At 33.0% G+C, this 230,686-nt stretch carries 206 protein-coding genes, 1 tRNA gene, 3 riboswitches and 5 other annotated features (2 of these 215 only partly in view); of the genes, 168 read left to right on the forward strand and 39 right to left on the reverse strand.

Annotation, left to right across the window (positions count from 1 at the left end; genetic code table 11):
* The 6 genes from EP747_RS09820 to spoIID form a co-directional block, all read left to right on the forward strand.
* Positions 1-415: the 3' end of a complex I subunit 4 family protein gene (locus EP747_RS09820; RefSeq protein WP_129689707.1), read on the forward strand. It extends 1,094 nt beyond the left edge of the window; 415 of the gene's 1,509 nt are visible here — the last part of the coding sequence; its start codon lies off the left edge, out of view; its stop codon occupies positions 413-415.
* A gap of 3 nt (positions 416-418) precedes the next feature.
* Complete coding sequence (gene nuoN, locus EP747_RS09825; RefSeq protein ID WP_129689708.1) at positions 419-1,915, forward strand: NADH-quinone oxidoreductase subunit NuoN; 1,497 nt, start codon at positions 419-421, stop codon at positions 1,913-1,915.
* Between the two features lie 169 nt (positions 1,916-2,084).
* Complete coding sequence (locus EP747_RS09830) at positions 2,085-2,321, forward strand: DUF1146 family protein (RefSeq protein ID WP_025568971.1); 237 nt, start codon at positions 2,085-2,087, stop codon at positions 2,319-2,321.
* A gap of 80 nt (positions 2,322-2,401) precedes the next feature.
* A complete protein-coding gene (locus tag EP747_RS09835) occupies positions 2,402-3,121 on the forward strand; it encodes a YwmB family TATA-box binding protein (RefSeq protein WP_129689709.1) in 720 nt (239 codons plus the stop codon).
* A gap of 32 nt (positions 3,122-3,153) precedes the next feature.
* Positions 3,154-4,458, forward strand: coding sequence for a UDP-N-acetylglucosamine 1-carboxyvinyltransferase (gene murA, locus EP747_RS09840; RefSeq protein WP_025568969.1), 1,305 nt, complete (start codon positions 3,154-3,156; stop codon positions 4,456-4,458).
* Positions 4,459-4,735: 277 nt separating this feature from the next.
* On the forward strand, positions 4,736-5,749 hold the full coding sequence (gene spoIID, locus EP747_RS09845) for a stage II sporulation protein D (RefSeq protein WP_129689710.1): 1,014 nt from the start codon (positions 4,736-4,738) through the stop codon (positions 5,747-5,749).
* A 287-nt stretch (positions 5,750-6,036) separates the two neighbouring features.
* On the opposite strand, the gene EP747_RS09850 is transcribed toward spoIID, so the two are convergent.
* Positions 6,037-7,656, reverse strand: a complete 1,620-nt coding sequence (locus EP747_RS09850; protein WP_129689711.1) for a peptide ABC transporter substrate-binding protein — start codon at positions 7,654-7,656, stop codon at positions 6,037-6,039.
* A 51-nt stretch (positions 7,657-7,707) separates the two neighbouring features.
* Positions 7,708-8,003 (reverse strand) — a binding site (T-box leader).
* 324 nt (positions 8,004-8,327) lie between these two features.
* Here EP747_RS09850 and EP747_RS09855 point away from each other — a divergent pair.
* The 7 genes from EP747_RS09855 (at position 8,328) to EP747_RS09885 (ending at position 16,823) form a co-directional block, all read left to right on the forward strand.
* Positions 8,328-9,122 (forward strand): M23 family metallopeptidase, encoded by a 795-nt coding sequence (locus EP747_RS09855; RefSeq protein ID WP_165346957.1) that lies wholly within the window; start codon positions 8,328-8,330, stop codon positions 9,120-9,122.
* Positions 9,123-9,401: 279 nt separating this feature from the next.
* Positions 9,402-9,671 (forward strand): sporulation transcriptional regulator SpoIIID, encoded by a 270-nt coding sequence (spoIIID, locus tag EP747_RS09860; RefSeq protein WP_025569002.1) that lies wholly within the window; start codon positions 9,402-9,404, stop codon positions 9,669-9,671.
* Positions 9,672-9,828: 157 nt separating this feature from the next.
* On the forward strand, positions 9,829-10,830 hold the full coding sequence (locus EP747_RS09865; protein ID WP_025569003.1) for a rod shape-determining protein: 1,002 nt from the start codon (positions 9,829-9,831) through the stop codon (positions 10,828-10,830).
* 548 nt (positions 10,831-11,378) lie between these two features.
* Entirely contained in the window at positions 11,379-12,710 is a 1,332-nt protein-coding gene (locus tag EP747_RS09870) for a UDP-glucose dehydrogenase family protein (protein WP_129689713.1), read from the forward strand.
* A 275-nt stretch (positions 12,711-12,985) separates the two neighbouring features.
* Positions 12,986-14,509, forward strand: coding sequence for a spore germination protein (locus EP747_RS09875; protein ID WP_235832810.1), 1,524 nt, complete (start codon positions 12,986-12,988; stop codon positions 14,507-14,509).
* A 2-nt stretch (positions 14,510-14,511) separates the two neighbouring features.
* Positions 14,512-15,693 (forward strand): Ger(x)C family spore germination protein, encoded by a 1,182-nt coding sequence (locus tag EP747_RS09880; protein ID WP_129689715.1) that lies wholly within the window; start codon positions 14,512-14,514, stop codon positions 15,691-15,693.
* 17 nt (positions 15,694-15,710) lie between these two features.
* Complete coding sequence (locus EP747_RS09885; protein WP_165346959.1) at positions 15,711-16,823, forward strand: GerAB/ArcD/ProY family transporter; 1,113 nt, start codon at positions 15,711-15,713, stop codon at positions 16,821-16,823.
* Positions 16,824-16,849: 26 nt separating this feature from the next.
* On the opposite strand, the gene EP747_RS09890 is transcribed toward EP747_RS09885, so the two are convergent.
* On the reverse strand, positions 16,850-17,113 hold the full coding sequence (locus EP747_RS09890; protein ID WP_129689717.1) for a hypothetical protein: 264 nt from the start codon (positions 17,111-17,113) through the stop codon (positions 16,850-16,852).
* A 155-nt stretch (positions 17,114-17,268) separates the two neighbouring features.
* On the opposite strand from EP747_RS09890, the gene EP747_RS09895 reads away from it, so the two are divergent.
* Positions 17,269-18,537, forward strand: coding sequence for an MFS transporter (locus tag EP747_RS09895; RefSeq protein ID WP_165346961.1), 1,269 nt, complete (start codon positions 17,269-17,271; stop codon positions 18,535-18,537).
* A 115-nt stretch (positions 18,538-18,652) separates the two neighbouring features.
* Here the strand turns inward: EP747_RS09895 and EP747_RS09900 are convergent, their stop codons facing one another.
* From EP747_RS09900 to EP747_RS09910, 3 genes are read right to left on the reverse strand one after another with little or no spacing between them, the layout of a single operon-like run.
* Positions 18,653-20,068, reverse strand: coding sequence for an amino acid permease (locus tag EP747_RS09900; protein WP_129689718.1), 1,416 nt, complete (start codon positions 20,066-20,068; stop codon positions 18,653-18,655).
* Positions 20,065-20,688 carry a YitT family protein gene (locus tag EP747_RS09905; RefSeq protein WP_165346963.1) on the reverse strand — a complete coding sequence of 208 codons (624 nt, stop codon included), beginning with the start codon at positions 20,686-20,688 and terminating at the stop codon, positions 20,065-20,067. The genes EP747_RS09900 and EP747_RS09905 overlap by 4 nt, the downstream gene beginning before the upstream one ends.
* Positions 20,669-21,808, reverse strand: a complete 1,140-nt coding sequence (locus EP747_RS09910) for an aminotransferase class V-fold PLP-dependent enzyme (protein WP_129689720.1) — start codon at positions 21,806-21,808, stop codon at positions 20,669-20,671. Before EP747_RS09910 ends, EP747_RS09905 begins: the two co-directional genes overlap by 20 nt.
* 68 nt (positions 21,809-21,876) lie before the next feature.
* Here EP747_RS09910 and EP747_RS09915 point away from each other — a divergent pair, with 68 nt between their 5' ends.
* Complete coding sequence (locus EP747_RS09915) at positions 21,877-22,512, forward strand: Crp/Fnr family transcriptional regulator (RefSeq protein WP_129689721.1); 636 nt, start codon at positions 21,877-21,879, stop codon at positions 22,510-22,512.
* 386 nt (positions 22,513-22,898) lie between these two features.
* The gene (gene fabZ / locus EP747_RS09920; protein WP_056469377.1) at positions 22,899-23,321 is read left to right on the forward strand and encodes a 3-hydroxyacyl-ACP dehydratase FabZ; all 423 of its coding nucleotides are present in this window, start codon (positions 22,899-22,901) and stop codon (positions 23,319-23,321) included.
* A gap of 163 nt (positions 23,322-23,484) precedes the next feature.
* On the opposite strand, the gene EP747_RS09925 is transcribed toward fabZ, so the two are convergent.
* The gene (locus EP747_RS09925; RefSeq protein WP_328590719.1) at positions 23,485-24,885 is read right to left on the reverse strand and encodes a radical SAM protein; all 1,401 of its coding nucleotides are present in this window, start codon (positions 24,883-24,885) and stop codon (positions 23,485-23,487) included.
* On the reverse strand, positions 24,857-25,612 hold the full coding sequence (locus EP747_RS09930) for a prolipoprotein diacylglyceryl transferase (RefSeq protein WP_129689723.1): 756 nt from the start codon (positions 25,610-25,612) through the stop codon (positions 24,857-24,859). Before EP747_RS09930 ends, EP747_RS09925 begins: the two co-directional genes overlap by 29 nt.
* Positions 25,613-25,751: 139 nt before the next feature.
* Between EP747_RS09930 and EP747_RS09935 the strand changes: the two genes are divergently transcribed.
* Positions 25,752-26,033 carry a hypothetical protein gene (locus EP747_RS09935; RefSeq protein ID WP_129689724.1) on the forward strand — a complete coding sequence of 94 codons (282 nt, stop codon included), beginning with the start codon at positions 25,752-25,754 and terminating at the stop codon, positions 26,031-26,033.
* A 143-nt stretch (positions 26,034-26,176) separates the two neighbouring features.
* Here EP747_RS09935 and EP747_RS09940 read toward each other — a convergent pair whose 3' ends face one another.
* From EP747_RS09940 to EP747_RS09950, 3 genes are all read right to left on the reverse strand, one after another.
* On the reverse strand, positions 26,177-26,713 hold the full coding sequence (locus EP747_RS09940) for a GrpB family protein (RefSeq protein WP_235832811.1): 537 nt from the start codon (positions 26,711-26,713) through the stop codon (positions 26,177-26,179).
* A gap of 65 nt (positions 26,714-26,778) precedes the next feature.
* The gene (locus EP747_RS09945; RefSeq protein WP_129689725.1) at positions 26,779-29,535 is read right to left on the reverse strand and encodes a DEAD/DEAH box helicase; all 2,757 of its coding nucleotides are present in this window, start codon (positions 29,533-29,535) and stop codon (positions 26,779-26,781) included.
* Positions 29,513-31,144 carry a hypothetical protein gene (locus EP747_RS09950; RefSeq protein WP_129689726.1) on the reverse strand — a complete coding sequence of 544 codons (1,632 nt, stop codon included), beginning with the start codon at positions 31,142-31,144 and terminating at the stop codon, positions 29,513-29,515. Before EP747_RS09950 ends, EP747_RS09945 begins: the two co-directional genes overlap by 23 nt.
* Positions 31,145-31,646: 502 nt before the next feature.
* Here EP747_RS09950 and EP747_RS09955 point away from each other — a divergent pair.
* Positions 31,647-33,566, forward strand: coding sequence for a M14 family metallopeptidase (locus EP747_RS09955; RefSeq protein ID WP_129689727.1), 1,920 nt, complete (start codon positions 31,647-31,649; stop codon positions 33,564-33,566).
* Between the two features lie 222 nt (positions 33,567-33,788).
* Complete coding sequence (gene cspD / locus EP747_RS09960) at positions 33,789-33,989, forward strand: cold-shock protein CspD (RefSeq protein WP_025568675.1); 201 nt, start codon at positions 33,789-33,791, stop codon at positions 33,987-33,989.
* A 394-nt stretch (positions 33,990-34,383) separates the two neighbouring features.
* On the opposite strand, the gene EP747_RS09965 is transcribed toward cspD (EP747_RS09960), so the two are convergent.
* Positions 34,384-34,869, reverse strand: a complete 486-nt coding sequence (locus tag EP747_RS09965) for a CarD family transcriptional regulator (protein WP_235832812.1) — start codon at positions 34,867-34,869, stop codon at positions 34,384-34,386.
* 193 nt (positions 34,870-35,062) lie between these two features.
* Between EP747_RS09965 and EP747_RS09970 the strand changes: the two genes are divergently transcribed.
* Positions 35,063-35,983, forward strand: coding sequence for a lipase family protein (locus tag EP747_RS09970; protein ID WP_129689728.1), 921 nt, complete (start codon positions 35,063-35,065; stop codon positions 35,981-35,983).
* A 53-nt stretch (positions 35,984-36,036) separates the two neighbouring features.
* Here EP747_RS09970 and EP747_RS09975 read toward each other — a convergent pair whose 3' ends face one another.
* Positions 36,037-36,399, reverse strand: a complete 363-nt coding sequence (locus EP747_RS09975; RefSeq protein WP_129689729.1) for a group I truncated hemoglobin — start codon at positions 36,397-36,399, stop codon at positions 36,037-36,039.
* Positions 36,400-36,652: 253 nt separating this feature from the next.
* Between EP747_RS09975 and EP747_RS09980 the strand changes: the two genes are divergently transcribed.
* Together EP747_RS09980 and EP747_RS09985 are read left to right on the forward strand one after the other, a co-directional pair.
* Entirely contained in the window at positions 36,653-37,225 is a 573-nt protein-coding gene (locus EP747_RS09980; RefSeq protein WP_129689730.1) for a hypothetical protein, read from the forward strand.
* 150 nt (positions 37,226-37,375) lie between these two features.
* Complete coding sequence (locus tag EP747_RS09985) at positions 37,376-37,891, forward strand: signal peptidase I (RefSeq protein WP_165346965.1); 516 nt, start codon at positions 37,376-37,378, stop codon at positions 37,889-37,891.
* Between the two features lie 72 nt (positions 37,892-37,963).
* Here EP747_RS09985 and EP747_RS09990 read toward each other — a convergent pair whose 3' ends face one another.
* The gene (locus tag EP747_RS09990) at positions 37,964-39,127 is read right to left on the reverse strand and encodes an acyltransferase family protein (RefSeq protein WP_129689732.1); all 1,164 of its coding nucleotides are present in this window, start codon (positions 39,125-39,127) and stop codon (positions 37,964-37,966) included.
* Positions 39,128-39,509: 382 nt separating this feature from the next.
* Between EP747_RS09990 and EP747_RS09995 the strand changes: the two genes are divergently transcribed.
* From EP747_RS09995 to EP747_RS10095, 22 genes are all read left to right on the forward strand, one after another.
* Positions 39,510-40,232 carry a YveK family protein gene (locus tag EP747_RS09995; protein ID WP_129689733.1) on the forward strand — a complete coding sequence of 241 codons (723 nt, stop codon included), beginning with the start codon at positions 39,510-39,512 and terminating at the stop codon, positions 40,230-40,232.
* A complete protein-coding gene (locus tag EP747_RS10000) occupies positions 40,195-40,851 on the forward strand; it encodes a CpsD/CapB family tyrosine-protein kinase (RefSeq protein ID WP_129689734.1) in 657 nt (218 codons plus the stop codon). The genes EP747_RS09995 and EP747_RS10000 overlap by 38 nt, the downstream gene beginning before the upstream one ends.
* 447 nt (positions 40,852-41,298) lie before the next feature.
* Positions 41,299-43,122 carry a polysaccharide biosynthesis protein gene (locus tag EP747_RS10005; RefSeq protein ID WP_129689735.1) on the forward strand — a complete coding sequence of 608 codons (1,824 nt, stop codon included), beginning with the start codon at positions 41,299-41,301 and terminating at the stop codon, positions 43,120-43,122.
* Between the two features lie 4 nt (positions 43,123-43,126).
* Entirely contained in the window at positions 43,127-44,248 is a 1,122-nt protein-coding gene (locus EP747_RS10010) for a glycosyltransferase family 4 protein (protein ID WP_129689736.1), read from the forward strand.
* A gap of 28 nt (positions 44,249-44,276) precedes the next feature.
* Complete coding sequence (locus EP747_RS10015; RefSeq protein ID WP_129689737.1) at positions 44,277-45,521, forward strand: O-antigen ligase family protein; 1,245 nt, start codon at positions 44,277-44,279, stop codon at positions 45,519-45,521.
* Positions 45,475-46,494, forward strand: a complete 1,020-nt coding sequence (locus EP747_RS10020; protein WP_129689738.1) for a glycosyltransferase family 2 protein — start codon at positions 45,475-45,477, stop codon at positions 46,492-46,494. The genes EP747_RS10015 and EP747_RS10020 overlap by 47 nt, the downstream gene beginning before the upstream one ends.
* Positions 46,491-47,495 carry a glycosyltransferase family 2 protein gene (locus EP747_RS10025; protein WP_129689739.1) on the forward strand — a complete coding sequence of 335 codons (1,005 nt, stop codon included), beginning with the start codon at positions 46,491-46,493 and terminating at the stop codon, positions 47,493-47,495. Before EP747_RS10020 ends, EP747_RS10025 begins: the two co-directional genes overlap by 4 nt.
* Before the next feature lie 14 nt (positions 47,496-47,509).
* Positions 47,510-48,622 carry a glycosyltransferase gene (locus EP747_RS10030; RefSeq protein ID WP_129689740.1) on the forward strand — a complete coding sequence of 371 codons (1,113 nt, stop codon included), beginning with the start codon at positions 47,510-47,512 and terminating at the stop codon, positions 48,620-48,622.
* Entirely contained in the window at positions 48,615-49,637 is a 1,023-nt protein-coding gene (locus EP747_RS10035) for a glycosyltransferase family 2 protein (RefSeq protein WP_129689741.1), read from the forward strand. Before EP747_RS10030 ends, EP747_RS10035 begins: the two co-directional genes overlap by 8 nt.
* A gap of 37 nt (positions 49,638-49,674) precedes the next feature.
* Positions 49,675-50,679, forward strand: coding sequence for a glycosyltransferase (locus EP747_RS10040; protein ID WP_129689742.1), 1,005 nt, complete (start codon positions 49,675-49,677; stop codon positions 50,677-50,679).
* A 190-nt stretch (positions 50,680-50,869) separates the two neighbouring features.
* A complete protein-coding gene (locus tag EP747_RS24205) occupies positions 50,870-51,031 on the forward strand; it encodes a hypothetical protein (RefSeq protein WP_165346967.1) in 162 nt (53 codons plus the stop codon).
* Between the two features lie 26 nt (positions 51,032-51,057).
* The gene (locus tag EP747_RS10045) at positions 51,058-51,657 is read left to right on the forward strand and encodes a sugar transferase (protein WP_129689743.1); all 600 of its coding nucleotides are present in this window, start codon (positions 51,058-51,060) and stop codon (positions 51,655-51,657) included.
* A 1-nt stretch (position 51,658) separates the two neighbouring features.
* Entirely contained in the window at positions 51,659-52,282 is a 624-nt protein-coding gene (locus tag EP747_RS10050) for an acetyltransferase (RefSeq protein ID WP_129689744.1), read from the forward strand.
* 67 nt (positions 52,283-52,349) lie between these two features.
* Positions 52,350-53,483: a DegT/DnrJ/EryC1/StrS family aminotransferase gene (locus EP747_RS10055; protein WP_129690168.1), complete on the forward strand. Its 1,134-nt coding sequence runs from the start codon at positions 52,350-52,352 to the stop codon at positions 53,481-53,483.
* 23 nt (positions 53,484-53,506) lie between these two features.
* Positions 53,507-53,845, forward strand: coding sequence for a helix-turn-helix domain-containing protein (locus tag EP747_RS10060; protein WP_129689745.1), 339 nt, complete (start codon positions 53,507-53,509; stop codon positions 53,843-53,845).
* A 44-nt stretch (positions 53,846-53,889) separates the two neighbouring features.
* Positions 53,890-55,671, forward strand: a complete 1,782-nt coding sequence (locus tag EP747_RS10065) for an ABC transporter ATP-binding protein (protein WP_419179294.1) — start codon at positions 53,890-53,892, stop codon at positions 55,669-55,671.
* A gap of 36 nt (positions 55,672-55,707) precedes the next feature.
* The gene (locus EP747_RS10070) at positions 55,708-56,901 is read left to right on the forward strand and encodes a leucine-rich repeat domain-containing protein (protein WP_129689747.1); all 1,194 of its coding nucleotides are present in this window, start codon (positions 55,708-55,710) and stop codon (positions 56,899-56,901) included.
* A 30-nt stretch (positions 56,902-56,931) separates the two neighbouring features.
* Positions 56,932-57,801, forward strand: coding sequence for a 6-hydroxymethylpterin diphosphokinase MptE-like protein (locus EP747_RS10075; RefSeq protein ID WP_129689748.1), 870 nt, complete (start codon positions 56,932-56,934; stop codon positions 57,799-57,801).
* 230 nt (positions 57,802-58,031) lie between these two features.
* Positions 58,032-58,772 (forward strand): 3-deoxy-manno-octulosonate cytidylyltransferase, encoded by a 741-nt coding sequence (locus EP747_RS10080; RefSeq protein ID WP_129689749.1) that lies wholly within the window; start codon positions 58,032-58,034, stop codon positions 58,770-58,772.
* Between the two features lie 2 nt (positions 58,773-58,774).
* Positions 58,775-60,394 (forward strand): aldolase catalytic domain-containing protein, encoded by a 1,620-nt coding sequence (locus EP747_RS10085; protein WP_165346969.1) that lies wholly within the window; start codon positions 58,775-58,777, stop codon positions 60,392-60,394.
* A 22-nt stretch (positions 60,395-60,416) separates the two neighbouring features.
* The gene (locus tag EP747_RS10090; protein WP_129689751.1) at positions 60,417-61,070 is read left to right on the forward strand and encodes an HAD-IA family hydrolase; all 654 of its coding nucleotides are present in this window, start codon (positions 60,417-60,419) and stop codon (positions 61,068-61,070) included.
* A gap of 164 nt (positions 61,071-61,234) precedes the next feature.
* Positions 61,235-62,140: an LCP family protein gene (locus EP747_RS10095; RefSeq protein ID WP_328590720.1), complete on the forward strand. Its 906-nt coding sequence runs from the start codon at positions 61,235-61,237 to the stop codon at positions 62,138-62,140.
* Positions 62,141-62,205: 65 nt separating this feature from the next.
* Here EP747_RS10095 and EP747_RS10100 read toward each other — a convergent pair whose 3' ends face one another.
* Entirely contained in the window at positions 62,206-64,446 is a 2,241-nt protein-coding gene (locus tag EP747_RS10100) for a right-handed parallel beta-helix repeat-containing protein (protein WP_165346971.1), read from the reverse strand.
* Between the two features lie 895 nt (positions 64,447-65,341).
* Here EP747_RS10100 and EP747_RS10105 point away from each other — a divergent pair.
* From EP747_RS10105 to EP747_RS10120, 4 genes are read left to right on the forward strand one after another with little or no spacing between them, the layout of a single operon-like run.
* Positions 65,342-66,112: a hypothetical protein gene (locus EP747_RS10105; RefSeq protein WP_129689753.1), complete on the forward strand. Its 771-nt coding sequence runs from the start codon at positions 65,342-65,344 to the stop codon at positions 66,110-66,112.
* A 54-nt stretch (positions 66,113-66,166) separates the two neighbouring features.
* The gene (locus tag EP747_RS10110; RefSeq protein ID WP_129689754.1) at positions 66,167-66,733 is read left to right on the forward strand and encodes a hypothetical protein; all 567 of its coding nucleotides are present in this window, start codon (positions 66,167-66,169) and stop codon (positions 66,731-66,733) included.
* A complete protein-coding gene (lepB, locus tag EP747_RS10115; RefSeq protein WP_129689755.1) occupies positions 66,733-67,305 on the forward strand; it encodes a signal peptidase I in 573 nt (190 codons plus the stop codon). Before EP747_RS10110 ends, lepB begins: the two co-directional genes overlap by 1 nt.
* Positions 67,306-67,331: 26 nt before the next feature.
* Positions 67,332-68,510, forward strand: coding sequence for a hypothetical protein (locus tag EP747_RS10120; protein ID WP_129689756.1), 1,179 nt, complete (start codon positions 67,332-67,334; stop codon positions 68,508-68,510).
* Positions 68,511-68,606: 96 nt separating this feature from the next.
* Here EP747_RS10120 and EP747_RS10125 read toward each other — a convergent pair whose 3' ends face one another.
* The 3 genes from EP747_RS10125 to EP747_RS10130 all read right to left on the reverse strand — a co-directional run bounded on the left by EP747_RS10125 (position 68,607) and on the right by EP747_RS10130 (position 70,815).
* Complete coding sequence (locus EP747_RS10125) at positions 68,607-68,927, reverse strand: helix-turn-helix domain-containing protein (RefSeq protein ID WP_025671315.1); 321 nt, start codon at positions 68,925-68,927, stop codon at positions 68,607-68,609.
* 62 nt (positions 68,928-68,989) lie between these two features.
* Positions 68,990-69,127: a hypothetical protein gene (locus EP747_RS24210; protein ID WP_156339643.1), complete on the reverse strand. Its 138-nt coding sequence runs from the start codon at positions 69,125-69,127 to the stop codon at positions 68,990-68,992.
* 35 nt (positions 69,128-69,162) lie between these two features.
* A riboswitch (cyclic di-GMP riboswitch) is annotated at positions 69,163-69,293 on the reverse strand.
* Positions 69,294-70,269: 976 nt separating this feature from the next.
* The gene (locus EP747_RS10130) at positions 70,270-70,815 is read right to left on the reverse strand and encodes a sigma-70 family RNA polymerase sigma factor (RefSeq protein WP_165346973.1); all 546 of its coding nucleotides are present in this window, start codon (positions 70,813-70,815) and stop codon (positions 70,270-70,272) included.
* 280 nt (positions 70,816-71,095) lie between these two features.
* Between EP747_RS10130 and EP747_RS10135 the strand changes: the two genes are divergently transcribed.
* Entirely contained in the window at positions 71,096-71,629 is a 534-nt protein-coding gene (locus EP747_RS10135; protein ID WP_129689758.1) for a competence protein ComK, read from the forward strand.
* Between the two features lie 119 nt (positions 71,630-71,748).
* Here EP747_RS10135 and EP747_RS10140 read toward each other — a convergent pair whose 3' ends face one another.
* Both EP747_RS10140 and secA2 read right to left on the reverse strand, forming a co-directional pair.
* A complete protein-coding gene (locus EP747_RS10140; RefSeq protein WP_129689759.1) occupies positions 71,749-72,657 on the reverse strand; it encodes an accessory Sec system S-layer assembly protein in 909 nt (302 codons plus the stop codon).
* Positions 72,641-75,025, reverse strand: coding sequence for an accessory Sec system translocase SecA2 (gene secA2, locus EP747_RS10145; RefSeq protein WP_129689760.1), 2,385 nt, complete (start codon positions 75,023-75,025; stop codon positions 72,641-72,643). Before secA2 ends, EP747_RS10140 begins: the two co-directional genes overlap by 17 nt.
* Before the next feature lie 282 nt (positions 75,026-75,307).
* Between secA2 and EP747_RS10150 the strand changes: the two genes are divergently transcribed.
* Positions 75,308-76,957 carry a PQQ-binding-like beta-propeller repeat protein gene (locus EP747_RS10150; protein ID WP_129689761.1) on the forward strand — a complete coding sequence of 550 codons (1,650 nt, stop codon included), beginning with the start codon at positions 75,308-75,310 and terminating at the stop codon, positions 76,955-76,957.
* 200 nt (positions 76,958-77,157) lie between these two features.
* A complete protein-coding gene (locus tag EP747_RS10155) occupies positions 77,158-77,733 on the forward strand; it encodes a YARHG domain-containing protein (RefSeq protein WP_129689762.1) in 576 nt (191 codons plus the stop codon).
* Positions 77,734-77,875: 142 nt separating this feature from the next.
* On the opposite strand, the gene EP747_RS10160 is transcribed toward EP747_RS10155, so the two are convergent.
* Complete coding sequence (locus EP747_RS10160) at positions 77,876-79,258, reverse strand: M48 family metallopeptidase (RefSeq protein WP_129689763.1); 1,383 nt, start codon at positions 79,256-79,258, stop codon at positions 77,876-77,878.
* Positions 79,259-79,505: 247 nt separating this feature from the next.
* On the opposite strand from EP747_RS10160, the gene EP747_RS10165 reads away from it, so the two are divergent.
* The 4 genes from EP747_RS10165 (at position 79,506) to EP747_RS24215 (ending at position 86,156) form a co-directional block, all read left to right on the forward strand.
* Positions 79,506-80,804, forward strand: a complete 1,299-nt coding sequence (locus EP747_RS10165) for a TcaA 3rd/4th domain-containing protein (RefSeq protein ID WP_129689764.1) — start codon at positions 79,506-79,508, stop codon at positions 80,802-80,804.
* Between the two features lie 239 nt (positions 80,805-81,043).
* Positions 81,044-81,661 carry a lysozyme family protein gene (locus EP747_RS10170; protein WP_129689765.1) on the forward strand — a complete coding sequence of 206 codons (618 nt, stop codon included), beginning with the start codon at positions 81,044-81,046 and terminating at the stop codon, positions 81,659-81,661.
* A 333-nt stretch (positions 81,662-81,994) separates the two neighbouring features.
* Positions 81,995-84,382 (forward strand): SH3 domain-containing protein, encoded by a 2,388-nt coding sequence (locus EP747_RS10175; RefSeq protein ID WP_165346975.1) that lies wholly within the window; start codon positions 81,995-81,997, stop codon positions 84,380-84,382.
* A 127-nt stretch (positions 84,383-84,509) separates the two neighbouring features.
* The gene (locus EP747_RS24215) at positions 84,510-86,156 is read left to right on the forward strand and encodes an Ig-like domain-containing protein (protein ID WP_165346977.1); all 1,647 of its coding nucleotides are present in this window, start codon (positions 84,510-84,512) and stop codon (positions 86,154-86,156) included.
* A gap of 507 nt (positions 86,157-86,663) precedes the next feature.
* On the opposite strand, the gene EP747_RS10185 is transcribed toward EP747_RS24215, so the two are convergent.
* Positions 86,664-87,320, reverse strand: a complete 657-nt coding sequence (locus tag EP747_RS10185) for a sugar transferase (protein ID WP_056469505.1) — start codon at positions 87,318-87,320, stop codon at positions 86,664-86,666.
* Between the two features lie 1,337 nt (positions 87,321-88,657).
* On the opposite strand from EP747_RS10185, the gene EP747_RS10190 reads away from it, so the two are divergent.
* From EP747_RS10190 to EP747_RS10315, 26 genes are all read left to right on the forward strand, one after another.
* Positions 88,658-89,278: a YigZ family protein gene (locus EP747_RS10190; protein ID WP_129689767.1), complete on the forward strand. Its 621-nt coding sequence runs from the start codon at positions 88,658-88,660 to the stop codon at positions 89,276-89,278.
* Between the two features lie 84 nt (positions 89,279-89,362).
* Positions 89,363-90,406, forward strand: a complete 1,044-nt coding sequence (locus tag EP747_RS10195; protein ID WP_129689768.1) for an LCP family protein — start codon at positions 89,363-89,365, stop codon at positions 90,404-90,406.
* A gap of 291 nt (positions 90,407-90,697) precedes the next feature.
* Positions 90,698-91,891, forward strand: coding sequence for a sensor histidine kinase (locus EP747_RS10200; protein ID WP_129689769.1), 1,194 nt, complete (start codon positions 90,698-90,700; stop codon positions 91,889-91,891).
* 149 nt (positions 91,892-92,040) lie between these two features.
* On the forward strand, positions 92,041-92,718 hold the full coding sequence (locus EP747_RS10205) for a response regulator (protein WP_129689770.1): 678 nt from the start codon (positions 92,041-92,043) through the stop codon (positions 92,716-92,718).
* A 293-nt stretch (positions 92,719-93,011) separates the two neighbouring features.
* Entirely contained in the window at positions 93,012-93,854 is an 843-nt protein-coding gene (locus EP747_RS10210; protein WP_129689771.1) for a DegV family protein, read from the forward strand.
* Between the two features lie 275 nt (positions 93,855-94,129).
* On the forward strand, positions 94,130-95,473 hold the full coding sequence (locus tag EP747_RS10215; protein ID WP_129689772.1) for a DEAD/DEAH box helicase: 1,344 nt from the start codon (positions 94,130-94,132) through the stop codon (positions 95,471-95,473).
* Positions 95,474-95,619: 146 nt separating this feature from the next.
* Positions 95,620-96,150 (forward strand): ComF family protein, encoded by a 531-nt coding sequence (locus EP747_RS10220; protein WP_165346979.1) that lies wholly within the window; start codon positions 95,620-95,622, stop codon positions 96,148-96,150.
* 162 nt (positions 96,151-96,312) lie between these two features.
* Positions 96,313-96,570 (forward strand): flagellar biosynthesis anti-sigma factor FlgM, encoded by a 258-nt coding sequence (locus EP747_RS10225; RefSeq protein ID WP_165346981.1) that lies wholly within the window; start codon positions 96,313-96,315, stop codon positions 96,568-96,570.
* Between the two features lie 412 nt (positions 96,571-96,982).
* Complete coding sequence (locus EP747_RS10230) at positions 96,983-98,803, forward strand: APC family permease (RefSeq protein WP_129689775.1); 1,821 nt, start codon at positions 96,983-96,985, stop codon at positions 98,801-98,803.
* A gap of 277 nt (positions 98,804-99,080) precedes the next feature.
* Positions 99,081-99,278, forward strand: coding sequence for a cold-shock protein CspD (gene cspD / locus EP747_RS10235; protein WP_056469532.1), 198 nt, complete (start codon positions 99,081-99,083; stop codon positions 99,276-99,278).
* Between the two features lie 273 nt (positions 99,279-99,551).
* Positions 99,552-100,097: a ribosome hibernation-promoting factor, HPF/YfiA family gene (gene hpf, locus EP747_RS10240; protein ID WP_129689776.1), complete on the forward strand. Its 546-nt coding sequence runs from the start codon at positions 99,552-99,554 to the stop codon at positions 100,095-100,097.
* 215 nt (positions 100,098-100,312) lie between these two features.
* The gene (secA, locus tag EP747_RS10245) at positions 100,313-102,826 is read left to right on the forward strand and encodes a preprotein translocase subunit SecA (RefSeq protein ID WP_129689777.1); all 2,514 of its coding nucleotides are present in this window, start codon (positions 100,313-100,315) and stop codon (positions 102,824-102,826) included.
* A 140-nt stretch (positions 102,827-102,966) separates the two neighbouring features.
* Positions 102,967-104,065, forward strand: a protein-coding gene (prfB, locus tag EP747_RS10250; RefSeq protein ID WP_235832815.1) for a peptide chain release factor 2 whose coding sequence is annotated in 2 segments (ribosomal slippage) — positions 102,967-103,029 and positions 103,031-104,065 — 1,098 coding nt in all. Because the reading frame shifts where the segments join, the coding sequence is not laid out codon by codon here.
* 456 nt (positions 104,066-104,521) lie between these two features.
* Entirely contained in the window at positions 104,522-105,400 is an 879-nt protein-coding gene (locus tag EP747_RS10255; RefSeq protein WP_129689779.1) for a YitT family protein, read from the forward strand.
* A gap of 70 nt (positions 105,401-105,470) precedes the next feature.
* Entirely contained in the window at positions 105,471-105,800 is a 330-nt protein-coding gene (cccB, locus tag EP747_RS10260; RefSeq protein ID WP_419179296.1) for a cytochrome c551, read from the forward strand.
* 340 nt (positions 105,801-106,140) lie between these two features.
* The gene (gene ftsE, locus EP747_RS10265) at positions 106,141-106,827 is read left to right on the forward strand and encodes a cell division ATP-binding protein FtsE (RefSeq protein ID WP_129689781.1); all 687 of its coding nucleotides are present in this window, start codon (positions 106,141-106,143) and stop codon (positions 106,825-106,827) included.
* Complete coding sequence (gene ftsX / locus EP747_RS10270) at positions 106,817-107,710, forward strand: permease-like cell division protein FtsX (protein ID WP_129689782.1); 894 nt, start codon at positions 106,817-106,819, stop codon at positions 107,708-107,710. Before ftsE ends, ftsX begins: the two co-directional genes overlap by 11 nt.
* A 136-nt stretch (positions 107,711-107,846) precedes the next feature.
* Complete coding sequence (locus tag EP747_RS10275) at positions 107,847-109,217, forward strand: murein hydrolase activator EnvC family protein (RefSeq protein WP_129689783.1); 1,371 nt, start codon at positions 107,847-107,849, stop codon at positions 109,215-109,217.
* Between the two features lie 189 nt (positions 109,218-109,406).
* A complete protein-coding gene (locus EP747_RS10280) occupies positions 109,407-110,870 on the forward strand; it encodes a catalase (protein ID WP_129689784.1) in 1,464 nt (487 codons plus the stop codon).
* Between the two features lie 178 nt (positions 110,871-111,048).
* On the forward strand, positions 111,049-112,482 hold the full coding sequence (locus EP747_RS10285; protein ID WP_129689785.1) for a S41 family peptidase: 1,434 nt from the start codon (positions 111,049-111,051) through the stop codon (positions 112,480-112,482).
* Between the two features lie 275 nt (positions 112,483-112,757).
* Entirely contained in the window at positions 112,758-113,951 is a 1,194-nt protein-coding gene (locus tag EP747_RS10290; protein ID WP_129689786.1) for a PDZ domain-containing protein, read from the forward strand.
* A 781-nt stretch (positions 113,952-114,732) separates the two neighbouring features.
* Positions 114,733-118,773 (forward strand): S8 family serine peptidase, encoded by a 4,041-nt coding sequence (locus tag EP747_RS10295; protein WP_129689787.1) that lies wholly within the window; start codon positions 114,733-114,735, stop codon positions 118,771-118,773.
* 680 nt (positions 118,774-119,453) lie between these two features.
* Positions 119,454-120,887 (forward strand): PTS mannitol transporter subunit IICB, encoded by a 1,434-nt coding sequence (locus tag EP747_RS10300; RefSeq protein ID WP_129689788.1) that lies wholly within the window; start codon positions 119,454-119,456, stop codon positions 120,885-120,887.
* 21 nt (positions 120,888-120,908) lie between these two features.
* Positions 120,909-123,011 (forward strand): BglG family transcription antiterminator, encoded by a 2,103-nt coding sequence (locus tag EP747_RS10305; protein ID WP_129689789.1) that lies wholly within the window; start codon positions 120,909-120,911, stop codon positions 123,009-123,011.
* Between the two features lie 11 nt (positions 123,012-123,022).
* A complete protein-coding gene (locus EP747_RS10310) occupies positions 123,023-123,460 on the forward strand; it encodes a PTS sugar transporter subunit IIA (RefSeq protein ID WP_069034985.1) in 438 nt (145 codons plus the stop codon).
* Position 123,461: 1 nt separating this feature from the next.
* Entirely contained in the window at positions 123,462-124,625 is a 1,164-nt protein-coding gene (locus EP747_RS10315; RefSeq protein ID WP_129689790.1) for a mannitol-1-phosphate 5-dehydrogenase, read from the forward strand.
* A 91-nt stretch (positions 124,626-124,716) separates the two neighbouring features.
* Here EP747_RS10315 and EP747_RS10320 read toward each other — a convergent pair whose 3' ends face one another.
* Complete coding sequence (locus EP747_RS10320) at positions 124,717-125,964, reverse strand: helix-turn-helix domain-containing protein (RefSeq protein WP_129689791.1); 1,248 nt, start codon at positions 125,962-125,964, stop codon at positions 124,717-124,719.
* 407 nt (positions 125,965-126,371) lie between these two features.
* On the opposite strand from EP747_RS10320, the gene EP747_RS10325 reads away from it, so the two are divergent.
* Complete coding sequence (locus EP747_RS10325; protein ID WP_129689792.1) at positions 126,372-130,436, forward strand: S8 family serine peptidase; 4,065 nt, start codon at positions 126,372-126,374, stop codon at positions 130,434-130,436.
* 666 nt (positions 130,437-131,102) lie between these two features.
* Here EP747_RS10325 and rluF read toward each other — a convergent pair.
* Positions 131,103-131,819, reverse strand: coding sequence for a 23S rRNA pseudouridine(2604) synthase RluF (gene rluF, locus EP747_RS10335; protein WP_205753816.1), 717 nt, complete (start codon positions 131,817-131,819; stop codon positions 131,103-131,105).
* Positions 131,820-132,015: 196 nt separating this feature from the next.
* Positions 132,016-132,117: riboswitch (purine riboswitch) on the forward strand.
* 87 nt (positions 132,118-132,204) lie between these two features.
* Between rluF and EP747_RS10340 the strand changes: the two genes are divergently transcribed.
* Positions 132,205-133,506, forward strand: a complete 1,302-nt coding sequence (locus tag EP747_RS10340) for an NCS2 family permease (RefSeq protein ID WP_129689793.1) — start codon at positions 132,205-132,207, stop codon at positions 133,504-133,506.
* Positions 133,507-133,578: 72 nt separating this feature from the next.
* On the opposite strand, the gene EP747_RS10345 is transcribed toward EP747_RS10340, so the two are convergent.
* On the reverse strand, positions 133,579-134,913 hold the full coding sequence (locus EP747_RS10345; protein ID WP_129689794.1) for an APC family permease: 1,335 nt from the start codon (positions 134,911-134,913) through the stop codon (positions 133,579-133,581).
* Between the two features lie 450 nt (positions 134,914-135,363).
* Between EP747_RS10345 and EP747_RS10350 the strand changes: the two genes are divergently transcribed.
* From EP747_RS10350 to EP747_RS10360, 3 genes are all read left to right on the forward strand, one after another.
* Complete coding sequence (locus EP747_RS10350; RefSeq protein ID WP_129689795.1) at positions 135,364-135,561, forward strand: hypothetical protein; 198 nt, start codon at positions 135,364-135,366, stop codon at positions 135,559-135,561.
* Between the two features lie 102 nt (positions 135,562-135,663).
* Positions 135,664-136,548, forward strand: coding sequence for a LysR family transcriptional regulator (locus tag EP747_RS10355; protein ID WP_129689796.1), 885 nt, complete (start codon positions 135,664-135,666; stop codon positions 136,546-136,548).
* Between the two features lie 74 nt (positions 136,549-136,622).
* Complete coding sequence (locus EP747_RS10360; protein ID WP_129689797.1) at positions 136,623-137,417, forward strand: SDR family NAD(P)-dependent oxidoreductase; 795 nt, start codon at positions 136,623-136,625, stop codon at positions 137,415-137,417.
* A 44-nt stretch (positions 137,418-137,461) separates the two neighbouring features.
* Here the strand turns inward: EP747_RS10360 and EP747_RS10365 are convergent, their stop codons facing one another.
* From EP747_RS10365 to EP747_RS10380, 4 genes are all read right to left on the reverse strand, one after another.
* Complete coding sequence (locus tag EP747_RS10365; RefSeq protein ID WP_129689798.1) at positions 137,462-138,082, reverse strand: DUF47 domain-containing protein; 621 nt, start codon at positions 138,080-138,082, stop codon at positions 137,462-137,464.
* A gap of 81 nt (positions 138,083-138,163) precedes the next feature.
* Positions 138,164-139,249 carry a Ger(x)C family spore germination protein gene (locus EP747_RS10370; protein WP_268895620.1) on the reverse strand — a complete coding sequence of 362 codons (1,086 nt, stop codon included), beginning with the start codon at positions 139,247-139,249 and terminating at the stop codon, positions 138,164-138,166.
* Positions 139,250-139,260: 11 nt separating this feature from the next.
* Complete coding sequence (locus EP747_RS10375; RefSeq protein WP_129689800.1) at positions 139,261-140,352, reverse strand: GerAB/ArcD/ProY family transporter; 1,092 nt, start codon at positions 140,350-140,352, stop codon at positions 139,261-139,263.
* Complete coding sequence (locus EP747_RS10380; protein WP_129689801.1) at positions 140,349-141,836, reverse strand: spore germination protein; 1,488 nt, start codon at positions 141,834-141,836, stop codon at positions 140,349-140,351. The genes EP747_RS10375 and EP747_RS10380 overlap by 4 nt, the downstream gene beginning before the upstream one ends.
* A gap of 239 nt (positions 141,837-142,075) precedes the next feature.
* Positions 142,076-142,326: a binding site (T-box leader), on the forward strand.
* Between the two features lie 42 nt (positions 142,327-142,368).
* Positions 142,369-142,632, forward strand: a binding site (T-box leader).
* 108 nt (positions 142,633-142,740) lie between these two features.
* On the opposite strand from EP747_RS10380, the gene trpE reads away from it, so the two are divergent.
* The 29 genes from trpE to EP747_RS10525 all read left to right on the forward strand — a co-directional run bounded on the left by trpE (position 142,741) and on the right by EP747_RS10525 (position 174,219).
* The gene (gene trpE / locus EP747_RS10385) at positions 142,741-144,111 is read left to right on the forward strand and encodes an anthranilate synthase component I (protein ID WP_235832835.1); all 1,371 of its coding nucleotides are present in this window, start codon (positions 142,741-142,743) and stop codon (positions 144,109-144,111) included.
* On the forward strand, positions 144,095-144,706 hold the full coding sequence (locus tag EP747_RS10390) for an anthranilate synthase component II (protein WP_129689803.1): 612 nt from the start codon (positions 144,095-144,097) through the stop codon (positions 144,704-144,706). Before trpE ends, EP747_RS10390 begins: the two co-directional genes overlap by 17 nt.
* Entirely contained in the window at positions 144,678-145,706 is a 1,029-nt protein-coding gene (trpD, locus tag EP747_RS10395; RefSeq protein WP_129689804.1) for an anthranilate phosphoribosyltransferase, read from the forward strand. The genes EP747_RS10390 and trpD overlap by 29 nt, the downstream gene beginning before the upstream one ends.
* Entirely contained in the window at positions 145,707-146,495 is a 789-nt protein-coding gene (trpC, locus tag EP747_RS10400; RefSeq protein WP_129689805.1) for an indole-3-glycerol phosphate synthase TrpC, read from the forward strand.
* A complete protein-coding gene (locus tag EP747_RS10405) occupies positions 146,492-147,097 on the forward strand; it encodes a phosphoribosylanthranilate isomerase (protein ID WP_129689806.1) in 606 nt (201 codons plus the stop codon). The genes trpC and EP747_RS10405 overlap by 4 nt, the downstream gene beginning before the upstream one ends.
* Positions 147,098-148,297 carry a tryptophan synthase subunit beta gene (gene trpB / locus EP747_RS10410; protein ID WP_129689807.1) on the forward strand — a complete coding sequence of 400 codons (1,200 nt, stop codon included), beginning with the start codon at positions 147,098-147,100 and terminating at the stop codon, positions 148,295-148,297. It begins immediately after the preceding gene.
* A gap of 2 nt (positions 148,298-148,299) precedes the next feature.
* On the forward strand, positions 148,300-149,085 hold the full coding sequence (gene trpA, locus EP747_RS10415) for a tryptophan synthase subunit alpha (RefSeq protein ID WP_129690176.1): 786 nt from the start codon (positions 148,300-148,302) through the stop codon (positions 149,083-149,085).
* Between the two features lie 596 nt (positions 149,086-149,681).
* Positions 149,682-150,107 (forward strand): DMT family transporter, encoded by a 426-nt coding sequence (locus tag EP747_RS10420; RefSeq protein ID WP_129689808.1) that lies wholly within the window; start codon positions 149,682-149,684, stop codon positions 150,105-150,107.
* 26 nt (positions 150,108-150,133) lie between these two features.
* The gene (locus tag EP747_RS10425) at positions 150,134-150,832 is read left to right on the forward strand and encodes a Crp/Fnr family transcriptional regulator (RefSeq protein ID WP_129690178.1); all 699 of its coding nucleotides are present in this window, start codon (positions 150,134-150,136) and stop codon (positions 150,830-150,832) included.
* Positions 150,833-151,004: 172 nt separating this feature from the next.
* On the forward strand, positions 151,005-151,487 hold the full coding sequence (locus EP747_RS10430; RefSeq protein WP_129689809.1) for a DMT family transporter: 483 nt from the start codon (positions 151,005-151,007) through the stop codon (positions 151,485-151,487).
* A 28-nt stretch (positions 151,488-151,515) separates the two neighbouring features.
* Positions 151,516-152,235, forward strand: a complete 720-nt coding sequence (locus EP747_RS10435) for a YjjG family noncanonical pyrimidine nucleotidase (RefSeq protein WP_129689810.1) — start codon at positions 151,516-151,518, stop codon at positions 152,233-152,235.
* 246 nt (positions 152,236-152,481) lie between these two features.
* Positions 152,482-154,479, forward strand: a complete 1,998-nt coding sequence (locus tag EP747_RS10440) for an IucA/IucC family protein (protein WP_165346985.1) — start codon at positions 152,482-152,484, stop codon at positions 154,477-154,479.
* Positions 154,476-156,569 (forward strand): IucA/IucC family protein, encoded by a 2,094-nt coding sequence (locus tag EP747_RS10445; RefSeq protein WP_129689812.1) that lies wholly within the window; start codon positions 154,476-154,478, stop codon positions 156,567-156,569. Before EP747_RS10440 ends, EP747_RS10445 begins: the two co-directional genes overlap by 4 nt.
* A gap of 17 nt (positions 156,570-156,586) precedes the next feature.
* On the forward strand, positions 156,587-157,810 hold the full coding sequence (locus EP747_RS10450) for an MFS transporter (protein WP_129689813.1): 1,224 nt from the start codon (positions 156,587-156,589) through the stop codon (positions 157,808-157,810).
* Positions 157,811-157,837: 27 nt separating this feature from the next.
* Positions 157,838-159,082 (forward strand): type III PLP-dependent enzyme, encoded by a 1,245-nt coding sequence (locus EP747_RS10455; RefSeq protein WP_129689814.1) that lies wholly within the window; start codon positions 157,838-157,840, stop codon positions 159,080-159,082.
* A 168-nt stretch (positions 159,083-159,250) separates the two neighbouring features.
* The gene (locus EP747_RS10460) at positions 159,251-160,747 is read left to right on the forward strand and encodes an FTR1 family iron permease (RefSeq protein ID WP_129689815.1); all 1,497 of its coding nucleotides are present in this window, start codon (positions 159,251-159,253) and stop codon (positions 160,745-160,747) included.
* A complete protein-coding gene (locus EP747_RS10465) occupies positions 160,737-161,111 on the forward strand; it encodes a hypothetical protein (RefSeq protein WP_129689816.1) in 375 nt (124 codons plus the stop codon). Before EP747_RS10460 ends, EP747_RS10465 begins: the two co-directional genes overlap by 11 nt.
* Positions 161,112-161,227: 116 nt before the next feature.
* Positions 161,228-161,338, forward strand: a riboswitch (TPP riboswitch).
* A gap of 134 nt (positions 161,339-161,472) precedes the next feature.
* A complete protein-coding gene (gene thiD / locus EP747_RS10470) occupies positions 161,473-162,279 on the forward strand; it encodes a bifunctional hydroxymethylpyrimidine kinase/phosphomethylpyrimidine kinase (RefSeq protein ID WP_129689817.1) in 807 nt (268 codons plus the stop codon).
* Entirely contained in the window at positions 162,272-163,510 is a 1,239-nt protein-coding gene (cytX, locus tag EP747_RS10475) for a putative hydroxymethylpyrimidine transporter CytX (protein ID WP_129689818.1), read from the forward strand. The genes thiD and cytX overlap by 8 nt, the downstream gene beginning before the upstream one ends.
* Positions 163,494-164,306, forward strand: a complete 813-nt coding sequence (gene thiM / locus EP747_RS10480; RefSeq protein WP_129689819.1) for a hydroxyethylthiazole kinase — start codon at positions 163,494-163,496, stop codon at positions 164,304-164,306. The genes cytX and thiM overlap by 17 nt, the downstream gene beginning before the upstream one ends.
* Complete coding sequence (thiE, locus tag EP747_RS10485; protein WP_129689820.1) at positions 164,297-164,932, forward strand: thiamine phosphate synthase; 636 nt, start codon at positions 164,297-164,299, stop codon at positions 164,930-164,932. Before thiM ends, thiE begins: the two co-directional genes overlap by 10 nt.
* A 412-nt stretch (positions 164,933-165,344) precedes the next feature.
* Complete coding sequence (locus EP747_RS10490) at positions 165,345-166,490, forward strand: acyl-CoA dehydrogenase family protein (RefSeq protein ID WP_091023384.1); 1,146 nt, start codon at positions 165,345-165,347, stop codon at positions 166,488-166,490.
* An 11-nt stretch (positions 166,491-166,501) separates the two neighbouring features.
* The gene (locus EP747_RS10495) at positions 166,502-167,842 is read left to right on the forward strand and encodes an acetyl-CoA carboxylase biotin carboxylase subunit (RefSeq protein ID WP_129689821.1); all 1,341 of its coding nucleotides are present in this window, start codon (positions 166,502-166,504) and stop codon (positions 167,840-167,842) included.
* Positions 167,843-167,853: 11 nt separating this feature from the next.
* The gene (locus tag EP747_RS10500) at positions 167,854-168,075 is read left to right on the forward strand and encodes an acetyl-CoA carboxylase biotin carboxyl carrier protein subunit (RefSeq protein WP_025568303.1); all 222 of its coding nucleotides are present in this window, start codon (positions 167,854-167,856) and stop codon (positions 168,073-168,075) included.
* 12 nt (positions 168,076-168,087) lie between these two features.
* The gene (locus EP747_RS10505; RefSeq protein ID WP_129689822.1) at positions 168,088-168,999 is read left to right on the forward strand and encodes a hydroxymethylglutaryl-CoA lyase; all 912 of its coding nucleotides are present in this window, start codon (positions 168,088-168,090) and stop codon (positions 168,997-168,999) included.
* A complete protein-coding gene (locus tag EP747_RS10510) occupies positions 169,000-169,776 on the forward strand; it encodes an enoyl-CoA hydratase-related protein (protein WP_129689823.1) in 777 nt (258 codons plus the stop codon). It begins immediately after the preceding gene.
* A gap of 4 nt (positions 169,777-169,780) precedes the next feature.
* The gene (locus EP747_RS10515) at positions 169,781-171,310 is read left to right on the forward strand and encodes an acyl-CoA carboxylase subunit beta (protein ID WP_129689824.1); all 1,530 of its coding nucleotides are present in this window, start codon (positions 169,781-169,783) and stop codon (positions 171,308-171,310) included.
* Positions 171,311-171,512: 202 nt separating this feature from the next.
* A complete protein-coding gene (locus EP747_RS10520; protein ID WP_129689825.1) occupies positions 171,513-172,253 on the forward strand; it encodes an ABC transporter ATP-binding protein in 741 nt (246 codons plus the stop codon).
* Position 172,254: 1 nt separating this feature from the next.
* Complete coding sequence (locus EP747_RS10525; RefSeq protein WP_129689826.1) at positions 172,255-174,219, forward strand: FtsX-like permease family protein; 1,965 nt, start codon at positions 172,255-172,257, stop codon at positions 174,217-174,219.
* 19 nt (positions 174,220-174,238) lie between these two features.
* On the opposite strand, the gene EP747_RS10530 is transcribed toward EP747_RS10525, so the two are convergent.
* Together EP747_RS10530 and EP747_RS10535 are read right to left on the reverse strand one after the other, a co-directional pair.
* Positions 174,239-175,252, reverse strand: coding sequence for a sensor histidine kinase (locus tag EP747_RS10530; protein ID WP_129689827.1), 1,014 nt, complete (start codon positions 175,250-175,252; stop codon positions 174,239-174,241).
* Entirely contained in the window at positions 175,249-175,920 is a 672-nt protein-coding gene (locus EP747_RS10535) for a response regulator transcription factor (RefSeq protein ID WP_129689828.1), read from the reverse strand. The genes EP747_RS10530 and EP747_RS10535 overlap by 4 nt, the downstream gene beginning before the upstream one ends.
* A gap of 283 nt (positions 175,921-176,203) precedes the next feature.
* On the opposite strand from EP747_RS10535, the gene EP747_RS10540 reads away from it, so the two are divergent.
* The gene (locus tag EP747_RS10540; protein WP_129689829.1) at positions 176,204-177,466 is read left to right on the forward strand and encodes a DUF2157 domain-containing protein; all 1,263 of its coding nucleotides are present in this window, start codon (positions 176,204-176,206) and stop codon (positions 177,464-177,466) included.
* Complete coding sequence (locus tag EP747_RS10545) at positions 177,456-177,959, forward strand: GDYXXLXY domain-containing protein (protein WP_165346987.1); 504 nt, start codon at positions 177,456-177,458, stop codon at positions 177,957-177,959. The genes EP747_RS10540 and EP747_RS10545 overlap by 11 nt, the downstream gene beginning before the upstream one ends.
* Before the next feature lie 207 nt (positions 177,960-178,166).
* On the opposite strand, the gene EP747_RS10550 is transcribed toward EP747_RS10545, so the two are convergent.
* Entirely contained in the window at positions 178,167-178,733 is a 567-nt protein-coding gene (locus EP747_RS10550) for a biotin transporter BioY (protein ID WP_129689831.1), read from the reverse strand.
* Positions 178,734-178,890: 157 nt separating this feature from the next.
* Between EP747_RS10550 and EP747_RS10555 the strand changes: the two genes are divergently transcribed.
* From EP747_RS10555 to EP747_RS10605, 11 genes are all read left to right on the forward strand, one after another.
* Positions 178,891-179,409: a GrpB family protein gene (locus EP747_RS10555; protein WP_129689832.1), complete on the forward strand. Its 519-nt coding sequence runs from the start codon at positions 178,891-178,893 to the stop codon at positions 179,407-179,409.
* A 347-nt stretch (positions 179,410-179,756) separates the two neighbouring features.
* Positions 179,757-179,985: a binding site (T-box leader), on the forward strand.
* A gap of 51 nt (positions 179,986-180,036) precedes the next feature.
* Positions 180,037-180,269: a binding site (T-box leader), on the forward strand.
* 471 nt (positions 180,270-180,740) lie between these two features.
* Positions 180,741-182,477, forward strand: coding sequence for an aromatic amino acid hydroxylase (locus EP747_RS10560; protein ID WP_129689833.1), 1,737 nt, complete (start codon positions 180,741-180,743; stop codon positions 182,475-182,477).
* 111 nt (positions 182,478-182,588) lie between these two features.
* Positions 182,589-182,957 (forward strand): VOC family protein, encoded by a 369-nt coding sequence (locus EP747_RS10565; protein WP_129689834.1) that lies wholly within the window; start codon positions 182,589-182,591, stop codon positions 182,955-182,957.
* A gap of 232 nt (positions 182,958-183,189) precedes the next feature.
* Positions 183,190-184,176 (forward strand): GNAT family N-acetyltransferase, encoded by a 987-nt coding sequence (locus EP747_RS10570; RefSeq protein ID WP_165346989.1) that lies wholly within the window; start codon positions 183,190-183,192, stop codon positions 184,174-184,176.
* Between the two features lie 42 nt (positions 184,177-184,218).
* On the forward strand, positions 184,219-184,761 hold the full coding sequence (locus tag EP747_RS10575; RefSeq protein ID WP_129689836.1) for a GNAT family N-acetyltransferase: 543 nt from the start codon (positions 184,219-184,221) through the stop codon (positions 184,759-184,761).
* Positions 184,762-184,786: 25 nt separating this feature from the next.
* Positions 184,787-185,230 carry an SRPBCC family protein gene (locus EP747_RS10580; protein WP_129689837.1) on the forward strand — a complete coding sequence of 148 codons (444 nt, stop codon included), beginning with the start codon at positions 184,787-184,789 and terminating at the stop codon, positions 185,228-185,230.
* A 2-nt stretch (positions 185,231-185,232) separates the two neighbouring features.
* Complete coding sequence (locus tag EP747_RS10585; protein ID WP_129689838.1) at positions 185,233-186,351, forward strand: GAF domain-containing sensor histidine kinase; 1,119 nt, start codon at positions 185,233-185,235, stop codon at positions 186,349-186,351.
* 13 nt (positions 186,352-186,364) lie between these two features.
* Positions 186,365-187,012, forward strand: coding sequence for a response regulator (locus EP747_RS10590; protein ID WP_129689839.1), 648 nt, complete (start codon positions 186,365-186,367; stop codon positions 187,010-187,012).
* 49 nt (positions 187,013-187,061) lie between these two features.
* Positions 187,062-188,015 (forward strand): ketopantoate reductase family protein, encoded by a 954-nt coding sequence (locus tag EP747_RS10595; RefSeq protein WP_129689840.1) that lies wholly within the window; start codon positions 187,062-187,064, stop codon positions 188,013-188,015.
* 611 nt (positions 188,016-188,626) lie between these two features.
* Positions 188,627-189,175: an NADPH-dependent FMN reductase gene (locus tag EP747_RS10600; RefSeq protein ID WP_129689841.1), complete on the forward strand. Its 549-nt coding sequence runs from the start codon at positions 188,627-188,629 to the stop codon at positions 189,173-189,175.
* Between the two features lie 17 nt (positions 189,176-189,192).
* Entirely contained in the window at positions 189,193-189,594 is a 402-nt protein-coding gene (locus EP747_RS10605; RefSeq protein WP_129689842.1) for a VOC family protein, read from the forward strand.
* 272 nt (positions 189,595-189,866) lie between these two features.
* Here EP747_RS10605 and EP747_RS10610 read toward each other — a convergent pair whose 3' ends face one another.
* Entirely contained in the window at positions 189,867-190,310 is a 444-nt protein-coding gene (locus tag EP747_RS10610) for a YmaF family protein (protein WP_129689843.1), read from the reverse strand.
* Between the two features lie 172 nt (positions 190,311-190,482).
* On the opposite strand from EP747_RS10610, the gene EP747_RS10615 reads away from it, so the two are divergent.
* From EP747_RS10615 to EP747_RS10625, 3 genes are read left to right on the forward strand one after another with little or no spacing between them, the layout of a single operon-like run.
* Positions 190,483-190,953: an Lrp/AsnC family transcriptional regulator gene (locus EP747_RS10615; protein ID WP_129689844.1), complete on the forward strand. Its 471-nt coding sequence runs from the start codon at positions 190,483-190,485 to the stop codon at positions 190,951-190,953.
* A gap of 10 nt (positions 190,954-190,963) precedes the next feature.
* The gene (locus tag EP747_RS10620; protein WP_129689845.1) at positions 190,964-191,578 is read left to right on the forward strand and encodes a LysE family translocator; all 615 of its coding nucleotides are present in this window, start codon (positions 190,964-190,966) and stop codon (positions 191,576-191,578) included.
* A 23-nt stretch (positions 191,579-191,601) separates the two neighbouring features.
* Positions 191,602-192,198 carry a LysE family translocator gene (locus EP747_RS10625; protein WP_129689846.1) on the forward strand — a complete coding sequence of 199 codons (597 nt, stop codon included), beginning with the start codon at positions 191,602-191,604 and terminating at the stop codon, positions 192,196-192,198.
* Between the two features lie 67 nt (positions 192,199-192,265).
* Here EP747_RS10625 and EP747_RS10630 read toward each other — a convergent pair whose 3' ends face one another.
* Positions 192,266-192,517 (reverse strand): hypothetical protein, encoded by a 252-nt coding sequence (locus tag EP747_RS10630; protein WP_129689847.1) that lies wholly within the window; start codon positions 192,515-192,517, stop codon positions 192,266-192,268.
* 271 nt (positions 192,518-192,788) lie between these two features.
* On the opposite strand from EP747_RS10630, the gene EP747_RS10635 reads away from it, so the two are divergent.
* Both EP747_RS10635 and EP747_RS10640 read left to right on the forward strand, forming a co-directional pair.
* The gene (locus EP747_RS10635; RefSeq protein ID WP_129689848.1) at positions 192,789-193,217 is read left to right on the forward strand and encodes an Rrf2 family transcriptional regulator; all 429 of its coding nucleotides are present in this window, start codon (positions 192,789-192,791) and stop codon (positions 193,215-193,217) included.
* A 144-nt stretch (positions 193,218-193,361) separates the two neighbouring features.
* Complete coding sequence (locus tag EP747_RS10640; RefSeq protein ID WP_129689849.1) at positions 193,362-194,003, forward strand: NAD(P)-dependent oxidoreductase; 642 nt, start codon at positions 193,362-193,364, stop codon at positions 194,001-194,003.
* 103 nt (positions 194,004-194,106) lie between these two features.
* Here the strand turns inward: EP747_RS10640 and EP747_RS10645 are convergent, their stop codons facing one another.
* The 3 genes from EP747_RS10645 to EP747_RS10655 are packed head-to-tail and all read right to left on the reverse strand — an operon-like array spanning position 194,107 to position 195,481.
* On the reverse strand, positions 194,107-194,739 hold the full coding sequence (locus EP747_RS10645; protein ID WP_129689850.1) for a hypothetical protein: 633 nt from the start codon (positions 194,737-194,739) through the stop codon (positions 194,107-194,109).
* A gap of 11 nt (positions 194,740-194,750) precedes the next feature.
* Positions 194,751-195,155 carry a permease prefix domain 1-containing protein gene (locus EP747_RS10650; protein WP_129689851.1) on the reverse strand — a complete coding sequence of 135 codons (405 nt, stop codon included), beginning with the start codon at positions 195,153-195,155 and terminating at the stop codon, positions 194,751-194,753.
* Complete coding sequence (locus EP747_RS10655; protein ID WP_129689852.1) at positions 195,155-195,481, reverse strand: PadR family transcriptional regulator; 327 nt, start codon at positions 195,479-195,481, stop codon at positions 195,155-195,157. The genes EP747_RS10650 and EP747_RS10655 overlap by 1 nt, the downstream gene beginning before the upstream one ends.
* A 231-nt stretch (positions 195,482-195,712) precedes the next feature.
* Between EP747_RS10655 and EP747_RS10660 the strand changes: the two genes are divergently transcribed.
* The 3 genes from EP747_RS10660 (at position 195,713) to EP747_RS10670 (ending at position 198,979) form a co-directional block, all read left to right on the forward strand.
* A complete protein-coding gene (locus EP747_RS10660; protein WP_129689853.1) occupies positions 195,713-197,014 on the forward strand; it encodes an NAD(P)/FAD-dependent oxidoreductase in 1,302 nt (433 codons plus the stop codon).
* A 20-nt stretch (positions 197,015-197,034) separates the two neighbouring features.
* Positions 197,035-197,919, forward strand: coding sequence for an RNA polymerase sigma factor SigJ (gene sigJ, locus EP747_RS10665; protein ID WP_129689854.1), 885 nt, complete (start codon positions 197,035-197,037; stop codon positions 197,917-197,919).
* 271 nt (positions 197,920-198,190) lie between these two features.
* A complete protein-coding gene (locus EP747_RS10670) occupies positions 198,191-198,979 on the forward strand; it encodes an EcsC family protein (RefSeq protein ID WP_129689855.1) in 789 nt (262 codons plus the stop codon).
* A 71-nt stretch (positions 198,980-199,050) separates the two neighbouring features.
* Here EP747_RS10670 and EP747_RS10675 read toward each other — a convergent pair whose 3' ends face one another.
* Positions 199,051-199,707: a glycosyltransferase gene (locus tag EP747_RS10675; RefSeq protein ID WP_129689856.1), complete on the reverse strand. Its 657-nt coding sequence runs from the start codon at positions 199,705-199,707 to the stop codon at positions 199,051-199,053.
* Positions 199,708-200,169: 462 nt separating this feature from the next.
* On the opposite strand from EP747_RS10675, the gene EP747_RS10680 reads away from it, so the two are divergent.
* On the forward strand, positions 200,170-200,532 hold the full coding sequence (locus EP747_RS10680) for a VanZ family protein (protein WP_165346991.1): 363 nt from the start codon (positions 200,170-200,172) through the stop codon (positions 200,530-200,532).
* A gap of 30 nt (positions 200,533-200,562) precedes the next feature.
* Here EP747_RS10680 and EP747_RS10685 read toward each other — a convergent pair whose 3' ends face one another.
* Positions 200,563-201,270, reverse strand: coding sequence for a polysaccharide deacetylase family protein (locus EP747_RS10685; RefSeq protein ID WP_129689858.1), 708 nt, complete (start codon positions 201,268-201,270; stop codon positions 200,563-200,565).
* A gap of 349 nt (positions 201,271-201,619) precedes the next feature.
* Here EP747_RS10685 and EP747_RS10690 point away from each other — a divergent pair, with 349 nt between their 5' ends.
* The 26 genes from EP747_RS10690 to EP747_RS10820 all read left to right on the forward strand — a co-directional run bounded on the left by EP747_RS10690 (position 201,620) and on the right by EP747_RS10820 (position 226,001).
* Complete coding sequence (locus EP747_RS10690) at positions 201,620-202,063, forward strand: MarR family winged helix-turn-helix transcriptional regulator (RefSeq protein WP_129689859.1); 444 nt, start codon at positions 201,620-201,622, stop codon at positions 202,061-202,063.
* Between the two features lie 20 nt (positions 202,064-202,083).
* Complete coding sequence (locus EP747_RS10695) at positions 202,084-203,025, forward strand: ring-cleaving dioxygenase (RefSeq protein WP_129689860.1); 942 nt, start codon at positions 202,084-202,086, stop codon at positions 203,023-203,025.
* Positions 203,026-203,027: 2 nt separating this feature from the next.
* Positions 203,028-203,633 (forward strand): alpha/beta hydrolase, encoded by a 606-nt coding sequence (locus tag EP747_RS10700; protein ID WP_129689861.1) that lies wholly within the window; start codon positions 203,028-203,030, stop codon positions 203,631-203,633.
* Positions 203,634-203,649: 16 nt separating this feature from the next.
* Entirely contained in the window at positions 203,650-204,252 is a 603-nt protein-coding gene (locus tag EP747_RS10705; RefSeq protein WP_129690180.1) for a flavin reductase family protein, read from the forward strand.
* Positions 204,253-204,402: 150 nt separating this feature from the next.
* Complete coding sequence (gene sigY / locus EP747_RS10710) at positions 204,403-204,942, forward strand: RNA polymerase sigma factor SigY (RefSeq protein ID WP_129689862.1); 540 nt, start codon at positions 204,403-204,405, stop codon at positions 204,940-204,942.
* Positions 204,935-205,231, forward strand: a complete 297-nt coding sequence (locus EP747_RS10715; protein WP_129689863.1) for a DUF5345 family protein — start codon at positions 204,935-204,937, stop codon at positions 205,229-205,231. The genes sigY and EP747_RS10715 overlap by 8 nt, the downstream gene beginning before the upstream one ends.
* A 416-nt stretch (positions 205,232-205,647) precedes the next feature.
* Positions 205,648-206,037 carry a GntR family transcriptional regulator gene (locus EP747_RS10725; RefSeq protein WP_129689864.1) on the forward strand — a complete coding sequence of 130 codons (390 nt, stop codon included), beginning with the start codon at positions 205,648-205,650 and terminating at the stop codon, positions 206,035-206,037.
* Positions 206,038-206,727 (forward strand): ABC transporter ATP-binding protein, encoded by a 690-nt coding sequence (locus tag EP747_RS10730; RefSeq protein WP_129689865.1) that lies wholly within the window; start codon positions 206,038-206,040, stop codon positions 206,725-206,727.
* Positions 206,724-207,566: a hypothetical protein gene (locus EP747_RS10735; protein WP_129689866.1), complete on the forward strand. Its 843-nt coding sequence runs from the start codon at positions 206,724-206,726 to the stop codon at positions 207,564-207,566. Before EP747_RS10730 ends, EP747_RS10735 begins: the two co-directional genes overlap by 4 nt.
* 12 nt (positions 207,567-207,578) lie before the next feature.
* Positions 207,579-208,856: a hypothetical protein gene (locus EP747_RS10740; protein WP_129689867.1), complete on the forward strand. Its 1,278-nt coding sequence runs from the start codon at positions 207,579-207,581 to the stop codon at positions 208,854-208,856.
* A gap of 286 nt (positions 208,857-209,142) precedes the next feature.
* The gene (uvrB, locus tag EP747_RS10745) at positions 209,143-211,128 is read left to right on the forward strand and encodes an excinuclease ABC subunit UvrB (protein ID WP_129689868.1); all 1,986 of its coding nucleotides are present in this window, start codon (positions 209,143-209,145) and stop codon (positions 211,126-211,128) included.
* A gap of 14 nt (positions 211,129-211,142) precedes the next feature.
* Positions 211,143-214,001 carry an excinuclease ABC subunit UvrA gene (gene uvrA, locus EP747_RS10750; RefSeq protein WP_129690182.1) on the forward strand — a complete coding sequence of 953 codons (2,859 nt, stop codon included), beginning with the start codon at positions 211,143-211,145 and terminating at the stop codon, positions 213,999-214,001.
* A 226-nt stretch (positions 214,002-214,227) separates the two neighbouring features.
* A complete protein-coding gene (locus EP747_RS10755; protein ID WP_025568734.1) occupies positions 214,228-214,422 on the forward strand; it encodes a PspC domain-containing protein in 195 nt (64 codons plus the stop codon).
* Positions 214,423-214,797 carry a phage holin family protein gene (locus EP747_RS10760; protein ID WP_025671435.1) on the forward strand — a complete coding sequence of 125 codons (375 nt, stop codon included), beginning with the start codon at positions 214,423-214,425 and terminating at the stop codon, positions 214,795-214,797.
* Positions 214,798-215,089: 292 nt separating this feature from the next.
* Positions 215,090-216,031 carry an HPr(Ser) kinase/phosphatase gene (gene hprK / locus EP747_RS10765; RefSeq protein WP_098232001.1) on the forward strand — a complete coding sequence of 314 codons (942 nt, stop codon included), beginning with the start codon at positions 215,090-215,092 and terminating at the stop codon, positions 216,029-216,031.
* 21 nt (positions 216,032-216,052) lie between these two features.
* Entirely contained in the window at positions 216,053-216,865 is an 813-nt protein-coding gene (gene lgt, locus EP747_RS10770; protein ID WP_129689869.1) for a prolipoprotein diacylglyceryl transferase, read from the forward strand.
* A gap of 27 nt (positions 216,866-216,892) precedes the next feature.
* Positions 216,893-217,834 carry a nucleoside recognition domain-containing protein gene (locus EP747_RS10775; protein WP_129689870.1) on the forward strand — a complete coding sequence of 314 codons (942 nt, stop codon included), beginning with the start codon at positions 216,893-216,895 and terminating at the stop codon, positions 217,832-217,834.
* Positions 217,835-217,847: 13 nt separating this feature from the next.
* Entirely contained in the window at positions 217,848-218,495 is a 648-nt protein-coding gene (gene ppaX, locus EP747_RS10780) for a pyrophosphatase PpaX (protein ID WP_129689871.1), read from the forward strand.
* Entirely contained in the window at positions 218,492-218,992 is a 501-nt protein-coding gene (locus EP747_RS10785; protein ID WP_114345462.1) for an acyltransferase, read from the forward strand. Before ppaX ends, EP747_RS10785 begins: the two co-directional genes overlap by 4 nt.
* A 175-nt stretch (positions 218,993-219,167) precedes the next feature.
* Positions 219,168-220,667 (forward strand): tetratricopeptide repeat protein, encoded by a 1,500-nt coding sequence (locus EP747_RS10790; protein ID WP_129689872.1) that lies wholly within the window; start codon positions 219,168-219,170, stop codon positions 220,665-220,667.
* Between the two features lie 262 nt (positions 220,668-220,929).
* Entirely contained in the window at positions 220,930-221,877 is a 948-nt protein-coding gene (gene trxB / locus EP747_RS10795; protein ID WP_129689873.1) for a thioredoxin-disulfide reductase, read from the forward strand.
* A 517-nt stretch (positions 221,878-222,394) separates the two neighbouring features.
* A complete protein-coding gene (locus EP747_RS10800; protein WP_114345467.1) occupies positions 222,395-222,853 on the forward strand; it encodes an NUDIX hydrolase in 459 nt (152 codons plus the stop codon).
* A 27-nt stretch (positions 222,854-222,880) separates the two neighbouring features.
* Positions 222,881-223,765 carry an RNase adapter RapZ gene (gene rapZ, locus EP747_RS10805; RefSeq protein ID WP_129689874.1) on the forward strand — a complete coding sequence of 295 codons (885 nt, stop codon included), beginning with the start codon at positions 222,881-222,883 and terminating at the stop codon, positions 223,763-223,765.
* Positions 223,765-224,733 carry a gluconeogenesis factor YvcK family protein gene (locus EP747_RS10810; protein ID WP_129689875.1) on the forward strand — a complete coding sequence of 323 codons (969 nt, stop codon included), beginning with the start codon at positions 223,765-223,767 and terminating at the stop codon, positions 224,731-224,733. The genes rapZ and EP747_RS10810 overlap by 1 nt, the downstream gene beginning before the upstream one ends.
* Before the next feature lie 39 nt (positions 224,734-224,772).
* A complete protein-coding gene (gene whiA, locus EP747_RS10815; protein WP_098428527.1) occupies positions 224,773-225,723 on the forward strand; it encodes a DNA-binding protein WhiA in 951 nt (316 codons plus the stop codon).
* Positions 225,724-225,743: 20 nt separating this feature from the next.
* Positions 225,744-226,001, forward strand: coding sequence for an HPr family phosphocarrier protein (locus EP747_RS10820; RefSeq protein ID WP_025568719.1), 258 nt, complete (start codon positions 225,744-225,746; stop codon positions 225,999-226,001).
* A gap of 85 nt (positions 226,002-226,086) precedes the next feature.
* On the opposite strand, the gene clpP is transcribed toward EP747_RS10820, so the two are convergent.
* Positions 226,087-226,680: an ATP-dependent Clp endopeptidase proteolytic subunit ClpP gene (clpP, locus tag EP747_RS10825; protein ID WP_088012337.1), complete on the reverse strand. Its 594-nt coding sequence runs from the start codon at positions 226,678-226,680 to the stop codon at positions 226,087-226,089.
* A gap of 981 nt (positions 226,681-227,661) precedes the next feature.
* On the opposite strand from clpP, the gene EP747_RS10830 reads away from it, so the two are divergent.
* The 5 genes from EP747_RS10830 to EP747_RS10845 all read left to right on the forward strand — a co-directional run.
* Positions 227,662-227,734 (forward strand) — tRNA-Arg (locus tag EP747_RS10830).
* A 206-nt stretch (positions 227,735-227,940) separates the two neighbouring features.
* On the forward strand, positions 227,941-228,096 hold the full coding sequence (locus tag EP747_RS24220; protein WP_165346993.1) for a hypothetical protein: 156 nt from the start codon (positions 227,941-227,943) through the stop codon (positions 228,094-228,096).
* 312 nt (positions 228,097-228,408) lie between these two features.
* On the forward strand, positions 228,409-228,702 hold the full coding sequence (locus tag EP747_RS10835; RefSeq protein WP_129689876.1) for a DUF6509 family protein: 294 nt from the start codon (positions 228,409-228,411) through the stop codon (positions 228,700-228,702).
* A gap of 334 nt (positions 228,703-229,036) precedes the next feature.
* Positions 229,037-229,339, forward strand: a complete 303-nt coding sequence (locus tag EP747_RS10840; protein ID WP_098428529.1) for a PTS sugar transporter subunit IIB — start codon at positions 229,037-229,039, stop codon at positions 229,337-229,339.
* A gap of 43 nt (positions 229,340-229,382) precedes the next feature.
* On the forward strand, positions 229,383-230,686 hold the 5' portion of the coding sequence (locus EP747_RS10845) for a PTS sugar transporter subunit IIC (RefSeq protein ID WP_129689877.1). The gene runs 52 nt beyond the window's last position; the window shows 1,304 of its 1,356 coding nt (coding positions 1-1,304); it begins with the start codon at positions 229,383-229,385; the stop codon falls past the right edge of the window.

Genomic DNA, 230,686 nt, shown 5'->3' on the forward strand with positions numbered 1-230,686 from the left:
CCGAGGTGATACTACTAGTTTTGACCGCATTTCTGGTCTTTCAAAATCAGCTCCAAGACTAGCCGGCTTATTACTTTTTGGCGGTATGGCATCGTTAGGTTTACCAGGTCTATCAGGGTTCGTAGGAGAATGGCTATCATTTGTTGGTCTTTTCCAATCTCACAAAGCAATTGCAACTGTAGGTACATTAGGAATCATCTTAACTGCAGCTTATATTTTAAGAGCAATATTACAATTAAGCTTCGGTAAAAGTAGTGAATTTATATCATCATTCACTGATTTATCAAAACGCGAAGCAATCGCTTCAGTTATTTTAGTATTTGCGATTGTCCTGCTTGGTGTATACCCAGCTTTCGTAAATGATATGATTGTGTCATCAGTGGATTTTATCATTCAAGGGATTAGAGGTGTATAGAAGATGACATGGAAAGCATTATCTGAATTTCAATGGGGAACAATGGGTCCTGAGATCATTCTAGTAGCTGCTGCGCTTCTTCTATTAACTCTTGAACTCTTACTACCTAAAAATGCGAGTCGTAAAATAGTCGGTTGGGTTGGTTTACTAAGCGTTGTTGGATCATTTGTCTGGTTAATCACACTTTATTCACATAAACCAATAAGTCTATTAGCGGGATCGTTTAAACTTGATTCGTTTGGGCTTCTCTTTAAAACTGTTTTATTAATCGGAGCAATCTTAGTTTTATTACTTGCACTTGGAGATAAAACAATTGCAGAGCGCTCAGAATACTACACATTGTTTATTACAGCTTTAATTGGAGCAATGTATATGGCTTCAAGTAGTGATTTAATTACATTATTTGTTGGATTAGAGCTACTTTCGATTTCATCTTATATTCTAGTCGGCATTCAAAAGAGAAGAGAAGGCTCTTCTGAAGCCGCACTTAAATATGTAATTAACGGTGGTATTTCAACTGCAATAACATTATTTGGATTAAGCTATACTTATGGCTTAACAGGTACTACAAACATTACTGAAATGAATTTGGCACTTCAACAAGGAATACCAAGCAGTAATGAATTTCTAATGATCCTAGCATTTGTGCTAGTATTTGTTGGATTATCATTTAAACTTGCATCTGTTCCGTTCCATATGTGGGCTCCAGATGTTTATGAAGGTGCTCCAACACCTGTAACAGCATTCTTAGCAACAGTTTCAAAAACAGGTGGGTTTATTATCGTACTTCGTATCTTTTTAGCAATTTTCACTGGTGCATTATTGATGAAGGAACAAAAATCTGTATTTGAAGTAATGCAACCAGTTGTTGCCACATTGGCTGCATTATCGATGATTATAGGTAACACAATTGCTTTAAAACAAAACAGTCTAAAGCGCATACTTGCATACTCAGGTATTGCACACGGAGGTTATGTTCTAGTTGCATTTGTAAGTATTTCACCATTCATGTTTGAGGGGATCTGGTTCTATTTATTAACTTATACATTCATGACAATCGGTATATTAACAATTGTCTACAATGTACAACAACAAAGGGGATCTGACTCATTATCTTCATTTGCAGGGCTAATTAAAACGAATCCATTTTTAGCAATTACAATGACAATATTTGTTTTATCGTTAGCAGGTATTCCATTAACTGCAGGATTTATAGGAAAGTTAAATATTTTCTTGGGAGCTTTCGTCCAAGTTAAAGGATATTATGTATTAGGTGGAATTCTACTTTTAACTACAGTAGTATCTTATTTTTACTATTTCGGCATCCTACAAAATATTTTCTTTAGAAGTGGCGAAGAGCGTAAAATTGTACTTCCTAGGACACATCTATTCGTTGTATTGGTTTGTGCTGTTTTAACAATCGTATTAGGTATCAAACCATCTTTAGCATTAGATGTATTTCATAAGCTAGACATTGTGAAAGACTTCTTTATGGCGTAAAATATATCTAAATTATAAGTGTAGGATGATTCCTACACTTTTTAATTTGTAGAGAAAGTATAAAATTTGGTTTTCAGACTGGCATGCACTAAGAACACATAGATGGAAAATGTAACTGCGCAATCTGAAAGCTTTTCTATAAAAATCGAGCGAAAAGAGGACGTGAAAAATGGAAGCATTAGTTGGGACAGAAGCGTTATTAGCAATAATTGTCCATTTATTTTTCATTATTTTAACTTGGTGGGCTTTAACAGCAATTAAGTGGGAGAGTATTATGAAAAAAGGTCATGTCGCCCAAATTCGACTTTTTATGGTGCTATTGACGATTACAATTTCTTCTGCTGTAAGTAGTTTTTTCTTAGACTATCTTCAATATACAAAAAACATTACATATTTATTGAAATAATTTGTCAAAAAGTATGTTACGATGTATCGTATAAACCCCTCTCTACCTGTGAAAAATGGAAGTAAGAGAGGGGATTATTTATGAAAAAAACTATTTACTTATTTTTAATTACTATTACTTTTGCTTCTGCACTATTTTTTAATTGGGGTAAAATCAGTATGGCTGACACAGGTGTAGGCCAATTGAACCGTTTTGCAGACGTATTAAATAAAAAAGACATTTCGGTTACAAGTTGGAATTTATACGCAAGAGAAGCTAAAATGAATACTTCGGTGTCCAAAATAATCAGTAAATATAAAGAGGATTTTAAAAATTTTAAGTGGACGAAAACTGACAATGGTAATAAAATAATTGGTACGCTTAGCCATAATTTGGTCACAGAAAGAATCGTTGTTACATCTACTGGCAATAACAGCAGCTATGTAATTTATGAACTTAGTGGGACTAAATGGGACCAGCAGGCTGAAAAAGAAACTAATAAACTTATAAAGAACTCATTGGAAAATATTTTTAGTAAAGAACCTACTTTTTTTACTTGTATAAAGGGGACAATGGGTGGTAAACTTGAAGGTGTTTTGCAGGGTATAAAAAATGATTTTTTGGGGACTTTTAAAGCAACAAAAATTGAAGAAATAAAAGAAGGGGCATTCGTCTCTGTTTCAGCATATACTGAACAGTGGAATGACGCTCTGGTTGCAAATGGCAAAAAAATTAATTTACAAATTGCAATACGTGAAAACAATGTTGATAAATCAACGACAATTATTATTGGAACACCGATTATAACAGTAGAATATTGATAGATCTATTTTAGGACACGGAGGGGAAAAGTTTGGATAAAATCATTGTCCGTGGCGGGAAACAGCTTCAAGGCACGGTTCGTGTAGAGGGTGCAAAAAATGCTGTCTTACCAGTTCTTGCTGCAGCGCTACTAGCTAGTGAAGGAAAAAATATAATTCATGACGTACCAACTCTATCTGACGTTTACACGATTAACGAAGTTCTTCGTAATTTAAATACAGAGGTTGGGTTCAAAAATAATACAGTAACAGTTGATGCTTCAAAGGATTTACATGTTGAAGCACCATTTGAATATGTTCGTAAAATGCGAGCATCTATTCTTGTAATGGGTCCACTTTTAGCAAGAAATGGTCATGCACGTGTAGCGTTACCAGGTGGATGTGCGATTGGATCTAGACCAATTGAACAACACTTAAAAGGATTTGAAGCAATGGGGGCTCAAATTACGGTTGGTAATGGTTTTGTAGAAGCAAAATCAAACGGTCGTTTAAAAGGGGCAAAAATCTATTTAGATTTCCCAAGCGTAGGTGCAACAGAAAATATTATGTCTGCAGCAGCACTTGCAGAAGGAACAACAATTCTTGAAAATGCTGCAAAAGAACCTGAAATTGTTGACTTAGCAAACTTCATTAATGCAATGGGTGGTAAAGTTCGTGGTGCTGGAACAGGCACTATTCGAATTGAAGGTGTACCAACATTATTTGGTACAACTCATCACATTATTCCAGACCGTATTGAAGCTGGAACATTTATGGTAGCAGCAGCAATTACGAATGGAAATGTATTAATTGAAAATGCAGTTCCAGAGCACTTAAGCTCAGTTGTAGCAAAAATGCGTGAAATGGGAGTAACAATTATCGAAGAGGAAGAAGGTCTTCGTGTAATTGGTACAGACAATTTAAAACCTGTAGACATTAAAACAATGCCTCACCCAGGCTTCCCAACAGATATGCAATCACAAATGATGGCACTTCTATTAAAAGCTAATGGAACAGGCATGATTACTGAAACAGTATTCGAAAATCGTTTTATGCACGTGGAAGAATTCCGTCGCATGAATGCAAATATTAAAATTGAAGGTCGATCAACTATTATTCATGGACCAAATGATCTTCAAGGAGCAGAAGTAGCTGCTACGGATTTACGTGCTGCTGCATCACTTATCCTTGCTGGTCTCGTTGTTGATGGATATACTCGTGTTACTGAATTAAAACATTTAGATCGTGGTTATGTAAATTTCCATGAAAAGCTTGCTGCACTTGGAGCGGACATTGAACGTGTAAACGAACCAAGCACAGCTGTAGAGGAAGAAACACTAAAAGATTTACAAGCGTAAACTAAAAACTAATTCAAATGCCTGACACTTTGTGTTACCCCACATAGAGTCGGGCATTTTTGCATTTTCATGCAACTTTCTACTATCAGTTATAGACAGAAACCTTATAAAATATTCTAAAAATAATAAAAAAATAATACAATTTGTTAAAAGAATCTAATTTGAATCAATCTATATTTGTTCTAAATGCTTGTCCATATACATAAATTATCTTTAGAAAGGGCAATTAGTTGAAAATTGTCATTTAAAGTTGTTTTGAAATGGATAGGAGGAAAATATGAAGTCATTTAAAACATTAATCACTGCAGGATTAACTACTTGCTCAGTCGTTATTATTATCCCTACATTGCTTGTTCTACCATTTCATAGCCATACAGATGGTAGATTGGTTGATCAGCTACAGAAAAAAGCAAACCAAGTCGCAGCAGCGAACAAAAATGACAATCTAAGTATTGAAGTTTTTAGAACAAAAACACAAAAAGTTGAAAAACTACCAATCGAAGAATACGTATTAGGAGTAGTAGCATCAGAAATGCCAGCAAAATTTGAATCAGAAGCACTAAAGGCACAAAGTTTAAGTGCAAGAACATTTATCATCAAACGATTGAAGGAAGGAAAACCACTTGAAGAAGGTGGAATTGTCGATGATTCAGTTAATTTTCAAGTCTTTCAGGATCGCGACGACCTCAAGAAAAGATATGGCGCCGAATACAATAAAAATATAGCCAAAATTGAAAAAGCTGTAAAAGCCACTGAAGGACAAATATTAACTTACAATGGACAACCTATAACTGCTTCATTCTTCTCTACAAGCAATGGTTACACAGAAAACTCCGAAGAATATTGGAAAAATAGTGTACCATATTTGAAAAGTGTACCGAGTCCTTGGGATTCCGTTGCTCCAAACTATATATCTACAAAATCATTTACAATAAGTGATTTCGAAAAGAAACTCAATGTAAAAATTAATAAGTCAGACATAGGGAAAGTCACGTCGAGAACACAAGGTAAACGTGTAGAACAAGTGGCGTTTGGTAAAAAAACTCTGTCAGGCAAAGAAATTAGAGAAAAACTAAACCTACGTTCAACAGATTTTTCATGGGAGCGTAAAGGGAATGAAATCATCATTACAACAAAAGGTTTTGGCCATGGAGTAGGTATGAGTCAATACGGAGCAAACGAGCTTGCTAAGCAAGGAAAAACATACGATGAGATCGTTAAGTATTATTATAAGGGAATCAACATAAAGAAGCTTAGTAAGAAGGACTATGATGTACTGGAGAAGCTTTGAGAAAGTACGCTAAGAAAAACAGACCTCACGTGGGTCTGTTTTTTTGTGTATAGTCTCTAAGATTGTTTGTTCTTTAAATGAAAAGAAGAAAATAACTTAAAAAACACTCCAAAACGAACTAGAATTAGTCCATTTAGAGTGTTCCTTGATTAAAAAGAGCATCTATTTTGTAGAATCACCAAGTTAATTGCAGTTATGCGGTTTTTAATTGCAGAACCACTAGATTTAATTGCAGTCTCTACAATACATAAGATTACTCTACAAATAAATTAACTTAAATCCTGCACTTAATGCTTCACCGCATATTTATAATAAAAATAACCAACAAATGGACGTACCTTTATGTTTTTTACATTTGATTTTTGCAAGTATACATAACCAGCTTGGTAAACTGGAGCAATCGCAGCATCATCTAATAAAAGGTCTTCAGCATTATGAAGGAGCTGAGTACGTTCTGATTCGTTTTGTAAGCTGATTGTGTTTGCTTTTTGTACAAATTCGTCATATTGAGCGTTTTTATAATTTAATACATTTAAAGCTGATTTAGATGTAAATAGCTCTAAATAAGTCGTTGGATCTGGATAATCTGCACCCCATGTATCTAGAGAGAGATCATAGTTTCCTTGCTGACGCAATTCGAATTTTTGTTGTGCAGGTTGTACGACTATATTAACTGTTAGACCTTTTAAATTTGTTTCTAATTGTGATTTTAAATATTCACCGATTTTACGCGATGTATTGTTATCACTTACTAGTAATGAAATTGTAGCTTTCGACTTACCACTCTCAGATAAAGCTTCTTTAAAAAGTGATTTAGCCTCCTCTAAACTTACTGTAGAAGGATGAGATGTTGAGCTAACAAAGTCCACACCTTTAGAGTTTTTTACTAAACCTTTAGGTATAATTCGATCAGTAGGAATAGAACCATCGTTTAAAAGCGTTGTACTAATATCCTCTTTATTAAATCCACTTGCGATTGCCTTACGCACTTTTAGATTTGCTAAAAGTGGATTTTTTTGATTAAAGCTAATGTAAGAGACGATTGGCATAGCTAATTTGTTTAATTCTTTATTCCCTTTATAACGATCGATAACATTAGAATCAATAATCGCTTGGTCAAGTTCACCAGTTTCATAGAGATTAACTGCAGTTGTTGTTTCTTTCATGATTTTAACGTCAATTTTATTTACATGGACATTCTTTTTATCATAGTATTGTGGATTTTTTGTCATTGTAAATCCAGCTTCATGATTCCATTTACTTACAACGTAAGGACCATTATATAAAGTTGTATTTGCTTCTAAACCATATTTGCGACCTTGCTCCTTAACGAATTTTTCATTTAAAGGGAAGAACATCGGTAAGCTAGTCAGTTGAATGAAATATGGAATAGGGCGTTCAAGTTTAATTTGTAATGTTTTATCGTCTAGTGCAGTTACCCCAAGTTTATCCACAGACAATTTTCCTTGGTTAATTTCTTTTGCATTTTCAATATCATATAAATCGTATGCAAATTGAGCTTTAGTATTTGGATCAACTGCTCGTTTCATTGCAAAAACAAAGTCTTTTGCAGTTACTGGGTCTCCGTTTGAATATTTAGCATCTCTTAAAGTAAATGTATAAACCTTACCATCCGTACTAACTTTATGTGATAATGCAGCAGCGGGAACGTATTCTCCTTTTTCATTTGGCATATAGAGACCTTCCATTACGCTATTAAGTGCGTTTAATGATGGTCCATCTAAAGCTAGTGAACTATCAAGACTTACAATATCTGAAGTATCCATTAAATGTAGCGTATGATCATTTGACTTCGAGGCTACCTGATTTGATTGTTGTCCACAGCCTGCTAGTGCCAATGTGAGTAATAAACTAATTGATACGAATTTTTTCTTAGTAAATATCATATTATTTTTTCTCTCCTTATTTTTGGGTACAAAAAAGAGTCCCCGCCTTATAGAAAGGACGAGGACTCCCGTGGTGCCACCTTAATTAGCCTAAAAACGTTTAGACTCACTTTGCAGTATCAAAACAAATGAATTGAACTACCTTGTGACAAAAAGCAGTATCGAAACATAAGTTTGAATACCTGTCTCTTTTATCGGTGAGACGTCCGCCAAAGCCTACTGCATAAATAAATGGTTCGGTTTGGGTGCTCAGAAGCCCATTCAAAAATATGTCCGTACTGACTTGCACCAACCGTCAGCTCTCTGAAACTTTCATATAATCTACTCTTCTTCATCATCGCAAAAAATATATAATGACTGAAATAATTTTTTAAGTTTAAGTTTTTAATACATCGTACAAGCTTGTAGTGTGATTATATTTTGTAAAAAAGAAAAATGCAAGAAAAATATTTTATTAAGTTCATAATAAGACTTATTAACTTATCCACAAATATTGTGTATAAACCTTGTGGAATTGTGGATAAATCGCTTTCATTTGTTAATATTTTTCAAGTATTTTGTGGATTAGTTTTAAATTGTGTGGAAAAATAAGAATTTTGTCGAACTAAAATTTTCTAAATTGCGTATATAATTCCAAAAATCTGTTGACAATGATTGCAGAGGTGATAAGGATGAGAGAGGAACAAAACAAAAAAACTTCTCAAAAGGTTATTAAAATGTTAAGAAAGCGTTGGGTAGTCCCAGCAATTTATTTAGTGAGTGCAGCAGTAATTTTGACAGGTGCGTTATGGTATCAATACAGTAATGCTCCAACTCCAACAAAAACTGGAACTACAGTTGATACGAGAGAGCCTGAAGCAATTCCAGCTTCACAGCCAGAAGAAAAATTAACTTACCCAGTTTCAAAGGATGCAACAGTTCAAGTTAAAAGTCATTATTATGATGACTCTGCTTCAAAAGATGAGCAACAGGCATCATTAATTCAAATGGATAATAGTACTTTTACGATCAACACGGGAATGGATTTAGTTGATAAAAGTGGTAAAGAATTTGATGTGACTGCAGCACTTAGTGGTACTGTTACAAAAGCTCAAAAAGATGCTGAGCTAGGGTATGTAGTTGTAGTAGAAAGTGGTAACGGATTAGTTTCATATTACCAAAGCTTGAAATCTGTAAGTGTTGAACCGGGAACAAAAGTTTCACAAGGACAAGTTCTTGGGGTAGCTGGAACAGCTTTAATTGGTAAAGAAAATGGCATTCATGTTCATTATGAATTACGTAAAGATGGTGTAGCAATTAATCCGGAGAAATACCAAGGACAAGATGTTTCATCAATTATTAGTTCTGAAAATACAAAAAGTGAAACAAAAGAATCTAATACAATGAATACTTCTGGTAATGTATCAGATGACAATGAAGAAGGTTCTTCTAATACTGATTCAGCTGGAAATAAAATTCAACAATAATAATTAAGCAATTCACAAAGTGCCTAACACGTGGGAATCATACCCCATATGTGTTGGGCACTTGTTTTTTTCTGATAATTGTGCATAGTTAGACACCTTTGCTAATACAATGTTATAAACCCATCAAAGAGGTGTTTGAGGTGAGGAATCGTGGATTTTCTACCTAGTCAAAATAAATGTACCTCAGCAGGTCAGTCAGAGCAGGAAAAAGAGCAGCTTAGTCAGTCAAAACGAGTCTCATTTCACGCTTCTCACATCCATTTAGAGGAGGAGAGTAGTGTGCACGATTACATCAAAGAGAGAACGATCAAGATTGGGAAATATATCGTGGAGACGAAGAAAACAGTACGCGTAATTGCTAAAGAGTTTGGAGTGTCAAAAAGTACAGTACACAAAGATTTAACAGAACGCCTACCGGAAATCAATCCAGATTTGGCAAATGAAGTAAAAGAAATTTTGGATTATCACAAATCAATTCGTCACTTACGCGGTGGAGAGGCTACAAAGCAAAAGTATCAAAAAGAAGACGTTGAGAAAGTTACTAAATAGGGTTTCTGAGCCTTGAAAACAAAATTAGAAATATTTAACCTCCTGTTCACAAATATTAATTACTAAAAGTAGTTCTTTATGGTAAAATTATATTTTGGTATGGAACGTATTCGGGGAACTGCTCATGAGTATAGTGAATAAGGAGGAGCCAAAAGGAATGTTTTCTAAGGATATCGGAATAGATCTTGGTACAGCCAATGTCTTAATACATGTTAAAGGTAAGGGAATCGTATTAAACGAACCTTCTGTAGTTGCAATAGAGCGTAGTAGCGGTAAGGTATTAGCAGTAGGGGAAGAAGCAAGTCGCATGGTAGGTCGTACACCTGGTAATATCGTGGCAATTCGTCCACTTAAAGACGGTGTAATTGCTGACTTTGATATTACTGAGGCAATGCTACGTCATTTTATAAATAAATTAGATGTAAAGGGATTCATGTCAAAGCCGCGTATTTTGATTTGTTGTCCAACAAACATCACATCTGTTGAACAAAAAGCAATTCGTGAAGCTGCTGAAAAGAGTGGCGGTAAACAAGTTTATCTTGAAGAAGAGCCAAAGGTTGCTGCAATCGGTGCTGGAATGGATATATTCCAACCAAGCGGTAACATGGTAATTGATATTGGCGGTGGGACAACCGATGTCGCAGTCTTATCGATGGGAGATATCGTCACCGCCTCTTCAATTAAAATGGCAGGGGACAAGTTTGATATGGAGATTCTAAACTATATCAAGCGTGAATACAAACTGCTAATTGGAGAACGTACTGCAGAGCAAATTAAAATTGAAGTAGGTACTGTTTTCCCTGGTGCAAGAAATGAATCAATCGATATCCGTGGACGTGATATGGTAACTGGATTACCTCGTACAATTACTGTTCAATCTGATGAAATTCAAAGAGCATTAAGTGAACCAGTTTACTTAATCGTACAAGCTGCAAAAACAGTATTAGAGCGTACACCACCTGAATTATCAGCTGATATTATTGATCGTGGAGTTATTCTAACTGGTGGCGGAGCATTACTTCATGGAATAGATATTTTACTTGCAGAAGAGTTAAAAGTACCTGTTTTCATCGCTGAAGATCCAATGCAATGTGTTGCAGTAGGTACTGGAATTATGTTAGAAAATATTGATAAGATTCCAAGTCGTTACTTAAAATAAAAATCTCAAGCTTTTTGGCTTGACTACACACTGAAATCTCAAGCATATAGAGCTTGGGATTTTTTTGTTTGGAATTTATTAGGAGCAGTTCTCTTTGTAAGAAAAGTGTTTAGGTTTTGTAAAGTTAAGATGAACAAGGAGGTAGTCAAAGTTGGAATAGAGAAAAGGAAAGTATCAAAGTTTAAAAAGCTCCATTTAAAGTTTAAATTAATTAATTGTAAAACGAGGATTATCTAGGTAACCAGTACATATGATTTAATACTTAAAACTCTGCCATAAAAATTATGTGAAAACGCTCCTCTAGTTTAGCTTTAGACTGTAGCCTTAAGAAAATTGGAAAAGGAGTGATTGGTAGATAATATTTTTATTAACTGGTGTAAATGATGAACGAACTTCAATCTCTTTTAAAAAAGCAGTAGACCTTTCGAAATCAAAACTGAATTTGCAATTAAAAGTAAATTTTAAAACTTAAATAAATCTTCATTTTAGGTTCATTGAGAAAGAGTTTTTTATCTTTACTGATTAATTGTATAGGATGGGGATGAACCATGACGCGTATAGTTGTTGCTGGTACGGGATATGTCGGTCTTACTACAGGAGTTTCATTTGCTACAGTTGGTTACAATGTAACGTGTGTTGATATTGATGTGGAAAAAATTGAGTTACTGCAAAAAGGAATTTGCCCTATTTTTGAACCGGGCTTGAAAGAAGCACTATTAGAAAATATTTTCCTTAATAAAATTGGGTTTACTACAAATTACAAAGCAGCTTATAGCCAAGCAGATATCATATTCATTGCGGTCGGCACACCAGAACTTCCAGATGGAACAGCAAATTTGCAATATTTAAAGGCTGTTGCGAAAGAGATAGCAATTAATGCTAAAAAAAATTTAACAGTTGTCATTAAAAGCACTGTTCCAGTTGGAACGAATGAGGCAGTTAAGAAGATCATGTTGGAAAATGCCCCTCGTCATTTAACGATTGATGTAGTAACAAATCCTGAATTTTTAAGGGAAGGTTCTGCGCTATACGATATATTTAATGGTGATCGAATTGTCATTGGTTCTGAAAGTCAAAATGCAACGGATTTAATAAAGGAATTATATAAACCATTTAATACGGCTATTTATACCACTGATGCAAGAAGTGCGGAATTGATTAAGTATGCATCTAATGCTTTTTTAGCTACCAAAATAAGTTTTATTAATGAAATTGCCATGATTTGTGAAAAGTTGGATGCTGATGTTGATCATGTTGCTCACGGTATTGGGCTAGACCATAGAATCGGTTCAAAGTTTTTAAAAGCTGGAATTGGATATGGGGGGTCTTGTTTCCCAAAGGATACGACTGCTTTAGTAAAAGAAGCTGAGCTAGTAGGTGTAGACTTAAAACTATTAAAATCTGTTATTACAATTAACAATCAACAGAAAATAAAACTTTTAGAATTAACAAAATCTCTTTTTGGAAATTTAAAAAATAAAGAAATTGCAATTCTAGGAGTTAGCTTTAAACCAAATACAAATGATATTCGACATGCTCCATCTATCGATTTAATTAATCAGTTCATAAGAGAAGGTACTAAAATTACAGTATATGATCCATATGCCTTACCTGAATTAAGAAAAGTATTCGGAGATTCCATAAATTATTCAGTCAATGTGAAGGATGCTATTCATGAGAAAGAGGCTACATTTATTTTGACTGAATGGAGAGAAATCGTAGAAACTGACCTCCAATTGTATGAGGAGCTAATGAAGATTCCGTTAGTAATTGATGGACGTAATTGTTTTGAATTAACTAAAATGCAAAAAAAGAAGATCCACTATTACTCAATCGGTCGAAAGCCAGTGAACCCAATCCCACAGCTTATTAGTAAATAATTATAATAAATTTAAGACCCTTTGGAACGACATATTCTGTGACTCTTTAGTAGGAGTTGGACCCTAAGCTATAAGGATAAGACATGGCACTTCGGAGATCGAGCACCCTAGATGGGAAAAATAAAAAATTCTAATAACAAAAGTGAAACGGGGTGTCTCTATGAGACAGCCTTTTTTTGTGTGCAAAATAAATCACTTAGAAAACAATACATTAAATGAAATATTTTGGAAAAAGTATAAGGATAATAAGCCATGAATATGGGGCGGTGGAAAAAGTGTTTAACTACAAAGAAACCAATAGTGCAGCAACAAATAAAAAAATTCCATTTCAAAATAATATATCACGTTCTTTAAGTAAGGACATTCTAGAAAATATAAAAAGAATAAAAGATGATTTTGGAGATAGCTCCGACCTTGTGATTCGTCATGAAACACTAGGGGAAGGTATGCAGTATTCTTTTGCGACGATTCATATTGACGGAATTTCAAATGAGAAATTAGTGAATGATGGAATCATTAATAAAATCGTTCGAATTAATGCAGAAAAAGAAACAACACTGTCACTAACAGATTTAGAGAATGGGCTAAAAAGCGTAATCGCCGTTTCAAGTTTAAAATCACAATCAAGCTACACAAATCTCTTATCAGCATTACTAATTGGTGATACAGTTGTTCTTTTAGATCATGATAGTAACTTCTTAGTTGCATGTACAAAAATGGTGCAATCTAGAAGTATATCAGAGCCGTCAACACAAACTGTGATCAGAGGACCAAAGGATAGCTTCACAGAAAGCTTACGTACAAATACTTCTCTAATTCGCAATAGAATTCAACACCCTGCACTACGAATTGAGTCAATGAAAATAGGTGAAGTAACGAGAACTGATGTAGAAATTATGTATATAAAAGGAGTTGTAGATGAAGAGTTATTAAGGGAAGTAAAACATCGTTTAGAGGCTATAAATGCAGATGAAATCTTAGAATCCAGCTATATTGAAAACTATATTCAAAACGATCAAAAGACTATTTTTCCTACAATGATTAACTCAGAGAGACCTGATGCTGTAGTAGGTAACTTACTGGAAGGCCGTGTAGCTATTTTCACAGCAGGTACACCATTTGTCTTAATTTTACCAGCTACATTTACGCAGTTTTTTCAATCTCCAGAGGATTATTATCAAAGCTCATATATTGGCACTTTTTTAAGACTGCTTCGTTATATGTCCTTTTGGACCGCTTTATTTGCACCTGGAATTTTCATTGCAATTACTGCATTTCATCAGGCTGTAGTTCCAACGGTTTTATTAGTAAGCTTAGCTGCCCAACGTGAAGGTGTGCCTTTGCCAGCGATTGTTGAAGCTCTTGGTATGGAACTAGTTTTTGAAGTATTACGTGAAGCTGGAATTCGAATGCCAAGAGCGGTTGGGCAGGCGCTTTCAATTGTTGGAGCCTTAATCTTGGGGCAAGCAGCTGTACAAGCAGGATTTGTATCTGCGTCAATGGTAATCATCGTATCAATTACTGCGATTGCTAGCTTTACAATCCCTTATTATAATATGTCAATTGCCGCTAGGATTCTTAGATTTATATTATTATTGGCAGCAGCTTATATTGGTTTATTTGGAATGTTGATTGGTGGTTTAATTATATTACTACATATGTGTAGCTTGCGATCTTTTGGTGAACCATATTTTGCACCATTCGCACCATTCCGTATAAAAAGTCAAAAAGATACTATTTTAGTTGTACCTAGTCAAGGAAACACAAAAACCGTTAAAGAACAAAGTACTGGAGAATAAGTATGAAAAGAAAAAGTATAATCTTAATTCTTATTACAAGTTTACTTTTGGTGAGTTGTTCTAATTATAAAGAATTAAACAGTGTATCGATTGTGGTAGCTATGGGTGTTGATTATTTACCTAAAGATAATCAATACAATATGATTCTTCAAATCATTAATCCGAGTGCAATTGCCAGTATGACTGGTTCAATAGGTACACCAATTATTTCGGTACAAGAAAAAGGTAGAACGATATCAGAGGCGGCCAGAAATGTTACAAAAAGTGTATCGCGATCAAATATATACTCTCATGTGGCTCTCGTTGTCATTGGTGAAAAATTAGCGAAAGAAAAATCATTGAACTTTATTTTTGATGTATTTGAGAGAGATTCTAAAATTCGTGTAAATATTCCAGTTATTATTGCAAGGAATGATAGCGTGTATAAAGTAATGAATAATTTACCAGCTCTTGATAAATTACCGGCTAAATCGATCTTAGGAAAAATTAAAAATACGTCTTCTCTTTTAGGAGAAAATCAATATATGCAAATGCGCCAAGTAATATCATCGCTTTCAAGTAGTGGTAGAGAACCTGTCATTAATGGTGTAACTTTAGAGCATGAAACGAAGGAGTCTGAAACACTTGAAAATTTTTCAGATGTAAAATCATCCTATAACATGATTAATGGGCTAGGCGTTATAAAAAAAGGAAAGTTGGTAGGTTGGTTAGATGGTCCACCAGCTAAATCAGTACAAATGGTTGATAATGTAATAAAGGAAACAAATGTACAAGTAAAATGCCGCAAAAACGATTATGACTCGTTGGAGCTCACACGGGTGAAAACGGACACGAAGATTAAAATGAAAGATAAGGTACCACTCATTCACTTAAATGTAAAAGCTATAGCAATCATAGATGAAGTACTTTGTAATGACAATTTTGATAAAGCAAAAACGCTAAAAAAATATGAATTATTAAGCGAGAAAGCAATAAAGGATTCGCTTGAAAAGGGAATTAAAGAGGCACAAGGATATGGCGCAGATATTTTTGGATTTGGAGAAAAACTACATTTATCAGAACCAAAGGTATTTAAAAAATATGAGAAAAACTGGAATGACAAATTTCAAAAGGCTAAAGTAAAAGTCGATGTTGATATTCAAATAAATAATGTAGGTATGAGAAAAAAAGCTTATCCATTTTAGAAAAGAAGGGAATGCTAATGAATCGAAAATTATCAATTGGTGCCTACCAATTCTTTAGTATTATATATTTATTTGAAATGGGGAGCGCCACATTAGTAGGACTTGCATCTGGAGCAATGCAGGATGCTTGGATTAGTGTTTTAATAGCTTTGACTACTGGATGCTTACTATTTTGTGTTTACATTAAATTATTTGAACTGTATCCTGAATTACCATTTACTAGATATGTTCAATCTATTTTAGGGAAGTTTGCAGGCAAAATACTAGCAATGGTTTATATTATCTATTTTATTTATATTGGAGCACGAGTTCTTAGAGACTTTGAAGAATTACTAGTGATTACACTTTACAATGCCTCCTCACTTATTTCAATCGGTATATTATTTATGTTTTTATGTATGTATGCAATCTTTAAAGGCTTTGAAGTATTCGGTAGAGTATGTGAGTTTCTGTTTTTCGTAATCCTCGCCATAACGGTAACAATTATTGGTTTTGAAGTAATTGCTGGTTTAATAAAAACTGATAATTTAAGACCCGTACTAGAGACCGGGTGGAAAAGAGTTATAAAAGAGGCTTATCCTTTGACTGTTACATTTCCATTTGGTGAAATGGTTGTATTTACAATGCTTTTGCCTTATTTAAAGAAACCAGATTATGCATGGAAAGTCGGCATTCCTGGATTAATCTTTGCAGGTCTGGTTTTAACGTTAGTAACAATGATTAATATTTGCGTTTTAGGGGCAAACACAGTGGTGAGAGCTACTTATCCTATATTAACTGCAATTAGTTATATTAATATTGCTGATTTTATTCAAAGACTCGATTCAGTCGTTGTCATTCTTATCGCTATAGGAGGATTTATTAAGATAACGATTTTTTTCTTTTGTGCTATCGTTGGAGCGGCAGATTTATTTAAAGTGAAAAAAACTGATACACTTACTTATCCAATTGCAGTAATTATATTAATTTGTTCCGTATGGATGGCACCTGATTATTTAGAGCACTATAAAGAAGGGTTCGACATTGTGCCTTACTATTTACACATACCTTTACAAATCATTATTCCTACTGTTTTGTTGGTTATTGCAATCATCCAAAAAAAAGCAAAAACAAAAGAGAATGCAGCATAGAAACTCTAACTGCATTCTCTTTATTTTTAATTGGAATTATTTTGACCTGCACTTTGTTCCTGATTTCGTTTCTTTTTTAGTTTTTTCATATACTCTAGGACGATTTTGGCAACGCCGAATGGTACCGTAAAAAAGAAAATTAATACATAATCTTCACCAACAAGTTCCGTTTTACTAAGTTTTATATTCGTTAGTAAGTGAGGAAATGCATCCCCATTATATAAATCGATTCCTTCCAATAAGCACATCTCTAGTATAAATAAACATAAAAAAACCCAAAACACCTTCAATGCCCTCACCCCATTTATAATGACTAATTACTATTATTTTGGTATATGGTGGCAGTGATTATACGAAAAGTTAGGGAAACTTCAACAAAAGTCTATGAATTTTAATCTGAAAATTTAGTATATAATATAAGGAGTGTAAAAGGTGGGTGAGCTAATTGATACAAATATTTAAAAACAAGAACTTTTCCTGGTTATTTTTAGCGAATTTTACTTCTCAGCTTGGTTCTGTAGTAGGGATGACAGCATTTATGTTGTACTTATTAAGAAAATTTTCAAGTCAGCCATACTATGCTACGATAACCGAGCTAATGTATACCCTACCAATGATCTTTGTATTCTTTTTAGTGGGTGTAGTAGCAGACCGTTTAAATCGAAAGAAAATAGCTGTTAATTGTGATTTTATAAGTGCAGGTTTATCAATTATTCTACTAATAACGATTATGCAGGATTGGATTTACCTATCATTCGGAATTCTCTTTTTAAGAAGTGGCGTTTCGAAATTTTTCCAACCAGCTGAATCTTCTTTATTACAGGGGATAATAACAGAAGATCAATATGCAATATCAGCCGGTTTAAACCAGCTAGTTAGTAGCTTATTTATGCTTTTTGGCGGGGCAATTGGAACATTCATATTTTGGACACTGGGAGTAGAAGCAGCCATCATTATTGATATGATTTCTTTCATTGCATCGGGACTATTTATTTTATTAGCAAAAATTTCAAAGGACATTACGAATCCAAATGGAGAGCACAAACTTAAAGATTTGAAATTTACCTTAGTCTTAAAGGATTTTAAAGAGGGAATTTACTACATAATCAATCATTCATTACTTAGATCACTTTTATCTAGTTTCTTTTTATTTGGTGTAATTAATGGTGGATTCTCAGTTATGCCATCATTTATTTTAAAATATAAACTGGCACCAGCTAACTATGAAGAAATGTTAATTTATATCGGAGTAGCCTTTGGTTCGGGCGTTTTAATTGGAAGTATAGTTGGATCAATGCTTACGAAGAAAATGCCACTACCATATATGATCATAATTGGGTTAATTATTTCTGGCTTATGTGTTATTGCTAGAGTTTTTTCTAATACTACTTATGCTTATATCATTTGGCAATTCATAATCGGTTTGGCTTTACCTGTTATTAATATTGGTCTTGGTGGGTGGTTCCCTAAAATTGTTGAAAAGAAGATGATGGGAAGGGTTCAAGGTTGGATATCCCCCATTTCTTTATTCTCCCAAAGTATCACACTTGGATTAATTGCAGTTTTCTATCCATCAATTTTAAAAATTGAATGGCTTCATGCCATCGTAGGAGCTAGTTTGTCGATTGTTGGTATTTACTATTTATTTGTACTGCCTAAGTTTCTTAGAGCTGAGGCTATTAAAACCGTAGAGGTTGAGAAATCGGTAAATTAATAAATGGAATAAAAAAGAGACAGATATACAAGGCGATTACCTGTTTTATATCTGTCTTTTTATTTGGATTTGTATTTATAAACTAACAATCTTTAAAAAAGTTTAAGCTAAATAATTAAAGTGCTGATTTATTATTTGAATTATGTTTGTATAAAATCGATTTGCGACTTTTTTGGATCCAGTAACCAATTGATACTAATATTACCCACGGAACACCAATTTTCCAAGCTGAGTTCCAATCCGGTGAAAATGCCATTGTAATTAAAATACCACTTAGTAGTAGTATTCCGATCCATTGAAGAATTGGATAGAGCGGTGCTTTAACCGGTAATGGCTCTTTATAATGAAGATGAACAGTTTTTCTAAAACGAAGATGACTAATTAAAATCATAAGCCATACTAAAATTCCACCAAATATAGAGATACCAAATAATTTGTTAAATGTATCTGGGTAATATATAGACAATATACTTGCGATTAATACACCAGCACTTGAAATGAAAATTGCGGCTACTGGTGTCCCATTTTTAGATAATTTTCCTAAAGATTTCGGGGCATATTCTCCACGAGATAAGGAAAATAACATACGTGATGTTAAGTATAAATTAGTATTCATACTTGATAACGCAGCGGTTAAGATAACGAAATTCATAATACCAGCTGCATATCTCACACCAGAACTCTCGAAGACTTTGACGAATGGTGATCCAGATACCTCATGGGCACCTGCTTGCATCCAAGGAATAACGGCAACTATGATTCCTAACGATAGAATATAGAATAAAAACAAACGTAGAACCATGCTCTTCATTGCTCTAGGTATTGCTCTTTTTGGATCTTTAGATTCCCCTGCTGTTACAGCGACAATCTCTACACCATAAAAACTAAAGATTGCCATAAGTACTGCCATCCAAACCCCTTTAAATCCATTAGGTAGGAAACCGTGCTGATCAGTATAATGATGAAATCCTACAGATTGCGAATGTCCAATTCCGAATAGGAGCGAAACACCAAAAACTATGAACAGTACAATAGCCACGACTTTAATCATTGCAAACCAATACTCAATTTGGCCAAAGTTGGCAACAGACCTACTGTTCACAAGGACTAAAGCTATACCAAATCCAAGAGTCCATAACCATACAGGAATACTCGGAAACCAATATTGCATATATAGTCCAACTGCGACAGCTTCTCCACCAATTGCGATTACTTGTGCAGCCCAATAAGTATATCGAATTAGGAAACCTGCCCAAGGATTTAAATACATCTCTGCATAAGTACCGAATGAACCGGCTGTCGGGTGCACAACTGCCATTTCAGATAAACTAAACATCATGATGACTGCTATGAATGCAGCAATAATATAACTTAGAATAACCCCAGGTCCTGCATATCCGATTGCAATTCCACTTCCCATAAATAAACCAGTTCCAATTGCTCCACCAATACCAATCATGGTCAGCTGTTTACTAGTAAGCGAACGACTTAGTCCTCCTTCTCGTTCAATTACAGTCTTATTTTCATTCATATTGTTTCGCCACCTTTCTTGAATTGTTTTCTATAAGATAACGTCCAATCAACACTTTTTCCGGCAATCACCATACTAAAAAACGTGAGGAAAGTTCGCTGTAATCCTTCTCCGATTAAAGAACACAAAAGTACAATTCCATTTATAACCATCATCGTTTTTCCAATAGAAAAATTCGGGAATTTTCTATTGATTACTACACTTGCTATATCGAGTCCTCCAGTTGTACCACCTGCTAAAATCACGATTCCAATCCCGAATCCTGACAAAATCCCACTGAGTATACACCCTATTAGCGGAAGATGCGGACCTGGAAGTGAGGCAAAGAGAGTTAAGAAGAGTGATAAACTACACATTCCGAGTAAACTAAGCAATACAAATGGCACACCAACTGCTCGGTATCCAATTAAAAAAAGTGGTATGTTTAATAAAAAGTAAAGAACCCCTAGTGGAATAGGTATAAATTTAACAAGCATCATACAGATCCCACCGAGTCCAGGAGCCACAATTCCGTTTGGCACCTGGAAAAAGTAATAGGTAAGTGCGATCAAAATTGTTCCGACAATTACCATAATTGATTTCTTGAAATATAGTTTTTTGTTAGCTTTTCCTAATTGCATAAGCAATTTCCTCAATCGCGCGTACAACTTCATCTTCTGTATTGTAGAAATGAGGAGCTACTCGTAAAACATCATTTCGAGCAGAGACAATTATTTTTTTTGTTTTTAAGTATTTCTCAACGGCATTAGCTTGTTCCACTCGAATGGCAGTGTTACTACCTTTTATTGATAAATCTGTCGGGCTAACAACGGTCAATCCGAGTGAATGCGCGGTTTCAATTGCAACAGTAGATAAGTAAGATAGATAATCTTGAATGGATGGCACACCAATTTGATTTAATAAAGAAATACCTGCTTCAGCTGCATAAGCATTTATCATCATTGGAGTTCCAGTATCAAATCTCCTTGTCCCTTCTGCATAATCAAGAAGATGCTGATCAAAAGCAAATGGATTTACTCGACTAAACCAACCAGTCGTTGGGGGTTGTAGAGACTCTGCTAACTCTTTTCTTACATATAAAAAGCTAATTCCAGGAATACCAAGTAAAAACTTTTGTGCACCTGTTGCGAGTGCATCGACTCCCATTTCCTTCACATCGATCGGAACACTTCCAGCAGATTGATAGGCATCGACAAATAGTAGTGATCCATTCGCTTTAGTAATGTTTGATATAGCTTTGATATCTTGAATAAACCCATTATAATAAGACACATGTGGGACAGATGTAATAAGTGTGTTTGAATCCACTACTTTTTCATATTGTTCAATTTGAACTTGATGAAGGTTTTCATCTAAAAACGCGACGTTTGCGCCACGTGGTACTTGTGATAGCCAAACGTGACCAATGCATGGGAAATCAATATCTGTAGTAACAACTTTATTTCGACTTCCAGTAAAATCTAACGACGCTGCAAATGAAGAAGCGGCATCAGATACGCTAGATAATACGGCAATCTCGTCAGGAGAAGCATTTATTAAAGTAGCAAAGGCGACTTTTGCTTCATAGACTTTGTCCATCCATCCTTCCCAGTCCATACCTTTTTCGGTCCAGCTTGTTAGGTAAGATTGAATACTTTCCTTCACCGGTGATGAGATTGCACTTTGGGAACAACTTGATAAATGAATTGTTTCCGATAAGGTCGGAAAAAGAGAGCGTTTTTCTATAAATGGGTTTATCATTTTAAATCATCCTTTCACTAATTTGATAGCGTTTTCATTTTTGATACTTAATTAATATGAGGTGACATATGAATCATCAGTCCTTATGGTTTGAACAAGGTGAATGGACGGCAATTCCTTTTCTTGAAATAGGTAAAGAACTTTCATTTTCACGTGAAAACGTAGTATTTCAACAAGATGAGAGACATCCTTTTGTGTATCTCGTCCTTGAAGGGCGAATTCGAATTTATTTGTTATCGCCTAATGGAGCTGAGCGCCATATATATATCGTTGGACCTGGAAATATTATTGGAGAATCAAACGTATGGGCAGAAGAAGTATATGGTTACAACGCATCTACTTCTTCAAGTGCACGTGTACTTCGAATACCAAAACCAGCATTTCATGAAATTGTTATGAGGGACCCAGTGCTTATTCAAAAAGTACTAAGATCATTGAGCAACAAACAATCAGCTTTGCTTCTTCAAACGAAGTTGATGAGTTTTTCAGATATAGGAGAGCGAGTTCTAACAATGCTGCGCCAATTAGCAACCTCATATGGCAAAAAAACAACTAAAGGTATAACAATCACGATTCCATTCACTCATCAGGAACTTGCTTATGTAGTTGGCTCATCGCGTGTAAGCGTATCTTATGTAATGAACGAATTATGTGAAAAAGGGATTATCGAGAAACAAAATGGACGATACACATTACTAGCATAAGAACGTTAACGCTTTCGTGTAGTAACTTAATCTTAAGAAATTCTTCCGCTTGAATCTGTCAAATACTTTACAAAATATCTAATTTTTAAAAATTTTCTGTAAATAACGCATACACTAATCTTAGATTACAAAATCATAGGCTACTAGAATAAATAAGGTTCTTAATTGGGATGACCTCAATGGAGGAAGTATAAATTGAAAAAATGAAAACTCCCAAATGAATATGTCATCGAGCGATGGGAGATAAAATGTACAATTCATTATTGGTTTGCGTTAACATACAAAATAAGATAGTATTATATTTATAGCGTATAGAAGCTGGTCTTAAGACTTGCTTCTTTTTTATTAACATAATGAATCTTTACAAATTAGGAGGACTACATAAAATGTTAGATATTAAAGCAATTAAAGAAATTCTTCCTCATCGTTACCCATTTTTATTAGTAGATCGCATCATTGAGCACGAAGAAGGTAAACGTGCGATTGGTATTAAAAATGTAACAGCTAACGAAGAGTTTTTTAATGGTCATTTCCCTGATTATCCTGTAATGCCTGGAGTACTAATTGTAGAAGCTCTAGCACAAGTTGGAGGCGTTGCGGCGCTTAGCCTTGAGCAAAATAAAGGAAAACTAGCATTATTTGCTGGTATCGATAATTGCCGCTTTAAAAGACAAGTAGTACCAGGTGACCAGCTAAGACTAGAGGTTGAACTAGTGAAAATGCGTGGACCGATTGGTAAAGGTAAAGCAGTAGCAACAGTTGACGGACAAATTGCTTGTGAAGCTGAACTTACATTTGCACTTAAATAAATAGAGTGAATAAAAAAGAAGCCTATTTTTTAAAAAAATAGGCTTCTTTTATTTAGGAATAATCCGAATAAATTCGGTAGAAGTGTAAGGTGGCCCTTTTGTAAATAAATTCAGTGAAACTGCAATTAAGATGGTCTAAACTGCAAATATAAGAATAGTTTTTTTACCTTACGATTTCTTCTCGAAGTGTCTCTAAGTATGATTCTTTATCGTCCCTATAGAATAAATTATATGTGTCAAATGGAATCATTTTATCATCAGTCGTTACAAAATGAACACATGATTTTTTTACACTACGGACATCTAAATCATAATTATCTTGGAATTTCATAATTAAAACTCGAAATACATTTTCATATCCCATTCCACTTGGTAAAACAACTTTTGGTAAACAACATAGAAGATCTTTTAGGCCTTGAAATCCACTTTGAGGGGAATGATTTAAACTAAATAGCTTGAAAACTTTGTTACGTAATTCTTCATCACTCTCAAAAACAATTGTATTTCTTTCTCCTTCAAGCAAGACATTCTTATCGATAATACTAGTTAAAGGATTGATCTTACCGCCCATTTTTAAAGCATAGCCCATTGCTAAACTATCTGGGTGACATGGGACTGGAATAATATCGTCTTCAGAATAGAATTCACTTTGTTTAATAATCTCTTGGCGAACTTCACTTAGTGTTAAGCGTTCAGTTGATGGGTCATAGTTTTCCGTTCTTCCAGCGTGCTGAATAGGCTGGAATGTTACACCACGTACACATTTTTGTTCCGTACCCCATTTAATAATTTTACCTATTTCATGGTCATTTAGGCCTTTTTTTAGGACAGCTACTAGTGTTGTGCTTATATTGTATTTATTCAAATTATTAATAGCTTTTTGTCGCACCTCTCGTAAATCACGCCCTCGCAGCTCAAGAAGTGTTTCCACTTCAAAACTATCAAATTGGAGATAGATTTCAAAGCCAGGTTTGTAACTTGCCAGTCTTTTTACGAAGGCCTCATCAGTGGCAATTCTAATTCCGTTTGTATTGACCATGAGGTGTTTCATGCTTCGTTTTTTTGCCTCATCTAGTATTTCAAAAAACTGGGGGTGGATTGTTGGTTCACCACCGGAGATTTGAACTACATCTGCTTCTTTTTCGTTTTTAATAATTGTGTCAAACATACGTTTGATTGTTTCTAAATCTTTCCAAGTAGTTCGTTTTGGAGAACTATCTGCATAACAAATTGGACATTGCAAATTACAAACATCGGTTATTTCAACAATACTCAAACAACTATGCTGTTCATGATCTGGGCAAAGACCACAATCATATGGGCAGCCGTATTTAATTGGAGTGTTCCATCGATGAGGCATTTCACTAGGTTTGATAAATTCTCTACATAATTGATAATAAGGGATATCTGTAGAAATTAAGACTTTCTCCATACCATGGTGCATGCAGCGTTTTAACATATAAACGCAATCATTTTCATATATAATTTTTGCTTCTACTTTTCGTAAGCATTTACTACAAACAGATAGTGTAAAATCACTGTACGTATACGGACGATTTGGCACGATAATTTCTCCTTTTTTGATAGATAAAATATATAGTGTAATACAATACGCCTAATAAACAGGTTATTTGAATACTACTCATTTCTCCATATGGCTTGATTGTTGGCTTTAGCCACTCTATGCAAAATCTATATAGAAAATATGAGATGGAGAATAGAGCAAAGTGAAAACCCTCATAAGGTTTTTGACTAAACAGGTATTTTATAACGAACAGTAAACAGCATAAAAAAGCGATATCATAAAGAGAGGTTGGATGACGCTTTACTCCATCACCTAAATCAATTCCAAATATACTCGACGTGGGAATTCCATATGTATCATCGGTTAAACCAGTTAAGAAGCAGCCAATTCTTCCAATACACATTGCTAGACAAAGCGGGAGGACCATATCATCACCAGTTGAGCTTGTTTGTTTACAAAGTTTTTTACTTAACTCGACCCCAATGATACCTCCTAATAATCCGCCGACAATGGTTTTACCTTGAAATATTCCAAATAGACCATGACTATGGATGCTATGTAATAATTTCGATATGTCCTGAAGTGAAGCGACAATCAGACTGCCAAAAAGGGAACCTAAAATTGCTCCAATTAGAACATATACAGTTTTTTCTTCACTAATTGTTCCTTTACGGCGGAACTTAATATATACTCTAAATCCAATAAAAAAGGCTAAACTTTCAAAAACTCTATGTGGATGAAGTTCCATGCCAAAAAGAGGGATCATTACAGGGGTATTTATAGTATCACTTCCTTTTTTAATTCAAAAATTTTATTGTCATGATGCTAACCCTATGATACTATTTTTCTGAATATTCTACTATTATATATTTATAGGTAGTGCAAATTGGGGAGGAGGGATGAGGTTGTCATATAATCGCGATCATCATCCAGTTGCTAATTTTTTTAAAGGGATTTTTCTTGGAACTCTCACTTCATTCAGTGGAATCTTTGTTACACTAATGGGAATCGGTTCACTAAAATTTCCTATTGCGGCAGGAATTGTTGTTGCTATACCACTACTAATAGGTATTTATCTTTTGGTAGTCTCAAAAAGAAAGTTCTTGGCAATAGGGTTTTTCATGTCTCTCCCGATTGTATTCTTTATATTCTATTCGATTTGTGGGACCTTTTTTTATGATATTTGAAAATTATAAATTCTCTCCTTCGATGAGGAACTTCGCTAGTTTTCAGAAGGCTGCAGATATAGTAGTGAAACCAAAATAAAAAACATGCATTCTAATCCAATTGCATGTTTTTATTGTTGTATTCTTCTTATTAACTTAATAGTTTATTTATTCGTCTTTCTCCATTCAATTGCTTTTTGCTCTAAATCCTTTACAAAAGCATCTTTTCCATCCATATATCCATAAATATCTTTTGGAAATTTTTCAGCAAGCTGCGCTTTTAATTCTCCATATGCTTTCATCTCATCCTCATGTGCTCTTAAATAAGCAGGGACTGCTAGATGACGCTCAATTTCTTTTTCATTATCAAATTGATACATATGCATTTGATGGGTACGATTCTCGCCACCTTTTCGGAAATATCTTCTACCTGGAAGACCGAACTCACCAAGACCTTCATAACCAATTTCAGCCAATTGATCATTATACTTGTCTATGTTTTCTATGTTTTTAACGACAGGTAACATATCAATAATCGGTTTGGCTTTTAAATTTTGAACTGATGTACTTCCAATGTGATGAATTTCAATAAGCTCATCTTTTAAGATTTCACGTATACGGTTAGCTTCTATTTGGAATAAGTTTTTCCAATTTTCATCATGGTTTTTGATAATTACGTTCATTCCAGTATTTGTGCCCATATTATAACCTCCATTTAATAGAAAATGGGATTATCTCTATACAATAATCCCATTTTTCCTTCATATTAAACACCCAACAAATCAACAAGCTCATCCATAGACAATTCTGTAATCCACTGTTCGCTCGTTATAATTGTATCGTTAAGTGATTGTTTCCGTTGTAGCATTTCGTCAATTTTTTCTTCTAGCGTTCCTATCGTTACAAATTTATGGACTTGAACGAATTTTGTTTGTCCGATTCTGTATGCGCGGTCAGTTGCTTGGTTTTCAACAGCCGGATTCCACCAACGGTCAAAGTGCATAACGTGATTTGCTGCTGTTAAGTTTAGTCCTGTTCCACCAGCTTTGAGTGAAAGAATAAACACTTTTACATCGCCGTTTTGAAAGCGAGAAATCATATTATCACGGGCAGTTTTAGGAACACTACCGTTTAAGAATAATACCTCTTCACCAAATTTTGCTTGGATTGCCTCTTTGAGCATATCACCCATTCTTACATATTGAGTAAAGATTAGACAGCTTTCGCTTTGTTCAAGGATTGGGTCTATCAATTCGAATAGTCGTTCTACTTTACTTGATCGCTCTTCGAATTCAACAAGCTGTGATTCCTTTAAGAATAGGGAAGGGTGATCACAGATTTGTTTTAACTTATTTAGCATCCATAGAATACGGCCTCGACGTTCGATGCCAGTTAATGTGTCGATTTGTTTTAAGCTGTCTTGAACAACTTGTTCGTATAATGCCGCTTGTTCCACTGATAAAGGACAGAGCATCTTTTGTTCTTGTTTTGGTGGGAGATTTAATGCCACGTCTTCGTCTTGCTTAGTCCGTCTTAGTAAGAAAGGTGAAATTAAACGATGAACAGCATTTATCTTTTCTTCATCTCGGTCCTTCTCAATAGGATTTACATAATTGCTAGCAAAACGGTTTAGTGAACCAAGATATCCTCTATTTATAAAGTCAAATATTGTCCAAAGCTCCGTCAAGCGGTTTTCCATTGGAGTACCAGTGAGAGCAATGCGGTGCTCCGCTTTTAATCCACGAACTGCACGAGACTGCTTTGTTGTAGGATTTTTTATATTTTGAGCTTCATCAAGAATGATACTTTTCCAAACATATTGCTTAAGATCCTCATAATCTAATACGCTTAAAGCATAGGAGGTTATGATAATATCGACATCTCTCATTATTGAAAATAAGTCTTCCCCTTTTAAACGGTTACCTCCATAGTGAACATGAACAGTTAAATCAGGATAAAATAGTTCAATTTCTCGTTTCCAGTTGTTGATAACAGAAGTAGGGCAGACAATCAATGATGCCCCTCGCTTTTCTTCGGTTTCTTTACGATAAGCCAAATAAGAGATCGATTGAATTGTTTTACCAAGCCCCATATCGTCAGCTAGTAGTGCACCAAATCCCATATTTTTTAAATGAACTAACCATTCGAATCCTTTTTGCTGATATGCTCGCAATGTTGCTTGCAGACCATGAGGAACATTAAGCTCAGGAACTTCTGAAATGGATGTTAATCGTTTAGTTAGTTCTCGGAATACATCATCTACTTCAATTTCAACTTCGGCAAAAGGTGAGTTATCGTCCTCAGGCTTTTCAGTTCCTTGTAGTAGCTCATGTTGAAGAACTTCGTGAAATCTAAGTCCTTGCTTTTCAGCCTTTGCCATCATTTTCTTCATACGTGCAATAAAAGCAGGGTCAAGTGCAATCCACTGACCGTTAAATTGAATTAAACGTCTTTGATTTTCAACAAATTGCTGGAATTGTTGTTCTGAAAGCTCCATCCCATTTGTAGATATTCTCCAGTTGAAGTCAACTAATGTTTCCATATTGAAAAATGAATTTCCAGCAGGTTTACCTTTTACACTTGCTTTTAACGTCATCTTATTTTGTTTTAAAGCTTGCCACCAGCTTGGTAAAAGCACCTGAATATTCGCGGAAAGTACTTTTTCACTATCCTCCGTTAAAAATGTCCAAGCTTCCTGTTCACTTAAAACTTCTTTTGGCTTATAATCATCGATTAAGTTTGGTGCTAATAATCCTACTCCTTGGAACGTTCGATCTAAATACTCAGCATAAGATGAATGCTTTTTATGTAATGATTCATGTCCGTTATATTCATAAGGTTTTATAGTTTTTCGTTCATCAATTAAATATGTACGTAAATTCCAGTCATCATGTTCACTCATTGGCTCTTCAAGTACTAATCGAATTGAAAATGGAACATCATCGTCTCTTAGCCCGATTTTTACATGCCAATCGTCTTCATCAATACTATGTGTGAGTTGCTGTTTTATATAACTTGGATTGTGATACAAGCCCCTAGCAATATCCCAGCGTTTAGACTGTAATGTTTCAATTTCAAACTGCTGTTTAATTGCAGAAGAAACCAATTCCTGTAAAGTTGGTTCTAATTGTTCAAATCCATCAATTTTCCATAGTTCTACGCCAGTCTGATAATGAGCAAAACTTGGCGAAACGTGGCCCTCATTAAAATCATCGTATAACCGTGAGATTACCGAATGAAACTCATTTGCTTCATCTAAATAAGTAATCTCTACTAATGAGTTTTCTTGATGTTCTCTAAAAAAAGTAAGTGCTTCGATTGGAGTTAAAAGAATTCCTTCAATCTGACCGACTCGGGTCGGTTGCAATAATGTCCCATAATATGAAGGTTCATGCCATTGAAACACTAGATGCTTCCATGCGGTTACCGGTAAAATGACACCGTGACTTTGCATTCCATAAATGAGTAAGCCTTTTCGCTCAACCCATTTTACGGCAATACTAAGATTTGCTAGTCGCTTCATTGACTAATTTTCCTTTCTTTAATTCCTCTTGAAGTGCACGTAAACGAATGAATTGAGATTCAACATACTGAATATAGTCTTCCCACTCATTCATACGCTTTAATTTTTTATAATTTGTTCTTAGTTTTTTTAAATATCGAACTGCTATTTTATAGTTTGCTCGGCCTTTTAACTCAATGTAATAAAGTACTAAGTGATGGTATATAGGTAATACAGATTGAGGTGAGTACTTATGTACTTCCTGAAGGTCATGTTTATCAATGTAATCAGGATTATAAGAATATAAGTGCATTTGCAGCTCAGCCCATCGTTTGTATTCTCGATTATGCATTAAATAATCAGTGTACTGCATCACACTATATGGAAGTAATGCTTGATAAACTACTTCTAATCCAGCCGTTTCATTAGTGTAAAAACTATTGTACTCATAATTAGTAAGAAAATGTTTCGCAAAAGTAGTTTTTGCATATTCATCATCGCCATTTTTTAAAAAGTGTAAAAGCATCTCGTAATATAATGGTAAAAATAATGTTAGCCGATCTGTTTCATTGTTTTTTCGAAGATTTTCTATCCAGTAAGTAAAGCAATAGAGAGTACGTTCATTATTACTGTATTGCTTTATAATAGACAGCATTGCTTCATCTTCTTTTAATAAATAATATAGATGAGCTTTCCCTAAATCTGCATAATAATTGTCCTCAACCTTTGATAAAGTTTCTAAATCCTTATATAAAATCTTTGGACTATTTAATAGCTCTTTATATACATAACGAAAAGAGTTATATCGAGGAACTAAGCAAAGGTTTTTCTCTATTAAAAGATCTTGCAACTGCTCACGAAGAACTTCTTCGTACTGAGTAGAAACCGAACCTCCAGTTAGATTATGTAATTGCCTACTAACTGCGTCAATTTGATTTTCTAACATTGTCATTTCGCGCGGTAAATGCGCATTGTCGTAAACTGTACTTTGAATTTCTATTTGTCCGACCATTTTATTCATTGTAAAAATTGACGCAAGTAACTGATATTGTAGCTTTTCCTTCTCTTGACGTGGTTGTTGATTCAATAATCCATGATAAAACCGTTCATATAATGGATAAACAAAATAAACATCTTGGTAAAATGACGTTCTTTGCTGTTCAATATACTCCTTATACTTTTGCTCAAATAACGCCACTGTCTCTTTCGGTCGATCCTGCTCAAACATACTCATTTGATCCAGCAATTGGCGACCAGTCATGATATTCGGGATACTTTTTAAAGAAGACTGCTTAAACTTTCTCATAATATCTCCGACTAAAGAAAATGAAGCGGCAGCATAGCAAAGTAGTGCAATTTGATGTTGACATGGAGGAGCTTCGTAGCAATCACATCCATTTTGATCATGGTTTTCAATATGTAGAATTGGTAAATGAATTTGATCCCCTTCTTCGACAACACCAACTAGACGACCTTCGCGAACCGATACATTGTATACTTGACCTAGTCGATACAACTGCAGGCCAGTTTCAACAAGCTCTGCGTCCCTCGTATTTTGAGGAGAAAGCTTTGAAAAAAGTGAATATGAAAGTTCATAAATAATATCTTTACTTAAATCACGCTGAAGCATTCGATGCCTCCTTACTCGAAACATTCTTATTGGTAATTATACCCTAAACAAATACGATACACATAGCCGAAAAGGGAAAAAATGAAAGTTGATATAGATTGTTAACATAAAGCCGTAATTAAGATTTTGGAATCATAAAAAAATGTGAATCGTAATTAAAATTCGGAAATCACAAATAAAAGTGTAAATCGCAATTAAAAACCATCAAATCAAACAAATTCAACAAATAAATCGCACTTATATGTAAAATCCTCATAGTTTCAACTAAAAACTATAAAAACATACATAATTTAAAGTAAAAAACGTAACAGGAATGGGCAAGTGTGTAATACAATTTTAATATGCAAAGAAAATGCTATTATTATAAACTATTAATATAATAGACAATCAAAATAAGCTCCCTGAATAGGGAGCTTTTCGTCTGTAATGAGATTTTTCAATAGTAAAAAAACAATTACTTACATATACACAATTGTTTTGATTAATTAGAGAGGTGAAGGGTTTGAAAAAAGGGTTTATTAGTTTAATTGTTTTAGTACTTATGTTTAGTATGTTTAAAGATGTATTTGCAGAATCAATAACAAAAGCAAATGCAGACAAATGGGTTGTAACTCTAAAACCTACAGATTTGACGATTCAGAATACAACAACTGGAGGAACAACCGGCGGAACAACTGACGGCACAACAACTGGAGAAGCAACTGGAGGAACAACCGATGGCGCAACAACTGGAGGAACAACCGACGGCGCAACAACTGGAGAAGCAACTGGAGGAACAACCGGCGGCACAACAACTGGAGAAGCAACTGAGGGAACAACCGGCGACGCAACAACTGGAGAAGCAACTGGGGGAACAACCGGCGGCACAACAACTGGAGACGCAACTGGGGGAACAACCGGCGGCACAACAATTGGAGACGCAACTGACTCAGCAACCAGTGATGTAATCGATGCTACAACCACTATAACAATACCAGCTAACGTTAAGTTAAAAGTAGATAAAGAGGAGAATGAACTTTACTATGTTACATATAATGGAAATGCTGGGACCATTTTGAAAAGTTCCGTCCGAAATGCAACTCCATGGGAAATCTACCCAACGGCGAAAGTCTTTAAAGTAACAAACGACACACCGCTATTATTAAATGAAAATGGTAAATTAGTGAATAGGGGAACAGTTAAAACAAATACGGTTTTTAGTAAAATAGGTGAGAAGGATCAGTATTTAATGATCCAATATTCTAATCAAACTGCTTATATTGATAAAAATAAAACAATTCCTTTACCAAATGAGACCTTGCCTGTAATCAGTATTGTGACGCAGCCTGTTAAAATTACAGCGGGTGTTGCAGTACGAAATACTAAAATTGTCTTACCACGTGATCCAAAACCAACAATGGTTAACATACCTGCTAAACAAAAAATAGTAATTGATTCAGCCTATTCCTCTTATTATGTCGTTAAAATTGGAGGACTTAAGGGGCTAATTCCTAAAGCGGATATATCGTTAAAAACTTATAACTATGTTGACCCAAATGGTGACTATTCATATGACGAATTGACAGCAGATTTACAAGAACTGAATGCTTGGTATCCTGGATTTACTAAAGTTGAAACAATCGGTAAATCGGTTGATGGTAGAAATTTATATGCGATTAAGCTAGGGACTGGTAAATCGGAAATTAGTATAAACGGTTCGCATCATGCACGTGAGCATATGACAACAAATGTCATAATGGAAATGCTTGATCAATACGCTAGTGCGTATGAAAAAAATACAAAAATTTCTGGTTTTGATGTAAGAAAATCATTATCCCAAACGTCTATTTATTTTGTACCAATGGTTAATCCTGATGGCGTAATGCTTGTGCAAAAAGGTGCGAGTAGTACAAAAAATCCAAATCAGGTCATTAAATTAAATAATGGTAGCAAGAATTTTAAAGCTTGGAAGGCAAATGTACGTGGCGTAGATTTAAATCGCCAATATCCAGCTGGGTGGAATACAATTTCTGGTAATAAGTCCAAGCCTGGCCCTGATAACTATAAAGGTACGAAGGCTCTAAGTGAACCAGAAGCTAAAGCTTTATATGATTTCACTAATAAACATTCATTCAAGAATACAGTTGCATACCACTCATCAGGAAATATAATTTTCTGGCATTATAACCAATCAGGAACTCAATTGGCTAGAGATAAGGCGATTGCTACAAAATTATCAAAACAAACAGGCTATAGTTTAGTCGCTCCCGCAAAAGGTGGAGGCGGTGGATATAAAGACTGGTATGTTGCTGCAAAAAAACGACCTGGATTTACTATTGAAATTTCTCCTTATGTAGGGAACAAACCAGTTCCAAATAGTTACTTTAGTAGTATTATGAAGAAGAACTTACCAGTTGGTTTAATACTTGCTAACGAAAAGTAAAAAAGGTTTTATTTTACATTCAAATTAACTAAATTTAATTATTCTTCGTGCGCAATTTGTTTTTCATTTCATTTTGTGTTATTATAAGTACATACTTAATATATTGGTTAATTCAATTCATGTGTTAAAAGGGACGAATTTTCATCCTGTTCTAATGTGTGTATTTTTTCTTAACAATACTCATTAAGTGTAAAAAAACAGGAATAAATGGAGGTTCGTACAATGAACACAGGTACAGTTAAATGGTTTAACGCAGAAAAAGGTTTCGGATTTATCGCAGTTGAAGGTGGAGACGATGTATTCGTACATTTCTCAGCTATCCAAGGCGATGGTTTCAAATCTCTTGAAGAAGGCCAAAAAGTAAGCTTTGAGATCACTCAAGGTAACCGTGGCGCTCAAGCTGAAAACGTAGTTAAATTATAATTTTCACTTCTGAGTGAATAAAAGGCTGCTAGCAATTTTGTTAGCAGTCTTTTTTTTATTTTGTTTGGAGAAGTGAAGTTGTAATGGCGTCGACTACAAATAAAATGTCCCAACCGTAAATAAAAAATTTAAAAAATGCAATCCAGGAAAAATTCTAAAATTGCAAACGTCTTCCAGTTTTTTCTATTATAACTATTAAATCAACTAAAAATAGTTTGAAAACTGAGTAAATACAATAATAAATTTTATCAAAAAAAACAAAAGGTGGACTCATAACTTTCATTCATACCTTATTTTAATCAATTGGTCTTCCTAAGTATTCATGAAAGTAACTAATAAGTTCAAAATCAACAAAAAAAAGAGCTTAACTAAGCTCCTTTTCTTAAACAAATCTTTATTTTAATGCAGAATCAATTAATTCGGTTGCTTCAAGTTGCGATATGCCTTTAATTAAGCTAAGTTCACCAACAAACATGCGTTTTGCCATGTCTAGCATTTCTCTTTCACTAGGATTTAAAGGTTTCTCCCTACTTTGAAGTGTTAGATCACGTACAACTTGAGCACCAGCGAGTAATTCGCCAGACTTTAATTTTTTCATGTTTAAATCATATTTTTGTTTCCAAGATAAGGAATCGTCGGGAAGACCATTTGAAAAGTCATCTAATACATTACTTAAATGTTCATGGTCTTCGACTAAACGAATTTTCGTGTTTGACACATTCCCTTGAGGAACCATCAATTTTAAATTGCTGGATGGTATGTTAATAATGTAGTACTGTTGTGTTACACCTTGTATAACTTTCTCTTCGATGGAATCAATTACTGCAGCTCCCTGCATTGGGTAAATAATTTGATCGCCAATTTTGAACAATGTACCCACCTCCGAAAATTCTTATAACTTAAGTATAACATTAATAAATGAAATAACAAAATTTATATGATAACATTTGTAAAATAAAATTGTCAATAATTTTATGTATATTTTTTTACTTTTTTGGGGAAAAGATGAACATGTCATATGGTCGTGGACATAATATGAAGAAAGAGACTGTCGGAAGGAGGTTAGTTTACTAATGAATTTTCGTGTAGTTATTTTTATCGTTACAGTACTTACTTTTTTTACAACGACCACCGGATGTAGTCAACAAGAGCAAAGAGAGCTAGAAAAGCTTCCCAATGGCGTATTACTAGCAGCATCTGAGCTTTCTTATGAAGCATTTCTAAGTAAAGAAATAGGCAAAAGCTTAAGAGAACATAAAGGGATTGTAAATCCATTACTTACTCAAGTTCATAAGAATCTTAGGGATTATCGGCTTGTTTCCATTACATCTGGTAATATTGGATTTTCAGCAATAGCATTAAAAAACAATAAAAATAATAGTTTACTATTTGCATTTAGTGGATTAAAGAAAATCAATATACAAGATATTTATCAAAGACTAGTTGAATTTGAAACTCCAGAGAATGGTTCGCCAGTTGTCGTAGATCAACAAGCTCAGCAAGCATATGACTGGGTTACTTCAATATTAAATAAAAAAGAGAACAATCATTCAAGTGTATATGTTACTGGTCATTCCTTTGGAGGTTATTTGGCTCAATTTGTAGGTTATCAGCTTAAAAATGATAAAAAATTGAAAAATCATCTATTTGTACAGGGCGTTACATTTAACTCATTAGGTGTACTATTAGATGATGGTTCGAAAAAACTTCATGCGAAGTCACAAAAAGTCCAAACAATTTTTAAACCGCTATTCACAAATTATATTGTAAATGGTGATCCATTGGACTACGCCAATAAAACCTTCTTTAAACAAATAAATGGGTACTCACTCAAGCATCTCGGGAATGTAAAATATATTACAGTTGATGAGAATTATAAAACGTCTTTAACTGCTTTAGAAAAAACAACAGATTTATGGACAAAAGCAAGATTATTGAAACCTTTGTACCCATATCACGATTTGGTTGAGTTTGAGGGTGCGTTTTGGAAATAATCAGGAGAAGTTTAAAAGCTACTATCAACAGATAGTAGCTTTTATTGAATTATTTATTTATATTGTATGTCATCTCTTAGTGATTCTACCTTCGTTAAGGCTTGATCAATGTCTGCCTCGCTAACCCCAAAGTGAGCTAGTGCATCGTGGAGATGGGTAGCAATTGCATTAAAATGTTCGGGTTGAATATTCATTCCTTCATGAGCTTTTGACATGGATTTACCAGTATACTTGTTAGGTCCACCTAAAGCGAAACTAATAAATTTCGTTTGATGACGGCGTTGCTTCTCCATATCCGTTTTTTCAAAGAAGTGATTTACGGTTTCATCTTTTAGTACTAATTCATCATAAAAGTAATCAACTACTTTTCCAACTGTTTCTTCTCCACCATATTTATCATAAAGAGTTTGTTCCATATAGTAGCTTCCTTTCAATGTAAGATATAAGTAGAATCCCCTTAAAATGGCAAAATATAACTTGATTTATGAATGAACTTTTTGAAAAAGGCTTATTTGTAGTAAATGTATGAGTAAATTTTTTTGGTTCATGGAAGTAAATAAGCACTATCTTTTTCTAATTTATTTCCAACCTACTAGACATATATTGAATATTGGCTAATAAATTTATAGTGAAGGTATAATCGATAATAAATTCGCAGGGTGTGAGAAATTGGGATATAAAAACCAAAGACAACTAGGGTTATTCTTTGTTATTTCTGGTTTATTGGTCTTATTAGTTAGTTCGTTAGCCTATATTAAATTTTCCTCCACTGTTAGTACAGACCCTTTTACTACCGTACAGTTAGATTTGTCTAACAAGGGAATGAAAAAAACAACTGATTTAATTTATTTAAAGCATCACGAAAAGAACGGAATACCGGTTGAAATTAAACATACTTTAAAAAATTCAGGGATTAAAGACATATCTAGTATTACTTTAGAAACTCACCTTCTACAAAAAGGTGATCGAAATGCGGTTCAATTTATTTGTCTCCAAACAATTAAGTTTGGAAACAAAATTTATACGTTAAACTCCGCAAAGTTTCATAGTTTGGATTTAAATAAAGATGGGAAAATTTCATTGGTTGAATTTTCAAGGAAACCCTTTCCACTAGGAGGTTTAGATAAAGGAAGAGGTAAAGATTTTGTTCTCAATGGAGAATATAGTAAAGGTTTAGCACCATATAATAGTGATAGTAAATCCACTAGAATTATTTTAGATATTTCATATAAGATAGAATAGAAAAAGTGTTTAGCTAGTTTATGCTGAACACTTTTTTATTTTTTTTTGGGGGAGCAAGTTGCTAGTCATAGCATAGGATAGTAGGACAGGAAGTGATTATGTTAAATAGCTGCATTTAGAATGCTTGCTTTAGTAGAAAGAAGAAGGATAATGAGAGTATTTGGTAGGTTTATAAATATTCTATTAGTTATCATACTGCTATTTTTGGGTTTCAAAATAATGCAGAATAAGTTAGAAGGAAAACCTCCAACATTTTTTGGCCATCAAGTTTACTATGTGTTATCTGGCTCAATGGAGCCAACGCTTCCAACGGGATCAATAATAATTGTAAAAGATATTACTATTGAAACGAAACTTAGTTTAGGAGATATTATTACTTTCAAAATGCCATATAATGAAGATATTCTCGTAACACATCGAATAAATGAGGTTATTAATGAAAACGGGCAGTTAGTATATCGAACAAAAGGTGATGCAAACCCGATTCAAGACCCTTGGATCATTGAGAGAGATAGTATTGTTTCGGTATATAGCGGTGTTAAGCTTCCAATAGTAGGATATCTTTATAAAGAGATTCATAAGAGCTTTAGTATATTTTTATTATTAACTATTTTAGGGTTAATTCTTATATCATATGGGTTAAAGCTGATTAATAAAAAAGAGTAAAAACCTTCTCACTTTTGAAGCGGCTTTTTACTCTTTTAGTTCTAATTAGTATTAACTTTATTGAACATTTGTTTATTGATTCTTTGTCAATAATTGATTTGATTGAAACGAATTTTCTCGATTTGCCAACCTTCTACCTAATCGCATACTAGGAACCTCTACGAATCTCCAAGCAATATAAGCGATTGCTATAGAAAAGACAATTGTTAATATGAATACGACCCATAAAGGAAATACGTTATAGAAGAGATGAACAAAACTTAGTAGAACTAATGGGTGGTATAAGTATAAGCTAAACGAAATTTTTCCAACAAAATGAATAGGTTTATATATTAGTATTTTTTCAACCCTTGTCGACCCAATTGCTATTATAAAGAGACCAATTGCACCTAAGCCCATTCCATATTCTTGAGTAATTAACGAAAACTCTGTAAATACATGTAGTTTGGTTACCTCATATAGAACATACATAGCTAGGCCGGAAAAATTAAATAGTAATATAGAAAATAGAAAGAACATAATTTTATACTTTAGATTTAATTTTTGGAAGAAACTAACAAGTTCCAATCTATGTTTAGCCAAAAGAATACCCATAATAAAGATTGAAAGATAAGATAAAGTATCAATGTATGAGATATGAAATCCATTTGACTTTTCTATATTAAATACAATATCCAGTGCTTTCATACTAGTCAAAGCAAAACAAATTAGTATACTTATTTTCCAGTTAACACGTTTAATCAGTAGTACAATAAATGGAAAAACTAAAGCTATTCTTAGCTCATGAATTAGTGTCCAAATTACGCCATTAAATGCATCAGCATGTATATTTCCAATTAAGTAAATATGTTCAATAATTAATTTGCCTGTTAGATGAGATTTCCATTGGCTATCAATATACCCACTTATATTTCCAATATTTTTCGTTATAAATAGTTGAGATAAAATAATTGCAAGTGTAATTGAGAAAAGGTACGGAACATAGATTCTAAATAATCTTTTTACGAGAAATGAAGGATATTCTACTTTATTTTTTGTAAAGAAAGGTATTGATAAAACAAAGCCACTTAATACAAAAAATAACATTACTGCGCCATGGGCATTGGTTATACCAGTTGCCTTCAGCACTTTGTCGATCATTACCGATAGCGGTATTAATGAAATTGCGTGACTTACTAAAACACAAAAAGCCGCAATTCCACGAATCGAGTCTAATTGTTCAATTCGGTTTTTCATTGTAATCTCCCCTAAAATCAAATGGTTTCCTCAAATATATTCTTTACTGAGAATTCGCTTCCTCTTAAATTAAATTTTGTTAGAGATTTTTAATTTATTTTGAAGGTTTCAGATAAGAAAAATGGAATTAGATTAAGTAATTTCTAATATATTAAATTGTTAGTAGATTAATGGGTGAAAAGTAAATAAATTTATAATTTTTGTAAATATTTTAAAATTTAAATAATAATAGAGAAGGGGTGATTGACTTGTTCGTTATAAAGAATTATCATGTTTACATATAATATTTACATATGAAAAATGCACTAATTTAACTAGGTAATGGGAAAATTTTACTGTAGCGTTCTTTAATAAGAACGAAACTGTTGAAAGTAGGGAAAACATGGAAAACGAGTTAAGCGTAAAAAGGATATTTGAGCTTATTAAACAACGCATTTGGATATTAGTAATCTTTTCTATCTTCTTTTCTGCATTAGGGGGAGTTTATAGCTATTATTTTACAAAGACGCAATATGAAACATCTTCAAAACTAATCGTAAATGCAACTACTCCTGAGATGATGAATACTCTTTTAGTTATGATAAAAGAGCCAACATTATTAGAGGGTGTTGTTAGAGAACTTGATTTAAATATATCTCCAGAAGAATTAAGTAATAATATAACTCCTGAAAATGTATCTGGATCACAGCTTGTTGAAATAAAAGTTGTTAATACGGATCCTAGTTTAGCGGCGCAAATTGCGAATTCAACGGCTGATGTATTCGTAAGCCAAATTCCAAAAATTTTAGGATTTAAAGACTCGAAAATTTATTCATCTGCTCAAATAAATGAACAGCCTACAAATAATGATTATATAAAGAAAGCCCTACTTGGACTTGTAGTGGGGATCATTGCAGGTGTTGGTGTTATATTTTTACTAGACTTTTTCGACGATACAGTAAAATCTGAGGAGAACACTGAACTATTATTAGGTATACCAGTCTTTGGAACTATTTCAAAGTTTAATAAAAGAAATACAACTCTTGAGAAGAGCGAAATGATCAGACTTGAAGATAGGGGAGAAACATATGGGAATAATGAACAGAAAGTTATCTCACTTAACTAATTTAAATTTAGTAACAGCGACGTATAAAAATAGCAAAATATCAGAGGAATACCGAACGCTTCGTACTAATTTTCTTACTTCCATGGAGATGCAAGAAAACCAGGCTTTAATTGTAACTTCTCCGAGTCAGGGGGAGGGCAAGTCTACTACAGTTGCGAACTTTGCAATATCATTAGCTCAATTAGGTAAAAAGGTTCTTTTAATAGACGCGAATCTTAGAAGACCAACATTACATATATCTTTTAATACGAGTAATTTTGTAGGGCTGAGTAGTGTCCTATTAGGCAAAACAATTTTTGAGGAAGTAGTTGTAGAAACGGAGGTTAGTGGATTAAATTTATTGCCATGCGGACCAGTCCCATATAGTCCAGCCGATATATTAGGATTAGCAACATTGAAAAACTTAATTAATAAAGCGACCGAAGAATATGATGTGGTCTTAATTGATACTCCACCTGCACTTGAATATGCAGATACAAAAATTATAGCAAGTAATTGCGATGGACTAATACTAATTGCTCAGTGGGGCAAAACGAAAAATAAAGAAATAACATTTGCTCAAAAAAAATTATCAAATAGTATAAAAATATTAGGCGTAGTAATAAATGAAAAAAAATAATAAGGAATTAAAATTATTAATTGATAGTTTAATATAGTATATTGTTCGTTATAATGAACAAAAACTGACGATTAAAAGCTTATAGGTGATGTCTTCTAACCTTTATCAACGAAGGCACTCGGTTATGCTGTGGGTTGAATAAACCTTAGACGCCAGTCGTCGAAAGTGTAGTGTGAGGACAGGTTAGATGCCTACTTTTTTAATATCTTTAGCTATGTTGTTTTTCATAAACAGTATAGTTAAGGAATTTAAATTTTTACTCTGTTAATATATAGTGTTTTTTTACTAAAAATGAGCTTTAAGTTAGTATTCTGCAAGAAAGGGTATTTTATAGAAGTAAGTTATGTAGAAAAAGAATAGGCAAATCAACAATTTTTTTCAGTAAATATATCAAATACATAATTTATTCGAAGCTGACAAAAGGATAGAGGGGAAGGAAATGGCGTTATGACTTATAGACAGAGAGTTTCTTTTATTATTTTTGTAGATTCTTTTATTGTATTAACAACTGTTTTCTTTAGTCGATTTTTAGTAAACGCGACAATCGATGTAATTACAATTCCAATCGTCATTAGTTCAATTACATTATTAGTAAGCCATCATTTCTTTTCCTTTTTATTCAAGTTGTATAAGAAGGCGTGGGAGTACGCAAGTATAGGAGAATTAATTATTATTACAAAATCGATAACCTATTCAATTGTTTGTACGGCAATAGTGCAAGCGCTCCTGGTTAAAGATACGTATTTTCGTCTTTTATTTGTAACTTGGTTTTTACATATTTTGTTAATTGGTGGAGCGCGTTTGTATTGGAGAGTTTATCGAGATTTATCATATAAGAAGGCTGAGAATAAAAGACGCACGCTTATAGTTGGAGCCGGTGCAGCCGGAACAATGGTCGCAAAACAGTTAATAAAACATTCGGATTCAGAATTACTACCTGTTGCATTTATAGATGATAGTTTAAAAAAGCAAAATCTACATATTTTAGGTATTCCTGTTGTAGGTGGGGTTAACAGAATTGAATCTTTTGTTAAAGAATTAAACATAGACAATATAATAATTGCTATTCCTTCTCTTCATAGAAAAGAGCTAAATAAGATATTTCTGGAGTGTACAAAAACAAAAGCTAAAACACAAATTTTACCTATGTTAGAAGATCTGGTAACTGGTAAAGTATCCGTCAACCAATTCCGTGAAGTAAAAGTTGATGACCTTTTAGGACGAGAAGCAATTATTTTAGATATTGAGAGAATTTCAAGTTCAATAACAAATAATGTTGTACTAGTAACTGGAGCTGGTGGTTCAATTGGCTCTGAAATTTGTCGCCAAGTTTCAAGGTTCAAACCAAAAACGCTAGTACTACTTGGGCACGGTGAAAACAGTATTTATAATATTGAAATGGAATTGAAAGACCAATTTGGAACAGACCAGATTGATTTTGTTACAGAAATTGCTGATTTACAAGATGAAGCAAAAATGAAATCAGTCATGGAGAAATACAGTCCGAATGTTGTATATCATACTGCTGCACATAAACATGTACCTTTAATGGAGCGAAATCCCGAAGAAGCAGTTAAAAACAATATTATCGGAACGGTAAATGTTGCAAATGCGGCTAATCTATTTGGAGTTGAAACCTTTGTGATGATTTCGACTGACAAGGCTGTAAACCCGACAAGTGTGATGGGTGCATCGAAAAGACTTGCGGAAATGATGATTCAAAATATGAATAAAAATAGTATGACAAAATTTGTTGCGGTACGTTTTGGTAATGTATTAGGCAGTCGCGGAAGTGTTATTCCACTTTTCAAAAAGCAAATTGAAAAGGGTGGTCCTGTTACTGTAACTCATCCAGAAATGGTTAGATATTTTATGACGATTCCTGAAGCTTCAAGGCTAGTGATTCAAGCTGGAGCATTAGCGGAAGGTGGAGAAATATTTGTTCTCGACATGGGTGAGCCAGTAAAAATTGTGGATCTTGCTAAAAATTTAATTAAGCTATCAGGAAACACTGTAGAAGAAATCGGAATAGAATTTACAGGAATTAGACCTGGAGAAAAACTTTTTGAGGAACTCTTAAATGAAGAAGAAATTTACGAAAAGCAGGTACATCCTAAAATTTATATCGGTAAAACATCGAATTTATTAATCGATGAGATTAATGAAATAATGTTAACTTATTCTACATATGAAAAAGAGATTTTAAGAGTTAAATTGTTAGAAATTGCAAATAATCGAATGGAGCCAAAGGAATTGGTTCCAATTTCTTAGCTAAGTGAAGCGGGGGATCATTATTAAAATCCTATATATTACAACTTTAAGTAGAACGATTAATGCATTTTTAGTACCACATATTGAAAAGCTTATAAATGATGGAAACACTGTCGATTGTGCTTGCTCGATTGATATGGCAGTTAATCTAAAGCTTAAGAACATGGGAGTTAAGTTTTTTGACATACCTTTTAAAAGAAATCCGTTTCATCCAATAAATATAAAAGCTTTAATGGAGCTTATTAAAATTCAGGAGGAGTTTGAATATGACATTGTTCATGTTCATACTCCAATTGCTGCATTATACGGTAGACTCCTAAAAGTAAAATTTACTAATATAAAAACGATTTATACTGTACATGGTTTTCACTTTTACAAAGGGGCCCCAATTTTTAATTGGGGTCTTTACTATCCCATCGAAAGGCTTATGGGGAATTTCACTGATAAGATCATCACGATGAACTCTGAAGATTATGAAAGAGCTCAAAAATTTAAGGTGAAGGAAACATATAAGTTAAATGGAGTAGGTCTCGATTTAGATTTGTATAAACCCGATTTAGTAGAAAAGATTGAAATTAGAAGTAGATTAAATTTAGATAAAGATGATTTTGTAGTTCTAATGATTGCCGAAATTAATCAAAATAAAAATCATAAACAGGTGATTAGTGCGATTGAGATTCTTAAAATTAAAGGGATTAATATTAAATTAATTTGTGCGGGTGATGGACCATTACTTTCTAACTTAGAGAAAGAAATTACAGTAAGAGGATTAAAGGAAAATATTCAATTGTTGGGTTTTAGAAATGATATTAATGAACTTATTGCAGCATGCGATATAGGTATTCTTACTTCAATTAGGGAAGGGCTTCCAAGAAATATTATGGAATTAATGGCCTGTAAAAAGCCGGTCATTGGAACAAATATTCGTGGTGTGAGGGACTTAGTGATCGATTCAGTAAATGGATTTTTGGTTAACGTTAATGATTCTGAGGAAACTGCAAAAAAAATTGAAGTTTTGTTTAATAAAAGGGACTTGCTAAACGACATGGGCGTTAATGCGTACAAGTTTATCTTAGATTATCATGTGGAGCATGTTATAGAAGATCTTCTCGAAGTTTACGGGTAATAAAAAATACGATGTTATAGGTGTTCTTATGAAAAATACTATAAAGCTACAAAAAGATATTACCTTTAATGTACAACATATTTTTATTTTAATAATGATCCTATTTTTCGGTTTTACAACTTTAAGAATCGGTATGTTTGGAATTGGCGAAGCAATTTTATTACTTTTTTGCATCAATCAAATAATTAGTCAACAGGATATTTATATATCGACAGAAAAACATTTATTTACGATATTTTGGGTTTATTATATTGTAGTCATTATTATAGGCTACGCAGTAAATACATTTTTAGCAATCAATCCACAATTTATAAAATTTGACCTAATGTCTTATACCGTCATCTTATTTTTATGTTTTACTTTTGAATTGGCTTTTAAGAAAAGTAGTTTTTCAAATTTATATAAGTTACTCCGTTTTATTTATTTCGGAGGTATTAGTGTAATTGGATCCTTGTATTTTATTTATTTAAAAGGAATTTATAGCTTATTTGGATTTCCATTAACGTATGCAGGCTCAAGCATTTTTTCCCCATTTGCAAATGACTATCACCAGTTTGCGTATTTTGTAGCTCCTTTACCGTTTATTGGACTCTATATGGTTGGAAAAGAGAGCAATCTTTTTTATAAGATTGTAGCATTACTAGGAATAGTTTTATGTATAAAGATCGGGATGGCTACAACGTCTTCTACATTAGAATCGTCTTGGGTTATTACAACATTATTGTTTTGCGTGCTGAAGGTTTTAGAGGTTTTAAAAGGGTTAAATAAATCTAAGAGCATTATTATCGCATTCATTTGTTTCGTTATTTTAATGTTAATCATTAATTATGACAGCATAATATTATTTATTAATGATTTCTTTAAGGGAGATTCAAATGGCGAGAATAGGCTGGTTATATGGAGTAATGCTATAAAAGCTTGGAAGCACTCTCCTATCTTTGGGTTAGGGCCAGGATCATTTAGTGGGCAAGAGGTGTTTTTTGGCTATGAAGCGCATAATACGTTTCTACAAATATTAACACAAGGAGGTATTATGGGAGGGATTGCTTATATCCTCTTAGTAAAAAAGTTAACTAAAATGACATCCGTAAATGTTTATATTTTGTGTGCAGTAGTATCGTTAATTGCTTATGGATTAGGTATAAATGATTTACGAAGAACGGTTTTATGGTTTTATTTTATCTTGTTTTATTTTCTTAGTTTAAAAAGTAGGGGAGGTAAAAGTAATGGAGCCACCGTTATTAACCATAATCGTACCAGTATACAACGCTGAAAAAACAATTGTTCGTGCGATCAACAGCATTATAAAACAATCGTTCCAGGATTTTGAGTTAATTCTTATAAATGACGGTTCAAAAGATAATAGCCTACAAAGAATGAACGAGATAGCAATAAATGATTCGCGTATTAAGATTTATGATATACCTAATTCGGGTGTAAGTAATGCAAGAAACTATGGTCTTGAGCAGGCAAATGGAAGATATACTACATTTTTGGATGCTGATGATTACTATATTGAAAATGCATTTGATGAAATTTTAAGGGCTCTTGATGAAAAGAACCAACTAATCATATTTGGATATAATGTTGAGTCAAATCAAAAAAATTCCTTAATTAGAACCCCAAATAAAGAATCGGTCCAATTCTCGAATGAGAAGCAATTCAGAAGCTATGTAGTTACGTTAATACAGAATGAACTAATTAATGCACCGTGGAATAAGGTTTATTTAACTAGTTATTTAAATGAAAATAAAATTATGTTTGATCCGACTTTAAATATTGGTGAAGATTTAAAGTTTAATTTATCCGTTATACGCGATATAAAATATGCAAATATAATAAACAAGGCTTTAATAAACTATTGTGTACAAAAAGGTGAAGGACTTGTATCACGATTTAGAATAAATCGGTTTGATGTTAGATATAACATTATCAATGATATAAAGGAATTATTAACTTATTGGGAGTTATATTCTGAAAATAAACCCATGGTAGACCAAATGTTAATTAGGGATATCATGGGTTATTTTATGGACTTTTATAAGGCCAGCTGCAAGCTCTCATATAGTGAAAAGCTTGAACGAATTAGTGAGGTTATTAATCGAAATGAAATTAAAGAAGTAATGGTTAAAAATGAGATTAAGGATTTTGCTACCAGTCTAATAAAACTAATACTTAGAACTAATAATAGTATGTTTATATTGTTATCAGCAAAAATTTTTAATACAAGGCGAGCGATGAGATGAAAATTAGTATTATAGTAGCGGCATATAACGTTGAGAATTATATTGAAAAATGTCTTAAATCGATTATCGAACAAACATATAAACACCTTGAAATTATAGTAGTGAATGATGGTTCTACAGATCGTACACTTGAGGTCACTCAAGAGATATCAAAGACTGATGAAAGAATTGTAATTGTAAACAAGTCCAATGGGGGCCTTAGCTCTGCTAGGAATGCCGGGCTAGATTTAGTCACGGGAGATTATGTAGGCTTTGTGGATGGCGATGATTATATTGCAACTGATATGTACGAAGGCCTTTTAGAAGAAATGATTAAACATAAGTGCGAGATTGCTATGTGTGCTGTTTTAAGGGTTTATAACGATTATACTGTACCCGATAGTATCATGGATCACTTAGTAGTTTTAAACAAGATAGAAGCTTTGAGTGCTTTAATTGACGAAAAATATATTAAACATTACGCAGTTAATAAACTTTATAAAGCTTCTCTATTTAAAGATATAAGATATCCAGAAGGTAAGTTATACGAAGATATTTTTACAACTTATAAGCTATTTGCTCGTGCGAATCAATTAGTATACTCCAATAAAATAGGCTATTACTATATCCAAAGAGAAGGTAGTATTTTAAGGTCAAAATACAACGAAAGAAAATTAGATTGTATTCAAGCCTTTAGTGAGTTTAAATCCTATGTAGATCAAGAACTCCCAGAACTTAGTAGGAAATTATTATGGCGTTTAAATTTGTCTAAAATGAATTCATTGATGGATATGCTAAAATCCGAATCTCTTTATGGAAATTGTGAGTTTAATGAGATTGGTTCAAGACTTACAAAAGAGTTAAGGAAAAATAGCTTTTTTTTTATAGGAGGTACTAATATACCAACCATATTTAGAATTCTAGCTCCGCTTAGTTACGGGGGTTATCCGTTTATGAGAATGTTGTTTAAAACGACTATTGTTAAAAATTATGTTCATCAAAGATCATTAAAGCTGTTATAGGAGCGAAACTTTTTATGAAAAAAGTATTATTTGTAGTGGATAAGATGGTCTTAGGAGGAGCTGAGAAAGTATTAGTAGATATAATAAATAATCTTCCAAAAAATAAGTATGAAATAACCATTTTTGCACTATTTGATGGAGGTGAACTGAGTAACCATATACATAATGGTGTAAAAAGTATAAGTTGGTTTAATAAACAATATAAAGGAATATACCGGATCATTAAGTATATGGATCCTAAAAAAATATATACAGACAATATTAAAGAGGAATTTGATATCGAAATTTCCTTTAAAACGGGTATGCCAGAGAAGATAGTAGCTGCTTCGCCTAATAACAAATCACTAAAAATAGCTTGGATACACGGCGATATGACATATCAAAACTATGGACTTGAAAATCATAGATCAAAGAAGAGACAGTTAGACTGTTATTCAAAGTTTGACCGCATAGTGTGTGTTTCGGAAAAGTGTGTTGAAGGCTTTATGGATGTTATCGGAGACTTTAAAAAATTTAGTGTTATACATAATGGTGTAGATATAGATAATGTACGACTGTTAGCTAATGAACGAAAAGAATTAGATTATTCTTCCGATAAAGTTATTTTTTCTACTATTTCTAGACTTAATTATGAAAAAGGTATTGATCGATTAATTCTTGCTGTTGAAAAACTTGTTAAAGAAAAACTGACGGACTTCCATATTTATATAGTAGGTGGTGGAATCTTAAAAAATGACCTTCAAGATATGATTAATGAGAGAAGCTTAAATGACTATATTACGCTTCTTGGCGCAAAAAGTAATCCATTTAAGTATGTAAACGGAAGTGATGCATTTATATTATCTTCAAGAAGTGAAGCACTATGTATTTCAGTGATTGAATCGATGGCATTAGAGCTTCCTGTTATATCGACAAATTGTGGAGGAGTTACTGAAATAATTGGAGATTCCGAGTTTGGTATATTAGTAGAGAATAGCCAGGAGGGTATTTATCAAGGACTTAGGCAGTTTATTCAAAAAAAACTATTACTTAAAGAAATTTATACTAAAAAAAGTTCAGAAAGAAGCAAAGATTTTAGTTTGAATTCCATGATTTCTAAAATTGAGGTGCTATTTGAAAATGCCTAATAGACCATTAGTTAGTATCATAATTCCTATTTATAATTCTGAAAAGTTTCTTAATAATACAGTAGAGAGCGTTTTAAATCAGACATACGAAAATTTTGAATTAATATTAGTCAATGATGGCTCAACTGATACAAGTGCTCAAATATGTGATGCCTTCGCTAAGATTGATCATAGAATCCAAGTGCTTCACATCTCCAATAATGGACCTGGGAATGCAAGAAATCTTGGGATATCATTAGCGAAAGGAAACTATATACAATTTGTCGATAGTGACGATTCAATTGAATTTAATATGGTTGAGGAATTAGTAAAATGTATGACAAGGGAGAAGGTTGAAGTAGTAGTCTGTGGAATGAAGAATCTTGACTCGTCTAATCAAGCGACTATTAGCTCCCATCCTACAAAGCTCTCACTAGATAAAGAAATAAAAAATGATTTTGTTCATTTACTTAAATTAGGTCTTGCTTATTCACCAGTAAATAAGATGTATAGAAAGTCTATTATTGATGAGTATAACATCAAATTTAATCATGATTTATCAATTGGAGAAGATGCATTATTTAATATCAAATATTTTTCGAAATGCAGTAAAGTTTATATAAATGATAAGCCGCTATACATTTATCATCGAAGGATAGGGAGCTTAACGAAAAGGATTTTTCATGAAAAAGAAATGGCGCAAATTTTGTTATATCAAAAGCTGACCGAATTTTTAGAGAATGGATTGACAACCGATACGTTAAGGGAACTAAATGCTTACTATCTTATGGAATTTAGTTTTATCATTTATCAAAATAGCATTGGGATAAAAAGTATAGGTGATTTTTTTGCTAAAGTTAAAGATACTAAAAAGTTTATTAATCGCCCAGAATTTAAAGCAGTAGCTAAAAATAGTTATTACTATAGTTCTTTGCAGCGATTAATTCTATTGTTTTTAAATATGAAGTGTGAAACTTTACTCATGTTATTGTTATACTGCCATAACAGATTCTACAAAAAGCCATTACCTTTATAAAACGAGCAAAAAAATAAAATTGGAGGTAAAAATTTAGATGCCACTTATTTCGGTAATAATCCCAGTGTATAATGTTGAAAAATATATAAGTACTTGTTTAGATTCAGTCCTAACACAATCGATGATTGATTTTGAAGTATTGCTCATTAATGATGGCTCAACAGATGGATCAGCAGATATTTGTGACGAGTATTCAAATAAAGATAAAAGAGTAAAAGTCTATCATAAAAAGAATTCTGGACCTAGTAGTGCTAGAAATTTTGGAATTCAAAAAGCTTCTGGGGAATATATAATGTTTATTGACGCCGACGATTATATAGAGCAAGATACTTTTAAAATAGTAAATTTTGAAGCAGAAAGATTTGGTGCAGATATAGTAGTGTTTCCTATATTTGAAAAAAAGGGAGAAGTCATTCAAATATATAATATTGCTGAGAGCCATTTTGATGACAAAGAAAGTAAAAAAGGTTTCTTAAAAGAAGTTTGGCTAAAATCTGGTTTATTAGCTTCACCAGTTAATAAAATATATAAAGCAGAGGTTATTAAAAATAATAATATTTTATTCAATGAGGAGTATTGTATAGCAGAGGATTATTTATTCAACATGGAATATATCGATGCTGCTAGTAGGGGCCTTAGTATAAAAACGCCTTTGTATTATTATGTTAGACATAATAATAGTATCTCAACTAAAGTATTTTATAATAAATTTGATATTGCATTAGCCGTGTATAGAGAGTCTTTAAGATTATTGAGCAAGTATAGTATTAAAGAGGTAGAGTATATAAACAAAATTCATACAGAATTTGCTACAGGTTTAATTCGTGCTATGTATGAAGCAACTAGACGAGGGTATAAAAGGAACTTTTTTAAAAAGCTAAAAGAAATTAAAAAGTGCATGACTAGTAAAGAAACTAGGGCACTTTTTACAGGTTCTCTAGATTTTTCTACTTTCAACAATTTCGTTATTTTTTGTTTAAGATATAAACAGAGTTTTATATTTTATTTAGTGTTTAAACTAAAAAACCTATTTTTTGAGTAAACCTTATTATTATAGAAACCTTAGATTTCCGTACCAAATAATGGAGCGGATTTTTTATTTTGTTCTATTTAAAAATCAACCTTAGAAAAGGACTCCAAGCTAGAATTTAGACTAGTAGATCTAAAAATTGTTTTGTTTTAGTATACTTGAACATTTTTTACTGAGTATTTTTAGTAAGTGAGGGGTATTTTTGATTTCAATTAATCTAACACAAGAGCAACTATTTAAGATTATGGAGAATATTTTTAAAAAGGGTAATGAATCAAATAATTTGGAAACAAAGGATGCAGTAAATGAAATAAAGCAAAGCATACTCACTGTCTGTGCTACAAGTTCTGGAAACAAAAAATAAATTATTCATTATAGGAGATAAGGAATATGAAAAGAGTAATCGATTTAATTAGTTCACTAACTCTATTAATCTTATTATTTCCAATTTTAGTTTTAGTAGCCATTGCAATAAGGTTAAAAATGGGCTCACCTATATTATTTACCCAACAAAGACCTGGCCTATATGGAAAGCCATTTTCTCTTTATAAATTTCGCACAATGAGTAATTTATATGATGAGCAAGGTAATTTACTTTCAGACGACAAAAGATTATCAGGCCTTGGAAAGTTTTTAAGGAAATATAGTTTAGATGAGTTTCCCCAGTTATTAAATATTATAAAAGGGGATATGAGTCTAGTTGGACCAAGACCATTCTTAATGGAGTATTTATCTCTTTATACAAAAGATCAGATGTTGAGACATAATGTTAAACCTGGAATAACAGGTTGGGCTCAAGTGAATGGCAGAAATGAAATTACATGGGAGGAGAAATTTAAATTGGATATTTGGTATGTAAAAAATCAAAATACGATTCTAGATTTGAAAATTCTCTTCTTAACTTTTTTTAAGGTCATTAAAAGGGAAGGTATTAGTCAGCATGGCCATGTAACGATGGAAAAATTTAAAGGCTCAAACGAAGTAATGTAGTATGAAGATAATTATATTGGGAAATGGTGGCCATAGTAAAGTCGTTCAAGAAATGGTTAATTCACTAAAAATCCATAAAATTATTGCCATTTTAGATGATAAGTATGAATTTGAAAAACAAGAAAACGGAATGATTTATGCACCGTTTTCTTCGATTAATAGGCTAATGAGTAACGACACTAGAGCTATCATTGCGGTAGGTGACAATTCTTCCAGAAAAAAAATTGTTAGTACATTAAAACTACGAGATGATCAATATATTTCAATTTCTCATCCAACCGCAGTTATAAGTAAGACAGCCATTATTGGAAATGGTACTGTTGTAATGCCAAAATCAGTTATTAATGCAGAAGCTATAATTGGTAATCACTGTATTATTAATACCGGCTCAATTGTAGAGCATGACAACATTATTGGTGACTATTCTCATATTTCGCCAAATTCAACATTAACAGGTAACGTTTCATTAGGTGAAGGTGTTCATATTGGTGCATCAGCAACATTAATTCCTGGAGTTACCATTGGAGAATGGTCCGTAGTTGGGGCCGGATCGACAGTTATTAAAAATATCCCTTCATACAGTAAAGCTGTTGGAACACCAACAAGAATTATTAATAAAGGTTAAGAGAGAAAATTTTTAAAAAGGGGGTAATTTTGTGACAGCAACTAGAATTTATTTATCACCACCTCATATGAGTGGGAATGAACAAAAATATATACAGGAAGCATTTGATTCGAATTGGATTGCACCTCTTGGACCTAATGTGGATGCATTTGAAAGAGAGATAGCGTCTTATGTAGGAGCTAGTGAAGCGATGGTCGTAAGTTCGGGTACGGCAGCGATTCATTTGGCTCTTTCTTTATTAAACGTAACAAGAGGAGATAATGTATTTTGTTCAAGTCTAACTTTTATTGCAAGTGCAAATCCAATTCTTTACCAAGGGGCGGAGCCGGTCTTTATCGATTCCGAACCAGAAACATGGAATATGTCACCGAAAGCCCTTGAAAAAGCATTACGTGATGCATACATAGAGAACAAACTTCCGAAAGCAGTAATTGTTGTAAATTTATACGGCCAAAGCGCAAAGATGGATGAAATTGTCTCTTTATGTAATCAGTATGAAGTTCCAATTGTTGAAGATGCAGCTGAATCACTAGGTTCTACGTATAAAGGGAGAGCAAGTGGTACATTTGGAAATTTTGGAATTTATTCTTTTAATGGAAACAAAATTATTACAACCTCTGGTGGTGGAGCCTTAGTATCAGATAATAAAGAGCTGATACAGAAGGCACGTTTTTTAGCTACACAAGCCCGTGATCCAGCCCCATACTATCAACATTCTGAGAGTGGATTTAATTATCGAATGAGTAATCTACTTGCAGGAGTCGGAAGGGCGCAACTCCAAGTGTTAGATGACAGAGTTAATACTAGAAGACAAATATTCAAACGATATTATGAGGAACTGGCTCATATACCCGGGATTAGTTTTATGCCTGAGTTAGCAAATACGCAAAGTAACCGTTGGCTAACTACATTGACAATTAATGAAAAGGAAACAGGAATTTCCTCTAAAACATTAATTGAAATACTAAATACTAACAATATCGAATCGCGCCATGTTTGGAAACCACTTCATTTACAACCGATCTTTAAGAATGCCAAATATTACTCCCACACAAAGCATGAACATATAGCTGAACAATTATTTGAAAAAGGTATGTGTCTTCCATCTGGATCAAGTCTATCAGATGAGGAACAAAACAGGATCATCAGTTGTCTCAAGCAAAATATTGATAAGAACATAAATAAACTAAGTAAGAAATAACGGAATTAAAGAGGTGAAAGATAGTGATTGGGAGAAATATTCATAAAATCCGTAAAAAGAGAGGGCTTACTTTAACTCAATTAGCTGAACAGGCCAATATATCTAAATCTTACTTAAGTAATATTGAACGTGAAATTAATGACAACCCTTCAATTCATGTAATGGAAAAAATCTCGACGGTATTAGGGGTAGAGTTGAAAAATTTGTTAAATGAAAAATCTGAAACCTCACTCTCTCCAGAAAGTGAATGGCTTGAATTAGCCAAGGAGTTAAAAGAATCTGGAATTGAACTTGATGAACTTCGTGAATATAAAACGGTTTTTGAATTTGTGAAGTGGAAAAATACAAAGATTAATTTTTAGAAAGAGACAATTTTTTCTAACTATTAATCCACGAAAGAAAAGGTGTGAATGAATTGGTAGATACTACGAAAAAATTACTTCTCTTATTTGACAAAGGGGAAAAGAAAAAATTACTTCTATTATTTTTTATGATGATAATTGCTGCACTTTTTGAAACTTTTGGAATAGGAGTTATCGTACCTTTCGTAGGAATTGTAACAAACCCTTCCATTATTAAAGAACATTCTAGCATCAATTTTTTATATAAATTGTTTAATTTCCAATCTACAACATCTTTCTTAATATTTTCGGTATGTATATTACTTATTATTTTTATTGTGAAAAATTTATATATCCTTCTTTTCCAATATGCACAAAATCGAGTTATTTTAAATCAACAAGTAAAACTATCGAGGAGATTATTTAAGGAGTATTTATCTAAGCCATACATATTCCATCTTCAAAGAAATACCTCAGATTTACTTCGAAATGTAAATATAGAAGTGCAGAATCTATTTCAAGGAATTATAATGTCAGCATTTTTATTATTAACGGAACTGCTTGTTATTGCTAGTATAATAGGATTGCTACTTTATACAAACACACTTTCAACCCTTGTGGCTTCTATTTTATTAGGGGGAAGCGTGTATTTATTTTTTAAAGTTTTTCGAAAAAAAGTGAACGAACTTGGAAAAGAGCAACAGGCTGTTAACGGAACAATGATCAAATGGGTTAATCAAGGTTTAGGAGCGAGCAAGGAAGTAAAGGTTTCAGGCAAAGAAAGCTTTTTTGTTAATGCCTATACAAGTAAAAGCCAAATTAATGCAAATATCAAACGGTATAGAATAATGTTAGAACAATCTCCTCGTCTTTTTATTGAAACTATTTTAGTAATGATTGTACTAGTAATGGTTCTAATCATTATTTTACAAGGTAAAAATACATCCAACATAGTATCTACAATGGCACTGTTTGCCATGGCGGCGTTTCGATTAATGCCTTCAATTAATCGTGTTATGGCAGCAATAACAAGCATTCGCTTTAGTAAGCCTTCTTTATCTGTAGTTTACGAGGATTTATTTACTAATAATGAAACTTACCCAACTCAAATAAATGGTGAATCTGAATCACATATAAATTCAAATAAAGCATTTACAGATTCTATTGAGTTAATGAATGTATCATTTCGTTATCCAAATCAACAGGAGTATTCTTTAAAAGATATATCATTATCGATCCCAATAGGACAATCTGTAGCATTCATTGGTGAGTCGGGTGCAGGTAAAACGACGCTAGTAGATATGATTTTGGGGTTATTCGAACCAGAAAAAGGCAGTATTTTAGTTGATGGTAAAAATATAGTTGAATTGAAATCTGTATGGCAAAAGAAGATTGGTTATATCCCACAAACAATATTCTTAACAGATGATTCGATTAGAGAAAATGTAGCATTTGGAATTCCAAAAGATCAGATTGATGATCATGCAGTTTGGAAAGCATTAGAGCAAGCTCAGTTAAAAGGTTTCGTTAATAGTTTACCAAGTGGATTGGATACTCCAGTAGGAGAACGCGGAATCAGGCTTTCAGGAGGGCAACGTCAACGGATTGGAATTGCTAGAGCTCTATATCATAATCCAGAAATTATATTTATGGATGAAGCAACTTCAGCATTAGATACTGACACCGAAAAAGATATCATGACTGCAATTGATGGTTTAAAAGGGGAAAAGACTTTAATTATAATTGCACACCGATTAAGTACAATTAAAAATTGCGATACAGTTTTTAAAATAAGTAAAGGTAGATTAGTATCAATAGAGAATAAGCTTGGAATGTCAGTGATATAGGTTTGTACATTAAATAAAGAGATTGTGGGGTAAAAAATGAAGAGACAAATTAATGAAACTCTAAGAGACATAATTTCGATTTATTATAAAAAGAAATTTTGGAGAAGGTTGATTTCAAATATTAAAAATGACAATGCCAGATCTGGTGAATTAAATCGTAATAAGAAAAATATTCCATATGTTAATAAACCAGGTATTGCATTTTCATTTGACGATAGTTTTAGAGTAAACGATTGGTATGAATACGGAAAAGATATGTTTGGACATTATGATGTGAAGGTAACTTTTAATATTAATGCGTTTCATCATCATGAAGGTGAAAGGGAGCATACACAAGAGGAAATAGATCGAATAATTGAGTTACAAGCAATGGGACACGAAATAGCCCATCATGGTTTCAGACATCAAAATGCTGCTAATTACGTGAATGAAAATGGATTAAGTACATGGATTGATAATGAAATAAAAGCTTTATTTAATTGGGTTGAAAATCAAACCCATTCAAAAACGAAAGAAAAATTAAAAAAACCTGTATCCTTTGCTTTTCCATTTTCCAGTTACACTGAAAATATTATTTTAGAAATTTCTCCCAAATACTTTAAATGTGTTAGAGGAGAATTAAACAGTACTAATCTAGTTTCATTTAATCATACGGGATTTGTTCCATCGATTTGTATAGACCAAGTAAAATTAGATGACGTAAGTTCAATTAAAAAGATTCTTAAAATAGCAAAAGATGCTGGAAAGAATGTCATCTTTATGTGTCATTCAATCTTACCAAATGATGTAGACTGGAATGACTTTGGTTGGGGTAAAAAATCGGAGGAAAGTGGGAAATGGAGAATATCGACCGATACAATGAAATCGATTATTGAAGAGGCTAAAAAGCTCAACTTAGAGTTTTATACAACAGCAGAAATTGGGGGCGTAGCTACTTTTATTGATCGAAATATGGAAAAAGCGGTACGGGAAAAAATGGAAAACCCATTTGAACAGTGGATACGGATTTCAAAGCTAAGTAATATTACAGAACTAGATTTAAGTGGAAGAAATATTAGTAACTTAGATGGAATTCAATATTTTATGAATTTGGAAATGGTTAATCTAAGTAATAATAATATTTCTGATTTTAGACTTTTAGATAAACTCCCAAAATTAAACAAACTAGATATTAGTAATAATCCAGTAAACCAAGAGCATTATTATTCAAAAAGAATTGCGAAACGGTAATAAAAAATAGTAGTTAAATGCGAGAGGTGAATGATTGTGAAGCTCAATGAAGCACTATGTAAAAATAGATTTACATATTTTTTTATTTACCATATAAGCCGAACTAAAACGAAACTACTTAATCATGTGTTACCTAGAAGCATTTTTAACCTAAATAAATTCTCTCGAGTGATCAGACTAAATAAAAATAGCCAATATGAGCAATTGAAATCAATAAAAAATAAACATAACGGACAGAGATGTTTTATTGTAGCAACTGGCCCTAGCTTAACTACTGCGGACCTTGAGCTATTAAAAGAGGAAGTAACGCTAAGTATGAATTCAATCTGCTTAGTGTTCGATGAGACAGACTGGAGACCAACATACTATGGTATACAGGATGTAGGTGTATTTAATCTATTGCAACCTTCTATTGAAAAGTATGATTTACAACATAAATTTATAAGTAATTCAATTTCGAAACAAAAGCAGATATCGAAAGGATATTTTGTTTTTCCACTAAATTTATTAAATCACATGATCTTTCATAAAAAATATAAAACAAAATTTAGTGATGACGCTTATAAGGTAATATACGATGGATATTCTATTACATATTCAATGATCCAATTAGCAGTCTATATGGGATTTAGTGAAATCTATTTGTTAGGTGTAGATTGTAACTATTCTCTTAATAGTCCACAACATTTTAAGGACTATGGATATAAAGAAACCTCGTCTGAAGCAGTTATTAGAATGATTAGTGCATATAAAGAAGCAAAGAAATTTGCAGAACGTAATCAAATCAAAATCTACAATGCTACAAGAGGGGGAATGCTTGAGGTGTTTGAAAGGGTAAACCTAGATGATATTCTAAATAAGAATGATAACCAACAATTATTAAGTAAAAGGACCATTTAGTTAAAAGTTGGAGCATTAAAATTTAGATTTTAAGTATAGAGTTGAATTCAGAATATTCTATCTTTAGTAATTGACACTACTATAAATAAGTGATAATTTAACTTTACCTATTGTTCTTTATTATGAACAAACTAGTTTTATTATTAACTTTTGTGAATAATTAGCAAACTTTTTATATCATTTTGTTCGTTATAAGAAACGTTCATTCAGGAAATTAGGAGGAGAATTCTATGAAAATAATTGGAGTTATTCCGGCTAGATTTAATTCATCAAGATTTAAAGGTAAACCTTTAGCTGATATATGTGGGAAACCAATGATTTGGTGGGTTCATCAACAAGTAAAAAAGGTAGAGGAACTTAGTGAGGTTTATGTAGCGACAGATGATATAAGGATTCAATCTGTTTGCGAGGGATATGGCATTAAAACAGTTATGACATCTGAGAGTCATAAAACACATTTAGATCGACTTTATGAAGTCTCTACTAAAGTAGATGCTGACTTTTATGTAAATGTAAATGGAGACGAACCATTAATTGATTCCCAAGCCATATCTAAAATATTGCCGAAAGATGTTGATCCAAGTTCAATTTATGTAGCTAATCTTATGACGGTATTAAAGAATCCGTTGGAAGCTGTCGACTTTTCGAAAATAAAGGTTACAACAGATATATTCGGATATGGACTTTATATGGCTAGAAGCCCAATTCCATATCCAAAAGGTACTTATGAATTTAATTTTAAAAAATTTGTCGGCGTTCAATGTTTTACTAAAAGTGCTTTAGAGTTTTGTTATAACGCTAAAAGGGGACCTATTGAAGAAGCGGAAGATATCGATGAATTTAGATTTTTAGAAAACGGACAAAAAATCAAATTTATCGAGGCTGAAGTTACTACATTATCCGTTGATACTCCTAAGGATCTAGATAAAGTGAGATTGATTATTAAAAATCGATTGGAATGCGTGGTGTAAATATGAATAATATTAGTTTACTCGACTGTACATTACGCGACGGTGGTTATATTAATAATTGGAATTTTGGGCAAAGGAGCATCAAGAAAATAATTGAAAAATTATCGAAATCAAATATTGATATTATAGAATGCGGTTTTGTCAGAGATGTTGATTTCGATAATAATAAGTCAATTTTTAACGATGTTGAAAGGATTAAAGAATTTATAAGCCCAAAGAATAAAAACATTACCTATGTAGGAATGATTGATCAACCTTATATTTCAATCGATAAAATTAAGGATAATGATGGTACATCCATAGACGGTTTTCGAATAACATTTCATGAAAATGAAAAAGAAATTGAAGAAGCCTTAGCTTATGGACAAATGTTAATGGATAAAGGATACAAAGTTTTTATACAACCAGTTGGTACTACTAGCTATTCAGATGAAAAGCTCCTAGAGTTAATTAAAAAAGTAAATAAGTTAAAGCCATTTGCATTTTATTTAGTCGATACACTTGGCATTATGTATAAAAATAATTTGTTAAGAATGTACCACCTAATTGATCATAATTTAAATGAATCAATTAGTATTGGATTTCATTCACATAATAATCTCCAATTATCATTTTCAAATGCTCAGGAACTTCTATCACTCCATACAAAGCGAAATATTATTATTGATTCCTCAGTATTTGGAATGGGAAGAGGAGCGGGCAACCTATGTACTGAACTTGTTACTCAATATATTAATGAAAATATAGAGAAAAAGTACAATGTTGTGCCTTTACTGGAAATTGTTGACGAGTATTTAAGTAAGTTTTCAACTGAATCTAATTGGGGGTACTCGGTCCCATACTATATCGCAGCTATAAACAATTGCCATCCGAATTATGCTTCATTCTTAATAAACAAACAAACTATTTCAGTAAAATCTATTAATACAATTTTAAAACAGCTCCCAATTAAGAAAAGGGATATTTACGATGAGTTATATATAGAAGACTTATATATTAATCATCAAATTCATTTGGTTGACGATTCAGAAGATCTAGAAGCCTTAGCTGAAAGAATATCCAATAAAAAGATACTAATAATCGCTCCAGGTAAATCCATTGAAACAGAAGGAGATGAGATTTCCAACTTTATTAAAAATCAAAGCCCTTACGTTTTTAGTGTGAATTTTATGCCAAAGCAATATCAAATTGATGCGATATTTATGAGTAATATCAAAAGATTCAATAGTATGTTGGATTCGATCAAAGAGATAAAAAATTCTACCTCAATTATAACTACTTCAAATATTCCTAATACACTAGAATCCGATTCACTTATAGTCAATTACTCTGACTTACTCGTAGACAAAGTAACAATATCTGATAATGCTGGTTTAATGTTATTAAATCTATTAAATCGTTTGTCGATAGATACAGTCTATCTTGCTGGCTTTGATGGTTTTACTCTAGATAAAATGACAAATTATTTCTCTACTGATTTGATTAACAATATAGAGATGGAAGAGCTTGTAAAGAAAAACGAAGATATGAAAAAGCAATTGTCGTTACTTGAGAAAACAATGAAAATAAACTTTGTAACGACCACTATGTATTGTGATAATAACCTACTTAGTAAGGCTTAATCTTTAAATAACTGGAGGTAAAATGAAATATTCTACTGTTATATTTGACTTAGATGGAACATTACTAGACACCTCAGAAGGAATTATGGTAGGCGCTAGTTATACAGCAAATAAGATGGGTGGACCAAACTTAACTTTAGATCAACAAAAAAGCTTTATTGGCCCATCACCTTTTTACTCCTTTATTCGAGAATGTGGTTATAATGAAAGCGAAGCAAGAGAAGCTGTAGAAATTTATAGGGAAAGATATAAGGAAAAAGGTCAATTTGAAGCAAAACACTATGAATTTATTCATGAACTACTAGCTACATTAAAGGAGAAAGAGTATAAAACGGCAGTAGCTACTCTTAAAAGGGACGATTTAGCAAAGGAAATCTTATTAAATTTTGAGTTAAAGTCATACTTTGATTCGATTAATGGGATTGATGAGATGGATACGCTTAGTAAAGCGGACATCATTCAAATGTGTCTAACAGATTTGCAACAGAATGATTTATCAGAAGTTGTTTTAATAGGTGACAGCATACATGATGCAGTTGGAGCTGAACACGCCGGGGTTGATTTTATAGCTGTAACGTATGGGTACGGTTTTAAAAATAAGGAAGAAGTTGTAAAAAGTAAAAATGTTTTTATAGCGGAAAATGTCAAAGATATTATGAAATTTCTAGATTTATAGGTTTATTTTGTAATCTATTACAATTCTTGAGATGAAGGTTCAATTTTCTAATATGCTGTAATAATTAAAAATCCAACCAAGTTTTGTTCTTAATCAAGAATAACTTATTAGTAATAATGAGGAGTTCTTATTTATGAACTTATAATGAAAAAGGAGAAGTAATTGTGACGTGGAAAAAGATCCTTTTAAGATTAGGTTTAACATTAATGGGTTTAGTAGTAGTGGCTGGTTTGACTGTTTTGTTCATTTATCATCAAGTTGAAAGTACGGGTAAAGTAATTTATCAACCGATTAAAAAAACAACTAGAAGGCCCGAGCCAGTAAATGTCGTTAAAAAAGATCCACTTTCTATTTTATTACTAGGTGTTGATAAACGGGAAGGTGATAGAGGGCGGTCTGACTCATTGATGGTATTAACCGTTAATCCAAATACTAATACAACGAAAATTATTAGTATTCCTCGAGATACCCGTACATTAATAGTTGGAAAAAATAAAGTAGATAAAATTAATCATGCCTATGCCTTTGGTGGAGTACAAATGTCAATTAATACAGTGGAAAAATTCTTAAATATTCCCATAGACTATTATATGGAAGTAAATATGGAAGGTTTTAAGGATGTTGTAGATGCAATTGGCGGTGTAAAGGTTGATAACGGATTGGATTTTTGGAATGATGGAGTTCATTTCAAAAAGGGATCTATTTCACTTGATGGGCAAGATGCGCTTAGCTTTACACGTATGCGCCACGATGACCCTAGAGGTGACTTTGGTAGGGAAGAAAGACAAAGACAAATTATTGAAGCTGTTATCCACCAAGGTGCAAGAATTGAAAATTTAATTGCTTATAATGATATTTTAAAATCGATTCAAAATAATTTGGTAACAAATTTTACATTACAAGAAATGTATAAAATTCAAAAAGACTACCGTCAAGCAGGTGGGAATGTTGAACAAGAACAGTTGCAGGGAAGCGGAGAAATGATTAAAGGGATTTACTATTACCAAGTCCCTGAAAAGAACCGCCTAGCACTCTCAAGTGAATTACGTGCACAACTTGAATTAGAGTAAAGGTTAGATTAGAAAAAAAGCGGGATCATTTGATCTCGCTTTTTTTGGCTTGTCCAATTCATATATTAGTTGAAAATATTATTTTGAACGAAAGGAAGTAAGACTTTTGGAACAGTGATTTTATTGACAGCATTACCAGTTAAAGTGTTATTTATTATGGAGACATTTGTTGGCGGAGTAGTGTTTTGGTCTAACTCAATTGCCGCGCCGGTGTGCCATGCATCACCTTTATCTGTAGTGTAAGAAATGAGGTTCCCAGAAATAATTAATCCTGATAATGAGCCTTTTTTTCCACTCGCTGTTTGGTAAATACCATTTTTACCAGAGGAAATCGAGTTATTTGTAATATTTATGTTTGTCATAGGCCCATCTTGAACAATTATTGAAACACCTGAAACCCCGGTAAAAGTATTTTGATCTACTGTTACATTTTTTGTAGTTCCTTTAATATTTATTCCAAAAGAGTTAATCTTTTTAAACGTATTACCTTGAATGGTGAGTCCATCTACTTTTAAAACATCGTATACATTATAATCTGTGACAATTCCGGTATCAAAATTCGTAAACGTATTATCAATGAAGGAAGTATTTTTTATATCCGTCACGGATGCAAAAGTATAAACAGCTGCACCAGTACCATTTCCAGTAAATTCATTTCTCATAAATTTTGTATCCTCTGAGCCCGCCACGATTGTAACTGCATTTTGGTTTGTAGAAACGACATTATCATAAACTTGAGTATTTACAGAATTGATTCCCCAAGTACCTTCTACCCTAAAGCCTTCCTCTGTATGAATTGTATTATTGTAAATTTCTAGATCCTTGTTTTTTATCCAAATAAAAAATTGTTCAACATTTATATTATTATCATGAATTTTTGCGCCATTTGTTTCCATTACTAAAAATCCACCAGTAGTACAATTAACTGTATTATTGTTGAATTCTACATGATTAAAATAGTTATTATCATTCTTTCCACCTTCAAGCTGAATACAGTATGATCCATCGGCTGCATTAGAGGTAAAAGTATTATTGTATATTTTTGCATCATCAAAATTCATTTCTTCCCACGGTTCAAAGTGTAATGCGGGACGTCCTATTGTGCTTGTACTAATATTATTGAAGATTTTTAAATGATTTGCTTGTTCAACTACTATATTTGAACGACCATTATTTTCTAGAATATTATTAGAAATTGTCACATCGTCACTAGCAAGTGTTGAGCCAGATATAGAGACTCCGTCACCGACAGCATTTATTAATCGGTTGTTATCTATTACGATTCGATCCGCATCATATGCAAAAATACAATGCATATGCTCAATACCATCCAGGTGTTTTATTGCATTTCCATCACACGTAATATTTTGTATTTTTGTATCATTAGCCATTGTAATGACGCGATAATAACCAGAACCACTTGAATCGGACAATTTTAAAGTAACTGTATCACGGTTCTCACCAACAATGTTTACAAATGGTTTTAAGAAGATTGGATTCAAGCTATAAGTACCTGAGGGAACAAAAACAGTACCCCCACCTCTTGAGCCAAGATAATCAATTGCTGATTGAAAAGCGGCAGTGTCATCTGTAGTACCGTTACCAACTGCACCGAAATTTTTAACATTAACTTGTCCAGTCAGAGCTGAGACGTTTACTAGAATTGACTGAGTTAAGCCGCCAAAACTAGCGCTGATTGTAGCTGACCCTGCATTAGTAGTCGTTATAACACCTGAAGTGTTGACGGTTGCCACGTTTTGGTTAGAAGAAGAAAATACACTTTGAGAGGTCACATTAACTACTGATTGATCTGAATAGTTTGCTTGAACGACGAGTGTTTTAGATTGGTTTGTCGTTAGATCAAGACTACTTGGAACGATAGTTAAGGATACTAACGTCTTGATAGGAGGAACAGTAGTATTAACTGTAATGGTAGTAGTCGCAACTACTCCATTCAGACTTGCCGTTAAAGTCGTTGTGCCATTACTTTTAGACTTTATTAAACCCGAACTACTAATTGATGCTACTAATTTGTTTGAGACTGTATATTTAACTGAGTTTGTAACGTCTTTTTTTGTTTGATTTGAATAGGTAGCTGTTACTTTAACTTGTTGGGTTTGATTAATTTTTGTAAATGCGTAGTTTGATGAATTAAATGATAGAGACTTAAGACTAACTACGTTTGCTTGTTGTGTTTTTGCGGTTCCTGAAGTCAATTTCTGTGGATTTTTAATTGCAACAACATTTCCTATTACTATAGCAAGCAATAATATTGCGCTAATAAACAGAAATAAAGTTTTTTTCAAGAATTTAACATCTCCAATTACTTTTGATTTATGTAATATATTATGGTCTTAATCTATTATGGTGATAGTAGATTAGTGGAAATTAATACATAGTTATATCTTAATTAGCTGTTGCTATTCTTTTAAAGAAACCATATTAATAGGATTAGCAGATTAATAGTAGTTTATTCAATTTCAATGATTTTTTTTGGAACTAGATAACTATTTTTAAAGATTAATATAAACGTTGTAAATTACAATAATAGATAAGAGGTATAAAGCGATCTACTATTATTTAGTGCCAAAAGAAAATCGTTTAGCACTTTCAAATGAAATGCGGGAACAGTTAGGATTAACACAAATAAACATCAGTTATCAGTTGAAAAATTAAGCACCCGATCTGTTTTTTTAGTTTAAAACTATACAGATCGGGTGCTTTTTTTGTTCGGACTGACCCATCCACTATTAAATATTTGTATAGAATGTATAGCTAAGTCCTCTCGCTAGTCCTTGGTGATTTCTACAAATTTCTACATTTTGAAATTCACAGGTAAACCTGCAGATTACAAAAGACCTAGTATTTAATACTGACTTTTCCATTAAAATATGAAAAAAAATAGAGAATGAACAGTATTTACGTTTAAACTTTTTTGTATTTTATATGTAAAAAGTACTAATAAATAGAGTGGTAGATAGTAAAGTTCTGTTTTGACAACAAAAAATAACAAATAAATACAACATTCATTAAAAAATGACTAAGAAAAACAATAATTACGTCGTTTTTTGTCAAAATAACACTTTTCATAAGGATTCAACTCAATTGTTAGATTATTTAGTCTTTTGTATAGTTAAATTGTATACGTTCTCACTGGAGAACAAAATACAATCTAAATACAATTTAGGGAGAGAGAAAGAAATGAAAAAGGTTAAGAGTAAAGTTGTAATTGGTATCGTATCTGCTGGTTTAGTTATTTCTGGAGGAATTGCATTCGCAAGTACTAATGCTGGTGAGTTATTAACGAACTGGGCTAATACGAAAACTTCTGATGCAAAATCAGAGCTTTCTACATCATATAATTCAAAATATAATTCTTCAGTTGCAGATATGAAAACTAATGTAAATAATTACAAAGTTGATGCTGCAAACACTATCGAATCAGTAGGAGACGCTCAAACAAAATTGGCAAATCAACAAATTAGTGCAGCATTAGATGAGCATATTGCTGCTATTACTGAAGCTATGGCAGCTTTAAATATGAGTATTCCTACTGACTTTGCTAACTATGTTTCAACAACAGACGGCAAAACAACTTCTGATTTAAATGCATTATCAGATACGCTAAACAGTAGCTTTAACACTCAGCTTTCAGCAGTTGCTAAAAGCGCAGATACAAAACTTCAATCTAATTTAAATTCTTCTCGCACAGCAGCTATTAACACATTAACGCAAAAAATTAATGATGCTAAAACTGAAATCGCTACTTTAATTAATGGACAAGCATCTGATTCTGAAAAAGCTGTTTTAGAGCACTTATCAACTGAGATAACTCGTATCGAATCTTCACTAAAAGCTGAAATTGATGCACAAGAAGCAGCTTCTATCAAAACTTTAGAGGATACTCAAAAACAAACTGTTAGCGATGCAACTAAAGAGCTACAAGATTTAGTAGATGCTATTAATAAGTAAAAAGTAATTTCCTTAAAAGTTTGTTTTTTCATTGTAGTTATTGGGAGGTAAATTATGCAGAATAATACTGAAAAAACTAAAAAACAAACATGGATCTCCAAAAAATTTAATAAGCTTTTAATTGGATCTGTTACGTTAAGTGGTGGGTTACTAATAGCAACAACGTTTTCATTTGCTGATACGAATTTACCAGCAGCAATGACTGCATGGACAAAAAAACAAACTCAGGAAGCAAGTGATTATATTATTGGCATGACAGAGGCAGAAACAATTAAGCAAAAAGCACGCTTAGTTAAAGAAGTGCAAGAAAAGTCTAATGAATCTGCTGAAGAAATTCAACAATATGCAACGCAAAAAAGCTTAGAATCACAAGAAGAGCTTCAAAAGTATGGAGATCAATTGATCAAACAAATAGATAGTAAGAATGAAAAAGATGTACAAGATGCAAAAGCGAGAATTGATAAAATTATACAGAATGCTCAGGAACAAGCTAAAGAAGAAATGAATCAACAGGTTCCTAAATTGAACTCAAATAATGAAAATGAAACATCTAACTCGAAAAAAGATGATTCACAAAATAGAAACAGCCAAGAACAGTCTAGTGATGTAGGTCAACAGTAATGGGTGCTACTAAAATTGAAGAACAAAATACATTAGAAGAAAAGAGTACAAAAACTTTTAGTCAATCATTAACTGAATGGTTGAAATTCTTTCTGATTTTAAGCGTTCTTTTAGTAATTTTACTAAATACAGTTGGGCTTACAAAAGTCAGCGGATTTTCAATGTACCCTACTTTAAATGATGGGGATGTAGTCTTAGTGAATAAATTAGCTCGTTTTACTCATGATCCGAAGCTGGGTGATGTAGCGATTATGAGATTAGAATCTGAAGGATTTGATGTTGTAAAACGAATAATTGGCGTTCCTGGAGACACAGTTTTTATAAAAAAGGGAATTATTTATGTAAATAACGAACCAGTCCCTGAAATCTCTACAAATGGGACTTCGGAAGATATGGAAAAAATAACGGTTCCTAAAAACGACTTATTTGTTGTGGGCGATAATCGAGAGCCAGGAATTAGTTACGATAGTCGAAGTAAAGATTTTGGATTTATACCTATTAAAGATATTAAGGGGTATGTACTTATTTCAATTTTACCAATTCATAAAATTGCAAAACCACTTAAAGTGTAATCTGTCTAATGGAGGCACGAAGGAAAATGGAGAAGAAATCAATTAAAAAGAAAGTTGCAGTCGGTATATTGGCTGCAGGAATTTTAACAACAGGTACTGCATTCGCATCTACAAATGCTGGCGCATTATTTACAAACTTTGCCTCTCAACTATTAAATGACGCACAATCAACAGTAAGTAGTACATTAGGTTCGAAAGCTACAGATGCAATTGGTGCAATGAAGGATCGATTAGGTTCTTTTTTATCTAACTCAGAAGATGGGGTAAATAATAAACAAGGCGAATTATCTCAAGTGGGAGTTAATTCAATCAATGGTCAGTCAAATGAACACGTTGAAGCAATCAACAATGCTTTAGCTGGCATTAAACAAAATACGCCAAACGAATTTACTCAATTAGTAAACCAACTAAATGGACAAACTACTAGCGCGGTTGAATCTGAAGTAAATGGATTAAAACCAGACTTTAGTTCACAAGTTGCAAACGGTAAACTATCAATTACTGCTGAGCAAGCAAAAGCGCTTAATGCTTTAGAAGATGAATTAAATAAAGCAAAGGCAAGTTTAGCAGAGTTAATTGAAGTACAAAAAAGCACTAGTGATGCAAAACTAAAAGACTATTTAGCAGGTGAAATTGCTAGAATAACAGATGTTATTAATAGTGCAACAAATGACTTAGAATTCAAAAAATCGAAAGCATTAGCTACTAAAGCTACAAGTATCAAAAATGACACACTTAATGATTTAGATGTTTTAGCTAGTGGATTATATGCTCCACAAAATAGTTATCTAGCAGACTTTGAAAGTGCAAGTTCACCATTTTCAATTACTGGTGATTGGGAAAGAATTAATTCAAAAGTAGATGGGAAAACTGACTATTATTTAATTAGCAATAATATTTCTAATAACAGTTCTTCTACTGCTGAAGTGACAATTAATGTACCGGATAACGCATATAATGCATTCCTATCTTTTGATTACTTAGTTCTTTCGCAACTAAATAAAGATATCCTAACTATTTCATTAGATGGTGAAGTACTTATTAGTAACTCAGGAACAGATAATCACTGGTCTAATGTAAATCTTGGAATCAAACCAGGTAAACATGTGTTAAAACTTACATATGCTAAAGATAAATCTGGAAGCGCAAGCAAAGATGCTGGATATATCGATAACATTTCTTTGAAATATGATTTACGTAAATAAATAATAAGAAGGGCACTCTCCGTTTGAAGAGTGCCCTTCTTATTTTCGTAAGAAAAAAATCTTCAAACTAAAACTGAAACATTTTAATTTGAAGGTTTATTTACCTTGCTTATACTTATTAAACTCAATAAATTTTAATAATTCATCTTTTGGTATACCTGAATTAATTGCTTCTTGAAGGATATCCATCCATTCAGAATCAATAATTTTTGTTGGATCAATATCATCTTTCAGGAGGCTTTCTGCCGTTGTATTGAAGACGCCAGCAATTTTTTCAAGTACTTGAATTGAAGGATTGCTTTGTAGATTTCGTTCAATCGAACTTATGTAAGATTTTGCGATACCAGCACGTTCTGCAAGCTCTGTAAGTGACATTCCATGTTGTAAACGTAGTTTTTTAATTCGTTCTCCAATCATATAAGCTACTCCATATCTTTTTGACTATTACAAAAAGTATATCATAGTAGGGAGTGGTTCTCCTAGTTTTGACATGAATCTTTAACGCAATTGTAAAGAAATGATCGCACTTCATCAGGACTTATGCCTACTTCAATGCATTCAAGTAGTAAGTCAATCCAGTTTAATTCGGCAGAATGTTTTTCCAATTCACTGTACATGGATAATAGCCTCCTAAAATTAAGGTATAAAATACCTAGGTAACCCTGCTGTCTTAGTTCGTTTAATAGTTAAAAAATACAGTGAACTAGTGCTTTTTCTCTATGTTTACAACTAAGATCAGTGGCTTTGCGTCCCAATCTCTCAATTGGTTTGCCTTTTTCTAGAGAGAGTTCTGGTGGATTTATTACAATTTTTAAAAAATTTATATAACAATTATATAATGAATCCAATACATAGTTTGTAGGAATTTGTAGTATCAAAAAAAACAATAATATTAACAATATTTCAATTATATTAAAAACATTAGATAAATCAAGGTATTTTTTTACATTTGAAATAAACGAAAAAATTTTAAGAAAAAACATTTCGACATTTATTGAGAAAAATGTCGAAAAACTAAAATTAATTGGAAAAATTTAGTAATTTTAGAATAATATTTTAGACTAGGCCAAAACAGAAGAGATTGATAAAAAATGTGTGAAGTTCCACTCAAAACGGCACAGTTCTGAAATTCATAAAAATAGGAGGAAAGTAATGGTTTACTTGGGTATAGTTGGAATAACGGTTGATTAACTAAAAAAATAAAGTAATCAATAATTGAACTACTTTATTCTCAGAGTGTTGAAATATATTGTAGTCAATATGAAAAATACAAACATTAAATGAATTTCTATGAAAAATAGTCTATTTATTATTGTTTTATCCGTCATCTTATTGGGAAACAAGTGATTTTGGTTGATATATAAATGTTTTAACTACCTTGCAAAAATTAAAATATCTTCTTTTCTGACGATCAATATTTTTAAAGATGTGTAAGTCATTATTATAAGTTACGATTTGATTAATAAAGGATAATTCATTCGTTCAATTGACTATTCTATTGTTTTTAAGAGTATTATATTTTTATAAAGAACTTGATTGGAACGAAAGGGTGCCAGGCTCCTATGGGAGAAGCGGGAAGGCTGAGACCCCACAGGCGGAGCCGAGGAGGCTCAAGAATCTCGCCCCATGGAAAGCGAGCACCCTGTAGTGGAAATCAATATGACACAACTTACTTATCAAAGATCAATCCAACAATTTAAATGACAAATTCTTTTTTCAATAAAGTAATCAATAATTAGACTACTTTATTTTTTTCATTTTATTTTGATTCTCTTAATCTTTTTAATGCATAACGATAACTAGATCGTATACTAGATTCTTTCATATTTAAATTTTTTGCGATTTGAGGAAAGTCATGATTGTAATAGAAACGTTTAACGAGAATTTGCTTCTGTAAGGGGGAGATTCCATCTAGAAAACTCATAAAATTGACAAGTGAATATGCCTCATCAAAATATATTACATCTTCAATACTTTGCTCGACGAATACGTTTCGTTCATCATATTTAACTGCTTTGGATAGCTCGTTTAATAAATAGCCTCTTACTGTAACAAAAGCATAACTTGAAAAGCTCCCTTTCTCACTTTGATACTGTTGATAAGCCGTCCATAATGCTATTTGACCAATTTGATAATATTCGTCAAAGTCTTTATATATATGTAGCTTCTTCATAGTTGCTTTTATCATTCGGGAATACTGATTTAAACATTCCTCGAATGTACTTGGCTTCAATTTTCCTGAAAAATTTTGATAATCTACATGTTCTTCACTACATTTCATGCTTACTGCCTTTCTTAAAGGCATGCCCTTACGTTTATTCCGCGGTGAAGTAACTATATAAAAATAGTAGAAATATATCATATTTGGAAACATCAATTAAGAATAAAAAAAGCAAAGTGAAAGTTGAGTATTGATTCTAAAACTTAAAATTTTTAGAAATAATCAAATGAAATTTTATGTTTTTATATTTTTAAAAGAAGTAAAGTTTACTAAAACACTTGCTAAACGGTCATAGAAGTTTCAAAAATACTGAAAGATAATTTTGATATAATCGATATGTAAAAAATCCTCAAAGGAGGCATATATGTCAAAATTAGATTATGTTGTATCGTATGAAACAATGCTAATTGAAGCTGCAGATCATCCAGAGTATTTAACCAAAATAACAGATAAAAACAAAGGAGTAATCTATTCGAAACGGCCAATGAGAGCAATCTTGAATGAATCGGCCCTCTATCATAATCAATCTATTAAAGGTCATCTCGAAGTCGTAAAAAGTAAGTATCCAACTATGAAAAAGATTCCTCTTATGATAAATCCCACATTATCAATTATTATGATTCCTACATCTTCGCAAAATAACATATCTTGCAAATGGCTAAATTTTATCCAAATAAATAAATATTTAAAGGAAAAAAGAAAGACAAAAATACAGTTTAGGAACGGCGAGGAGAGGACATTATCAATTTCTTATTACATTTTTGATAAGCAAATAAGTAAAGCTACAAAGATTATTAGTATGTATTTAAGTCAGAAAGTAGAATATAAGCTAAAATCAGATGAAGAAAAATTAATGATGATTAAGGAATTAATAGAAGGATATTCTTCTGATGGGTAAGCTTGCGGCAAGTTATTTTTGGGAAAGCAGGGGCAGGAAATACAAAAAGCAGGCCTTAAGATCTTGTTTGATCATAAATCCTGCTTTTAAAATTTTAGAAATAATAAATTAATTATGTCTTAAATAACTTCTTGATCTGGTATTCTGATTGTCCATTGTGAGAATGCATTTATTTCTACTAGTTCTTTAGGGAAAATAAATGTCCATGGCTTACTCGTATTTGCTTGGATTGTTAATGGTGGTAGTGTGAATAAACCTTTCGCAATAATTTCGCCATTTTCATTTAACATTTCTAGTGGAAGTAATTCAAGACTAACAGCTTGTGTTGAACCATTTCGAACTAAAATATTAACCCCTAAGTTTCCATCTTCATTATAGCTAGCACGTAAAGCATGTAAACTCACTTCATTTATACGTAATTTAGGTAAAGAATTTACAAGATTGCTTAATTCTGTAATTTGTTCTTCAGTAAGTCGACCTTCCCATGATGGATCTATATCTAATCTATGGATAGTTTTTGATAAATCAAATGCTAACTCAAATCCTTTTTCAGGCAAGTCCTCTTTTAGTAAATGCTCTCGTTCAAATACAAAGCGCCATGGGCGGCTACTGCAAGGAGGCATTTCGCCAAGCTCTTCCAATCTAAATCCTTTTTTAGCTAATAGTTCTCCTTCTTCACTAATCAATAGTAGAATAGCATCTTCTAAACGAACTAATTTTTCTAAACTGTTACGAACGAATGCTGTAACAGTTACACTTCCGTCATCATTAGTTTCAAGTTCGATGGCAGATAATGACAATTGATTTGGTTTTAAAGGAGAAAGCTCGTTATTTAAAAATTGATAAACATAACGCTTTTCATCTTCAATATGCATTAGTGGATGAAATGAAATTTTAGGATGAATTTCAACCACTTCATTTTCTTCAACTTGAACTGCTTGATCAGTAGATGTTTGTTGCAATAAATCACTCGATGAAACTGTTGAATCTTTACCCTTTTGTAATAAACGCTTAATCGATGATAACATTTTGTTTTTCTACCCCCTGTGGACAAGATAATTCTTGAAATGTTGAAGCAAGACTTGCTGATATTTCTTGTTGTATCGAGTTATAAGTATGTTCAAACAGAGTAAATCCATCAAATTCATATAGTCGGATTGGATCTTCTTGTTGATACTGTCTTAAGTGTATCCCTTCAATCAATTGTTGTAAATGCTCTAAATGTTCAGTCCAATATAAATCTATAGTACTTAATGCCGTGCTTTTTAAACTACTAATAAGCTTTGCTTTTTTCTCTTCCTCTATACCACGTAATACATCTTTATATACTGAAAAAGCCTCTTTTACGTTATGCCAAATCTCTTGTTCATTATTGTAATGTTCAACATCTATTCGAAGTGGTGGTACAAGCTGTTCAAGAGTCGTTTTTCCTTCAAGTAGGTCCCAATCTTCAGGTGTACTATCTTTAGGATAGAATTGTATTAATAAGTTTTCAATTGTCTCTTCTGTAAAATCAATAAACAAGTCTATATCAATTTCTTTTTGTAAGAAGTTATTTCTTAATTTATAAATGATACGGCGATGTTCATTGGCAACAGCATCTAGTTTAAGCTGCCATTCACGAATTGAGGATTGTTTTCCTTCACAGAGCTTTTGTGTAAATGAAACAAAGTCTTGAATTGTAGAATTTAGTACCTTACCAAATTGATCAGCTTGTAGATTCTTATATAATTTCTCTAGCTTTTCTGGATTATATTTTACAAATAATTCATCCTCTAATGAAAGATAGAATTGAGATGAACCTATGTCTCCTTGTCGCCCTGCACGTCCTTTTAATTGTAAATCAATGCGCTCACTTTCATGACGTTCAGTTCCAATTACATGAAGACCACCTAAATCTGATACACCTTCAGCTAATATGATATCAGTCCCTCGACCCGCCATATTGGTTGAAATGGTAATCATGCCTATTTGACCAGCTAGGGCAATCATCTTTGCTTCTTCTTCAACATTTTTTGCATTAAGGAGTTGATATTTTACTGATTCTTTTTCTAATAATTCTGCTAAAATCTCAGATTGACGAATGGAGGTTGTTCCAATTAGAATTGGTTGTCCCTTTTCATGTCGTAACTTTACATCAGCCAGAACTGCTCTGAGCTTTTCTTCTGTTTTTTCAAACACAATATCCTCGTAGTCAATACGAATTACCGGTTTATTAGTAGGAATTCGAATAACTTCCATGTTATAAACATTTAGGAATTCTTTTTCTTCCGTCTTTGCAGTTCCAGTCATGCCGGAAAGAATTGGGTACATACGGAAATAATTTTGTATTGTTACAGACGCAACGGTGTGATTTTCTTCAGTTGTTTTTAATCCTTCTTTTGCCTCGATTGCTTGATGAAGGCCATTACTTAATGAGCGTCCTTCCATAATTCGGCCAGTAAATAAGTCAATTAGTCGAATCTTACCTTCATGAACAATATAATCAACATCGCGTTGAAATATTAAATCTGCCCGCAATGCGTTATGAACATAGTGGAAAAGCGTTGTATGTTCTAGGTCATATAAATTTTCAATCATAAAGGCTTTTTCAATCTTTGAGATACCTTCTTCAGTTAAAGTAATTGCTTTAGTTTCTTCATCTAAAAAATAATCCCTATCTTTTATAAACGTACGAATAAAGCGCGCACATAGCGAGTATAAGTGTGAATGTGCGGTTTTTTTTCCTGCAACAATTAGTGGTGTTTTAGCTTCATCTATTAATATTGAGTCAACTTCATCAATAATTGCATAATGATATGGGCGTTGAACCTGTTCGACTAAAGAAGTGACCATATTATCACGTAAATAATCAAAACCAAACTCTGTTCCGATTCCATAAGTAATATCTGCATTATATGCAGCTTTTTTAGCTTCCAAAGTTAAATTTGGAATGTTCAAACCTACAGTAAGACCTAAAAATTCGTGAATTCGCCCAATTTGCTCCGCATCGCGTCGGGCTAAATATTCGTTTATGGTAATAATATGTACGCCTTTTCCCTCAAGCGCACGAGTATAGGCAGGTAATGAAGAAACCAATGTTTTTCCTTCCCCAGTTGACATTTCAGCAATATTTCCATCTAGTAATGCAAGTCCGCCGATTAATTGAACATCATAAGGGCGCATCCCTAAAACACGTTTTGATGCTTCACGCACTAGAGCAAAAGCATCTATCGAAATTTCATGAATAACAGCTTTGTTATTAGAAATTTTTTGCTTTAATAGATAAGTAAATTTACGCAAAGCCTCATCTGTTAGACTTTCAAAGAATGGCTCCTTTGAATTTATCTCTTGAACAATTTTTTCATACTCCTTTAATTTTCGATTTCCAATAATTTTTTGCAAAGTCTGGATCAAGGGTGTTTCCCTCCTGAGCGGGTAATCTATCAAATCTCTTCTTTAAATGTATCATAAGTTTTAGTGGACTCAAGGTGTAAATAGTTGGAATTTATTGAAAAGATTGAAAATTAATTTATTAATACTAGAGTAAGAATTATTAGCAATCAAAATGTAGCGATCGATGTTTAAGTAAAAATAACTGGATAATTTCAAAATGTGACAAATTGCTTACTTCCTATTATATATAATCTTAGTAGTTTCATATTAATAGTCTACTAAGATATGAGGGAGAGAGCTTAATTGAAGACAAAGATCGGTATAATCTTTTCTGCTGCAATACTTTTAACAAGTATATTTAGTTCACCATCGTTGAAACATAGAGGCACTAAACATGAGACCAATTTAATGAGTAATAATGAAGTAAAAGCTGCAACAAATCAAAAGTCTAGTGGACAACCAACACTTCAAAAAGTTACGACGAATCAACAAGAGAAATGGGAAGCACTTCAACTGAATCCACTCCCAAGTAGTAAAAACCTATCGTATAGTTTCAGTAATAGTACAAAAGTTTTTATAAAGCCATTCCCAGAACAGTATCAAACTATTAATGGAATATTGAGCTTTCGAGGCGGACCTTTCCGAAATAATGGTTCCATGGGAACGACAGTTATTTCAAAGCAAAAGTTAGTTAAGAGCTGGTCATTTCAAACTTCTTCTTCATCTGGATGGGGCGGGGGCTCAGGATGGACTGGCCAACCTAGCGTAATTGAATGGAAACCACAAGAACAAAAAATCATGAATTTATATTCTCAATTTAAAACTAAGTCAAACTTAAAAGAAGTAGTTTATGGCTCTTTAGATGGAAGAGTTTACTTTTTAGACTTGACAACAGGTAAGAAAACAAGAAATCCAATTAATATTCAAAATCCTATTAAGGGTAGCGTGGCTCTTGATCCACGTGGTTATCCTCTTTTATACGTTGGACAAGGTATACCACAAACGGGAAAAATAGGTATGAGAATTTTTAGTCTAATTGATGGCTCTCAATTAGCATTTATTCCTGGAATTGATTCTTATTCTTTTCGTGGTTGGGGAGCTTTTGATGGCTCTGCGTTATTTAACCGAGAAGATGATGCTATGTTAGTTGGCGGGGAAAATGGACTAGTTTACTTTATAAAACTAAATACTAAATATGATCCAAAGGCTAAAAAGATAAAAATTTCTCCAATAATTTCAAAATATCGATATAAACTTAAAAATAATTCTTACCAAGGTATTGAAAATTCAGTAGCGGTATTTAAAAATATTGCATATTTCGCCGATAATGGTGGTGGTATTCAAGCGCTGGATATTATTAAGAAAAGGCCAATTTGGGCAAATAACGCATATGACGATACGGATGCGTCAATTGTCATTGAGAATTCTAATGGTACACCATATTTATATACAGGTTCCGAAATTGATAAACAAGGCACTAAAGGCTATGCACGCATTCAAAAGTTAAATGGACTTACCGGTAAAGTAATTTGGGAGAAGAAAATACCGGGTTATTCGATAAAAGGTAATCATCCTGTTAATGGTGGATTGTTGGCGACTCCAATTGTTGGAACTGGGCCATTAAAAGGACAGGTTATTTTTAATATTTCAAGGTATAAAACGATTAATGGTGGTTTATTAATTAGTTACGATACTGTTACTGGAAAAGAAAAATGGCATTTAGATTTACCAAACTATGCGTGGTCATCTACAGTAGCAGTATATACAAAAGATAATAAAGCTTACTTAATTCAAGGTGATTCTGTTGGTAACCTGTACTTAATTAGTGGCAACGGAAAAATTATCAATAAGATTAATCTAGGTGCTAATATTGAGGCGTCCCCAATTGTTGTTGGACAACAAGTAATTGTTGGAACTAGAGGAGGTAAATATATTAGCGTCAATATCCAATAAATGTACTAATGAATGATCCCTATTTCCGTTTGTGGAGCTAGGGATTTTTTATTTATTTGGCATATTATTTTTTTAATCAGTCTTTTCAATTATGTTAATAACATATTAAACTTCTATTAAAATAATTGGATTTTAATCAAATAGATTAGATAATATGATAAGTGTATCTATTTATAACTGTATTAGAGGAGTGAAAGGATTTGGCTAATAAGGCAGAAAACAAAGTTGAAAGTCGTTCAGAACATAGAAAACTTAAGAATAATGAAGATGGTCTTAGTAATAATCGATACTTTTCGTTAATACTCTTGATAGCTGGAGTACTTATAATTGGTGCTACAGCAATTTTTTATGTCTACCCAAAAATAATGAATGAAGGTAATATTCATCCAAAAAATGCTTCTACAGAGGCAGCAGCGGATAAGGATGTAAAAAAAGAAACAAAAAGTGAAAAGACGATTGAAACAAAAACTAAGGAAGTTGCTAAAGAAACATCTAAGAAAACAAAAGTTACCGATGAAGAAAAGCAATCAAAAGATTATGTTTTACCAGATAGTAATAGTAGAAAACTATCGAATGCAGATCTAAATAAATTAGCTCCAAATGAATTGCGTTTAGCAAGAAATGAAATCTATGCTAGACATGGGTTAGTATTTAAATCTAGTGACTTGACGATTTATTTCACTTCGAAGTCTTGGTATAAACCTAATCCAGCTTATGGCGGAGAGCTTAATGATGTAGAAAAATATAATTTAAATTTAATTAAATCAAGAGAATAGTTGGAAATACGACAGTTCCTTCTTCAATTGTATCAAATTATAAATTAGTAATTAGCTATAAAAAAAGCAAAGTTCAGTGATTAATGAACTTTGCTTTTTTAATTGCTATAATGCCTTTGATAAGAAAATACTTGTGTATGTCTTAAAGGTTAATCTCGGTTCCCTGACTAGCTAACCATTTTAAGATTTTCTTTGCTCCATTTTCCTTTGCTACTTCTTTTACTGTCATTCCATCCACATTCTTTATTGATAAGTCTGCACCTTTTTTAATTAGGTACTGGAATGCTTTTACATCATCTACTTCATAAGTTGTATCAAAAATAGGTGTTTCGCCAGAACTATCTTGCTGGTTAATATCTGCTCCGTATTTTAGAAGTAAATCAATTGCTTGCTTGTCTCCCATAGAAGCAGCGGCGTGTAAGATTGTCCAATCATCTGCATCTCCTATAGAAGGATCAGCTCCGTTATCAAGTAATAACTTTACCATCTCTAAGTTAAGATGATCTTCATCAGTATATGAAGTCGTGAGAAGTGGAGACTCGTAATCATCATTCAATTCATTTACGTCTGCTCCTTCGTCAATTAACTCTTTAACTTGTTCAACATCGTTATCGAGTACTGCTTGCGTTAATGGTGTTTCCGCAGCTAAATAACCATCAACGAATGATTGTGCCAATGGAATCCCTTTTTCTACTAATAAACCTGCACCGACTAAAACTCCGAACGACAATGCGAATACAGTTACAGCAATCCCGTATACGCGTTTTGGTGTTTTAAATATAATATCACTTTCTATATTATTAAAATGATGCAAAGCGTTAATACGTTTTGGTAAAGTTGGATGGGACATTAATCGTTCACTTAACCAAATTAAAAAACCTTTTTCATTGCTACTATTTAATAAATATTCACGCTGATCAATTTGTTGATAATATTTGCGACCAACTGCTAACATTGTAAGTGCTTGAGTCGATGCTTCAAAATCATTTATATAATGACTAGCCATTCGATCACTTGTATACTCACATGCACGTGAATAAGCCGAACCTAAAAAAGGAACCCAATTTGCAGGCAATACTAAAGCTTGTTTTAGAATATGATTTCGTTTAATATGTGCAAGCTCGTGTGCAATCACGAAATCAACTACTTTTGGATTTGATTCAATCTCCTCGAATAGATCTGAATATAAAACAATCATATTTCGTCCAAAGAAACGCGTAGCAAAGGCATTTAATAGTCCTCCAGATTGGATTACATAAACATCTGGTAGAAAATAAAAGCCCATTTCCTTTGAAATTTCTCTTGTTCTCAAATATACTTCTGGAAATTGTTTTTCAGTAATCTTAACCCCATTTATACGTATGTGGGCAGTGAAAATTAAATGGGCAAAGAGTGGTAAAACGATTAAAATTCCTAAAATAATAAGACCAACAACACTTAAAATAAGTAATAGATAAGTTGGAATACTAATCATTAATAGTAATATAAAATAAATCGATTCTTTCCGATTAACTAACTTCTTCAATTTCTCTCCTCCTATATCTCAATTCTTATAGTTTAACAAGTAAATGGATAGGATGTTATACATATATTTAAGAGAGATGAAACCAATTACTTCCACCTAAATAATAAAAAAATTTCTTTTTACCCTTTAAATAAAAAATAGTATGATAGACTATAGTTTACTTTTTTTTAGTATTTATTTAGATTCAATTTATATATTAATAACAAGCATTATATAGAATGAAAATTTAAGGGGAAGTTAAAAATAAATGGAAACTCAGTTAAGAGAACAAAATTCCTTGTCAAGAGCGGGTATACGAACAATGCGAAAAAAACGAATACCTAGTATTAAAAGAAAATGGATGTTTATTTTAATACCAATTATCGTAATATTAATTACACATTTAACATTAAATTACTTAAATTCACCTAAAAGATTAGTGAAGATTTTTGATAAAGCTGTGTCAGATAATAATTATAAAGAAGTCACACATATGCTACAAAAAGGCGGTACCGGGGCATCACTAGATGAAGATTCAGTAATTGCATTTATGGATTACATGAATAGCTATGATGTATTAGATAAATTAGACGATATGATTCAAAATAATACAGTGATTAATAGTAAGTTAATAGATGGTCGTGGAAATTATGTGCTTTCAATTAAAAAAGGTAGTAAATTTTTAGGGATATATCAAACGTATTTAATAAGTGCCCAACCATTCGAATTAAAGATTTCTTCGCCAATAGACGACATTGAATTAAAATTAAATAATCATATTACACATTTGAAAAAAGACGAATACGAAACAACATACCACAAAATTTTACCTGGGAAGTACACTATGGCGGTTTCATATAAAGGTGTTTATAGTGATGTTAAGGATGCAGTTGATATAGATTTTTCTTCTGCTTCAAAAAATAAGTTATCACAGGAATTAACTTTTAATGTAAGTTATGTCCAAATTTACTCGAACGAACCTGAGGCTGAACTTTTTGTAAATGGAAAAGACACTGGGGAAAAAGTAAGTGAACTAGATCGATTTGGTCCGTTTTTATTAAATGGTAAAACAGTAGTTCACGCTGAAATTGAAAAGAATGGTGAATTATTTAAAACGGATGATATTCCAGTTACAGGAAAATATGTGGATTTAATGTTTGATACGCCAGTTGAAAATCAGGACGAGACAGACCAAAAAGATGGTTTCTTTGCAGGACTTAAACGATTTTTTGATAAGTATTTACCTAGTCCTAAGCCTTCTTCTGATTTAGAAGAAAAGCAACTAATCAACGGATTGTTTAATCAAAATGGCCAAGCATTCTTACAGTCTAAGGAATATCAAGACAAAATTAAGAAAAAGAATACAACACAAAAACTTACAAGCTTTTCTATGAAAAATTCAAAGCAGGATGATTCGGGCATGATCATTACAACAAATGAGACGTATGAGATAACTGATAAACATGGTAAAACTAAAATGAAATCATTTGAAATTACTTATCACTTCTCAAGAGAAAATGATGAATTAAAAATGGATCGTATAGTAGAAGTAAATGAGATAAAGTAAATGATAGTAAATGAGTCCAATTAGGTTGGATTCTTTTTTTTTTTTGTGGATTGGATTCAAAGTTGAAGGAGTTCGTAATTATTAAGCTGGGGTTAAAAGGGCACAATTCTTAATTAATGATTATTATAAGAAATATTTCTTTTTTCACATTTTAATGTCAAATATATGTAGTTTTAGCACATTACTTTTTTAAATAGGAATATTCGTTATAATGTATTAAAGAGAAATGTTTGGAGGTAATGAAAAAGAATAGAATGTGGAAATTTATTAAAAGACTTCTTTTATTTACACTTCTGATGTCAATTATTGGGTTATTTGCGATCTATCGTTACTATTTCCAAGATGTGTTGAAGTATGAAACACAAGTTTATACTGAATTAAAGACGTCTGATTTAGAAGAATACACTCCTTTATTACTAGGACTAATGATGCAAGAAACGAAGGGTAAAGGAAAAGATCCAATGCAGGCTTCAGAATCGCTAGGACTTGCAAAGGATAGTATTCAAGATACTTCAAAAAGCATACAACAAGGGGTCTCACACTTTAAAGACGTGTATTCCTATGGTAAAAAACAGGGCGTTGATTTACAAACCATAATACAAAGTTACAATATGGGAATTGCTTATATTGATTTTGTAAAAACTCATGGTGGTAAACATTCAGATCAACTTGCTAAAACTTATTCTTTATCGATGGTAGAAACGAATCCTGAGCTTTATACGTGTAATAATAATAAGAAAAATTTCAGATATCCATATTGTTATGGTGACTTCACATATAGTCAAAAAGTAATGAAGAAAACAAAGTACTTCGAGATTTTAGTCCCACTTAAACATAATATAGTAGGAAAACCATAGTCCATGAAGAAGAGATAAATGTCTTCTTTATGGACTATTTAACTTTTTTTTTAGAATTGTGTCAATTTAATTACAAAATGGTTGTCGTTTCGATAAAATAAAACAATTTCCTTTTTTTACCGATATAATTATTGGGAAAAACAATTCAAATTCTGACATTTTATGACTTATACTTAACATTAGTGTTAAATTTTTGTTAATTTCATTTTTAATAAATTTACAGTTTATTAATTTTACTAGCTTAATAGAATTTGATTGTTTTATTCTACGGTTTAAAAGTAAAAGTGGTAGGAAAGGAAAGTTAGATACATGAAAAAAATGGGAAGAGTACTTTTGGTATCAACAGGCATATTAGTAGGCACATCCAGCATTTCCTGTCCTAATATTGGTTTGGAAACATCAAAAGCGAGTGCAGCGATCGTAAATATTAAAACGAAGTATCAAACGACAGCAAATCTAAATTTAAGGCAGGGTGCAGGTACAACCTATAAGTCAATTTTGACTATTCCAAAAGGAAAAGTAATTACTGCCACTCAAAGAAATGGTAATTGGTACAAAGTCACTTATAGTTCAAAAACTGGCTGGGTAAGTGGTACTTATTTAAAGGAATACTATAAATATACTACTCAAGCGACTGCTTATTATTTTACAAATAAAACTACTAAGCTATATCCAACACCTGATACAAAAAAAGCTGCAGTATATTCTGTAGTTGTTAATAATGGATTTTCTAGTACTCAAAACGTTGTAAATAGCATTGGCCAAACTTGGTTCCGCGTTAGTTATAATGGCAAAACATTGTATGTAAATAGCGCAGATGTTACGAAAAGTGCTGTAGCTACATTTGCCCAAACAAAATATAAAGCAATTAAAAATACAAGTTTATATCAAACATATGGTGTATCGTCTAAAGTTCTATCAAGTATTCCAAGTGGTACGGTCATTTCATCATCAAAACGTGTTGGTAACTGGTATAACGTCACGCTTAATGGTAAAACAGGATATGTTTATATTAATAACTTTACCAAAGTAAATGAAATAAAATATGAAACAACAAGTACTGCATATTATTTTACGAAAGCAGTCACTAACTTATACGCAACTCCAGATGCGACAAAACCCGTAGTCACTACAGTTAGTGGAGATAATGGCTTTGCTTCAACTCAAAAAGCGACTGATTTGGTAGGGAAGATATGGTATCGAATTAATTATAATGGACAAAATCTTTATGTTAAGAGTGAAGATGTAACTGCAAATAGCTTCACAACATTTACTACTACTAATTATAAAGCGCTTAATGCAACTTATTTATATCAATCGTTCGGCAGTGCATCAAAACAGCTTACTCAAATTCCAAAAGACACAGTTATCCCGATTAGCAAAAAAATTGGTAATTGGTATAGTGTGTCTTATAACGGTGTAAATGGATATGTAAGAGCAGTAGATTTCGGAAAAAGTGATGTCGTAACGATCACTAATATAACAGATACGACATATATTACGACTTCAGAATTAAATTTACGTCAAACGTATGATGCATCTTCAACATTGCTTACTGTAATTCCGGTTAATATGGTTTTAATTGCGACTGATAAAACTTCTAACAATTGGTATAAGGTTAGTTACAATGGGAAAACGGGATATGTATCAGGATCCTATATCAAACAAGTAAAAACTGGTGATCCAATGACATCAAGAGATAGCTACCAGTTTATCGATCTGCGTACACCTTCGACTGTAACTGCTACGCAAATTAATAATTATATAGCTAGTAATGTGAATAGTGGAGTTAAGAGTATTCTGACTGGTCAAGGACAATTATTTGTTGATGCTGGAAATAAATATGGTGTAAATGCACTTTATTTAGCAGCACATGCCATTCATGAAAGTGGATTTGGTACTTCTCTAATTTCATTAGGAAAAAATAACTTATTTGGCTTTGGTTCATATGATGCAACGCCATATATAGCATCATACAAATTTATGAGTGTAAAAGAAAATGTAGAGTATATTGCACGCTCAATGAAATCTACTTATTTAAATCCAAGTAACTGGAAATATCATGGTGCATATCTTGGTTTTAGTACAAAAGATATGAGTAATGTAAGAATAGATGCAGCGAGTGAAGGGATGAATTTTTATTACGCAACTGATCCAAACTGGGGTAAATTGATTGCTCAACATATGCAAAAAATTCTTCCATTTGATAAAGCCTACTATGATAAAGCTCAACCGAATACTACGATTCCAGGCAGTCCATCTACTCCTGTTGGTAGTGATGTATTCCCAGCTAATATCCAAGCGGTTGCAAAAGGAAGCATCGATCTATACACTGCAAAGGGAGATACGGCTAAAGTGAAATCGATAACAGCTGGTACCGCCTTCCTTCTTCTTGAAAAAACAAATGATTATTGGATTAAATTATCAATTGGTGGGAACGTTTTTTGGACAAATAGTATCAAGTTAAATGCCTATAGCCAAACTTTATCTGTTAAAAACTTAGGTAGAATAACAACAGATGGTTTAAACGTGCGCTCAGCTGCAACTACAGCTGAAAACAATGTAATTGGTACGTTAAACCTTAATAATTACGTAAGTATTGTTACAAATACAGATGGTACTTTAACAATGGATAGTACAAAAAAATGGTATAAAATCCAACTAGCGAATGGAAGCTTTGGATGGGTATCTTCAAGTTATGTTAAACAAGAATTAAAATAAAAAAAGTGACTCTTCGTGAGTCACTTTTTTACTAGTTTAATTGAGTAACAATTTTAAAGATAAATATGTTTATATGATACAATGAAAGATAGAAAATTATTTAAGTAGATTAGGGAGGAGTGAAAGTTTGAAATCAAAAATATTAAAAGTAGGTTTATTAACGACACTTTCTATTGGTTTGCTTGCAGGAAAAGCATCAGCAGCAACAGATTGGTCTGCAAAATGTTTGCCAATGGGCGAAATTAAGCCAAAGGAAAATCCATCTAATCAACAAATTAACTGTTTATTAACGAATGCAGCATTAAGTAAGAATATACCACCTGAGGTTGTAAAATCAATTGCAATGAAAGAATCATCTTGGAGACAATTTGATGAAAAAGGACAACCGGTTGTTTCTTTAGATAATGGATTTGGAATTATGCAAGTGACGGATTCAAACATCGATACAGAGAAATTAAAAAATGACATCGTATATAATATTGAGACTGGTGTTAATATTTTAAATCAGAAGTACGGATTATCATCATTACCAAAAATAAAAGGTGCGGGAAGAGAAATTATTGAAAACTGGTATTTTCCTGTTATGGCGTATAACGGTACAATGCCTGTGAATAGCCCGTTAAAAAGAAATGATGATCATTTAATCATAAGGAATTGGGATACTTACCAAGATAAAGTGTTTAAAATCATTGAAGACCAAAGTTTATTAGGAAGTACAAAACTTGCTCAATATCCATTTGCATATGATGATTTTACTTATGATCCCAACCTAAGTGAAAGTATAAAATTTAATAAATTGTACTATACAATGACAAGTGGATTACATGAATCTGCTTATTTATTGAAAAAAGGCGATATCGTCAAAGTTACAACGGCTGGCACAAAACTAAGATCACAACCGAATACTTCATCTTCATATACATCCCAACCTTTAAATAAGGTTTTTGTTATTGATGGAGAATTTAAATACACTGTACCAAATAGTAGCTCAAATCATTTTGTATGGTTCCCAGTAAAAACAACTGATGGAAAAACATCAGGATATATATCATCTGCATATATTGCCAAAAAGAAAGATTTTGTAGCTCCAATCGTAACTGGGGTAAAAAATAATATTTCTTATAATAAAGACGTAAAGATTACATTTGATGAAGGTACTGCTTTATTAAATGGGGCAGGATTTAAAAATGGTCAAATAGTAAGTAAACAAGGCAAATACACTTTAGTTGTGAAAGATGAAGAAAGTAACACAACTACAATCACCTTTACGATCGATAAAACAAATCCTTCAACACCCACAATGAATACTGTTTCAGATCAATCAACTACTATTACCGGAACAGCAGAAGCAGGTTCTACAGTAAGACTATATATTAATAACAAGCTTCAAAAAAGCACAACAGCTGCATCAAATAAAAGCTATAGATTTACAATTTCAAAGCAAAAAAGTGGAACGACAGTTAGTGTAACTGCTACGGATAAAGCTGGAAATGTAAGTGTAGCAAAGTCTTTAAAAGTATTAGATAAAACACCACCAGCTCTTCCGGTTGTTAATAAAGTTACTTCAAAATCAAAAACTGTAACAGGTAGTGCTGAGAAATATGCTTCAGTGAAGGTTTATCGAGAAAGTACATTAATAGGTCAAAGCTCGGTTAATTCTAGTGGTAAATTTTCTGTGTCAATAAAAGTGCAGAAAGCAAACACATATTTAAAGGTTTATGTCATAGATAAATCGGGAAACAAAAGTGTTCGTACAATTAAAGTTGTAAAATAGTTAAAAAGCAATGCGATAAGGTTTTTTCTTATTGCATTGTTTTTTTATTTTTAGAGTTTTTATTGGAAAGAGTAAATAAAGTTGTTTCAAACTCTGTATATAATTGCTTCATTTTTAATACTCGATAAATTAGTAGTTCAGGATATGTTTTACATAAAATTAATATAAGATGAATGCAATTTGTTTCTAATATGTGGATAACTTGTGAATAAAATGAATATTTATCGACAGAAAGAAAGGTTTAATATTTTTCATTTCGGAAGAATTTTGTCGTATCCTTATATTTCGTCACTACTAGCATTAATTTATAAACAAATGGATTGTGGATAAGTATTCTATGTTATCCACAAATTGTTAATAAACTACTGAAATTGTGGGTAATTTTCGGAATTTAAAATGTTTTTTACTATAACAAAAAAATTAAAGGCCTTTTCCCAATTGAGAAAAGGCCTTTGTTAAACTATTCTTATTTTTAATAAAGAGAATTCTGAACTTGTCTTATATTACTTATCGAGCACCTTCACCAGTTAAGACAACTTTAATTGTTTTAAACATAATTCGAATGTCCAATATGATTGATCGATGTTCAATATAGTGTAAATCCAAGACTAACTTCTCTTTCGGTGTTAATTCATACCCGCCATTCACTTGTGCCCAACCAGTTAACCCTGGTTTGACTGTTAAGCGATTAGTGAAGCCAGGTACTTCATGATTAAACTTAACTAAAAAAAACGCTCTTTCTGGTCTAGGACCAACAAGACTCATATCCCCACGTAATACATTGACAAACTGCGGTAATTCATCAATACGAGTTTTTCGAAGGAAGTGACCAAGTTTTGTAATGCGAGGATCATCCGTACTAGCCCATTGTGGTCCATTTATCTCTGCATCCATACGCATTGTTCTTAACTTGTAAATATTAAAAATTTTCCCATTTAATCCAACTCGTTCTTGGATGAAAAGAGCAGGACCAGGGGAATCGATTTTAATTAATGCGATAAAGAACAATACGAACGGTAAGGAAATGACAAACGCGAGCGACGCAAAGACTATATCCAATGTTCTTTTTATAAATGAATAAAAAATACTTTTCTTTTTTAATGACTCAAGTTGTTGAATAGAATATCGGCTTTCAACCTTTTGTTGAGTATTCTGTAAGGCCATTTAAACACCCCAGTTTATAATTTAGGCCCATCCTTGCAAGTGCATTGCAACATGTCCTAATGTATAACGTTTACGTTTTATAACATCATAACAATTATAAATGTTCGCAGAAAAAAATCAAATTATTTTTATGTTACAAGCTTATTACTCCACATAAAAAGTTCACAAGGGTACCTTACACTTATAGTGTGTGCAAGAATGATTTAATAATCGGCATTACAATAATTAGTAATTGATTAAAGTTTTGTCCAGCTCGACTTTTTAAGTATTATTATTTTAGCATAAAGTAAGTGGAAAAATACGTCCCGTGTAATAGCACTTTTCCAAAGAAATTAAAACCCCCATATAGATTGATTTAGCAGCTATTCTCCATACTTAAAAGTTACTGTAAGAAAATAACTAAATAAAATCTGTTATAAGAACAAAGAGGCTCTTACTACAATCTAATAACATTTAAATTTGTTTAATTTGCGTCGAGCATTAATCCTTTTTATAACCTTTGTTGTAAATGGGTATGTAATAACAATATTTTGATGATTCTCCTTATAATTTATTATGAATAAATTTAGGATTTTTATCCTTCTTTTAAATCGTAAGTATTTCTTCAAATATCAACTCCCTTTTTCGTAATTACTCAAGATTTTTTTAACACTTTAGCAAATAATTGCTGTTTTATTTGACTTTGAATTAAGTGGGCGCAATTTATACTTTATATAGTCTTATAAAGGAATATATATAATATTCAGAGTGGAGTGTCGCTTTTTCATCACTTTGATTGTAAATAAAATACCCTTATTAATTGCATTTTTAATTACCGCATTATTAAACTTATTACCGCAGAAGAAATATGATTCTAATATTTTTGATCATTTAGTATAATCTTCTTCCTCAAATAAGGCGTAAGCAGAATAATCTTTTGTATAAAACTTTAATTATTAAATTAAAAAACAAATAAATTTTAGTGGGGACATGACTGGATATGACTAAAGATAAAATGGATTTATCATTTAGTTTTCAAATTGTTAAATTTAATTTGTATTTAGTAGAAATCTCTTGATGTGGAATTAGTAATTGAAATAAATTTTTTATGCAGAGTGGATAGAAAGTTTGATATTCGTATGAATGATTAGAACATATTGGCTGATCATCCTGTAGTTGCTTAAAGTCTCCAACTAGATTATTAAGCATTATTACTAATGTTACTGTATAAAATCTTGTCAGTAAATACTTACTTTTGAAGAATGTTAGTGTTTTTTAAGGAATGGAATGAATAATTGTAGTAATATATTGAAGTGAGTCGAAATTTTGTTTAATTTAGTCGAAAGGTTAGGTGTTAAATGCTAGCGAATTATTTCACTGTTTGTGGCTTTGGTAGTCATGAGATTGAGATTGAAAAATCGAAATTTATTTGTTACATAAATGAAGCGAAAACTGAAGCTGATGCGCAACGATTCATCTCAGAAATTAAAAAAAAGCATTTTGATGCATCTCATAATTGCTCAGCTTATTTAATCGGTGAAAATGATGAAATTCAAAAAGCCAATGATGATGGTGAACCGAGTGGTACGGCTGGGGTTCCAATGTTAGAAGTTTTGAAAAAGAGAGGGTTAAAAGATACTGTTGTTGTTGTAACAAGGTATTTTGGCGGTAAAAAGCTTGGAGCAGGAGGATTAATTCGTGCTTATGGACAGGCAGTCAGTGAAGGGTTAAACGCTGTTGGAATTGTTGAACGCTCACTAGTTAAAGTAATGAACATAAAGATTAATTATAAATTGTTAGGTAAAGTAGAGTTCGCTCTGCGGAACTCACATTATCATTTAGAAAATGTTAACCACATGGAAGAAGTAAGCTTTGAACTTTGGATTAAGATTGATGAAGTGGATATCTTCAAAAACTGGATGATTGAGTTAACAAATGGTAGTTGCCATATAAATGAAAGTATTGTTAAATACATGTAGTAGTTTAGCTTTTTAAATAGTAAATTTTTGACTAATTTCAAATAGAACAATCATACTAACTTTAAAGGAGGTCTCTTCGAACATATGAATCAGAATCATTCTCGAAAAATGGCCAAGAAAAGAAGAAAGAAAAAGAGAGGCTTAATTGCTAGGGTATTATTACTTATCATTTTAGTAGCCTTAGTTTTTGTAGGATATAAAGGCGTTAAAACATATCTTGAATTAAATAAAGCAACAAAAGGAGAAGACATTTCTTCAAACTTAAGAAATGAAAAAGTTGCAATATCAAAAGATCCAATATCAATTCTCTTCTTAGGAATTGAGAACTATTCAACTGGTGGAAAGGGTGGACGAACTGACTCGATGATCCTTGCTACTTTTAATCCAAAAGAGGAGACAATTAAAACAATGAGTATTCCTCGTGATACATATGTAAGTATCCCAGGACATGCAGAAAAAACTAAAATAAACCATGCATATTCATATGGTGGTTTACAATTAACAGTTGATACAGTTGAGCAATTCTTAAATGTACCAATTGATTATTATGTTACAGTCGACTTTAATGGCTTTAAAAACATAGTTGACGCAGTTGGTGGAATAGATGTTGATGTACCTTTTGACTTCTGGGAAAATACAGATACTACACCAAGGAAAAAGGTTTACTTTACAAAAGGTATGATGCATTTAAATGGACAACAAGCATTAGCATATTCTCGTATGCGTAAACGTGATCCTCGTGGTGATTTTGGACGTGAAGAAAGACAACAACAAGTAATTAAAGCGATCTTAAATGAAATTAAATCACCTGAAACAATCATGAAAATGGATCAATACGCGAAAGTGTTCAGTAAAAATATTAGTACGAATATGAAAATGAGCGGTGGTATTTCACTTGCGAAGCATTTACCTAATATCACTGAAAATGACTTAGAAACAATAAAATTAAAAGGTCATGATGATACGATTAACGGTATTTACTATTATGTTCCTGAAGAGGAAAGTGTAAGTGAAATTACTAACAAATTCCGAGTACACTTAGGTTTGGAAAAACCACATGCAACTAATACAACTAATAAAATTAATTCAGATAGTAGTTCTGAAAATGAAAATAGTACCAATCAATAAATAGGCAAAAAGCTGATTCTTTTACAGGAATCAGCTTTTTTATTGGGTCAATCGTAATATATTTGTAATACTTGTTAACATTGTGTTAAGGATGTTATAGAAGGGTATGTATTTTTTAAAACTTATAATAAAATACCAATATATATTGGTAATATAAGGTTTGAATCGGAAAATATTAAAATTTTTGCTTATTTCAAATTTTTGTACAATTATAATCCTAATTACATTATAATATTAGATATATATAAATTTATTAGTCATTTAGTAATAGGCTAATGGGGGAAAAGGTGAATGACAGCTAGGAAAATGGACAATCAGACACTAGACGAAATCATGGATACTATGCTCTCATCTGTTATAGATAGTAAGTCCCATGTGTTTGGAATTGTTGAAGATACTCGCTCAGAATACGAGAAATTAAGAGTAGAGCTTGAAGAAGTGAAATTACAAGTAGTGGAGAAGATTGAAAATACGGTTAGATTAGATTTATTAGCCCGAGCGGCACGTCAAAAATTAACTGAAGTAGATGGGGATTATAATAGGTATACTGAATCGCAAGTAAAGGCAGTATATGAAACTGCCCAAAATATTCAGGAACAGCATTTTCTTTCATTAAAGGAAGAAAAAGTTTTAAATCATCGTAGAAAAGAATTAGAAAATAGACTTCAGACTTTGTTAGAGAAACTACAAAAAGCCGAATTATTAGTTGCCCGTATTTCAATTGTTTTAAACTACCTTAATACAGACTTTAACCAAGTTAGTCATTTACTTGAAGATGCAAAACAAAAACAAGAATTCGGATTTCAACTGATACAAGCTCAGGAAGAGGAGCGTATAAAGTTATCACGCGAAATACATGACGGACCTGCCCAAACGTTGGCCAGTATATTAATGCAGTCAGACTTTTTAATTAAAACATATCGCCAAAGACCAGAAGAAGATGCAAGAAAAGAATTAGGTGATATAAAGGAACAAGTCCGTTGTGCATTAGGGGAAGTTAGAAGGATTATATACGATCTACGCCCAATGGCATTAGATGATTTAGGTTTAGTTCCAGCTCTTAATAAATATTTAAAATCGCTTGAGTCGTATAAGCATATTGAAATTAAATTTGAATATTGCGGTCAAAGCAAAAAAAGACTTAATTCAAAAATAGAAGTTGCGATTTTTCGGATCATCCAAGAAGCAGTTCAAAACGCGTGTAAGCATGCCGACCCATCAACAATCTTTGTAAGATTAGAGTTTTTAAGAAATAAAATTAATGTTTACGTTCAGGATGATGGAGTTGGTTTTCCTGTTGGAGAAGGCCAAAGTGAAAACTCATTTGGATTAATAGGAATGAAAGAACGCGTTGAATTATTGAATGGAGATTTTATAATCGAATCTATACTAGACGTTGGTACGACAATTAGAATCACTTTAGATGTAGAAATAGAGAATGAACTAGAAATGGCATTTCAAAATGAAACGTCTGAAAATTTCTAAAAGTAAAATTTTATTTCATATTTTGGGAGATTTGCGTCGAAACCATTAAAAAAATATGTTAAAATATACTATAATTTAGAAAAAAATACCAATTTCTACAAATTTCGATAGATTAGCAAACTAGATCAAATAAACAGAGGAGTAATGAAATGAAAACTAGAATTGCAATTGTAGATGATCATAAACTGTTTCGTGAAGGAATTAAGAGAATCCTAGATTTTGAAGAGAGTTTTGATGTTGTTGCTGAAGGTTCAGACGGTACAGAGGTCGTAAACATCATGGATCAACATCAAGTAGATATATTTATTGTTGATATAAACATGCCAACAATGAACGGGGTAACTGCTACAAAAGCATTACTAGAAAAATATCCTGATGCAAAAGTAATTATTTTGTCAATTCATGATGATGAATCATATGTAACTCATGTCCTAAAAGTGGGTGCAAGAGGCTATTTATTAAAAGAAATGGACTCAGATACACTAATTGAAGCGATTAAAGTCGTTACAAAAGGTGGATGTTATTTACACCCGAAGATTACCCACAACTTAGTAGAAGAATTTAGAAGATTATCACTTAAAGAACAATTATTTAAATCTCGTGAAGTAGAAGTGCGCCGTCCATTACATTTACTTACTAGAAGAGAATGTGAAGTACTTCAAATGTTAGCAGATGGTAAAAGTAACCGTGCTATTGGTGAAGCTCTCTTCATTAGTGAAAAAACTGTCAAAAACCATGTAAGTAATATTTTGCAAAAGCTCGAAGTAAATGACCGTACTCATGCTGTAGTAACGGCAATTCGTAACGCATGGGTAGAAGTGAAATAGTTGGATGCCAAAAACAGAGTATCGGATGATCGGTACTCTGTTTTAGTTTGTAGACAATGATAATAAATTTAATTTTTCACTTTAGTCTACATAGAATCAATAAAATGCCCAATTTTTCTTTTCAATAAATAGGCTTTTAAGTATAATAAGTCTTTCTAAGTCTAACTGAATTGTCGAATTGGCTCAGAGTAAAGAGAATGAAATACAATGATTTTACTTAATTAGTTGTGTAAAATTAAACCAATAAATACATAGTTAAACGTTACTATATATATATAAGAAAGGATATGACAATGAGAACTGCAATTGTTACAGATAGTACATCTTATATCCCTAAGGAAGTAAGAGATTCTTTAGATATACATATGTTGCCTCTTAATGTAATCTTCGGAGATGCGTCCTACCAAGAAGAAGTTGAAATTACAGCTGAACAATTTTTCCTCAAGGTCCGTGAACAAAAGGAGCTTCCAAAAACTTCACAGCCTGCATACGGCACGATTATTGAAAAATTTGAACAGCTATCAAAAGAATATGAGGCTGTTGTTGTAATCACTTTATCAAGTGGAATTAGTGGAACATATCAAAGTATTGTATCAGCTGGTTCAATGATTGATAACTTAGAAGTAGTCGCTTATGATTCAGAAATTAGTTGCATGGTCCAAGGGTTTTATATCATTGAAGCTGCAGAAATGGCAAAGAAAGGTGCTGGACCAACTGAAATTATTGAGCGTTTAGATGAAATAAAACAATCTGCAAATGCTTATTTCATGGTTTTTGATTTAGATCACCTACAACGCGGTGGAAGACTTTCAAGTGCACAAGCATTTGTAGGAAGTTTGCTACAAGTAAAACCAATTCTAACATTTGTAGACAAACAAATTGTAGCCTTTGAAAAAATCCGAACCGAAAAAAAGGCAATGAAGCGAATTACAGATTTATTTGGCGAAGTTGCATCAAAAGGCGAAAAAATGAAAGCAGTCGTTATTCACTCAAATCGTGAAGAAGATGCAAAAAAGCTAGCCCAACAACTTAGTGAAACATATCCGAATGTTGAATTAGAAACTTCATATTTTGGCCCAGTAATTGGAACGCATCTTGGTGAAGGTGCTTTAGGATTGGGTTGGTATATTATTTGAATAGTAGCTCCTTTAATTAGGGGCTTTTTTGTGTTTTTGTGTAGTGAAAATTTGTTATTTTAAATAGAATCTAGTTATCCCATTAAAAATAGAAAGAATCGCTAATATTTTGGTGTGCTTAGCAAACGTTAATGACACAAATTATTTATATTGCTGACAACAAATTTTCACTAGTGTACATGTTATTAGTGACTGATTGAATGTAATATTGAAAGATGCCCACATATTCTAATTCTTTTAACTAGAATAATCATTATAAGGAAAGTAGGTTAAAAATGGACAAATTTTACGGTAGAAAACTCCAACTTCTCCCCACAATAAACCTTCAGGACATCCCTCCAACAAGTCTAATCATACAAGCGGTTCAAAAAGTTAAAACTCGTTTTCAATGCTTTTGTTGTGGTAATCAAAATCAACAACTTTTCGCTACTCATTTTTGTGCAAAATGTTCATCACAGTGTACGTATTGTCGAAAATGTATCATTATGGGAAAGATGTCGACGTGTACAGAGTTAGTCATTAATGAAGTTGATATGAAATTAGATACTTCAATTACTGGACTCGAATGGGATGGTAAACTTTCACCACAGCAAAAAGAAGCATCTATTAAAGTAGTTGAAGCTGTGTGTGAAAATCAGAATTTGCTACTTTGGGCAGTTTGTGGTGCAGGAAAAACAGAAATGTTGTTTGAAGGGATTGAAGCTGCACTACAGCAAGGTAAATTCGTTTGTATTACAACTCCTCGAGTAGATGTTGTTTTAGAGCTAGCGATTAGATTCAGACAAGCCTTCCCTACTATTTCAATTGCAGTACTTTATGGGGGGAGTGAAGAGATATGGGATCGGAATAGGATAACGATTTGTACAGTACATCAGTTAATGAAATTTAGGCGTACCTTCCACTTATTGATTATCGATGAAGTTGATGCTTTTCCTTATAATATTGAAACGAATTTGCACTGGGTTGCAAATGAATCAAGAACGATTAAAGGTTCTACAGTACAAATGACTGCTACCCCCTCTAGTGAACAACAACAACTTGCGCTAAAAGATAAAATTAAAAATGTAATGGTCCCCGCAAGATACCATAGGCAACCCCTACCTGTACCGAGCTTTAAATGGATTGGTAACTGGCGTAAAACGATCCGCAAATCACAAAAACTTCCAAATTCTTTAGATAAATGGATAAAATTATATATTCAAAAAGGCTGCCCCATCTTTTTGTTTGTCCCTACAATTAATGAATGTATTTTTATAGAAGAAGCTGTTAAAAAAATAACAGTTAAATCAGCATCAGTTCATAGTCAAGATCCACAAAGACATGAAAAAGTAAGTGCTTTTCGAAATGGTGATATTCAAGTTTTAATCACAACAACAATTTTAGAGAGAGGCGTGACGATTTCGAATAGCCAAATTGCAGTACTAGGTGCTGATGATGAGATTTTTACTGAAAGTGCACTAGTTCAAATTGCTGGTCGTGCTGGTAGGCATATTAATTATGCAAATGGAGAGGTTATCTTTTTTCATAATGGAATTAGCGAAGAAATGGTCAAAGCTAAAAAGCAAATACTTTTAATGAATCATTTAGGTATCGAGAAAGGTTGGTTGGATAATAAATGATTTGTGTATATTGTGGGGCTCATTTTGTTGAGAAGTTTACCTTGCATAAATTGTTTTTTCAAAAGAATGAATCAGCTTGTTCACAATGTCTAGCGAAATTTAAAAAAATTATTGGTCCTGTTTGTGAGATTTGTTGCGGTTCCATTATGGAGAATCAAAAGCATTGTCAAAATTGTATAGTGTATATGAGTTTAAAGCTAGATATGCCATTAATTATTAATAAGTCGATATTTCATTACACAAACGAAGTAAAAGAGTGGCTCAATAATTTTAAATTTAGTGGTGATGTTCAATTAGCATCTATATTTGCAAGTGATTTGAGGGAATACTATGAAAATTCTTTCAAAAATTATAAAATAGTTCCAATACCTTTAAGTGATGCGAGACTAAAGGAACGAGGTTTTAATCAAGTAGAAGTGCTCGCACAATATGCAGGTTTAAACTTAACAAATTGTTTAGAAAGAATTCATACTGAAAAACAAAGTAAGTTAAACCGTTATGAAAGACTAAGCCGAGAACAAGTTTTTTCTTTTTGTGGTGAGGAAAAAATAGAGAACGAATCAATCGTAATACTTGATGATGTGTATACAACTGGAAAAACGATACAAGATGCCGCAACCATTTTGTTACAAAATGGTGCTACTGAAGTACACTCACTAACATTAATTCGAGCATAAAGCTTGGTGGCTTGTCATGTTTAAAAGAACTTAATTTTACTACGAATTTTACCGATATAAATAGTGGTCATAGGACAGAATAAAACAAAAATATAGATAGAAGGATCGTAATTTAATAATAAAATGACGAGGTATAAAACGATTAGCGATGAGGTGAGAAAAATGAAGGATAATACATCGGATGAGGATAAAGTTCATTTATATCAATACAGCGGAGAAAAAATAGAACAAAATAAACGAGAACAAGAAGGTATAATAGAAATCTCCCCTCAAGCGAAGGATAATCAAATCGTCAATCAACAAATCGCAAAACGTGATGAACGTATACAGCAATTAAAAAAACAAATTGACGAGGGAACATACAAAGTTCAACCAATGAAAGTGGCTGAAAAAATGCTTAGTTATTTTAATAAGAAATAAAGTCATAATTAAACAAGATACACAAACGAATTGATTAAAGAAGTTAAGTATTAAACTAAATGAAATAAAGTCTAACAACCGAACCGGATTGTTACTAAAATTGTTAACTATATAAGAAGAAAGTAGGAAAGAACTTAGCAAAAATGTTAAGTTCTTTCTGTGTATAGGTAAGGAAATAATAAAGGATTTTCACACGAAACGAAAGCCTCAGTTATTTAGATCGTGAAGTTTTTAAAGTGGTCTTTTACTTTATAGTATTTTAATTTGATTTAGAGGAAAGTTAATATTAATTATTTTGACAAAAACTTAATAAAATTATGGAAAGATTTTCTTAATATATCACACAATTTTTTCTAATAATGTGATAAACTCAAATGGTTTAGTTTTTAACTTTTTATGTAGAGGTGTACATATGTTATCGATTTTAAAACGATACTTAATTGGTAAACCACTTAAGTCAACAGAGTTAAGTGAACAAAAGTTATCGAATACGAAGGCCTTGGCAATCCTATCCTCTGATGCGCTTTCTTCAGTAGCATACGGTCCGGAGCAAATTCTAATCGTTTTAACAACGGTTGGGGCGGTAGCGTATTGGTATTCGGTTCCGATTGGTATAGGCGTATTGATTTTATTATTAGCATTAATTTTATCTTATCGCCAAATTATTTTTAGTTATCCTCATGGTGGAGGAGCTTATGTTGTATCTAAACAAAACCTTGGTGTTATTCCAGGTTTAGTTGCTGGTGGATCCTTGCTAGTTGACTATATCTTGACAGTAGCGGTTAGTGTTTCAGCAGGAACGGACGCGATTACGTCCGCCTTTCCAGCTTTACACGCTCATACAGTCTTTATTGCTGTTATTTTGGTTATATGTATTACAATTTTAAACTTACGAGGACTAACTGAATCTGCTTCGATTTTGGCATATCCAGTTTATTTATTCGTTGTAGCACTTGTAATTATCATTATCGTAGGTTTATATAATGTCTTTACAGGCCATGCACCACAAACAGCTCATTCAGCGGTTGGTACTGTTGTTCCAGGGATTTCACTCTTTATTCTTTTAAAAGCATTTTCATCTGGTTGTTCAGCCTTAACTGGTGTAGAAGCAATTTCAAATGCTATTCCGAATTTTAAAGAGCCATCAGATAAAAATGCGGCAAAAACACTATTAATGATGGGGTCGATTTTAGCCGTACTATTCTCGGGAATAATGTTTTTAGCTTACTGGTATGGAATTGTACCAAATGCAGAAGAAACCGTTATGTCCCAATTAGGTTCTGATATTTTCGGACGAAATGTAATTTATTTCTTTATACAAGGGACAACAGCGCTAATCCTTGTATTAGCAGCTAATACAGGATTTTCAGCATTCCCATTGCTTGCTTATAACTTAGCAAGTGATAAATTTATGCCTAGAATGTATTTACTTCGAGGAGATCGTTTAGGATATTCAAATGGTATTATTACACTTGGTGTAGCTTCAATTTTATTAATTATTGCTTTCCAAGGTAAAACAGAAGAATTAATTCCATTATATGCGGTCGGTGTATTCGTACCATTTACACTTTCTCAAACAGGTATGGTAATTAAGTGGATTAGAGAAAAACCGGCTGGCTGGTTCCCAAAATTAATTGCAAACTTCGTTGGAGCATTTATTTCAGCAACAGTTTCGATTATTTTCTTAACTACTAAGTTAAATCAAGTTTGGTCGATATTTATTTTCTTACCTTTGATTGTTATTCTATTCTTAAGAATTCGTAAGCACTATGAAGCAGTAGGAGACCAATTAAGATTAAACAATGATATTCCTGAAAAAATTAGTGGAAATATCATGGTTGTTCCGGTTGCTGGGATTACAAAAGTAGTTGAACGTACAATGCAATATGCTCAAGGGATTGCTGATGAAGTCTATGCTGTTTACATTTCTTTTGATAAAGAAAGTGAAGAGCAAATGAGAGAAAAATGGGAAGCATGGAATCCAAACGTAAAATTAATTGTTGAACATTCTGAGTATCGAGAAATCACTAGACCTCTTTTAAAAGTAATAGATGAAATGGAAGCTAAAGCTCATGAACAAGGCTTTGAAATTACAGTTTTAATACCACAGTTTATTACGAGAAAAAATTGGCATAATGTTTTACATAATCAATCAAGCTTGTTACTACGAGCGTATTTACTTCATAAACGAAGCGTTATTGTAACTACTGTACCTTATAGATTTAAGGTATAGAAGACAGGGTATTGATGAAGGAAAAGATTTGTTGCTAAAGAACCTTCAGTAGGAAAAAAGATATAAATTTTCTTTTCTTAAAAATAGGAAAATAATAATAGGACAAGTCAGAAGGTAAGCGAATATGATAGGTAAGGAAATAATTAGAATTTTTCGTTATTTGTCGAATTCGTGAAAAAAAAGGCGATAAGCTACTTTTGACTTGTCCTAGTTTTATGATGTATAGTTGAAATGTGGAGAAGATTCACAAGTTTTCGACTGAAGGGAATGGATTTGAATGCAAGGTAAAGTAAAATGGTTTAATGCAGAAAAAGGTTTTGGATTTATCGAGCGCGAAGATGGAGACGATGTATTCGTACATTTCTCAGCTATCAACGCAGAAGGTTACAAATCTTTAGAAGAAGGCCAAGCAGTTAGCTTCGAAATCGTTGAAGGTAACCGTGGACCTCAAGCTGCTAATGTTACTAAAATTTAATTTTTTCCGTTAATAAGTAAATATTTGCTTATATAGATTCGGACCACGAGGGCTTACTCATTTGAGTAAGCCTTTGTTTGTTTTGTTTTAAATTTTTAAGTATCTTTAAACTATTATAAAAATATAATCTGATATAAACCAAAAATAGTTCATTAAATGGACACAGAGATTTCTCAAATTTGACAAAAATTTCAAGGAGGAAATTGAGAAAGAGGTGTAGAATATAAGTATGACAGCTTTCATTTTTGGAGCTTGATGAAGGAGGAAACCCATATGATGCTAAACATCCGAGGCGAAAATATTGAAATTACTCCAGCAATTCGTGATTACGTAGATAAAAAATTATCGCGATTTGATCGTTATTTTGACGAAGAGTTAACGGCGAGAGTTAATGCTAAGGTATTCCACGACAAGCAAAGAATTGAAGTAACTATTCCTGGAACGTATATGTTATTACGTGCAGAAGAAGAGCATGCAGATTTGTATGCAGCTGTCGATTTAGTTATTGATAAACTAGATCGTCAAATTAGAAAACACAAAACGAAAGTAAATCGTAAGTTAAGAGAAAAAGGTTCATTAAAATTCATGTTTGCACCATCAATTACTGAATCAGCTGTTGCGGTAGAAGAGCAAGAAAATGATATTGAGTTAGTTCGAACAAAGCAATTTGATTTAAAACCTATGGATGCAGAAGAAGCAGTTCTACAAATGAATATGTTAGGTCATAACTTCTTTGTATTCTTAAATGGTGAAACGAATAAAACGAACATCGTTTACGCTAGAAAAGATGGGCGTTATGGTTTAATTGAAGCCAAATAAAATTAATAAAAAACAATAATAAAAGGACTGAGCTGAACAATTAGCTTAGTCCTTTTTTGGTTTTTTTGCTTATTTTCAAAAATATTAATTAATTCTAATAGAACAATCTCGACATAAGGTTGTCACTTATCTTCATTTAATGATAAAATTAGAAATAGTATCTACTAACTTAATGACATTTTAGTTTATGACTTTATAATAGAGGAGCGTTACGAATGCTTGGAATGATAAAAAAGGTTTTTGATCTTAATCAGCGACAATTAAATAAAATGCAAAAACAAGTTGATCAAGTTTTATCTTTACAGGATCAGTATACAAAATTAACTGATGATGAACTTAGAGGTAAGACATTTGAATTTAAAGAGCGTATTCAAAAAGGTGAAACTCTTGATGATATTTTAGTTGAAGCGTTTGCCGTTGTTCGTGAAGGTGCTACTCGTGTGCTTGGTATGACTCCATATCCTGTACAGTTATTAGGTGGAATTTCTTTACATGAAGGTAATATTTCAGAAATGAAAACTGGGGAAGGTAAAACGTTAACTTCCACTTTACCTGTTTACTTAAATGCATTAAGTAGCGAAGGTGTTCACGTTGTTACAGTCAATGAATACTTAGCTAGTCGTGATGCTCGTGAAATGGGTCAATTATATGAGTTCTTAGGACTTACTGTTGGTCTAAATTTAAATAGTATGGAACCAGATGAAAAGCGTGAAGCATATGCTTGTGATATTACGTATAGTACTAATAATGAATTAGGATTTGACTATTTACGTGATAACATGGTTGTATACGCTGAACAACGAGTACAACGTCCACTAAACTATGCTATTATCGATGAGGTTGACTCAATTTTAATTGACGAAGCACGTACACCACTAATTATTTCTGGACAAGCAAAACAGTCTGCACAATCTTATATTGCAGCGAATGCATTTGTTGGAATGCTTAAGCTAGACAAAGATTATACGTATGATGTAAAAACAAAATCTGTTTTATTAACTGAAGATGGTATTTCACGTGCAGAGAAAGCTTTTGGCGTTGAAAACCTATTTGATTTGAAAAATGTTAACTTAAACCATCATATTACTCAGGCATTACGTGCACATGTGACGATGACCCATGATGTAGATTATGTAGTTCAAGATGGCGAAATTGTTATCGTTGACCAATTTACTGGTCGTTTGATGAAAGGTCGCCGATACAGTGAAGGTCTTCACCAAGCGATTGAAGCTAAAGAAGGATTAAAAATTCAAAACGAAAGTATGACGCTTGCGACAATTACTTTCCAAAACTACTTCCGTATGTACAAAAAACTTTCGGGTATGACAGGTACAGCTAAAACTGAGGAAGAAGAATTCCGTAATATTTACAATATGAATGTTCTAGTTATTCCTACGAACCGACCAATCGCTCGTATGGATAAACCGGATCTAGTATACAAAACAATGACTGGAAAATTTAATGCTGTTGTTGATGAAATCGTTGAGCGTCACAAAGCTGGGCAACCAGTTCTAGTTGGTACAGTAGCGATCGAGACTTCAGAATTAATATCTCAATTGTTAAAACGTAAAGGTGTTAAACACGAAGTATTAAATGCGAAAAACCATGAACGTGAGGCTGATATTATCGCATTAGCTGGTCACCGTGGCGCAGTAACTATTGCGACAAACATGGCTGGTCGTGGTACAGATATTAAATTAGGTGAAGGCATTCGTGAGCTTGGTGGATTAGCTGTTATTGGTACAGAGCGTCATGAAAGCCGTCGTATTGATAATCAGTTACGTGGTCGTTCTGGTCGTCAAGGGGACCCTGGTGTGACAACTTTCTATTTATCAATGGAAGATGAATTAATGCGTCGCTTCGGTTCAGACAATTTATCAGTTATGATGGACCGTTTAGGATTAGATGATTCTCAACCGATTGAAAGTAAAATGGTTTCTCGTGCAGTTGAATCCGCACAAAAACGAGTTGAGGGTAATAACTTTGATGCTCGTAAACAATTACTTCAATATGATGATGTATTACGTCAACAACGTGAAGTTATTTATGCTCAACGTTCTGAAGTTATTGATTCAACTGATTTACAACCAATCGTTAAGAATATGATTGAAGGTACTATTAACAGAGTAGTTCAAGCTCATACTCCAAACGAGCAGCTTCAAGAAGAGTGGAATTTAGAAGGAATCATTGATTTCTTAGAAGCAAACTTATTAAATGAAGATGAAATTACAGTTGAACAATTACGTGTAATTGAACCAGATGAAATGGTTGAATTAATTCAAAAAACAGTATTCGAGCGTTACGAAGAAAAACAGGTAGCTTTACCAGTTGAACAAATGCGTGAGTTTGAAAAAGTAGTATTATTACGTACTGTTGATAACAAGTGGATGGCTCATATCGATTCTATGGATCAACTTCGTGAAGGAATCCATTTACGTGCATATGCACAAATTGATCCACTACGTGAATATCAAATGGAAGGCTTCGCAATGTTTGAAGAGATGATTGCTTCAATTGAAGAAGAAGTGTCTCGCATTATTATGAAAGCTGAAATTGAAGCTGACGTTGAGCGTGAAGCTATACAAGGCGATGCAATTCATGTAAGTAATGATGGTGAAGGTGAAGTAAAGAAAAAACCAATCGTAAAAGGCGAAGAAACTGGCCGTAATGAAGATTGTCCTTGTGGATCAGGTAAGAAGTATAAAAACTGCCACGGTAAAGGAATCTAATATAATAGAAACTATATGAAAAGGGGCAAGGGCAAGTAGTTATTAAAAGAGAGGAGTAACTTTCAAAGGTTATTCTCTACTTTACTACTTGTCTTTACCTGCTTTTTATTGTTCGTAAAATTTAATCGAGGTGTTATGTAATGGAATTAGTAGAAGTAAAGCAAGAACTAGAAAAGATGGCGAAACGCCTTCAAGCATTTAGGGGGTCTCTTTGACGTCGAAACAAAACAAGCAAGACTAGATGAGCTTGAGGCGTTTATGTCAGAGCCAGATTTTTGGGATGATCAAAAAGCTGCACAAGTAGTAATTAGTGAAGTAAATGGTTTAAAAGAGGTTATTAATGAATTCAATGATTTAAATGATGGATATGAAAATCTTGAAGTAACATATGAGTTAGTTAAAGAAGAAAATGACGATGAACTATTTGAAGAACTAATAACTGAAGTAAAATCATTAACTGGAAAACTGAATGATTTTGAACTTCAATTATTATTAAGCGAACCATACGATAAAAATAATGCAATTCTTGAGCTTCACCCAGGAGCAGGTGGAACCGAGTCTCAAGATTGGGGTTCAATGTTATTACGTATGTATACAAGATGGGCTGAAAAACGTGGATTTAAAGTTGAAACTTTAGATTATCTACCTGGTGATGAGGCTGGTATTAAGAGTGTAACTTTAGCAATTAAAGGCCATAATGCTTATGGCTATCTAAAAGCGGAAAAAGGCGTTCATCGTTTAGTACGTATATCTCCTTTCGATTCATCAGGTCGTCGTCATACTTCCTTCGTTTCTTGTGAAGTAATGCCTGAGTTCAATGAAGAAATTGAAATCGATATACGTACAGAAGATTTAAAAATTGATACGTATCGTGCAAGTGGAGCGGGTGGTCAGCACATTAATACAACTGACTCAGCAGTACGTATTACACATGTACCAACTAACACAGTAGTAACATGTCAAACAGAGCGTTCACAAATTAAAAACCGTGAACATGCAATGAAAATGTTAAAAGCAAAGCTATATCAACGTAAAATAGAAGAGCAACAGGCTCAATTAGATGAAATCCGTGGAGAACAAAAAGAAATTGGCTGGGGAAGTCAAATTCGTTCATATGTTTTCCACCCATACTCAATGGTTAAAGATCATCGAACAAACACAGAGGTTGGTAATGTACATGCAGTAATGGATGGAGATCTTGATCCATTTATTGATGCTTACTTACGTTCTAAGATTTAATGTTGAAAAATGGGCTGATAGGATTGGGGGAAACTTCTTTCTTACCAGCCCTAAACTTTGGGGATAAAAGAGGTATATTTTATCATTTAGTTGTCTGTAAATCCATCTTTTAACCTAAAACATCTTCTATCAGGCAGCCCGCTAAACGCTTGCAATTAGTCTGAACAACAAGTTTTTTGGACTTTGTCTAAACGGACATCTTCTAAGTTAGGAGATGTTATTCTTCTGAACTTTTTTCTTTATGGGGTTAGGAAGGATTCTACCTTACTAATGTGTGGGAGTTACATGAATCATATTTATTTTTAAGTTGATTTACAAATTGAAGAAAGTAAATTTTGTTTATATGTAATTAAATCTTATTGTTTTTTTCATAATAAAAAATAGAGAGAATATCCGATAAAAAGGATATAAAATAGAAAAGTTGTCTGTAAGTGAGAAATATTGAGGGGGATAAGTTTGAAAAAGGTCAGATATTCTACTGCTCTAACTGTAGGGTGGGGAAAAACGTTTTTTGAGTACTTTTTTGTATTAATTGGTTCTGCAATTATTGCGGTCGCGTTTTGTGTGTTTTTATTACCAAATCATATTGCTTCTGGTGGGGTAAGCGGTATTTCGACGATTCTAAAGAGTACGATGGGATTTAATCCTGCTTTCGTACAATGGGCATTTAATATTCCTTTATTTATTGCAGGTGTAATTTTCTTAGGTAGACAATTTGGCGCTAAAACATTAGTTGGAACAATTTTTATTCCACTTGTTGTTTATTTAGTTGATTTATACAATATAAAACCTGCAACTGATAATCCACTTTTAGCATCAATTTTTGGTGGACTATTTATTGGTTTAGGTCTAGGAATCGTGTTTCGTGGGAAAGCATCTACTGGTGGAACAGATTTAGCAGCACAAATTGTTCATAAATATACTGGTTTATCACTTGGGATCTGTGTAGCATTTATAGACGGATTAATTGTTCTTACATCTGCAATCGTGTTTAATCTTGAAAGTGGTATGTATGCACTAATTGCACTTTTTGTTACGAGTAAAACAATCGATTTAGTTCAAATTGGTCTTGCTAGATCGAAAATGACACTAATTATTACTTCAGAAGTGGAGCCTGTAACAACCGCAATAGTTCACGAATTAGATCGTGGAGTAACAAAGCTAACCGGTGTTGGTGGATATACAAATGAAGACCGTTTAGTATTAATGTGTGTCCTTGATCAATCTGAATTTTCTTCTTTACGTGATATCGTTCGGTCAGTTGATCGAAATGCTTTCATTACAGTTGTAGATGCAACAGAAGTTCTTGGAGAAGGTTTCACAAATTTGACATAAAAAGGAAAAATTAATACTTTTATTAGTAGTAGACTATAGTTATGGGATTTTTAAAGGGGCGATGATTTTTGTGAAGAAGCTACTTCTTGCTTTTATAACTGGTGGTATGCTGTTAACGATTACAGCATGTGGTTCAAATAATAATTCAAGTAAAAATAATGATTCAGGTGAGCCGGTTTCAGTTGCTAATGGGGAAAAGTTATTTAAACAAAGCTGTGCTAGCTGCCATGGTGGAGAACTAGAAGGTATAGTTGGACCAAGCTTAAAAAAGGTCGGAGCGAAATATTCAGAAAAAGAAATAGAAAATATCATCCATGATGGTAGAGGTTCAATGCCTAGTGGAGTTGTTCAAGGAAATGACGCGAAAAGTGTAGCGAAATGGCTTGCGACTAAAAAATAAAATGTTTTAAATTCTGTAGATAAAAAATTAAAGAAACAGACAATTTTCTGTTAATTAGAAAAGGTCTGTTTCTTTTCATTTTAGTTACATTTTTCCATAATTTGTTAAGCAAGCCCTTAAATCGTCCGAAGTTAATCTTGACTATTATTAAAATGTAACATAAATTTATCAATTTTGACATTTTTTAAGTGGTATAATAGAGGAGCTTAGCTGAAATTATCGAAATATGTAAATAGCAGGCGAAATAATAAGATCAAGTAAATTTATGTATAATTTCATCCAGAATGGATCTTATATAGTTTGATTGAAGAAAACGGAACAAAAAATTAAGGAGAATGTCATGATTGAGTTAAAAGATGTTTATAAGACTTATCCTAATGGTGTTCTTGCGGTAGATGGTATTAATGTAAAAATTCGCCAAGGTGAATTTGTGTATGTCGTGGGACCAAGTGGTGCCGGGAAGTCGACATTCATTAAAATGATGTATCGTGAAGAAAGACCGTCAAAGGGTACGATCTTAATTAATGGAATTGATTTAAGCCATATGAAGGATAAAAAAGTTCCTTTATTACGTAGAAATATTGGTGTAGTTTTCCAAGACTATAAATTATTACCGACTTTATCAGTATATGAAAATATTGCATTTGCACTTGAAGTTATTGAAGAAAATCCGAAAACAATAAAGAAGAGAGTTATGGAAGTACTTGACCTTGTTAAGTTAAAACATAAAGCGAGATTCTTACCAACAGAGCTTTCTGGTGGTGAACAGCAACGTGTTTCGATTGCTCGCTCTATTGTAAATAAACCACAAGTAGTGATCGCCGATGAACCAACGGGTAACCTAGACCCTGAAACTACTTGGGAGATTATGGATATCTTTAAAGAAATCAATGATCGTGGAACAACTATTGTAATGGCAACTCATAATAAGGATATCGTAAATACGATTAAGCGACGTGTAATTGCAATTGAATCTGGAAAAATTGTACGCGACCAAGCGAGAGGAGTGTACGGTTATGAAAGCTAGAACTGCAAAAAGACATGTTCGTGAAGGACTTCGTAGCTTAAAACGAAATGGTTGGATGACGTTTGCATCGATAAGTGCTGTTGCAGTTACATTAATGCTTGTTGGTGTATTTTTAACCGTAATTTTGAATGTTAATCATATTGGAACAACTTTAGAAAAAGACGTTGAAGTACGTGTTTTAGTTGATTTAACAGCAAACAAAGAGCAACAAGCTACTTTAAAAGAAGAAATCAAAAAATTAGATCATGTAACTACTGTAAAGTTCTCGTCGAAAGACCAAGAGCTAAACAATCTAATCAAAAGTATGGGAGAAGATGGGAAAGCATTCCAACTGTTTGAACAGCAAAATCCATTAAATGATACGTATATCGTTAAAACAGATTCTCCAGAACAAATCGCACCTGTAGCCAAAAAAATTGAAGGCTTAAAATATATTGATGAAGTAATTTATGGTAAAAAACAAGTTCAAAAATTATTTAATGCAGTTTCAGTAGGTCGTAACATCGGTTTAGTACTGATTTTCGGACTATTATTTACTGCGATGTTCTTAATTTCTAATACTATCAAAATTACGATCATGGCAAGACGACGTGAAATTGAGATTATGAGATTAGTAGGGGCAACTAATAACTTTATTCGTTGGCCGTTCTTATTAGAAGGTTTACTGCTAGGTGTGTTAGGTTCAGTTATTCCAATCGTTTTACTATTAACTGGCTATAAAGTCATTTATAATATGCTAATGCCAAAATTAGCAGGAACAATGTTTACATTATTACCATTTTCACCGTTTGTGTACCAGCTATCTGCAATATTAATAGGTATTGGTGCAGTAATCGGGATGTGGGGTTCTGTTATGTCAATTCGTAAGTTTTTACGTAAATAAGATTAAATTTTTCATTGATAGTTTTATTGTTTTAATAGTGTAATACGATTGATAAGCTCTAGTTCCCAATTTAACGTCTGTCTGAGTTGATACAGGTACTAGGGCTTTTCTATATACATAAAAGGAGGGATCTTAGATGAATAAGAGAAAATCATCGAAAGTAATAACGATTATGTTATGCAGTTCTTTCATCATCGGTGCTATCCCATCCGTTTCTTTTGCTGAAAGTAAATACCAATCTGAAATTGACCGCATTAAAAAGAAGCGTAGTGAGGTTAAGGATAAGACGGATGCAACAAACAACAAAATTGCTGATATAAAGCATGACCAGCAAGAAGTTGTTGCGGAGCTTGAAAAACTTGATGCTCGGATGAAACTGACTAAGCAAAAAGTTAACCAAACTGAAGATGCAGTTAGTGATGGGAAAAAGCAAATTGCAAAACTAAAGGAAGAAATTAAGTTTATTGAAGAACGCATTAAATCTCGTGAAGAATTATTGAAAAACCGTATGCGTTCTCTTCAAAAAGCTGGTGGTATGGTATCTTATATTGATGTCATTTTAGGTGCTAATAGTTTCGGAGATTTAATTCAACGAATGAGTGCCGTACAAATTATAATGAAGGCTGACGAGGACATTATTAAACAGCAAAACTTGGACTTAAAAGAAGTTAGTGCTAAAAAAGATGATTTGACTATAAAGCAAGCAAAAATCGAAAGAGATTTAGCGAACTTGAAGAGTCTAAATAATCAACTTGCAAGTCAGGTTAGCGAAAAAAACAAATTAATGGCTTCATTAAAAGCTAAAGAAAGCGAAGCTCATGAAGATGTTTTAAATTTAAAGGAACAAGATCAATTATTAGCAAGTCAGCAGGCTGCAATGCAAAAAGCGCTTGAAATCGCTAAGAAACAAGCTGCTGAAAGAGCTGCGGAAGAGGCTAGACGTAAAGCAGAGGCTAAACGTAATGCAGAAGCTGCTGCAAAAAGTAAAAAGCCTTCTACTAGTACAAACCATTCAAGTGGATCTGGAAGCTCTAGTGGTTCAGGTAATTCTAGTAACTCAGATAGTACCGGTAGTTCTGATAATACACCAACCGTATCTAGTGGCAACTTTACAAGACCAGCAAACGGTTATGTCTCTTCTGGATTTGGACAACGTTCATTTGAGGGTGGAGAGTTCCATGAAGGTGTTGATATTGCCTCAGCGGGAAGTGTACCAGTTGTAGCAGCAGGTGATGGGGTTGTAATTCGTGCTTATGTTTCATCTACTTATGGTAATTGTGTATTTATTACACATAACATTGATGGACAAGTATGGACGACCGTATATGCTCACTTAGCTAGTTTTAATGTATCAACTGGACAAACTGTTTCAAAAGGTATGAAAATTGGTTATATGGGAAGTACAGGTCATTCTACTGGACAACATTTACACTTTGAATTACATAAAGGTGAATGGAATTATGCTAAATCAAATGCAGTAGATCCTATGAAATATATAAATTTTTAATTTACTAACAACCTATCCTACAATATTGGGATAGGTTTTTTCTTTATTTTGCTATTTTTAGAATATTGAACCATCGTAAATATGATTGCTAGTTTATAATAATTATAATTTGATATTGATTTTCATTACGAGTTAGACTATTATATAATTATTAATAGATTATAATAATTCTAATTAAGGAGAAATGATATGACAAATAACCGATTAACAACAAATCAAGGCGTGCCAATTGGAGATAATCAAAATTCACTTACAGCGGGACGTAGAGGTCCAACTTTATTAGAGGATTATCAATTAATTGAAAAACTAGCTCATTTTGATCGTGAAAGAGTACCTGAGCGTGTTGTGCATGCACGTGGAGCTGGAGCACATGGTGTTTTCATAACTAAAAATAGTATGAAAAAATATACGAAAGCTAAGTTTTTACAAGATGCCGGAACAGAAACACCAGTATTTGCTCGTTTCTCAACAGTTATTCATGGATTACATTCTCCTGAAACATTACGTGATCCTCGAGGATTTGCTGTAAAATTCTATACTGAAGATGGCAACTATGATTTTGTAGGTAATAATCTTCCTACATTCTTTATTCGTGATGCAATGAAATTTCCCGATATGGTTCATTCATTAAAGCCGGATCCTAGGACTAATCTACAAACACCTAACAGATATTGGGATTTTATGTCTCTAACACCTGAGTCAACAAATATGTTATTACATGTATTTTCTGATGAAGGTATTCCAGCGAACTATCGTCAAATGAGAGGTTCAAGTGTTCACGCATATAAATGGATAAATGAATACGGTAATACTGTTTATATAAAACTTCGTTGGGTACCAAAGCAAGGAATTGAAAACCTTTCAATGGAAGAAGCAAGTGAAGTTCAAGGTAACGATTTTAACCATGCAAGCCGAGATTTATATGATTCAATTGAAAACGGAGATTTCCCAGAATGGGACTTATATGTTCAAGTATTAGATCCAGCAGATATGGATGGTTTCAACTTTGATCCATTAGACCCTACAAAAGATTGGTTTGAAGATGTGATTCCTCGACAATTTGTTGGAACGATGGTACTTAATCGAAACCCTGAAAATGTATTTGCAGAAACTGAATCAGTTGGATTTAATCCAGGTGTGTTAGTTCCTGGTATGTTACCATCTGAAGATAAGTTACTACAAGGAAGATTATTCTCTTATTCAGATACTCAAAGATATCGTATTGGGGCAAATTATTTACAACTTCCAATTAACTGTCCTTTTGCGAAAGTAGCGAATGGTCAGCGTGATGGTCATATGCCTTTTAGTCAGCAAACACATCAAATTAACTTTGAGCCAAATAGCTACTCGGATACGCCAAAAGAGGATACAGATTATGTTGAAGTAGTTCAGCCATTAAGTGGTGTTTCCGAGCGCAAAAAAATAGAAAAAACCAATGACTTCGGCCAAGCGGGAGAAGTGTGGAATAGATATAGTAAAGCGGAGCAGGATGCTGTTATTAAAAATATTAGTGCAGATCTAGCAGATGTAGATGAAAAAATTAAGCTTCGTGCAGTTTGTAACTTCTATCGTGCAGATGCTAAATTAGGTGAGAGACTTGCGAGTAAATTAGGTATTAATTTAACGCCATACTTACAGCATCTACCAAAATAAATTAAACTCTTCTAATAAAAATTTATTAAATCGTGTTCTACTTGCAAACATAAGTGATACAGGCTTATCATATAATAGAACAGAAATAGCATCGCACGTCTGTGTGATGCTTTTTCAGGTACATACACTATTTAATAGATTGGTACGTTCTTAATGAACGAAAAATAGGAGGTTCTGTATGAATCGTAAAACAACGGCGCTACTTGCAACAGCAACATTTGTTGTTGGTATGGGGGTAGGTACATTTGCATTTAATGATGGTACAAGTACAATCGTTTCGAAATTCTCTGAGAGTAAAGAAGTAAAGGCTTCTGAAGATGAAAATATTGCTAAAATACAAAAAGCTTACGAAATTATTGCAAATCAATATGTGAAAAAGATTGATCCTGATAAATTAACTGAAGGTGCAATCCAAGGGATGGTAACAACTTTAGATGATCCGTTTTCTACTTATATGGATGGAAAGACAGCTAAACAATTCCATGAATCCTTAGGTTCATCATTCCAAGGAATTGGAGCGGAAGTTTCTAAAGATGGTGAAAAACTAATTATTGTATCTCCAATTAAGAACTCTCCTGCGGAAAAGGCTGGTCTGAAACCAAAGGATGAAATTTTATCAGTTGATGGTAAGAGTGTAAAAGGTTTATCTCAATATGATGCGGTGTTAAAAATCCGTGGTAAAAAAGGAACAAATGTTACGATTGAAGTACAACGTCCAGGAGTTCCGGATCCAATTAAATTTACAATTAAACGCGATGATATTCCAATGTATACAGTATTTAGTTCAGTGAAAGACGTAAACAACGAAAAAATTGGTTATATTCATATTACCTCATTTAATGAAAAAACAGCTGACGAGTTTAAGAAAGAATTGAAAAAGCTAGAGGATCAAAATATCCAAGGTTTAACAATTGATGTTCGAGGAAATCCTGGCGGGTACTTACAAGCTGTAGAAGGCGTTTTAGAAGAATTAGTTGTAAAAAGTGAGCCATACTTACAAGTTGAAAATAGAAATGGCCAACGTGAAAAGTATTATACTAAATTAAATAAAGCGAAACCATATCCAATTGATGTATTAATTGATAAAGGAAGTGCATCTGCGGCTGAAATTTTAGCAGCGGCATTAAGTGAAGCAGGACATTATGAATTAATTGGGGAAAAATCTTATGGTAAAGGTACTGTACAGTCTACATTAGACTTCAAAGATGGAAGCAATATTAAGTTAACACAATTTAAATGGTTAACTCCAGATGGTACCTGGATTCACAAAAAAGGTATTAAACCAGATGTTGCTGTGAAACAACCTGATTATTTCTACGCTACACCAATAGATAAAAAGAAAACATTTAAATTCGATGACAATGATGAAAATATTAAACAAGCGCAAATCATGTTAAAAGGTTTAGGATACGACCCAGGCCGTAAAGATGGATATTTCAGCAAGCAAACAGAGACAGCAGTTAAGAACTATCAAAAAGCTGTTGGAATTACTGTTAACGGTGAGATTGATCCTCTAACATCAGAAAAACTTGAATCATCATTAATTGATAAAATTAAAGATGAAAAGAATGATCTTCAGTTAGAAAAAGCTTTAGATATGGTAGCTCAATAATACTACACAAAGAGGACAATTTTGTATTGTCCTCTTTGTATAGTAAAGTCCAGTCTTAGAGGATGAAATTTATTTCGTCCTCATTTGACATAATTCCCGGGAAATAGATTTGAAATTACAATCCATGCAGGAGTTTTAGTTTAGTATGTCGAAAGTACACTTTATGGAGAAGTGTGCTTTTTTTATTGCTTTGTAGCATATTCTCTTTGAAAAAACATCAATAAACCGATAACATAAGTATATCAATCTATTATATAAAAAAGGTGGTGAATGTTATGTGGTCAAATTTATTATCTGAACTTTTAGTTGGATTAGGTAAGCTATTTTTAAATCCATTTACTTATATATTTTTCATCGCATCAATTTTCTGTGGCAATTTACGTGTAAAACGAGAACGTAAGCATTTTTCGGTTCGAAATTTTAATGTAACGTTCGAGTGGAAAACTTCACTATGGTATGGATTAATGATTGGATTAATTCTTTCAGTTATAACATTGGTAGCTGGAATTAGCATTCCGATTGAAATGGTTTATTTACTAAGTGTATTAACGATTATTTGTGCACTAATTTTACAATTCAGATGGATGTCTCCTGCTTATCTTTTTGGACTAGCATTAGTAGCTCTGCCATTACTAAATAGAGGGCAAGATTCAGTTCCTTTTTTGAAAAACTTTATTCCTAATGATCTGAATGCTATGCTTCCTGCTATAACGATTCTATTGGCTTTACTTTTATTGGCTGAAGGAATTTTAGTTCAACGTAATGCTGCAAATCATACAACTCCTTTATTTATTGAGAGTAAACGTGGAAAAAGAGTAGGGGCACATGAGGCAAATAGATTATGGATGGTGCCATTATTCTTATTAATACCAAGTGGTTCGATAACTAGTGACTATTCATGGTGGCCTACACTTGCTTTAGGTGATAGTGGGTATTCTATTCTTTGTGTACCATTTGGAATTGGGTTTTACCAGTTAATTCAAGGAATGCTACCAAAGGAATCAATTAAGCTTGTCGGTAAACAAATAGTAGCTTTAGCAATTATAGTTTTTGTAGGTGGAATATTAAGTTCTTTTATTGGTTTTGTAGCATTTATAGCTGTAGCAATTGCAGTAGTGGGACGAGAAGCTATAAACTATATTCATAAAAATAAAGATATTAATACACCATCATACTTTACAGTTAAATCAACTGGACTAATTGTTTTAGGGATATTACCAAACTCTGTAGCAGATAAAATGAACATTAAAGTAGGCGAAAGCATCACAAAAGTAAATGGACAAAATGTAACTACTGTTAATGAGTTTTATGAAGCACTCCAAATTAATCGTGCGTACTGTAAATTAGAAGTAGTTGATTTGAATTCTGAAATCCGTATAACTCAATCTTCAGTCTATGAAGGTGAACACCATGAGTTAGGATTTTTATTCCCAGAAGAAGAATCTAAATATAGTGGACAGGTTGGATAATGTGATGTAGAAATAGTTTTATAATCATGAATTTGAATAAGGTGAAAATCCAGAACAACAACATATTGTATATTTGTCTAGATTATTTTCCAATCTTACTAATGTAATTTCATTTTTAAATAGTTGAAGAAATTATTTACACGGTAGCAGAACAGTGAAATCGACTGAATAGTCGATTTTTTTTTTTATGTGCCAAGATGAAGCAGAAAAATGTAGTAAGACTAATTTAATATTAATTGTGAGAAAAAGAAATTTCTTAAAGTCAGAAAGAGTCTAATACTACCAGTTGTACAAAAAACATCTAGAATAAGCGTTGTTATGTGAATGTTTACATACTATTAATAATTAAACACTGAGGTTAAACTTTATTTCACATAGGAAATAGAAAAAATAACATTATCTTCAGTGGTTTATTAAACGGTCGTCATGCATAACGAAAGATGTATTCGAATAAATAAACAATTTCTGTTCCACTTATATCCCTAAAAGAACTCTAGTTGATTCGTTACCATCTAAGCTTAAGATATAAAGATTTTTTCATATTCTTAATCATCTAACTCGAACGCTAAAATATACTAAAAGGTTTAGTAAAGACTGAAGCTTTTTTTATTTTTATTTTCAAAACTGGTGATTTAGATTAAATTTTTTTAAAAATTATTAGAATAATATTTAAATTGACACAATTTTCTAAATGATAAAAACTCATAAATAGTATCTATACTAAAAAGTAGCAGTATATTGTTTCTATTTTTTAAGTTACTAATTTTAGGAGGTTAGAAGATTGAAAAGAAAGCTTTTTAAAGGGATGTTATCAGTTTTATTAGCTAGTTCCGTTGTGGCAGTTGGAAGTACTCCATCTCAGGATTATAAAAGGATGGTATATGCAGAGACAGAATCAAAGATTGAACAGTTTTTAAGTAAGTTGACGCCTGAGCAAAGAAAAGCACTTCAAGATTTAACGAAATCAGGTAAACCAGAAATTAGAGTATCCGATGATACTGACTTAAATAGTACAAAAGAGGTTTCAGTTATTGTTGAGTTTAAACAGAATACAGCAAACACTGCTATGTTGCTAGAACAATTAAAAGGTAATTCATTAGAATTAGAAGATGCGAAAAGAAAAGTAGACGATTCACATGATAAATTTAAAAAAGATTTAGATCAATTAAATATAAAACATAAAGTTAAGACAACATTTAAAGAGACATTCAATGGTGTTGCTATGACATTACCTGCGAATCAAGTACAAAGTCTACTACAATCTGATGTTGTAAATGCTGTTTATGAAAACAATAAAGTTCAATTAATCGAACCAACTACACCCCTTTCAAAAACAAGCACATCAGCATATAGTGGAAAAACACCTCAAGAAATAATGGGAGTGGATAAGCTTCATCATGAAGGAGTAAAGGGGCAAGGTATTAAAGTAGGTGTTCTGGATACAGGGATTGATTATAATCATCCTGATTTAAAAGAGGCTTACAAAGGTGGCTACGATTTTGTTGATGAAGATCCTGATCCGATGGAAACGACCATTAAAGATTGGAAAGCTTCTGGACAACCTGAGTATGTAGCAGGACGTGCTTATTATACGGCGCATGGGACACATGTATCTGGGATTATAGCTGGAAGTGGTAAAGCCAGTTCACAGTATGCAATGGAAGGAATAGCCCCAGGTGCTAATCTATATATGTATAGGGTACTAGGTCCATATGGAAGTGGTACGACTGAAGATATTTTAGAGGGTATAGAAAGAGCGGTTAATGATAAAATGGACGTTATTAACATGTCTCTAGGAGCAGATTACAATGATCCTTATTCCCCTTTGGCAATCGCAATAAATAACGCAGTATTATCAGGCGTTACATGTGTACTCGCTGCTGGAAATGCAGGTTCAGCTATGTATACTGTCGGTTCACCTGCCGCGTCTGCACTCGCAATTACTGTTGGTTCAAGTAATACAGAAGTTGCTGAATACAATTATATTGGAACATTCAAAAGTAATAGTTCAGTAGTAGATTCAGAGATTCGGTATTCCACAAATGGTTTTGGACAAGATCCAAGTAGATTATTAGGGAAAACATTTGAAATTGTTGATCTTGGTCAAGGACTAGAATCTGATTATAGTAACAAAAACGTCGAAGGAAAAATTGTTCTTGTTTCGACTGGAACGACTCAAACGAATCAAAAAGTAATGTTAGCTAAACAACATGGAGCATCGGCTATATTTCTTTATAGTAATTCACCCGGTTTTATAGCAGATAAATTTCCGGTGACAATTGAAAATACATATACCTATATCTTAAGTGGTCAGCAAGCATTAGCGTTTAAAGAAATGTTAAAAAATGAAACAGCGACCTACACGTTTTCAAAACTTCAAAAGAATGTACAGTATAAAGAGGATGATCTTTCCTTTTTTAGCTCACGTGGACCAGCTTCAATAACTTATGATATTAAGCCAGAAGTGACAGCACCAGGATACAATATTATGTCAACGGTTCCTTCCTATTTATATGGTGAAAAATATGATGGGCAGTATCAATATGGGTATGCACAGTTTTCAGGTACATCTATGGCGTCACCACAAGTTGCAGGGGTAGCAGCACTATTACTTGGTAAAAACCATAAAGCAACACCAGCTGAAATTAAAACGACTTTAATGAATACAGCTGATGAAATGATAGGTAATTATAGTGTCTATGAAATTGGATCAGGTCGTGTAGATGCATATGAGGCATTTCATTCACAAGTATCGTTCCAAGTACAAGATAAGACATTGAATTTATCAAATAATACATCAGAAGAAGTGGACGATTTAACTGGTGCATTAAGTTTTGGTTCTTTATATACAAATGGAGAAGAGGCACAGGATCAACGAAAGATTCTTATCGAAAATAAAAGCTCTCATGATAAGACTTTTGATATTTCTGTAAGCTATAAAACTGTTCGGAATTCTTTAGACGCTGTTTCAAATGGAATTGAATTAAAGACAAAACAGTCAATTCAAGTAGAACAAAAAAGTAAAGAAAAAATGGTAGCGGAAATTCATATTCCTACGACTGCTAAGTACGGTATGTATGAAGGGTACATCAATTTTACAAACCGAAATAATCCTGATGAAATTTACCAAATCCCATTTGGTGTTCGGAAAGTGAAAGAGGGTGTTGAATATTTAAACGTGAGTTCAAGTGTTACAACCCTAAATAACGGAGTAGTAAACAATTCAAACTATTCACTGGTTAATTTTAAATTAAATTCTCATATACGTTATCTAGATATTTTCTTAGCAGATGAAAATTCTCAAGATATTGGATATATTGGCAATTACGATGGTATAGGTATGCCTGAAAATGCCGATGTAAGGGTAACTGCTTTTAGTGGAGAGTATTATCCAATTGGAATTACGACTGATCAATTAGCAAATATTGAACCTACACAAGTTAAACCTGGTACCTATAAGTTAAAGTTTGTCTTTACGGATGTCAGAGGGAAAAAAATGATGGTTGAAAAACCAATTTTAGTAGATAATACTAGTCCTAAAATGTCTTCAAATTTAGCTGATGGAGTAGTTGAATTGGACCCGAATAATTCCAATATCGAAATCAATGGTAATGTAATGGACCAAGGTATCTTAGATTTAAGAGCGGTAGGTACAAATCTGACACAAGGGAATAACAAGGTATATGTACGATACAATAATAATTTTCCATCGTCACAGTCAATTAACACAGAAGGTAATTTCACTTATAAAGGTTTCTTTCCAAGCTATTTGAAGGTATTACCGATTGAATTAAATTCTACAGATATGGTAGGAAATAAATCAAATACGATCCAATATTACTTTGTTAAAAAAGGAACACCTTATGTGTCAAGTATCCCAAATCAAAAAGAAGTATCTCAAGGTGAAACAGTAACATTTAATGTAAATGCTATGAATCAAGGTGTGTTTAAGAAGGCAGAGTTAGAATTTAATTATGATCCAACTATTTTTTCGATTACGGATATTGGACTAAACGATAGAGTAAAAGAACGATTTGATGCAACAATGACGAATGAAAACGGCACAATTAAGGTCAACTTACAAGCTAAGGATACATCATGGAATACTGAGGATGTATTTTCACTACTTGAACTGAAAGCAAGTGTAAAAAATAATGCATATTTTAATGACTATACAAAAGTAAGTCTAACAAAAGCTGATTTTACGAACACTTCTGATATAAAAACGTCTAGTGGAAGAGTAGATCCATCAATTAAAGTAAACGCTTCTAATTCATTATTATTAGGAAATATGTATGGAGAAGCAATCTATAAAGTAGGATCCACTGGACTACCTATGAAACTATTTGATTATTCGAAAATGGGTGCTTCGGTTAAAGTAATTGATGAAGTTGGAAAACAGATTCTCGGAAACGTACTACAAGATCCAAATTTTGAAGTAAGTTCACTACCATCTACAAGAGATAAATTAATGCTTGAACTCGATATACCAGGACATTTTACCGTACAAAAATCCTTCTATATTGGTTTAGATAATAGTATAGGAGAAAAGAAATTTATTCGTACAAAACTTGCTAGTGCAGGAGATGTGAACAAAGATAATGTTATAGATATATTAGATGCAATTTATCTAGAAGAGCATTGGGATACAAACGACCGAAAAGGAGATATTAACTTTGACGGAAAGATTGATCTGACAGATCTGAATTATATTAAACTTAACTTTTTAAAGGAAAATCCAACAGTACCTCACCAAAATCATCCAAAAGCTACCGAAAACGGTAAAACATTAGAAAGTATTATTAATAGTTTAACAAAGTAGAAATTAGATGAAGTATCTATTTAGCTAACTTAAAGTATCAACTAAACATACAATATAACAGAATGATTTATTGTATAAGAAAGGACATTACATATTAGTGAACTAAATGTAGTGTCCTTATTTTTTGTTTTTTCGGTTGTATAAAGAAATGTATTATAGTAATGTATACTTTTTAGATTTTTTTTCGGATAATTTTGAATATTAGAGTAGTTATCATATTTTAAAAATATTAATTCCGATTAATTATGAAAAAAATTACTTGTTGATACTAAAAATTATGAAAAATCATAGAAAAGAGTAATAAGCCCGAAACTGTTATCAATACAAAACATAAAAATCAAAAGGAACATATTCGTAACTCTGAATATGTTCCTTTTTTATTTGTATTATTTTTAAGTAATGGAGATTTACATGCTAATTTACGAGTATTATGTAGCAATGTTTTTATAGGTAGTATGTCATGTTTTTAAGTGTGATAAGAGACCTATTGCTCAGCTTGGTGGAATCTAGCATCCTATTAAAAGCAGGGATTCTAGAAAGAGTTTTTTTCTTTCCCTAGATCTCATTTTGACCTTTTAAATTTTGTCACATTAGTAAGCGACAAATACGAATATTCATTTCATTGTAATGATACTGTAAGCGTTTTATCATTTGTATATAAGCTTCTCAGGGGAGGTAAGATTTTGAATACGGAAAAAAATAATAATATAAAGGTAAAAATACAACGCTTTGGTAGTTTTCTAAGCGGTATGGTAATGCCAAATATTGGTGCCTTTATTGCATGGGGATTAATAACAGCACTGTTTATACCTACTGGATGGATACCTAATGCAAAGTTGGCGGTATTAGTAGGTCCAATGATTACATACTTATTACCATTGCTAATAGGTTTTACTGGGGGAAGAATGGTCCATGATATTCGAGGCGGAGTTGTTGGTGCTATTGCAACAATGGGGGTAATTGTTGGTGCAGAGATGCCGATGTTTTTAGGCGCTATGATTATGGGACCACTTGGCGGTTTGGCTATAAAGAAATTTGACCAAGCTATACAAGGAAAAGTTAAGTCAGGATTTGAGATGTTAGTTAATAATTTCTCAGCGGGTATTTTAGGAGCAATTTTAGCAATAATTGGCTTGATAGGTGTTAATCCAGTTGTTTCAACACTAACAGAAGCATTAGCTAATGGCGTAGATATGATGGTAAAAGCAAATGTCATTCCATTGGCAAACATATTTATTGAACCAGCAAAAATCTTATTTTTAAACAATGCTATTAACCATGGAATTTTAAGTCCAATTGGTCTTGAACAAGCGAAATCAGCTGGAAAGTCACTTTTATTTTTACTAGAAGCAAATCCAGGACCGGGCTTAGGCGTACTATTAGCATATACGATATTCGGAAAAGGTACAGCTAAACAAACAGCGCCAGGAGCAGTGATTATCCATTTCTTAGGTGGGATTCATGAGATTTATTTCCCATATATCTTAATGAGACCTTTATTAATCTTTTCAGTTATCGCTGGTGGTGTGGCTGGTACATTTACTTTTAATATATTAGGCGCAGGTCTAGTAGCAGCAGCTTCTCCAGGTAGTATTATTGCAATATTAGCAATGGCTCCAAAAGGAGGATACTTACCAATTCTTGCGGGAGTATTTGTTGCAACAGCCGTTTCATTTATTGTTTCAGCTGTAGTTCTAAAATCATCTAAGTCAGTTGCCTCAGATGAAGATTTAGAAAGAGCAGCTCAAAAAACACAAGATTTAAAAGGCAAAGAAAGTAAAGTAGCTAGTCTATTACAGACTGAAAAAGAAGTAGCTAGTTCTCTTGGTATTGATAAAGAAGTGAAGAAGATCATTTTTGCTTGTGATGCCGGCATGGGATCTAGTGCGATGGGAGCATCAATATTACGCAAAAAGGTAAAAACAGTGGGAATAGAATTAGAGGTTACGAATGTAGCAATTAATAATTTACCAAATGATGTAGATGTTGTCATAACCCATAAAGATTTAACTGATCGAGCAAAAGCAAAAGTACCGAATGCAGTTCATATCTCAGTAGAGAACTTCTTAAACAGTCCAAAGTATGATGAATTAGTGAATTCTTTAATAAAATAATAAAAATTTAAAGAGGTATATATGTATATATCAGCAAGAGAAAGAGAAATCATTAATTTGTTGTTGGATCATCCAAACGGAATCAATGTTCAAGAAATTGCAGAGAACCTAAATGTTAGTAGCCGAACCGTGCAACGGGAACTAAAAGGAGTCGAAAGTATTGCGTCAGCACATAACCTTTATTTAAAAAAGGTGTTAGGTGTCGGAATGTATATTGAAGGGACACCTGAGCAAAAGAATGAGCTTCAAATTGCAATATTAAAAAGTGGGCAAGAGTTTACTCAACAAGAAAGACAGGAGTTAATTCTATGTTCCTTATTAAAAGTACCAGAATCTATTAAACTAAGCTCACTAGCAAATGATTTGCATGTTACCGTTGCTACAGTTAGTAATGATCTTAATAAAGTAGAAGAATGGTTAAAAGACTTCGATTTGGAACTAATTAGAAAGAAAGGGTACGGCATTGCTTTACTAGGATCGGAACGAAAAAAAAGAAAAGCCCTAGGACATCTAATCGCACAGCAATTAAATGAATATGAGTTTTTATCTGTAGTGGAAGATGAGTATGAGTCAAAGAATAGATTCTCAAATGGATTATTAGAAATAATAAAACTAGAAAAGCTCACCATGATTGGAAAAATGATTCGAGATATTGAACAACAATTACCTTATTCTCTAGCTGATAGTGCGTTTATGACATTTACGATTCACTTATCTTTAGCCATAGAAAGAATTATTCAAGGTGAAGTAGTACAGATGGATCAAGAGGTTCTTGAAGAATTAAGTACCTCTAAAGAATTTAATATCGCCAGTCAGATTGTTAATGAATTAGAAGAAGTGTTTAAAGTTAATATCCCAAATGCTGAAAAAGGGTATATTACGATGCATTTATTAGGTGCAAGGCAGCGTCAAGAGAAAAATGATTGGCTAGAAGAGAGTAGTACAGAAATCGTTGTAGGCTCAAAAAAGTTAATCAATTATGTATCTAAAGAACTTGAAATAAATTTTGAAGAAGACCAAGCCTTATTTGAAGGACTAATTACTCATATTGAACCAGCAATCTATCGAATTCAAAAAAAGCTAGATGCAAATAATCCTTTAGCAGGTCAAATTCAAGAGGATTATCCTGCACTGTTTAAGACCATTCAAGAAGGATTAAATGAAGCTTTTCCAACGATTGTTTTTCCAACTGAGGAAATCGCTTATCTTGTTCTACATTTTGGTTCATCTCAAGTAATCTATGATAACAGTAAAGAGGTTAGCGCGCTTGTATTATGTTCAAGTGGGATTGGTTCTTCTAAAATGTTAGCGAGTCGAATCAAAAAAGAGATAAAAGAAATAACGGATATCGAAGTATCGTCTTTAGCAAACTTAAGAAATATTCAAATTGAACAATATGACATTATTTTATCTACAGTTGAGATGCCGGGATTTTCTAAAAAATATATTACCGTAAATCCTTTATTGCCAAAGAAAGAAGCTGAGCAGATTCGTGATGAAATAAAACGCAACTCTCTTACAACTGAAGCAACTCTACTAAGAAAGTTCCATAGCAAAAAGCTTCAAAAGCAGATAAAGCTAGAAACGCCAGAATTAATTAAACAAAATCTTGAAGTAGTTCATCAGTACACAGAAACTGTACTCCATATCTTGAATACATTTGAGACAATCTCATTACCGTTTATTCCAACTTCTTCTATTTTATTATTAGAAGTATGCAAACAAGCAAATGTTAGAGGATTGATAGGTGATTATTTTGAGGTGACTAACCAACTTACAGAAAGAGAAAAGAAGGGTGGCCTAGGGATACCAGGTACTAGCATAGCACTGTATCATTGTCGGTCAGAATATGTTATGCAACCAGTGTTTTTATCCTTTTTGCTTAATGAGCCAATGGTTGTCAAAGCAATGGACCACTCATCAATAAAAATCAATACTTTACTTTTATTACTAGCTCCAGTTGATATGCAAACAGGACAATTAGAAGTGTTGAGTACAATTAGTTCAACAATTATTGAGGATGAAGAATCAACGCGGATTTTTACATCTAATAATTATACAGATATATATAACAAATTAAGCTATGCATTATATGAAAATTTACAAAAAAGATTTAAGAATTGAGGGATTAATAAATGATTCAAACAGTATTACCAACAGATAATGTTTTATTAAATGTAGATGTGAAAACAAAAGATGAAGCTATTCGTTTAGCAGGAAATCTTTTAGTAAAAAACGGTTATGTAAAAGAAAATTATATTGAAAAGATGATTGAAAGAGAAGAGTCGTTAACAACTTATATGGGGAACTTTATTGCGATTCCACACGGAACTGAGGAGTCAAAACAAGAGGTAATCTCATCTGGAATTTCGATTCTTCAAATTCCTAACGGAGTAGACTTTGGGAACGGAAATATTGTAAAGGTAGTGTTCGGTATTGCAGGCAAAGATAATGAGCATCTTGATCTGTTATCTCAAATAGCGATTCTTTGTTCAGAGGAAGAAAATGTACATAAATTGGTCGCTGCCACATCAAAAGAGGAACTAATTTTAATGTTTAGCGAGGAGGAGTAAGATGTTAGCTGTACACTTTGGCGCAGGAAATATTGGAAGAGGATTTATAGGACAATTATTACACAAGGCAGGATATGAGATTTGCTTCGTTGATGTAAATGAAGAGGTTATTAATGAACTAAATGAGAAGAAATCATATACTGTCATGCTAGCAGATCGTACTCAAGAAAAAATAAAGATAACAAATGTAAGAGGTATTAACAGTCTGAAAGATCCACAGGAAGTAGCAAAAGTAATTGCACAGGCTGATATTGTAACAACAGCAGTAGGTCCCTCAATTCTTCCTAAAATAGCAAAGCTAATTGCAGATGGATTAATTGAAAGGGTTGAGAATTCAGATAAAGCGTTAAATATAATTGCGTGTGAAAATATGATAAGTGGAAGTACTTTTTTAAGAGATGAAGTTTATTTAAACATGACATTATCTCAGAAGAAAAAAACTGAACAGTCGGTCAGTTTTCCGGATGCTGCAGTAGATCGAATCGTACCAATTCAAAGTCATGAAGATAAATTATTAGTAGCAGTGGAACCATTTTATGAGTGGGTGATTGATCAATCAAAAATGATAGGTGAAGTTCCATCAATTAATGGTGTGACTTATGTAGAGGATTTACTTCCTTATATTGAAAGAAAATTATTTACTGTAAACACTGGTCACGCAGCGACTGCATATTTAGGGAATTTCTACGGATATAAAACGATAAAAGAAGCAATTTCTGATGAGAATATTAGAAATACTGTTAGCTCTATTTTAGATGAAACAGGTAAGTTATTAGTTAAAAAATATAACTTTGACTTAGATCAACATAGTGCCTATATTAAAAAAATAATAGGTAGATTTGATAATGAGTATATTTCAGATGAATTATCTCGTGTTGCTCGTTCTCCAATACGTAAATTAGGAGCAAATGACCGTTTTATTAAGCCAGCAAGAGAGTTAATAAACTTCGGGATAACACCTAACCATTTAGTTAAAGCAATTGCAGTTGCTCTATTCTATAAAAATAATGATGATCATGAAGCAGTTGAACTACAAAGCTTCCTTCAAGGTCACTCTGTGGAAGAGTTGCTTGTTAAATATTCAGAATTATCAGACTGTAAAAAGTTGATTAGTTTAATCATTAATGAATACAATAAGTTAGAGAAGGACTTACTTGTTCATTAATTTTACTAGATTTATAGACTCTAAAAGTACAGAAAGGGACAGATTCAATATGGAACAGTCCCTTTTATCTATTCTGCCTTATCTATTTTAACTAATTACCACTAATAAACATTTCTCCAGCATGAACTGCTTTCTCATATTGCTTAGTCTTAACATAGTGCGAGTAGAGCAACTTTGCATACTTACTTGCATGTGTGACATGATGGTGATCCTTAAAGAAAGGAAATGCAGTTTGTTCCATAAAATCATAATATTCATCAAATTTTTCGTTAAAACGTAAAATTAGAAGGATAAAGAGAATCTGATATAAATCATTCGCCGCCTTTTCTGAAAGAGCAAGCCCTTCATTTGCCTCATTTAGCAATTCATTCTTTGATAAAATCTTCCCTTCTTCAGCATTATCTAGGTAGTTATACAAACGGTTTAAATAAGGTAAGGATTGTTTATCAGCTTCTTCAACTGATTTTTTATAAAAAATATGTGCATTTTTAAAGTCCTGCTTCCAAAAATACATTAGACCTAAATTATGTAAGATCATTCCTCTTTTATCTAAAAGACCTAAAGCTTCGCTATGTTCAATTAAACTCTCATACCTTTTTACAATTTCTTCAAAATCTAGTTGTGTACTTTCTTTTAATTGTACTAGCATCAAGGATTCAGCCAATATCGCTCTTGCGTAATTATTTGTTTTATTAAAATATCTAAAAGCCTTTTCACCATAGAAATATGCCATAACTTTAGAGTGTGTCCAATGATAGGCCGATCCTAGATGATAGTAATATTCTTTATTTCCGTATTCCTCTATATTGACCTTCTTTAATTCTTGTAATGCAGTTTGTCTATTTGCATTTTCTAGACCGGTATATTGAGTTAAATAATATATTCCTCTGACATGATGGAATAAGTTCTTTTCATAAGTTGACATGGATGGAGAATCTTTTTCAACCCGTTTAATAATACGATCTGCTTTTTCAATGTTTTTACATAAAATAAAATATCGGGCTAATAAAAGCTGGAAATAGACAGCATAGTTGGACGCACAAATATAGTGAATGCTTTCTAGTTCTTCTTTAATTATTATGACATCCTTCATTCGCTCTAATATGATTGCATTGTGCCATTTTTGGAGTTTCTTTTCAATATTGTGAACAGCTTCTATCTCATTTTTAATGTCAATCTGAAGACGTTGAGAGAACAGTTGAATAATTTCTTCAGAATATCGAGTTTCACCTCTTTCAATTCTACTTACATGGGTAGCAGTACAAATGTCTTTTCCTAACTCCTCTTGGGTCAATCCCGCTTTTTTACGATAAAATTTAATGATCTCGCCTTCAAGCATATGTTCTCTCCTTTTCTAATTCCAGATGATTAACTATTGAAGTTTTTTACGTCAATGCAAGATTACACTCCTACAATTTGCGAATGTTCATTTTGCAACGCAAATCTAAGAAACTGGAAAGTACAAAGACTTTGAAATACCTATTAATTTATTATAACTAGAATTTTTAAAAGTCAAATACTTTCATTTCAAATTAAAAATAACACAAATTTTATAGTAAAATTTCATGCTTTTTTAATATTTAATGAAATTTCCTTTCAATTTTCAATACTTTTTAGTAAAAAAATCCTACAAAATGACCGAAATTTCGATTAAAAATAACACAATATGCTTTTTCCCTAAATGCTATTACTATTGAAATAGTAAGAATTTTTTAACTATATATAGAAAAATGGGGGATAGAGTTTATGAAGGCAACAACGTTGGCAAAGCACTCGGCAGTACTTGCCCTTTCAACAAGTCTGCTTATTTCACCTTTCAGTGAGAAGTCATATTTAACGGCAAAAGCAGAAACTTCTAAAGCAGAAGAAATTTTAGCTTCAATTACACCAGAGCAAAGAGCAGCACTAAAACAACTAGAATTAAACAATCAAGAAGGACTTCAAGGCTTCGGGGAAAGTGAACTGAATTCCGATAAAGATATTTCTGTTATCGTTCAGTTCAAATCGGATCCAAGTAATGTCGCAGTATTAGAAGCAGCAATTGATGGAAAGTCATTAACAAAGTCATCGGCACAATCACAAGTTGACAAAGAGCATAAGGTTTTTAAAGAAGATGTAGGAAAGTTTGAAAAGTTTAAAGAAAAGAAAAATGCTCCTGTCATCACAAAGACGTATAAAGTAGCATTTAATGGTGCGGCGGTTACACTTCCTGCAAATCAAGTGAAAGAACTTTTAAAATCAGATGCTGTTAAAACAATTTATAAAGATGTAACTTTTAATGTTGATCCAATTAAAGAAGATGTTCCAACGGATGTTAAAGGTAAAGCTACTACATCAGTAGACAGTATTCCGTATTTAAATGTGGACAAGCTACATAAAGAAGGAATAACAGGTAAAGGAGTTAAAGTCGGGGTATTAGATACAGGTATTGACTATAACCATCCAGATTTAAAAGACGCTTTTAAAGGCGGATACGATTTTGTAGATAATGATAACGACCCAATGGAAGCTACATACAAGGACTGGCAGGCATCAAACCAACCTGAAAATAGTGGTAGTAGTTCTTACTATACAGAACATGGTACACATGTATCGGGGACAATTGTAGGACAAAACAAAGGTAAAAGTGGAGTATCAGTAGAAGGTGTTGCACCTGATTCAGATTTATTTATGTACCGCGTACTTGGTCCATATGGAAGCGGCTCTTCTGAAAATGTAATTGCAGGTATTGATAAAGCAGTTCAAGATGGAATGGATGTCATTAACCTTTCATTAGGTGTAGCAATTAACAACCCATATTATCCAACTAGTACGGCAATAAATTATGCAGTACTAAATGGAGTAACGGCGGTAGTTTCCGCAGGAAACAGTGGACCTAATGCTTATACTTTAGGCTCACCAAGTACAGCAGCATTTGCTCTAACGGTTGGAGCTAGTGATGTTCCAACTTCAATTACAACATTTGATGGAAAAGTAGCAGGTGGATGGTCAACGGATCTTGTTAGTATGGCTAGAAGCTTTGCTGATCCATTTAATAGTTTAGAAGGAAAGTCTCTTGAACTAGTAGATGTTGGTTTAGGAACATTAGATGATTACAAGAATAAAAATGTTGCAGGAAAAATTGCTTTCGTTCAGCGTGGAAACTTTGCTCTAGTAGATAAAGTAAGATTTGCTAAACAAAATGGAGCAAAAGCTGTCATTATGTACAACAATGTCGATGGCCATGTTGGATATAACTTAGGTGAATCAATGGAATATATTCCTGCATTCTCCATGACGAAGAAAGCAGGAGAAGAATTAAAAGAAAAAATTACGAGCGGAAATACAACGTTCACGTTTACGAATCTAAAGGAAATCTTAACTGAAGGAGATAAATTAGCAGACTTCAGCTCAAGAGGACCAGTAAATGGAAACTACCAAATGAAGCCTGAAATTACAGCACCTGGTGTAAGTGTTCTATCTACGGTTCCTTCTTATATTGCAAATCATGATACACCAGAAGACTATAGATATGCATACCAAAGATTGGATGGAACATCTATGGCATCACCATTTGCAGCTGGTGTGGCGGCATTATTAATTGGACAGAACCCAAACCTTGAACCAGCAGATGTAAAATCAATCTTGATGAACACTGCTGATAAACTAAACGATGACTATAGTGTATTTGAAGTTGGAGCAGGTCGTATTGATCCGTACCAAGCTCTTCATTCTCAAACAGAAATCAAAGTACAAGACGAGACATTAATACCTGTTGGTGACAAATTACTAAAGGCAGAGAATGAAACAGGTGGGTTGAGTTTTGGAAAACAAGTAGTTAAAGATGACCCACAACTAAAAGTAAAGAAAGACATTGAATTTATAAACAATAGCAATAAAAAGAAAACATTTGATGTAAAAGTAGTAGATAATGCAAATGATAAGAATGGATTACAAGAGAACGGGGTTGTTCTAGATATTAGTAATTCAATTAAAGTGGACAAGAACACCGTTAAAACAGTAAAAGCAATATTAACTGTCCCATCCACAGCAAAAAAAGGTTTTTATGAAGGCTATGTTTTAATAACAAATAGTGAAGATAAAACAGAGCAATATCGTATTCCATTTAGTTTTAAGAAATCGGATGAAGGTTTTGACACGCTTAGCATTTCATCGCATGCTATCTCTCCATTGTTTTATGGAACATATGACGCGTTTAAAACTTCGGCAACATCGTTAAAATTCAATTTAGGTTCTCAAGTTAACACATTAGATGTTGTATTACAAGACGGTAATACAAATGAAGATCTAGGACTTGTTGGCACGCTTAATTTGAAAAGTGCAACAACAGATGTAGATTACTTTATGCAACAAGCATTTTATGGTGCGTATTACAAGTTTACAGGTGATAAAAACCACCCTGTATCAACAGAAGAAAGTAATGCAAAGCCTGGACATTATAAACTGAAATTCATAACAACATTACCAAATGGGAAACAGAAAGTTAATTATGATGATATCTTTATTGATATTGACACACCAACAGTAAAAAGTTCCCTAGATGGAGATTCACCTTTTATCGAGTACAAGCAAGGACAAAAGACTTACCCTTTTGAAATGGAAGTAAAAGACGCTGCTTTAACGAATATGCAGCAGGCTGGTATTGATCTTGACGAAACATCAAACTTTGCAGTATATACGTATGGATTCCCAATTCCTAACGGTCCAGTCCCAATGGACAAGAACGGAAAGTGGGTTGATGAAGTACAAATGAATGAAAGTACTCCAGCACTTTCATTCAACTTAATCGGGTATGATGCTGCAGGAAATCAAGCAAATTGGAAAGAGTACTATTTTGTTAAAGAAGGTACACCAGTTGCATACGCTAAGCATAACGTACAGCTAGCTAGATCAGGAGATATACTATCGGCGTCTTTAGTACTAGACAACGTACAAGGTGTAAAAGAAGCAACCTGGAATTTTGATGATGCTGGGGCTGTGGGCATTCCTTATGTAAATCTTGTAGAGGCGTCTTTAACAAATAAATTTAAGGATAAAGCAGAAATTCAAGTAACTGGGAATAAAATTAAAGTGAAGTTTAAAGAAGCAATGGTATTCGATCGCTCTGAAGTAGTAAACGTAAAAGTAAAAGTACAAGATCAACTTTTTTACCCAATCGGATATATTAACCCATCAACTTCAATCGTAGATGCTAATGATCAAACCGTGAAGTTATTAAACGCAGGTAAACGATTCCAAGTAAAACCAAAATTTAACCGAGTTCAAGGAAATATAATTCCTGAAGGGTATTTAGTTCAAGAAGAAGGTCAAACACCTTATTTAGGATCTCGTGACTGGAAAAAAGTAGGAGCAACAATAAAAGTAACAAATGGTGCTTTTAGTCTAGACGCTACTAATTTAATTAGTAGAGGTAAATTTAATCTTGAACCACTTGCTTTAAGCAAAGATGCATATACATTTGAAGTAAATGTACCAGGTCACTTTATTACTAAGAAAAATCAAAAATTCGGTTTTGAATACAAAGACGAATTATATGGGAAATCAAGTTTAATTAACATTGATTTGATTGGCGGAGATGTAAACCAAGATAATGTAATTGATGTTCAAGATACACTTTACATTCAAACATATTGGGGCACAAACAAACGAAGCGCTGATATCAATTTTGATGGTACTGTAGACGCAAAAGATTTCGCATTCGTAGAGAAAAATTATTTAAAACAAAATCCAACAGTACAAAATGCACCAACTCCGAAAAAGAAATATAAAAACCAAACGCTAGAAACAATTAAAAGTGAATTAGGCTTATAATCTTAAATCCCAAAGAAGCTACTATTAAATATTACTTAATAGTCAGAGTGTTGAAATATATTGTAGTCAATATTGAAAAATACAAACATTAAATGAAAATCTATGAAAAAATAGTCTATTTATAATTGTTTGTTTTATCTGTTATCTTATTGATAAAAGTGATTTTGATTGATTTATAATGTTTTAACTAACTTGCAAAAATTAAAATAACTGCTTTCTTGACGATTAATATTTGTAAAGATGTATAAGTCGTCATCATAAGTTACAATTTGATTAATAAAGGTAATTCATTCGTTCAATTGACTATTCTATTGTTTTTAAGATTATTATTTTTTTATCAAGAAGTTGATTGGAACGAAAGGGTGCTCGACTCCTATGGGAGAAGCGGGAAGGCTGAGACCCCACAGGCGGAGCCGAGGAGGCTCAGGTCTCGCCCCATGGAAAGCGAGCACCCTGTAGTGGAAATCAATATGACACAACTTACTTATCAATGATCAATCCAACAATTTAATTGTCAAATTCTTTTTTCAACAGCATGACTATTAAATATTACTTAATAGTAGTTTCTTTTTTATGGAAATTTAAGTCATACAAACATTTCGAACTGCTTTTTATTGAGCAAAAAAAAGACTAATTCAATTCAATTGAATCAGTCTTTTTTTAAGTTCACCATTCATTTGGTTCATAATTTAATTCTCTAAATAACTGAGTTTTTTCTTTCTTAGATAAGTCTCTCCATTGACCAATTGGTAGATTGCCTAGATGAATATTCATAATTCGAGTTCTTTGTAATCGATAGACTTCATATCCAAGCGCTTCACACATACGACGAATTTGACGGTTTAAACCTTGTGTTAAAATGATTTGGAAATCATATTTTGAAAGCTGTTTAACTTCACATGGTAATGTTTTAGTACCTAATATTTTGACCCCTTCAGACATTTTGGTTAAAAAGTCAGGAGTTATTGGTTTATCTACTGAAACAATATATTCTTTTTCATGCCTATTTTCAGCTCGTAAAATTTCATTTACAATGTCTCCATCATTTGTAAGGAGAATCAAACCTTCAGAATCCTTATCCAATCTTCCAATATTAAAGATACGTAATGGATGGTTTACGAGATCAACAATATTCCCTTTAACACCTTTTTCAGTAGTACTTGTTATGCCAACTGGCTTGTTCAAGGCTATATAAACATGATTTCGAGCTAGTCTAATATGTTCACCATTTACAATTACTTCATCACCAGGTTCAACTTGATCGCCTACTTTTGCTACTCTACCATTTAATTTTACTCTTCCTTCACTAATTAACTTATCCGCTCCACGTCTCGAAGCCTTTCCAGACTCACTAATAAATTTATTTAAACGAATGTTAAACAACCCCTTAAATTCTAAATTATATTTTCAGAATAACATATATAGCATTTTAATGAGAATACCATTCGACTATTACTAAAAAGTACTTTTAAATAATTGTTGTTTACTACTATTTTATCCACATTCTTTGTATTATTTTCTAAATTATATAACAAAAATGTTTTTTATTGACAGATAGTAAGCCGGGTCGTATGATAGAAAAAATATATTAATATTTTCTCATATAAACTTGAAAATAAGGTTCAAGAGTTTCTACCTAGCGCCCGTAAATTGCTAGACTATGAGGAAGAGCTCTGGATTTTTGTTTTCTATAAAATGTAAAACTGCCTGCTTTTTCTCATGAAGAGCGGGCAGTTTTTTTATTTTAATATAATAAAGGAGTCATCACATGTTTCAACTTAAAGAACGAAATACTTCATTTAAAATTGAAGTATTAGCTGGTTTAACTACATTTTTAACTTTGGCGTACATCATTATTGTCAATCCTATGATTCTAAAGGATGCAGGTGTACCGTTTAACCAGGCATTTTTAGCTACTATTTTAGCAACAATTATTGGTACTTTAACAATGTCATTAATAGCTAATTATCCAATCGTTATTGCACCCGCAATGGGGTTAAATGCCTATTTTACTTATTCTGTAATTGGAGGACACAATCTCCCATATTCAGTAGGCTTTTCTGCTGTTTTTATTACTGGACTTTTATTTTTACTACTCTCTTTAACGTCTTTCAGAACAAAATTGATTCAGGCGATTCCTGCTAACTTAAAGCATGCAATTGCTGCTGGAATTGGTTTGTTTATTACCTTTATTGGCTTGCGATTATCAGGTATTGTCGCAGATCACCCTACTAATCTAGTACAAATTGGTGATTTTAGTTCCCCTAAAGTTGCACTTACATTGATCGGTTTACTCATAACAATTGTATTTATGGCACTTAACTTAAATGGTGCATTATTTCTGGGAATGATTACGACAGGTCTAATTGCATATTTTACAGGTCAGTTAAATTTTGTAAATGGTTTTGTTGCTATGCCTCATTTACCAAAAGGAATTTTAGTATACAACCCAATTGATTCAGTGAAAGACATTATTGAATATGGACTTTATAGTGTAATTTTCTCATTCTTACTTGTCATGTTATTCGATACAACAGGAGCTTTACTAGCAATCGTTAAACAAGCAGGTCTTATTAAAAATGGTAAGTTAGAAAAGGGAGGAAGTGCGTTCTCTGCTGATTCAATTGGAACAATTGTTGGTGCAATGTTAGGAACAAGTCCGACTGCAGCAACTGTAGAATCTTCTGCAGGTGTTGGTGCGGGTGGAAAAACTGGTTTAACATCTTTAACCGTTGTAGTCCTATTTGTAATCGCAGCATTTTTTAGCCCAATGATTGGTTCAGTATCAGAAGTTGCCGCAATTACAGCTCCTAGCTTAATTATTGTTGGCTGTTTTATGATTAAAAGTATTTCGGAGATTAAATGGGACGATTTTGAAGAAGCATTCCCAGCATTTTTAGTCATCGTTAGTATGCCATTAACATCAAGCATTGCAAACGGTATTGCGTTAGGCTTTATTTCTTATCCGATAATGAAAATCGTAAAACGTAAATTTAAAGAAGTACACCCGTTTGTTTATTTATTTGCAGTATTATTCCTAGTTCAATTAGTATTTTTTGCACATAAATAATAGAGAACATAAAAAGCAGGTAAAAGATATTGTCTTTGACCTGCTTTTATTAATCTTAAATATACTTATATATCAACTTGCTTTATATTTTTCGTCGCTTATAATAGTCGATTTTAGTTTCCAATAAACAGGTAAACCAACAATTGCAATACCAATTGATACAAGTGCATCTATTGGTGCATTTATAATCGTGCTACCGATGATGTAAAGTGTACCTAAAATTGCCACAATCGGAGTGATAGGGTATAGAGGCACTTTATATAATTTATTTACACCTTTATCTTTTTTACGTAATATGAAGATTGCATTAAAAGCTAGTCCATAAAATAAGAAGACTGCAAATATAGCCATATCAGAAAGTCGATCTGGGTTCCAAAATATCATCATTGCTAATGCTAAAACAATTTGAAAAACTGTTGAGCCTACTGGCGTATTAAATTTAGGGTGAATACTAGATAATACTTTTGAACCAGGTAGGAAGTTTCGTTCTGCCATCGCAAATGTAACCCTTGGGAATGTAAGAATTTTGCCATTTAAACAGCCAAAAATAGAAACTAAAATTCCGATAGCAAGAATTTTTCCGCCAATACTACCAAATAGTGAAGAAGCTGCCGCAGTAGCTGCATTAGGACCTAATTCAACAATTTTACTTGCAGATAAAACATGTAGCATTGCGATATTAACAGAAAGATAAGCTAAAATAACAATAACAATACCAGAAATAATTGCTCTAGGAAGAGTCTTTGAAGGATTCTTCATTTCTCCTGCCATAAAACCTACATTCATCCAACCATCATATGCCCATAAAGTCGCTAATACTGCTGCGCCCATATTGAGTGCTTGAGTAGAACTACCACTCTCTGCATTAAAAACTGATACGTCCCCTTGAAGGATACCAAAAACAGCAATTAATATAATAGGAACTAGTTTACCTGCAGTAGAGATTGTTTGAATAAATCCACCAAGTTGAGTGCCTAGTATATTTAGACCACCAAGTAATATAATCGTGATAATACCAATAACCTTGCCACTTCCCTGAAAACCGAAAAAATCTGCCAATAAAGAGCCAAAATAAAGACTAAGAGCACCCATAACAGCTGGTCCATAGACGAGGGTTTGTACCCAACCGCATAAAAATCCCCACTTCTCACCATAAACCTCTTCTATGTAAGCATATAATCCACCAGTTCTCGGGATTTTTACACTTACTTCAGCAATCGTTAATCCACTTGCTAGTGTAATAACGCCACCGATAATCCACGCTAAAAGAGCCATAGTGGAGTTAGCAGTTGAAGACAGCACGATCCCAGGTTTCATAAAGATTCCAGAACCGATTACTGTACCGATTACTAAAGACGTTGATACGAAAAAGCCAATATTTTTCTTTAAATTTACTTCTTTTTCCACGTTATACGCTCCTTCCAGGACTATATTTATAAAATTAGAAAGATTATAGCATATTAATTATCTAATCTATTTTTTTCTGAAAAGTTAAAATTATGTCGTATGTATTTTTAATATAGTTGATAAGACCCAATAATTCTGATATATCTTCCATACTATTTATTCGTTATGACTAGATAACATATTGATAAAAGGTTATTAGTCATAAATATAGAACACTATAATGTAGGTATTTCAGACCGATTTTTTAATTAACCATGGAATGCTATTTATGTCTACATACCAAGGTTGTTATATGAATCGGTCTTTTGTATAGGAAGTAGTGTATAGAAAGAGCTTAATTTTGTACTTTAGAAAGGTTAGAATGGAATATTCTTACCAATAATGAACTATATAGACTGTAAAAGGGTTTCTTTAAAATACTTAAAATTACTTTAATGGGAGTGCATTGTAATGAGGTTAAAAACACTAATTGGGCTATTATTAGGTTCATTGACAACATTCTTCATTTTAAGTCTCCTAAGTAATAAACTTACTAATAAAGAGTACTGGTTTTATGCATCGATCTATCTTGTCTTTATGGTTTTAGCATACTTGGCAATTAATGTAATACGAAAAGTTAAGTCATCAAAGAAGACTGATTCATTTTGAATCAGTCTTTTCTATTTACCGTTTTTATCAAATTTCCTATTATAAGAAAAATAAATAATGATAATATTGATAATAAGTAAATCTGATACTAGGAGATAGAGTATGGATCAAATTCTTTTAGTTTTTATGGCGGTCGCTGAAAAAAGAAACTTTTCAAGAGCGGCTGAAGAGTTACATATGACTCAACCATCCGTTAGTCAGCAAATTCAATTACTTGAGAAGCATATCGGTGCAAAGCTTTTAATTAGAACGAATAAATATGTTCAGCTAACGAAGGCTGGAGAAATTGTTTATTTGCATGCTAAGGAAATAACTAGTTTATACAAGCGTATGTCGACACTTGTAAATGATCTGATGAATGAGGCTAGTGGTCATCTTAAAATAGGTGCAAGTTATACATTTGGTGAATATGTTTTACCGCAAATTTTAGCGGAAATGAAGAGACTTTTCCCAAATGTCATTCCATCAGTGCAAATAGGGAATACTCGAGAAATTGTTCAAGCTGCACTAAGTTATCAAATCGATATTGGTATAGTTGAAGGAGAAGCGAATCATACAAATTTAAATATACAGCCTTTTGCAAATGATGAAATGTATATTATAGCTGGAACTAAGAGCGAAATATTCGCAATTGAAGCTGTGACATTGAATCAAATTGAAAATGAAACTTGGATTGTTAGGGAAGAAGGATCTGGAACAAGGGAAGCGACTGAACGGTTATTTGATTTATTAAAGATACGTCCTAAAAATATAATTGAATTTGGTAGCACACAATTAATTAAAGAAGCTGTAGAAGCTGGTATGGGAATTACCTATTTATCTGAGCTAGCAATAAAAAAAGAAAAGCTGTTAAATACAATTGATTACCTTAAAGTAGAGGGGACACCTATTCAACGGAATTTTTCAATTATCACAGATAAAATCGAACTTCATACGAAATCGATGGAGATATTTATTGAGTTAGTTAAGAATTATTACGAGAATTAAAATCCTTTTTTATTTAGTTGAACATATAGTAAAAGAAAAGTGTTCAAACGATAAAAAAATAAAGGATAATCATAATGAATTTCAAAAAAACAAAGGGTAAAACAGTATTAATTACCGGACCAACGGAAGGAATTGGCTATGAGTTAACTAAGTTATTTGCAAAAGATCATTTCAACCTAGTTTTAGTTGCTAGAAATAAAACTAAATTAGAAGAAATGGCTAATTCATTGATGAAGCAATTCAATATAAAAGTACTGGTTATTTCAGAAGACCTTTCTAAAGCAAATTCTGCTAAGTCCATTTTTGATCAAGTTTTAAAATCACAAATGGAGATTGATATTCTAGTAAATAATGCTGGAGTTGCCTTATACGGAGACTTTGGTCAGACTGACTTAAAAAAAGAGTTAACGATGATTCAACTAAATATTGTTACTTTAACAGAGTTAGTAAAATATTTTTTACCAAATATGCTTCAAAAAAAATCGGGCCAAATTATTAATATTGCATCTACTTCAGCTTTTCAACCAGGGCCAAAAATGTCTGTCTACGCAGCTTCAAAGGCTTATGTACTATCATTTAGTGAAGCTCTTTCAGAGGAATTAAGACATACAGGAGTTAGCGTAACAGCTGTCTGTCCAGGGCCAACTAGAACGGGAATTATCAATTCATCCGGTGGAAATAATTCAAAGCTATTTAAAGGTAAAATTATGACCCCCAAAAAAGTTGCGAAGTTGACTTATAAGGCAGTTAGTAAGAAGGAAACTATTATTATTACAGGTTTTAAGAATAAAATTTTAGCGCAATCTGTTCGATTCATTCCACGATCAATCGTTAGAAAACTTGCAAAAAAACTATTAGAAGAGAGATAAAAAAATACAGTCTAATTAGGCTGTATTTTTTTGTTACTATTTAATTAGGCGTTACCCATAATAATCTGTTCAAGTGTATTTGCTACATCTTGTGCACTATCAGAAACTGATTCTAACATTTCATAAATTTCTTTGAACTGAATTATTTTGATTGGATCCTTTTCATTTTTAAATAACTCTTTAATGGAAGTGCGTAATAACGCGTCACACTGTGATTCATAATCTTTTACTTGGATTGCATGTACGCGCATTTCTAATAATTTCTTCCGTGAAAGTAATTGAATTGCTTTTAATATTTCATTCGAAGCACTACGAATATTTTTAACAAATTTCACCATGAATTCATCTATTTGAATGATGGAGTACATTTCAAACGTTGCTGAACATTGCTCCATTCCGTCAAGTACATCATCCATTTTATTAGCAAGTTCTAGTATATCTTCACGTTCAATAGGTGTAATGAATGTTTTGTTTAATTCAACGATAATTTGATGGACATATGTATCACCTTTTGTTTCATATGCCTTCATTTCTGCAGAGAATGTTTTTAAATCAGTAGCATTTTTTATTTTAAAATCATCAAAATAAATCGAACTTTCATTTACATTATTTGCAATGTTTAAGAGCATTTCAAAGAATGTATCATTTTTTTTACCTAGTCTCAAGTATGATTCCTCCTAAAAACAGATTGATTCAAATCCTTACATTATGTTGCTCAAGAGAATGAAATATTATAAATATGATTCTTAAAAAACAGGTCCAGTTCGATCAATTTTTACTTTTACGGAAGTTTTGAACTTAACATCCTTATATTCTTTGTCCCAATTTATTTTTTTCCATAAATTTGGGTAAGAGCTAGATAAGATTCCTCCAATTCCTAATGCGTCACAATTAGCTTCCAATATTGATTTAGTAATTTCATCAGACTGTTTAGTAAGAATTTTTGAAACATCCTTATTTAATTTGTCTTTGTTTAGCTTTTCGCCTACCTTACCTGTATAACTAATAATTGCTAAATCAAGGGTTAGATTTAGCTTGCAAGTTATTTTTTTTGTCTTTTTATCTACTTTTATATTTAAATTTCTTTTCATTTTTTTTACTCTAAAAGAAATTGATTTTCGTTCTCCTAACTCTACAGCCATTTCACTATATTTAGTTAGGCGATCCATTAGTAACAATAAAAGGCTTCCTTTTTCATTAGATAAGCTAATTCCTGTAAACTTATCCCCATTAAATAGGTCTATTCCACCGATTGTAATTTTATCATTTTCATCTTTTTTTACATAAGGTAAAACGATATCTCTACCTTTATCTGTAACTTTCGTCCATGCTGTAAATGCAGTTTCTTTCGGAATCTTTGTTGTATTCTCAGCGGCTTCTAGTCCTTTTAAAATGATAAATGCAATAGGGCTTGTTCCAGGATCGAGTGTAATAATGTCTGAAGCTTTATCTTCTGCTATTACAACTCTACTAGAAACATAAGCTTGTCTAGGGCGATAAAAAAGCTCTAAAAAAGGATAAATCCCTTTCTTTGCCAAGTCCCTTCCAATTAAGATTATATGCGCTTTACTTACATCAATTAGACCAGGTAGTTTATTATTAATGTCAATTTCCATTCCGGATGCACTAGGCCGCTTTACTTTAACAAGTTCGTCCTTAACTTCAAACTGTCCTCCACCTTTATTTTCAATATTTAATGCTCTAACTGTAGCTAATAAATTATCGTCTTGATCTAAATCGAAGCTAATGCCATTAACCATTTTTTTATCTATTAATAGATTTTGGTCCCAACAGCTTGCTAAAAAAAAGGTAAACAAACATAAGGTTATCAAAAATGATTTTCTTATAATTGTTCACTCCTTTCAGTTTTTGAAATGATAAAGGATAGACAAAGCAGAATGAAGGGAAGTCCAAATACAACCACATAGCTTAAATAAGCTACATATTTATCAAAGATAGCTAGTTGATCCTCATCAAATGGTATGAGTGTTATGAGAAAAATTAAGATTCCACTAATAAATACATTTTTTTTAAATGATTTTTCATTACTAATACTTTTAGCTGATAAAAATATGTAAATGATTACCGAGGTTGTCATTGGTACAATCCAGACAGATAAAAAGATCAAATCTAAGCGGTCGATCATTTCAAACGAAAGGGCTTTAAATAAATATAAAACAGGCTCCCTAATTTGTAGAAGTTGTGTTGGACTAAAGCTTAATAGGCAAATAAAGGTAAAATATGTATAGAATAATGTCACAGAGAAATTGGCAAGACTCACAGTTTTTAATATTCCTTTTTCAGTATCAAGCACAAAAGGAAAAATTAGTAAAAGACTTTCAAACCCTAATATTGAGAGTAAGGATTTATGACTTCCTAAAATTATATTTTTCACTCCTGAATGCCCGATCGGTAGAATAAAGCGGAATTCATTTGGTAAATAAAAGGTAAAGAACGATAGTAAAAATAGAAGGATGATTAGAACCGATGCTAATACAAAAAATCTCGATATAATTCTTAGGTCACTAATTGTTAAATAAATGCTTGATAAAATAATAATTAATGATAGTACCCATATTGGAGTTAACGGTAATAACCAAAGAGTTATGGTTCTGATAAAAAGAACACAAGCCAGACTTCCAATCATAATAAAATAGATATATATAAATAAATTACAGAACTTTCCTACATATTTACCTAAAATTTTTTTTGTAATATCTGTATATGTAGCATTTGGATATCTTCTTAGTAAAAGCCAGTAAATGAATAATGTAATTTGGACTGCTACTCCTGCAATTATGGTAGAGATCCACCCATCACCTTTGGCCGTACTTTGAACAGCATTCGGTAATGCGAGTAGTCCAATACCGATTTGACTCTGGAGAATAAAAAAGTATAGCTGTAATTTAGAAATCGAATTACTAATCGTTATCATTTTTTCTTCCACACCCTAGATATTCTTTGCTGTGCAATCTTTTGGGGAAGTGCATCAGTTGGTCTTGTATTTTGTTTCCATGAAGGGAGTCTAAAGAATGTATCTTTTATATCTTCCTTTCGAAAAGGTGCCATCGGAGAAAAGTACGGCATGCCAAAAGATTTTAATTTACACATATGCATAATAATTAACATTAAAGTTAGTGTGATCCCGAAGAAACCTAGTATCGAAGCCATAATCATCGTCGGAAAGCCCAATAGTCTCATACTGGTACCCATCTCACTAACTGGTGCTACAAACGAAGCAATCGCTGTAAAGCCAATTACAACGATCATCGTATTTGATACTAAATGCGCTTCAACAACAGCTGTACCAATAACTAGCCCACCAACTATACCAATTGTTTGAGCGATAGGAGAAGGTAGTCTAATAGAGGCTTCCTTTAGTAGTTCTAATATGATTTGCATTGCAAAAGCTTCGACGAGAGGGAGAAATGGTACAAACTCTAAAGAAACTCTAATTGAATAAAGAAGACCTATTGGTAGTACTTCAGAGTGGAAGGATACAATCGCAATGTATATGGCAGGTAAGCTAATTGCAACAATAAAGCTAAATACCCTAATAATTCGAAAAAATGAACCAATCAACCATCGATGATTATAATCATCGGGAGCTTGATAAAAAGCGAAAAAGGTAATTGGGACAATAGAAACTGTTGGATTCCCATCTACAAGTAAATTTATTTTACCGTCTAAAAGATAAGATGCAGCCCGATCTGGTCTTTCTGTATTTAATACTTGTGGAAATGGTGAAAACGTACTATCCTCGATCAATTCTTCTAGTTGTCCTGTAGAACGAAGACTGTCTAATTCAAGACCTGAAATTCTTTCTTCTATGACCTCAACAAGTTTTCGATTTACAATTGAATCGATATAAACCATCGCCACCTTTGTATTAGTAATTCTTCCAATTTTAAAATACTTGACTTTTAATTCAGGTGTACGTATCCTTTTTCTCAATAATTGTATATTTGTATTTATACTTTCGACAAAACCATCGTGAGCACCATTAATATTTTGTTCATTAGCAGGTTCAATGATTGCACGTTCCTTATCATCTGAAGCTGCTGCTAGAATTCCATTTGAACAATTTTCTTCTAAAATTAGACAAAACCCGTCTAATAAACTATTTCCTAATTCTGAGATATTTGTTGAGTTTTTAATCTCATATGATTTGACGATATTGCCTGTTTCATCCTTTGTTTCTCTTAAAATAGGCTCAATAATAAATGATTGAAGTGCCTCAATTTTTATCATCGATTCAAGAAACAAAATAGCGAAAATCTGGACATTTTTATGGATAATCTTAATAACCAAATCCTCTGTATGACTTAAATAATCTTGAATCATTTCAATATTATTTTTAAGATTATTTGATAAAACTTCTTCTTTATTTGACTTAATTGTTGTTGTATTGGTTCTCATATTGATACCTCTTTGATGGAAGCTCTAATTGGGTTTATTCTTTCCAAAAATAGGTAGTGTATGCAATGAAGAATTATTTGAAAAATCATTTGTGATTCCGTTTTTTAGATTAACAAAAACGTATGATATCAGTTTTCAAAAAAAAATATAAAAATCGAATCTTGTAGAAATAAACTTGTTGACTTTTTATTTTTTGCATAATAATATAAGGACAATTAATTTAAATAAACATCCATAATTACTTTGCGTTGACGAAGAGTAGTAACGATTACGGAAACTAAAGAGAGCTGATGGTTGGTGCGAATCAGTGTGAAAGTAATCGCGAATGGACTTCCGAGCATTCAAACCGAACCTTAAATAAGTAGTAGGCTTTGGCGAGTAGTCTTCTCGTTACAAAAGACGGGTATTCAATGGAAAGTTGAATGGATACCGACAAAGCGAGCTGTTAATCAGCTAATGAAGGTGGCACCACGGGTCTCTCGTCCTTTTTAAGACGGGGGGCCCTTTTTGTATTCTTTTTTAATTTAATAATAATAAATCGCTGAGTAAGAAGAGTAAATATTGGTGAATGTCACAGAGAGTTAGACAATGGTGGGAGTCTAATACAGGAACCTTTATCGAATGGGCTTACGAGAGGCATCTTGAACAATAAAGTAGGGATGCACGGATTTCCACCGTTAAAAGGATAGGGTATCGGAATTATATTGGCAACTAATTCCCGTATCTGAAAAGTGGGATTCAGATAAAACTGATCCAATCTGAGGTGGTACCGCGGTAGCAACTAATCGTCCTCTATATGCACAATCTTTGTGCGTATAGGGGACTTTTTTTATATTCATTAAATTTTTGGAGGTCGAACAAATTGTCAGTACAAAACAAAGCAGAAATAATCATTGAAACGATAATGGGGGATTTGTTTACACCGATTTCATTATTTAAGAAATTGACCGCTAGCAAAAAGTTTTTATATGAAAGCTCATTTAAGCATAAAGATTCTGGCCGTTATTCATTTGTTGGTTCAAAACCAGCTTTTGAATTGATTGGGACAAATGAAAGTGGCCAAATCATCTATAAAAATGGCAAAAAAGAAGAGTTTGTTGGAAATCCTCTTTTCAAACTCAAAGAGTTAATACCAAAGCAGGATTGCTTAGAGGTATTGGATATCCCTTTCATTGGTGGGGGAATTGGGTATGTAGGATATGATATGATTCGCCAGTTTGAAGAGATCGGTGATGAGTTGGAAGACGTTATCGGAATGCCAGATCTCCATTTAATGTTTTTTGAAGTCATTATTGTATTTGATCATTTGGAACAGAAAATTCATTTGGTTGGAACAAAGCTTTCCGATGAAACAACTTTAGAAGATTTGAAGAGCGAAATTCAGAAGTATAAACAAGTAATTGTAGCTAATTCAAATCAAGAGGAGGAAGTAAAACCGGTTGTATTTTCTACTTTCGAGTCTGAAGTTAGTAAAGCTGACTATATGTCCAAAGTAGAAAAGGCAAAGTCATTTATTCAAAAAGGTGATATTTTTCAAGTCGTTCTATCACATCGAATGGGAGCAAAATTTGAAGGAAATCCATTTGACTATTATCGAAAATTACGAATCCAAAATCCGTCACCATATATGTATTATATCGATTTTGGTGATAGCGTTGTTGCTGGTACTTCCCCTGAAAGCTTAATAAAAGTTAAAGGTAATCAGGTCATAACGAATCCAATTGCCGGTACGAAACGAAGAGGGAAAACGGATGAACAAGACTTAATGATCGAAAGGGATTTATTACAGGATGAGAAGGAACTTGCCGAACATAAAATGCTTGTTGATTTAGGAAGAAATGATCTAGGCAAAGTTTGCGAGTTTGGAACAATCAAATTAGAAAAATATATGAACGTTGAAAGATACAAATATGTAATGCATATCGTTTCAGAGGTTAGTGGGCAAATAAAAAAACCACATACTTCATTAGATGCTCTTATTGCTTGCTTACCAGCTGGAACCGTATCTGGTGCACCTAAGATTAGAGCAATGGAAATCATTAATGAATTAGAGAGTTCAAAGCGAGGGGTATATTCTGGTGCAGTCGGTTATGTATCCGTTAATGGAAACCTTGATTTTGCATTAGCTATTCGAACGATGATTTTAAAGAATCAAATGGCCTATATTCAAGCAGGAGCAGGTATTGTTTATGACAGCAAACCCGAACAAGAATATGAAGAAACCATTAATAAACTAAAAGCTTTTTTGGAGGAAAATCATGATTTTAATAATTGATCACTATGATTCTTTTACTTACAATCTTTATCAATTTTTGGGAGAGCTTGGCGAAGAAATGAAAATCGCTAGATATGACAAAATTTCGATTGATGAAATAAAAGAAATGAATCCAAAAGCAATTATTCTTTCTCCGGGACCAGGTAAGCCTGAAGAGAAGCAGGAAACGAATGAACTCATTCAAACTTTTCATAAGACTATCCCAATACTAGGCATTTGCTTAGGGCACCAAGCAATCGGTTATGCATTCGGCGCAAAAATTATTAAAGCTAGACAAATCAAACATGGAAAAACATCGAAAATTAGGCATGATGGCAGTAATTTATTTGCCTATATGTCCCAACCGGTAGAAGTTATGCGATACCATTCACTGGTAATTGAAAAGGAAACGATACCGCCTTTTTTTGAAACTTTAGCATTCGCTATGGACGATCAAGAAATCATGGCCATTAAACACCGAAAATATCCAATCTACGGTATGCAATTTCATCCAGAATCTATTGGAACAGAATACGGAAAACAACTTTTATTAAACTTTTTAAATGAAATAAAGGGGGAATTAAAAGATGAAAGAGTACCTTCAACGCTTAGCTAATCGCGAGTCGTTTACAGTAGAAGAAATGCAAGTAGCTGTCGGACGGATTCTACAGGATGATCAAATATCAGATAGTGAAATCGCAGCATTTCTAGTTGCTTTAAAAACAAAAGGTGAAACAGTAAACGAAATCGCTGGCCTAGTAAACGCGATTCGAAATCATACGGTAGGATTTACTAGGAAGTTTCATAATGTCATTGATAATTGTGGGACAGGTGGAGATAACTCATCGAGCTTTAATGTGAGTACGACATCAGCGTTTGTTATTGCGGGAAGTGGAATTCCAATTGCAAAGCATGGAAATCGTAGCATGTCCAGCAAAACAGGTAGCGCCGATGTATTAGAACAATTAGGTGTGGAGCTATCTATTCCAACTCAAGCTTCCGAGGAGCTTTTAGATGAAATAGGAATTACCTTTTTATTTGCACCATATGTTCATCCAAGATTGAAAAAAGTTATGAAGGTTAGACGTGAGTTGCAAATTCCGACCATTTTTAACTTAATTGGACCTTTAACAAATCCAGTTGAATTAGAGACCCAACTATTAGGAATTTACAGAAGAGATTATTTAGAAGTTTTTGCAGAAGTGCTAAATAAATTAGGACGTAAACGAGCGATTGTATTAAACGGTGCAGGGCATTTAGATGAAGCATCGCTAGCTGGTGAAAATCACATCGTCCTACTAGAAAATAATGAGCTGAAAAAGATGACACTTCATCCGGAAGAAGTTGGATTAACTTATTACCCAAATACAGAAATCAAAGGTGGAGATGCAAAGAGGAATGCAGATATTCTTCTTCGAGTATTAAAAGGAGAAAAAGGAGCTTTTAGAGATACGGTTTTATTAAATGCTGGTTTAGCAATCTATACTTCAGGGATTGTCAATCAAATTTCAGATGGTATTAGGAAGGCTGAAGAGAGCATCGATTCTGGCGCAGCTTATGAGAAATTACAAAAACTAGTCGAAAAAACTAGCAAACTAAAAAGAGAGGTTATTTAAATGGAAACCATTTTAGATCGAATTATTTCTCAAAAACAAATCGAAATTAAAAGCTTAAGAGCGATTAGTCGAAAAATAACGAATCAAACAAAGAATTTATCATTAATTGAACAGTTAAAAGCTGCAGACCATTTATCGATAATTGCGGAGTTTAAACGAGCATCACCATCAAAAGGAGATATTAATACAAATCTTAATCCCGCAGAACAAGCAAAGAAATATGAAGAAAATGGAGCAGCTGCAATATCAGTTTTAACTGATACAACATTCTTCAAAGGTTCCTTTAAAGATCTGAAAATCGTGCGTGATTCCGTTAATATTCCGATATTATGCAAGGATTTTATTATAGATCCAGTTCAAATAGATATCGCAAAAGAACATGGAGCAAACATTATTTTACTAATTGCTGCTGCATTACCTTTTACAGAACTAAATCATTTATATCAATATGCTAAGCAGCAAAATCTTGAAGTATTGATGGAAGTACATGACGAGGAAGATTTAGAAAAAGCACTAAAAATTGGGCCCGGGCTATACGGCATTAATAACCGAAACTTAAAGACATTTGAAGTGAACCTGGGTGTAACAGAGAGACTAGCACCACTTATTCAAGCAGATGGAGGTTTCATTATTAGTGAAAGTGGAATTTTCAATCAGTATGATGCAAAACGTGTAAGAGATGCTGGGGCAAATGGAATTTTAGTCGGAGAAGCATTAATGAGGAGTAATGAATTATCATCAAACATGAGAGAACTGATGGTTCCTATTCTAAAGGAGGCTAAGCAGTGAAAGTAAAAATTTGTGGCATTACCGATTTAAAAACAGCTCAAAGTGCAATAAATGCAGGAGCTGATGCTATTGGATTTGTATTTGCAGAAAGTAAACGTCAAATTGAAATTACTGAGGCAAAAAAAATCATTGAATCACTGCCAGACTCAATATTGAAGATTGGCGTTTTTGTAAATGAATCAAAGGAGAATTTAGAATCTATCTACCAGAAAGTTGGTTTAACACATCTTCAGCTACATGGAGATGAAACGCCAGAATTTTGTCGTTCATTATCCTTTCCAGTAATCAAAGCATTACGAGTTCAATCGGAAAAGGACGTTGAAAAAATCGCAGAATATGATTGTGATTATATTTTAGTAGATAGCCCGAGTGGAAAATATCGTGGCGGAAATGGAACAACATTTAACTGGGATCTTGTTAAATCAAAGAAAATAGATAACTTGATTTTAGCCGGGGGATTGACGATTGAGAATGTAATACCTGCAAGTAGCGTCGTAAAACCAATAATGGTTGATGTAAGTAGTGGGGTTGAAACGAACGGCAAAAAAGATGTAGAAAAAATAAAAAGTTTTATAAAAAAGGTAAAATTAGGAGGAATTTAAATGTCTACGTACACACTTCCAGATGTAAAAGGTCATTTCGGTATGTATGGAGGGAAATATATACCTGAGACGCTTGTTCAAGCCATAACTGAATTAGAAGAAGCTTATTCAAATATTAAAGATGATCCAACATTTAATGAGGAAATTGAAAGATTGTCAAAGGATTATGTAGGTCGCCAAACACCTCTTTACTTTGCAGAAAATTTAACTAAGCATGCTAACGGAGCTAATATTTATTTAAAACGTGAGGATTTAAATCATACTGGTGCTCACAAAATTAACAACGCAATAGGTCAGGCATTACTTGCGATTCGAATGGGTAAACGAAAAATCGTTGCTGAAACAGGAGCGGGACAACACGGTGTGGCAACTGCAACAGTTTGTGCTCTATTAAATTTAGAATGTGTTATTTTCATGGGTGCTGAGGATGTTCGAAGACAAGAACTGAATGTTTTCCGAATGGAATTACTAGGCGCAAAAGTGATTAGTGTTGAATCAGGGAGTGCGACATTAAAGGATGCCGTAAATGAAGCCCTGCGTTATTGGGTTGCAAATGTAGATGATACTCATTATTTATTAGGATCAGTAATGGGCCCACACCCTTTTCCTATGATGGTACGAGATTTCCAAAGTGTAATTGGAAAAGAAACAAGACAACAATTTTTAGCGAAGGAAGGTAAACTTCCTGATGCAGTAGTAGCTTGTATTGGCGGAGGAAGTAATGCAATTGGTATGTTCCATCCATTTATAACGGATGAAAGTGTAAAGTTATTTGGAGTAGAAGCGGCTGGACTTGGAATCCATACAGATAAGCAAGCAGCATCTTTAACAAAAGGTGTACCAGGCGTATTACACGGTGCATTAATGTATTTACTTCAAGATGAAGATGGTCAAATACAAGAAGCCCATTCAATTTCTGCAGGGCTTGACTACCCAGGTGTAGGTCCAGAGCATTGTTATTTGAAGGACATTGAGCGAGTGAAATATGAATCGATTACCGATGAAGAAGCACTTGAAGCATTCCAATTACTAGCAAGATTAGAAGGAATAATTCCAGCATTAGAAAGTGCACATGCAGTTGCCTATGCAATAAAGCTAGCGGAAACGATGAAGAAAGATGAAAATTTAGTCATTTGTTTATCAGGTAGAGGCGATAAAGATGTTCATACTGTTCGTGAACGATTAAAGGAGGGCAAATAATGATGAATCGAATTGAATTCCAATTTTCAGAACGACTTAAAAAAGGTGAAAAGCTATTTATTCCTTATATAATGGCAGGTGACGGAGGTCTAGAAGTTTTAGGAGGAAGACTTGCTTTACTAGAAAAATTTGGTGCATCAGCAATCGAAATAGGTATTCCATTCTCAGACCCAGTAGCAGATGGACCAGTAATTCAACAAGCGGGAATTCGAGCATTACAAGCTGGTACAACATTAAAAGCTGTAATTGAAAAAATAAAAGAAGTACGTAAATTAATCTCTGTACCTTTAATCGTCATGACTTATATGAATCCTATTTTAGCTTATGGGATTGACAGGTTCGTATCTGACCTTCAGCAAGCAGGAGTAGACGGCTGTATTATTCCTGACCTACCAATCGAAGAAGAAGAAATTATCATTCATCAACTTGAAGAGTTTGGAGTAGAACTAATTCGATTAGTCACAATGGCTACACCAAAAGATCGAATCATTAAAATTGCTGAAAAAGGAAGAGGTTTCTTATACACAGTAACAGTAAAAGGGATTACTGGTGTTCGAAATGAACTAGATAAGAGTTTATCATCCTTTTTAAAAAGTGTTAAAGAAATTAGTAATAAACCTGTAATAGCTGGATTTGGTGTATCCACCCCAGAACAAGTAAAGGAATTAAGCCAAGATTGTGATGGAGTCATTGTTGGAAGTAAAATTGTTGATTTATTTAATCAAAATAAGATCAATGAAATTAAACTTTTAATGGAATCAAGTTTAGTAAGCGAAGAAGTAATTTAATAAAAAGTGAATCAGGCTATTTCAGTGGCCTGATTTTTTATGTTACTTATGTTTTATGGGGTATTCTCTCGAACTTAATCTTGCTTAGCTCTAAAATATAGCTGAATATGGGTAATAATTGTTCTGTTTAGAGTTGTTTAGTTGAAAAGGATTGTTTCGACATTTTTAATTGCGGTTTTTCGATTTTATTTGCAGTTACTTCAAATAATTGCGGAATGTACATATTTAATTGCAGCCAAGAAAAAGATTAATTGCCATTCTTCACATTTCAATTTGCACCTCTCACCCCAACAATATAATCCAAAAGTATCCACAAAGTTCGATTGTTCCTAAAGAACTCAACTAAAAACTATCCCCTAATTTTTGCAATTCTCCACATTTTTATAGGAAGTTTTCCACATAATAGCGGAGTATCCACAAAAATTTCATTCCAAAAAAAAAATAACTACAAACTATCCACAGAAATTTATATGATTTAAAGAGTTTTCCACAATTGCAGAATACGTTCATTTTTCTCTCTAGGACATATGTCCTTCCCAAACGACCTCCCATTATCGTTTAATAATGAAGAAATCAATATGTCAGGAGAGAAAAATATGAAAGGAATTTTATTAGCAATTGTTGGTGGAGCACTCATTACACTACAAGGAGTTGCAAATTCACAAATTAGCAGTGATATTGGTACTTGGCAAGCGGCTACTATTACGCAGTTTACAGGTTTTATTGTAGCTTTATTCGTACTACTATTAATAAAAGATAAAAAATTAGCTGATGTTAAGAACGTGAATCCAATATATTTAACAAGTGGGGCATTTGGAGCATTTATTATCTTTTGTAACGTAACAGCGATACATCTCAATGGAGTTACATTTTCAATATCAACCCTTTTAATTGCGCAGTTAAGTTTCACATTTATCAATGATAGTAGAGGCTGGTTCGGAGTAAAAAAGCTAAATATTAGTCCGTCACAATTTTTTGGAATTGGTATGATGATGATTGGAGTAATTGTGCTAGGATCTTAAACGTAATTGCTGGAGGTGAAGTGAACTTGAAAGTCACTTGTGATATTGAACATATTAATCAATTTTTAGCTGAACTTCATATTGAAAAAGTCTTTAATGAGGATTTAAAAGCTCATATGACTCTTCACCGATTCATGCAAGGAGAGCTTATTTGTTCCCAAGGAGACTTACCACAAACTTTGTATGTTTTAGTAAAAGGGAAAGTCAAAGTTTATACAACTTCAGCAGAGGGTAAAACATTAATTCTATCATTTAAAAAGCCTCTTGAATTAATTGGCGACATTGAATATGTAAGAGGCTCAAATTATATAAATACGGTTGAGGCTGTTTCCGCGGTTGAAATGATTGCTGTAGAGTATCGCTGGCTAAAAAAATTTGGTAAAGACTATGCACCATTTCTTCAGTTCTTATTAGAAATCATAACGGAAAAGTTCCATATTAAGTCGAATTCGATGAGTTTTAATTTAATGTATCCAGTAGAAGTTCGGCTAGCGAGTTATCTATTATCAGTTTCATACGATGAAACGAATTCTTTACTAAAGGAAAATTTAAATACGATCAATCTCAAAGATGCAGCGAATCTAATCGGAACAAGTTATCGACATGTTAATCGAGTTATTCAACAGTTCTGTAAGGATGACTTAGTAGAGCGAAAGAATGGAAGTATTCTTATTAAAGATCGGGCAGGTTTGAGTATTTTAGCAAGTAATAATATTTATGAATAAGTTTACAGACTGCGCCAACCGCTCGTAATCTCTCTGTTGGGAGGTGGCTCATTACTATAAAGGGTAACTCCGCTCCTTATCAGGCTTCGTGTATCGAAAGACAATCGTTTGTAATCAGTATGAAATCAAAGATTAGGAATTTTATACAATAATTTTTTTGGAGGTGTAAGTTTTGCTATATGGTTTAATATTATCTTTAATTTCGGGATCACTAATTGGTTTACAAAATATATTCAATAGTAAGGTAAATGAGCGGACAGGAATATGGGTAACAACAACTTTTGTATTAGGAATGGGCTTTTTAGCTTCTTTCGTAATGGGTCTAATATTTGATGGTAAGCAATTATTTATTTTGCATAATATGAAAAATTGGTATTGGATCAGCGGAATTGTCGGTGTAGGTGTTGTTTTCTGTTTAACGAAAAGTACTAGAATTCTTGGACCAACTTATGCAATATCGATTGTTCTCACTTCACAATTAATGTTTGCATTATTATTTGATTCAAGAGGATGGCTAGGACTTGAGAAAGTTCCGTTTTCTTCTAAGCAATTAATTGGTGTTTTGCTTATTATAAGTGGTATATTAATTTTTAAATTAAGCGGAGTAAGTTTTAAACGGATTAAGCTAGTTAAAAATCAATCTAGTAAAATATGAATTAAATAAATAGAGATGGGGAAATGTTATGAAAACATACAAAACATTATTATTAGATGTAGATGATACATTATTAGATTTTGGTGCAGCAGAAAAAGTAGCATTACAATCTCTATTTAAAGATCAAAAAATAGCATTAACGGATGAAGTTAAGTCAAGATACAAAGAAATTAATCATGGACTTTGGAAGTCTTTTGAAGAAGGTAAAATAAGTCGAGATGATATAGTGAATACACGTTTTTCAACTTTATTTAAAGAGTTTGGTATTGAAGTTGACGGTTTTCTGCTGGAACAGGCTTACCAAAGTTATTTAGGAGAGGGAAATCAGTTAGTTGAAGGTGCGTATGAATTACTTACAAGTCTTCAACATGAGTTCGAATTATATATTGTCACAAACGGAGTTTCAAAAACACAATATAAACGTTTGAATGCGGCGCGTATTTATCGTTTCTTTAAAGACATATTCGTTTCTGAGGATACTGGTTATCAAAAACCAATGAAAGAATACTTTCAATTTGTATTTGATCGAATTCCAAATTTTGAATTAGATAAGACATTGATTATTGGAGATTCATTTAGCGCGGATATAATTGGTGGTGCAGGGTCAGGAATCGATACTTGCTGGGTCAATGCGAAAATGCTTTCAAACGACTCAGATGTAATTCCTACTTATGAAATACAAAAACTTGATGAGCTATACAACATTTTAAATATTGAACAGAAGGTTTTGGTTACTTCATCTAACTAATGACCTCTTAATAAGCAAAGTTTTCACTCAATCTAAATAGTTGATTTTTGAACTTTGTCTACACACTGAAGCAAAAAGTTTTATACTTTTTGCTTTTTTGTTTTTCATGAATTAGAAAATATTGGAATAATAATTATTGACATTGATAATCATTATCATTTAATATGATAATGTGATTCTTTATGATAATAATTATCATTATCAATTGATTAGGCTTAAATGAAAATCATTAGAGGATGTGTAGAAATGATTAATATTCAGAACAAAGATGAACTAACAAATTATGATTATTTAGATCAGGAAGAGTTAAAAACTTTGGACTATCTTAAAAGTGAAAAACCTGAATTATTGGAAGGCTATCTTTCTAATGTGAAATCAGGAAGAAGAGGAATTTTTCAACGCCTTTTCCAAGCGTTTATAAGAGAAAAGTTAATACCAGATGAAAGAATTACATGGATAAATGGCGAAGTGTCAAAAATTAAAGTAAATCTACCTAGTGGAAGACATCTGCAAGTTTCTGTTTGCAAATTACACTCGCTTGGAAGATTCGATCTAACTGGTGATGTAATTGTAATTGACAATACATTATCTAACGAACTAATGCATCCTGTTGAACTGATTGAGTTATTGAAGAATGAAGGTATGTTGGAGGAAGCAACTACAGAGCAGTATGAACGATTTAAGCATGAAATTCAAAACGGTGTTGCTAATCTAACGTTGGCTCTAACGGGTGCTACAATCAATCATATAGAATTAGCAGAAAAGGCTAAACATTTTTCGGTTCATTCTTCAATAGAATGGGCTCTACATCAAAAGAAACAGGACAAAAAATTTAGTCCACTTGCATTTTTTGAACAATGTGTAGTTGAAGGGCATCCTTTACATCCTGGAGCAAAAACAAAGTTTGGTCTTAGTGTCGAAGAAGTGATTCAATACTCACCAGAATGGGGTGGCAAACCGGAAGTTGTCGTTATTGCAGTAACAAAAGACCTTTGTCGAACGACATCCATTGATCAAACTACTATTACAAATTGGTTATTTAAAGAGTATGAAAATTTACAGCCTGCTGTTGAAGCGGTTTTACATAATAAAGGCTTACAGCTTAGTGATTTTGAATTGATACCAGTTCATCCATGGCAATTTGAAAATACACTAAATGCATTTTATGAAAAAGAGATTAAGCAAGGAAAAATAATTCCAATCAGTGATTTTGTTATTCCAACACAATCATTGGTGTCATTTCGATCTTTAGCACCAATTCAAAATTTAGGAGAGAAAAAACATCATATAAAAACGGCAGTTAACGTGCAAACAACAAGTGCCATTCGGACGGTATCACCTAATTCTGTCGTAAATGGTCCAATGCTTTCAAAAATATTTAAAACAATTCAAGAAAATGAATATGGATTTGATGGGAGATTTATTGTGCTAGAAGAACGAGCGGGAATTCATTTTAGGCCCGATAGTTTAAATCTTTCTGAGGATGAGCAATGGAAACTTCAAGCGAATTTAGCTTCTATTTTAAGAGAAAATCCTGAAAACTATGTCCTACTTGAGGATGAAATTCCAATGGCTGCAGCATCATTAATTTCAGAATCTCCAATAAGTAAAAAGCCAATTGTTATCGAGTTAATTGAAAAATTAGCTAGTGTAAATCATTTAAATGATATGAACGAGGCTGCTAAATTATTTATTCGTAAATATGCAAGAACGTCCTTACCTGGGTTTTTAACTATGATGGTACGCTACGGGATTAGCCTGGAAGGCCATATGCAAAATAGTGTCACGGTCTTTAGAGAAGGTGAGCTAGTACGCATTTTAGTGAGAGATTTTGGTGGAATCCGAATACTTCCGTCAAGAATGTGGAAGCAAGGTTTTGAAGCAGAATTTTATCCTGGTTCATCTATTGTCACAGATGACGAAAGCCAGTTGCATAATATTATTTCCTATTCAGTTATGCAAAATCATTTTGCTGAGTTAATAACTTGTATAGTTCGTACATTAGAGTTTGATGAAGAAGAGCTATGGGAAGAAATTGTTATCGTTAGTAGAGAGATATTCAATGAATTAAAAAAGGATCCCTCGATTAAAGTACAAGCAGTTTCGGATGAAAAAGCATTTTTTCAACCATTGATTAACTTAAAAGCTTTAGCAACGATGCGATTAAAAGGAGATAGTACTGCTTATTCATTTATGAAAGTTCCAAATCCAATGAAGCACTGGAAAGGAGAAATCGGAGAATGAGCACAAGTTTAACTCAAGTATTATTAGAAAAAGATTTTTTATATGAATCATTTGAAAAACTACGTAACGGAGAACTATTGGCTGATGAAGCAGAGAATCTTACTTTTTTAGTAGGCAATACGCAAAATTTAATTCCAAATTATATGGTGAACCTGGAAAAAGGAAGACGTGGTATTTTAAGCCGTCTCGTCGGTTCAATGTTAAGAGAAAACATACTTAATTTTTCTACGAACTCACATGATTTATATGTTTTTGATTCGATCTATGCACTAAATGTACCAGCTATCACAGGTTTTTGGAGAATGGTTATTCAACAGGTTCAATCTTATAACCTACAATCAGGTAAAACTTATAAACTATATTCTCTTAATGAGCATGAATGTTTGGTTATTCCAGTAAGTCGTACGTATGCATTTAATCGAATTGAGGTCGACGGCGAAATATTATTTGTTACTGAGAAAGAAGTAAAACCAATAAATCATTCGGTTGAACTGTTGGAAATTGTTCGTCACAAAAAAGAGTTGCAATACGAAAGTGAAAAATTTGCTTGGGAGCAGCTTGCTAAGGAACTAATTAATGGAAGTGCCAATCTTGCATTATCCTATGCGTATTGGGATCAAAAGAAAAAAGAGCTTCAAAAGAGAGCTTCAGAATTTAAGATTACGAATGTTTTGGACTGGGTTCTATTACAGAAAAAATTAGATTCAGCATACGACAGTAGCTTATTTTTTGAACAACTTTCGGTTGAAGGGCACAATCTTCATCCCGGAACAAAGACGAAAATAGATATGAAAGCTGAAGACGTTTTTCAATATGCACCGGAGTTTGATGGAGTGGCCACAATTCAATTTGTCGGCATTTTAAAAGAGCATGTCCAGTGGTGTGTGAAAGATGAATATGAAGAGGATGCAAATAAATTACTATTTAGGGCTTACCCTGAATTAAGAAAAGTAGTTGAGCAACAATTTCAGCTACAAGGGCATCGTATTGAAGAATATGTAATCGTACCAGTGCATCCATGGCAAGTAGAAAACGCTATTCCTGTAGTTTATAAGCAAGAATTGAATGATCACATTATTGTTCCAATCCGATCATTTCACGTTCCTTGTGGATCAACATCTTCTTTCCGTACTGTTGTACCACTTGGGAGTAATGATTGCATGAACTATGCAATTAAAGTTGCAGTTAACAGTCAAATGACCTCAACTGTTCGTACAATTTCTGCAAATACTACAAATAATTCTACGATTTTTACTAGATTAATAAAGTCCATTATGGAAAAAGAACAAGTTTTAAGAAAACAGTTTGTACCAGTTTATGAGGTTGCTGGTTACAATTTCAAAGATGAAAATGATAAGCAAAAAAATAGGAATTTATCTGCAGTATTACGCGAAAATATTGAGTCATATATTCGCAAAGATGAAGTTGCAATTGTCGGTAGTTCACTATTTTCAGAATCACCAATTTCAGAAAAGGTCATCGTCTCGGAATTAATTGAACAGTATGCTAAAACTACAAATGAATCCTCAATTAGACAGGCTGCTTATCAATTTGTTTCAGAATATGCAAATATTGCGTTACCTGGATTTTTGACACTGTTAGTTAAATATGGCATCGGTTTAGAGGGTCATTTGCAAAATAGTGTGATGGTATTTAAGAACGGTCAACCTGTCCGGATGCTTTTCCGTGATTGGGGTGGTCTACGAATTTATAAAGAAAGACTTAAGAAAAACAATCTACATGTAGAGTTTTACCCAAGTTCGATAACGGCGACAGATGACCTGAAAGAAGTGCACAATAAATTATTTTATACGGTATTTCAAAACCATTTAGGAGAGTTAATTTTACAAGTTTGTAAGGAATTCGGTCTTAATGAGAGAGAACTATGGCAAGAAATCCATCGAATCTGTAATCAAGTTTTTGATAAATTAAAGTCAGACCCGACGTTCACAGAAAATGTGGCATGCGACCGTGAAGCTCTTTATCAAATGAAGGTTGAGCATAAGGCACTTACAAAAATGCGACTAAATCCTACTAAGAAAGGATATTCTTACGCAATTGTTCCAAATCCTCTTCATGAATTTAAGTAAAAGGGAACGAAATTACAATGGCACAAATCGAAGTACAGAATAAAAAAAATTCACGTTTTGCTTTTCAATCAAAATCCTTCAATATTTTTATGGTGGGAAGCTTAATTTCAAGAGTTGGAGATTGGATGGATTTAGTTGCATTAAATTGGGCTGTCTTGCAATTTACAAATTCTCCAATTCATTTAGGCATTATGAACGCTTGTAGATTAGTTCCAACATTTTTATTAAGTGTTCCAGCGGGGATAATGGCTGACAAGTTTGATCGTCGAAAATTGTTAATATGGCTTCAAGTAGGAATGATGCTGTTAACATTTGTGATAGGTTTTCTTGTTGCAAAGGGTCCGTCATTTTGGCTGTTTGCACTAATTGTGACGATACGCTCAATGCTTGCAGCTATGGACCCACCAATTCGAAATGCGCTAATTCCAAATCTTGTACCTGAAAGTTCAATGGCGAGCGCACTTGCGGTTAATACAATGATTATTAATCTATCGCGAATTATTGGACCCGCAATTGCTGGTATCTTGTTAGGTATTACAAATATAGCAAATTTATTTTATATCAATGCTTGGGGTACATTTGCTGTTTTAATCTCTTTAGCTATTATTCGGGCAGACTACCATTCGATTAAAAATAAAAATAAAGATGAAAAAATAACAATAAAAGAAGCTGTCGATTTCGTAAGGAAGAAGCCGTCTGTCCAATCATTGCTTATATTAGCAATTGTTCCTATGGTATTTGGTTTTCCATATACGACAATGACGCCGCTGTTTGCTAAAGAGTTATTGCATCTCGGTCCTGAAGGATTTGGTGTTTTATTATCGATTTCTTCCATTGGTGCAATAATTGGGACAAGCTGGTTATCCATTGGAAAAGAGATTATCGAAACAGGTAAATGGCTAATTTATTCAATTATTGGATTTGGTATATCACTGCTATTATTTATTGGAACAAATAATTATCTAGTTGCAGGTTTGGCAATGTTCCTTGTTGGTTTAACGAGTCAAACATACAGAACGTTGAGTCGAATTACACTACAAAAGCAGGTTCCAGATCATCTTAGAGGAAGAATTATGAGTATAGCTTTAATGGATCGGGGATTTATTCCAATAGGTGCACTATTAATTGGAGCAATAGCATCAAGTTTGGGAATTCTCTGGGCGGGAAGTGTAATGGGGCTTGGCTGCATCTTAACCACTTTAATGATTGTGTTGAAAAGAAGAGAAATCTTAAAAGTATAACTTTATTATCCTTAGGAGTGTATGAAAATGATCGCAAATATTGTGCAAACACAAAGTAGGGAACAAGATAGTCCTTTTTGTGCATATCTATATGACCTATCAAAATTACGAAATCATGTAAATTCATTAATGACAACTCTTCCTTCAAGCTGTCGATTATTTTATGCAATAAAAGCAAATTCAGATGAAATGATTCTTAAAGCATTGGCACCAATTGTGAATGGTTTTGAGGTGGCCTCGTTAGGAGAAATTGAAAAGGTAAGGAATATTGATCGTAATATACCAATACTATTTGGTGGCCCTGGAAAAACACGTCATGAAATTGAAATGGCTATAGAGTATGGAGTAACCTTGCTTCATGTTGAAAGCTTACATGAAATAAAACTCGTTAATTATATAGCAATGCAAAAAAATGTCTCAGTTTCAATATTATTACGTGTTAATTTACGTCATTCTGTACCGTCAGCTAAATTAAAGATGGCTGGAGTGCCAACACAATTTGGTATTGATGAGACAGAAATAGATAAGGCGATTTCCTTAATAGAAGGATTACAACACTTGAAATTACAAGGTTTTCATTTCCATGCCATGTCGAATAATACAGATTCAAAATCGCATGCTTCTTTTGTAGATCATTGCTATGGGCTGACAAAAGAGTGGAGTAACAAGTGGGACTTAGACATTACATATGTAAATGTCGGTGGAGGAATTGGTATTAATTACTTACAGTTAGATAAGCAATTTGATTGGGAAGATTTTATTGAACAATTGGAAAAAGTACTCGAAAAACATAATGACACAAGTTGGAATACTTTATTTGAGTGCGGTCGATATTTTACTTCTTCGTGCGGATATTATGCAGCGGAGATCCTAGATATTAAACAAAATCACGGTGAGTATTTTTGTATTCTACGAGGTGGAAGCCATCATTTAAGACTTCCTGCAGCTTGGAAGCAAAGTCACCCATTTACTGTCATCCCAGTAGAAAAGTGGTCATATTCTTTTGAAAGACCTGAAGTAATCAATGAAAAGATTACAGTAGCCGGAGAACTATGTACACCAAATGATGTATTAGCTAGAGAAGTCTTCATTTCTAAATTACGGGTAGGTGACATTTTGCTATTTAGTTATGCGGGAGCGTATGGCTGGGCAATTTCACATCATAATTTTCTAAGTCACCCACATCCAGAACGAATTTATATAGACCGTGATTCTTTAATTAGACAGTATGATTTTGTAAATGAAGGAATGTCTTTTGAATCACTAAGTTAATAATGACATTAAAAAGCTGAGGAAATTTTTCTCAGCTTACTTTGTTTGTCGAATGTTAACCTAAATATTAAAAAAGGTTAATAAAAATATAATTGACTAAATCTTGAAATAGCCTTATTATCAAGAGGTGATAATGATTATCATTTATATTTAAGGGGAAAATCAACGATGAAGCAGGCTCTTATTAAAGTAACTTTAACAGCTTTACTATTATTAGTTTTACCGTTTAAAACCTTTGCTGCAAGCCCTGAAGAGGATTTAACACATGCAAATTCGTTTGTGCAAAGTGCAATCCAATCTGCACAAAAAGGAGATTTTAAATCTGCTGAGCAGGAATATAAAAAATTCAACGACGAGTGGCTTGATAAAGAGGATGGAATAAAAAATAAATCGATTGATGCGTATGGCAAAATCGAGGAAGCTATGGGAATGGTTCAGTATAACTTAGCACAAAAAACAGTGAATCAAAATGCACTCGTTACTGCACTTAAAGAATTAGAAGAGGTAAATGAAAAGTTTATTTCCCATCAGTTCGCTAGTTCAAAATTAGATTCAAAAAGTACTGGTAGTGTTGAAGATTTAATCGAAATATTAAACAAGGCATTAGCAGATTTAAAAGATAATAATGTATCAGGAGCAACTTCAGAAATTAATCAATTTAGAAAATCTTGGATTAATATTGAAGGTGTTGTATTAACACAATCTCAAACAGTTTATACTGACGCTGAAAGAGATATGGTTACATCCTATGCGATGCTTACTGCTAAAACGCCAGATGTGAAAGCGGCTACAAAAACAATTACAGATATGCGAGATTATCTATTACCTTTAGCCTCTAAAACTAGCTATACAATGATTGATGCGATAACTATTTTACTTAGAGAAGGTTTAGAAGCATTACTAGTAGTGGTTGCATTACTAGGTTTTATTAAAAAGTCTGGTCAAGAAAAGAAAAGTAAGTGGATCTGGTTTGGTGTTGGTGCTGGGTTAGGTGTCAGTATCATACTTGGGGTCATCGTTAACCTTTTATTCTCCGCAGGTGCTTTTGGAAGTAACAACTTCTTAATCGCAGGTTGGACTGGAGTATTTGCTGCTGTCATGCTTTTATATATGAGTTATTGGTTACATAGCAAATCTAATACAAAGCAATGGCAAGAATATATTAAAACTAAGAGTGATAAAGCATTAAATACTGGTAGCTTATTATCTTTATCAATTCTTGCGTTTTTAGCAGTATTCCGTGAGGGGACTGAAACTGTATTATTCTTTATTGGAATGGCGTCATCAATTAAACTGTCGTCATTATTAGTAGGAATTGGGTTAGGATTCGCAATTTTAGCAATACTAAGCTTCTTAATTTTAAAGGTTGGCCTAAAAATTCCAATGAGACCGTTTTTCCTTGTCTCAAGTATATTAATGTTCTATTTATGCTTTAAATTTGCCGGTATGGGTATTCATGGTTTACAACTTTCTGGATTACTTCCAGCGACCCAGGCTCCTATTCCTACAATTGATTTCTTTGCGATTTATTCAACTTGGGAGAGCTTTGTACCACAGATGATTTTGTTGCTAATAGCTTGTATTACTGTTATTTATAATAGATTCTCAAATAAAAACAATAAAAAAAGTAGTGAAAATTCGGGGGGAACGAAAAATGTTATCTAATAAAAAACTAGTCGCAACAATGGCTCTAGGACTATCTTTAACTTTATCTGCATGTGGAACGAAAACAGACGATGCAATTAAAACTGGATCAGATGATATGATCAAAACGATTTCAGAATTAAAAACACAAATTTCGAATAATGATGAAGCAAAGGCAAAAGATAGCGGAGAAGCCCTTGAAAAATCATGGGAAAAATTCGAAGACTCAGTAAAAGATAAAGACAAAGCACTTTATGAAAAAGTTGAAACGCCACTTCATATTATTGAAGCAGGAGTAAAGGTATCTCCATTGAATGCAGATACACTTAACCAAGCTGGTGACGAATTAGAAGGCGTATTAAAAGAAGTTAAAGACTTAAAATAATAAATTAAAAGCCTCTCAACTATATGTTGAGAGGTTATTCTTAATAAATCCAATCTAAATACTTGAATATATTAGTGGGATTAATTAAGATGATAAAGTAATCAACTTAAATAATTGAATAGTACTAGGGGTGCCGTAAATGGTCGGCTGAGATTAAGACACAAAGGTCTTTGACCCTTTAACCTGATCTGGATAATGCCAGCGTAGGAAAGTGAACGGTAGAATACATGTTTTGTATTCATAACATTGATTTGTTCGAGCACAAGTCCTTATGGGATTTGTGCTTTTTTTATTTAAAATCAAGTTTCATCTTCTATCTGTAAGATCAAAGAGTTCTATTCATGAAATAGGGGGAAGAAAATTGAAGAAAGTATTAACGATAGCAGGCTCTGATTCAAGCGGTGGTGCGGGTATTCAAGCGGATTTAAAGACGTTTTCAGCTCATGGAGTTTTTGGAATGAGTGTAATTACAGCAGTAACTGCTCAAAATACGCAAGGAGTTTTTGCTGTTCAAGATATAACACCAGATATTATTGCTAGTCAATTAGATGCAATTTTTACTGATATTGAAGTAGATGCCGTAAAAATTGGAATGGTATCTCAAATAGAGACGATTAAAGTAATTGCAGAGAAACTAAAGCAATATAAACCAAAGCAAATCGTAGTTGATCCAGTCATGGTTTCAAAAAGCGGATTTGACTTATTAAGTCCAGATGCAAAGGAAGCTTTAATTCAAGAATTGATTCCTCTGGCAACTGTTATTACGCCAAATCTTCCTGAAGCAGGAGTTATTACTGGAAGAAAAATTACAACTATTGAAGAAATGAAAGAAGCTGCTATTCAAATTCACTCATTAGGTGCTAAGAACGTCCTTGTAAAGGGTGGTCATCTAGAAGGTGAAGCTACCGATATTTGTTTTAATGGTGAGGAGTTTACAAGCTTTAATAGCGTTAGAATTAATACAATTAATACCCACGGTACAGGTTGTACTTTATCTTCAGCCATTACATCTAATTTAGCAAATGAACTTGAATTAAATGAGGCAATTAGAGAGGCGAAAAACTATATAACATTAGCAATCAAACATTCCTTTTCAATCGGAAAAGGGGTAGGTCCTGTACATCATTTCTACTCATTGTATGAAAAGGCAGGAGTTCAACATGTCTAATCAAAATGCAAAAATGACGAAGTGGAACTTTACAACACTTTGGTTTGGTGCGGCAGTTTCAGTAGCAGAAATTATGACTGGTGCCCTAGTAGCACCGCTAGGTTTTACGAAAGGTTTGACGGCCATTTTAGTAGGGCATTTACTTGGAACACTATTGCTTATTTTAGGTGGAGTCATTGGTTCTCAGCAAAAATTGTCAGCCATGGAATCTACAAAAATTTCATTTGGTAGCTATGGAAGCTATTTGTTTTCGATTTTAAATGTTCTACAGTTACTAGGCTGGACAGCAATTATGATTTTAACAGGAGCTCGCTCAATCAATTTAGTTACAATAAAAGATTATCAATTTGATCACCTATGGGTTTGGTGTTTAGTAATTGGAGTATTAATAGCAATCTGGTTGTACTTTGGACAAAATGCTTCAAAAAAACTTAATAGTTTAGCTGTTTGTTTATTATTTGTTCTAACAATTGTACTGTGTTTTGTTATTTTTAAAAGTGATAAAATCTTAACTCAACCAAGCACTGCTGGATTATCTTTTGGTGAAGCAGTTGAATTATCGGTAATTATGCCACTATCGTGGATTCCATTAATTAGTGATTATACTCGATTCGCGAAGACAACAAGGGATGGTGCAATTGGTAGTTTTATAGGTTATATGTTTGGTAGCTCTTGGATGTATATTATAGGACTAGGCGCAGCATTAGCATTTAATGAAGTAGACCCGGTTGCTGTTTTAATGAGTGCAAATCTAGGGTTATTTGCAGTTGGTATCGTCGTTTTAGCGACTGTTACAACGACTTTCATGGATGCTTACTCTGCCGGAATATCAGTTACAACTATCTTTCCAAAGCTAAATGGAAAACATATAGCCCTTATCGTTACAGTTGTTGGAACATTATTGGCCGTTATTTTCCCTATAGAGAAGTATGAAGGATTTTTATATACAATTGGTTCTTTTTTTGCACCGTTATATGCAATTTTATTAACGGACTATTTTATTCTAAAAAGAACAAGTATAAGTAAATCGTTAAAGATTGATTGGATCGCGATTATTACATGGATTTTAGGAGTTTTTATTTATCGCAAGTTTGTTCAATTAGACTTCTTCCTTGGGGCTACTGTTCCAAGTATGATTTTAATTTGTGTCGTTTATATAGTTGTTCAGTTTGTTATTAATAAGCTTGTTCCAAAGCAAATAGGGGGAGAAAAAAATGTTAACTATGAATGAAATGAGTCAAATTCTTGAAAGCGTGAAAGAGAAAAAGCCTTTAGTTCATCATATTACAAATTATGTAACTGTAAATGACTGTGCAAATATGGTGTTAGCTCTAGGTGGATCACCAGTTATGGCAGATGATTTAGCCGAAGTAGAAGAAATGGTATCTTTTGCTTCAGCTCTTGTTATTAATATTGGAACATTAAATGAAAGAACAATTCAATCAATGATTAAAGCTGGTAAAAAGGCTAATCAATTAGGCGTACCAGTTATATTAGATCCTGTTGGTGTAGGAGCAACAACTCTACGTACAGACACGGCTGCTAAATTATTGAAAGAAGTACGTTTTGCAGTAGTTCGTGGAAATATGTCAGAAATTAAAATGATTGCAGGCTTAAATGTTCAAATTAAAGGTGTTGATTCTGTAGCTGATGAAGAAGACGGTGTTGAAATTGCGAAATCTCTTTCAGCAAAATTAGGCTCAGTAGTTGCAATTACAGGTGCGGTAGATATTATTGCTGAACAAGATCGAGTATGTACCATTTCAAATGGAGATAAAATGCTAGCTGATGTAACTGGAACTGGATGTATGAGTACATCATTAATTGGAACTTATGCTGGTGCAACGAATGATTATTTTCTTGCAACTGTTTCAGGTATTACTACAATGGGGCTATGTGGAGAGCTTGCTAAGGCTCGCCTAACTGAAGGACAAGGAATTGGCACGTTTAAAGTAAACTTATTTGATGAGGTATCTAAAGCTTCTGTTGATACACTTCTAACAGGAGGAAAAATCGAATGGCTATAACAAAAAGTAAAATAGATTATAAGCTTTATTTAGTAACGGATCGAGATGTATTAGGATCAAGAGACTTAGTTCAATCTGTTGAGGAAGCAATTAAAGGTGGAACAACAATCGTACAAATAAGAGAAAAGAATTGTAGTAGTCTAGACTTTTACAAAATTGCTATGCAAGTAAAAGAAGTAACTTCAAAATATAATGTTCCATTGATTATTAATGATCGTTTAGATATCGCTTTGGCAATTAAAGCGGATGGCTTACACATCGGACAAGAAGATTTACCTTTAATTGTAGCTAGAAAGATTGTTGGAGAAGATATGATCATTGGCGTTTCTGCAACAACATTAGAACAAGCAATGCTTGCGCAAGAACAAGGCGCGGATTATGTTGGAATTGGCTCGGTATACCCAACAAGTACAAAACTGGATGCGAAGTATTTAACGCTAGACGAATTACGAAACATACGTGAAGCAATAAAAATACCAATCGTAGGAATCGGTGGTATTAATGAAGAAAATGTTTCAGAATTAATGGAAACAAATATTGATGGTGTTGCGATTGTTTCTGCGATATTAGGGAAAGAAGATATTAAATCGGCTGCTGAACATTTGAGTATGTTAGTTAATAAATAATAAATAATAAATAATAAATAAGTATATGGGGCGTCTATTACATCGTTATTTGATGGATTGATGCCCTTTTTTGTATATCTAAAAGTTCAGTACGTTTTAAAGTACGCATTCAAACGAAGTAATAATCACTGTATTCTTAATTTTCCTTAGCTAATGTAAACAATCGTTTAGATCTAGTTCAGACTAAATCTCCACCATCCTTCGACTTTTCCTAACCTTTCCTCTTTTGTCTCAATTTGTCGAAAGTAGATTAAAGGAAAATGGTAGAAAATATCGAATATTATCAATTGTAAGACTAAAATATTTATTTCTTATACACGAAATATGAGACTCCACTGCTATATGCTGCAGTTGGAGACATTCTTACGTTTATTAAAACGTACCTAAATATTAAAAGGAGAGTGACTAACACATGGATTTTTTATTATCTAAAGAACAGCAAATGATTCAAGAAATGGTACGAGATTTCGCAGCGAAGGAAATAGAGCCTTTTGCAGAGGAACTTGATCGTGATAGCAAATTCCCAATTGAAACGTTCAAAAAAATGGGTGAATTAGGTTTATTAGGAATTCCGTTCCCTGAAGAATACGGCGGTAGCGGTGGCGATACAATTAGTTATGCGTTAGCTGTAGAGGAAATAGGGCGTGCATGTGGAGGAACAGGTTTAAGTTTTGCTGCAACATGTTCATTAGGTGCTTCTCCAATTTACTATTTTGGTACTGAGGAACAAAAGCAAAAATACTTAGTTCCAATGGCGCAAGGAAAAACGCTTGGAGCTTTCGGTTTAACTGAGCCAAATGCAGGTTCTGATGCTGGTGGAACACAAACAAAAGCAGTTTTAGACGGTGATGAGTATGTGATTACTGGTGAAAAATGCTGGATTACAAATGCTCAGTATTCTAACACAATTATCGTAACTGCTTATACTTCTATTGATGAAAAAGGAAAGAAAAATATTTGTGCGTTTATCGTACCAACTGATTCAGAAGGATTAACAATTACAGATCCGTATGACAAGATGGGTGTCCGTGCTTCTAATACGACACAAATTGTATTAGATGGAGTACGTGTTCCAAAAGAAAATATTCTTGGCAATCCTGATAAAGGTTTTGGCCAATTCTTATATACATTAGATGGTGGTAGAATTTCAATTGCAGCACTTGCTGTAGGGATTGCACAAAAGGCTTTTGATAAAGCATTAGTATATGCAAAAGAACGTAAACAATTTAAACAACCTTTATCTAGTTTCCAAGCTATTCAATTTAAATTAGCTGATATGGCTATGGGAATTGAGTTAGCAAGAAATATGGTGCATAAAGCTGCGTGGTTAAAAGACAATGGAAAACCGTTTACGAAAGAAGCGGCATTCGCTAAGTTATACGCATCTGAAATCGCTTCCAAAATTGCAAATGAATCATTACAAATTCATGGCGGATATGGCTACATGAAAGAGTATGGCATTGAACGTTTAGTACGTGATGCTAAGTTACTTGAAATTGGTGAAGGCACATCAGAAATTCAACGTATGGTAATTGCACGTCAATTAGGATGCCGATAAGGAGAGAGAATATGATCAAAATACTTATTGCAAACCGCGGGGAAATCGCATGTAGAATTATCGAAACATGTAAAAAGCTTCGTTATCAAACTGTGGCAGTTTATTCAGATGCTGATAAAGAAAGTTTGCATGTTAAGTTAAGTGATGAAGCTTTTTCTTTAAAAGGGAATCATACAAAAGATACGTATTTAAACGCAGATTTAATTATAAAAATTGCAAAAGAAAATAATGTAACAGCAATTCATCCAGGGTATGGCTTCTTATCAGAAAATAGTGATTTTGCTAGAAAATGTAAAGAAGCGGGCATTTTATTTGTTGGTCCTAAGCCAGAGCATTTAGAGATGATGGGCGAAAAAATTAGAGCTAGACAAATAATGGAGCAATTAAACATTCCATTAATTAAAGGAAATTCTCACCCAATTCAATCAGTTGAAGAAGCGAGAGAAATAGCAGAACAAATTGGCTATCCTGTTATGTTAAAAGCTTCTAGTGGTGGCGGCGGAATTGGTATGAAGTTAATCGAAAACGAAGCACAGCTAGAAAAAGAATTTTTAACAACACAAACGAGAGCTCTTCAATTTTTTGCGAATGATGATGTATTCATCGAAAAAGCAATTATTAAACCGAGACATATTGAAGCACAAATTGCTGCTGATTCTCATGGCAACGCTGTTTTCTTATTTGAAAGAGATTGTTCAATACAAAGAAGAAACCAAAAAGTTGTTGAGGAAGCACCATCACCATTCCTTTCTCCACAAGGTAGAAAGAAACTTGAAGAATATGCCCTTACGATTGCTAATCAAATGAAATATGTAAACGTGGGAACAATTGAATTTTTAGTTGATGAAAAAGAAAATATTTATTTCTTAGAAATGAATACTAGATTACAAGTTGAGCACGGTGTAACGGAAGGAATTACAGGAATAGATCTAGTTGAATGGCAGTTCCGTATCACATTTGGTGAAACACTTCCAATTCGTCCAACTCATGTAGAAATGAATGGTCACTCTATCGAAGTAAGGGTATATGCGGAGGATCCTAAAACTTTCTTCCCATCGCCAGGAACAGTTCAACACTGTAACTTCCCAGAGGAGATGGGTGTACGTATTGATACGCATCTTTATGATGGATGGGTTGTATCACCGTTTTATGATCCACTATTAGCGAAAGTGATTGTTACGGCTAATACAAGAAAAGAGGCAGTAATTCAACTGCACAATTATCTTAAAAAGGTAGAAATTGAAGGTATTAAAACAAATGTGCCGTTTTTGATTGATATTCTATCAACGAATGCATTCCAAGAAGGCGATTACACAACGAGCTTTATTAGTGAATATCAAAAAGTGAAATGAGGTAATTAGATATGGAAAACTTAACTGCAATGATGGCTGGAAGCGTATGGAAATGTCTTGTATCTGTAGGGGACGAAATTAGTAGTGATCAAGATTATGTAATCTTAGAATCTATGAAAATGGAAATTCCGCATGCTGCTCCTTATAAATGTAAAGTCGTAAATGTGTTTGTTAACGAAGGCGATTTTGTAAACGAGGGCGACTCTTTAATTCAAGTTGAAAAACTAGGTTAGGAGTTATTAGTGATGAAGCTACCTCAATCGGCTTTTATAAGAGAAGTAGGTCCACGTGATGGTTTGCAAAATGAAAAACAGTTTGTTTCCACTGAAAAGAAGCTTGAGTGGATTAATTTATTAGTAGAGAGTGGTTTGTCTTATATTGAAGTTTCTTCGTTTGTGAGACCAGACTGGATTCCTCAATTAAGTGACTCAGTAGATCTATTTACGAAGCTTAAGAAAAAAGATGGGGTTACTTATGCAGCTCTTGTTCCTAATAAAAGAGGGTTAATGAGTGCATTTGAAGTAGATGCAGATGAAATTAATTTCTTTGTATCTGCTAGCGAAACACATAATTTAAAGAACAAGAACGCGAGTATCGAGCATTCAATGAACGATATTCGCTCAATGATTACTGAATGTAAAAATAATAAAAAGACTACTAGAGCATATATTTCAACTGTATTTGGTTGCCCATATGAGGGTGCTGTAGACCAAATGAAGGTGATCAAACTCGCGAACCAATTACTTGAATGTGGAGTAGATGAAATTTCCTTAGGCGACACAATTGGAATTGCTAATCCTCTTCAAGTAAATCAATTTTTAGAAAACCTAGTTAAAGAAGTACCAGTTAATCGAATTGCTATGCATTTCCATGATACATATGGTCGTGCTATTGCAAACCTATATACTTCTTTACTATTTGGAATTGAAAAATTTGATTCATCAAATGGTGGACTAGGTGGTTGTCCATATGCACCAGGAGCTAGTGGAAATGTAGCTACTGAAGATGTTGTTTCATTACTACACAGTTTAGGTATTTCAACTAATGTGGATGAAAAGAGACTTCATCAAGCTACTTCATATATCTCTGAACAAATGAACTTAACACCAGTTAGTAAGCTATTTTCCGTATGGAATGGTTCAAAGGAGAGTATTTAAATGGAATCAAGTTTATTAGTAAGTGATATCGGTCATATTAGAATTCTTACTTTAAATCGTACAAATGCAGCTAATTCATTATCACTTGAGTTATTAAATGCACTTCATGGCCAAATGGATGAGTTAAAGAAATCATCTGTACGTGCTGTCATATTTACTGGTAGTGGATCATCGTATTTCTGTAGTGGTGCTGATTTAAAAGAAAGAAGAGGCATGACTGAGAGTGAGGCTCGAGAAACTGTTGAAAAAATCGGGACACTTTTTGAAAAAGTAGAAAGATTACCTATGCCAACAATAGCAGCAATCAATGGAGTTGCTCTAGGTGGAGGACTGGAACTTGCTTTAGCATGTGATTTAAGAATTGCTCATAAAGAAGCAATCGTCGGTTTACCAGAGACATCTTTAGCGATTATTCCAGGTGCTGGTGGTACACAAAGACTTCCACGTTTAATTGGACTTGGAAGAGCGAAGGAACTAATCTTTACTGGCAAACGTTTAAATGCACTTGAGGCTGAAGGCTACGGCATTCTAGAACATGTTGTTGAAATAGATGAGTTACAAAATAAGGCGCTTGAAATGTGCGAAACAATCGCAAGTAAAGGTCCTCTTGCAATCCGTGCAGCAAAAAAGGCGATTCAACGCGGTTTCGATCTTCCTTTAGATTTAGGGCTAAGATTAGAAACTTATGAATATGAAACTTTACTGCATACAAACGACCGTATGGAAGGTTTAGTAGCATTTCAAGAAAAGCGTAAGCCGCAATATAAAGGAGAGTAATTGCATGTCAAACGAAGCAACATATCAAGCTCGAAAAGAACAAATACTTTCTGGTGGGAAAGAAAAATATCATGAGAGCAATGCCAAAATTGGTAAGCTCTTTGCAAGAGAAAGAATTAATCAACTTTTAGATAAAGACAGTTTTGTGGAAGATGGTTTCTTTGCAAACTGTATGAATGACGAATTTCCAGCAGATGGCATTGTAACGGGAATCGGTAAAATTAATGGCCGTACTGTATGTGTAATGGCAAATGATTCAACTGTAAAAGCAGGTTCATGGGGCGAAAAAACAGTAGAAAAGATCATCCGCATTCAAGAAACATGTTTAAAAATGCTTGTACCTTTAATTTATTTAGTGGATTCTGCAGGAGCACGTATTACGGATCAAGTATTTATGTTCCCTGGTAGACGTGGTGCTGGACGTATATTCCACAACCAAATTAAGCTATCAGGTCAAGTACCTCAAATCTGCTTATTATTTGGACCTTCTGCTGCAGGTGGAGCTTATATTCCTGCATTCTGTGATTCTGTATTTATGGTTGAAGGTAATTCTTCAATGTACTTAGGATCACCACGTATGGCTGAAATGGTAATTGGTGAAAAAGTTACACTCGAAGAAATGGGTGGAGCTAGAATGCACTGTTCAGTTTCAGGTTGCGGAGATGTATTGTGTGAGTCAGAAGAAGAAGCGATTGCTAAGTTAAAAGATTATTTATCTTACTTACCAACAAACTTCAAACAAGGGGCTCCTGTTGTTGAGGCTAAAAATCCTGTTCAAAAGGAAAAGTCTTTAGCAGAAATTATACCAAGCAATCAAAACGTACCATTTTCTATTTATGAATTTATCGACCGAGTAGTTGATGAAGATTCATTCTTTGAAATTAAAAAACTATTTGCACCTGAACTAGTGACTGGTTTTGCTAGATTAGATGGACGTAGCGTAGGTATTATCGCTAACCAACCGAGAGTTAAAGGTGGCGTATTATTCCATGATTCAGCAGATAAGGCAGCAAAATTTATTAATTTATGTGATGCTTACCATATTCCTTTATTATTCTTAATGGATGTACCTGGTTTCATGATTGGTACAAAAGTAGAGCGTGCAGGAATTATCCGCCATGGTGCAAAAATGCTATATAGCATGAGTAATGCATCTGTTCCAAAAATCTCAGTTATCGTTCGTAAGGCTTACGGTGCTGGACTTTACGCAATGGCAGGCCCTGCATTTGAAACAGACTGTGTAATTGCATTCCCGTCTGCTCAAATCGCTGTAATGGGTCCTGAAGCAGCAGTAAACGCAGTGTATGCAAATAAAATTGCAAGCTTACCAAAAGAAGAACAAGCTGCCTTTATTCAAGAAAAACGTAAAGAGTATGCTGAAGATATCGATATTTATCGCTTAGCATCTGAGCTAGTAGTAGATGTAGTCATTCAACCAGAAGAGCTACGTACAGAGCTAATTAAACGTTTTGCATATTACTCAGAATCATATGAAACTCCTGCTACGAAAAAGCATGGTGTTTATCCTGTTTAAAAAATGATAAAACAGCCCTATTGATGGGGCTGTTTTTTTGTTTGGTTTCGTATGTGGAGTTAATATTCATTATTTTATGGAAAAATTAATTGCATACTATGTAGTTTGCGAAAGTGACAAAAACGTCACTTTAGTTCATGTTAAATCGATGGTTTCCAATATGTAGTCGGTTTATAGTTAACATGAACAGGAGGTATTAAGGATGAAAACGGTAATTCAAGCTAAAAACTTATCAAAAAACTATGGAAAAACAACTGTATTAAAAAATATTGATTTAACAATACAGTTAGGTGAATTTACAGCAATAATGGGTCCTTCAGGTTCTGGAAAATCGACTTTGATGAATGTTTTATCAACAATCGACCAATTTTCAGGTGGAGATGTGTGGTTAAATGAACAATCTTTATTGGATTTAAATAAAAAGGCATTACGTAAATTTAGACAAGAACATATGGGCTTTATCTTTCAGGATTATAACTTATTAGATACTTTGAACGTAAAAGAAAACATTCTTTTACCTCTTTCATTACAAAAATTCCATATAGAAGAGATGGAAAATCGTCTTGGTCCAATTGTGAGTGCACTGAATATAGAAGACATACTTCAAAAGTATCCATACGAAATCTCCGGTGGTCAAAAACAGCGAGCAGCTTCTGCAAGAGCTATTATTACGAAACCTGCGATTGTGTTTGCTGATGAACCTACAGGGGCTCTCGATTCACGATCTGCAACTCAATTATTAGAACAACTTGTTAATTTAAATGATGTATTTCAGACGACTATTCTAATGGTTACGCATGATCCATATGCTGCTAGCTATTGTAAGAGAGTCATTTTTCTTCGTGACGGTAATATTGTAAATGAGCTTTACCGAGGTGGTCTAGAGCAAAAAACATTCTATGATCGCATTTTAGATACTCAAAGTATTATGGGAGGAAACTAAAATGAACCTCCTTGAATTAACAATTCGGAATATAAAACGGAATTTCCGTCTGTACACAATTTACTTAGTCTCAATGATTATTGGTGTTATTATACAATTTACATTTTCAGCTCTAATGTATAATGACGATATTATTCATGCGCTTAAAAATAAAGAGAATTTCCAAACTGGAGTTGGGATTGCAACAGTAGTTATTTTCTTATTTATTATATTTTTTATTTTATATTCGAATTCTTTTTTTATGAAACAGCGAAAGAAAGAATTCGGCATGTATCTTTTATATGGTATGAGTGAAGCTCAAATTACCTTTATGATTTTTTATGAAAATCTATTTATAGGCGGAATATCTCTATTAAGTGGGATGTTAATTGGTGGATTATTATCTAAGTTTTTCGGTATGTTATTAATGAATTTAATGGAATACAATGAAGTGATTTCATTAAACTTTCCAATTGAAGCAATTGGCTCAACGGTTGGCTTGTTTATATTATTGGCTGTAATTATTAGTGTTCAAAGCTTTTTTATGATTCGTAGAGTTCAAATAGTTGAACTATTCCATGCCCAATCAAAAAAGGAAAAAACATTTAAGTCTTCCTCGTTTTTAGCGATTCTATCAATTTTTTTATTAGGAATAGCAGTCTATCTCGTTACTAGAGGAAAAGACTCAGCCTATTGGCAAGAGCATGTAAATGCTTGTTTAATCATTGTAACAATCGGTTTAATTGGTGGTACGTATTTGTTTTTCCGTCAATTTACTGGCTGGTTATTACAAGTATTTTCGAATAGAAAAACATTTTATGAAGGTAACACGGTCCTTTGGGTTTCCTCATTAAGATTTCAAATTAGAAGCAATACATTAAATTTAACTTTTATTACTTTATTTAGTGCAGTACTGATTCTATTAATCGGATTCGTGACAATTAATTATAAAGTACAATTTGAAGCCGTTGGAATGAACTTACCAAATGATATAGCTTTTCAAACGAACGATAAAAACACTAGCAAACAAATTAACCAAATGATAAAAAAATCGGGTCATTCTATTAAAAAATATAACAAGATAGAAGGATTAGTTTCAAAGTCAAAGACAAATAGAGCTATAGCATTTGAGAATCCTGAATATTTTACAAAGGAAATTCTGTTATTTTCAGAAAAAGATTATAACAAGATTGTTTCGAATCGAGGGAAGAATGAAAAAGTTGACTTGAATGGAATGGAGGCTGTTTCACTTTCTCAAGGAACAGATTTTCCAAAAGTTTATTCAGCGTCTAAACAACCACAATTTACGATAACAATTGATCGTGACTATACATTCGACCTAGTTGAGAAAAAAGATTATGCTTTACTTGGTTGGGGAACAGATCCAGTTAAATCAATGGTCATTAAACCTGCAGTTTTAGTTGTATCGAACGAGGCTTATGAAGATTTAAAGAAACATGCGGTTAATCAAAGTTTTGAAATTTATCAAATTAAAGATGTGAAAAACGCTGTGGAGTTATCTAAAAAAGTACATTCAATTGTAACAAAAACACCAAACACATATTACTCTTCCTTTGCAGATGTCTATTCAAAGCAAATTGAAGGTTCATCTTTAATGCTGTTTTCAGCTTGCTTCTTAGCCATTATCGCATTATTTGCTTTAGCGAGTGTTATTTATTTTAAGCAATTACGCGAAGCAACAGAGGAGCAAAGGCTTTATGCAGTATTGCGTAAAATAGGTACGACAAATAAGATCATGAAGAGTGTAATACGCAAACAATTATTATTTGTTTTTATGCCACCTTTGCTGTTAGGAATAATGCATAGTTGGTTAATTTTAAAATATTATATGCTGGATTCAGTGAAGAATTTTCCAGAGCTATCTAACGTTATAATAGGGGTACTAATTTCATATACATTGATCTATTTTTTATTTTATTTATCTTCAACGAGTATTTATTATAAAATTGTTAATCAAAAGAGATAAGAAAACGCAATGACCTAATTCATTGCGTTTTTGTTTGTGCCAAGGAATTTTTCTTAGTAGCCCAAAAAGGATCAATATTTTTTGGAAAGTGAATGACAAATTGGGTATATGCATTTTCCTCTGAAGTGCAAGTTATAAAATGTCCTAGTTTATTTGAAAGTTCTTGGGCTAAATATAGCCCCATACCAGTAGATTTAGTATAAATACGCCCATTAGTGCCAGTAAAACCACGATTGAAAATCCGCGGTAAGTCCTCTTGTTTAATTCCGATTCCATTATCTTTAATGATTAAAAGCTTTTCCTTTGGTGTTTCTTGAATAAAGATTGAAATTTCTCCGTTTTCATTCGTATACTTTAAACTATTCGTAATTAACTGGTTTAAAATGAACTGCAGCCATTTTGAATCACTTTGAATAATTGTAGATTCTAAGGACAAGTCTAAACGGATTTTTTTAGCGAAAAAGACTTTAGAATGTGTTTTCACTGTATCTTTAACTAATCGCTCTAAGTTGCAATTTTTAATCTCATAGTCTTGATTAAAATTATCTAGTTTAGCATAGTAAAGAGCTTGGTCTACGTATTGCTCGATTTTTGTTATTTCTTCTATTAAGCTTTTTTGATCGAATTCTGTTTGCTGCATCAATCGTAATACAGAAATAGGCGTTTTTATTTCATGAAACCATGAGACGATGTAGTCGTAATATTCTTTTTGCTTATCTTGAATATCATTTATGGTTCGAATATGGCTACGCTTTAATTCCTCAATATATTTTTCATAGTAAACACCTTCAAACGATAAGTTTTCATGTTCTTCTTCATCTAAATGCCGTATTGCCTGGCTGTTTTTCTGAAAACGATAAAGAAGAAAGCACATAAAGATTAATAAATTCAATGCGAAGGCATAGAAGAATGTCTCCCATACAAATGAGATAGAAGGGTCGGTCGTCATTAAAGATACTAGGATGATATTGCTAAGTATAAATATGAAAAAATACGATTTTTCATATTTAAGGAACAGGATTAATTTGCTCATATTAAATATCCTAAGCCTTTACGTGTATGAATGAAATCATCTAAACCAAGCAATGCAATTTTACGTCTTAACCGATTTACATTTACTGTCAATGTATTATCGTCTACAAACTGATCATCATTCCAAAGCGCTTGCATTAAATCATCACGTGACACGATCTTTCCAATGTTTCGCATCAAAATTTGAAGAATAATAAATTCATTTCTTGATAGCTCTACTGATTGATTCCTATATACAACTGTCGAGTTATTTAAATTAAAATGTAGCTCACGATGAGTTAAATTCGTGCTACTTTCATCTTGGTATGTATAGTTTCTTCGTATAAGAGCGCTCACTTTAGCAACAAGAATGCCTAAATCGAATGGCTTTTGTACAAAATCATCTCCACCCATATTGATTGCCATTATAACGTCCATATTTTGATTTCTAGATGATAGAAAAATAATTGGAACCTTTGAAATAGCTCTAATCTGCTGGCACCAATAAAACCCATCTAAAGTTGGTAGGTTAATATCTAATAAAACAAGATGAGGTTGAGTATTTTCAAATTCTAATAGTACTTGATCAAACTTTGTTATTTCAATTACCTCATACTGCCATTTCCGTAATGTTTCCGAGACGATTTTACGAATTTTTTCATCATCTTCTACAATCATGATTTTAAACAATAAAAAACCTCCTTATATGAAAGATGTATGTACAATAGGGAACTATCTGTAAGCCTAAGTGCAATTAAATTGTTCGAATTTATGAAAAGACTATCATATTAGGAGCGAGTGGACAATATGAACAATGCAAAGCTATATCTTAGTAGGAAATCTCATGAATTAAACAAACGTTTGATTAAACATATTCTCCTAAAATTTTAGATTTAGAGGTAATTTATGTTTTATTAAGAAATTATAATAGTAATGGAAGTAGTTTTATAAACTGCTACTAAGGGGGAGTTACATGAGTAAATTAGATCAGAAGCTAAAAGAATGGCACAAGCATAACTTACTAGATAAAGAATCATTAAATCGAATAGTCGAGTATGAAAGGCATCGGGCTAAAGCTGAAAAGCAATCATTTTTAGGAGATATTGTGCCATTTTTAATCGCATTACTTGTAGCATTTTCAATTTTAGCGCTTGTGGGCAGTAACTGGAACGAATTTAGCCAAACCATGAGATTAGTCATTATTTTTGGAACACTATTAGTTTTCCATGCAGTTGCATTTATAAGCTATCAAAAGGGTAAAGGATTGTTTGGGCATTGTTTAAACTTTATTAATGTAATTGGGTACGCATGTGCATTTGTTTTAATTGTACAAATGTATCAATTTACTAGTGATAGTCCAGTATTTTTGATCACTTGGACAATGCTCGCGTTCCTTTACTATTATGTGTTAAAGCATAACATGTTTTATTATCTTTTCTTAGGAATCGGATTTTTTAGTTTGAGCTATAGTGCTGGAATAGAAACGGCACATGTTTATCTACTTCAAATTCCATTGTTACTTTGCTCAATTTATTTCTTGAAAATAATGAAGAATCGATGGGATGCTAGCTTTAATTACACATTTTTAGGCTATATCGTAATTATGTTTTTCCAGACATTCTCAGATCGCCAATATATGATGCCTATTATTCTAGTAGTGTTTATTCTTTGGTATTTGAATGAACGTGGGATTATTAATTATGTTCTTTTACCTGTATTTACTATATTTATATGGTTATTCACATTTTTCACTTCATTATTTGGAGGATCTTATGATGTAATTCACGAGTTACAAAAGGAATTTTCAAATGGATTTTTAAAGACGATTGCAGTGCCACTGTTTGATACGATTATTCTATTAATCCTTTTACTAGCAATCTATACTGTGTATAAGAAGTGGAAGGACAATGTATCATTTAATAATTATCTTTGGATCTTCTTATTTATATTCTTACTACCAATATTAGGGGTAAAAGATCAATTAGCCAATATGATCGTAGGCGTATTAATATTATTTGCTTACTCATGTATACGTTTATTTAAAGGCGTATCAGGCCAGGAAAAAGGAAGCATTATTATTGGTTTTATAACATTTGCCTCACTCGTTATTGGAATTTATACAGGATTTGCCTTTTCATTTATAAGTAAATCAATTGTGTTTATTATCCTTGCAGTAGTTTTATATTTTGTCTATACCCAATCGAAAAAAGCAAGAGGTGATGAACATGCAAAATAAGAAGAAATTACTTTTGCTTTCAATCATTCAATTTATTTTATTACTAGCTTTACTTGGAAACATTATGTACTTTAAGCAATCGGCCGATACGTTTAAAATAAAATCCCAAAGTCTGGATCCAATAGAACCTTTATTAGGGCATTATGCAGCCCTATCGTATGATTTTGACTCAATAACTATGAAGAATTGGAAAGGTAAAGGTACGCCAAAAAAAGGCAATAAAGTTTATATTGTCTTTCAAAAGGGACAAAACGATATTTATCAATTAGATTATGTAACGGATCATCGTCCAAAGCATTCAAAATACATTAAAGCAACTATTCAATACACATATATTGAAGAAGAAAAAGAAATTGTAATTAACCATAATCTAAGTCGTTTTTACATTCCTGAAAGCCAAATGGACAGATACAATCAAGGCGGATCTAAGTATATTGTTACAGTCCAACAAAAAGGAGATCGATCAGTCGTTAAAGCTGTTGATGTTCAATGAAATAAACTTTCAGACTGTTGACAAACGCTCGCTTTCTTCGTTGCTTCGCCTGTCTGCGGTGCTCAATACCGTCTAGGGTAACTCCGCGCCTCACCAGGCTTCGCGCCTCGAAAGACAAGCGCTTGCAATCAGTCTGAAAATCAAGTTTTTTGTACTTTGTCCACACACTGAAAGAGCTCACATCATAAAGAATGAGCTCTTTTTGTATTACGCTGAAATTTCATCGCGTTTTAATAAATTAGCTTTTGCTAAACGTTTTCCAATAATAACACCTAATGCAGATGCTACATATGCTTTAACTAATCCAAGAATAATGAAAGGATAAAAACCGAAAGCCATTGCATCGTGCCAGCTTAGAGAAGCTGCAATTTTTAACCATACAGTACCAAAAATTAATGTAACAAACATTCCGATTATGTTTGCAATCATTGCATTTAAGACTGTGAACTTAGTTTTTTCAATATAGAAAGCGATGATAAAAATAGTTGGAATAAATCCAATTAAATAACCACCCGTTGAACCGACTAGTACGCCAAACCCCGCAGCACCACCTGCGAATACCGGAATTCCGATTGCGCCAAGTGCTAAATAAAGAAGTAACGAGATTGTTCCGTATTTCTTACCTAAAATCGTAGCCGCTAAGCCGATTGCTAATGTTTGTCCTGTGATTGGAACAGGAGAAAAGGGCAAAGGAATAGATACTTGAGATAGAATACCAATAATTGCTGCAAATAAAGCTGAATTAATAAGCATTTTTAATCTTTCTTGTTGCATTACAAAATCTCCCTCTCTTTATGTTAACTTATTTTATTTATCGGTTAACATATTATAAATTAATTATATTTTATATAAGAAGATTGTCAATATGTACTTATTTAAAGGTGAAATTTTTTGTAAATAGAAAATAATTTAATGAGGAAGAGGTGAAAACGTGACAAAAGCAAATGTCTTGATAAAAAATTATGATCCTAATTGGGAACTACAATTTGAAGAAGAAAAGGAGAAAATTCTATCCGCATTACCAAAAAAAATAATTCATATCGAACATATTGGAAGTACTTCAATTAAAGGTTTAGGAGCAAAACCAATAATTGATATTATGATAGGGGTAACTAAATTAGAAGATTTTGAAGAGCTAATTCAACCGTTAAGCACATTTGATTTTGAATATGTCTCAAAGCCGGAACTGACAGATAGAAGATTTTTTAGAAAAGGATTATGGGGACAAGGTACGTGTCATTTACATATTTGTAAACATAAAAGTAAAGAATGGATTGAAAAATTATTGTTTAGAGATTACTTGAGAGAGAATCCTAAAATTGCAGAAGATTATTTGAATCTAAAAAAGAGTCTCGCTAACGAATATCAATATGATCGTCAAACTTATACAAAGAAAAAAGAACCATTTATTAGAGAAGTTATTAAGTGTGCTGGGAATAAATTTTATTAATATAATATTATTTTTTACGTCCTATGTGAGCATAAGATAAATAATAAAAATTAAATATAACTTTTTAAATAGATTGAAGCTCCAGTGGAGGAATCATTAACACCAAATATTAATTGCAAAATCATTGTTTAGACGGTAAAGAGTGAGTGGGAAATGTATTGTTTTTTTATAAATTGAGATACGAATTCCTAAATTAGTTTATGGGGTTAAATGGTGTTTTTTGATCATATATTTCTAAAGGTAATAATTATAATTATATCCAAATAATAAAAACCTCTAAAAAAATATAAGTTAAAAAGTGTTGACATTTACGAAAAATAGGAATAAAGTATGTATTAATTGAATCGCGAAAAGCAATGATAGGAATTTTAGTAGTGGAGTTTTCCCTGTAACAGAGAGCTGGTGGTTGCTGCAAACCAGTACATAGAACACATGAATTACGATCCTAGAGCATCTTCCTCGAAACGAATTGTGAGGGGAAGACGGTGAAAAGCCGTTATGAAATGAAGATATTAGTATCGTTTTTAATACTAATAATTTAGGGTGGTACCGCGAATAGACTATTTCGTCCCTACTGTGCAAACAGTAGGGACTTTTTTATTTTAAGAAAATAATTTAATTAAATAATAATAAGCAATGAATGGAACTAAAGTAGTGAAGTTTTCCCTGTAGCAGAGAGCTGATGGTTGGTGCAAATCAGTACATAAAACGACATGAATTACAATCCACGAGCATCTTCTTCGAAACGAATTGTGAGGGGAAGACGGCGAAGAGCCGTTATGAAATGAAGATATTAGTAAGTTTTAGTAAAACAGCTAATAACTAGGGTGGTACCGCGAATAGACTATTTCGTCCCTACTGTGCAAACAGTAGGGATTTTTTTATGTTCAAAATCTTGGATGCATGTATAGATGTAACGGAATAAGCTACAAGTGTGAGAAAAGAATGATACCATCGAACGCCTTCCATATTTCGTGGTGTCTAGTTCCAGGCGTTAGCCCCTCGAGGTCATAAGCCAAAGTCCAATAAAGGTAAAAACCAACCTTTATCGGCCTTTGTCCTATGCTTGTCGGGGCTGAGCAAACGCCTTCCACATTTCTGGTTTGAAAGGAGTGATGTGTTTGGTTGATTACGACTATAAATACCGAATAAAAAAAGATTTTGTAGAAAGAAGGAGTAATTTGGAAAAAGTAGAAATGGTTAAATGATGGAAACTTGCTTAAAAATGCTCAAAAAAGCTTTTAGCAAGATATAGATAGAACGGGTATTTTTAAGAAAGTAGAGTAATAGATTTTTAAGTGAAATAATTTTTATAAAGGGGAATTGATGACATGAAAGAAGCAGCTTTTGAAACAAAAATAATACCACCACATTTGAAGCAATACTTATCGGAGCAAAATTATGATCTTTACACGCCAATTGATCATGCTGTATGGCGCTATGTAATGAGACAAAATCATCATGCTTTAAAAGATAGAGCACATTCTGCATTTGTCGATGGACTAAAGATGTCAGGAATTGAAACGGAAAAAATTCCAAATGTAGCTGAAATGAACGAGTGCCTTTCAAAAATTGGTTGGGGCGCAGGAATCGTTAATGGATTAATTCCAGGCGCTGCATTTTTTGAACTATTAGCAAATGGTATTTTACCAATCGCAACTGAAATTAGACAAATAACGAATATCGAATATACACCTGCTCCAGATATTATTCATGAAGCTGCAGGACACGCGCCTATTCTTTTTGATCCTGTATTTAGAGAATACGTACAAAAAATTGGCTCAATTGGTGCAAAGGCATTTGCTACAAAAGAAAAACAAGAATTATTTGAAGCAGTTAGGAATTTAACGATTGTAATGGAAGATCCAAAATCGACTCCAGAAGAAAAAGCTGCTGCACAAAAATTAGTTGAAGAAAGACAAAAAGCAATAGTTGGAATTTCAGAAGCTGAAAAAATTTCACGCGTATTCTGGAGAACAGTTGAATATGGTCTAATTGGTGAAGTAGATAATCCAAAAATTTACGGCGCTGGTTTATTATCATCAGTAGGTGAAAGCACACATTGCTTTACAGATGCAGTTGAAAGACTACCATTTTCTATTGAAGCTTCAACATTACAACCGAAAAATATAACTGAAATGCAAGCACAATTATTCATATGCAAAGATTTCGATGAGTTAATGCAAGGGGCTGAAGAATTAGCAAGCACTATGGCATTCCGTGTAGGTGGCACAGAAAGCTTAGATAAAGCTCTTAAATCGAAAAGCGTTGCTACATTTGAATTAAATTCTGGATTAAGTGTAACTGGTATTGTTCATGCAATCATAAAAGACGAAAACGGTGAAGCAATTTACGTTAATACAACTGGCGAAACAGCACTTTCAATAAACAATAAGCAATTAGAAGGTCACGGAAAAGACTACCATGCTAAAGGATTTGGTACACCAATTGGACTTCTAAAAGGAAATATTGAATTAGAAGAATGTGACGATGCAGCACTTGAAAATTTAGGTATTGTTGTAGGGAACTTTGTTGATTTAGAATTCTTAAGCAATGTAAGCGCTTCCGGTAGAATTGTGAATATTATTAAAAATGAAGACAAAGTTGCATTAATCTCATTTGAAGACTGCACTGTTACTTACGAAGGAAAAGAATTATTCAAAAAAGAGTGGGGAACTTTTGATATGGCAGTTGGTTCTCGAGTTGAATCAGCATACCCTGGTGCAGCTGACCCAACCTCTTACTTTAGTGATTCAATTAAAGAAGTAGAGTTCGTAATGGAAACACCTGCCCCATTAACAGAATTAGAAAAATTATATAAAGAAGTTAGAGTAATTAGAGAAAAGAATACATTCTGTGATGATTGTATTTCTAAACTAATTGCTGTGCATAACGAGCTTAATCGTGAACACCAAAGTGATTGGTTATTACGATTAGAATTACTTGAAATTGCAACAGTTAATGCGAAATTAGGGCAAATTATTGAGCCACTAAAAGCTGAATTGGAAGCATTAAGAAAAGAGGATTCTTTAAAGAATCTTATTACAAATGGCTTAAAGCTAGTATAATATGTAAGAATATCGGGAAAAGCGTTACTTCTATAGAAGTAATGCTTTTCTTATTTATTAGTTCTGGTAATCTAAAGATATAAACTTTTCATAATGAGAGTGGTGTTATCAATGACGTTTGAAGTAAAAGGAATTGATCATATTCAATTAGTTTGTCCAAAGGGTGGAGAGGACGAAGCAAGAAAATTTTATAATGAAATTTTAGGTATGAAGGAATTGCCAAAGCCGGAAAATTTAAAAGGCAACGGTGGATGTTGGTTTATTTGTGGTAATCAAGAAATTCATATTAGTATTCAAGAAGATTTTATAGCACCTAAAAAAGCTCATCCTGGCTTAGTTGTTACAAATATTGAGGCATTAAGAGAGCAACTTCTTCAACTCAATTTTGAAATCAAAGAGGAACCACCAATAGAAGGTCGTACTCGTTTTTTTGTAAATGATCCGTTTGGGAATAGAGTCGAATTTTTAGAATTTCATTAAGAAATAATTGTTAACCACTGTAAATTGACAGTGGTTTTTATTTTTAATTATATTAAATTGTTAATTTTAAGAAAATTGTTATGATTTATTTAGTCCTATATATTTGGAGTGTTGCAAGTATTACTAGAACCATTGCAATATCCTCTGTAAGCAGGAAGTAATGCTCTTTTTATTGAAACTAATAATGAGTGAATTAATAAGTAATTTTTGTTTAATGGTAGGGAGGTTTGTTATGAAATTTATCGCGTTCGAAAATATACACTTAGATGAAGCGGCTAGTCTTTTGGCAAACCGTCATATGTATGACCGAAGTATAAACCCTGAATTACCATCTAAATTTGAAGAGGCTACGTATGCTAAGAAAGCTATTGAGGCGCTTTTTAATGAAAAGGATAGTTTTGGTATTGCAGCGGTGAATGATTCCGAGTTAGTTGGCTATATGATTGGAGCAATTCAAACAGATAAAAATCGAGAACGGCATACTTGGATTAAATATGCAGGAATGGCTATAGCAGAAAGTGAAGAAGTTGAATTATATCGTGAATTATATGCAGAGTTTGCCAAGAAAATGGTAGAGCTTGGTTCGTTTAATCATTACGTAATGGTACCAAGTGGAAATAAGTCTACTTTAGATGCTTGGCTTCATTTAGGATTTGCCTATGAGCAGGTTCATGGAATACGTGATTTGTCAGTTTCGTCGGATAAAGTATTTGAAGATATACAGATTCGTGAGGCTACTAGTGAAGATGGAAAAAGAATACGTGAATTAGCAACTGTGATCATGGAACACCAAGCGAAGTCACCAGTATTTGCACCAGGCTTCATTGAAGAAAGAGAAGACTATCAAGAAGGCTACGCAGAAATCATCGATGATGAAGCTGCAACGTTATGGTTAGCGCTCTATCAAAACGAGATTGTAGGCTTTCAAGTATTTGAATCAGCGGAAGCATCTGATGAGAATTTATTAACACCTGAATCTTGCATTAGTTTAGTAGTAGGGGCAACGGTCGAATCTTCTCGCGGAATGGGTGTTAGTACGGCCTTATTACAGCATGGACTTACTTTTGCTGACAAAGAAGGCTATAAACTTTGCGAAACAGATTGGAGAATAACGAATTTAGAATCCTCGAGATTCTGGCCAAAAAATGGTTTTAAACCGATAGCTTACAGACTAGTCCGTAAGATTGATCCAAGAATAATATGGGCAACAGGCGTTTAATGGGTTAGGAAAAGCAGGAAAATTAGGGAGTGTAGGAAACAGATGAAATTAGTTGGTAATAATATATATTTAAGACATTTAGAAGTTGCAGATGCAGAGGATTTTTTATCATACGAAGTTCGAAATAGAGAGTTTTTTAAACCTTTTACATATATAAAAGACGAGAGTTTCTATACTTTGGAAGCTCAGCAGGATCGCATTAAGTCATATAAAGAGAAAAGCGACAATGATCTGTATTATGGCTTTGGTATCTTTTTAAAGGAAACAAATGCTTTTATAGGTTTTACGATGCTAGCAGAGGTTTTAAGAGGAGATTTACAAAGTTGTTTTGTTGGTTATTCTTTAGATGAACAACAAAATGGTAAAGGATATACAACTGAAGCTGCAAAGTTAGTTGTAGAATATGCCTTTAATGAATTAAAATTACATCGAATTGAAGCAGGTGTAATGCCGCATAACATTGGTTCAATAAGAGTATTAGAAAAGGCGGGTTTCCATAAAGAGGGAATTGCCAAGAAAAATGTACGTATAAATGGGAAATGGGAAGATCACCAAATGCTAGCTATTATTAATGAAAATGAATAATTATATAACTTTTGGAGGGATTAATATGAATATTATTAGTTATCCGGATTTATCGAGTAGACCACATAGTCTCACTGTGGAACGAGTAATGGAAAATTCTATAGATGTGTTGTATGAAGCTTGGACAAAAAGATTTGGTGATTGGTTTGCTGCACCAGGTTCGGTGATTATGAAGGCAGAGGTTAATTCTGTATTTTTCTTTGAAACGCATTTTGAAGATAAACGTCACCCTCATTATGGTCGCTTTTTAAAGCTTGAGCACAATCAACTTGTTGAGATTACTTGGTTCACCTCAGGATCAAAAACAGAGACTGTAGTCACTGTAGAATTTTCAACAAATGAAAGTGGAGCAGCAGTTATTAAATTGAGACATGCAGGATTCCCAGATGAATTATCAAGAGACCAACACGAGCAAGCGTGGCCGATGGTGCTGGAACAACTTGATCATCGAATGAAGGAATTAGCATAAGCATGAAAAAAGAATCATTTCTTTTAGAGCTACAAGTATTAAAAGAAATTGCGGAAATATTAAACGAGGGTACTGATCTATACAGTACCCTCAATTGTGCCTTAGCCAAATTAGTTCAAGTTACGGGTCTAGATACAGGATGGATTTTTTTAATTGATAAAAATGGAGATTTCGAATTAGTCGCTTCACATGAATTACCTCCAGCTCTTATGAACGAAGAAGCTAAGCCAATGTGCAATGGAGATTGTTGGTGTGTAAATAAATATAATACAGGCAGACTTAATAAGGCATCAAACATTATGGAATGTAAAAGATTAGAAGACTCAATTATTCATAATTGGGGAGAAACAAATGGTGTCACCCATCATGCGACTGTACCACTACAAGCAGGTGATGAATCTTTTGGTTTATTAAATGTTGCTGCTTCTAATAAATTAATATTTGATCAGGAAGAATTAAATTTACTAGGTGCAGTTGCGCTGCAAATTGGAACAGCAATTAAACGAATTCAATTAACTGAAAAGGTAAAAGAGTTTGAGCTGATTCAAGAAAGAAATCGCCTTGCAAAGGATCTACACGATTTAGTTTGTCAATTATTGTTTTCGATTAATGTAACTGCTAAAGCAGGTGCAAATGTATCCGACAGTCCGAAGTTAAAGGATACATTTAATCATATTCAACAAATTGCCCAAGAAGCACAAGCAGAAATGAAAGCCTTAATATGGCAGCTTAGACCACAAGGTATTGAAAAAGGAATAGTTAGTGCATTAATTAACTATGGTGAAATGCTAGGATTAAAAGTAATTAGTAATGTAAAAGGAACAACGATATTACCTTCTAAAATAGAAGAAACTTTATGGCGTGTAGGTCAGGAAGCGTTTAATAATTGTAGAAAACATTCAGGACAAAATACCGTATATTTACAGTTATCAATCAGTACAAAGAAAGCAAAAATGACGATTCGAGATCAGGGTGTTGGTTTTATATGCCCAAAGGATGTACAAATTCCAACATTAGGTTTGAAAAGCATGAAGGAAAGAGTCGAATCGATAAAAGGGTCGATTTTAGTTGAAAGTGATTTGAATAAAGGAACAAAAATTACGACGAATATCCCTTTTTAAGAAGGAGAGTTTTATGTCTATTAAAATATTAATTGCTGATGATCATCATGTAGTTAGGAGAGGACTTATTTTCTTCTTAAATACGCAAGATGATATCGAGGTTATTGGAGAAGCATCGAACGGAGAAGAGGCATTAAGCTTAGTAAAAGAGTTAAGACCTGATATTGTCATCATGGATTTAGCGATGCCAGTTCTAGATGGAATTGAAGCAACCAAAAGAATAAAAATAGAGGGCTTAGCAGTTAAAGTAATGATTTTAACTAGTTTTTATGATCAAGACCATATTTTACCTGCTATTGAAGCGGGTGCAGCCGGATATTATTTAAAAGATAGTGACCCAGATGAGCTCGTTTCCGCAATCCGAAAGATACACGATGGGGAAAAACAGTTTCATTCAAAGGTAACGACTCAACTCGTTTCTGCCTTAACTAGGAAGGTAGAAACGAAGAATGATGAGTCATTTCAAGACAAATTAACTAAGCGAGAAATGGATGTACTGAAGGAAATTACGAGGGGAAAGAGTAATAAAGAAATAGCAGCGTCTTTATTTATTACAGAAAAAACTGTAAAAACCCATGTTTCGAATATTTTAGCCAAGACTCAGCTTCAAGATCGAACTCAACTGGCACTTTACGCAGTACGAAATGGGATTCTGAAATAGACGTTAGCAAGTTACAGATTTTTAATTTTTAATAGAAAGGAAGAGTGTTATGCGAATTCTTGTATTAGGTGCTGGAGGAGTTGGCGGATACTTTGGAGGACGCTTAGTAGAAAAGGGAGAAGATGTTACCTTTCTAGTACGAGCTAATCGAAAAAAACAGCTAGAGGAAAATGGTTTAGTCATTCGAAGTGTTAATGGTGATTTTTCATTTCAACCGAATCTAATTACTGCAACGAGTCCTGCTGAGGTTTTTGACATCGTACTTTTCTCGACTAAGTCATATCATTTAAGTAACGCTATTTTGGATGTAAAACCGTTCGTAGGTGATCAAACTGTTATTTTACCTCTTTTGAATGGTATTGCTCATCTAAATCCGTTAAAGCGGGCTTTTGGTGAAGAAAATGTTATAGGCGGTTTATGTTTTATTGAAACAACTTTGAATGAAGCTGGGGAAGTTGCTCAAACAAGTAAAGCAGCTAGACTTGTATTTGGTGAATTCATAAGCAAAGAAACTGAACGTATTAAAAGAATTGCTGATGCATTTAGTGGTTCAAAAGCTGACTTTGTCCATAGTAAACAGATTGAACGTGATATGTGGCATAAATATTTATTTATTACTGTAATGTCTGGCGTTACATCTCTAATGCGTGCCCCAATTGGTCCAATTAGAGAAAGTGATGGTGGAAGAGCTACTATCCGCGAATTATTTCAAGAATGCGCTAATATTATGAGATCTCATGGTGCACCGATTTCTGAAAATATTGTGGATGAGCATATGAAATCAATCGATGCACTTGGATATGATATGAAGTCCTCATTGCAAAGGGATATGGAAAAAAGGTCTTTAGTAGAGGGGGACCATTTGCAAGGGTATTTACTAGAACTTGCAAAGAGAAAGGGAATAACTGCTAAATTACTTGAATTAGTTTATCAAAATATTAAAGTTTATCAAAAAATGAATCAAGATCATAGTAATCGAGAAACAGAACGTCTATCAGTTTGAGATATATGGTAGTCAATATTGAAAAATACAAACATTAAATGAATTTCTATGTAAAAATAGTCTATTTATTATTGTTTTATCTTTCATCTTATTGATAAACAATTGATTTTGGGAAATATAATGTTTTAACTAACGTGCAAAAATTAAAATATTCTCTTTTTTGACGATCAATATTTGTAAAGATGTGTAAGTCGTTATCATTCGTTACAATTTGATTAATAAAGTGATAATTCATTCGTTCAATTGACTATTCTACTGTTTTTAAGATTATTATTTTTTTATAAAGAACTTGATTGGAACGAAAGGGTGCTCGACTCCTATGGGAGAAGCGGGAAGGCTAAAGACCCCACAGGCGGCGCCGAGGAGGCTCAAGAATCTCGCCCCATGGAAAGCGAGCACCCTGTAGTGGAAATCATATGACACAACTTACTTATCAATGATCAATCAAATTGACAAATTCTTTTTGCAACAACATGAAATCTACAACTTTAGTTGTAGATTTTTTCCATTTTTATATACTCCTAAACGTGTAGAAAAGTTCTATCAAACGACTGAAGTTTGGACTTTATGAATTGACTATACTAAAGGTACGAATTAAAGGAGTGGAAAATATGAATATTATAATGATTAATGGTAGTCCAAGAAAAGAAGGTCGTACAGGTAAATTAACTACAATCATCTCGAAAAAATACAATGTAAAAACAATTGATTTAAGTGAATTGGTATTACCAATTTATAATGGTCAAGAGGAGCAAAATGAAATAGCTAATATCCAAAAACTAAGATCACAGCTAGAAAATGCTGATGCAATGATCATTGCAACACCGGAATATCATGGTGGAATGAGCGGAGCATTAAAAAACGCTTTTGACTTTTTAGGTAGTAAGCATTTTAAAGATAAGCCAGTTGCGATATTGGCAGTATCCGGTGGAGGAAAGGGTGGAATTAATGCACTTAACAATATGAGAATTGTTTTAAGAGCATTATATGCAAATGTTTTATCGAAACAAGTTGTGATTGATCCATCAGACTTTATATCAGAAGGTACTGCGTTAGAAGAAAATACATCTTATTCAGTAGATAGCTTATTTCAAGAATTGAAGCTCTATACACAAATATCAAAAAAGCTAAATGAAGAATGGGCGGCATCAAATTACTAAAGGATAAGGTGATAACAATGAAAAACTGGGTTCAGTTTAGAATTGCAAGACCTACAAACAAATTAGCAGAATTAAGTAAGTTCTATGGAGAGGGGCTAGGCTTAAAACGTGTGGGCGGTTTTCAAAATCATGATGGGTACGATGGAATCATGTTTGGATTACCTGAGGTTGAATACCATTTAGAATTTACTCAACATATTGATGGAAGCCCATGTCCTGCCCCAACAAAGGATAATCTATTAGTATTTTATATACCCAATAAAGCTGAAATAGATCTTGTCAAAAACCGATTAAATAATTTGGGTTATATTGACGTGGAACCTGAGAATCCTTATTGGCTCGGAAAAAGTTTTACATTTGAAGACCCGGATGGATGGAGAATTGTGTTAATGAATACTGAAGGATTGAGGAATACTTAGGATTTCAGTTTAAATGTAAATAAAAAGGACACGTTGAGAGGACCTTCTATGCAAGGTCCTCTCAACGTATTGATTATATAACGTGTTCTATATTAAAAATGCGAACAATAAATGAATTTTATTAATAAAGTTCTGATCTTCGTTGATAAAGTGGTATTTTTGCTGATATTTGATAAAAGGACCCTCTTTTGAAGGTCCTTAATTTATGGAGAAATAAAATTTATGTATATTATATTTAACAAAATATACATAAAAGGCAATTTAAAATCGCTTTATACTAATGGTCTATCTATTAATGTTGCGAATTCAAGATCGTGTTCATGATCATCATTGATCGTTGTCATTCCTTTGACAAAGTGAACATGCTTACCATTTCCTACAGGTATTGGGGGGCCAGTTTCAATAATAACTTCGTGATGATGATCTAGAAAATCTGTATTTACTACAATTCGGTGTATATGACTGTGTCTTCCTTTAGGAATGACTTCACTTGTCACTCCAGCAAAACGATGATTATGTCGATCGTCATCTTCTTCTGCTAATTTAGTACTAGCTACAAATTCATGTACATGTGTTTGAGGTCTTTCTTCTTTCTGTTTTTCTTCTGCCTCTTCGTTTGATACTTTTTCTACTTCTTCATTAGACTCTCTTTCTCTTTCTCTTTCTTTTTCTCTTTCTCTTAATCTTTTTCGATATTCAAACGGGTCTCTTTTCATAAAATGACGCCCCTTTCAATAAAGATTGTCTTCCTTTTTCATCTTATTAGGACCAGTAAATAAATATGTTTATTAAAATCTAATAATTGGAATGATTTTTATTTGTATATTGATTTACTTTCATAAAATAAGTAAAATGGTATAAATGATTACAAAAAGAAGGTGGATATAGATGGATTCTTTCGATTTGAAAATTATTAATCGATTAATGGATAATTCTAGAATAAAGTGGGCGGATTTAGCTAGTGAGGTTGGTTTATCAGCTCCGGCCACTGCTGAACGTGTTAACCGATTAGTTGAACAAGGTGTGATTAAAGGATTTGGTGTGCTAGTTGATTCAGAAAAAGTTGGAAGTGAATTAACTGCGTTTGTAGCTGTCTCACTTGAGCGACCTGAAAATAGAGCTCCTTTTTTAGAACTTGTTAATCAATTAGAGGAAGTGCAGGAATGTCACCATATTGCGGGTGAAGATGATTATTTACTAAAAATAAGAAGTAGAAATACAAAAGACTTGGATCGAGTAATTAGTCATGAAATAAAAGGGTTAAAGGGCGTAATAAGAACAAAAACAACAATTGTAATGGATACAACGAAAGAAACCTTTCGACTGCCATTACAAAAACATAAATTTTCTATAGAGTAGGGAGGGCAATATGAATCTTGAATTATATATTAAAGGATTAATAATTGGCCTATCAATTGCTGCACCTGTTGGCCCAATTGGAGTACTGTGTATCCGTAGAACTCTAGCGTATGGAAGAATGGTTGGTCTAGTTTCTGGTCTTGGGGCTGCTACTGCTGATGGTATTTATGGTTTAGTTGCAGGCTTTGGATTAACTGTCATTATGAATTTTTTAATTGGTCAGCATTTTTGGATTCAGTTAATCGGTGGTTTCTTCCTCTGTTATTTAGGTGTAAAAACACTTATTTCAAAAGCCAGCTTCACTCAATCTGATACGCAGAAGAAAAATATGATTAATGCGTTTTTATCAGTATTATTTTTAACGCTAACAAACCCAATGACGATTCTATCATTTATCGCCATTTTTGCGGGATTAGGAATCTCGAATTCAGATAGCAATATTGTTTCTTCTGTCATTTTAGTATTAGGTGTTTTTTGTGGATCAAGTTTATGGTGGGTAATATTAAGCAGTGGTGTGGGACTATTTAGAACTCGAATCAATGATCGGTCTTTAACATTAATTAACCGTTTATCAGGTATTATTATTATTATTTTTGGTGGCATAGCTTTATATGGATTAATGTAAAGTAAGCGTAAGAGGGCATTAAGATGTTATTAATAAAAAGTTTTATTTTAGGTTTATCAGTTTCAGCACCTGTAGGCCCAGTTGGTTTATTGTGCATACAAAGAATTTTATCTAGAGGAAAAACAGCTGGATTTATGACAGGATTAGGCGCATCTTCGGCTAACTTATTTTACGCTAGTATTGCCGCATTTGGTTTTTCCATCGTTTCATCATTTTTAATTGATCAGAAATTTGTTCTTCGAATCATAGGTGCAATATTTTTATTTAATTTAGGAATAAAAACCTTTCTAAAAAAACCTGCTGAAACTGCCTCAAATTTGGAGGGTGAAAGCATGGTTAGCATGTTTCTCTCTACATTTTTACTAATGATCACAAATCCTGTAACAATTTTAAACTTTGTAGCAATATTTGCAGGACTAGGTTTTAATCAAAGTTCTACATCTATAGGATCGGCAGCTTCATTAATTATAGGCGTATTTTTAGGAGCGGTTTCTTGGTGGTTTATTTTAAGTAGTGTAGTTAGTTTGTTTCGAAATAAAATTACAACTCACTTAGGATTAGTAAATAAAATGGCTGGTTTAATGATTATTGTTTTAGGACTTATGTCATTTATTAAGTAAAGAAGGAAGCTATATACTAATAGCTTCTTTCCTTTTGGATAGATTGTTGAATTGAATGGATAGCCTTTTATTTACTGTAAAAAAACATAACATACCAAATTCCGATCGTTAGGAATGCGCCTAATGCAATAAATATTGCTTTATATACCCAATGAGGCAAGAAGAACAATATAGCACCTATTCCACTAACACCATTTCCTCCAACGCCACTATTTTTTAAACCTGCATGAGCTTCTTTTTTATACATGATTCCAAAGACAAGTAAAAACAAACCTATTATCGTAAAGCAAATTAGATAAGCAATATCATTTCCATTCATTTTCTTCACCCTTTTTATTAATCTTTCTTATAATTTAAAGATAAATTATCTATCAATGTTGCTCAACCATTTTTTTCCATTTTCAAGTTAATTTTAACCACTAAGGAACCGATTTGAGTTTACTTCTTATAGCAGCCGTTATCGGTTTTCTACTGTTTAACTTGCGCTATTAAATAAAAAAATATATTCGATCATAAGATTGTGTAAAATAAATATTATTGACATTTAATAAATGTTGTAACTATAATAGTTACATCGGAGGTTGAATCCTATGAAAATCAGTAGTCGTTTTACCGTTGCTGTTCATATTTTATCTTTAGTCACGATTGAGAATAGTGCGCTTTGTACTTCTGAATGGATTGCAGAAAGTGTAAATACAAATCCAGTCGTAATTAGAAGAGTAATGGGAAAACTTAAGAATGCTGGCTTAATTCAAGTCCGTCGAGGAACCGGTGGATCTACACTTCATAAGCCTTTAAATGAAATTACTCTTTTAGATGTTTATAAAGCGGTTGAAGTTGTAGAAGAAGGAGAACTTTTTCAATTTCATGAGAAACCGAATCCGAATTGTCCAGTCGGTGCAAATATTCAAGCAGTGCTAGAACTGATCTTAAATCGTGCACAAGAAGCAATGGAAAAAATACTGGATGAAGTTACTATGGAAGAATTAGTTTCAGTATTAAGCAAAAAAATTGGATAATATCATTCAATTTTTTTTACAAATGATGTAACTGTTATTGTTACATCCGTATATTATTTATATTTTTTTAAACTAGTTGTAACTATTGTAGTTACGACTGAGAGGTCAAAACAACTTAAAAAAATTTTAGGAGGAAGAAAAAAGATGAAAATTGGTATTATTGGAGCAACAGGAAAAGCAGGAAACCTTATTTTAAAAGAAGCAGTAGAAAGAGGACATGAGGTAACAGCAATCGTAAGAAATGCTTCTAAATTAACAAATAAAGAAGTATCAGTATTGGAAAAGGATTTATTAGATTTAAATTCAACTGACTTAAAGCAATTTGATGTTGTTGTAAATGCATTTAAAGCAGCTGAGGGTCAAGAGCATCTTTATATTGAAGCTGGGAATGTTTTAATAAATGCTTTAAAAGGAGTTAACGATACTAGATTAATCGTAGTTGGTGGAGCAGGAAGCTTGTATGTTGATGAAGAAAAAACGATCCAATTAGTTGACACTCCACAATTTCCAAAAGAATATTTTGCTACTGCATCGAATATGGCAAAAGGTCTTCAGGACTTACAAAAAGCAACTGATATTAAATGGACGTTTATTAGTCCGGCTGCATTTTTTGATCCGAACGGTAAACGAACTGGTGCTTATCAAAAAGGAAAAGACAATTTTATTGTAAATAAAAAAGGGGATAGCTATGTAAGTTATGCTGACTATGCAATTGCATTATTAGACGAGATTGAAGATCCACAACATATGAATGAACGATTTACTTTGGTTTCTGAAGCAGAATAAGTTTAAAAAGCGATTCTTTGTGAGAATCGCTTTTCTTTTTTTTAAAAATAAAAAGGACCCCATAATTTGAAGTCCACCAAGCTCATAAACATAAAATTATTACCTATATGTGTTTCTTTTTATATCCATAAAAATACATACTTAGAGGCCACCAAATAACTGCAAAAATTGGATATACAGCCCAAATTGTATCTGGGGATGAAATGTTATTGACAATGATAAAGAAAATACTAATTAGAATGCTAGCTGTAAACGAAAATGCTACAAACGATCTTCTTTTCGCATGATAAATGGATAATGGCCACCAAATAATTGCAAATGCTGGATAAATGACCCAAGGGTAATCTGGAGAAGCGATAAAATTCAAAAACCCATAATATGCGATCGTAATGATACTACCAAGGAGAGCAATCGGTAATGTTCTAGCATTCTTACCTAAATGCATGAGAATTGGCCAACTAATAATAGGAAAAGCTGCATAGAAAAACCAAAGATAATCAGGTGAGTGAATTAAGTTCTCCGTTAACAAGAAAGCTAGGAGTACGATACTACTAAAGAATGAGAATTGCTTCATCGATCTTTTTCCAATGAAATATAAACTAATTGGCCAAAATAAAATGAAAAAACATGGGTAAATGAACCAAATCGTGCTAGGAGATGTAATAAAATTAACGAGCATAAAAAAGACCATCGTCATAATACAGCCTGCAGTTGCAAAACCGATATAATTTTTCACTGTTCTTCACCTCACTTTTTACGTTGCCAGTAGAAATACATTGAAAGAGGCCACCATAATAGACCAAACGTTGGGTACACAAACCATATATTCTTTGGAGTATAGTAAAAATTTATAAATAAGAAGAAAGCAATTAGTAAGCCACTGCCCCAAATTGAATAGGATAAATTTAGTTTTGCAAAATTTGCCTTCTTGCTATCTGGTTTTTTAACACCAAGTTCGCTCTTTAATTCCTCAATATCCCCAAATTCTACAATTGCTTTGTTTATAGCATCTTCTTCTTCCTTACCATTTTCCATTAAAAACATGACTTTTTCTTCTAAGTTCTGAATGATCTCTTGTTTAACTATTTCTGATTGTTCAGTTTTAGGAACATCTTTAAATAGTTCTTCAATATGATTTCTAATTTTTTTCATTATATCTCCTCCATGAATAGATCAATAATTTCTTTTACTTCTTGCCATTCTTTTACTAATTCACTTAAATATGCTTTACCTAATGAAGTAATTTTGTAATATTTTCTTTTTCCACCGTGTGTAATATCGCCAAAATAAGATTCCACTAATTCCTTTTTTTCTAAGCGCTGAAATACAGCGTATAATGTTGCTTCTTTTATTTGAAACCGATTGTCTGTCCGTAATCCAATTTCTTGAGAAATCTCATATCCATAGCGGTCTTTCTCAGAAATTAGTTTTAATATGATTGAGTCAAGATGCCCGCGTATGATGTCACTTCTAACCATAATTCACCTTCTATAATATTATTCTATCTGATAGAGTAATGTTAACAATAATTACTCTATCTGTCAAAGTAATTTTATGTGGATCTGTTTATGACTATTCGAGAGAAGTGAAAAAAGCCCGTCCGAAGCCTAAAAATATTATTTTTCCTAGTCCTGCTCTACTATATGTCACATTTTTTGTATTTCATTCGTCTTAATTAGTGAAGAAAAATAAAAGGGAGAGATAATATTATGAATTTATATCAAATAGATGGTCATCAAAAATGGGATGTTACTGTATTAGGTGGTGGGATTGCTGGGTTAACTGCATCGATCTACTTAGCTCAAGCAGGTAAAAAAGTACTTCTATTGGATAAAGCATCTAAATTAGGTGGGAGAGGTATTTCTAATACAATTGGAGATGCACATTTAAATCTTGGAGCACACGCATTATATATAAACTGTATCGAAATTTTAAATGAAGTAGGTGTAAATGTTTCTGGTAAGCTTCCAAAATTGGGTGGTGCATTTATTCTTGGAAATCAATCTAATCAAATGAAAATAATCGAGATGTTTAATTTATTTTTGGGTAATCATTTAAAATGGAAAGAAAAAATGGAATTTATTCGATTTTACCGACATATTCGTAAAATGGATTTGGATGAAATCAATCATATTAGTTTAGAAGAATATTTAAATAGAAAAATAACAAGTTTGAATGTAAAGAATTTAATTTTATCCTTTATACGCGTAGCTACGTTTACAAGTAATTCTGAAATAATAAGTGCCGGAGTGGCAATTGGTCAGCTTCGTAGTGCGAAAGTATTGTATATAAACGAAGGATGGCAATCAATTGTTACTGATCTAATTAAAAAGGCGAATCAACTTGGTGTTACGATTCAAAATAGTACAGTAGTATCTAAAATTACTGGCTCTTATCCAAACATAAATCTTATCTTGAAAAATGATACTAGGATCAACACCAGCTGCTTGTTGTCGACAATTAATCCAATTGATTTAGTTAAGTTAATAGATGAGCCAATCTCAGATTCATTTTTACAAAAATGTAATCAAATGATTCCAGTAAAAGCTGCATGCCTTGACCTTGTAATGAATGGTTTACCAAATCCAAAACTCAATTTTGCTTTAGGTGTTGATCAACCATGGTATTTTTCTAATCATTCATCAGTGGCTAAATTATCGAAAGAAGGCGAAAGTGTAGTCCATGTAATGAAATATTTAAACTCGGTCAACGAAACAGATTCCTCCAAAGATGAGGAAGAGCTAGAAAGTTTACTTGATTTAGTTCAACCAGGTTGGAGAGAGTATGTCATTTCACGTCGCTATCTTCCTAAGCTTGTTGTTTCTAACGACATAAAAAAGCCATTTAATAAATTAGACAATAATTTTACAAATGGTGAAGTTGGCTTAGAAGGCATTTATGTTGCAGGAGACTGGGTAGGGGAGACAGAACTTTTATTGAATGCATCACTAACGAGTGCTAAAAATGCTACTAAACTTATAAATGAGAAGCTCGCACTCCAACTAATTTAAAATAGAGGAGAAGATACTTCATGGAAGTAGATCATCTATATTCTCAATACAAACCACTTTTATTTTCAATAGGATATAGTATGCTAGGATCGGTTGAGGATTCGGAGGATTTGGTACAGGATACTTTTCTTACAGTTCAAAAGATGAATCAATCCATCACAAAAGAAGAGCCGAATAATACAAAAGCATTCTTATGTAAAATTATGACAAATCGTTGCTTGGATTTATTAAAGTCCTCAAAAAATAAACGCGAAGTTTATATAGGACCGTGGCTTCCAGAACCGATTATTCAAAACTTACCTGATGATTTACAAGATGATCCGGCAGAAAAGGTGATTTTAGAAGAAACAATAACCTATGCATTTTTAGTTTTACTTGAACAGTTAAATCCAACCGAAAGAGCAGTATTTGTATTACGTGAAGCTTTTCAGTTTGACTTTCGTACAATCGCAAATATTTTAAATAAGACCGAATTGAATTGCCGTAAAATATTCAGTAGACTTCAACGTAAAGTCCAAAGTAAGGATGTAGTTGAAAAACGCAATCTAAATCAAGAGCTAGCCATTGCAAAACGATTTATTGAAGCTGCTGAAACAGGTAATTTAGATATGCTAATATCACTTTTAACTGAGGATATCACACTAATTACTGACGCCGGTGGCAAAACGAAAGCTGCTCTTCGCCCAATTAATCTACAGAAAAATGTTATTGCATTCCTTGTTGGAGTAAGGAAGAAAATTAACTCTCCATCCGAAATCGAAATTGCTTTGATCAATAATCAAATTGGTTTAATTGTTAAAAGTGAAGGCGAGGAGCCAACCGTAATTTGTTTTGAAATAGAAGGAGACCGTTATCGAAGTATTTATATGGTTCGAAATCCTGAAAAAATAAAATTTTCAAATTGAGTACCAGGAACATTTTAAACTTTAGAACAGGGTGTCCCACTTTATATGGGATTCCTTGTTTTTTTATTAAGCAAGAAAATGAAATTAAGTAACTCATAAAGTGTTGATGAGTAAGTAAAACAGCAGGAAGATGAAAAATGAAAACTCATAAAGGGCTAATTTGTCAGTTAACCTGTTATGAGATAGCCCCTTTTTATTTTTGGTTTTTTTCACAAAAAGCTTTATAGTTTTAGTAGTCACTATGTTTAGATTAAAAATTATAGGAGTGTTTATGGAAACGAAAGAGTATCTAATAACGCAGCTTAATGAAATTGAAAAATGGGAAAAAGATCAAAAAAGCGTATTTTTTTGGGAGAAAATCGGTAGAATTCCGTTTATGATTTTGGATAAAATTACACCTAAGTTCATTCACGATAAGATTGGAGTTATTTTAGATGAACTATCTAAGTATGTGAATGCTGGTGGTCAATATTTAGTTAGTGTTCCGGCAACTCTATCTAGGATGAGTAAGGAGCTTTCTATTCAAGAATTAACCGAAATTGAAATGGTCAATCAACTTAGTCTTGAGCAAATGGATCGTGTTTCGAATGATTTTATTGCTAGTCGTAAACAATTTGCAAAGGTCCAAGGAGCGACCACAGGTTTTGGTGGAATGTTTACGATTGCTATCGATATACCAATATTATTAGGACTTACATTAAAGACACTTCAAGAAATAGCAATTTCTTATGGTTATGATCCAAATGATCAAATGGAGAGAGTATTCATTATTAAATGCTTACAATTTACATCTGCTGATATAGTTGGTAAAAAGGCGATATTAGAAGAGTTAACAAATATTGAAGGAAAAAAAGCTTTTTCTCAAATTGAAGGTTGGAGAGAAGTATTCTATACATATCGTGACAACATGGGATGGAAGAAGCTATTTCAAATGGTTCCAATTGCAGGTTTAATATTTGGTGCATATGTAAATAAACAAGCAATTGAAGATGTTGGCGAGGTTGGAAGAATGCTTTATAAAAAAAGACGGATCATGGAAAGATTGCATGATTTAAAATAAGCAGAAAAAAGATGAATTTAGATTAGAGCTAAATTCATCTTTTTTGTTGAATTCATAAATCAAACGTTTGTTTAATTTTTAAATTTATTTGGGAATTGCTTAATAATACCTGAGGACAGTGCATCTGCTAGAACGATGATGTGGTGAAGACCATCATCAAATGCCTTTACATTTCCATCCCAATCCATTTTTATTCTAGTTACAACTTCATTTGTAACTATTTTTAAATGCGTATATAGTAAGTCTTTTAAAGCTTGATTTGTCCAATTTGGATTTGCTTTACTTAAAAATGCAGCAATATCGTCCGCATTTTTAAACCATTGGTCGTTTAATGTTTTTAAGGTTGCCATATCATTTGCTTTGGCAGCATCAATGATTTTACCAGCGAGTACTATATGGTCAGTTAATAATTTAGCTAGTTGATCTCCTGCCGCAGCACCATAATAAGGTTTAACTGCATTTCCAATATCCTGTTGATTTCTTAAAAGTCGAGCAAGTACTTTGTCCTTATCTGGTAATCCAGCAACCGCGCTAACGATATATTTACTAGTCCAAATTGTGTGATCCATCAAAAGCTTTCTCATATCACCTTGGAATTTACATGCGGAGTTACTTATACAGTTTCCTTGGACCCGTGTACCAATTTCCTCAGCACTTGATTTTATTGGAGATAAAATTAGTGCAAAACATAAAAAAAGAGTAGTAATTTTAAGTAATTGTTTTTTCAATTAGATGTCTCCTTTTAGATTTTTTCAAAATGTACCAGTATTATGTTGGATTTATTTTCAAGGAATATTCATCAGTTTTTATAATCACTTCATTTTTGTGAAGTAATTATTCTAGTGAAAAAATCGAAGAACATAAAAAATGATTTTATTTTCATATATATAAAATAATGATTTTAATATAATATTAAATAATATTAGATGGCTAAAAATGGAAGTGGATGAGGGTTTTAAAAGTTGATTTGGAAGGTAGGGGAGCATTTTTGTTAAATTATTTATATCCTAGTATTTTAATTATGGCTTTTTTCGTTTTATTCTTTGGTTATAGATTCCTAAAGAGTTATATTACCTTACAAAAATATTCCTACTGGATAATCTTTGGAATCTACTTTACATTCCTCGTAGATATAACTTTGTTCCCATTTCCTTATCAAAAAAATTTAATACAAGTCATGATTGAACAACTTGGGTTATTTAAATAATTTTGTTCCTTTTAAGGGAGTTGTAGATTTAATAAAGTATGGCTCATTTACAATTGCTCTAAAACAACTTGGTGGAAATATTTTATTATTTATTCCATTTGGATTAGCATGGCCGATTCTTTTCCCGAAAATCAGGAAACTTAAAACAATCTTAATTGGTTTTTCTGTGAGTCTAGTAATTGAATCAACTCAAGGGATAACTGGATTATTCTTAGGTTACAATTATAGATCTTGTGATATTGACGATTTATTATTAAATACACTTGGAACGATAATAGGAGTCTTAGTCTATAGTTTAAGTACTAATTCTTATATTAAATCAGACCTAGTTGAAGATAAATGTTAAACGAGAAACAAAAAGACAAGTTGCATAATGCTACTTGTCTTTTAACTTCTGAAGCTCATTCACAGTCACAAATTTATATCCATCTTTAGACAATAAATCTAATATCCCTTTAATTGTTTTCAATTCTTCACCAGTTTTATCATACATCGGGTGAATTAAAATAATTGATCCTGGTTTAATATTTTTCTTTACATAATTTAATTTGTCTTTAGGATTTGTGTAAAATGTATCAGGTTCTATATTCCAAGTAATCGTATCTCGATTATGCTTATGCAAGTAATATGGTAATCCAAATAATTTTTTTCCATTCGGTGGACGGAAGTCAATTTCCCCTTTATAGCCAGCTTTTCGAATTAGTTTGTCTGTCTTTTCTATTTCATTTTTGATAAATGAAGGTGATTTTAGCACCATTCTGTCATGAGAATATGTATGGTTTCCAACCTGTTGTCCCGCATCCACAATTTTTTTAGCTTCTTCAGGATTCTTTTCAATTTCATTACCGATTAGAAAAAAAGTAGCCTTTGCATTGTATTGATCTAAAAGTGGTAGAATGTCATCAACATTTTTAGTTGGTCCGTCATCAAATGTTAAAGCAACTACTTTTTGTTTAGTGTGTACTTCATTTGTTAATCCCCCAAAAAGCTGAAAAGATCTAGCGTTCATTAGCTTATACAATCCGAATAAGATAAGAAACAAAATTAGAATACTTGCACTTATTTTCAGTAGTCTTTTTTTCATCTATTTTACCTTTCTTTCTAGTTATTGAAATTAAACTTAATTATATCATCAGTAATTAAAAAATGAATAAAAGAAGGAAATTAAAGGAAATTTAAGTTCGTTGGAAGAAGTAGTGTAATACAGAATATTAAGTTATGAAATTGATAAGAAAGAGGGAAGGCTGAGAGCCCAAAGAATTGCATACGTCGACGAGGCTGAGGTCTCGTTCAACGAATAGAGAGCAATTAACGATCTTCTTTTTCGAGAGTAATTTTTTGAAAACGGGTTTTTATTTAGATAAAGCAATCTACTTGCAAAGTTATCAGTTTAGTATTAAACTGATAACGAGATCGATCAAAGAGGTGCAAAAATGTTAAATAGTCATAATGAAGCTTCTGCAAATATATCAAAAAATTTAGCAGTATTACTTTGGTTTCGATTAGCACGTTTTTATCTAAAAAATGTTAGAGAATCAAATAATCAATTGAAAAAATGGGGACTGACGACTGCTCAATTTGATGTAATTGTCCATGTGGGGAGAAATAAGCGTCTTACTCAGCAAGAATTAGCGGATAAATTAGTCGTTACAAAAGGAAATGTGACCCATTTATTAAAGAAAATGGAAGAGCTTCAGTGGATTAAAAGAGAAGTGGAATGGAAAAACAAATATCTCTCTTTAACAGAGATAGGTCAAAAAATGTATGAAGAAATTGTTCCTACACAAGATGAGTTCCAGCAAGCTCAATTCAGTAAATTAACCGAAGAAGAGCAATTACAATTACTTACTTTATTAAGGAAATTAAATAAAAAATGAATTAGAACGGAGGAGAGTTTATGGAGAAAATGAAAGGCATACATCATATCACTGCGATAGTTGGTGATCCACAAGAAAATATGGATTTCTACGCTGGGATTTTAGGCTTACGCTTTGTGAAAAAAACAATTAATTTTGATGATCCAGGTACGTATCACTTTTATTTTGGAAATGAAACTGCAAAACCAGGGACAATCATGACTTTTTTCCCTTGGGCAAATGCATATAAAGGAAAAGTAGGAAGTGGTCAAGTAGGGATTACTACATTCTTAATCCCGGCTAACTCAATGGCATTTTGGGAAACTCGTTTAGCATCATTTAATATTCATACAAAAAAAGTAAGTCGATTTGGAGAAACATTTCTTCAATTTGAAGACTTTCATGGATTACAGCTTGAATTAGTTGAAAGGGAAGCTGGTCAGGAAAATACTTGGGAATTTAATGGCGTTACTAAGGATGTAGCGATTAAAGGGTTTGGTGGTGCAGTTTTATATTCTGGAGCACCAAATAAAACAGCTGAACTGTTGGAAAATGTAATGGAATTAGAATGCTTAGGTCAAGAGGGTAACTATTTACGTTTTAAGGCTGCTGGTGATATCGGAAATATTATCGATATAGAATTAGCTGCAGTAGGAAGAGGCGTTATGGGAGTAGGAACTGTCCATCATATTGCATGGAGGGCAAGTAATGATGAAGAACATGTAAAATGGCAAAATAAGTTATATGACCATCATTATGGAGTTACTGAAGTAAAAGATCGAAATTATTTTAATGCAATTTATTTTCGTGAAAATGGTGGGTTATTATTTGAAATTGCAACTGATCCACCAGGATTTACGATTGATGAGAATATAGACCATTTAGGAGAACAGTTAATGCTACCAAAGTGGCAAGAGCCAAATCGTGAAATAATAGAAAATCACTTGCAACCCATTGTTGTTAGAAAAGTGAAAGGAGAATGACGATGAAGCACGTATTTAATAGAGGAAGTAATCCATCAAAGCCAACATTTTTATTATTACATGGTACAGGTGGGAATGAACTTGATCTATTACCCATTGCAGGTATGATCGATGATGAAGCTTCTGTTTTATCTGTAAGAGGAAATGTGAGCGAAAATGGAATGCCACGTTTTTTTAAGCGATTAGCTGAAGGGGTATTTGATATGGAAGATTTAGTTTTCCGTACAAAAGAATTAAAAGAGTTTATTGAATCGGCGTCCATGGAATATGGATTTGATTCGAACAATATGATCGCAATTGGTTATTCAAACGGTGCTAACATTGCAGGAAGCCTACTGTTTCATTATGAAAATGTATTTAAAGGCGCAATGCTATTGCATCCAATGGTACCGATTCGTGATTTAGAATTGCCAAATATGAAAGATGTGTCTGTCTTCATTGGTGCAGGCAAAAATGACCCAATCTGTTTACCACAAGAAACAGAAGAATTAGCATCATTGTTAGACGGTGCTGGTGCAAAAGTCGTTACTCATTGGGAAAACATGGGGCATAGCTTAACTAGATCGGAAATTGAAGCAGCAACTGATTGGTACGAAAATAACTTTTAAGGAGCATGCAATAATGATGAAATCTTTTTCTCCAGCGGATTTAAGTGAGCGTGATAATTATAAGTTCTTAATTGGTGGGATTATTCCAAGACCAATTGCTTTTGTTACAACTGAATCAAATGAGAATGTATTAAATGGGGCACCATTTAGCTATTTCAACATCGTAACAGCTAATCCACCTATGATATCTGTATCTGTTCAGCGACAAAATGGTAAACAAAAAGATACAGCTAGAAATGCGATTGAGAAAAAAGAGTTCGTTGTCCATATTGTTGATGAATCAAATGTTGAAGCGATTAATAAAACAGCAGCTGCATTGCCACCTACTGAGAGCGAAGTTGAAGTAGCAGGATTAACACCAGTGGAAAGTGTAATGGTTTCAGTTCCAGGAGTAAAGGAGTCAAAAATTCGAATGGAATGTATTTTAGAACAGGCAATTCCATTAGGAAAAGATAGTGAGGCTTGCGACTTATTAATAGGCAAGGTTGTTTATTTTCATATAGAAGATGAAATTTATGAAAATGGACGTATAGATGCTAATGGCTTAAAAGCAGTCAGTCGTTTAGCAGGAAATGACTATGCTAAAGTTGGGGAAATGTTTACGATTGATCGTCCTTAATAAGTATAATAAGAGTGAAGGGTAAAGTAGAATTTACCCTTCATTTTTTTTTGAAAAAAATTAAAAGAATAATGAACGATTTGAAGAACCTATTCGTATAACAAAAGAAAACTAATAATATTGAATAAGTTAGCTAGGAAGGAGGAAGAAATGGCTGATTTAGACGAACTAGAAATTATAAAACATGCCCAACAAGGCGACCAAGATGCATTTGCTAAACTCTTTCAAATCCATTATTCCTTTTTATATAAATACGTTTTAAAGATGACACTAAATCAACAAACTGCGGAAGATTTAGTGCAGGATACGATGTTGAAAGGTTATGACAATATAAAGAAATACAACGGTCAATCCAAATTTTCAACTTGGCTAATTACAATCGCTACTAGACTTTATTTAGATCAACAAAGAAAGAAAAAGCGCGAATGGTTTTGGCAAAAAAATGAATCTGAAAAGTTATCGCGCTCCTTAAATTGGCAGTTAGCTTATAAAGGTTTTGAGTGGAGTGATATTATGGAGGGCTTTGAAAAGCTTAAATTAGAAGTGCGAGCGGCCATATTATTAAAGCATTACTATGGCTATACGAACGAAGAAATTGGAAATATGATGGGAATTCGAGAAGGAACGGTTAAATCAAGAATTCATAATGGGATGAAGGAATTGAGAAAGGAGTTAATGCAAGATGGATAAAGAAGAAATTATTTCAGCATTTAAGCAGTTTGATGATTTAACGAATGTACATGAACCTTCAATTAGTGCGATTACAGAAAAACTTAAATGTCATCAGAAAAGAAAGAAAACCATTTTTCTTAAAGAACTAATAGTATTCATCTGTGTAGCATGCAGTTTGTTCATCGGTGCACTTCTTATGGCTTTAGAGGCACCAGTAAGTATTGTTATTATTCAAGGGTTAGGCTTTATTGCACTACCAATTATTTTTAAACGAGATAAAAAGAAAATTGAAAGTGAGTTGATGTAAAGTGGAATGGACAACAGAAAATATTATCATATTAGTTTTAGTCTTTATAATTTTAATAACTCAAAGTATCACACTTTTTACAAACGCTAAAAAGAGAAATCGTTCAGCCTGGTTATGGGGGCTGTTAGGAATGATTCAATTCCCTTGGCCTAGTGTCTTTTTTTACTTTTTAGTTGTTCGAAAAGATCGAAAAAAACTAAATTAAGGATAGTGTAGAAATACTAGACTAATTGGAACGGTTCAATTTTAGTCTAGTATTTTTAAATTTGTGTTTGACAATTTTAGTGTATTACATGTATAGTACACACATAAGGTGTATTAATTGAGTAATACACATCGTTATGTATAAAGTGTATGAACTAAGTAGTACACACACACATGCTACGAAGAGAGTATAAGAACGAGGAGGTGGATTGATGGAATTTATAGTGAATAACCGTGAACCGGTTTATCTACAAGTCGTTAGGCATTTTAAACAACAAATTGCCAAAAGACTATTAGAAGCTGGTCAAGAAATACCATCAAGAAGAGAATTAGCTGTTCAATTTAATATAAATCCAAATACTGTACAAAAAGCATACAAGGAAATGGAGGAACAAGGGTTGATTACGACTGAACGAAATTTCCCTAGTAAGATTACGACTGACATAAAGGTATTAAATGGTGTACGAAATGAATTGATTATGGAAGCTGTAAATGAATTTGTAGATTCAATTAAAGTAATAAATGTTCCTGTTGAAGAATTACTTACAATGGTCAAACAAAACTATGAACAAAAGATAAAAGAAGAGAAAGGGGAGGCTTAAATGATTCAAGTAAAGAATGTTTCAAAAAAATATGGTCGGAAAAATGTTTTACGTGACATTTCTTTCACTGCAAATAAAGGAGAAATCACTTGTTTAATTGGTATTAACGGTGTTGGTAAGTCTACAACGATGAAAGCAATTATGGGGATTACGCCAATCGATTGCGGTGAAATATTAATAGATGATAAGAAAATGAATCATACAATGTACGAAAATATCACGTTTATCCCAGATACACTTACAATGCTTCCTAGTTTTACAGTTGGAGAAGCAATGCAGTTTATGAAGGATTTTTATGTAAATTGGAATCCAGAGCGTGCAAAAGAATTACTTGGATTTTTCCGTTTAAAGGAAGACGAGAAACTAGGTGAGCTTTCAAAAGGGAATGCCGCAAAAGCCAATTTACTTTTTGGATTAGGACTGGATGTAGATTATGTTCTGATGGATGAACCTTTTTCTGGTATTGATATGTTTAGTCGAGAGCAAATTGCAAAAGTGTTTACGAGTCACCTAATTGAGGATCGAGGCGTGATTATAACAACTCATGAAATTAGTGATATTGAGCATTTAATTGATAAGGTCGTTTTATTAGATAACGGCGAAATTCTAAAAGAGTTTTATACAGAAGAGATACGATTAGAAGAAGGTAAATCAGTGATGGACGTAATGAGAGAGGTGTATCAAAAATGAATCGATATTTAAAACTAGTTAATTTTGAAGTTAATCGATTTTTTAAATTATATATAGGGTTACTTATTATTGTAGCTATTTCACAGTTTGTGAGTTTATTTTTAGTAAAGTCCTCTTATATGAACATGGCGAATGACGCAAATTATGCTAGCTCTATGAAAGCAACGAAGGAATTCATTTCCTCAAATGGATTGCTAAGCTTTAATCATGTTGCTAATCATCCATTATTTATTGGTCCAATTGTCATATGCATAGCTTTAATGATGTTCTATGTTTTTATCATTTGGTACAGAGATTACTTCGGAAAAAACACATTTATTTACCGTTTATTTATGCTACCAACTTCAAGAATGACAATTTACTTTGCTAAAGCGACTACGATTTTAATTATGGTGTTGAGTTTGCTCGCTTTTCAACTAATACTTTTACCGATTGAAATAAAAGTATTTCAACAAATAGTTCCAAGCGAACTTTTAGGAAAAATGAGTACGATTGACCTTTTTATGAGTCCTACTATTTTTACAATGATATTACCAAGTAATTTTATGGATTTCATTTTTAGGTATCTTATTGGAATGGGACTAGTGTTTACCCTCTTCACATTCATATTATTGGAGCGTAGTTATCGTTGGAAAGGTATAGTTTTTGGGATTTTATACGTGATTGCAATAGCAGGTTTACTTCTTATACCAGCTTTTATTGAATCCTATTTGTTTGGAGATGATTTTTCATTTTATCCTAGTGAAGTGTTCTATATGGAATTAGGCCTTTTTACAATCATCATTACAGGTTCAATCTTATTTAGTAAATATTTATTAAAAAACAAAGTGTCGGTGTAAGGAGGAGTTAGAATGAAGCGATATCGTAATTTGGCAGTAATAGCAGTTGTCACGACAATTAGTTTAGGTACGTTTTTTACAAAAGTAGCTATGTCAGAAAGCAAGTTGCCTAAATTTTACTTAAAGACAGAAAATGGAGATAAAAAATACGTTAAAGATTTAACTATTAGCGCTGGATATGGACAAGTAGACGCTAGAAGTTTAAGTATTACTACTGATGGAAGCGAATATAAAGACAGTAATTCAATTCTTAGTGAGCTTGATAGTGACTACTATGATTTAAAGAAATTAGATGATTTAAAAAAGAATGAAAGAAACTTTATGCGCGGAAAAATTTCTTCTTCTGAATTTTATATCGATAATGATTATGCATGGTTCGCTGATGTAAAAGGTGGAAAACTTGGTGGTACGTATGAGCATAAAAATAATCATTTTAAAATGTATATAGATGGTCTTGATCTTCAAAATAAAGACCGTTTTAAATTTAAACTTGATATTCCAGAGGAAGAAAACTACTCATATATTTATGTAGAGGATGTACAATTAATCGGTAAAGATCTAGTTGTTACTACTTCTCAAAATAAAACTAATGTAGTGAAGGATAAAACTACAAATTCAAATATAAATGTCGATCAAAATGAACTAGTCATGTATCGAATTAATGTAAACCAAAAGAAAATTGTTGATCGTACAGTAATTAATAAATCATCCAATGATCAAAATACTCATACACATACTGACATACAAAATCTGATACAAGAATCAGATGAAACTATTCCTTCTAAATACAATGTATACAAAAAAGTAAAACTAAAGGATACAGTTCAAGCAAATGGAGAAACGGAAACTGAAGAAGTTAGTAATGAAGTAGTCGTATTTAATTTAGAAACTGATAAAGATGAAACATTAAATTTATCGAATGAACAAAAAGAACAAGTGATGCAGAGTAATGTAATACTTGATAAAGAGAACTTGTATTTTATAACGCACGGTGATAAAGGTATTTCAGTTTTAAAGTATAATCTTAATAATAAAAAAGTCGAAGGTGCACCGGTACTTATTACTAAAGTAAATGGTAATAATCTTTCAAATTATAAAGTCATCGACGGAAAACTATATGCAATTACGAATAGTACTGAAAATCCTGGGAAGTTCAGTAAAGATTTCATTATTGCTGACTTAGCAAATGGACAAAGTGTTTTCGAAGGTAAGATAGAAGTAAAGAATGTTAAGGGAAAATCTAATAAAGCATTAAAAAAATTACAAGTATATGATTTTCAGGTTGAATAAGTAGGGCAGGAAAAAGATAAGAGATTGGTTATAGGAAAGGATTTTATAAAACTTATAAAATCTTTTCCTACTCCTTCTTCTTTCTTATTCCTGTTCTTTTTTCTTTACTTCATCCTAGACTTAAAGAATGTACGTTCTAGTTTGATTACTTGATTTTGTACTTGAACATCGATAATATGTAAAGATGTTTAAATTTTAAAGTACGTTTGTTCTGTTTTTGATTGATTTTTGAAATTTTGTGGTAAAATAGAAGGATAGGTATGTTTTGGAAATGGAGGCGGGGAAGATGGAGCAGGAATTCGAGGTAGTTTCTAATTATTCACCTCAAGGCGACCAGCCAAATGCGATTAAGCAGTTAGTTGATGGGGTTAGAAATGGTAAAGAGCATCAAGTTTTATTAGGTGCAACAGGTACGGGAAAAACGTTTACCATTTCTAATGTAATTAAAGAAATAGGAAAACCAACATTAGTATTTGCTCACAATAAAACATTAGCAGGGCAATTATATAGTGAATTAAAAGAGTTCTTTCCTAATAACGCAGTTGAGTATTTCGTAAGTTACTATGATTATTTTCAGCCAGAAGCTTATGTACCTCAAACGGATACTTATATTGAAAAAGATTCAAGTATTAATGATGAAATTGATAAATTACGTCACTCTGCGACTTCCTCCCTTTTTGAACGTAAGGATGTCATTATTGTAGCGAGTGTTTCTTGTATTTATGGTTTAGGTTCTCCTGAAGAATATCGAGAATTAGTTTGTTCTCTTCGTATTGGAATGGAAATTAGTAGAGACGATCTATTACATAAACTAGTAGATATTCAGTATGCGCGTAATGATATTGACTTCTCACGTGGTACATTCCGAGTTCGTGGAGATGTTGTTGAAATATTCCCGGCATCACGTGACGAGCACTGTATTCGTGTGGAATTTTTTGGTGATGAAATTGAGAGAATTAGAGAAGTTGATGCATTAACAGGTGAAATTTTAGGTGACCGTGAACACGTTGCAATTTTCCCGGCTTCCCACTTCGTTACACGTGAAGAAAAAATGAAAATTGCCATTAAAAATATTGAAGTTGAGTTAGAAGAACGATTAAAGGAAATGAGAGATAACGGTAAGTTACTAGAAGCTCAAAGGCTTGAGCAGCGAACTAGATATGATTTAGAAATGATGAACGAGATGGGATTTTGTTCAGGAATTGAAAACTATTCCCGTCATCTGACGCTGAGACCACCAGGTTCTACTCCTTATACATTATTAGATTATTTTCCAGAAGATTTCTTAATGGTGATTGACGAGTCACATGTTACAGTTCCGCAAATTAGGGGAATGTTTAACGGTGACCAAGCTCGAAAGCAAGTATTAGTAGATCACGGGTTCCGTCTGCCTTCAGCATTGGATAATCGACCTTTAAAGTTTGCAGAGTTTGTGGAAAAAGTTCAACAAACTATTTACGTAACTGCTACACCTGGACCATATGAGCTAGAACTGTGTCCTGAGAAAGTAGAGCAAATTATTCGTCCAACAGGTCTACTAGATCCGACGATAGATGTTCGTCCGATTGAAGGTCAAATTGACGATCTTATCGATGAAGTTCGTAATCGCATTGCTAAAAATGAGAGAGTTCTAATTACTACTCTAACGAAGAAAATGTCTGAAGATTTAACGGATTATTTGAAAGAAATCGGAATTAAGGTTAACTATTTACATTCTGAAATTAAAACGCTTGAACGAATTGAAATTATTCGTGATCTTCGTTTAGGTAAATATGACGTATTAATTGGTATTAACCTTTTACGTGAAGGTATAGATATTCCTGAAGTTTCATTAGTCGTAATTTTAGATGCAGATAAAGAAGGATTTTTACGATCTGAACGATCATTAATCCAAACAATTGGTCGAGCTGCAAGGAATTCAAATGGTCATGTTATTATGTATGCAGATAAAATGACGAATTCGATGGATATTGCTATTAATGAAACAAAACGTCGTCGTGAGATTCAGGAAGAATATAACAAAAAACATGGAATCACTCCTAAAACGATTATTAAACAAGTACGCGATGTGATTCGAGCTACTTCTGTTGCTGAAGAAGAAGAAGTTTATGAAAACGGCATTAGTGCTAAATATAAGAAAATGAACAAAAAAGAACGTCATTTATTTATTCAATCAATTGAAATGGAAATGAAGGACGCAGCGAAGGCGCTTGATTTTGAAAGAGCAACAGAACTTCGTGACTTAATATTAGAATTGAAGTCTGAGAGGTGAAGAACTTGAAAAGTATGAATGAAATAATTATTAAAGGGGCCAGAGCGCATAACTTAAAAAATATCGATGTAACGATCCCTCGTAATCAATTAGTAGTTGTGACTGGTTTATCGGGATCAGGTAAGTCATCTCTAGCATTTGATACGATTTATGCAGAAGGTCAACGCAGATATGTAGAATCTTTATCTGCTTATGCTCGTCAATTTTTAGGTCAAATGGATAAACCAGATGTTGATTCAATCGAAGGACTTTCACCTGCGATTTCAATTGATCAAAAAACGACTAGTAGAAATCCTCGTTCGACAGTTGGTACTGTAACAGAGATTTACGACTATTTGCGACTTCTTTATGCTCGTATTGGAACACCTATTTGTCCAAATCATGGGATCGAAATTTCTTCTCAAACAGTTGAACAAATGGTAGATCGTGTAATGGAGTATCCTGAACGAACGAAAATTCAAGTGCTTGCTCCAGTGGTATCTGGTCGTAAAGGGACACATGTAAAAGTGTTTGAAGAAATTAAAAAGCAAGGATTCGTTCGCGTTCGTGTTGATGGTGAGCTATTTGACGTATCTGACGAAATAGAATTAGAGAAAAATAAGAAGCATTCAATTGAAGTTGTAATTGACCGTATTGTTGTAAAAGATGGAGTAGCATCTCGACTAGCTGATTCTCTTGAAACAGCATTAAAACTAGGAGAAGGTCGAGTTATCATTGATGTAATAGGTGAAGAAGAATTACTTTTTAGTGAACATCATGCATGTCCTCTATGTGGATTCTCAATTGGGGAATTAGAACCGCGTATGTTTTCGTTTAACAGCCCGTTTGGAGCTTGTCATTCATGTGATGGGTTAGGAACGAAATTAGAAGTGGATTTAAACTTAGTTATCCCAAATGATGAATTATCACTTAAAGAAAATGCTATAGCACCGTGGGAATCAATTAGCTCGATGTATTATCCTCAATTACTAGAAAGTGTATGTAATCATTACGGGATTGATATGAATATTCCATTTAAAGACATACCAACAGATCAACAAGATAAAATTCTTTATGGTAGTAATGGGGAACAAATCTATTTTAAATATGATAACGAGCAAGGTCACGTACGTGAAGCAATGATTGAATTTGAAGGTGTTATTTCTAATGTAGAAAGACGTTTTAAAGAAACATCTTCAGATTTTATTCGTGAGCAAATGGAAAAATACATGGCTCAACAACATTGTCCAACTTGTAAGGGGCATCGTCTAAGAAAAGAGGCTCTTGCAGTATTTATTGGTGGCTTGCATGTTGGTGAAGTAACAAAAATGTCAGTTAAAGAAGCGTTTGATTTCTTTGGAACGCTTGATTTAACGCCAAAACAAGAAAAAATTGCAAATCTAATCCTTCGAGAAATTAGAGAGCGTTTAGGCTTTTTAGTAAATGTAGGTTTAGATTATTTAACATTGAACCGAGCTGCAGGTACATTATCTGGTGGAGAAGCTCAAAGGATTCGTTTGGCGACTCAAATTGGTTCGAGATTAACTGGTGTATTATATATTTTGGATGAGCCATCAATTGGATTGCACCAACGTGATAATGATCGTTTAATCTCCACATTGTTAAATATGAGAGACATCGGAAATACATTAATTGTTGTAGAACATGATGAAGATACGATGCTAGCAGCTGATTATTTAATTGATATCGGACCGGGAGCTGGTATTCATGGTGGACAGGTCATTTCACAAGGAACTCCAAATGAAGTAATGAATGATCAAAATTCATTAACAGGGAAGTACTTATCGGGTGAGAAGTTTATTCCTGTACCGCTTGAGCGTAGAAAAGGCGATGGACGTGAAATTAAAATTGTTGGCGCAAAAGAAAACAATTTAAAAAATGTATCAACTTCATTCCCATTAGGTACGTTCGTTGCAGTAACAGGTGTATCAGGATCAGGGAAAAGTACATTAATTAATGAGATTTTATATAAATCATTAGCTCAAAAATTAAATGGTTCGAAAGTACGTCCAGGGGAGCATAAAGAAATTAAAGGGATTGAACAATTGGAGAAGGTTATTGATATTGATCAATCACCAATTGGTCGTACTCCTCGTTCAAATCCGGCTACTTATACTGGTGTATTTGATGATATTCGAGATGTATATGCCGCTACGAATGAGTCAAAAGTTCGCGGTTATAAGAAAGGTCGTTTTAGCTTCAACGTTAAAGGCGGTAGATGTGAAGCTTGTCGAGGCGATGGAATTATTAAAATAGAAATGCATTTCTTACCTGACGTTTACGTACCATGTGAGGTTTGTCATGGTAAACGATATAATCGAGAAACTTTAGAAGTAAAGTATAAAGATAAATCGATATCTGAAGTTTTAGATATGACAGTTGAGTATGCAGTTTCATTCTTTGAAAATATTCCTAAGATTAAACGTAAACTTCAAACATTAAATGATGTAGGTTTAGGTTATATTACATTAGGTCAACCTGCTACGACTTTATCTGGTGGAGAAGCACAGCGTGTAAAACTAGCTTCCGAGCTTCATAAACGTACGAACGGAAGAACTTTATATATATTAGATGAACCTACTACAGGGCTTCATGTTGATGATATTGCACGATTATTAGTTGTTTTACAAAGACTAGTGGATAATGGTGATACTGTACTTGTAATTGAACATAATTTAGATGTCATTAAAGCAGCCGACCATCTAATCGATTTAGGACCAGAAGGTGGAGACAAAGGTGGTACCATCGTAGCAACCGGTACACCAGAGAAACTATGTAAAGTCGAAGCGTCTCATACAGGTAAGTATTTAAAAGCTGTATTAGAGCGTGACAAAGCTAGAATGGAAAAAAGATTGGCATTGATGGAATCTTAATCTTAAAAAAGATCGTCTCAAAATAAAGTAAAAATACAAAGAATAGGACCTAAACTCCTTTTCTTTGTATTTGTTTTTATTTAGGATTTGTTAATGTTATACATAGTTCCTTTTACTTGAAAAGTAGTCCACATTTCTTTAATGTTTTAACATAGAATAAATAATGAAATAGAAAATTAGTAATGATAAAAAAAATGAGGGCGTATCGATAGAGAGGAGATTTTTTTTGAAAAAACTATATCGATCTTCTAAAGATTCTATGCTTGCGGGTGTATGTGGTGGATTGGGTAAATATTTTAATTTGGACAGTACATTAATCCGTTTACTGTTTGTTATATTATTCTTCGTAGGATTTGGAGCACTTTTATTTGTTTATTTAATTTGGATATTTGTTGTTCCAGAAGAAGGTGACGTGAAATAAATGAGATGGTTATTTTCATTAGCTATTAATAGCTTAGTTTTTATCGTAGTAGCAGGATTTCTGCAGCCAGATTTTTATGTAAAAAATATTCCAACGGCTATCATTGCAGCGTTGGTGTTATCGATTTTAAATACAATTATTCGCCCAATCTTAATATTAATAACTTTACCTGTAACCATTTTTACAATGGGATTATTCCTGTTTATTATTAATGCATTTACACTAGAAATTACTGATTATTTATTAGGGGATGCCTTACGAGTAAATGGTTTTGGAACTGCTATTATCGCATCGATTCTAATTAGTACATTCAGTATGTTAATTCAATATTTTGTGTTTGGTTCAAAGGACAAAAAAAAGCATAGTCATCGGTAAAAAAAGAGGAGTCTCTTAAGTTAAAGTACTTTTGAGAGTCTCTTTTTTTGTTTTTTTTTGATTAATGGGATATTCGAACATTATGAGAACTCCGTTATTTTTTGACAGATTATCATTACGATAATGCTAAAGCTGATTGAAAAGTTACTAAATGCCGTGATAAATTCACTTTCACATTAATAATTTTTAATCGTTTTAGCGCAGTTAGTGACTTGTCGACATTTTCCCACAAAGTTTAAAAATGGTACAATATGAGAGATAATACATAATTATTAATCCTTAGGAGGCTTTTATGGCTAAATTACGTACAAAGAATTTAGTTGAGTATTTTAAATTAGAGGTCATTAGTGGTAGTGCGGGTTTGAATCGTTCAATTAACACGACTGACTTATCTCGCCCAGGTATAGAGGTTGCAGGTTTTTTTACATACTACCCATCTGATCGAGTACAAATATTAGGGAAAACAGAATTAACTTTTTATCATAGCTTAACTGACGAAGAAAAACACAATCGATTAAGAAAACTTTGTGCAGATGATACGCCTTGTATTATTGTGACACGAGGTTTAGAAATTCCATCCGAATTAATCGAAGCGGGTGAAGAAACTGGAGTACCTATCTTACTATCAAATAGTAAGACAACTAAAATGTATAGTAGGCTTACGAGTTATTTAGAGGCTAAGCTTGCTCCAACTACAGCGTTACACGGTGTACTAGTTGATATTTATGGTGTCGGCGTATTAATTACTGGAAAAAGTGGAGTGGGTAAAAGTGAAACGGCTCTAGAGTTAGTAAAACGTGGTCATCGATTAGTAGCAGATGATTCAGTAGAGATTCGTCAAACTGATGAAGATACGCTGATTGGTTCATCGCCAGAATTAATTGAGCATTTATTGGAAATTCGTGGATTAGGAATTATTAATGTAATGACTCTTTTTGGAGCAGGATCTGTGCGTAATTACAAGCGTATTACGCTGAACATTGATTTAGAGACTTGGGACTCCCAAAAGGTTTACGACAGAGTTGGCTTAGACGATGAAAAACTTAAAATATTAGATACAGATATTTCGAAGATCACATTGCCGGTTCGACCGGGTCGAAATTTAGCTGTTATTATTGAAGTAGCAGCGATGAATTTCCGTTTGAAAAATATGGGTGTAAATGCAGCACAGCAATTTGCAGATCGTTTAGAGAAAGTAATTCAAGGCGGTAATAATGTTAGTGATTTAATTTAATGAAAAAGTGGGGAAATTGAAATGGAGTCAAATATTCAGCCATTAGATAAAGTATTTTTACACTTAGGTCCTCTTTCAATAAAGTGGTATGGGGTATTAATCGGTTTAGGTGTTGTATTAGGTTTATGGTTGGCAATTCGTGAAAGTAAACGACGTGGAATACCTGATGATACATTTTTGGATCTTATTTTAGTAGCTCTACCTTCAGCAATTATAGGGGCTAGAATTTATTATGTACTCTTTGAGTGGAGCTACTATTCTAAGCATGTTAGTGAAATTCCTGCCATTTGGCATGGTGGATTAGCTATTCACGGTGGTTTAATTGGAGCATTTATTGCTAGTTACTTCTTTGCAAAGAAAAGAGGCATTTCATTTTGGAAGCTTGCAGATATCGCAGCACCAAGTATTTTAGTAGGCCAAATGCTTGGACGTTGGGGAAACTTCATGAACCAAGAGGCTCATGGTGGACCAGTAACTAGATCATTTTTAGAAAGTCTTCATTTACCTACTTGGATCATTAATCAAATGTATATCGATGGAACGTATTATCATCCAACGTTTTTATATGAATCATTATGGAGTTTATTAGGGATTATCTTCTTACTAATTTTAAGAAGAGTGAATCTTAGACGTGGTGAAATGTTTTTAACTTATTTAATTTGGTATTCAGTTGGTCGTTTCTTTATTGAAGGTTTAAGAACAGATAGTTTAATGTTAACAAGTACAATTAGAATGGCACAATTTATCTCAGTCGTAATTATCGTACTATCAATTATCATTCTTGTTTATCGTAGAGTTAAAGGGTTATCGAATGAGCGTTATTTAGACGCATAAGTTTGTAAAACAGGAGTGGGGAGCACGTTGGAAACTTTAAAGAGAGGGTTACTAGTTGGTTTACAAACTTCTTGGAAAATAGGGAAAATAATTTTCCCTATTTCTTTCATTTTAACGATTATTAAAGAAACTTCACTAATGGACTGGTTTGTTAATATTCTTGAACCATTAATGAGTTTTATCGGTTTAAAGGGAGATGCAGCATTAGTATTAGTTTTAGGAAATGTTTTAAATCTATATGCAGCTCTTGGAGCAATGCTACCGATGGATTTAACTGTTAAGGAGGCTTTGATCCTTGCAGTTATGTTAAGTTTTTCTCATAATCTATTTGTTGAAACGACAGTAGCTACTGCTGTAGGGGTTCGAGCATCTTTTGTTGTTTTAGTAAGGATAGGATTTGCAATTTTATCTGCAATTTGTATCCATTTCTTTTGGTCTGGTGGAACAGAAATTGTTCATAAAGGCATTGCAGTTGCAGAAAGCGCTAACCAGTCAGGATGGGATATCGTTTATAATGCCATCATTTCGTCATTAATGGGTATTTTAAACCTTATTAAAATTGTTTTTCCATTAATGCTTGTTATTCAAATTGCAAAAGATTTTGGGTGGATGAATTATATAACAAAAGCATTATCTCCATTTACTAAATTAATTGGTGTTGAAGCAAAAGCTGGAGTTACATTAGCTGCGGGATTGTTTTTTGGATTAGCTTTTGGAGCAGGTGTTATGATTCAAGCCGTTAAAGAAGATGGTGTTTCGAAACGTGATTTATACCTTGTTTTCTTATTTTTAGTAGCTTGTCATGCTGTAGTAGAAGATACAGTTCTCTTTATTCCTTTAGGGATTCCAGTTTTATACTTATTTTTAATTCGTTTCTTTGTCGCGTTAGTTGTTACTTGTATAGTTGCAAGAATCGTAGGAAGAGTAGGTAGAAAAACTGAATCAAGTTTAAAAGCTGAAGTGAAATAGAAAGGAAATTCTTATGAAAATAAATACGATACTATTTGATTTAGATGGTACTTTAATCAATACAAATGAATTAATTATTGCTTCATTCTTGCATACTTTGAATAAATATTATCCTGAACAATATAAACGTGAACATGTAATACCTTTTATGGGTCCAACTTTAACTGAATCATTCTCTACAGTAGATGAAGAAAGAGTTGATGAGTTGATCTCGGAATATCGCCGTTTTAATATGGAGATGCATGATGAGTTTGTTGAGGAATATGAAACGGTTTATGAGACGATTGAAACTTTACACAAATTAGGCTATAAAATTGGGATTGTAACAACAAAGGCCCGAAATGTTGTTGAAATGGGCTTAAGTTTTAGTCGATTAAAGCAATTCTTTGATACTGTTATTACAATTGATGACGTGCAAAATGCAAAGCCACATCCAGAACCGATTCAATTAGCTTTAAAAAAATTAAATTCTATTCCTGAAGAGAGTATAATGGTGGGCGATAATTACCATGATATTGAAGGTGGTCAAAATGCTGGAACGAAAACAGCAGGTGTTGCTTGGTCACTAAAAGGAAAAGAATTTTTAGCTACTTTTAAACCTGATTTTATGCTTGAAAAGATGAGCGATATCTTACCAATTTTAGGAATTGATGAGAATTGAGGAAAACCAAACGCTACCTAATTGAAGGTGAGAATTCACTTTGGCAAGTGTACAAGACTGTTTCATTTTGGAAAACATTTCGAAATGTCATTGTCATTGAAATAGCTCGTTATATCCCTTTCTTTAGACTGAAAAACTGGATGTATAGGAATCTCATTGGAATGAAAGTAGGTGAGTATACATCCTTTGCGTTTAAAGTAACGCCTGATTTAATGTTTCCAGAATTAATTTCAGTTGGTAGGAATTCGATTATTGGCTATAATACAACAATCTTGGCGCATGAATATTTAATTAATGAATATCGATTAGGAGAAGTCATTATTGGTAATAATGTGTTAGTTGGTGCAAATACGACAATCCTGCCGGGTGTCACAATTGGTGATGGTGCGAAAGTTTCAGCTGCAACACTTGTCAACAAAGATGTTCCAGCTGGTGCATTCGTTGGAGGTAATCCAATGGTTATTATTTCATTACCTCAATCTGAAACTACTATTTAAACTCTTAAAAAAAGTGGTTTTCAATATTTTTTGTTTCGGTTAAAATAATACTTTGACAACTTATTTAGATAATGTGGAAATTGTGCGTTCGTTTAAAATTCTTATAATTTGGACGGCGACTATTTCCTCTTTTTATGTGATATACTGTGATAAGCTTGAAAAACTGGAGGATCGAATGTCTGAAAATTTGGGGAATCAAACAAAACAATTTCATAATGTCGTTTCGTTCTCGTTACCGAAAGATTATTTCTACGAAAAAGGGATGAAAGCTTATAATAGTAACGATTCTGAGCAAGCGATTTATTATTTGAAAAAAGCTGCTGAAAATGAAGAAAATCAAACAGTTCTTATAGATATTTCTAGAAAGCTTTTATCATTACATCAATATCAAACTACAATTACAGTTTTAGAATATATTTTAGATAAATATCCAACAAATGAGGATGTATATTATTTATTAGCATTTGCATTTTTTGAATTAGGGCTGTTCCAAAAAGCCAATTTGTATGCTCAAAAGTATTTAGAAATTGGTACGGATGAAGAGCAATTAGAGGAACTAGAAGACTATTTAGATATTATTCATAGTGAAGAAGATGATGATTTAAGTATTAATGATGATTTATTAGTGCTTCAAGAGCGGGTTACAAGCTATTTGGCAAATCATGATTGGAAATCTGCTAAAACAACTTTACTTAATATAGTTGATAAGTATCAAGAATTTTGGCCAGCTTATAATAACTTAGCTTTAGTAGAGCTTCATTTAGGTAATCCTGAGGAAGCTGAAAGAGTATTACAATATGTTTTAGAACAAAATCCAGGTAATTTATCAGCTTTAATTCATTTAACAATGCTAAAAAGAATATTAAATGAACAAGAAATTGCTCTTCAATATCTGGAAGGCTTATCAAATATTGTTCCAATTTCTGAAGAGCACCGCCACAAGCTTGGTGTACTTTTCTATCAATTCAAGAAGTATGAAGAAGCTTATAAGTTATTTCATTTACTTTATATGGAACGACCAGATCGTGAAATACAGTTTTATTATATGTTCTGTGATGCAGCTTATCAATCTGGAAGAATTGAAACGGCGGAGCGTATATGGAATTTTGAAATGACAAGTGAATTTGATGATCATGAGGAATTGGCTCCATGGGTTGAAAAAAAACATTCATCGAATGAAATCGAACAATTAATGGCTGAAACAGAGTACCAAGCAAAAAACTCCAATTCGAATAGTGAGAGATGGGGATTAATCTATTTTATGAAGGAATATTATTATGAACAAAAATTTAGTTCAATCCTTCAAGATTTAAACCCATTAGAAAATATTGGTCTCGATGAACAATTAGAACAAGTTCTTCTAAATAATATGTGTTATCTAGAGCCTCATCCATCATTGAATATTGCGATTAACGGAGCAAAGAAAGTACAGACAATTTGGGAAGAAGATTATATAATACTACGTAATCATCTTCAATTATGGTTTTTCGCTATTTGTGAACTTACATTAAAATATAAAGAATTACCTGTAGATGAAGATGTTTTATTAGCTGCTACACATTATCTTGTTGAAAATGAAGTAAAACGTGTATCACAAAAGAAAATTGCAGCAAACTATAATATCTCTACCTATTTATTAAATAAAGGCATTAGCGCCATTCGAAGCTTGTATTAATACCAGATGGTGTTAATGCAAGCTTTCTTTATTTCACATTAAGGTGAGTATAAATTGGCAGCAAGGATTCGTAGTCGACGTGGTTTCTAGGAATTAAGTATAAGGGCAATTACGCCTCTGACTTCGCCTAAAAGGCTCGTCAGTCGACGAGTTTTCTTTATCATGAGCATATGATTTGTTGTTTTATGTCGTCGCGTATTAGGATAGTGATAGTTAATAAAGTAGGGCAATTAGCCATTTAAGTACAAGGAGTGATTAAGTAATGGAAGAAAAAATTTATGATGTTATTATCATTGGAGCTGGTCCTGCAGGGATGACTGCAGCTGTATATACATCTCGTGCAAATCTTTCTACATTAATGATGGAACGTGGTATTCCAGGTGGACAGATGGCAAATACTGAAGAAATTGAAAACTACCCAGGTTTTGATAGTATTTTAGGACCAGATTTATCAAATAAAATGTTTGATCATGCGAAAAAATTTGGTGCTGAGTACGCTTATGGTGACATTAAAGAAATTATTGACGGTAAAGAATATAAAACAATCATTGCTGGTAAAAAAGAATACAAAGCACGCGCAATTATTATTTCAACAGGTGCAGAATACAAAAAAATTGGTGTACCAGGCGAGCAAGAGCTTGGAGGACGTGGTGTATCATACTGTGCTGTTTGTGATGGAGCATTCTTTAAGGATAAAGAATTAGTTGTAATAGGTGGCGGAGATTCAGCAGTAGAAGAAGGCGTATATTTAACTCGATATGCTTCTAAAGTTACAATCGTTCACCGTAGAGATCAATTACGAGCTCAAAAAATTCTTCAAGACCGTGCATTTGCAAATGAAAAGATTTCATTTATTTGGAATTCAACAATTAAAGAAGTTAACGGAACTGATGGTAAAGTAAGCAGCGTAACGCTTGTAGATACTAAAAATGGTGAAGAATCTGAATTTAAAACAGATGGCGTATTTATCTATATTGGAATGCTTCCATTAACAAAACCATTCTTAAGTTTAGGCATTACGAATGAAAATGGATATATCGAAACAAATGATGTAATGGAAACAAGAGTACCAGGTATTTTTGCTGCTGGTGATGTTCGTGAAAAAACTTTACGTCAAGTTGTAACAGCTACTGGAGACGGAAGTATTGCTGCTCAAGCTGTACAACATTATATTGAAGAATTAAAAGAAGAATTATCTAAAACTAACTAATCTTGATTAAAAACGATAAACAGATATATAAAATTAAGTTTTAGAATTGTGAATGAAATTGTAATATTCTGAAACTTATATGTAATTAGGGTGTAACTCTCTTGAAATATAGTTACTGTAATATAGACAATAACCAGAGAGCCCCCTAATATATATAGGAACATGGATATGCGCTTGTCCATGTTCCCTTTTTTTGTGCATTAAAGTATAAATTCACAGCGACGAAGGAGTAGCTGACGTAGTTGCAAATTTTAGCAATTAAGTATAAGTGCAACTACGCCTTTAGTCTTCGCTTTAAAGCTCGTCAATCGGTGAGTTTTCTTTATTTGTCTCCGAAAGTAAATCGATTTTGTTTCCTCAACCCTAGTTCGAACCCACAAAATCTTTTCCTTTAGCCTGAACCTTTCTACCCTAATTCCTACTCTTAACAAGTTGTTGTCTGACTAGTTTAACGGTATAATATAGATTGGGCAGTTTCAACCAACTGCAAGTCCAAATTGTAAGTGAGGTATAAGAAATGCAAAGAGTTACACATTGTGTTTTGGTAAATGAAAATAATATCCTCTTGCTACAAAAACCTAGAAGAAACTGGTGGGTTGCACCCGGCGGTAAGATGGAGCCAGGTGAAAACATTAGAGAAGCAGTTGTTCGTGAATATCGTGAAGAAACAGGTGTTTACTTAAAAAACCCAAAATTAAAAGGTGTTTTTACAATTATTATAGAAGAAGATGCTAAGGTAGTGAATGAATGGATGATGTTTTCATTTTTGGCTACCGAGTTTGACGGTGAAAATCAAGATGAGTGTGAAGAAGGAATTCTTCGCTGGCATGCAATAGATGAAGTGAAAAATCTTCCTATGGCAGCAGGTGACTATCATATTATTGATTATTTACTAAAGGGTACAGAAATTTTACATGGTACCTTTGTCTATACACCGGATTTTGAATTATTAAGATATCGTTTAAATCCTAGTTAACCTAAATTATAGAAAGGGTTGAGTTAAATGCCTACAAGATCACATGTAAAAATGGTTATTATAACTGGAATGTCAGGTGCTGGAAAGACTGTCGTTGTTCAAGCTTTAGAAGATATCGGTTATTTCTGTGTTGATAATCTTCCTCCTGCTCTACTTCCAAAATTTGTAGAGCTATTAAAGGACCCGGATCACAATACAACAGATAAAGTTGCTCTTGTTATGGATTTAAGAGGAAGAGAATTTTTTGATCAGTTAGGGAATTCGTTAGATCAATTAATGTCTACTCCTTCAATCATCCCTCAAATTTTATTTTTAGATGCAACGAATGCTGCACTTGTTACTCGCTACAAAGAAACTCGTCGTTCACATCCACTTTCTCCAACGGGATCTCCATTAAAAGGAATTGAGATGGAACGTACTCTTTTAGCTGAAGTAAAAGGGCGTGCACAATTAATTTATGATACTTCAGATTTAAAACCTAAAATTTTACGAGAAAAAATAATTGAGCAATTTAGAGAAAATGAACAAGAAGGTTTTTCAGTAAATATTCAGTCATTCGGTTTTAAGTACGGAATACCGATTGATGCGGATTTAGTATTTGACGTACGATTTTTACCAAACCCATTTTATGTTGAATCAATGCGTCCTTTAACTGGCTTAGATGAAGAAGTTTCCTCTTATGTTCTTAAATTTAATGAGACAACCGAATTTATGCTGAAATTAATTGATTTAATTAGTTTTATGTTACCTCAATATAAAAGAGAAGGTAAACGACAACTAATCATTGCGATCGGATGTACGGGTGGACAGCATCGCTCTGTTACTTTAGCAGAGTATTTAGCTAACTACTATAAGGATCAATATGAAACGAATATTAGCCATCGGGATGTTGAAAAAAGGAGTCATAAGTAATGGTTAGTCAGCGTTCGAAAATAGTAATAATTGGAGGCGGAACGGGACTATCTGTTTTAGTTCGTGGGTTGAAAAAACATCCCGTTGATATTACCGCGATCGTTACAGTCGCAGATGATGGTGGTAGCTCTGGACGATTACGTGACGAGTTAAAAATTCCACCGCCTGGTGATGTACGAAATGTACTTGCCGCGTTATCAGATGTGGAACCGATGTTGGAAGAATTATTCCAGCATCGATTTGCAACATCTGGAGACCTTTCTGGACATTCTCTAGGTAATTTAATGCTAAGTGCAATGACTGCGATAACAGGTGATTTTTATCGCGCAATCATTGAAATGAGAAGGGTATTAAATGTAAGAGGGAAAGTTATACCAGCAGCTAATCAAAGTGTCGTATTAAAAGCTGAATTAGAAGACGGCACAATTGTTTCAGGGGAATCAAAAATTCCGTACTCTGGTAAGAAGATTAAAAGAGTATTTTTAGCACCAGGAAATGTTGAACCTTTAAAAGAGGCGCTTGATGAAATTAATCGTGCTGACTTAATTGTAATTGGACCAGGTAGTTTATATACGAGTATCCTTCCTAATCTATTAGTTACTAAAATTGGGAAGGCTGTTATAAATTCAAAAGCTAAAAAAGTATATGTATGTAATGTGATGACACAAGCGGGTGAAACTTTGCATTATACAGCTAGTGATCATGTAAAGGCTCTATACCAACATTTAGACTCAAGTTTTATCGATACAATTATTGTAAATGAAGGCACAATGCCTAAAAATATTTTAGAACTTTATAAGGAAGAACATGCTCAACAAGTAAAACTAGATATAAATGAGCTTACTTCTTTAAATCTAGAAATTGTTCATAAGTCGATCGTTAAATATGATGATAATGTGATTAGGCATGATACAGTAAAGTTAGCTGAAATTTTATGTGATCTAATCCCGACAAAAATAAAAGAATAATGAAAAAGTATATAGAGCTAGAAGGAGGGGGTGATTCAAATGTCCTTTGCATCAGAAACGAAAAAAGAATTAACAACGATTGAGATCAAAGATTGTTGTTCAAAATCCGAGCTATCCTCTTTAATTCGAATGAATGGTTCATTATCAATTGCGAATCGCCAATTTATTGTAGATGTAGTTACTGAAAATGCAGCAATTGCTAGAAGAATATATGTATTAATTAAACGTGTTTATGATGTGGGCGTTGAATTGCTCGTTCGTAAAAAAATGCGTCTTAAAAAGAACAATGTATATATTGTTCGAATAAAAGAAGAAGCGAAACATATTTTAAATGATCTTTATATAACTGGTGAAGGATTTACCTTTACGAATGAAATAGCGAAAGAGCTAATTGCGAAGAAATGTTGTAAACGCTCCTATTTAAGAGGTGCTTTTCTAGCTGGTGGTTCGGTAAATAATCCAGAGACATCTTCATATCATTTAGAAATTTTTTCACTATATAAAGAGCATACGGAAGAAATTTGTCGTCTAATGAATGAATTCGGATTAAATGCTAAAACACTAGAGAGACGTAAAGGTTATATTACGTACTTAAAGGAAGCAGAAAAAATTACTGAGTTTTTAAACGTTGTTGGTGCACATTCAGCCTTATTAAGGTTTGAAGATATCCGCATTGTAAGAGATATGAGAAACAGTGTTAATCGTCTAGTAAATTGTGAAACTGCGAACTTAAATAAAACGATCAGTGCAGCCTTCAGACAAATTGAAAATATACGTTATATCCAAAGCTCAGTTGGTTTAGATATATTACCGCCAAAGCTACGTGAAATTGCAGAACTTCGAGTAGCGTATGAGGATGTAACTTTAAAAGAGTTAGGTGAAATGGTATCTAGCGGCGCGATTAGTAAATCAGGAATCAATCATCGACTACGTAAAATTGATGAAATAGCTGATAAACTAAGAGCGGGAGAACCAATAAAAATAAAATAAAAGTTAAGAGGGAAGAAAAAATGATTGAGAAAAAAGGGAGAGTACTATTAGAAACTGGAATACAGGCTCGTCCAGCAGCACAATTTGTTCAAGTTGCTACGAGATTTCGTTCAGAAGTATTATTAGCTTACAAAGGTAAACAAGTAAACGTTAAGAGTATTATGGGTGTTATGAGTCTTGCAGTGCCACATGGAGAAGAAATAGTAATTACTGTTACTGGCGACGATGAAGTTGAAGCGATGGAAGCAGTAATGGACTTTATTGGAGAAGAAATTTGATGTAATTGGGCATTCACAAGTTGGATGTCCAATTTTTTTCTAAAAAAAAAAAACTAGCCGAAAAATTACGGCTAGTTTTTTATTATTATTTAATAGCTGCAGTATTAGAAATTACTTTATCAATTAATCCGTATTCTAATGCACGGTCTGCAGTCATAAAGTTATCACGCTCTGTATCACGCTCGATCGTATCTAATGGTTGACCAGTACGATCTGCAAGAATTTTGTTTAATTTATCACGTAAGAACAAGATTCGCTTAGCTGCAATTTCGATTTCAGTAGCTTGACCTTGAGCACCACCTAATGGTTGGTGAATCATAACTTCTGCATTTGGAAGAGCATATCTCTTTCCTTTTTCCCCAGCAGCTAATAAGAAAGCACCCATTGAAGCCGCCATACCAATACAAATTGTAGATACTTGAGGCTTAATAAAGTTCATCGTATCATAAATAGCCATACCAGCAGTAATACTTCCTCCTGGACTATTTATGTATAATGAAATATCCTTATCTGGATCTTCTGCTGCTAAAAATAAAAGTTGTGAAACGATCGAGTTAGCTACGTTATCATCGATTGCGCTACCTAACATGATGATGCGGTCTTTTAATAGACGAGAGTATATATCATACGCACGTTCACCACGACTTGTTTGTTCAATAACTGTAGGAATTAAATTCATTTTTTCTCCTCCTTGTTTAAAACAAATGAATGATTAATACAATAATACCTTTAAGGTCAAAAAAGGTCAAATAAAAGAGATGCTAATTTAATGTATTATTTAAACTAAAAAATATTGACCTTTTATAACATATCTATTTATCTAATACTTCAACATCATTAACGACTTTTCCTATTATTAAACGTAACTTTATGTAGTTTTTCTTTTGATAAGTTAAAAAACTAATAACTAATTGATTAAAGCATATTCTAGGCTTATGAAAAGAAAGTAGACATTCCAAGATGAGAACGAAAGAAAGGAAGAAGCAAACAATAAAAAAAGTCCCCTATTTACAGAGGACATCATAAAATTATATTTATTTTCGTACTCAAAAAAACCTAAATCATTGCGGTCAGAACATTCTAACGATATAATAAAACATAAGATTTTCTTATAAACTTGCGAATAAGCTACATAGCGAAACATCAGCGCACCAATCGAGCTGCTCCTATACTAACTTACTGAGATTGTGGCGACAAAAACAATATACATATTTACCTTTATATAATATGCGTTTGTAACTCAGTGGATAGAGCACGAATGAATATGCACCCATGAAACTACCTCGAGCGCACTTGCCAAGCCACTCCTTGCAATTACATACTAAGGCAAGGGTGGGACAGAGTAAACATATTTCTGGTGAAAAACCAATCGAGCCACTCTTTGCATTAACTTTCTGAGATTGGGGCGACAATACGATATTCTTATTTACCCTTTATACAATATGCGTTCGTAGCTCAGTGGATAGAGCACGAATGAATATGCACCCATGAAACTACCTCGAGCGCACTTGCCGAGCCACTCCTTGCAATTACATACTGAGGCAAGGGTGGGACAGAGTAAACATATTTCTGGTGAAAAACCAATCGAGCTGCTACTTGCTTAAGCTTACTGAGATTGGGGCGACTAAAACACTATACTTATTTACCCTTTAAAAAACATGCGTTCGTAGCTCAGTGGATAGAGCATCGGTTTCCGGTACCGTGTGTCGCAGGTTCGAATCCTGTCGAGCGCGCTAAAAAAAATATTCCGAGTGATAAGATCTGTTATCTAACAGAAATATCACTCGGTTTTTATTTTTCCTCTGTTAAACCCGGAATCTCAGCCCTAAATCCTACCTTTATCCTACAACTAAAGATGTACTTTAACTCCATCCAATGAAGAATGGGTTCCCTTTACTTAAAGTCATATATTTAAAGTAAATAAAAGGAGGTCATTTAAATGGATATGAATTCTTGGGTTTTTGAAGAAATGGCTAAATTCAATAAAGATGAAATGGAAAGAGAACTAAAGTTTAATGAAACTTATAATCTGTACTCAACATCTAAAAAGAAAAAATACTGCATCGACCTAAAAATCATCAAATTCTGTATCTAAACTAGAGGATGTTTAATAATATTTTAAATTTCCTAAAAAAAAGACTGAGTGATTTTATATTTATAAAATTTTTCGGTTCTTTTTGCTCCTTCTATTTTTTTCCTCTATCCTTTTTTCTAAATATATGATATATTACTCTTTGCGATGAGCTAATTTGAGTAAGACGAGAGATATGCGCAAGCTAAACGCGCGGATGTGGCCGCCCGGTCTCTCGCCTCAAACGCATCAAGACGTCTGCTGCGGCAGGCGTCTTTCTTTTTGTCCATTCCTTTGTGTATAATAGTACATATTAAAATTGAAGGGAATGTTTTTGTGTTAACGATTGCAGAATACACTGTAGAAGAAATAAAAGATCCATTTGGTATCATTGAAGGTGATCGATATGAGTTTATTCTTTATATCAATGTACCAGAGGATGATGAATTATTTAATGAAAAAGGTATATACATAAAAGCGCTGTTTGGAGTAAATGGTGACGAGTCGAAATTAATTAAATATGACTTGTATGAAGCTGAGTCAAATCAGTATTTAGATTTTGATTTGGAAGAAGATGAAGAAAAAGAAGTATTCGAATTTTGTAAAACTCATTTAACAGTTGAAGATTAATATTAATGTGTTATTGAATGACACACTTCAGCTTAGGAGATATCCTATTTTAGGTATTTCTCAACACACTACTGTGTAATTGTAAACACAGTACAAATTGTGCGTACACACTTATAAAACACTAATGTTTTGAATAAATGCTACGTTTTGAAAACCTTGATTTATCAAGGTTTTTTTGTTGTGTTTTTAAAAAGATAGAGTTTTTAGAATATTGGCACAGAATTTGCAATATTTAAATTGATTACACAACTTGTCCTTGTAACGCGTAATTCTTTTGTCATTATTTGTAAAAATGTAAGCGTTTCATCGATAAGGGAAATTGAGGAGGTGTAGGATGAATATCTTATTGGTATGTTCTGCAGGAATGTCGACTAGTCTATTAGTTACAAAAATGGAACAAGCAGCTAAGGCAAAAGGAATTCAGGCAACGATATGGGCTGTTGCTGGTGATGAGGCAAAAGAAAATTTAGTCAAAGCGGATGTATTACTACTTGGTCCGCAGGTTCGTTATTTAGTCTCAGAAATGAAGAAACTAGCTGAACCTAAAGGGATACCAGTAGATACGATTAATCCAGTGCATTATGGATTGATGAATGGTGAAGCTGTACTAGAAATGGCTTTAAATTTGAAAAAATAAAACGGGGAATTAAAAATCTAGAAAGAAAAGAAGGTGTATTTGAATGATGCGTTTTGCTGAGAAGTATATAATGCCTGCCGCAGCGAAGTTTGGTAATCAACGTCATTTGCTAGCGATCCGTGATGCGTTAATTGGAATGATTGCCATTACGATGATTGGAGCTTTTGCTGTACTTATTAATAACTTAGGTGGCGCAATCCACGGCTACGATAAAATGATGGAAACAGTCTTTGGTGCAAACTGGAAAACATTAGGCAGTGATATTTGGTGGGGAACATTTGCATTTATGACAGTATTTGCCGTAGTAGGGATCGCGCATAGATTAGCTCGTTCTTATGGTGATGAAGGTTTTGAAGCAATGCTTGTTGCATTAGCGTGTTACTTTGTACTTGTTCCACAATCATTAGCAGCAGTATCTGTTACGTTAAATGGTGGTAAGACAGCTACAGGTGGAACTTGGGGATTTATTAGTTGGAATTCCTTAAACTCAACGGCTTTATTTACAGGAATTATCGTTGCGATTATTGCAACTGAAATTTTTGTACGTTTAGCTAGAGTGAAACAATTAGTTATAAAATTACCAGATGGCGTTCCGCCTGCAGTATCAAAAGCATTTGCAAAGTTATTACCAGGTATGTTAACAATTTTTATCGTTGCATTAGTTGGCTTATTGTTCAGATTATACATTTCGGATGGCGTATTTTTTAATGATTGGTTAAATTCAGTTCTTGTAAAACCATTAACAGATGCAGCAGATTCATTAGGATTTGCAGTTGCGATTGCATTCTTTGTACATTTCTTCTGGGCGATTGGATTACATGGTCCAAATATTTTAGGGGGTATTACAACTCCTTTATTAACAACCCTAGGTAACCATAACGTCGATTTATATGCTAAAGGTGTGACAGATCTAGATAAGTATTCTGTCTTAGCAGGTCCATTCTTAGACGCATTCGTATATATGGGTGGATCGGGTACTACAATCGGTTTACTTATTGCAATGTTCTTAGTTAACCGTAAACGTCATAAACAGATGATTGCTTTAGGAACACCTCCAGGATTATTTAATATTAATGAACCAATTATTTTCGGTTTACCAATCGTGTTAAACCCAGTATGGTTAATACCATTTATCTGTACTCCAATTGTTTTAACCATTATTTCTTATTTAGCTGTTCAATCACATATTGTTTTCCCAGTTGTTTCTACAATCCCTTGGGTAACTCCACCAGTTATAGGTGGCTATTTAGCAACTGGTGGTCACTGGAGCGGTGCAGTTTTAGCGCTTGTTAATGTTGTGATTTCAATCGTTATTTACTTACCTTTCGTTGTAGTAGCAGAAAGAAT

This window comes from Gottfriedia acidiceleris, assembly GCF_004138285.1.
In the GTDB taxonomy this organism is placed as follows: domain Bacteria; phylum Bacillota; class Bacilli; order Bacillales; family Bacillaceae_G; genus Gottfriedia; species Gottfriedia acidiceleris_A.

Excerpts from the sequence above, each read along its gene's own strand:
- nuoN (WP_129689708.1), top strand. The coding sequence starts at position 419 with ATGACATGGAAAGCATTATCTGAATTTCAATGGGGAACAATGGGTCCT.
- EP747_RS09830 (WP_025568971.1), top strand. The coding sequence starts at position 2,085 with ATGGAAGCATTAGTTGGGACAGAAGCGTTATTAGCAATAATTGTCCAT.
- EP747_RS09835 (WP_129689709.1), top strand. The coding sequence starts at position 2,402 with ATGAAAAAAACTATTTACTTATTTTTAATTACTATTACTTTTGCTTCT.
- spoIID (WP_129689710.1), top strand. The coding sequence starts at position 4,736 with ATGAAGTCATTTAAAACATTAATCACTGCAGGATTAACTACTTGCTCA.
- EP747_RS09850 (WP_129689711.1), bottom strand. The coding sequence starts at position 7,656 with ATGATATTTACTAAGAAAAAATTCGTATCAATTAGTTTATTACTCACA.
- EP747_RS09855 (WP_165346957.1), top strand. The coding sequence starts at position 8,328 with ATGAGAGAGGAACAAAACAAAAAAACTTCTCAAAAGGTTATTAAAATG.
- EP747_RS09865 (WP_025569003.1), top strand. The coding sequence starts at position 9,829 with ATGTTTTCTAAGGATATCGGAATAGATCTTGGTACAGCCAATGTCTTA.
- EP747_RS09870 (WP_129689713.1), top strand. The coding sequence starts at position 11,379 with ATGACGCGTATAGTTGTTGCTGGTACGGGATATGTCGGTCTTACTACA.
- EP747_RS09880 (WP_129689715.1), top strand. The coding sequence starts at position 14,512 with ATGAAAAGAAAAAGTATAATCTTAATTCTTATTACAAGTTTACTTTTG.
- EP747_RS09885 (WP_165346959.1), top strand. The coding sequence starts at position 15,711 with ATGAATCGAAAATTATCAATTGGTGCCTACCAATTCTTTAGTATTATA.
- EP747_RS09900 (WP_129689718.1), bottom strand. The coding sequence starts at position 20,068 with ATGAATGAAAATAAGACTGTAATTGAACGAGAAGGAGGACTAAGTCGT.
- EP747_RS09905 (WP_165346963.1), bottom strand. The coding sequence starts at position 20,688 with ATGCAATTAGGAAAAGCTAACAAAAAACTATATTTCAAGAAATCAATT.
- EP747_RS09910 (WP_129689720.1), bottom strand. The coding sequence starts at position 21,808 with ATGATAAACCCATTTATAGAAAAACGCTCTCTTTTTCCGACCTTATCG.
- EP747_RS09915 (WP_129689721.1), top strand. The coding sequence starts at position 21,877 with ATGAATCATCAGTCCTTATGGTTTGAACAAGGTGAATGGACGGCAATT.
- fabZ (WP_056469377.1), top strand. The coding sequence starts at position 22,899 with ATGTTAGATATTAAAGCAATTAAAGAAATTCTTCCTCATCGTTACCCA.
- EP747_RS09930 (WP_129689723.1), bottom strand. The coding sequence starts at position 25,612 with ATGATCCCTCTTTTTGGCATGGAACTTCATCCACATAGAGTTTTTGAA.
- EP747_RS09940 (WP_235832811.1), bottom strand. The coding sequence starts at position 26,713 with ATGGGCACAAATACTGGAATGAACGTAATTATCAAAAACCATGATGAA.
- EP747_RS09945 (WP_129689725.1), bottom strand. The coding sequence starts at position 29,535 with ATGAAGCGACTAGCAAATCTTAGTATTGCCGTAAAATGGGTTGAGCGA.
- EP747_RS09950 (WP_129689726.1), bottom strand. The coding sequence starts at position 31,144 with ATGCTTCAGCGTGATTTAAGTAAAGATATTATTTATGAACTTTCATAT.
- cspD (WP_025568675.1), top strand. The coding sequence starts at position 33,789 with ATGAACACAGGTACAGTTAAATGGTTTAACGCAGAAAAAGGTTTCGGA.
- EP747_RS09970 (WP_129689728.1), top strand. The coding sequence starts at position 35,063 with ATGAATTTTCGTGTAGTTATTTTTATCGTTACAGTACTTACTTTTTTT.
- EP747_RS09975 (WP_129689729.1), bottom strand. The coding sequence starts at position 36,399 with ATGGAACAAACTCTTTATGATAAATATGGTGGAGAAGAAACAGTTGGA.
- EP747_RS09985 (WP_165346965.1), top strand. The coding sequence starts at position 37,376 with ATGAGAGTATTTGGTAGGTTTATAAATATTCTATTAGTTATCATACTG.
- EP747_RS09990 (WP_129689732.1), bottom strand. The coding sequence starts at position 39,127 with ATGAAAAACCGAATTGAACAATTAGACTCGATTCGTGGAATTGCGGCT.
- EP747_RS09995 (WP_129689733.1), top strand. The coding sequence starts at position 39,510 with ATGGAAAACGAGTTAAGCGTAAAAAGGATATTTGAGCTTATTAAACAA.
- EP747_RS10000 (WP_129689734.1), top strand. The coding sequence starts at position 40,195 with ATGGGAATAATGAACAGAAAGTTATCTCACTTAACTAATTTAAATTTA.
- EP747_RS10005 (WP_129689735.1), top strand. The coding sequence starts at position 41,299 with ATGACTTATAGACAGAGAGTTTCTTTTATTATTTTTGTAGATTCTTTT.
- EP747_RS10015 (WP_129689737.1), top strand. The coding sequence starts at position 44,277 with ATGAAAAATACTATAAAGCTACAAAAAGATATTACCTTTAATGTACAA.
- EP747_RS10020 (WP_129689738.1), top strand. The coding sequence starts at position 45,475 with ATGGAGCCACCGTTATTAACCATAATCGTACCAGTATACAACGCTGAA.
- EP747_RS10025 (WP_129689739.1), top strand. The coding sequence starts at position 46,491 with ATGAAAATTAGTATTATAGTAGCGGCATATAACGTTGAGAATTATATT.
- EP747_RS10030 (WP_129689740.1), top strand. The coding sequence starts at position 47,510 with ATGAAAAAAGTATTATTTGTAGTGGATAAGATGGTCTTAGGAGGAGCT.
- EP747_RS10035 (WP_129689741.1), top strand. The coding sequence starts at position 48,615 with ATGCCTAATAGACCATTAGTTAGTATCATAATTCCTATTTATAATTCT.
- EP747_RS10040 (WP_129689742.1), top strand. The coding sequence starts at position 49,675 with ATGCCACTTATTTCGGTAATAATCCCAGTGTATAATGTTGAAAAATAT.
- EP747_RS10045 (WP_129689743.1), top strand. The coding sequence starts at position 51,058 with ATGAAAAGAGTAATCGATTTAATTAGTTCACTAACTCTATTAATCTTA.
- EP747_RS10050 (WP_129689744.1), top strand. The coding sequence starts at position 51,659 with ATGAAGATAATTATATTGGGAAATGGTGGCCATAGTAAAGTCGTTCAA.
- EP747_RS10055 (WP_129690168.1), top strand. The coding sequence starts at position 52,350 with ATGAGTGGGAATGAACAAAAATATATACAGGAAGCATTTGATTCGAAT.
- EP747_RS10070 (WP_129689747.1), top strand. The coding sequence starts at position 55,708 with ATGAAGAGACAAATTAATGAAACTCTAAGAGACATAATTTCGATTTAT.
- EP747_RS10075 (WP_129689748.1), top strand. The coding sequence starts at position 56,932 with ATGATTGTGAAGCTCAATGAAGCACTATGTAAAAATAGATTTACATAT.
- EP747_RS10080 (WP_129689749.1), top strand. The coding sequence starts at position 58,032 with ATGAAAATAATTGGAGTTATTCCGGCTAGATTTAATTCATCAAGATTT.
- EP747_RS10085 (WP_165346969.1), top strand. The coding sequence starts at position 58,775 with ATGAATAATATTAGTTTACTCGACTGTACATTACGCGACGGTGGTTAT.
- EP747_RS10090 (WP_129689751.1), top strand. The coding sequence starts at position 60,417 with ATGAAATATTCTACTGTTATATTTGACTTAGATGGAACATTACTAGAC.
- EP747_RS10105 (WP_129689753.1), top strand. The coding sequence starts at position 65,342 with ATGAAAAAGGTTAAGAGTAAAGTTGTAATTGGTATCGTATCTGCTGGT.
- EP747_RS10110 (WP_129689754.1), top strand. The coding sequence starts at position 66,167 with ATGCAGAATAATACTGAAAAAACTAAAAAACAAACATGGATCTCCAAA.
- lepB (WP_129689755.1), top strand. The coding sequence starts at position 66,733 with ATGGGTGCTACTAAAATTGAAGAACAAAATACATTAGAAGAAAAGAGT.
- EP747_RS10120 (WP_129689756.1), top strand. The coding sequence starts at position 67,332 with ATGGAGAAGAAATCAATTAAAAAGAAAGTTGCAGTCGGTATATTGGCT.
- EP747_RS10125 (WP_025671315.1), bottom strand. The coding sequence starts at position 68,927 with ATGATTGGAGAACGAATTAAAAAACTACGTTTACAACATGGAATGTCA.
- EP747_RS24210 (WP_156339643.1), bottom strand. The coding sequence starts at position 69,127 with ATGTACAGTGAATTGGAAAAACATTCTGCCGAATTAAACTGGATTGAC.
- EP747_RS10130 (WP_165346973.1), bottom strand. The coding sequence starts at position 70,815 with ATGCCTTTAAGAAAGGCAGTAAGCATGAAATGTAGTGAAGAACATGTA.
- EP747_RS10135 (WP_129689758.1), top strand. The coding sequence starts at position 71,096 with ATGTCAAAATTAGATTATGTTGTATCGTATGAAACAATGCTAATTGAA.
- EP747_RS10140 (WP_129689759.1), bottom strand. The coding sequence starts at position 72,657 with ATGTTATCATCGATTAAGCGTTTATTACAAAAGGGTAAAGATTCAACA.
- EP747_RS10165 (WP_129689764.1), top strand. The coding sequence starts at position 79,506 with ATGGAAACTCAGTTAAGAGAACAAAATTCCTTGTCAAGAGCGGGTATA.
- EP747_RS10170 (WP_129689765.1), top strand. The coding sequence starts at position 81,044 with ATGAAAAAGAATAGAATGTGGAAATTTATTAAAAGACTTCTTTTATTT.
- EP747_RS10185 (WP_056469505.1), bottom strand. The coding sequence starts at position 87,320 with ATGGCCTTACAGAATACTCAACAAAAGGTTGAAAGCCGATATTCTATT.
- EP747_RS10190 (WP_129689767.1), top strand. The coding sequence starts at position 88,658 with ATGCTAGCGAATTATTTCACTGTTTGTGGCTTTGGTAGTCATGAGATT.
- EP747_RS10195 (WP_129689768.1), top strand. The coding sequence starts at position 89,363 with ATGAATCAGAATCATTCTCGAAAAATGGCCAAGAAAAGAAGAAAGAAA.
- EP747_RS10200 (WP_129689769.1), top strand. The coding sequence starts at position 90,698 with ATGACAGCTAGGAAAATGGACAATCAGACACTAGACGAAATCATGGAT.
- EP747_RS10205 (WP_129689770.1), top strand. The coding sequence starts at position 92,041 with ATGAAAACTAGAATTGCAATTGTAGATGATCATAAACTGTTTCGTGAA.
- EP747_RS10210 (WP_129689771.1), top strand. The coding sequence starts at position 93,012 with ATGAGAACTGCAATTGTTACAGATAGTACATCTTATATCCCTAAGGAA.
- EP747_RS10215 (WP_129689772.1), top strand. The coding sequence starts at position 94,130 with ATGGACAAATTTTACGGTAGAAAACTCCAACTTCTCCCCACAATAAAC.
- EP747_RS10220 (WP_165346979.1), top strand. The coding sequence starts at position 95,620 with ATGGAGAATCAAAAGCATTGTCAAAATTGTATAGTGTATATGAGTTTA.
- EP747_RS10225 (WP_165346981.1), top strand. The coding sequence starts at position 96,313 with ATGAAGGATAATACATCGGATGAGGATAAAGTTCATTTATATCAATAC.
- EP747_RS10230 (WP_129689775.1), top strand. The coding sequence starts at position 96,983 with ATGTTATCGATTTTAAAACGATACTTAATTGGTAAACCACTTAAGTCA.
- cspD (WP_056469532.1), top strand. The coding sequence starts at position 99,081 with ATGCAAGGTAAAGTAAAATGGTTTAATGCAGAAAAAGGTTTTGGATTT.
- hpf (WP_129689776.1), top strand. The coding sequence starts at position 99,552 with ATGATGCTAAACATCCGAGGCGAAAATATTGAAATTACTCCAGCAATT.
- secA (WP_129689777.1), top strand. The coding sequence starts at position 100,313 with ATGCTTGGAATGATAAAAAAGGTTTTTGATCTTAATCAGCGACAATTA.
- ftsE (WP_129689781.1), top strand. The coding sequence starts at position 106,141 with ATGATTGAGTTAAAAGATGTTTATAAGACTTATCCTAATGGTGTTCTT.
- ftsX (WP_129689782.1), top strand. The coding sequence starts at position 106,817 with ATGAAAGCTAGAACTGCAAAAAGACATGTTCGTGAAGGACTTCGTAGC.
- EP747_RS10275 (WP_129689783.1), top strand. The coding sequence starts at position 107,847 with ATGAATAAGAGAAAATCATCGAAAGTAATAACGATTATGTTATGCAGT.
- EP747_RS10280 (WP_129689784.1), top strand. The coding sequence starts at position 109,407 with ATGACAAATAACCGATTAACAACAAATCAAGGCGTGCCAATTGGAGAT.
- EP747_RS10285 (WP_129689785.1), top strand. The coding sequence starts at position 111,049 with ATGAATCGTAAAACAACGGCGCTACTTGCAACAGCAACATTTGTTGTT.
- EP747_RS10290 (WP_129689786.1), top strand. The coding sequence starts at position 112,758 with ATGTGGTCAAATTTATTATCTGAACTTTTAGTTGGATTAGGTAAGCTA.
- EP747_RS10305 (WP_129689789.1), top strand. The coding sequence starts at position 120,909 with ATGTATATATCAGCAAGAGAAAGAGAAATCATTAATTTGTTGTTGGAT.
- EP747_RS10310 (WP_069034985.1), top strand. The coding sequence starts at position 123,023 with ATGATTCAAACAGTATTACCAACAGATAATGTTTTATTAAATGTAGAT.
- EP747_RS10315 (WP_129689790.1), top strand. The coding sequence starts at position 123,462 with ATGTTAGCTGTACACTTTGGCGCAGGAAATATTGGAAGAGGATTTATA.
- EP747_RS10320 (WP_129689791.1), bottom strand. The coding sequence starts at position 125,964 with ATGCTTGAAGGCGAGATCATTAAATTTTATCGTAAAAAAGCGGGATTG.
- EP747_RS10325 (WP_129689792.1), top strand. The coding sequence starts at position 126,372 with ATGAAGGCAACAACGTTGGCAAAGCACTCGGCAGTACTTGCCCTTTCA.
- EP747_RS10340 (WP_129689793.1), top strand. The coding sequence starts at position 132,205 with ATGTTTCAACTTAAAGAACGAAATACTTCATTTAAAATTGAAGTATTA.
- EP747_RS10350 (WP_129689795.1), top strand. The coding sequence starts at position 135,364 with ATGAGGTTAAAAACACTAATTGGGCTATTATTAGGTTCATTGACAACA.
- EP747_RS10355 (WP_129689796.1), top strand. The coding sequence starts at position 135,664 with ATGGATCAAATTCTTTTAGTTTTTATGGCGGTCGCTGAAAAAAGAAAC.
- EP747_RS10360 (WP_129689797.1), top strand. The coding sequence starts at position 136,623 with ATGAATTTCAAAAAAACAAAGGGTAAAACAGTATTAATTACCGGACCA.
- EP747_RS10375 (WP_129689800.1), bottom strand. The coding sequence starts at position 140,352 with ATGATAACGATTAGTAATTCGATTTCTAAATTACAGCTATACTTTTTT.
- EP747_RS10380 (WP_129689801.1), bottom strand. The coding sequence starts at position 141,836 with ATGAGAACCAATACAACAACAATTAAGTCAAATAAAGAAGAAGTTTTA.
- trpE (WP_235832835.1), top strand. The coding sequence starts at position 142,741 with ATGGGGGATTTGTTTACACCGATTTCATTATTTAAGAAATTGACCGCT.
- EP747_RS10390 (WP_129689803.1), top strand. The coding sequence starts at position 144,095 with ATGATTTTAATAATTGATCACTATGATTCTTTTACTTACAATCTTTAT.
- trpD (WP_129689804.1), top strand. The coding sequence starts at position 144,678 with ATGAAAGAGTACCTTCAACGCTTAGCTAATCGCGAGTCGTTTACAGTA.
- trpC (WP_129689805.1), top strand. The coding sequence starts at position 145,707 with ATGGAAACCATTTTAGATCGAATTATTTCTCAAAAACAAATCGAAATT.
- trpB (WP_129689807.1), top strand. The coding sequence starts at position 147,098 with ATGTCTACGTACACACTTCCAGATGTAAAAGGTCATTTCGGTATGTAT.
- trpA (WP_129690176.1), top strand. The coding sequence starts at position 148,300 with ATGAATCGAATTGAATTCCAATTTTCAGAACGACTTAAAAAAGGTGAA.
- EP747_RS10420 (WP_129689808.1), top strand. The coding sequence starts at position 149,682 with ATGAAAGGAATTTTATTAGCAATTGTTGGTGGAGCACTCATTACACTA.
- EP747_RS10435 (WP_129689810.1), top strand. The coding sequence starts at position 151,516 with ATGAAAACATACAAAACATTATTATTAGATGTAGATGATACATTATTA.
- EP747_RS10440 (WP_165346985.1), top strand. The coding sequence starts at position 152,482 with ATGATTAATATTCAGAACAAAGATGAACTAACAAATTATGATTATTTA.
- EP747_RS10445 (WP_129689812.1), top strand. The coding sequence starts at position 154,476 with ATGAGCACAAGTTTAACTCAAGTATTATTAGAAAAAGATTTTTTATAT.
- EP747_RS10450 (WP_129689813.1), top strand. The coding sequence starts at position 156,587 with ATGGCACAAATCGAAGTACAGAATAAAAAAAATTCACGTTTTGCTTTT.
- EP747_RS10455 (WP_129689814.1), top strand. The coding sequence starts at position 157,838 with ATGATCGCAAATATTGTGCAAACACAAAGTAGGGAACAAGATAGTCCT.
- EP747_RS10460 (WP_129689815.1), top strand. The coding sequence starts at position 159,251 with ATGAAGCAGGCTCTTATTAAAGTAACTTTAACAGCTTTACTATTATTA.
- EP747_RS10465 (WP_129689816.1), top strand. The coding sequence starts at position 160,737 with ATGTTATCTAATAAAAAACTAGTCGCAACAATGGCTCTAGGACTATCT.
- cytX (WP_129689818.1), top strand. The coding sequence starts at position 162,272 with ATGTCTAATCAAAATGCAAAAATGACGAAGTGGAACTTTACAACACTT.
- thiM (WP_129689819.1), top strand. The coding sequence starts at position 163,494 with ATGTTAACTATGAATGAAATGAGTCAAATTCTTGAAAGCGTGAAAGAG.
- thiE (WP_129689820.1), top strand. The coding sequence starts at position 164,297 with ATGGCTATAACAAAAAGTAAAATAGATTATAAGCTTTATTTAGTAACG.
- EP747_RS10490 (WP_091023384.1), top strand. The coding sequence starts at position 165,345 with ATGGATTTTTTATTATCTAAAGAACAGCAAATGATTCAAGAAATGGTA.
- EP747_RS10495 (WP_129689821.1), top strand. The coding sequence starts at position 166,502 with ATGATCAAAATACTTATTGCAAACCGCGGGGAAATCGCATGTAGAATT.
- EP747_RS10500 (WP_025568303.1), top strand. The coding sequence starts at position 167,854 with ATGGAAAACTTAACTGCAATGATGGCTGGAAGCGTATGGAAATGTCTT.
- EP747_RS10505 (WP_129689822.1), top strand. The coding sequence starts at position 168,088 with ATGAAGCTACCTCAATCGGCTTTTATAAGAGAAGTAGGTCCACGTGAT.
- EP747_RS10510 (WP_129689823.1), top strand. The coding sequence starts at position 169,000 with ATGGAATCAAGTTTATTAGTAAGTGATATCGGTCATATTAGAATTCTT.
- EP747_RS10515 (WP_129689824.1), top strand. The coding sequence starts at position 169,781 with ATGTCAAACGAAGCAACATATCAAGCTCGAAAAGAACAAATACTTTCT.
- EP747_RS10520 (WP_129689825.1), top strand. The coding sequence starts at position 171,513 with ATGAAAACGGTAATTCAAGCTAAAAACTTATCAAAAAACTATGGAAAA.
- EP747_RS10525 (WP_129689826.1), top strand. The coding sequence starts at position 172,255 with ATGAACCTCCTTGAATTAACAATTCGGAATATAAAACGGAATTTCCGT.
- EP747_RS10530 (WP_129689827.1), bottom strand. The coding sequence starts at position 175,252 with ATGAGCAAATTAATCCTGTTCCTTAAATATGAAAAATCGTATTTTTTC.
- EP747_RS10540 (WP_129689829.1), top strand. The coding sequence starts at position 176,204 with ATGAGTAAATTAGATCAGAAGCTAAAAGAATGGCACAAGCATAACTTA.
- EP747_RS10545 (WP_165346987.1), top strand. The coding sequence starts at position 177,456 with ATGCAAAATAAGAAGAAATTACTTTTGCTTTCAATCATTCAATTTATT.
- EP747_RS10550 (WP_129689831.1), bottom strand. The coding sequence starts at position 178,733 with ATGCAACAAGAAAGATTAAAAATGCTTATTAATTCAGCTTTATTTGCA.
- EP747_RS10560 (WP_129689833.1), top strand. The coding sequence starts at position 180,741 with ATGAAAGAAGCAGCTTTTGAAACAAAAATAATACCACCACATTTGAAG.
- EP747_RS10565 (WP_129689834.1), top strand. The coding sequence starts at position 182,589 with ATGACGTTTGAAGTAAAAGGAATTGATCATATTCAATTAGTTTGTCCA.
- EP747_RS10570 (WP_165346989.1), top strand. The coding sequence starts at position 183,190 with ATGAAATTTATCGCGTTCGAAAATATACACTTAGATGAAGCGGCTAGT.
- EP747_RS10575 (WP_129689836.1), top strand. The coding sequence starts at position 184,219 with ATGAAATTAGTTGGTAATAATATATATTTAAGACATTTAGAAGTTGCA.
- EP747_RS10580 (WP_129689837.1), top strand. The coding sequence starts at position 184,787 with ATGAATATTATTAGTTATCCGGATTTATCGAGTAGACCACATAGTCTC.
- EP747_RS10585 (WP_129689838.1), top strand. The coding sequence starts at position 185,233 with ATGAAAAAAGAATCATTTCTTTTAGAGCTACAAGTATTAAAAGAAATT.
- EP747_RS10590 (WP_129689839.1), top strand. The coding sequence starts at position 186,365 with ATGTCTATTAAAATATTAATTGCTGATGATCATCATGTAGTTAGGAGA.
- EP747_RS10595 (WP_129689840.1), top strand. The coding sequence starts at position 187,062 with ATGCGAATTCTTGTATTAGGTGCTGGAGGAGTTGGCGGATACTTTGGA.
- EP747_RS10600 (WP_129689841.1), top strand. The coding sequence starts at position 188,627 with ATGAATATTATAATGATTAATGGTAGTCCAAGAAAAGAAGGTCGTACA.
- EP747_RS10605 (WP_129689842.1), top strand. The coding sequence starts at position 189,193 with ATGAAAAACTGGGTTCAGTTTAGAATTGCAAGACCTACAAACAAATTA.
- EP747_RS10610 (WP_129689843.1), bottom strand. The coding sequence starts at position 190,310 with ATGAAAAGAGACCCGTTTGAATATCGAAAAAGATTAAGAGAAAGAGAA.
- EP747_RS10615 (WP_129689844.1), top strand. The coding sequence starts at position 190,483 with ATGGATTCTTTCGATTTGAAAATTATTAATCGATTAATGGATAATTCT.
- EP747_RS10620 (WP_129689845.1), top strand. The coding sequence starts at position 190,964 with ATGAATCTTGAATTATATATTAAAGGATTAATAATTGGCCTATCAATT.
- EP747_RS10625 (WP_129689846.1), top strand. The coding sequence starts at position 191,602 with ATGTTATTAATAAAAAGTTTTATTTTAGGTTTATCAGTTTCAGCACCT.
- EP747_RS10630 (WP_129689847.1), bottom strand. The coding sequence starts at position 192,517 with ATGAATGGAAATGATATTGCTTATCTAATTTGCTTTACGATAATAGGT.
- EP747_RS10635 (WP_129689848.1), top strand. The coding sequence starts at position 192,789 with ATGAAAATCAGTAGTCGTTTTACCGTTGCTGTTCATATTTTATCTTTA.
- EP747_RS10640 (WP_129689849.1), top strand. The coding sequence starts at position 193,362 with ATGAAAATTGGTATTATTGGAGCAACAGGAAAAGCAGGAAACCTTATT.
- EP747_RS10650 (WP_129689851.1), bottom strand. The coding sequence starts at position 195,155 with ATGAAAAAAATTAGAAATCATATTGAAGAACTATTTAAAGATGTTCCT.
- EP747_RS10655 (WP_129689852.1), bottom strand. The coding sequence starts at position 195,481 with ATGGTTAGAAGTGACATCATACGCGGGCATCTTGACTCAATCATATTA.
- EP747_RS10660 (WP_129689853.1), top strand. The coding sequence starts at position 195,713 with ATGAATTTATATCAAATAGATGGTCATCAAAAATGGGATGTTACTGTA.
- sigJ (WP_129689854.1), top strand. The coding sequence starts at position 197,035 with ATGGAAGTAGATCATCTATATTCTCAATACAAACCACTTTTATTTTCA.
- EP747_RS10670 (WP_129689855.1), top strand. The coding sequence starts at position 198,191 with ATGGAAACGAAAGAGTATCTAATAACGCAGCTTAATGAAATTGAAAAA.
- EP747_RS10685 (WP_129689858.1), bottom strand. The coding sequence starts at position 201,270 with ATGAAAAAAAGACTACTGAAAATAAGTGCAAGTATTCTAATTTTGTTT.
- EP747_RS10690 (WP_129689859.1), top strand. The coding sequence starts at position 201,620 with ATGTTAAATAGTCATAATGAAGCTTCTGCAAATATATCAAAAAATTTA.
- EP747_RS10695 (WP_129689860.1), top strand. The coding sequence starts at position 202,084 with ATGGAGAAAATGAAAGGCATACATCATATCACTGCGATAGTTGGTGAT.
- EP747_RS10700 (WP_129689861.1), top strand. The coding sequence starts at position 203,028 with ATGAAGCACGTATTTAATAGAGGAAGTAATCCATCAAAGCCAACATTT.
- EP747_RS10705 (WP_129690180.1), top strand. The coding sequence starts at position 203,650 with ATGAAATCTTTTTCTCCAGCGGATTTAAGTGAGCGTGATAATTATAAG.
- sigY (WP_129689862.1), top strand. The coding sequence starts at position 204,403 with ATGGCTGATTTAGACGAACTAGAAATTATAAAACATGCCCAACAAGGC.
- EP747_RS10715 (WP_129689863.1), top strand. The coding sequence starts at position 204,935 with ATGGATAAAGAAGAAATTATTTCAGCATTTAAGCAGTTTGATGATTTA.
- EP747_RS10725 (WP_129689864.1), top strand. The coding sequence starts at position 205,648 with ATGGAATTTATAGTGAATAACCGTGAACCGGTTTATCTACAAGTCGTT.
- EP747_RS10730 (WP_129689865.1), top strand. The coding sequence starts at position 206,038 with ATGATTCAAGTAAAGAATGTTTCAAAAAAATATGGTCGGAAAAATGTT.
- EP747_RS10735 (WP_129689866.1), top strand. The coding sequence starts at position 206,724 with ATGAATCGATATTTAAAACTAGTTAATTTTGAAGTTAATCGATTTTTT.
- EP747_RS10740 (WP_129689867.1), top strand. The coding sequence starts at position 207,579 with ATGAAGCGATATCGTAATTTGGCAGTAATAGCAGTTGTCACGACAATT.
- uvrB (WP_129689868.1), top strand. The coding sequence starts at position 209,143 with ATGGAGCAGGAATTCGAGGTAGTTTCTAATTATTCACCTCAAGGCGAC.
- uvrA (WP_129690182.1), top strand. The coding sequence starts at position 211,143 with ATGAATGAAATAATTATTAAAGGGGCCAGAGCGCATAACTTAAAAAAT.
- EP747_RS10760 (WP_025671435.1), top strand. The coding sequence starts at position 214,423 with ATGAGATGGTTATTTTCATTAGCTATTAATAGCTTAGTTTTTATCGTA.
- hprK (WP_098232001.1), top strand. The coding sequence starts at position 215,090 with ATGGCTAAATTACGTACAAAGAATTTAGTTGAGTATTTTAAATTAGAG.
- lgt (WP_129689869.1), top strand. The coding sequence starts at position 216,053 with ATGGAGTCAAATATTCAGCCATTAGATAAAGTATTTTTACACTTAGGT.
- ppaX (WP_129689871.1), top strand. The coding sequence starts at position 217,848 with ATGAAAATAAATACGATACTATTTGATTTAGATGGTACTTTAATCAAT.
- EP747_RS10790 (WP_129689872.1), top strand. The coding sequence starts at position 219,168 with ATGTCTGAAAATTTGGGGAATCAAACAAAACAATTTCATAATGTCGTT.
- trxB (WP_129689873.1), top strand. The coding sequence starts at position 220,930 with ATGGAAGAAAAAATTTATGATGTTATTATCATTGGAGCTGGTCCTGCA.
- EP747_RS10800 (WP_114345467.1), top strand. The coding sequence starts at position 222,395 with ATGCAAAGAGTTACACATTGTGTTTTGGTAAATGAAAATAATATCCTC.
- rapZ (WP_129689874.1), top strand. The coding sequence starts at position 222,881 with ATGCCTACAAGATCACATGTAAAAATGGTTATTATAACTGGAATGTCA.
- EP747_RS10810 (WP_129689875.1), top strand. The coding sequence starts at position 223,765 with ATGGTTAGTCAGCGTTCGAAAATAGTAATAATTGGAGGCGGAACGGGA.
- whiA (WP_098428527.1), top strand. The coding sequence starts at position 224,773 with ATGTCCTTTGCATCAGAAACGAAAAAAGAATTAACAACGATTGAGATC.
- EP747_RS10820 (WP_025568719.1), top strand. The coding sequence starts at position 225,744 with ATGATTGAGAAAAAAGGGAGAGTACTATTAGAAACTGGAATACAGGCT.
- clpP (WP_088012337.1), bottom strand. The coding sequence starts at position 226,680 with ATGAATTTAATTCCTACAGTTATTGAACAAACAAGTCGTGGTGAACGT.
- EP747_RS24220 (WP_165346993.1), top strand. The coding sequence starts at position 227,941 with ATGGATATGAATTCTTGGGTTTTTGAAGAAATGGCTAAATTCAATAAA.
- EP747_RS10840 (WP_098428529.1), top strand. The coding sequence starts at position 229,037 with ATGAATATCTTATTGGTATGTTCTGCAGGAATGTCGACTAGTCTATTA.